At 41.4% G+C, this 230,686-nt stretch carries 230 protein-coding genes, 1 tRNA gene, 1 other RNA gene, 1 pseudogene, 1 riboswitch and 1 other annotated feature (2 of these 235 only partly in view); of the genes and pseudogenes, 181 read left to right on the top strand and 52 right to left on the bottom strand.

The window, feature by feature from the left end; translation table 11 throughout:
• The 23 genes from degU to MKX52_RS15900 all read left to right on the top strand — a co-directional run.
• Window positions 1-146, top strand: partial view of a two-component system response regulator DegU gene (gene degU / locus MKX52_RS16010; protein ID WP_008348273.1) — the final stretch only. 544 nt of this gene lie to the left of the window's left edge; the window shows 146 of its 690 coding nt (coding positions 545-690); the start codon falls outside the window, past its left edge; it ends in the stop codon at window positions 144-146.
• 217 nt (window positions 147-363) lie between these two features.
• Window positions 364-1,206, top strand: a complete 843-nt coding sequence (locus tag MKX52_RS16005) for a DegV family protein (RefSeq protein ID WP_088004424.1) — start codon at window positions 364-366, stop codon at window positions 1,204-1,206.
• Between the two features lie 119 nt (window positions 1,207-1,325).
• Complete coding sequence (locus MKX52_RS16000) at window positions 1,326-2,705, top strand: DEAD/DEAH box helicase (RefSeq protein ID WP_140404325.1); 1,380 nt, start codon at window positions 1,326-1,328, stop codon at window positions 2,703-2,705.
• Between the two features lie 66 nt (window positions 2,706-2,771).
• On the top strand, window positions 2,772-3,065 hold the full coding sequence (locus MKX52_RS15995) for a late competence development ComFB family protein (protein ID WP_088004423.1): 294 nt from the start codon (window positions 2,772-2,774) through the stop codon (window positions 3,063-3,065).
• Complete coding sequence (locus MKX52_RS15990) at window positions 3,062-3,748, top strand: ComF family protein (RefSeq protein WP_342491017.1); 687 nt, start codon at window positions 3,062-3,064, stop codon at window positions 3,746-3,748. Before MKX52_RS15995 ends, MKX52_RS15990 begins: the two co-directional genes overlap by 4 nt.
• 56 nt (window positions 3,749-3,804) lie before the next feature.
• Window positions 3,805-4,224, top strand: coding sequence for a TIGR03826 family flagellar region protein (locus MKX52_RS15985; protein ID WP_012011429.1), 420 nt, complete (start codon window positions 3,805-3,807; stop codon window positions 4,222-4,224).
• Between the two features lie 79 nt (window positions 4,225-4,303).
• A complete protein-coding gene (gene flgM / locus MKX52_RS15980) occupies window positions 4,304-4,567 on the top strand; it encodes a flagellar biosynthesis anti-sigma factor FlgM (RefSeq protein WP_003213252.1) in 264 nt (87 codons plus the stop codon).
• A gap of 18 nt (window positions 4,568-4,585) precedes the next feature.
• Window positions 4,586-5,068: a flagellar protein FlgN gene (locus tag MKX52_RS15975; RefSeq protein ID WP_012011428.1), complete on the top strand. Its 483-nt coding sequence runs from the start codon at window positions 4,586-4,588 to the stop codon at window positions 5,066-5,068.
• A 15-nt stretch (window positions 5,069-5,083) separates the two neighbouring features.
• Window positions 5,084-6,604: a flagellar hook-associated protein FlgK gene (gene flgK / locus MKX52_RS15970; RefSeq protein ID WP_012011427.1), complete on the top strand. Its 1,521-nt coding sequence runs from the start codon at window positions 5,084-5,086 to the stop codon at window positions 6,602-6,604.
• A 9-nt stretch (window positions 6,605-6,613) separates the two neighbouring features.
• The gene (gene flgL, locus MKX52_RS15965; RefSeq protein ID WP_012011426.1) at window positions 6,614-7,525 is read left to right on the top strand and encodes a flagellar hook-associated protein FlgL; all 912 of its coding nucleotides are present in this window, start codon (window positions 6,614-6,616) and stop codon (window positions 7,523-7,525) included.
• A gap of 48 nt (window positions 7,526-7,573) precedes the next feature.
• Entirely contained in the window at window positions 7,574-8,152 is a 579-nt protein-coding gene (locus MKX52_RS15960) for a DUF6470 family protein (protein ID WP_012011425.1), read from the top strand.
• A 28-nt stretch (window positions 8,153-8,180) separates the two neighbouring features.
• Window positions 8,181-8,615 (top strand): flagellar assembly protein FliW, encoded by a 435-nt coding sequence (gene fliW, locus MKX52_RS15955; RefSeq protein WP_012011424.1) that lies wholly within the window; start codon window positions 8,181-8,183, stop codon window positions 8,613-8,615.
• A complete protein-coding gene (csrA, locus tag MKX52_RS15950; protein WP_012011423.1) occupies window positions 8,609-8,833 on the top strand; it encodes a carbon storage regulator CsrA in 225 nt (74 codons plus the stop codon). Before fliW ends, csrA begins: the two co-directional genes overlap by 7 nt.
• Before the next feature lie 161 nt (window positions 8,834-8,994).
• Window positions 8,995-9,336, top strand: coding sequence for a flagellar protein FlaG (flaG, locus tag MKX52_RS15945; RefSeq protein ID WP_012011422.1), 342 nt, complete (start codon window positions 8,995-8,997; stop codon window positions 9,334-9,336).
• A 20-nt stretch (window positions 9,337-9,356) separates the two neighbouring features.
• The gene (locus MKX52_RS15940; RefSeq protein WP_012011421.1) at window positions 9,357-10,871 is read left to right on the top strand and encodes a flagellar hook-associated protein 2; all 1,515 of its coding nucleotides are present in this window, start codon (window positions 9,357-9,359) and stop codon (window positions 10,869-10,871) included.
• 17 nt (window positions 10,872-10,888) lie between these two features.
• Entirely contained in the window at window positions 10,889-11,293 is a 405-nt protein-coding gene (fliS, locus tag MKX52_RS15935) for a flagellar export chaperone FliS (protein WP_088004418.1), read from the top strand.
• Window positions 11,290-11,631 (top strand): flagella biosynthesis regulatory protein FliT, encoded by a 342-nt coding sequence (gene fliT / locus MKX52_RS15930; RefSeq protein WP_003212921.1) that lies wholly within the window; start codon window positions 11,290-11,292, stop codon window positions 11,629-11,631. Before fliS ends, fliT begins: the two co-directional genes overlap by 4 nt.
• 13 nt (window positions 11,632-11,644) lie before the next feature.
• A complete protein-coding gene (locus MKX52_RS15925; protein WP_012011419.1) occupies window positions 11,645-12,025 on the top strand; it encodes a hypothetical protein in 381 nt (126 codons plus the stop codon).
• A 32-nt stretch (window positions 12,026-12,057) separates the two neighbouring features.
• The gene (locus MKX52_RS15920) at window positions 12,058-13,743 is read left to right on the top strand and encodes a methyl-accepting chemotaxis protein (RefSeq protein ID WP_217016951.1); all 1,686 of its coding nucleotides are present in this window, start codon (window positions 12,058-12,060) and stop codon (window positions 13,741-13,743) included.
• A gap of 189 nt (window positions 13,744-13,932) precedes the next feature.
• The gene (raiA, locus tag MKX52_RS15915; protein ID WP_342491016.1) at window positions 13,933-14,496 is read left to right on the top strand and encodes a ribosome-associated translation inhibitor RaiA; all 564 of its coding nucleotides are present in this window, start codon (window positions 13,933-13,935) and stop codon (window positions 14,494-14,496) included.
• A gap of 186 nt (window positions 14,497-14,682) precedes the next feature.
• Window positions 14,683-17,208 carry a preprotein translocase subunit SecA gene (gene secA / locus MKX52_RS15910; RefSeq protein WP_012011417.1) on the top strand — a complete coding sequence of 842 codons (2,526 nt, stop codon included), beginning with the start codon at window positions 14,683-14,685 and terminating at the stop codon, window positions 17,206-17,208.
• Window positions 17,209-17,275: 67 nt separating this feature from the next.
• Window positions 17,276-18,377, top strand: a protein-coding gene (gene prfB / locus MKX52_RS15905; protein ID WP_119125447.1) for a peptide chain release factor 2 whose coding sequence is annotated in 2 segments (ribosomal slippage) — window positions 17,276-17,347 and window positions 17,349-18,377 — 1,101 coding nt in all. Because the reading frame shifts where the segments join, the coding sequence is not laid out codon by codon here.
• A 124-nt stretch (window positions 18,378-18,501) separates the two neighbouring features.
• Window positions 18,502-20,295, top strand: a complete 1,794-nt coding sequence (locus tag MKX52_RS15900; protein WP_342491015.1) for a M3 family oligoendopeptidase — start codon at window positions 18,502-18,504, stop codon at window positions 20,293-20,295.
• A 212-nt stretch (window positions 20,296-20,507) separates the two neighbouring features.
• Here MKX52_RS15900 and MKX52_RS15895 read toward each other — a convergent pair whose 3' ends face one another.
• The gene (locus MKX52_RS15895; RefSeq protein WP_342491014.1) at window positions 20,508-21,242 is read right to left on the bottom strand and encodes an alpha/beta fold hydrolase; all 735 of its coding nucleotides are present in this window, start codon (window positions 21,240-21,242) and stop codon (window positions 20,508-20,510) included.
• A gap of 189 nt (window positions 21,243-21,431) precedes the next feature.
• On the opposite strand from MKX52_RS15895, the gene MKX52_RS15890 reads away from it, so the two are divergent.
• The 5 genes from MKX52_RS15890 to MKX52_RS15870 all read left to right on the top strand — a co-directional run bounded on the left by MKX52_RS15890 (window position 21,432) and on the right by MKX52_RS15870 (window position 25,985).
• Window positions 21,432-22,280, top strand: coding sequence for a YitT family protein (locus tag MKX52_RS15890; protein ID WP_003212797.1), 849 nt, complete (start codon window positions 21,432-21,434; stop codon window positions 22,278-22,280).
• 48 nt (window positions 22,281-22,328) lie between these two features.
• On the top strand, window positions 22,329-22,658 hold the full coding sequence (cccB, locus tag MKX52_RS15885; protein ID WP_144455461.1) for a cytochrome c551: 330 nt from the start codon (window positions 22,329-22,331) through the stop codon (window positions 22,656-22,658).
• Window positions 22,659-23,038: 380 nt separating this feature from the next.
• On the top strand, window positions 23,039-23,725 hold the full coding sequence (gene ftsE / locus MKX52_RS15880; RefSeq protein ID WP_012011410.1) for a cell division ATP-binding protein FtsE: 687 nt from the start codon (window positions 23,039-23,041) through the stop codon (window positions 23,723-23,725).
• Window positions 23,718-24,608: a permease-like cell division protein FtsX gene (gene ftsX / locus MKX52_RS15875; protein WP_012011409.1), complete on the top strand. Its 891-nt coding sequence runs from the start codon at window positions 23,718-23,720 to the stop codon at window positions 24,606-24,608. The genes ftsE and ftsX overlap by 8 nt, the downstream gene beginning before the upstream one ends.
• Window positions 24,609-24,719: 111 nt before the next feature.
• Window positions 24,720-25,985 (top strand): M23 family metallopeptidase, encoded by a 1,266-nt coding sequence (locus MKX52_RS15870; RefSeq protein WP_144469811.1) that lies wholly within the window; start codon window positions 24,720-24,722, stop codon window positions 25,983-25,985.
• Window positions 25,986-26,035: 50 nt separating this feature from the next.
• On the opposite strand, the gene MKX52_RS15865 is transcribed toward MKX52_RS15870, so the two are convergent.
• Window positions 26,036-26,776 carry a sulfite exporter TauE/SafE family protein gene (locus MKX52_RS15865; protein WP_012011407.1) on the bottom strand — a complete coding sequence of 247 codons (741 nt, stop codon included), beginning with the start codon at window positions 26,774-26,776 and terminating at the stop codon, window positions 26,036-26,038.
• Window positions 26,777-26,929: 153 nt separating this feature from the next.
• On the opposite strand from MKX52_RS15865, the gene MKX52_RS15860 reads away from it, so the two are divergent.
• The 3 genes from MKX52_RS15860 to MKX52_RS15850 all read left to right on the top strand — a co-directional run bounded on the left by MKX52_RS15860 (window position 26,930) and on the right by MKX52_RS15850 (window position 30,331).
• The gene (locus MKX52_RS15860; protein WP_119125445.1) at window positions 26,930-28,378 is read left to right on the top strand and encodes a S41 family peptidase; all 1,449 of its coding nucleotides are present in this window, start codon (window positions 26,930-26,932) and stop codon (window positions 28,376-28,378) included.
• Window positions 28,379-28,721: 343 nt separating this feature from the next.
• Window positions 28,722-29,075, top strand: coding sequence for a swarming motility protein SwrAA (locus MKX52_RS15855; protein WP_007500014.1), 354 nt, complete (start codon window positions 28,722-28,724; stop codon window positions 29,073-29,075).
• Between the two features lie 68 nt (window positions 29,076-29,143).
• A complete protein-coding gene (locus MKX52_RS15850) occupies window positions 29,144-30,331 on the top strand; it encodes a PDZ domain-containing protein (protein WP_217016339.1) in 1,188 nt (395 codons plus the stop codon).
• A 9-nt stretch (window positions 30,332-30,340) separates the two neighbouring features.
• Here MKX52_RS15850 and MKX52_RS15845 read toward each other — a convergent pair whose 3' ends face one another.
• Window positions 30,341-30,706: a winged helix-turn-helix transcriptional regulator gene (locus tag MKX52_RS15845; RefSeq protein ID WP_003213136.1), complete on the bottom strand. Its 366-nt coding sequence runs from the start codon at window positions 30,704-30,706 to the stop codon at window positions 30,341-30,343.
• Window positions 30,707-30,935: 229 nt separating this feature from the next.
• On the opposite strand from MKX52_RS15845, the gene MKX52_RS15840 reads away from it, so the two are divergent.
• Complete coding sequence (locus MKX52_RS15840; protein ID WP_012011403.1) at window positions 30,936-31,610, top strand: NAD(P)H-dependent oxidoreductase; 675 nt, start codon at window positions 30,936-30,938, stop codon at window positions 31,608-31,610.
• A 90-nt stretch (window positions 31,611-31,700) separates the two neighbouring features.
• Window positions 31,701-31,925, top strand: a binding site (T-box leader).
• A gap of 75 nt (window positions 31,926-32,000) precedes the next feature.
• Complete coding sequence (locus tag MKX52_RS15835) at window positions 32,001-33,350, top strand: amino acid permease (protein ID WP_012011401.1); 1,350 nt, start codon at window positions 32,001-32,003, stop codon at window positions 33,348-33,350.
• 46 nt (window positions 33,351-33,396) lie between these two features.
• Here MKX52_RS15835 and MKX52_RS15830 read toward each other — a convergent pair whose 3' ends face one another.
• The 8 genes from MKX52_RS15830 to MKX52_RS15795 all read right to left on the bottom strand — a co-directional run bounded on the left by MKX52_RS15830 (window position 33,397) and on the right by MKX52_RS15795 (window position 44,604).
• Window positions 33,397-34,389, bottom strand: a complete 993-nt coding sequence (locus MKX52_RS15830; protein ID WP_342491013.1) for a glycosyltransferase family 2 protein — start codon at window positions 34,387-34,389, stop codon at window positions 33,397-33,399.
• A gap of 30 nt (window positions 34,390-34,419) precedes the next feature.
• Window positions 34,420-36,543 carry a glycosyltransferase family 39 protein gene (locus MKX52_RS15825; protein WP_342491012.1) on the bottom strand — a complete coding sequence of 708 codons (2,124 nt, stop codon included), beginning with the start codon at window positions 36,541-36,543 and terminating at the stop codon, window positions 34,420-34,422.
• 143 nt (window positions 36,544-36,686) lie between these two features.
• Window positions 36,687-38,105 (bottom strand): ATP-binding protein, encoded by a 1,419-nt coding sequence (locus MKX52_RS15820; RefSeq protein ID WP_144471364.1) that lies wholly within the window; start codon window positions 38,103-38,105, stop codon window positions 36,687-36,689.
• On the bottom strand, window positions 38,102-38,788 hold the full coding sequence (locus tag MKX52_RS15815) for a response regulator transcription factor (RefSeq protein WP_342491011.1): 687 nt from the start codon (window positions 38,786-38,788) through the stop codon (window positions 38,102-38,104). Before MKX52_RS15815 ends, MKX52_RS15820 begins: the two co-directional genes overlap by 4 nt.
• A complete protein-coding gene (locus tag MKX52_RS15810; protein ID WP_012011396.1) occupies window positions 38,785-39,768 on the bottom strand; it encodes a hypothetical protein in 984 nt (327 codons plus the stop codon). The genes MKX52_RS15815 and MKX52_RS15810 overlap by 4 nt, the downstream gene beginning before the upstream one ends.
• A 276-nt stretch (window positions 39,769-40,044) precedes the next feature.
• The gene (locus tag MKX52_RS15805) at window positions 40,045-41,379 is read right to left on the bottom strand and encodes an MFS transporter (RefSeq protein WP_088001096.1); all 1,335 of its coding nucleotides are present in this window, start codon (window positions 41,377-41,379) and stop codon (window positions 40,045-40,047) included.
• A gap of 40 nt (window positions 41,380-41,419) precedes the next feature.
• Window positions 41,420-41,992 carry a TetR/AcrR family transcriptional regulator gene (locus MKX52_RS15800; protein ID WP_088001098.1) on the bottom strand — a complete coding sequence of 191 codons (573 nt, stop codon included), beginning with the start codon at window positions 41,990-41,992 and terminating at the stop codon, window positions 41,420-41,422.
• Window positions 41,993-42,072: 80 nt separating this feature from the next.
• Complete coding sequence (locus tag MKX52_RS15795) at window positions 42,073-44,604, bottom strand: PEP/pyruvate-binding domain-containing protein (RefSeq protein WP_342491010.1); 2,532 nt, start codon at window positions 44,602-44,604, stop codon at window positions 42,073-42,075.
• Between the two features lie 284 nt (window positions 44,605-44,888).
• Here MKX52_RS15795 and MKX52_RS15790 point away from each other — a divergent pair, with 284 nt between their 5' ends.
• From MKX52_RS15790 to uvrA, 3 genes are all read left to right on the top strand, one after another.
• Complete coding sequence (locus MKX52_RS15790) at window positions 44,889-45,134, top strand: CsbA family protein (RefSeq protein ID WP_012011392.1); 246 nt, start codon at window positions 44,889-44,891, stop codon at window positions 45,132-45,134.
• 293 nt (window positions 45,135-45,427) lie between these two features.
• Window positions 45,428-47,413, top strand: coding sequence for an excinuclease ABC subunit UvrB (gene uvrB, locus MKX52_RS15785; protein WP_088001102.1), 1,986 nt, complete (start codon window positions 45,428-45,430; stop codon window positions 47,411-47,413).
• Between the two features lie 7 nt (window positions 47,414-47,420).
• Window positions 47,421-50,273, top strand: a complete 2,853-nt coding sequence (gene uvrA / locus MKX52_RS15780; RefSeq protein ID WP_342491009.1) for an excinuclease ABC subunit UvrA — start codon at window positions 47,421-47,423, stop codon at window positions 50,271-50,273.
• Window positions 50,274-50,527: 254 nt separating this feature from the next.
• On the opposite strand, the gene MKX52_RS15775 is transcribed toward uvrA, so the two are convergent.
• Entirely contained in the window at window positions 50,528-50,758 is a 231-nt protein-coding gene (locus MKX52_RS15775) for a hypothetical protein (RefSeq protein ID WP_012011388.1), read from the bottom strand.
• Window positions 50,759-50,955: 197 nt separating this feature from the next.
• On the opposite strand from MKX52_RS15775, the gene MKX52_RS15770 reads away from it, so the two are divergent.
• From MKX52_RS15770 to MKX52_RS15750, 5 genes are all read left to right on the top strand, one after another.
• Entirely contained in the window at window positions 50,956-51,291 is a 336-nt protein-coding gene (locus MKX52_RS15770) for a hypothetical protein (protein WP_012011387.1), read from the top strand.
• An 11-nt stretch (window positions 51,292-51,302) separates the two neighbouring features.
• A complete protein-coding gene (locus MKX52_RS15765; protein WP_012011386.1) occupies window positions 51,303-52,394 on the top strand; it encodes a DUF4097 domain-containing protein in 1,092 nt (363 codons plus the stop codon).
• Between the two features lie 6 nt (window positions 52,395-52,400).
• Window positions 52,401-52,595 (top strand): PspC domain-containing protein, encoded by a 195-nt coding sequence (locus tag MKX52_RS15760; protein ID WP_012011385.1) that lies wholly within the window; start codon window positions 52,401-52,403, stop codon window positions 52,593-52,595.
• Window positions 52,596-52,982 (top strand): phage holin family protein, encoded by a 387-nt coding sequence (locus tag MKX52_RS15755; protein WP_012011384.1) that lies wholly within the window; start codon window positions 52,596-52,598, stop codon window positions 52,980-52,982.
• Between the two features lie 94 nt (window positions 52,983-53,076).
• Window positions 53,077-56,934: a metallophosphoesterase gene (locus MKX52_RS15750; RefSeq protein ID WP_342491008.1), complete on the top strand. Its 3,858-nt coding sequence runs from the start codon at window positions 53,077-53,079 to the stop codon at window positions 56,932-56,934.
• A gap of 29 nt (window positions 56,935-56,963) precedes the next feature.
• On the opposite strand, the gene MKX52_RS15745 is transcribed toward MKX52_RS15750, so the two are convergent.
• Genes MKX52_RS15745 through nagA form a run of 3 tightly spaced genes read right to left on the bottom strand, consistent with a single transcriptional unit; the run spans window position 56,964 to window position 59,629 of the window.
• Window positions 56,964-57,689: a GntR family transcriptional regulator gene (locus tag MKX52_RS15745; RefSeq protein WP_151021332.1), complete on the bottom strand. Its 726-nt coding sequence runs from the start codon at window positions 57,687-57,689 to the stop codon at window positions 56,964-56,966.
• Window positions 57,690-57,713: 24 nt separating this feature from the next.
• A complete protein-coding gene (gene nagB, locus MKX52_RS15740) occupies window positions 57,714-58,439 on the bottom strand; it encodes a glucosamine-6-phosphate deaminase (protein WP_224925322.1) in 726 nt (241 codons plus the stop codon).
• The gene (gene nagA, locus MKX52_RS15735; RefSeq protein WP_251184870.1) at window positions 58,439-59,629 is read right to left on the bottom strand and encodes an N-acetylglucosamine-6-phosphate deacetylase; all 1,191 of its coding nucleotides are present in this window, start codon (window positions 59,627-59,629) and stop codon (window positions 58,439-58,441) included. The genes nagB and nagA overlap by 1 nt, the downstream gene beginning before the upstream one ends.
• A 177-nt stretch (window positions 59,630-59,806) precedes the next feature.
• Between nagA and hprK the strand changes: the two genes are divergently transcribed.
• The 8 genes from hprK to MKX52_RS15695 all read left to right on the top strand — a co-directional run bounded on the left by hprK (window position 59,807) and on the right by MKX52_RS15695 (window position 65,617).
• Window positions 59,807-60,739, top strand: a complete 933-nt coding sequence (hprK, locus tag MKX52_RS15730; RefSeq protein ID WP_003212943.1) for an HPr(Ser) kinase/phosphatase — start codon at window positions 59,807-59,809, stop codon at window positions 60,737-60,739.
• An 11-nt stretch (window positions 60,740-60,750) separates the two neighbouring features.
• Window positions 60,751-61,575: a prolipoprotein diacylglyceryl transferase gene (lgt, locus tag MKX52_RS15725; RefSeq protein WP_342491007.1), complete on the top strand. Its 825-nt coding sequence runs from the start codon at window positions 60,751-60,753 to the stop codon at window positions 61,573-61,575.
• 19 nt (window positions 61,576-61,594) lie between these two features.
• On the top strand, window positions 61,595-62,539 hold the full coding sequence (locus MKX52_RS15720; RefSeq protein ID WP_342491006.1) for a nucleoside recognition domain-containing protein: 945 nt from the start codon (window positions 61,595-61,597) through the stop codon (window positions 62,537-62,539).
• Window positions 62,536-63,186, top strand: a complete 651-nt coding sequence (ppaX, locus tag MKX52_RS15715; protein WP_342491005.1) for a pyrophosphatase PpaX — start codon at window positions 62,536-62,538, stop codon at window positions 63,184-63,186. The genes MKX52_RS15720 and ppaX overlap by 4 nt, the downstream gene beginning before the upstream one ends.
• Window position 63,187: 1 nt before the next feature.
• Window positions 63,188-63,706, top strand: a complete 519-nt coding sequence (locus MKX52_RS15710; RefSeq protein WP_342491004.1) for an acyltransferase — start codon at window positions 63,188-63,190, stop codon at window positions 63,704-63,706.
• A 69-nt stretch (window positions 63,707-63,775) separates the two neighbouring features.
• Window positions 63,776-64,204 carry an Rrf2 family transcriptional regulator gene (locus MKX52_RS15705; protein ID WP_088001119.1) on the top strand — a complete coding sequence of 143 codons (429 nt, stop codon included), beginning with the start codon at window positions 63,776-63,778 and terminating at the stop codon, window positions 64,202-64,204.
• Between the two features lie 85 nt (window positions 64,205-64,289).
• Window positions 64,290-64,931: an NAD(P)-dependent oxidoreductase gene (locus tag MKX52_RS15700; RefSeq protein WP_251184869.1), complete on the top strand. Its 642-nt coding sequence runs from the start codon at window positions 64,290-64,292 to the stop codon at window positions 64,929-64,931.
• Between the two features lie 44 nt (window positions 64,932-64,975).
• Window positions 64,976-65,617 (top strand): DsbA family protein, encoded by a 642-nt coding sequence (locus tag MKX52_RS15695; protein ID WP_342491003.1) that lies wholly within the window; start codon window positions 64,976-64,978, stop codon window positions 65,615-65,617.
• Between the two features lie 59 nt (window positions 65,618-65,676).
• Here the strand turns inward: MKX52_RS15695 and MKX52_RS15690 are convergent, their stop codons facing one another.
• The gene (locus MKX52_RS15690) at window positions 65,677-66,477 is read right to left on the bottom strand and encodes a C39 family peptidase (protein WP_342491002.1); all 801 of its coding nucleotides are present in this window, start codon (window positions 66,475-66,477) and stop codon (window positions 65,677-65,679) included.
• Window positions 66,478-66,710: 233 nt separating this feature from the next.
• Here MKX52_RS15690 and MKX52_RS15685 point away from each other — a divergent pair, with 233 nt between their 5' ends.
• From MKX52_RS15685 to MKX52_RS15605, 17 genes are all read left to right on the top strand, one after another.
• Window positions 66,711-67,886, top strand: coding sequence for an ATP phosphoribosyltransferase regulatory subunit (locus MKX52_RS15685; protein WP_342491001.1), 1,176 nt, complete (start codon window positions 66,711-66,713; stop codon window positions 67,884-67,886).
• Window positions 67,879-68,520 (top strand): ATP phosphoribosyltransferase, encoded by a 642-nt coding sequence (hisG, locus tag MKX52_RS15680; RefSeq protein ID WP_251184868.1) that lies wholly within the window; start codon window positions 67,879-67,881, stop codon window positions 68,518-68,520. Before MKX52_RS15685 ends, hisG begins: the two co-directional genes overlap by 8 nt.
• Entirely contained in the window at window positions 68,517-69,806 is a 1,290-nt protein-coding gene (hisD, locus tag MKX52_RS15675) for a histidinol dehydrogenase (RefSeq protein WP_342491000.1), read from the top strand. Before hisG ends, hisD begins: the two co-directional genes overlap by 4 nt.
• On the top strand, window positions 69,803-70,387 hold the full coding sequence (gene hisB / locus MKX52_RS15670; protein WP_342490999.1) for an imidazoleglycerol-phosphate dehydratase HisB: 585 nt from the start codon (window positions 69,803-69,805) through the stop codon (window positions 70,385-70,387). Before hisD ends, hisB begins: the two co-directional genes overlap by 4 nt.
• Window positions 70,387-71,025 carry an imidazole glycerol phosphate synthase subunit HisH gene (gene hisH, locus MKX52_RS15665; protein ID WP_342490998.1) on the top strand — a complete coding sequence of 213 codons (639 nt, stop codon included), beginning with the start codon at window positions 70,387-70,389 and terminating at the stop codon, window positions 71,023-71,025. Before hisB ends, hisH begins: the two co-directional genes overlap by 1 nt.
• Complete coding sequence (gene hisA, locus MKX52_RS15660) at window positions 71,022-71,759, top strand: 1-(5-phosphoribosyl)-5-[(5-phosphoribosylamino)methylideneamino]imidazole-4-carboxamide isomerase (protein WP_342490997.1); 738 nt, start codon at window positions 71,022-71,024, stop codon at window positions 71,757-71,759. Before hisH ends, hisA begins: the two co-directional genes overlap by 4 nt.
• Window positions 71,756-72,514 carry an imidazole glycerol phosphate synthase subunit HisF gene (gene hisF / locus MKX52_RS15655; protein WP_217013480.1) on the top strand — a complete coding sequence of 253 codons (759 nt, stop codon included), beginning with the start codon at window positions 71,756-71,758 and terminating at the stop codon, window positions 72,512-72,514. Before hisA ends, hisF begins: the two co-directional genes overlap by 4 nt.
• Window positions 72,511-73,140, top strand: a complete 630-nt coding sequence (hisIE, locus tag MKX52_RS15650; RefSeq protein WP_012011364.1) for a bifunctional phosphoribosyl-AMP cyclohydrolase/phosphoribosyl-ATP diphosphatase HisIE — start codon at window positions 72,511-72,513, stop codon at window positions 73,138-73,140. The genes hisF and hisIE overlap by 4 nt, the downstream gene beginning before the upstream one ends.
• Before the next feature lie 131 nt (window positions 73,141-73,271).
• Entirely contained in the window at window positions 73,272-74,729 is a 1,458-nt protein-coding gene (locus tag MKX52_RS15645) for a tetratricopeptide repeat protein (protein WP_342490996.1), read from the top strand.
• A 363-nt stretch (window positions 74,730-75,092) separates the two neighbouring features.
• Entirely contained in the window at window positions 75,093-76,484 is a 1,392-nt protein-coding gene (locus MKX52_RS15640) for a C40 family peptidase (protein ID WP_151022497.1), read from the top strand.
• A gap of 233 nt (window positions 76,485-76,717) precedes the next feature.
• Window positions 76,718-77,668 carry a thioredoxin-disulfide reductase gene (trxB, locus tag MKX52_RS15635; protein WP_088001298.1) on the top strand — a complete coding sequence of 317 codons (951 nt, stop codon included), beginning with the start codon at window positions 76,718-76,720 and terminating at the stop codon, window positions 77,666-77,668.
• Between the two features lie 357 nt (window positions 77,669-78,025).
• Window positions 78,026-78,490: an 8-oxo-dGTP diphosphatase gene (locus MKX52_RS15630; RefSeq protein WP_012011359.1), complete on the top strand. Its 465-nt coding sequence runs from the start codon at window positions 78,026-78,028 to the stop codon at window positions 78,488-78,490.
• Between the two features lie 39 nt (window positions 78,491-78,529).
• Entirely contained in the window at window positions 78,530-79,417 is an 888-nt protein-coding gene (gene rapZ / locus MKX52_RS15625; protein WP_041816354.1) for an RNase adapter RapZ, read from the top strand.
• Window positions 79,418-80,377 carry a YvcK family protein gene (locus tag MKX52_RS15620; protein WP_342490995.1) on the top strand — a complete coding sequence of 320 codons (960 nt, stop codon included), beginning with the start codon at window positions 79,418-79,420 and terminating at the stop codon, window positions 80,375-80,377.
• A gap of 17 nt (window positions 80,378-80,394) precedes the next feature.
• Window positions 80,395-81,345 (top strand): DNA-binding protein WhiA, encoded by a 951-nt coding sequence (whiA, locus tag MKX52_RS15615; protein WP_003213321.1) that lies wholly within the window; start codon window positions 80,395-80,397, stop codon window positions 81,343-81,345.
• A 26-nt stretch (window positions 81,346-81,371) separates the two neighbouring features.
• The gene (locus MKX52_RS15610) at window positions 81,372-81,629 is read left to right on the top strand and encodes an HPr family phosphocarrier protein (RefSeq protein ID WP_144459783.1); all 258 of its coding nucleotides are present in this window, start codon (window positions 81,372-81,374) and stop codon (window positions 81,627-81,629) included.
• Window positions 81,630-81,668: 39 nt separating this feature from the next.
• Entirely contained in the window at window positions 81,669-82,415 is a 747-nt protein-coding gene (locus MKX52_RS15605) for an arylamine N-acetyltransferase (RefSeq protein WP_217013484.1), read from the top strand.
• 46 nt (window positions 82,416-82,461) lie between these two features.
• Here the strand turns inward: MKX52_RS15605 and MKX52_RS15600 are convergent.
• A pseudogene (locus MKX52_RS15600) lies at window positions 82,462-82,800 on the bottom strand (ribonuclease); the annotation flags it as partial.
• Window positions 82,801-83,140: 340 nt separating this feature from the next.
• Complete coding sequence (locus tag MKX52_RS15595; protein ID WP_144502974.1) at window positions 83,141-84,112, bottom strand: D-glycerate dehydrogenase; 972 nt, start codon at window positions 84,110-84,112, stop codon at window positions 83,141-83,143.
• 553 nt (window positions 84,113-84,665) lie between these two features.
• On the opposite strand from MKX52_RS15595, the gene MKX52_RS15590 reads away from it, so the two are divergent.
• Together MKX52_RS15590 and MKX52_RS15585 are read left to right on the top strand one after the other, a co-directional pair.
• Window positions 84,666-85,247: a carbonic anhydrase gene (locus MKX52_RS15590; protein ID WP_217016408.1), complete on the top strand. Its 582-nt coding sequence runs from the start codon at window positions 84,666-84,668 to the stop codon at window positions 85,245-85,247.
• 37 nt (window positions 85,248-85,284) lie between these two features.
• Window positions 85,285-86,907: a SulP family inorganic anion transporter gene (locus MKX52_RS15585; protein ID WP_342490994.1), complete on the top strand. Its 1,623-nt coding sequence runs from the start codon at window positions 85,285-85,287 to the stop codon at window positions 86,905-86,907.
• Window positions 86,908-86,935: 28 nt separating this feature from the next.
• Here MKX52_RS15585 and MKX52_RS15580 read toward each other — a convergent pair whose 3' ends face one another.
• Entirely contained in the window at window positions 86,936-87,265 is a 330-nt protein-coding gene (locus tag MKX52_RS15580; protein WP_012011348.1) for a MazG-like family protein, read from the bottom strand.
• A 137-nt stretch (window positions 87,266-87,402) separates the two neighbouring features.
• On the opposite strand from MKX52_RS15580, the gene MKX52_RS15575 reads away from it, so the two are divergent.
• Entirely contained in the window at window positions 87,403-87,981 is a 579-nt protein-coding gene (locus MKX52_RS15575; protein WP_151021788.1) for a TIGR00730 family Rossman fold protein, read from the top strand.
• 59 nt (window positions 87,982-88,040) lie between these two features.
• Here the strand turns inward: MKX52_RS15575 and clpP are convergent, their stop codons facing one another.
• Window positions 88,041-88,637 carry an ATP-dependent Clp endopeptidase proteolytic subunit ClpP gene (gene clpP / locus MKX52_RS15570; protein WP_007500118.1) on the bottom strand — a complete coding sequence of 199 codons (597 nt, stop codon included), beginning with the start codon at window positions 88,635-88,637 and terminating at the stop codon, window positions 88,041-88,043.
• A gap of 227 nt (window positions 88,638-88,864) precedes the next feature.
• Between clpP and MKX52_RS15565 the strand changes: the two genes are divergently transcribed.
• The 10 genes from MKX52_RS15565 (at window position 88,865) to abc-f (ending at window position 98,826) form a co-directional block, all read left to right on the top strand.
• Window positions 88,865-89,170, top strand: coding sequence for a TM2 domain-containing protein (locus MKX52_RS15565; RefSeq protein WP_012011345.1), 306 nt, complete (start codon window positions 88,865-88,867; stop codon window positions 89,168-89,170).
• A gap of 117 nt (window positions 89,171-89,287) precedes the next feature.
• A tRNA-Arg gene (locus tag MKX52_RS15560) sits at window positions 89,288-89,363 on the top strand.
• Between the two features lie 474 nt (window positions 89,364-89,837).
• The gene (locus tag MKX52_RS15555) at window positions 89,838-90,389 is read left to right on the top strand and encodes a hypothetical protein (protein WP_012011343.1); all 552 of its coding nucleotides are present in this window, start codon (window positions 89,838-89,840) and stop codon (window positions 90,387-90,389) included.
• A gap of 243 nt (window positions 90,390-90,632) precedes the next feature.
• Complete coding sequence (locus tag MKX52_RS15550) at window positions 90,633-91,802, top strand: macrolide family glycosyltransferase (RefSeq protein ID WP_342490993.1); 1,170 nt, start codon at window positions 90,633-90,635, stop codon at window positions 91,800-91,802.
• A gap of 123 nt (window positions 91,803-91,925) precedes the next feature.
• A complete protein-coding gene (nikA, locus tag MKX52_RS15545; protein WP_119125408.1) occupies window positions 91,926-93,557 on the top strand; it encodes a nickel ABC transporter substrate-binding protein in 1,632 nt (543 codons plus the stop codon).
• Window positions 93,558-93,572: 15 nt separating this feature from the next.
• Complete coding sequence (gene opp1B / locus MKX52_RS15540; RefSeq protein WP_012011340.1) at window positions 93,573-94,502, top strand: nickel/cobalt ABC transporter permease; 930 nt, start codon at window positions 93,573-93,575, stop codon at window positions 94,500-94,502.
• Window positions 94,503-94,504: 2 nt separating this feature from the next.
• Window positions 94,505-95,395, top strand: a complete 891-nt coding sequence (gene opp1C / locus MKX52_RS15535; RefSeq protein ID WP_342490992.1) for a nickel/cobalt ABC transporter permease — start codon at window positions 94,505-94,507, stop codon at window positions 95,393-95,395.
• A complete protein-coding gene (locus tag MKX52_RS15530; RefSeq protein ID WP_251184799.1) occupies window positions 95,358-96,170 on the top strand; it encodes an ABC transporter ATP-binding protein in 813 nt (270 codons plus the stop codon). The genes opp1C and MKX52_RS15530 overlap by 38 nt, the downstream gene beginning before the upstream one ends.
• The gene (locus tag MKX52_RS15525; RefSeq protein ID WP_342490991.1) at window positions 96,164-96,934 is read left to right on the top strand and encodes a dipeptide/oligopeptide/nickel ABC transporter ATP-binding protein; all 771 of its coding nucleotides are present in this window, start codon (window positions 96,164-96,166) and stop codon (window positions 96,932-96,934) included. The genes MKX52_RS15530 and MKX52_RS15525 overlap by 7 nt, the downstream gene beginning before the upstream one ends.
• A gap of 332 nt (window positions 96,935-97,266) precedes the next feature.
• Window positions 97,267-98,826 carry an ABC-F type ribosomal protection protein gene (abc-f, locus tag MKX52_RS15520; protein WP_342491899.1) on the top strand — a complete coding sequence of 520 codons (1,560 nt, stop codon included), beginning with the start codon at window positions 97,267-97,269 and terminating at the stop codon, window positions 98,824-98,826.
• A gap of 14 nt (window positions 98,827-98,840) precedes the next feature.
• Here abc-f and MKX52_RS15515 read toward each other — a convergent pair whose 3' ends face one another.
• Window positions 98,841-100,250: a polysaccharide deacetylase family protein gene (locus tag MKX52_RS15515; RefSeq protein WP_151021793.1), complete on the bottom strand. Its 1,410-nt coding sequence runs from the start codon at window positions 100,248-100,250 to the stop codon at window positions 98,841-98,843.
• A 297-nt stretch (window positions 100,251-100,547) separates the two neighbouring features.
• Between MKX52_RS15515 and MKX52_RS15510 the strand changes: the two genes are divergently transcribed.
• The 4 genes from MKX52_RS15510 to MKX52_RS15495 all read left to right on the top strand — a co-directional run bounded on the left by MKX52_RS15510 (window position 100,548) and on the right by MKX52_RS15495 (window position 103,873).
• Window positions 100,548-101,588, top strand: coding sequence for an iron ABC transporter permease (locus tag MKX52_RS15510; protein ID WP_342491898.1), 1,041 nt, complete (start codon window positions 100,548-100,550; stop codon window positions 101,586-101,588).
• Window positions 101,585-102,586 carry an iron ABC transporter permease gene (locus MKX52_RS15505; protein ID WP_342490990.1) on the top strand — a complete coding sequence of 334 codons (1,002 nt, stop codon included), beginning with the start codon at window positions 101,585-101,587 and terminating at the stop codon, window positions 102,584-102,586. Before MKX52_RS15510 ends, MKX52_RS15505 begins: the two co-directional genes overlap by 4 nt.
• A 17-nt stretch (window positions 102,587-102,603) precedes the next feature.
• Complete coding sequence (locus tag MKX52_RS15500) at window positions 102,604-103,509, top strand: iron-hydroxamate ABC transporter substrate-binding protein (protein ID WP_186304916.1); 906 nt, start codon at window positions 102,604-102,606, stop codon at window positions 103,507-103,509.
• 139 nt (window positions 103,510-103,648) lie between these two features.
• On the top strand, window positions 103,649-103,873 hold the full coding sequence (locus MKX52_RS15495) for a phage holin (RefSeq protein WP_012011330.1): 225 nt from the start codon (window positions 103,649-103,651) through the stop codon (window positions 103,871-103,873).
• A gap of 88 nt (window positions 103,874-103,961) precedes the next feature.
• Here the strand turns inward: MKX52_RS15495 and MKX52_RS15490 are convergent, their stop codons facing one another.
• A complete protein-coding gene (locus MKX52_RS15490; RefSeq protein ID WP_151021830.1) occupies window positions 103,962-104,432 on the bottom strand; it encodes a helix-turn-helix domain-containing protein in 471 nt (156 codons plus the stop codon).
• A 257-nt stretch (window positions 104,433-104,689) separates the two neighbouring features.
• Between MKX52_RS15490 and MKX52_RS15485 the strand changes: the two genes are divergently transcribed.
• The 19 genes from MKX52_RS15485 to MKX52_RS15395 all read left to right on the top strand — a co-directional run bounded on the left by MKX52_RS15485 (window position 104,690) and on the right by MKX52_RS15395 (window position 124,991).
• A complete protein-coding gene (locus MKX52_RS15485; RefSeq protein WP_342490989.1) occupies window positions 104,690-105,421 on the top strand; it encodes a Wzz/FepE/Etk N-terminal domain-containing protein in 732 nt (243 codons plus the stop codon).
• Window positions 105,411-106,094, top strand: a complete 684-nt coding sequence (locus MKX52_RS15480; RefSeq protein WP_342490988.1) for a CpsD/CapB family tyrosine-protein kinase — start codon at window positions 105,411-105,413, stop codon at window positions 106,092-106,094. The genes MKX52_RS15485 and MKX52_RS15480 overlap by 11 nt, the downstream gene beginning before the upstream one ends.
• 164 nt (window positions 106,095-106,258) lie before the next feature.
• Window positions 106,259-108,133: a nucleoside-diphosphate sugar epimerase/dehydratase gene (locus MKX52_RS15475; RefSeq protein ID WP_012011327.1), complete on the top strand. Its 1,875-nt coding sequence runs from the start codon at window positions 106,259-106,261 to the stop codon at window positions 108,131-108,133.
• Complete coding sequence (locus tag MKX52_RS15470; protein ID WP_342490987.1) at window positions 108,099-109,238, top strand: glycosyltransferase family 4 protein; 1,140 nt, start codon at window positions 108,099-108,101, stop codon at window positions 109,236-109,238. The genes MKX52_RS15475 and MKX52_RS15470 overlap by 35 nt, the downstream gene beginning before the upstream one ends.
• A 2-nt stretch (window positions 109,239-109,240) precedes the next feature.
• Entirely contained in the window at window positions 109,241-110,080 is an 840-nt protein-coding gene (locus MKX52_RS15465; protein WP_224925312.1) for a glycosyltransferase, read from the top strand.
• Window positions 110,073-111,203: a glycosyltransferase family 1 protein gene (locus tag MKX52_RS15460; RefSeq protein ID WP_342490986.1), complete on the top strand. Its 1,131-nt coding sequence runs from the start codon at window positions 110,073-110,075 to the stop codon at window positions 111,201-111,203. The genes MKX52_RS15465 and MKX52_RS15460 overlap by 8 nt, the downstream gene beginning before the upstream one ends.
• Window positions 111,204-111,217: 14 nt before the next feature.
• Complete coding sequence (locus tag MKX52_RS15455; protein ID WP_144468272.1) at window positions 111,218-112,321, top strand: EpsG family protein; 1,104 nt, start codon at window positions 111,218-111,220, stop codon at window positions 112,319-112,321.
• A 27-nt stretch (window positions 112,322-112,348) separates the two neighbouring features.
• Complete coding sequence (locus tag MKX52_RS15450) at window positions 112,349-113,371, top strand: glycosyltransferase (protein ID WP_342490985.1); 1,023 nt, start codon at window positions 112,349-112,351, stop codon at window positions 113,369-113,371.
• 11 nt (window positions 113,372-113,382) lie between these two features.
• The gene (locus tag MKX52_RS15445) at window positions 113,383-114,405 is read left to right on the top strand and encodes a polysaccharide pyruvyl transferase family protein (protein WP_342491897.1); all 1,023 of its coding nucleotides are present in this window, start codon (window positions 113,383-113,385) and stop codon (window positions 114,403-114,405) included.
• 28 nt (window positions 114,406-114,433) lie between these two features.
• Window positions 114,434-115,948, top strand: coding sequence for an MATE family efflux transporter (locus MKX52_RS15440; protein ID WP_342490984.1), 1,515 nt, complete (start codon window positions 114,434-114,436; stop codon window positions 115,946-115,948).
• A 17-nt stretch (window positions 115,949-115,965) separates the two neighbouring features.
• Complete coding sequence (locus MKX52_RS15435) at window positions 115,966-116,562, top strand: sugar transferase (RefSeq protein ID WP_041815933.1); 597 nt, start codon at window positions 115,966-115,968, stop codon at window positions 116,560-116,562.
• Window positions 116,525-117,211: an acetyltransferase gene (locus tag MKX52_RS15430; protein ID WP_088001177.1), complete on the top strand. Its 687-nt coding sequence runs from the start codon at window positions 116,525-116,527 to the stop codon at window positions 117,209-117,211. Before MKX52_RS15435 ends, MKX52_RS15430 begins: the two co-directional genes overlap by 38 nt.
• Entirely contained in the window at window positions 117,211-118,389 is a 1,179-nt protein-coding gene (locus tag MKX52_RS15425; protein ID WP_088001302.1) for a DegT/DnrJ/EryC1/StrS family aminotransferase, read from the top strand. The genes MKX52_RS15430 and MKX52_RS15425 overlap by 1 nt, the downstream gene beginning before the upstream one ends.
• A 149-nt stretch (window positions 118,390-118,538) precedes the next feature.
• Window positions 118,539-120,161 carry a nickel ABC transporter substrate-binding protein gene (gene nikA, locus MKX52_RS15420; RefSeq protein ID WP_088001179.1) on the top strand — a complete coding sequence of 541 codons (1,623 nt, stop codon included), beginning with the start codon at window positions 118,539-118,541 and terminating at the stop codon, window positions 120,159-120,161.
• Window positions 120,162-120,179: 18 nt separating this feature from the next.
• Window positions 120,180-121,124 carry a nickel ABC transporter permease subunit NikB gene (gene nikB, locus MKX52_RS15415; RefSeq protein ID WP_144471489.1) on the top strand — a complete coding sequence of 315 codons (945 nt, stop codon included), beginning with the start codon at window positions 120,180-120,182 and terminating at the stop codon, window positions 121,122-121,124.
• Window positions 121,121-121,954: a nickel ABC transporter permease subunit NikC gene (gene nikC, locus MKX52_RS15410; RefSeq protein WP_216888895.1), complete on the top strand. Its 834-nt coding sequence runs from the start codon at window positions 121,121-121,123 to the stop codon at window positions 121,952-121,954. The genes nikB and nikC overlap by 4 nt, the downstream gene beginning before the upstream one ends.
• Window positions 121,955-121,958: 4 nt before the next feature.
• Window positions 121,959-122,774 carry an ABC transporter ATP-binding protein gene (locus MKX52_RS15405; protein ID WP_342490983.1) on the top strand — a complete coding sequence of 272 codons (816 nt, stop codon included), beginning with the start codon at window positions 121,959-121,961 and terminating at the stop codon, window positions 122,772-122,774.
• A gap of 13 nt (window positions 122,775-122,787) precedes the next feature.
• Window positions 122,788-123,603 carry a nickel import ATP-binding protein NikE gene (gene nikE, locus MKX52_RS15400; protein WP_342490982.1) on the top strand — a complete coding sequence of 272 codons (816 nt, stop codon included), beginning with the start codon at window positions 122,788-122,790 and terminating at the stop codon, window positions 123,601-123,603.
• Between the two features lie 62 nt (window positions 123,604-123,665).
• Window positions 123,666-124,991: an MATE family efflux transporter gene (locus MKX52_RS15395; protein ID WP_342490981.1), complete on the top strand. Its 1,326-nt coding sequence runs from the start codon at window positions 123,666-123,668 to the stop codon at window positions 124,989-124,991.
• A 20-nt stretch (window positions 124,992-125,011) separates the two neighbouring features.
• Here the strand turns inward: MKX52_RS15395 and yvfG are convergent, their stop codons facing one another.
• Window positions 125,012-125,227: a protein YvfG gene (gene yvfG / locus MKX52_RS15390; RefSeq protein ID WP_003213121.1), complete on the bottom strand. Its 216-nt coding sequence runs from the start codon at window positions 125,225-125,227 to the stop codon at window positions 125,012-125,014.
• A 70-nt stretch (window positions 125,228-125,297) separates the two neighbouring features.
• On the opposite strand from yvfG, the gene rpoN reads away from it, so the two are divergent.
• Together rpoN and MKX52_RS15380 are read left to right on the top strand one after the other, a co-directional pair.
• Window positions 125,298-126,596, top strand: coding sequence for an RNA polymerase factor sigma-54 (gene rpoN, locus MKX52_RS15385; protein WP_342490980.1), 1,299 nt, complete (start codon window positions 125,298-125,300; stop codon window positions 126,594-126,596).
• Between the two features lie 171 nt (window positions 126,597-126,767).
• Complete coding sequence (locus MKX52_RS15380) at window positions 126,768-127,505, top strand: FadR/GntR family transcriptional regulator (RefSeq protein WP_119125390.1); 738 nt, start codon at window positions 126,768-126,770, stop codon at window positions 127,503-127,505.
• A gap of 27 nt (window positions 127,506-127,532) precedes the next feature.
• Here the strand turns inward: MKX52_RS15380 and MKX52_RS15375 are convergent, their stop codons facing one another.
• Window positions 127,533-128,975, bottom strand: a complete 1,443-nt coding sequence (locus MKX52_RS15375; protein ID WP_342490979.1) for a sigma 54-interacting transcriptional regulator — start codon at window positions 128,973-128,975, stop codon at window positions 127,533-127,535.
• 209 nt (window positions 128,976-129,184) lie between these two features.
• Between MKX52_RS15375 and MKX52_RS15370 the strand changes: the two genes are divergently transcribed.
• The 13 genes from MKX52_RS15370 to MKX52_RS15310 all read left to right on the top strand — a co-directional run bounded on the left by MKX52_RS15370 (window position 129,185) and on the right by MKX52_RS15310 (window position 142,696).
• Window positions 129,185-130,378 (top strand): ornithine--oxo-acid transaminase, encoded by a 1,194-nt coding sequence (locus MKX52_RS15370; protein ID WP_144457057.1) that lies wholly within the window; start codon window positions 129,185-129,187, stop codon window positions 130,376-130,378.
• A 106-nt stretch (window positions 130,379-130,484) separates the two neighbouring features.
• Window positions 130,485-131,900 carry an amino acid permease gene (locus MKX52_RS15365; RefSeq protein WP_342490978.1) on the top strand — a complete coding sequence of 472 codons (1,416 nt, stop codon included), beginning with the start codon at window positions 130,485-130,487 and terminating at the stop codon, window positions 131,898-131,900.
• A 313-nt stretch (window positions 131,901-132,213) separates the two neighbouring features.
• On the top strand, window positions 132,214-133,251 hold the full coding sequence (locus MKX52_RS15360) for a sugar-binding transcriptional regulator (protein WP_012011305.1): 1,038 nt from the start codon (window positions 132,214-132,216) through the stop codon (window positions 133,249-133,251).
• Between the two features lie 31 nt (window positions 133,252-133,282).
• Window positions 133,283-134,290: a type I glyceraldehyde-3-phosphate dehydrogenase gene (gene gap, locus MKX52_RS15355; protein WP_012011304.1), complete on the top strand. Its 1,008-nt coding sequence runs from the start codon at window positions 133,283-133,285 to the stop codon at window positions 134,288-134,290.
• 213 nt (window positions 134,291-134,503) lie between these two features.
• Entirely contained in the window at window positions 134,504-135,688 is a 1,185-nt protein-coding gene (locus tag MKX52_RS15350) for a phosphoglycerate kinase (RefSeq protein ID WP_012011303.1), read from the top strand.
• A gap of 30 nt (window positions 135,689-135,718) precedes the next feature.
• Window positions 135,719-136,480, top strand: coding sequence for a triose-phosphate isomerase (tpiA, locus tag MKX52_RS15345; protein WP_119125386.1), 762 nt, complete (start codon window positions 135,719-135,721; stop codon window positions 136,478-136,480).
• Complete coding sequence (gene gpmI / locus MKX52_RS15340; protein WP_012011301.1) at window positions 136,473-138,008, top strand: 2,3-bisphosphoglycerate-independent phosphoglycerate mutase; 1,536 nt, start codon at window positions 136,473-136,475, stop codon at window positions 138,006-138,008. The genes tpiA and gpmI overlap by 8 nt, the downstream gene beginning before the upstream one ends.
• 29 nt (window positions 138,009-138,037) lie before the next feature.
• Window positions 138,038-139,330 (top strand): phosphopyruvate hydratase, encoded by a 1,293-nt coding sequence (eno, locus tag MKX52_RS15335; RefSeq protein ID WP_012011300.1) that lies wholly within the window; start codon window positions 138,038-138,040, stop codon window positions 139,328-139,330.
• A gap of 258 nt (window positions 139,331-139,588) precedes the next feature.
• A complete protein-coding gene (locus tag MKX52_RS15330) occupies window positions 139,589-139,858 on the top strand; it encodes a hypothetical protein (protein ID WP_012011299.1) in 270 nt (89 codons plus the stop codon).
• Window positions 139,859-139,916: 58 nt separating this feature from the next.
• Window positions 139,917-140,684: an ABC transporter ATP-binding protein gene (locus tag MKX52_RS15325; RefSeq protein WP_342490977.1), complete on the top strand. Its 768-nt coding sequence runs from the start codon at window positions 139,917-139,919 to the stop codon at window positions 140,682-140,684.
• Window positions 140,656-142,053: a hypothetical protein gene (locus MKX52_RS15320; RefSeq protein ID WP_342490976.1), complete on the top strand. Its 1,398-nt coding sequence runs from the start codon at window positions 140,656-140,658 to the stop codon at window positions 142,051-142,053. Before MKX52_RS15325 ends, MKX52_RS15320 begins: the two co-directional genes overlap by 29 nt.
• On the top strand, window positions 142,050-142,418 hold the full coding sequence (locus tag MKX52_RS15315; RefSeq protein ID WP_342490975.1) for a hypothetical protein: 369 nt from the start codon (window positions 142,050-142,052) through the stop codon (window positions 142,416-142,418). Before MKX52_RS15320 ends, MKX52_RS15315 begins: the two co-directional genes overlap by 4 nt.
• Window positions 142,415-142,696 (top strand): hypothetical protein, encoded by a 282-nt coding sequence (locus MKX52_RS15310; RefSeq protein WP_119125382.1) that lies wholly within the window; start codon window positions 142,415-142,417, stop codon window positions 142,694-142,696. Before MKX52_RS15315 ends, MKX52_RS15310 begins: the two co-directional genes overlap by 4 nt.
• Before the next feature lie 19 nt (window positions 142,697-142,715).
• Here MKX52_RS15310 and MKX52_RS15305 read toward each other — a convergent pair whose 3' ends face one another.
• Window positions 142,716-143,180, bottom strand: a complete 465-nt coding sequence (locus tag MKX52_RS15305; RefSeq protein WP_342490974.1) for a GNAT family N-acetyltransferase — start codon at window positions 143,178-143,180, stop codon at window positions 142,716-142,718.
• A 15-nt stretch (window positions 143,181-143,195) separates the two neighbouring features.
• Window positions 143,196-143,660 (bottom strand): hypothetical protein, encoded by a 465-nt coding sequence (locus MKX52_RS15300; protein ID WP_342490973.1) that lies wholly within the window; start codon window positions 143,658-143,660, stop codon window positions 143,196-143,198.
• Window positions 143,661-143,777: 117 nt separating this feature from the next.
• Between MKX52_RS15300 and MKX52_RS15295 the strand changes: the two genes are divergently transcribed.
• Window positions 143,778-144,410, top strand: coding sequence for an NAAT family transporter (locus MKX52_RS15295; RefSeq protein ID WP_012011292.1), 633 nt, complete (start codon window positions 143,778-143,780; stop codon window positions 144,408-144,410).
• 55 nt (window positions 144,411-144,465) lie between these two features.
• Here MKX52_RS15295 and MKX52_RS15290 read toward each other — a convergent pair whose 3' ends face one another.
• Window positions 144,466-145,002: a GbsR/MarR family transcriptional regulator gene (locus MKX52_RS15290; RefSeq protein WP_012011291.1), complete on the bottom strand. Its 537-nt coding sequence runs from the start codon at window positions 145,000-145,002 to the stop codon at window positions 144,466-144,468.
• 269 nt (window positions 145,003-145,271) lie between these two features.
• Between MKX52_RS15290 and MKX52_RS15285 the strand changes: the two genes are divergently transcribed.
• Genes MKX52_RS15285 through MKX52_RS15270 form a run of 4 tightly spaced genes read left to right on the top strand, consistent with a single transcriptional unit; the run spans window position 145,272 to window position 148,729 of the window.
• Complete coding sequence (locus MKX52_RS15285; protein ID WP_088001211.1) at window positions 145,272-146,420, top strand: betaine/proline/choline family ABC transporter ATP-binding protein; 1,149 nt, start codon at window positions 145,272-145,274, stop codon at window positions 146,418-146,420.
• A gap of 13 nt (window positions 146,421-146,433) precedes the next feature.
• Window positions 146,434-147,087: an ABC transporter permease gene (locus MKX52_RS15280; protein WP_003213477.1), complete on the top strand. Its 654-nt coding sequence runs from the start codon at window positions 146,434-146,436 to the stop codon at window positions 147,085-147,087.
• A gap of 13 nt (window positions 147,088-147,100) precedes the next feature.
• Window positions 147,101-148,018, top strand: coding sequence for an osmoprotectant ABC transporter substrate-binding protein (locus MKX52_RS15275; RefSeq protein ID WP_012011289.1), 918 nt, complete (start codon window positions 147,101-147,103; stop codon window positions 148,016-148,018).
• Between the two features lie 21 nt (window positions 148,019-148,039).
• On the top strand, window positions 148,040-148,729 hold the full coding sequence (locus MKX52_RS15270; protein WP_044138966.1) for an ABC transporter permease: 690 nt from the start codon (window positions 148,040-148,042) through the stop codon (window positions 148,727-148,729).
• Between the two features lie 81 nt (window positions 148,730-148,810).
• On the opposite strand, the gene MKX52_RS15265 is transcribed toward MKX52_RS15270, so the two are convergent.
• The 3 genes from MKX52_RS15265 to MKX52_RS15255 all read right to left on the bottom strand — a co-directional run bounded on the left by MKX52_RS15265 (window position 148,811) and on the right by MKX52_RS15255 (window position 150,147).
• Window positions 148,811-149,131 (bottom strand): helix-turn-helix domain-containing protein, encoded by a 321-nt coding sequence (locus MKX52_RS15265; RefSeq protein ID WP_058013669.1) that lies wholly within the window; start codon window positions 149,129-149,131, stop codon window positions 148,811-148,813.
• A gap of 82 nt (window positions 149,132-149,213) precedes the next feature.
• Window positions 149,214-149,612 carry a transcriptional regulator gene (locus MKX52_RS15260; RefSeq protein WP_012011286.1) on the bottom strand — a complete coding sequence of 133 codons (399 nt, stop codon included), beginning with the start codon at window positions 149,610-149,612 and terminating at the stop codon, window positions 149,214-149,216.
• Between the two features lie 130 nt (window positions 149,613-149,742).
• Window positions 149,743-150,147, bottom strand: coding sequence for a helix-turn-helix transcriptional regulator (locus MKX52_RS15255; protein ID WP_012011285.1), 405 nt, complete (start codon window positions 150,145-150,147; stop codon window positions 149,743-149,745).
• Between the two features lie 153 nt (window positions 150,148-150,300).
• Here MKX52_RS15255 and MKX52_RS15250 point away from each other — a divergent pair, with 153 nt between their 5' ends.
• The 7 genes from MKX52_RS15250 (at window position 150,301) to ssrA (ending at window position 155,651) form a co-directional block, all read left to right on the top strand.
• On the top strand, window positions 150,301-150,534 hold the full coding sequence (locus MKX52_RS15250; RefSeq protein WP_012011284.1) for a helix-turn-helix transcriptional regulator: 234 nt from the start codon (window positions 150,301-150,303) through the stop codon (window positions 150,532-150,534).
• Window positions 150,535-150,560: 26 nt separating this feature from the next.
• Complete coding sequence (locus tag MKX52_RS15245; RefSeq protein WP_012011283.1) at window positions 150,561-150,851, top strand: AbrB/MazE/SpoVT family DNA-binding domain-containing protein; 291 nt, start codon at window positions 150,561-150,563, stop codon at window positions 150,849-150,851.
• 186 nt (window positions 150,852-151,037) lie between these two features.
• Window positions 151,038-151,271 (top strand): preprotein translocase subunit SecG, encoded by a 234-nt coding sequence (gene secG, locus MKX52_RS15240; RefSeq protein ID WP_003212746.1) that lies wholly within the window; start codon window positions 151,038-151,040, stop codon window positions 151,269-151,271.
• Window positions 151,272-151,395: 124 nt separating this feature from the next.
• Window positions 151,396-152,142, top strand: coding sequence for a carboxylesterase (locus MKX52_RS15235; RefSeq protein WP_012011281.1), 747 nt, complete (start codon window positions 151,396-151,398; stop codon window positions 152,140-152,142).
• A 19-nt stretch (window positions 152,143-152,161) separates the two neighbouring features.
• Window positions 152,162-154,504, top strand: coding sequence for a ribonuclease R (gene rnr, locus MKX52_RS15230; RefSeq protein WP_012011280.1), 2,343 nt, complete (start codon window positions 152,162-152,164; stop codon window positions 154,502-154,504).
• A gap of 139 nt (window positions 154,505-154,643) precedes the next feature.
• Entirely contained in the window at window positions 154,644-155,114 is a 471-nt protein-coding gene (gene smpB / locus MKX52_RS15225) for an SsrA-binding protein SmpB (protein WP_012011279.1), read from the top strand.
• Between the two features lie 174 nt (window positions 155,115-155,288).
• Window positions 155,289-155,651: a transfer-messenger RNA gene (gene ssrA, locus MKX52_RS15220) on the top strand.
• A gap of 86 nt (window positions 155,652-155,737) precedes the next feature.
• On the opposite strand, the gene MKX52_RS15215 is transcribed toward ssrA, so the two are convergent.
• Window positions 155,738-156,568 carry a hypothetical protein gene (locus MKX52_RS15215; protein WP_012011278.1) on the bottom strand — a complete coding sequence of 277 codons (831 nt, stop codon included), beginning with the start codon at window positions 156,566-156,568 and terminating at the stop codon, window positions 155,738-155,740.
• A gap of 709 nt (window positions 156,569-157,277) precedes the next feature.
• Between MKX52_RS15215 and MKX52_RS15210 the strand changes: the two genes are divergently transcribed.
• Window positions 157,278-157,829: a hypothetical protein gene (locus tag MKX52_RS15210; RefSeq protein WP_119125374.1), complete on the top strand. Its 552-nt coding sequence runs from the start codon at window positions 157,278-157,280 to the stop codon at window positions 157,827-157,829.
• Between the two features lie 316 nt (window positions 157,830-158,145).
• Here the strand turns inward: MKX52_RS15210 and MKX52_RS15205 are convergent, their stop codons facing one another.
• The gene (locus MKX52_RS15205; protein WP_342490972.1) at window positions 158,146-158,388 is read right to left on the bottom strand and encodes a hypothetical protein; all 243 of its coding nucleotides are present in this window, start codon (window positions 158,386-158,388) and stop codon (window positions 158,146-158,148) included.
• A 64-nt stretch (window positions 158,389-158,452) separates the two neighbouring features.
• Here MKX52_RS15205 and MKX52_RS15200 point away from each other — a divergent pair, with 64 nt between their 5' ends.
• From MKX52_RS15200 to MKX52_RS15155, 10 genes are all read left to right on the top strand, one after another.
• Window positions 158,453-160,042, top strand: coding sequence for a histidine kinase N-terminal 7TM domain-containing protein (locus MKX52_RS15200; RefSeq protein ID WP_342490971.1), 1,590 nt, complete (start codon window positions 158,453-158,455; stop codon window positions 160,040-160,042).
• Window positions 160,043-160,320: 278 nt separating this feature from the next.
• Window positions 160,321-160,776, top strand: coding sequence for a DUF6376 family protein (locus tag MKX52_RS15195; protein WP_342490970.1), 456 nt, complete (start codon window positions 160,321-160,323; stop codon window positions 160,774-160,776).
• A 101-nt stretch (window positions 160,777-160,877) separates the two neighbouring features.
• Window positions 160,878-161,183, top strand: coding sequence for a metal-sensing transcriptional repressor (locus MKX52_RS15190; RefSeq protein ID WP_012011272.1), 306 nt, complete (start codon window positions 160,878-160,880; stop codon window positions 161,181-161,183).
• Window positions 161,184-161,255: 72 nt separating this feature from the next.
• Window positions 161,256-161,462 carry a copper chaperone CopZ gene (copZ, locus tag MKX52_RS15185; RefSeq protein WP_012011271.1) on the top strand — a complete coding sequence of 69 codons (207 nt, stop codon included), beginning with the start codon at window positions 161,256-161,258 and terminating at the stop codon, window positions 161,460-161,462.
• A 276-nt stretch (window positions 161,463-161,738) separates the two neighbouring features.
• Window positions 161,739-164,174 (top strand): heavy metal translocating P-type ATPase, encoded by a 2,436-nt coding sequence (locus MKX52_RS15180; protein WP_342490969.1) that lies wholly within the window; start codon window positions 161,739-161,741, stop codon window positions 164,172-164,174.
• A complete protein-coding gene (locus MKX52_RS15175) occupies window positions 164,171-164,305 on the top strand; it encodes a hypothetical protein (protein ID WP_342490968.1) in 135 nt (44 codons plus the stop codon). Before MKX52_RS15180 ends, MKX52_RS15175 begins: the two co-directional genes overlap by 4 nt.
• A 176-nt stretch (window positions 164,306-164,481) precedes the next feature.
• The gene (locus MKX52_RS15170; RefSeq protein WP_144502915.1) at window positions 164,482-165,759 is read left to right on the top strand and encodes a cation:dicarboxylase symporter family transporter; all 1,278 of its coding nucleotides are present in this window, start codon (window positions 164,482-164,484) and stop codon (window positions 165,757-165,759) included.
• Window positions 165,760-165,775: 16 nt separating this feature from the next.
• Entirely contained in the window at window positions 165,776-167,221 is a 1,446-nt protein-coding gene (gene aspA / locus MKX52_RS15165) for an aspartate ammonia-lyase (protein WP_342490967.1), read from the top strand.
• A gap of 116 nt (window positions 167,222-167,337) precedes the next feature.
• Complete coding sequence (locus tag MKX52_RS15160; RefSeq protein WP_342490966.1) at window positions 167,338-168,654, top strand: sensor histidine kinase; 1,317 nt, start codon at window positions 167,338-167,340, stop codon at window positions 168,652-168,654.
• A complete protein-coding gene (locus MKX52_RS15155; protein ID WP_144470447.1) occupies window positions 168,651-169,583 on the top strand; it encodes a response regulator in 933 nt (310 codons plus the stop codon). Before MKX52_RS15160 ends, MKX52_RS15155 begins: the two co-directional genes overlap by 4 nt.
• Before the next feature lie 15 nt (window positions 169,584-169,598).
• On the opposite strand, the gene MKX52_RS15150 is transcribed toward MKX52_RS15155, so the two are convergent.
• Window positions 169,599-170,207 carry a TetR/AcrR family transcriptional regulator gene (locus tag MKX52_RS15150; RefSeq protein ID WP_342490965.1) on the bottom strand — a complete coding sequence of 203 codons (609 nt, stop codon included), beginning with the start codon at window positions 170,205-170,207 and terminating at the stop codon, window positions 169,599-169,601.
• Between the two features lie 90 nt (window positions 170,208-170,297).
• On the opposite strand from MKX52_RS15150, the gene MKX52_RS15145 reads away from it, so the two are divergent.
• Complete coding sequence (locus tag MKX52_RS15145) at window positions 170,298-170,846, top strand: hypothetical protein (protein WP_012011263.1); 549 nt, start codon at window positions 170,298-170,300, stop codon at window positions 170,844-170,846.
• A 36-nt stretch (window positions 170,847-170,882) separates the two neighbouring features.
• On the opposite strand, the gene MKX52_RS15140 is transcribed toward MKX52_RS15145, so the two are convergent.
• From MKX52_RS15140 to MKX52_RS15130, 3 genes are read right to left on the bottom strand one after another with little or no spacing between them, the layout of a single operon-like run.
• Window positions 170,883-171,821, bottom strand: a complete 939-nt coding sequence (locus MKX52_RS15140; RefSeq protein WP_342490964.1) for a metal ABC transporter substrate-binding protein — start codon at window positions 171,819-171,821, stop codon at window positions 170,883-170,885.
• Window positions 171,822-171,834: 13 nt separating this feature from the next.
• Complete coding sequence (locus MKX52_RS15135) at window positions 171,835-172,707, bottom strand: metal ABC transporter permease (RefSeq protein WP_144502914.1); 873 nt, start codon at window positions 172,705-172,707, stop codon at window positions 171,835-171,837.
• A complete protein-coding gene (locus MKX52_RS15130) occupies window positions 172,707-173,450 on the bottom strand; it encodes a metal ABC transporter ATP-binding protein (RefSeq protein WP_342490963.1) in 744 nt (247 codons plus the stop codon). The genes MKX52_RS15135 and MKX52_RS15130 overlap by 1 nt, the downstream gene beginning before the upstream one ends.
• A 425-nt stretch (window positions 173,451-173,875) precedes the next feature.
• On the opposite strand from MKX52_RS15130, the gene MKX52_RS15125 reads away from it, so the two are divergent.
• The 9 genes from MKX52_RS15125 (at window position 173,876) to MKX52_RS15085 (ending at window position 183,973) form a co-directional block, all read left to right on the top strand.
• Window positions 173,876-175,975 carry a heavy metal translocating P-type ATPase gene (locus MKX52_RS15125; RefSeq protein WP_342490962.1) on the top strand — a complete coding sequence of 700 codons (2,100 nt, stop codon included), beginning with the start codon at window positions 173,876-173,878 and terminating at the stop codon, window positions 175,973-175,975.
• 144 nt (window positions 175,976-176,119) lie between these two features.
• Window positions 176,120-176,806, top strand: coding sequence for a DsbA family protein (locus MKX52_RS15120; RefSeq protein ID WP_012011258.1), 687 nt, complete (start codon window positions 176,120-176,122; stop codon window positions 176,804-176,806).
• Entirely contained in the window at window positions 176,803-177,216 is a 414-nt protein-coding gene (locus MKX52_RS15115) for a disulfide oxidoreductase (protein WP_012011257.1), read from the top strand. Before MKX52_RS15120 ends, MKX52_RS15115 begins: the two co-directional genes overlap by 4 nt.
• Window positions 177,217-177,362: 146 nt before the next feature.
• The gene (locus tag MKX52_RS15110) at window positions 177,363-177,974 is read left to right on the top strand and encodes a trimeric intracellular cation channel family protein (RefSeq protein ID WP_012011256.1); all 612 of its coding nucleotides are present in this window, start codon (window positions 177,363-177,365) and stop codon (window positions 177,972-177,974) included.
• Window positions 177,975-178,291: 317 nt separating this feature from the next.
• On the top strand, window positions 178,292-180,307 hold the full coding sequence (locus MKX52_RS15105; protein ID WP_012011255.1) for a Na+/H+ antiporter: 2,016 nt from the start codon (window positions 178,292-178,294) through the stop codon (window positions 180,305-180,307).
• A gap of 63 nt (window positions 180,308-180,370) precedes the next feature.
• A complete protein-coding gene (locus MKX52_RS15100) occupies window positions 180,371-181,240 on the top strand; it encodes an ROK family protein (protein WP_342490961.1) in 870 nt (289 codons plus the stop codon).
• A gap of 69 nt (window positions 181,241-181,309) precedes the next feature.
• Window positions 181,310-182,155, top strand: a complete 846-nt coding sequence (locus tag MKX52_RS15095) for an aldo/keto reductase (RefSeq protein WP_342490960.1) — start codon at window positions 181,310-181,312, stop codon at window positions 182,153-182,155.
• 218 nt (window positions 182,156-182,373) lie between these two features.
• Complete coding sequence (locus MKX52_RS15090; RefSeq protein WP_342490959.1) at window positions 182,374-183,036, top strand: ATP-binding cassette domain-containing protein; 663 nt, start codon at window positions 182,374-182,376, stop codon at window positions 183,034-183,036.
• Complete coding sequence (locus tag MKX52_RS15085) at window positions 183,011-183,973, top strand: ABC transporter permease (protein ID WP_342490958.1); 963 nt, start codon at window positions 183,011-183,013, stop codon at window positions 183,971-183,973. Before MKX52_RS15090 ends, MKX52_RS15085 begins: the two co-directional genes overlap by 26 nt.
• Before the next feature lie 29 nt (window positions 183,974-184,002).
• On the opposite strand, the gene modB is transcribed toward MKX52_RS15085, so the two are convergent.
• The 4 genes from modB to MKX52_RS15065 all read right to left on the bottom strand — a co-directional run bounded on the left by modB (window position 184,003) and on the right by MKX52_RS15065 (window position 188,062).
• A complete protein-coding gene (gene modB, locus MKX52_RS15080; RefSeq protein ID WP_342490957.1) occupies window positions 184,003-184,668 on the bottom strand; it encodes a molybdate ABC transporter permease subunit in 666 nt (221 codons plus the stop codon).
• Complete coding sequence (modA, locus tag MKX52_RS15075) at window positions 184,668-185,444, bottom strand: molybdate ABC transporter substrate-binding protein (RefSeq protein ID WP_119125364.1); 777 nt, start codon at window positions 185,442-185,444, stop codon at window positions 184,668-184,670. Before modA ends, modB begins: the two co-directional genes overlap by 1 nt.
• A gap of 151 nt (window positions 185,445-185,595) precedes the next feature.
• Window positions 185,596-187,446, bottom strand: coding sequence for an LTA synthase family protein (locus MKX52_RS15070; protein ID WP_342490956.1), 1,851 nt, complete (start codon window positions 187,444-187,446; stop codon window positions 185,596-185,598).
• Between the two features lie 124 nt (window positions 187,447-187,570).
• The gene (locus MKX52_RS15065) at window positions 187,571-188,062 is read right to left on the bottom strand and encodes a metal-dependent hydrolase (protein WP_144470463.1); all 492 of its coding nucleotides are present in this window, start codon (window positions 188,060-188,062) and stop codon (window positions 187,571-187,573) included.
• Window positions 188,063-188,235: 173 nt separating this feature from the next.
• On the opposite strand from MKX52_RS15065, the gene MKX52_RS15060 reads away from it, so the two are divergent.
• The 3 genes from MKX52_RS15060 to MKX52_RS15050 all read left to right on the top strand — a co-directional run bounded on the left by MKX52_RS15060 (window position 188,236) and on the right by MKX52_RS15050 (window position 190,786).
• The gene (locus MKX52_RS15060) at window positions 188,236-188,664 is read left to right on the top strand and encodes a MarR family transcriptional regulator (RefSeq protein WP_088001262.1); all 429 of its coding nucleotides are present in this window, start codon (window positions 188,236-188,238) and stop codon (window positions 188,662-188,664) included.
• Window positions 188,665-188,746: 82 nt separating this feature from the next.
• Window positions 188,747-188,890, top strand: coding sequence for a small acid-soluble spore protein SspJ (gene sspJ, locus MKX52_RS15055; RefSeq protein WP_088001264.1), 144 nt, complete (start codon window positions 188,747-188,749; stop codon window positions 188,888-188,890).
• A 121-nt stretch (window positions 188,891-189,011) separates the two neighbouring features.
• Window positions 189,012-189,190: riboswitch (Lysine riboswitch) on the top strand.
• 189 nt (window positions 189,191-189,379) lie between these two features.
• Window positions 189,380-190,786: an amino acid permease gene (locus MKX52_RS15050; protein ID WP_342490955.1), complete on the top strand. Its 1,407-nt coding sequence runs from the start codon at window positions 189,380-189,382 to the stop codon at window positions 190,784-190,786.
• A 35-nt stretch (window positions 190,787-190,821) separates the two neighbouring features.
• Here the strand turns inward: MKX52_RS15050 and MKX52_RS15045 are convergent, their stop codons facing one another.
• The gene (locus tag MKX52_RS15045; protein ID WP_342490954.1) at window positions 190,822-191,760 is read right to left on the bottom strand and encodes an iron-hydroxamate ABC transporter substrate-binding protein; all 939 of its coding nucleotides are present in this window, start codon (window positions 191,758-191,760) and stop codon (window positions 190,822-190,824) included.
• A 259-nt stretch (window positions 191,761-192,019) separates the two neighbouring features.
• Here MKX52_RS15045 and MKX52_RS15040 point away from each other — a divergent pair, with 259 nt between their 5' ends.
• From MKX52_RS15040 to MKX52_RS14945, 20 genes are all read left to right on the top strand, one after another.
• A complete protein-coding gene (locus tag MKX52_RS15040; RefSeq protein ID WP_342490953.1) occupies window positions 192,020-193,072 on the top strand; it encodes an iron ABC transporter permease in 1,053 nt (350 codons plus the stop codon).
• A complete protein-coding gene (locus tag MKX52_RS15035) occupies window positions 193,073-194,095 on the top strand; it encodes an iron ABC transporter permease (protein ID WP_012011241.1) in 1,023 nt (340 codons plus the stop codon).
• 19 nt (window positions 194,096-194,114) lie between these two features.
• Entirely contained in the window at window positions 194,115-194,930 is an 816-nt protein-coding gene (locus MKX52_RS15030; protein ID WP_012011240.1) for an ABC transporter ATP-binding protein, read from the top strand.
• Window positions 194,931-195,106: 176 nt separating this feature from the next.
• Window positions 195,107-195,829, top strand: a complete 723-nt coding sequence (locus MKX52_RS15025) for a response regulator transcription factor (RefSeq protein ID WP_012011239.1) — start codon at window positions 195,107-195,109, stop codon at window positions 195,827-195,829.
• Between the two features lie 3 nt (window positions 195,830-195,832).
• Entirely contained in the window at window positions 195,833-197,587 is a 1,755-nt protein-coding gene (locus MKX52_RS15020) for a HAMP domain-containing sensor histidine kinase (RefSeq protein ID WP_088001268.1), read from the top strand.
• Window positions 197,588-197,723: 136 nt separating this feature from the next.
• Window positions 197,724-199,160, top strand: a complete 1,437-nt coding sequence (uxaC, locus tag MKX52_RS15015) for a glucuronate isomerase (RefSeq protein WP_342490952.1) — start codon at window positions 197,724-197,726, stop codon at window positions 199,158-199,160.
• Window positions 199,161-199,228: 68 nt separating this feature from the next.
• Entirely contained in the window at window positions 199,229-200,239 is a 1,011-nt protein-coding gene (locus MKX52_RS15010; RefSeq protein ID WP_216887821.1) for a LacI family DNA-binding transcriptional regulator, read from the top strand.
• A 59-nt stretch (window positions 200,240-200,298) separates the two neighbouring features.
• Window positions 200,299-201,756 carry a tagaturonate reductase gene (locus tag MKX52_RS15005; protein WP_342490951.1) on the top strand — a complete coding sequence of 486 codons (1,458 nt, stop codon included), beginning with the start codon at window positions 200,299-200,301 and terminating at the stop codon, window positions 201,754-201,756.
• The gene (locus tag MKX52_RS15000) at window positions 201,753-203,246 is read left to right on the top strand and encodes an altronate dehydratase family protein (RefSeq protein WP_342490950.1); all 1,494 of its coding nucleotides are present in this window, start codon (window positions 201,753-201,755) and stop codon (window positions 203,244-203,246) included. The genes MKX52_RS15005 and MKX52_RS15000 overlap by 4 nt, the downstream gene beginning before the upstream one ends.
• Before the next feature lie 20 nt (window positions 203,247-203,266).
• A complete protein-coding gene (locus MKX52_RS14995; RefSeq protein ID WP_012011233.1) occupies window positions 203,267-204,658 on the top strand; it encodes a glycoside hydrolase family 28 protein in 1,392 nt (463 codons plus the stop codon).
• A 174-nt stretch (window positions 204,659-204,832) separates the two neighbouring features.
• Window positions 204,833-205,783, top strand: a complete 951-nt coding sequence (locus tag MKX52_RS14990; RefSeq protein ID WP_012011231.1) for an ABC transporter substrate-binding protein — start codon at window positions 204,833-204,835, stop codon at window positions 205,781-205,783.
• Window positions 205,749-206,807, top strand: a complete 1,059-nt coding sequence (locus MKX52_RS14985; RefSeq protein WP_342490949.1) for an iron ABC transporter permease — start codon at window positions 205,749-205,751, stop codon at window positions 206,805-206,807. Before MKX52_RS14990 ends, MKX52_RS14985 begins: the two co-directional genes overlap by 35 nt.
• The gene (locus MKX52_RS14980) at window positions 206,804-208,087 is read left to right on the top strand and encodes a heme ABC transporter ATP-binding protein (protein ID WP_342490948.1); all 1,284 of its coding nucleotides are present in this window, start codon (window positions 206,804-206,806) and stop codon (window positions 208,085-208,087) included. Before MKX52_RS14985 ends, MKX52_RS14980 begins: the two co-directional genes overlap by 4 nt.
• A 129-nt stretch (window positions 208,088-208,216) precedes the next feature.
• Window positions 208,217-208,786 carry a cob(I)yrinic acid a,c-diamide adenosyltransferase gene (locus MKX52_RS14975; RefSeq protein WP_251184391.1) on the top strand — a complete coding sequence of 190 codons (570 nt, stop codon included), beginning with the start codon at window positions 208,217-208,219 and terminating at the stop codon, window positions 208,784-208,786.
• Window positions 208,787-209,110: 324 nt separating this feature from the next.
• Complete coding sequence (locus tag MKX52_RS14970; protein ID WP_151021842.1) at window positions 209,111-209,503, top strand: hypothetical protein; 393 nt, start codon at window positions 209,111-209,113, stop codon at window positions 209,501-209,503.
• Between the two features lie 15 nt (window positions 209,504-209,518).
• Window positions 209,519-210,184, top strand: a complete 666-nt coding sequence (locus MKX52_RS14965) for a PspA/IM30 family protein (RefSeq protein WP_088001317.1) — start codon at window positions 209,519-209,521, stop codon at window positions 210,182-210,184.
• A 111-nt stretch (window positions 210,185-210,295) separates the two neighbouring features.
• Complete coding sequence (locus MKX52_RS14960) at window positions 210,296-211,165, top strand: DUF4097 domain-containing protein (protein WP_342490947.1); 870 nt, start codon at window positions 210,296-210,298, stop codon at window positions 211,163-211,165.
• Between the two features lie 30 nt (window positions 211,166-211,195).
• Entirely contained in the window at window positions 211,196-211,960 is a 765-nt protein-coding gene (gene liaF / locus MKX52_RS14955; protein ID WP_041815917.1) for a cell wall-active antibiotics response protein LiaF, read from the top strand.
• Window positions 211,957-213,021, top strand: coding sequence for a two-component system sensor histidine kinase LiaS (gene liaS, locus MKX52_RS14950; RefSeq protein ID WP_012011214.1), 1,065 nt, complete (start codon window positions 211,957-211,959; stop codon window positions 213,019-213,021). Before liaF ends, liaS begins: the two co-directional genes overlap by 4 nt.
• Window positions 213,018-213,653, top strand: coding sequence for a response regulator transcription factor (locus MKX52_RS14945; RefSeq protein WP_003213157.1), 636 nt, complete (start codon window positions 213,018-213,020; stop codon window positions 213,651-213,653). Before liaS ends, MKX52_RS14945 begins: the two co-directional genes overlap by 4 nt.
• Before the next feature lie 47 nt (window positions 213,654-213,700).
• Here MKX52_RS14945 and MKX52_RS14940 read toward each other — a convergent pair whose 3' ends face one another.
• The 4 genes from MKX52_RS14940 to MKX52_RS14925 are packed head-to-tail and all read right to left on the bottom strand — an operon-like array spanning window position 213,701 to window position 217,730.
• The gene (locus tag MKX52_RS14940; RefSeq protein ID WP_012011213.1) at window positions 213,701-214,069 is read right to left on the bottom strand and encodes a hypothetical protein; all 369 of its coding nucleotides are present in this window, start codon (window positions 214,067-214,069) and stop codon (window positions 213,701-213,703) included.
• Window positions 214,070-214,106: 37 nt separating this feature from the next.
• Window positions 214,107-215,228 carry a Ger(x)C family spore germination protein gene (locus MKX52_RS14935; RefSeq protein ID WP_342490946.1) on the bottom strand — a complete coding sequence of 374 codons (1,122 nt, stop codon included), beginning with the start codon at window positions 215,226-215,228 and terminating at the stop codon, window positions 214,107-214,109.
• Window positions 215,225-216,319, bottom strand: coding sequence for an endospore germination permease (locus MKX52_RS14930; RefSeq protein ID WP_119125344.1), 1,095 nt, complete (start codon window positions 216,317-216,319; stop codon window positions 215,225-215,227). Before MKX52_RS14930 ends, MKX52_RS14935 begins: the two co-directional genes overlap by 4 nt.
• Window positions 216,306-217,730, bottom strand: coding sequence for a spore germination protein (locus tag MKX52_RS14925; RefSeq protein ID WP_088001311.1), 1,425 nt, complete (start codon window positions 217,728-217,730; stop codon window positions 216,306-216,308). The genes MKX52_RS14930 and MKX52_RS14925 overlap by 14 nt, the downstream gene beginning before the upstream one ends.
• A 114-nt stretch (window positions 217,731-217,844) precedes the next feature.
• On the opposite strand from MKX52_RS14925, the gene MKX52_RS14920 reads away from it, so the two are divergent.
• Both MKX52_RS14920 and fumC read left to right on the top strand, forming a co-directional pair.
• Entirely contained in the window at window positions 217,845-218,012 is a 168-nt protein-coding gene (locus MKX52_RS14920; protein WP_003213147.1) for a YvzF family protein, read from the top strand.
• An 89-nt stretch (window positions 218,013-218,101) separates the two neighbouring features.
• Window positions 218,102-219,496, top strand: a complete 1,395-nt coding sequence (fumC, locus tag MKX52_RS14915; RefSeq protein ID WP_012011209.1) for a class II fumarate hydratase — start codon at window positions 218,102-218,104, stop codon at window positions 219,494-219,496.
• Window positions 219,497-219,575: 79 nt separating this feature from the next.
• On the opposite strand, the gene MKX52_RS14910 is transcribed toward fumC, so the two are convergent.
• Window positions 219,576-220,454, bottom strand: a complete 879-nt coding sequence (locus MKX52_RS14910; RefSeq protein ID WP_342490945.1) for a TetR/AcrR family transcriptional regulator — start codon at window positions 220,452-220,454, stop codon at window positions 219,576-219,578.
• A gap of 192 nt (window positions 220,455-220,646) precedes the next feature.
• On the opposite strand from MKX52_RS14910, the gene spxO reads away from it, so the two are divergent.
• Window positions 220,647-220,811 carry an anti-adapter protein SpxO gene (gene spxO, locus MKX52_RS14905; RefSeq protein WP_012011207.1) on the top strand — a complete coding sequence of 55 codons (165 nt, stop codon included), beginning with the start codon at window positions 220,647-220,649 and terminating at the stop codon, window positions 220,809-220,811.
• Window positions 220,812-220,831: 20 nt separating this feature from the next.
• Here spxO and MKX52_RS14900 read toward each other — a convergent pair whose 3' ends face one another.
• Complete coding sequence (locus MKX52_RS14900; protein ID WP_342490944.1) at window positions 220,832-222,163, bottom strand: HAMP domain-containing sensor histidine kinase; 1,332 nt, start codon at window positions 222,161-222,163, stop codon at window positions 220,832-220,834.
• Complete coding sequence (locus MKX52_RS14895; RefSeq protein WP_003212732.1) at window positions 222,160-222,837, bottom strand: response regulator transcription factor; 678 nt, start codon at window positions 222,835-222,837, stop codon at window positions 222,160-222,162. The genes MKX52_RS14900 and MKX52_RS14895 overlap by 4 nt, the downstream gene beginning before the upstream one ends.
• 336 nt (window positions 222,838-223,173) lie before the next feature.
• Between MKX52_RS14895 and MKX52_RS14890 the strand changes: the two genes are divergently transcribed.
• Complete coding sequence (locus MKX52_RS14890; RefSeq protein ID WP_012011204.1) at window positions 223,174-224,544, top strand: trypsin-like peptidase domain-containing protein; 1,371 nt, start codon at window positions 223,174-223,176, stop codon at window positions 224,542-224,544.
• Window positions 224,545-224,589: 45 nt separating this feature from the next.
• On the opposite strand, the gene MKX52_RS14885 is transcribed toward MKX52_RS14890, so the two are convergent.
• On the bottom strand, window positions 224,590-225,432 hold the full coding sequence (locus tag MKX52_RS14885) for an oxidoreductase (RefSeq protein ID WP_342490943.1): 843 nt from the start codon (window positions 225,430-225,432) through the stop codon (window positions 224,590-224,592).
• A 113-nt stretch (window positions 225,433-225,545) separates the two neighbouring features.
• Here MKX52_RS14885 and MKX52_RS14880 point away from each other — a divergent pair, with 113 nt between their 5' ends.
• From MKX52_RS14880 to MKX52_RS14870, 3 genes are all read left to right on the top strand, one after another.
• Entirely contained in the window at window positions 225,546-225,992 is a 447-nt protein-coding gene (locus MKX52_RS14880; RefSeq protein WP_186314373.1) for a YusW family protein, read from the top strand.
• A gap of 148 nt (window positions 225,993-226,140) precedes the next feature.
• The gene (locus tag MKX52_RS14875) at window positions 226,141-226,971 is read left to right on the top strand and encodes an ABC transporter ATP-binding protein (protein WP_003213584.1); all 831 of its coding nucleotides are present in this window, start codon (window positions 226,141-226,143) and stop codon (window positions 226,969-226,971) included.
• A 72-nt stretch (window positions 226,972-227,043) separates the two neighbouring features.
• Entirely contained in the window at window positions 227,044-227,295 is a 252-nt protein-coding gene (locus tag MKX52_RS14870; RefSeq protein ID WP_144459544.1) for a YusU family protein, read from the top strand.
• Between the two features lie 33 nt (window positions 227,296-227,328).
• On the opposite strand, the gene MKX52_RS14865 is transcribed toward MKX52_RS14870, so the two are convergent.
• From MKX52_RS14865 to MKX52_RS14855, 3 genes are read right to left on the bottom strand one after another with little or no spacing between them, the layout of a single operon-like run.
• Window positions 227,329-227,676, bottom strand: coding sequence for a spore coat protein (locus MKX52_RS14865; RefSeq protein ID WP_012011198.1), 348 nt, complete (start codon window positions 227,674-227,676; stop codon window positions 227,329-227,331).
• Window positions 227,677-227,687: 11 nt separating this feature from the next.
• Window positions 227,688-227,921 carry a hypothetical protein gene (locus MKX52_RS14860; protein ID WP_253602591.1) on the bottom strand — a complete coding sequence of 78 codons (234 nt, stop codon included), beginning with the start codon at window positions 227,919-227,921 and terminating at the stop codon, window positions 227,688-227,690.
• Window positions 227,922-227,965: 44 nt separating this feature from the next.
• Window positions 227,966-228,103 carry a YuzL family protein gene (locus MKX52_RS14855; protein WP_003212904.1) on the bottom strand — a complete coding sequence of 46 codons (138 nt, stop codon included), beginning with the start codon at window positions 228,101-228,103 and terminating at the stop codon, window positions 227,966-227,968.
• Between the two features lie 199 nt (window positions 228,104-228,302).
• Between MKX52_RS14855 and MKX52_RS14850 the strand changes: the two genes are divergently transcribed.
• Window positions 228,303-230,686 carry the 5' portion of a 3-hydroxyacyl-CoA dehydrogenase NAD-binding domain-containing protein gene (locus MKX52_RS14850; RefSeq protein ID WP_342490942.1) on the top strand. It continues 4 nt past the right edge of the window, so the window shows 2,384 of its 2,388 coding nt (coding positions 1-2,384); it begins with the start codon at window positions 228,303-228,305; the stop codon falls past the right edge of the window.

Raw genomic sequence — 230,686 nt, 5'->3', positions numbered from 1 at the left:
GCAATAGAGGAATTGGTGAGTCGCTCTTTATTAGTGAGAAGACAGTCAAAAACCACGTGAGTAACATTTTACAAAAAATGAATGTAAACGACCGTACACAAGCTGTTGTTGTAGCAATTAAGAACGGCTGGGTAGAAATGAGATAATGTTCCGGACAAGTACTCCTTTTTCGCCTGTTCTTGGTTCTCTCACATGTTAATTGGAGAGAAATGATAGGTAGATAAGGAGTATTTTTCGGATATAACGGGCTTGCCTATTGATTAGGCAGGCTTTTTTGATTACTATTATAAATCTAATGAAACACAATGATCATTCTTTGAAAATAAAAAAGAGCAACTTAACGGATAAGGAAGGTATTTAAGAATGAAAATAGCCGTTGTAACAGACAGTACTGCTTATATACCACAAGAGCTACGTGATAAACATCATATTCATATGATCCCTCTTAATGTCATTTTTGGCAACGAATCATACCGTGAAGAAATAGAAATGGATTGGAAGACTTATTATGAAGAAGTCAAAAAGCATAAAGACCTTCCAACCACCTCTCAGCCTGCTTTCGGTGAACTAATAGAATTATATGAAAAGCTAAGTGAAACATATGATGCCGTGATTAGTATTCACCTTTCTAGCGGAATTAGTGGAACATATAATAGTGCAGCCTCAGCAAATGACCTAGTTGACGGAATTGACATTTATCCGTTTGATACAGAAACTAGCTGTATGGCGCAAGGTTTTTATGTGATAGAAGCTGCTGAAAAAATTCAAGCTGGTGCTTCCCCACAAGAAGTGTTAGCTCATCTCAACTACCTGAAAGAGAATCAGAAAGCTTATTTTATGGTAGACGATTTAACTCATTTACAAAGAGGCGGAAGATTAAATGGTGCTCAGGCTTTCATTGGGAGCCTCTTAAAGGTAAAGCCTATACTGCATTTTGACAACAAGCTAATTGTCCCTTTTGAGAAGATTCGCACACGTAAAAAAGCTATTTCACGTATGTTTGAATTATTTGACGAAGATGCATCTCGTGGTGTCCCGATGAGAGCAACACTGATACATGGTAATAGAGAAGAAGAAGTAGACGAATTAATTGCGCACTTATCAGAAAAATATCCTCATGTTGAATTTTATAAAAGCTATTTTGGTGCCGTAATTGGCACTCATCTAGGCGAAGGCTCTTTAGCTCTTGGCTGGGTGATTAGATAAATCTTAAAAACCTCTTTTCTCTTAGAAAAGGGGCTTTATTTTTCTTTTTTAGCTGTTGGACGAAAGGTTATAGCTTTGCGCATAATAGGCAAACATCAATTGAAAGGTGTTTGTTGAAATTGAACATGGACAAAGCAATGAAACTCGGGGAGCAACTGCAGTCACGCCACCTGCTTACCGCTGAAACAAGATGCTTACAGTCTGAGTTAGATTGGCTGGAGGAGAAAGGGTTAGTTATCCGAAGGCCTGCTATTGAGAGGAAAGCAAATGGTCTTATTTGTTGCAGATGTGGTGTTTCAAAAAATCAATACTTTGCCCACTCTCCATGTGACAAGTGTCAAAAAGATTGTGTGTACTGTAGATCATGCATCATGATGGGGAAAACATTGGAATGTGAATTTCTATATGAATGGACGGGTCCACCCATAGAAGGAACCGCTCACACGGAATTAACATGGCGGGGAAACCTGTCTAAAGGACAAAAAAGAGCATCAGAAAAATTGATCGAAGCGATAAAACACAAATCTGATTTACTTATCTGGGCAGTTTGCGGGGCAGGGAAAACAGAAGTTCTTTTTCAAGGAATAGAATATGCCTTACATCAAGGAATGAGGGTATGCATTGCGACACCTAGAACTGATGTGGTCCTTGAACTAGAGCCTCGGCTTAAAAAAGCATTTCACGGACTGAAAATAGCTGCTCTTTATGGAGGAAGTCTTCAAAGGTTCCAAATAGCTCCGCTAGTAATCGCTACAACTCATCAGTTGATGAGATATAAACATGCATTTGATGTGCTCGTTATAGATGAAGTTGATGCCTTTCCTTATTCAATTGATGAACGACTCCAATTTGCTGTTTTAAAGGCAATGAGAAAAAAAGGCGTTAGGGTTTATTTAAGTGCGACGCCATCTAAGAAAATGATAAGAGATGTATCTCGTGGACAACTAGAAGCCATAAAAATCCCTCTTCGCTTTCACCAACAACCTTTACCTGTCCCATCCTTTCAATGGATTGGACACTGGAAGAAGAAATTAAAAAAGAACCAGCTTCCACCTATAGTAATGAATTGGATGCAGAACCATATTGCAAAGAAGAGAAGGGTTTTACTTTTTGTTCCTTCTATTTCTACTATGAAGAAGGTAACGAAGGTTCTTAGAAAACACCACTTAAATGTAGAAGGGGTGTCTGCTGATGATCCAGATAGGAAACAAAAGGTCCAGCAATTCAGAGATGACAAATACGATGTATTAGTTACAACCACAATTCTTGAAAGAGGCGTAACCATTCCAAATGTGCAAGTGGGGGTGCTAGGTGCAGAATCTACTATCTTTACAGAAAGTGCACTTGTTCAGATTTCTGGTAGAGCAGGTAGACATCCCGATTTTTTTAAAGGAGATGTTTTCTTTTTTCATTTTGGTTTAACGAGAAGTATGAAACAAGCAAAGGATCATATTGTAAAAATGAATGATACAGCTGAAAAAGAGTTCTCAGAAAAATAATGTAGGTGCAACTAAATTTCATGGTACATTTATATTCACAATACACAAATGGCAGGAGAGACAAATATGCTACTCAATGCAAAAGAAACACTACTCAAGGAAATCCTCTATCAATATCTCAACCAATTAAACATGATTTGTCACTGTGAAAAGTGTATAGAAGATGTATTAGCGATCTCACTGAATCAAGTGAAGCCTCAGTATATAACAGATATCAATAAAATATCTTACAGTAAATCTGAGATGGTGGACAAACAGAAGAATACAGCCATGCTGGTCATTCTCACAGAAGCCGCTTCAAAGGTCTCCGCATTTCCACGGTGCCAAAACCGTCTGCCGATAAATAAGGATAACAATTGATCTGCCTGATTTGTGAGGGACATTTTGTCAATCCTTTTACATGGAAATCATTACTTCTATTAAATGATGATCGTCTATGTATAGCATGTAAGCATCACTTAGAAAAAATTAAACGTCCGATTTGTCCAGCTTGTGGGAGAGCGCAGTCGAATGATCAATTATGTCAAGACTGTTCCAGGTGGAAAGAACGCCCTGATTCTACTACAGTACTTGTGAAAAATAGGTCTGTCTATGCTTACAACGATTTGATGAAAGATGTCCTTTCCCGCTTTAAATTCCGAGGTGATACAGCTTTAGCTGAGCTTTTTAAACAAGATGCCCAAGCAGTATTTAAGCGCTCCTTTTCAATGAAAGAACCTGTGCTCATCCCAATTCCTTTAAGTAAAGAAAGACAAAAGGAAAGAGGGTTTAATCAGTCCGTCATACTTGCTTCCTTGATTGGTCAGCCGACCCTTCAGCCGCTTATGAAAATACACCAAAGCAAACAGTCCAAGAAAAAGAAAAATGAACGTTTAGATCAAAAAGGAATGTTTCAAATCAAGCAGACAGATGCGATCATTCAAAGGGATATTATCTTGATTGACGACATTTATACAACGGGGGCTACTATTTATGATGCTGCGAGAATTTTAAAAGAAGCGGGTGCCAAAAGTGTTTCCTCTTTTACGTTAATCCGTAGTTAAAATTCAGGATAATTAACCGATAATAAGAAGAGAATATAACGTAAGGGGTTTTGGTTATGAATCAATTGGCAAACTGCCCACAATGTAATCAGCTGTTTTTAAAAACGACCATCCAAACGGTTTGTAACAAATGCTTCGAAGAAGAAGAACGTTCTTTTGATATCGTTTATAAATTTTTGCGAAAGCAAAGTAATAGACAATCAACTATTGCTGAAATAGTAGATGCAACAGAAGTTGATGAAGAATTAATCTTGAAATTTATCCGCTTGAAAAGACTTCAAATTAGCCAATTTCCGAATATCAACTATCCTTGTGAAAGATGTGGCCAACCGATCAGGAAAAACAAGCTGTGCAGCCAATGTGAACAGGACATTCAGTCGCAAATAAGTCAAATGAACCAAGAAGAAGAGCGTAAAAGGGAGATTGAATCTAGGAAAAAAGACACCTATTATGCCATTAATCCTAAAAACGATTGATTCCCTAAACTAAGTTGCAGTTTGGTCGATAAAATGGATAGAATCAAGACAGACTGTAACGGAAAGCGAGAGGAATCCCGTGAAAATTAATCGATATGGAACACAACCAGTAAATCCTTACAAGAAAACATATGAGAAACAAACGTTGCAATCAAATCAAGCAAAATCAACTGATAAAGTCGAAATTTCTAAAAAGGCAATCGAAATGCAAAAGGTGCCGAATATCATGAAAGAACGCCAAGATAAAATAGATCAAATTAAAAAAAGCATTGAAGCCGGAACATATCAAGTAGATACAAAAGGTATTGCTGATAAAATGCTCAATTTTTATAAACAACAATAACAAAAGGGAGTAGCGTGAATGTCAGTTAAAATAATCATTGAAGAGCTGCATCGTCTCTATGGATTGCATGAACAGCTTTTGAAGCTGTCAAAGGATAAAACAGAAATGCTGAAAAGCAATGAGATTGATGCTCTTTCAGAGGTTTTGAATTTAGAACAAAAATATATTCAGGCCATTTCTCAATTAGAAGAAAAACGAATTGAAGCGACAGTTCAATTTTTACAAAATGATGAAACTCCAACTATCACCGCGTGTATCGAAAAGGCTGAAGGTTCGGATCAAGAAGAGCTCATTTCGTTATATGACAAATTAAATGACATCATGGTGGAACTGAAAGATGTAAATGAACTGAACAAACAGCTCATTCAGCAATCGCTTCAATTTATTTCACTGACATTCGATCTCGTTAACCCTAATAAAGAAAATATGAATTACGGACAAAATGGTCTTGAGAGTTCAAAGCCTAAACAGCAGAGGGCTTTGTTTGATTCAAAGGCGTAAACAAGGAGGATACCAATGGGTTCTACATTCATGGGTCTAGAAACGGCAAAAAGAGGAATTACAGCCCAGCGCGCAGGGCTTTATGTCACATCAAACAACGTCTCCAATGCAAATACAGATGGCTACTCAAGACAAAGAGTTACCTTTAAAGCAGAGAATCCTTATCCAGTCATTTCAGTTTATGATGGCAAGACGTATGGCCAAATGGGGACAGGAGTTCAAGTTGGAACCGTTGAAAGAATTCGAGACAGCTTTTTAGATCTGCAATTTAGAGATCATAACAATAATTTGTCTTACTACTCAGCAAAATCTGACGCCCTTTCGCAAATGGAGGGAGTTATGAATGATTTGACGGATGAAGGCTTAAACAGAGCCTTTGATAACCTTTGGAAATCATTACAGGTCCTATCCGAAACAAAAAATGCCGACACCGCTTCTGCGCGTACAGTTGTTAAAACAAGTGCACAGGCTTTAGTAGATCAATTCCGTCTACTTAATTCTTCTTTAACAACGATACAAAAGAATTTAAAAACAGAACTCGATTCAACAGCTAAAAATGTGAACACTATTTTATCTCAAATAGATGAAGTGAATAAACAGATTGCAGCAGTTGAGCCAAACGGATATCTTCCAAATGATCTTTATGATACCCGTGATGCGTTAGTAGATCAATTATCTTCATTTGTTGATATTAAAGTGAGCTACAATCCATCTGGCGGGAATGCACTCAAAATTGCTGAAGGAACTGTCAACATTGATATTATTGGTGCAAATGGACAATCTGCTGGAACGATTTTGAATGGCATTACGAACGAAAAATCTGAACTGCAAATCTCCTATGATAATACAACGGGACTTGTTAACTCACTTCAATTCGGAACAACAACCATTGCAGCAGATCAGCTTCAAGTGAATGGTAAAGTAAAAGCACTTGTTGAGGCTTATGGCTACATGTCAAATGGTACTGAAAAAGGTATGTATCCAGAAATGCTTGCAGAGCTGGATGAAGTAGCACAAGTATTTATGGATACATTTAACGATGTGCATAAGCAGGGGTACACGTTAAATGGCACAAGCGGACAAGACTTTTTTGATATTGAGAATAACAATGAATTAAATAAAGGATTAGCTGCTCGTATTAAAGTGAGTGATGTCATTTTAGCATCAACAGATAATATCGCAGCATCTCTCAATCAAACGCAAGGTGACGGTTCGAATGCTACGAAATTAGCAAATATACAAGACCTGAAGTTACCAATCGGTGGCAATACAACAACGATTCAGGATTACTACCAAAATGTCATTGCTGAGATGGGGATTCAAGGGAAAAAGAACATGACGCTAGAAAGCAGTTCAGCTGCTCTTGTCAATTCAGCTAATGAACGTAGAATGTCGACGAGTGCTGTTTCCATTGATGAAGAAATGACGAATATGATCCAATTTCAGCATGCATATAATGCAGCTGCGAGAGTTGTGACATTACAAGATGAAATATTGGATAAAGTAATAAACGGCATGGGTGTCGTAGGAAGGTAGGTATAACTGATGCGAGTCACACAAGGTATGATTTCTCAAAACTCACTTCGTAATATTAGTAAAAGTTATGAAAAACTTTCTAAAATAAATGAGCAGGCACAAACAGGGAGACGTTTCACAAAAACGTCTGATGATCCTGTTGCAGCAGTAAAAAGCCTTCAATATAGTACTGCCATGTTTCGAAATGAACAATATCAGAATAACTTAAATGAAGCACAAAACTGGATTGATACATCTGAAACAAGTGTCACTGAAATCATTGATATTATGTCAAATGTTCGAGATAAAGTGCTTGATGCAGCTAATGGTACAAAGCAGCCAGAAGATTTAGCAGCTATCGGAGTGGAAATTGGTCAGATGAAGAAACAAATCATTGATGCGATGAACACTCAGATGTTAGGTAAGTTCGTATTTAATGGAACAAATACAAATGTTAAACCAGTTGTCGAAAACGCAGATGGTACGTTTACGTTTAACTTTGAAAACTATACAGATGCAAATTCCGTTAAGTCGAACATTTCAGATGGTATCACTTTAAATGTGAACTCAAATCCAATTTCAGCGTTTGGTGGACAGTCTGCCAGCGGCCAAAATGTCATTGAAATGCTGACGGATTTAGAAAACTCATTGAAAAATGGAACGTTCGCAAATTCTGATGATGCGTTAGGAAGCATCGATCAGTTTAAAGAAGTGATGAGTGCTGAGCGCTCGGACTTAGGAGCGCGTTCAAATCGTGTTGACTTAGTAGGCAGCCGTTTGACTTCACAATTCCAAGTGCTCAAAGATGCTAAGTCTAATAATGAAGATGTTGAAAGTGAAAAAGCAATTCTTGATCTTCTTCAACAAGAAACTGTGAATAGAGCAGCTTTAGCAACGACGGCTAAAGTCATTCAGCCATCCCTTGTCGATTTCTTAAGATAATAAAAAGCATCCGTTGGGTGCTTTTTTGCATCATGGAGGTGTACCTAAATGCAAATCCCTAGATTGTTAATGCAACAAACCTATGCAAAGCTGCAAATGTCGACAACTCCATCTCGTCAAGAAGTAGAGCAGCCTAGAGCGGACCTTGAAATTCAGCAGCCCAAAGCTGTTATGAATATCAAAAGGACACCGTCAAAATTAACTATAGACCAAACCGAGGCATTTGCCGATATGGATATCAAGTCAATTTTTAGGCGTTCAGAAGAATGGGCAGCCGAGGGGAAACGTGCTGTTGGAGAGGGAATGGGCCGAAGGGCGGAAGAAGGTAGTGAACTCATCAAGATCGAGAATGGTGGGAATGCAATTGCCGAGTTTGCTAAAATCAATGGCGCTCCTCCAGCCAAACAATTTACCATTGGTGTGATCCCTTCATTCTTTAGTGTGAAAATTCACTATCAGCCATCTGAGCTTCAAATTGATGTGGAGCCTCAAAAAGCTATCATAGAGGCAACGCCTCATAAACCAATCGTTAACTACCAGCCAGGTAAGGTCAATATTGATATGTTACAATACCCAGATTTAAAAATAGAAGTTGACGAAACGGGCCAAAATGGTGATAAGGTATAGTTAAGAAAAATGAAAAAGGTCGTGAATTATGATCATTCAAACAAAATACCATGGTGAAGTGAAAATCAAAGAGGAGCAAATGATCAACTTCTCTAATGGAATACCAGGATTTCTGGATCAAAAACAGTTTGTCATTTTACCTTTATCAGAAGAGTCACCATTTTTAGTTCTTCAATCATTGAAAAACGCAGAGTTAGGCTTTATTGTCAGCAGTCCGTTCTTATTCTTCAACCAATATGAATTCGATCTAGACGAGACGGTCGTAGAGATTTTGGAAGTAGAAGATGCGAATGATGTGGAAGTCATGGTGATCTTAACAATGGAATCATCTATTGAAAAAACGACAGCCAATTTAAGAGCGCCTATTATCGTGAACCGGAAAAACATGAAAGCCAAACAGGTGATTTTGCATGATTCAGCTTATCATACAAAACATTTGTTAGAGGTGGCATCCTCATGTTAGTTCTCTCGCGTAAATTAAACCAGTCGATTCAAATTGGCGATGATATTGAAGTCAAGATTATTTCAATCGAAGGCGATCAAGTGAAAATAGGGATTGAAGCTCCTAAGCACATTGATATTCACAGGAAAGAAGTGTACCTGTCTATTCAAGAAGAAAACAATCGTGCTGCGAGTTTATCCGTAGATCTCCTCTCTCAATTATCCTCACAAAAAAAGTGAGGATTTTTTTATCTGATTCAGCTGTCCTTCTCCGTGTGAAAGCGTTTTGATATGGGTGTTTAAGATCTATATGAAACTTTAACAAATCTGTCCATCTATATTTAATTTGAAAATTCCAAGCCGATATAAAAGATAGATTAAAGCACAGGAGCTGAATAACTATGTCTGTTGGTAAGTTGACGTCGCTAGAGCCAATTATCGATGCATTTCAAACCCGTGTTTCTAATAACCAGAATGACAATGTAAACCCTGACTCACAAGCAAATGGCAAGGTCGTTTCAAAAGAAGAAATTGAAAAAACGCTTCATGGAGCAAACAAACTGATTGAACCCACTCAATTTCATCTGCAATTTGAATTACATGAAAAACTCAATGAATATTATGTCAAAGTCGTAGATAACCAAACAGAAGAAGTCATTAGAGAGATTCCTTCCAAGGAATGGCTTGATTTCTATGCGGCAATGACAGAGATAGTCGGTTTATTTGTAGATAAAAGGATGTAAATGAAGGGAGAACATAAACAATGGTTAACCGAATTACTGGATTTTCAAATGTCTTTGACATTGACGAAATCGTATCAAAACTCATGAAAACAGAACAAGCACCACTTGATAAAATGACACGCCAAAAACAAACACTTGAATGGCAAAGAGACAGCTATCGTGAGGTTACCTCAAAAGTCAAAGAATTAGATGATTTAATTTACAAATTAGAATTAGGTCGTCCAAGCACATATGGCGCCAAAAAAGTGACAAGCTCAAATGAATCTGCAGTCACAGCAACTGGATCAACAAATGCTGCCTCCGGTTCAATCAATGTTACCCAACTAGCGACAGCTTCTGTCTTCAAATCGTCTGGTACTTCTGGTTTTACACCTGCAAATGGCACTTTTACATTCGAGGTGACAACACCAGATTCGACGAAACCGAAAACGGTGACAATCAATACTGCTGATACCGATACCATTGATGACATCGTGAAAAAGCTGAACAACTCACAATTAGGTGTGACAGCTTACAAAGGACAAATCTTTGACGGATCTAACTATGTCGATACGGTCGCTCTCACTTCACGGACAACAGGTGAAGGTGTCAGCATTAAAGCAACTGATGGTAATTCAGCTTCATTCTTTACTCAATTAGGCTTCCAAGTGGATGGAGATAACAAATTAGTTGCGACCACTCAAGGGCAAAAAGCACAATACGAGATTAATGGTCTGAAAATGGAAAATAACAATAATACATTTGAGCAAGCTGGTATTACGTACGAACTTAAAGGGACAACCGATAAGCCTGTCAGTTTAAACGTTTCAACAGATGTCGATACAATCTTTGATAAAATTAAACAATTTGTTGATAAATACAATGAGCTTGTTGAGCAGGTCAATGGCAAAGTTAATGAAAAAAGAAATAGAGACTATCATCCTTTAACAGCAGAAGAGAAAAAAGCAATGTCTGACAAAGAAGTGGAGCTATGGGAAACGACAGCGAAGTCTGGCTTACTGAGAAGTGATTCCATTTTACGAGGTGGTGCCTCTAAAATAAGAAGTGATTTTTATGCTGAGATTACAACAAGTGATGCAAATAAAATTCATATCACACAAATCGGAATTACCACTTCAAATAAATATAAAGATGGCGGTAAGCTTGAAATTGATGAAGAAAAATTAAGAAAAGCCATTGAAGCAGACCCGCAGAATGTCAGTCAAATGTTTATCTCGGGTAAATTAAATGTCGATTCAAAAGATAAAGACAAAGCGCAGCAGCAATATAATGAACAAGGAATTATTTATCGTGTTCAAAATTCCTTAACAGCCTTTACGAAAAGTATTCAAAAAAAGGCTGGAAGCACGACAATGCAATTAAAGGAATACGTACTTGGTAAGGACCTTGATTCTTTAACAAAAAGAATGGATACATTTCAAGATCGTTTGAAAATGGTGGAAACCCGCTACTACAAAAAGTTTAGCGCCATGGATAGCGCGATTCAAAAGCTAAACAACCAATCTGGCTATCTTTCTCAACTGCTTGGACAATAATTGGAGGTTTATAACATATGGCAATTCAGAACCCTTATGCCGCCTATCAGAAAAATTCTATTGAGACTGCAACACCTGCTGAGTTGACGCTTATGCTTTATGAAGGCTGCTTAAAGTTCATAAGACTCGCGAAGTATGCCATTCAAAAAGAGGATGCAGAAACGAGAAATGTGAACCTGAAAAAGGCTCAAAACATCATTCAAGAATTAAATGTCACCTTAAATCGTTCTTATGACGTATCAAAGAGTATGGCAAGTATGTATGATTACATTTATCGCAGACTGATTGAAGCTAATCTTCAAAATGACGAAGAGATGTTGAATGAAGTAGAGCAATACGTAACGGATTTCCGTGATGCGTGGAAGGAAGTTATTCAAAACGATCGAAAAGGGCGCCACCACTCTATCGGGGGATCTCTATGAGTATTGTGGACCAGCTGCATGACCAAACATTAAAAATGGCAGCCGAAATAACGGCAAATCCGCAAAGTGATACCTTGGTTGAAGACTTTGATGCCTTTTTAATTGAGAGAGACGAATTAATGAGAGATATTCAGCATGAGCTGACCGATCAAGAAAAAGAAAAAATCAAAGAAATTATCCAAACGGATCAACAGATGGCGAAGCAATTAACGGTGATCCAAAATGGGATCAAAGCAGATATTCAAGCCATTCAAAAAAAGAAAACGAAACAGCTGAATTACCAAAATCCATACCAGCCTATGACGAGTGACGGCGTATATTACGATAAACGGAAATAATTAGGTGAGACCTGTGGCGTATCGTTCAGATGACTATATTTTATTAACCACATATTATGAACTTCTATTTACGATAGAAGAGAGTCTAAAATATTTAGATGAAATTGAGAAGGATTTTGCTAAAACTGAAGGGGATCGGATCTTTAATGATCTGATCCATGCCTTCTTTCATTTAGACACAACACATCCCCTTCTGCTTTCAATTATAGAAAATGAGCACTTTGCCAAAACGATTCGTTCATTTGATCAAATTTTTTTAAGTTTTGATATACTAGCTTTCTATACATTCCCTTCAATACACTTCCAATCATTCCTTAAATCATATTTTATACCTGAATATAGAAAGTGGATGGATGAAATACATGCCTGTATGAGGCCGTATGTCATTCATTAATTTTTGTTCAATTCAGACTGTCGGAGGAAATTATGAGACTAAAAAATCAATTTTTGTTAGGGCTTATTGTCATATGTGTATTGTTTGTCAGTATTTTAGGTTTCTCGAGCTTTATTTATTACAAAACAGATCAATCCTATAAGACGCTTCTTAGCAAAGAAGTAAAGCTTTATCAAACCTCATTAGAATTAGAGGCACTTTTGCAAAAACAGGAAGCACAAATTAAAACTTATGTTGTCATGAGAGACAGGGAAATATCGCAAAAAATTGAAGAAACCTATGTTGATATCAATAAAACAACAGGGGATGCTTTAAAACTTAGTACAGTCAAAAAGGCAAAACAATTATTAACAAAAATATCTCAAAAGAATGAACTCTACTATGAATCCACCAAAAGGTTATTTATCTCATTAAATACTAATAATCAAAAAGAATTCAACACACGCCTCAATCAAGAATTACAACCTATCGAACAAGAAATACATACCTTTACAAAAGAATTTGCTCAAACGCAGTTGAAGCAACGGGACCAAAAAATTAAACAGCTCAACCAAGACAGTAATCAATTACTATTCACTCTCATTCTAGTTAGTGGCGTCATTATTGTTGGCTTTTTGTTGATTGGGACAAGATTCGTTTATCGTATGACAAAGCCAATTGTCTCTGTCACAAATGCTGCGAGAAGGATGGCAGATGGTGACCTTACACTTGAAGAGATTGAAGTGACCTCTAAAAATGAGATTGGTCAACTTGGTACCGCTTTTAATCAAATGACAAAGCATTTGCGTCAGCTCATTTTACAGGTACAACATGGATCAAGACAATTAGCTGATTCTGCTGCCCAGTTTGAGGAAACGATTCATCAAACCATATCAGCTAGCGAGCAGACATCTAGTTCGATTGAACAGGTCAGCGAAGCTTCACGTGAACAATCAGACGCGGTCGGAAAAGTAGCTTCTGCGATTCAAGAAGTCTCTACTGGTATGCAAAATGCAGCTGAACACACATCCGATGTTTCGGGTCACTCAATTTCAGTGACTGAAAAGGCTGAAGAGGGTGCAGCACTTATTCAACAATTCGTAAAGCAAATGAGCTCTATCAAAGCGTCTGTGAACGAGCACCATTCTACAATGGCTCATGTACAAGCCCAGTTTACTGGCATTGAAGATTTGTTAGGTCATATTCATGCTATTGCTGATCAAACGAATTTGCTTGCTTTAAATGCTGCTATTGAAGCGGCAAGAGCGGGAGAACATGGGAGAGGGTTTGCGGTAGTAGCAGATGAAGTGAGAAAACTGGCGGAAGAATCTAGTCAGCTAACAGATCAAATTAGTCAATTGCTCGCGAACGTGAACAAAGATACTGAAAAATCATCACATTCGATGACAAAGGTTGAGCAGGATGTAGCAGAAGGTGTGAAAGTATCGCAATTGTCAGAACAGAGTTTTCATGAAATCCTAGAATCTATTCGTGATATTTCGATGAAAGCAGAGGAACTTTCAGCCACTGCAGAGGAGATTTCAGCTAGTACAGAGGAAATATCTCAGACGGTTGGGGTCATTGAAGAAGGAGCCAAACGCAATTCAGAAGAGACGGAGTACATGTCTGCGGCTGTTGAAGAGTCATTGGCAGCAAATGAAGAAATGAAAGCAGCAGCGGAAGACCTAAAAACTTTATCTCAATCGCTGAAAACATCAATATCAACTTTCACCATTTAAATGTGCGCTGGTCTTTTTCAAGATTGAGGCGAATATATATTCATCACCTATCAAGCAACAGTTGAAGCACCGCAAAATTCGACAAATTTCAAGAAATATTCACATTTTTTTTACGTTTGAGCAGGAGAAAAGGAGGGAAAAGTAGAAATAGGTTTACATATCCTTAATTTTAAAGGAGGCGTTCTTTACATGAATTACAATGTCAGAGGAGAAAACATCGACGTAACACCTGCACTAAGAGATCATGTCGAGAAAAAAATTGGAAAGCTGGAGCGTTATTTTGAGACAGACGTAGATGCTTCAGTCAACGTGAACTTGAAGTTTTACAATGATCAAGAATCTAAAGTTGAGGTTACCATTCCAATGACTGATCTAGCACTTCGAGCTGAGGTGCATAATGAAGATATGTACAATGCAGTAGACCTAGCAGCCAGTAAATTAGAACGTCAAATTCGAAAGCACAAAACAAAAGTAAACCGTAAATTCCGCGAGCAAGGTGCCAAAAAGCACTTATTTGCTGGAGGAAATGGGACGGTTGATGTAGCTGTTCAGGATGACGAAGAAATTGATGAAACAGAAATCGTCAGACAAAAACGTTTCAATTTAAAACCGATGGATAGCGAAGAGGCCATTCTTCAAATGAACATGTTAGGTCATAGTTTTTTCGTCTTCACTAATGCTGAGACAAATTTGACCAATGTGGTCTATCGCCGAAATGATGGAAAATATGGACTCATTGAGCCAAACGCTTAATCTGATCTAAAAATAACCTAAAAAAAGTAAACCCGTTCCCTCCATAAGGGGCGGGTTTTTTGTGCGAAATCATTGCAAATTCTTTGGAAATGAAGGAAGGTATGGTATGATAAATGCAGGTAAATATGGACCTGTCAATCTTTTGGACATGCCGAAAAATTGCATGAAATAGAGGAGCGTTATTATATGCTTGGAATCTTAAACAAAGTGTTTGATCCTACGAAACGTACGATCAGCAAATATGAAAAAAAAGCAAATGAAATTGAAGCTCTCGCTCAAGATTTCGAGAAATTATCTGACGAGGCTTTACGAAATAAAACGATCGAATTTAAAGAAAAACTTGAAAAAGGACAATCCGTGGATGACCTGTTGGTTGAAGCATTTGCAACGGTTCGCGAGGCATCACGCCGCGTGACAGGAATGTTCCCATTTAAGGTGCAGCTCATGGGGGGGATCGCGCTTCATGAAGGCAACATCTCTGAGATGAAAACAGGTGAAGGTAAAACGTTGACTTCAACAATGCCTGTTTATTTAAATGCTCTATCTGGAAAAGGCGTCCACATTGTGACAGTCAACGAATATTTGGCAAGCCGTGATGCAGAGGAAATGGGCAAGATTTTTGAATTTCTTGGCTTAACGGTTGGCTTAAACTTAAACAGCTTAGACAAAGATGAAAAAAGAGAAGCGTATGCCGCTGATATTACGTATTCAACAAACAATGAACTTGGCTTTGACTATTTACGAGATAACATGGTGCTTTACAAAGAGCAAATGGTCCAAAGACCGCTTCATTATGCCGTAATCGATGAGGTTGACTCCATCTTAATTGATGAAGCGAGAACACCGCTTATCATTTCTGGACAAGCTGCGAAATCTACAAAGCTTTATGTACAAGCAAATGCGTTTGTTCGTACATTAAAAATAGAAGATGATTTCACATATGATATTAAAACAAAAAGTGTACAGCTGACAGAAAGCGGAATGACGAAGGCGGAAAAAGCTTTCGGCATCGAGAACTTATTTGATGTTAAACATGTCGCACTGAACCATCACATCGCACAGGCGCTAAAGGCACATGTTGCGATGCAAAAAGATGTGGATTATGTCGTTGAAGAAGGTCAAGTGGTTATTGTTGACTCGTTCACAGGACGTCTCATGAAAGGACGCCGTTATAGTGAAGGTCTGCATCAAGCCATTGAGGCAAAAGAAGGTCTCGAAGTGCAGAACGAAAGTATGACCCTTGCAACGATCACATTCCAGAACTACTTCCGTATGTATGAAAAGCTTTCTGGTATGACCGGTACAGCGAAAACGGAAGAAGAAGAATTCCGTAACATTTACAACATGCAGGTTGTGACAATCCCGACCAACCAACCAGTCGTTCGTGATGACAGACCTGATTTAATTTACCGCACAATGGAAGGTAAATTTAAAGCAGTGGCTGAAGATGTTGCGCAGCGCTATATGACAGGGCAACCAGTGCTTGTCGGAACAGTAGCGGTTGAGACGTCTGAGCTTATTTCTAAGCTGCTTAAAAATAAAGGGATTCCTCATCAAGTGTTAAATGCGAAAAACCATGAGCGTGAGGCACAAATTATTGAAGAGGCTGGTCAAAAGGGTGCCGTCACCATTGCGACCAACATGGCAGGACGTGGTACGGACATCAAGCTTGGCGAAGGCGTCAAAGAACTTGGCGGTCTAGCTGTCATTGGGACAGAGCGTCATGAATCACGTCGTATTGATAACCAGCTTCGTGGACGTTCTGGTCGTCAAGGAGACCCAGGGATTACCCAATTCTATCTCTCCATGGAAGATGAATTAATGCGCCGATTTGGTGCAGAGCGCACGATGGCAATGCTTGACCGCTTTGGTATGGATGACACTACGCCTATCCAAAGTAAAATGGTGTCTAAAGCCGTTGAATCATCTCAAAAACGTGTTGAGGGCAACAACTTTGATTCACGTAAACAACTTCTGCAATATGACGATGTGCTTCGTCAGCAGCGTGAAGTGATTTACAAGCAGCGCTTTGAAGTTATTGATTCTGATAACTTAAAATCGATTGTGATCAATATGATTCAGTCTTCAATTGAGCGCGCTGTTGGTTCTTATACGCCGAAAGAAGAGCTTCCAGAAGAATGGAAACTGGATGGGCTTGTTGAATTAATCAACACGAACTATTTAGATGAAGGAGCCATTTCGGTTAAGGACATTTACGGTAAAGAAGCAGATGAAATCACCTCCTTCATTATGGATCGTATTAAAGAAAAATACGATGCAAAAGAAGAAACATATGGCGATGAACAAATGCGAGAATTTGAAAAAGTCATCGTTCTTCGTGCGGTGGATTCAAAGTGGATGGATCATATCGATGCAATGGATCAACTGCGTCAAGGAATTCATTTACGTGCGTATGCACAAACAAATCCGCTTCGTGAGTATCAAATGGAAGGATTTGCGATGTTTGAGCATATGGTCGCTTCAATCGAAGATGATGTAGCCAAATATGTCTTGAAATCAGAAATCCAAAACAACTTAGAGCGTGAAGAAGTCGTTCAAGGTCAAACAACAGCTCATCAGCCTCAAGAGGGTGATGAGGAGAAGACAGTGAAAAAGAAGCCGGTACGTAAAGTTGTAGACATTGGTCGAAACTCACCATGTCACTGCGGAAGCGGCAAGAAATATAAAAATTGTCATGGGAAGACAGAATAAGTAATGGAAAGAGGTGAAAACCTCTTTCTATTCATGTCAGCCCCCATACATCTATGAGGTGAAGGATATGGAATTAGTAGAAATTAGACAAGAGCTTGAAAATATGGCTAGCAGGCTAGCTGATTTTAGGGGGTCTCTTTGACCTCGAAACAAAAGAAGCCAAAATTGCAGAACTCGAAGCGACAATGTCAGAGGCTGATTTTTGGAATGATCAGCAAAAGGCACAAGGCGTCATCAATGAAGCCAATGCACTAAAGGATAATGTGAATGCATACCATGAGCTCAGTGAATCTCATGAAGAGCTGCAAATGACACATGACCTATTAAAGGAAGATTATGACGAAGAGCTTCATGTAGAGCTTGAGAAAGAGCTGAAGAACTTAACCAAGCAATTTAACGAGTTTGAGTTGCAGCTTCTCTTAAGTGAACCATATGATAAAAACAATGCCATCCTTGAGCTTCACCCAGGTGCAGGCGGTACTGAATCACAGGACTGGGGTTCTATGCTTTTGAGAATGTATACTCGCTGGGCAGAGCGCAGGGGCTTTAAGGTTGAAACGCTTGATTATCTTCCTGGTGATGAAGCAGGAATCAAGTCTGTCACATTGCTCATCAAAGGGCATAACGCATACGGCTACTTAAAAGCAGAAAAAGGCGTCCATCGTCTGGTTCGTATTTCTCCTTTTGATTCATCTGGTCGTAGACATACTTCTTTCGTTTCCTGTGATGTCATGCCTGAGTTCAATGAAGAAATCGATATTGATATTCGAACAGAAGATATCAAAGTAGATACGTATCGTGCAAGCGGCGCTGGTGGACAGCACGTCAATACGACGGACTCCGCCGTTCGTATCACACATATTCCAACCAATGTCGTGGTGACATGCCAAACGGAAAGATCACAAATCAAAAACAGAGAACGTGCGATGAAAATGCTAAAATCGAAACTTTATCAAAGACGGATCGAAGAACAGCAGGCTGAGTTGGATGAAATTAGAGGAGAGCAGAAAGAAATTGGCTGGGGAAGCCAAATTCGCTCTTATGTATTCCATCCGTATTCTCTTGTAAAAGACCATCGTACCAATACGGAGATGGGAAATGTTCAAGCAGTCATGGATGGAGATTTAGATTCATTTATCGACGCATATTTACGTTCGAAATTATCATAAAAACTCGGCTTCTTGCCGGGTTTTTTTTATTGTGAGAAAATATAATGAATATAAAGGAATACATACGCCATACTGACTCTATATCCTTTGTATGATGAAATTAGCAAATAAAGGGGGAAATATTTTGGGATTAACAACATTACAAGAGACGTGGGATTTAGATGCCTTTTTTAAAGGAGGCAGTTCTTCACCAGAATTCAAAACATATTTGCAACACATTGAGCAGCTATTAGATGAATTACGACAAAAGGTCGATGCCTTTTCCAAAGAAGATACACACATTGAAAATAAGTTAACGTCTGTCCTTGACACGTATGAAACCACATATAAAAAACTGTCTCAAGCAGGTTCATTTGTATCCTGTCTTCAATCGCAAAATACAAAGGATATGAAGGCTGGTAGTCTTCGAGGTACGATTGCTAAGTTGGAAGCTGATTTAGGTACCATACTTGCGCTGTTTGATCAGGCGCTTGCTGCTATTTCTCCAAGCAAATGGGAAGATCTCATGAATTCAGAGGCCTTTTCAGATATTCGCTACATATTAAATGAACGGAGAGACCGCGTGAAGGATCAATTGCCTGTTGAACAAGAAACATTGATTCAAAAGCTAGCTGTTGATGGCTACCATGCGTGGGATGAGCTTTATTCTAGCTTGGTAAATAAAATTACGATTCCGTTTGAACAACATGGTGAAACGCAGATGATCTCTGTTGGCCAAGCGGAAAATGCAATGGATGATTCAGACCGTGAAGTCAGAAAGGCTGTTTACCATAACCTAGAGCATGCATGGACGCAGGATGAACATCTATTTGCAAGCACGCTCAATCATTTGGCAGGTTTTCGTTTGCAAGTATATGAAGCAAGAGGCTGGGATCATATTTTAAAAGAGCCGCTTGATATTTGCCGGATGAAACAAGAGACCCTTGATGCCATGTGGTCTGTGATTGATGAACATAAGCAACCATTTATTGATTACTTACATCGAAAGGCTGACATGCTAGGAGTGGATAAGCTAAGCTGGTTTGATGTTGGGGCTCCTATTGGTAGTGAGACCAAGATTTATCCGTATCAGGAAGCAGCGGCTTTTATTGTGAAACATTTCGCTGGGTTTGGAGCGGAGCTTGCTGCCTTTACAGAAAAGGCCTTTAATGAACGCTGGGTAGAAGCTGAGGATCGCCCGAACAAACGAGTAGGCGGTTTTTGTACAAATTTCCCTGACAGCGGAGAGTCGCGTATTTTTATGACCTTCTCAGGAAGTCCATCCAATGTGGCGACACTCGCGCATGAGCTTGGTCATTCGTTCCATCAGGAAGTGATGCAGGATGTTCGCATTCTGAATCGCAAATATGCGATGAATGTCGCTGAAACGGCGTCGACATTCGCAGAAATGATTGTGGCTGATGCTTCATTAAAAGAAGCGGCAAATGAAGAGGAACGTCTCAGTTTGTTAGAGGATAAGCTGCAGCGGAGTGTCGCATTTTTCATGAACATTCAATCTCGTTTCTTATTTGAACAGCGCTTTTATGAAGAGCGAAAACAAGGAGAAGTGCCGGCGGACCGTTTGAATGAGCTGATGGTAGCAGCGCAGAAAGAAGCCTTTGGCGACTCATTAGATGAATACCATCCTCATTTCTGGGCGTCTAAACTGCATTTCCATATCACGAGTGTTCCGTTTTATAATTTCCCATACACATTTGGCTACATGTTCTCACTAGGGATTTATGCAAAAGCCTTGGAGGCTGGTACTTCGTTTGAAGAAAAGTACATTGCATTATTAAAGGATACAGCTTCAATGACAGTAGAAGATTTGGCCTTTAAGCACTTAGGTGTCGATCTTACCCAAAAAGATTTTTGGGAGGAAGCCATTAGCCTGGCTGTAGCAGATGCTGAAGAGTTTTTAGAAGCGACGAAAAAGTAAAAATGAAAAGCTCCCATTACGGGAGCTTCAGCGTGTAGACAAACCCTCGCATTCGTTGTCAGTCCTGCGCTCCGGTGCTCACGAATGTCAAATTCGCTCCGCTCCGATGCTCGTCCTTCCTAGACTTCAAAGGTTTTCTATCACGCTGTAAAGAAGACAAAGGGATAAAATAAAGATCATTTTAGCCCTTTGTCAACAACCTAAAGCTCCCATTACGGGAGCTTTTTTACTGGTGGTAGCCATTCAAGCATCGTCTGAATGATCTCCTTTTGCTGTGTAAGGGCTGGAATATTCGCTGGCTGATCACCTTTTTGTTTACCGTACATGCCAAACTGAGCATGGTTCCCGCCTTTTATTTCATGATAAATGGTTTGAGATGGCAAATTTGTTTTCGATTTCTTGATTTTCTCATGCGTCGCAAGTCCATCCTTTTCACCTGATATAGACAGGACGTTTAAGGACGATGATTTCAGATTATCTGATGCTGGATAAGACGCAAGGAAAAAAAGACCGTCGAGCTTGCTCAGGTTTTTTTCTGCAAACATAGCGGCAGCTGTTCCACCAAGTGAATGTCCGCCAATATACCAGTGTTTGATCGTGTGATGATCTTTCATGATATCTTGTGCTTTATTTGTATGAAAAATCGCAAACGAAAAAGGCATGTCAGGGATAAAGACTGAATAGCCTTTTTTCATCAATTCATTCCCAATATAGGCGTACGAAAGTGGTTCTACCTTGGCTCCTGGATAGAGAATGATGCCCGTATCGCTTTTTGTTGATGCAAATGTATATACATCGTTTTTATGTTCTACTTGCTCGATGTTCACTTGCTTTTTTAATGCGGCAGATGGTCCGTATGTAAAGCGGCTCCATGTATAGAAAGCACCAAAAGCCAAAATGATCAGTGCAAGTAATGTAATGCCTATGATCTTCAGTATTTTCTTCATCGCATGTCCCTTCTTTCTCATGTACATATTAAATATACCATCATTTACTCATGTGCCAAACGGCAAGTACGCTGATCCGTTTGTGTGATAAAGTATTAATCCATTAGCACTGCATTTGGCTGTTATTTACATTCGTAATAGGAGGGCTTAAAATAGGTGTGCATTCAGAAGTAACGGAGGAAGAAAGACATGAAGCAGGGACATTCACAATTATGGATTGAAGCGAAAAATTACTTGTTCATTTTAATCGGATCAGCCATTGTGGCGATCGGATTTAACACGTTATTATTACCGAATCAGATTGCCGCAGGTGGTGTGAGCGGTATTAGTACGATTATGCAGTCATTCGGCTTTGAGGCGGCATATGTGCAGTGGGGGCTCAACATTCCACTGTTTATCGCAGGTTTTTATTTATTAGGTGGTACATTTGGCGTGAAAACGCTCGTTGGCTCTATTTTCTTACCTTTGATGGTATTTGTTACAAGGCATATTGCACCTGTAACCCATGAAGCGCTCTTAGCAGCCATATTCGGTGGAGTAGTGATTGGGATAGGAATAGGGCTCGTATTCCTTGGAAACGGATCAACAGGTGGAACGGCGCTCGCTGCTAAAATCATCAATAAATATACTGGCCTCACGCTTGGCACTTGTTTAGCGATGATGGATGGCTTAATTGTTCTCGCTGCGATGACTGTTTTTGGGATTGAAGAGGGGCTGTACGCTGTCATTGGTGTGTTTATTTCAAGTAAAACGATTGATGTCGTACAGGCCGGCTTCAGTCATTCGAAAATGGCAATGATCATTACAGGGCATGAGGATGAAGTCAGACAGGCAGTATTTGATCAAATTGACCGTGGTGTCACAAAGATTTCAGCCGTCGGAGGATATACTGACCATGACCGTCCAATTCTTATGTGTGTCGTTGGGCAGTCACAATTCACAAAGTTGAAACAAGTGGTGAAAGCAATCGATGCATCAGCATTTGTCATCGTAATGGATGCAAAAGAGGTACTTGGTGAGGGTTTTAAAAGGGCGTAAACAAGGATATAATAGCGATGACCAAATGATTGTAAGGGAGGGAATAAGATGAAAAAAAGCGGATTAACGATGCTGTTTGCAGCGATGCTGCTTGTGCTGGCGGCTTGTGGAGGAAATTCAAGCAGCAGTGACAAAGAAGGCAGCAAGAGCACCTCAAACGTGAGCAGTGGTGAGGAAATTTATCAGCAAAACTGTATTGGCTGTCATGGGAAAGACCTATCTGGCGGAGGCGGACCAAGCCTGAAAGAAGTAGGGAAAAAATACAATGAAAGCCAAATTGCAGATATTGCACTCAATGGTAAAGGCTCTATGCCAAGCGGAATGGTAGATGAGAAGCAAGCGAAAGAAGTAGCTAAATGGCTTGCAGAGAAAAAATAAAACCTTTGTCTAATCGACAAGGTTTTTTTATTTTTATATGTAGAAAAAGACTTTTGAATAGTATGAAAACGCATTATATTAAATTTTATTTAAAAAATAAGGGTAAAAAGACATGTTTTTCGGTTTTGAATGTCCTTTTTACCTTTTAACTATAAGTTTTGAAATATAAATGTAATACCATTGCGTCGAATCATGACGTATAATTGGAGTTGTTGAAATTTAGACGATTCAATTTTTTCATCTTTTTGGATGAAAAGGACATAAATTGCTTGTACGTATCGAAGGGTATGTGCGTGACCATACATAACGTGTTTTGACGATGACTGTCAAAACATCATGATAAGCTGTTAGTCAGCAATAAGAAAAGATTAGGTGATTACATGATTGAAATGAAGGAAGTCTACAAGATCTATCCTAACGGTGTAAAGGCGATCAATGGAATCAATGTCTCTATTCACCCAGGAGAGTTTGTGTACGTTGTTGGTCCCAGTGGTGCTGGTAAATCCACATTCATCAAAATGATGTATCGTGAAGAGAAGCCAAGCAAAGGGAAAATCTTAATTAATAACAAAGATTTAGGCTCAATTAAGGAAAAAGAAATACCTTACTTAAGAAGAGAAATTGGCGTAGTGTTCCAAGATTTCAAACTACTTCCAACTCTCACAGTGTTTGAGAACGTGGCATTTGCTCTTGAAGTCATTGGGGAACAGCCTCAAATCATTAAGAAAAAGGTGCTGGATGTACTTGATTTGGTACAACTCAAGCACAAAGCACGACAATTTCCTGACCAGCTCTCTGGCGGTGAGCAGCAGCGTGTATCGATCGCTCGCTCGATCGTGAATAGTCCTGAGGTAGTCATTGCGGACGAGCCGACAGGAAACCTTGATCCAGACACATCTTGGGAAATCATGAAGACACTCGAAGAGATTAATAACCGAGGAACAACAGTCGTCATGGCAACACATAACAAAGAGATTGTAAACAGCATGAAGAAACGCGTCATCGCAATCGAAGATGGAATGATTGTGCGTGACGAAGCAAGAGGGGAGTACGGCATTTATGATTAAAACTCTCTCGCGGCATTTACGTGAGAGCTTCCGTTCACTTGGAAGAAACACGTGGATGACATTTGCATCAATTAGTGCGGTCACTGTCACATTGATTTTAGTTGGGGTTTTTCTTGTCATTATGCTCAACTTGAATAACATGGCATCGAACGCTGAGAAAGAAGTAGAAGTAAAAGTTCTGATCGATTTAACCGCGAATCAAAAGCAGCAGGATGAATTAAAAGCAGAAATTGAGAAGATTCCTGAAATCAGTGATGTGAAATACTCATCCAAGGATGATGAGCTCAAAGCACTGATTAAAAGCTTTGGTGAAAATGGACAATCCATGGGACTTGTTGATCAAGAAAACCCATTAAACGATGCGTTTATTGTGAAAACATCAGATCCACACGATACACCAAAAGTTGCTAAAAAATTAGAAAACCTAAAAGGTACGTATAAAGTAACCTACGGTAAAGAAGAAGTCAGCCGACTCTTTAATGTGGTCGGAGTGGCGCGAAATGTAGGGATTGCGCTCATCATTGGGCTTTTATTTACAGCCATGTTCTTGATCTCAAATACGATCAAAATTACCATTTTTGCTAGACGTAAAGAAATCGAGATTATGAAGCTTGTAGGTGCAACGAACTGGTTTATCCGCTGGCCGTTCTTTATTGAAGGATTACTGCTTGGTGTATTTGGTTCCATTATACCGATTGCACTTCTGCTTGGCACATATCAATATGCAGTGGGCTGGGTGGCACCGAGAGTACAAGGCTCATTTATTTCCATGCTTCCATATAACCCGTTTGTTTATCAAGTGTCACTGGTCCTTCTTTTGATCGGTGCAATCATTGGTGTATGGGGAAGTTTGACGTCCATCCGTAAATTCTTAAAAGTATAAATCTATTTTTGATGGCAGCACTCGAGAATTAGATAGAAGGTGTGACCGGTTGAACCGATTCATCCGGTCGACTCTTCATGTCGATAGTTGTCATAGGAGGGGAATATCGTTTTGAAAAGAAAGCTGATGATGGCTGGAATGGCAGCGTTTATTGGAACAACGTGGCTATATATTCCAGGGAACGAGAATCGTGCATTCGCATACGAAGACCTAGATCAAAAACGTCAACAAATCGAAGAGAAAACATCAAAGACTGAATCAACTTTGAAGAAAAAGAAATCAGAGCTGGCTAAGCTTGAAAAGAAAGAATCAAAGCTCAAAAAAGAAATTGAAAAGATTGACCACAAAGTAAGTGCAGCAACTGAAAAAGTTGCAGAAAAAGAAAAAGAAGTCAAACAAACGAAACAAGAGATCAAGAAACTAAAAAAAGACATTCAAGTCATCAATGATCGAATTGAAAAAAGAAAAGCTATTTTCAAAGATCGAATTCGTTCGATGCAAAAAAGCGGCGGTACGATCAACTATTTAGATGTGCTGCTGGGTGCTCGCAGCTTTAGTGATTTTGTCGGTCGTGTTGGAGCTGTCACAACCATTGTCGAAGCAGACAAAGACATGATTACAGAACATGAAAATGATTTAAAGCTGGTGGAGCAAAAAGAAGCAGAGCTAAATAATCAGCTAAGTGGACTTGAAACATCTCTGAAAGAGCTAGAAGAGTTGAAAAAGGATTTGTCTAAACAGCAAAAAGAAAAAGAGAAAATCTTAGGGGATGTAACAGATAAAAAGAACCATGCCCATGAAGAATTAGGCAAACTTGAAAATGAGCAAGAAATTCTAACAAATCAAAAAGCGGCTGTGAAGTCTGAGGAAGCACGCCGCCAAAAAGAAGAAGCGAAGAAAGCAGAACAAGCAGCTGCTGAAAAAAGTGCACCTGCACCTCAAAGTAGCGGATCAGATCAAGTATCTGATACACCAGCAAGCAGCTCTGGCTTTATTAAACCAGCTGCTGGCAGATTCTCATCTGGCTTTGGTGGACGTTCTGGCGGAAACCACTTCGGATTAGATATTGCAGCAAAAGGTACAGTATCTGTCGTCGCAGCTGCATCTGGAACAGTCACGAACTCAAGCTACTCATCAAGCTACGGAAATGTGATATTCATTACGCATAATATCAATGGACAGACGTATCAAACGGTTTATGCCCACCTGTCTACAAGAAGTGTGTCCACAGGGCAGAGAGTCGAGCAAGGACAATTTCTAGGATATATGGGGAATACAGGCCAGTCTCATGGTCAGCATCTCCATTTTGAAATTCACAAAGGATTATGGAATGGCGCAAAATCAAATGCAGTCAATCCAGCGCAATATATCCGCTAAACAAAAAGCCGATAACATCATGTTATCGGCTTTTCTTATTCTAAATAACATTAAAATAACAGCAGTAAACCGGCAATAATAGGTGTTAACAGTACAGCCGATTTCAATAAGAGCTTCGGTGCAAGGCGTGTAAATTTTGCGCCAATATATGCGCCTAATACTGTTCCGATTAAAATTTGAATCAGCAAAATAAAATCAACATAGCCCTCTGTAATATATCCAATTCCACCACCGATGGAAATCGGAATAATGACAAGCATCGTTGTGCCAACTGCCTGTCGAATGGATAGTCTCAGTAAAATCAAAAGTCCTACTTGGATAAATGGTGCGGACCCGATACCAAACATACCTGACAGCAAACCGGATACAAGTCCTAAAATAATTCCCCTTACGAGCAGCTGACGTGAAGAAAGTGGTTGCTGCTCAGTTTCTTCCTTCAGAACAAATAATTTGATCATCATAAACACAGCGGATAAAAAAAGCATGCCAGCTGTTAAATAGTGCAGATTTCCTTCTGGAATAAAAGGAGCAATCTTAGCTCCTGCAAAGGAAGCCACGCAAGCCAAAGCTCCAACGATCAAACCAGATTTCAGCTGAATATTCCCTTCCCGGTAGTGACTGTATGCACCAGATAACGTCGTAAATGCCATTGCGGCTAAAGACGTCCCAAGTGCGGTATGGATAGGGATATCAAAAATTAACGTAAGCAAAGCAATGACAAAACCAGCTCCGCCTGCTCCTACAAAACCTAATAAAATTCCTAATAATAGCATCGTCAATATAATATACATAGCGAAGACTCCTTCTCGATCATAACAAAATAAAAATTACACCTAATAAAATAATTAGTCAAGCCTTCGCGGCAGAATGTCTTTACATGAAATCCCTTCTTCTGGCATATAATAACTCAGGTCATCAGGAAGAGTTGAAGAAGGAGGCCAAATATGAAAAAACAAATTGCATCTATTATGGCAAGTGTCGTTCTACTAATTAGTGCAGGGGTGATGACGCATAAAGAGGGAACTCATGCGGAGTCTCCGCAAGCAGCTGTTGCAGTGGCTGGACAAGCTCAATCAAGTGATAAGGCGAAAGAGAATGGGATGGAGAAAATCGAGAAAGCCTATGACCTTATTTCGAATGAATATGTAGAGGAAGTGGATCGCCAAAAGCTGCTGGAAGGCGCCATTCAAGGAATGCTTTCAACTTTAAATGATCCGTATTCAGTATACATGGACAAGCAAACCGCCAAGCAATTTTCTGATTCGCTTGATTCTTCTTTTGAGGGAATTGGGGCAGAAGTAGGGATGGATGAAGGAAAAATCATTATCGTCTCTGCCTTTAAAAAATCTCCTGCAGCAAAAGCAGGTCTAAAGCCGAAAGATGAAATCATCAGCATTGATGGTGAGTCGATGAAAGAAAAAAGCTTAAATGATGCTGTACTGAAAATTAGAGGGAAAAAAGGAACATCCGTCGCTCTGAAAATCAGACGAAATGGGATTGAAAAAGAGTTAACATTCCAAATCAAACGAGAAGAAATCCCACTTGAAACCGTGACTTCCTCTGTGAAAGAGGTAAATGGACATAAAACAGGCTATATCGCGATCTCAAGCTTTTCAGAAGATACTGCGAAGGATTTCACGTCAAGCCTGAAACAACTCGAGAAAAAGGGCATAGAAGGTCTTGTGCTTGATGTAAGAGGAAACCCTGGCGGCTATCTGCAAAGTGTAGAAGATATTTTGAAGCACTTTATTACAAAAGATCAACCTTATATTCAAATTGCAGAGCGGAACGGCGACAGGAAACGATATTTTTCAAAGCGGAAGGAACAGAAACCTTACCCAGTTAATGTCTTAATTGATAAAGGGAGTGCATCCGCTTCTGAAATACTAGCTGGTGCGATGAAAGAAGCCGGAAAATATGAAGTCGTCGGTGATGTCTCATTCGGGAAAGGCACTGTGCAGCAGGCGGTTCCAATGGGTGACGGCAGTAACATTAAATTAACGCTGTATAAATGGCTCACGCCAAAAGGAAATTGGATTCACAAAAAAGGTGTCGTACCAACGATTGCAATTCATCAGCCAGATTACTTTACTGTAGGACCGCTTCAACTGAAAGAACCTCTACAGCTTGATATGAACAATGAAGAAGTGAGACAAGCACAGACGCTATTAAAGGGATTGTCATTCGACCCCGGCAGAGTAGACGGCTACTTTGATGAAGAAACGAAAAAGGCGGTATTAGCCTTCCAAAGCACATACAATCTCGATAAATCAGGTGTAATTGACCTGAAGACAGCGAAAATGATGAACAAAATGGTGGATGAAGTGAAATCCTATGAAAAAAATGATCTTCAACTGCAAACTGCACTAAAAGCACTATATCTTAAAAAATAAAGAGGCGAATAAATGCCTCTTTTTTTGGTTCATAAGTGTCACAAACATGTAATAGTTTCTTCTTAAAAATAAATTATATCGAGAAATATATTCATTTATTTTACAAAAAACATAACATTCCTTCGATTTTACCCGATAACATATTTATATAAGAGACTTTCTGTTGATTTAAACATGTCATGAAAATGAAACTTTTGAAAGTTGTATGTTACATAAATAATTCTTACAATATAAAGTAGCACTCATTTTAAATATTTTATTTTTTGCGGATATTCAGCTTGAGCATTGAGCTGTACCGAGGTTTGCGCTTTTCTTAAAAGAACTAGTAAATGGGGGTACACAATTGAAAAGGGCAAGTATTGTGAGAGAGAAAAAATATTACGAGTTGGTAGAGGAGCTTAAGAGTCGTACGAAAGATGTGACGTTTTCCGCTACAAAGGCATTAAGTCTGCTCATGCTGTTAAGCAGGTACTTGGTCAATTACACAACGGTAGAATCAGTCGACGAAATAGATGAAGACTGTGCTGAGATATACTTCAATTATTTAATGGATAATCATAAGAGACTTGGTATAAACTTAACCGACATCAAGAGATCGATGCAGCTGCTTGGCGGCATACTAGATGTAGATGTCAATCACTACTTAAAAGATTTTTCACTGTCGAATGTCACACTTTGGATGAATCAGGAGAAATAAACCTGGTGTCAAGCATCGATTTATTTGATAGAATAAGAGAAAATGCTTGACTTGGGCGGTGAACGATAATGAGCTCGGAGTGGATGGGAGCTGGATTAAAAGCGGTCGGTCTGTTTTTAATCCACCCTCTTTTTTATTTCATGATATTAATCAGCCTGTTACATGGCTACATCCGCGTAAAGCGGGAGAGAAAAGCGTTTCAAACGAGAATAGAAGATGTATACGATGAACTTAAATTTACATATTCAAAAGGATGGATTCTAGGAATTTGCCTATCGATTATTTCAGTAGGCTTAGGGATTGCCCTCCCGCCTGGATTCATCGTGATGATTGCAGCGATGACCATCGTTTTCTCTTTATTCTTTAAGGCGAGTGCGCTTTCGTCTGCATACACACTCGGTTTCAGTTTTATTGCGGCGCTTGGCCTGTTGTATTTCCAAGTGAGCCATTCATGGCTGCCGCAGCTCTCAATGATGAATGCATCAGCCGTTGTTATTTTGCTAGGTCTTTTATTAATGACCGAGGGGATTCTAGCCTATCGAACGGCACATTTACGAACATCGCCTGCAATGGTGATGAGTGCGAGAGGACTTTTGATTGGCCAGCAGCGGGCAAACCGCCTATGGCTTTTACCGCTTGTTTTGCTGATGCCGGCAGGTGAATTTACTTCTTCTCTGCCATGGTGGCCAGTGCTTCAAGTGCACGATCAAAGCTTTTCATTTATTTTGATTCCATACATTCTCGGTTTTGGGCAGCGGATTCAAGGATCACTGCCAATTGTTAGCATTCAAATTACAGCACGGCGTATTCTCATGCTTGGGCTCGTGGTTGCTTTTCTAGGTGCTGCAAGTATTTGGTTTGAGCCGATTGCATGGGGAGCTGTATTCATAGCGATTGCCGGAAGAGCTTTCCTTTCATGGAAACAGAGAGTCAACGACAATGCGGCTCCATTCTACTTCTCTAAACGTAATCAAGGGCTAATGGTGCTCGGAATCATTCCGAATACACCTGCAGCTGATTTAAAGCTTGAGATCGGAGAAGTCATTACAAAGGTGAATGGAATAGAAGTCAAAACCGTTTCGGAATTTTACGAAGCTCTTCAAACCAATCGTGCTCTGACAAAGCTTGAGATCATTGGCTTGAATGGTCAGACAAGGTTTGAGAAACGCGCTTCTTACGAAGGGGAGCATCATCAGCTTGGCATCCTGTTTGTGAAGGATGATCCACAGCAAGAATCAACGGCGATTTCATCATAAAAAAAGCTGCTAGAGATGGCAGCTTTTTTCTTTTGGGCGCGCTTCTTTTCCATAGGATTCGCCCCATTCACGCATAGCGAAGATGATAGGTTTTAACGTATCTCCTAGAGAAGTGAGTGAATATTCAACACGAGGAGGGACCTCCTCATAGACTTCTCTGTGAACAACGCCATCTTGTTCTAGCTCACGCAATTGCAGCGTAAGAACACGCTGAGAAATTCTTGGTAGAAGTCGGCGTAATTCATTGTATCGTTTTGGACCGCAAGTCAAATGATAAAGGATCACTCCTTTCCATTTTCCTCCTATTACACTCGAGGTGGTTGAAACGGGACAGCCATGATTGACAATACTGACTGGATTGGATGGTGCACTCATCTTTACACTCCTTTCTAAGGCGAAATGGGTGATAAACGAACATGATTGTACCTAACGAACAAAAATGTGCGTACTTGAATAATGGGAAGCTTTTCTTTTACCATAGAGATATCACATCACACATTCGGGTTGTTTGTTTTCTTATCATAACAATTTCTATATGGGAATGGAAAGAAATTGGATTGGTGAAACTTCACACCCTAATCGTTCAGTAGAAAGGATGAATACCATGCGAGACAAAGAGCAATTAAAAAAAGAAATCATTGAGGCGTATGAATTCCGTCATGCGACAAAAGAGTTTGACCCAACGAAAAAGATTCCAGAAGATGATTTTGCGTTCATTTTAGAGACAGGAAGACTTTCCCCAAGCTCTGTCGGATTTGAGCCTTGGAAGTTCCTCGTCGTTCAAAATGAATCATTTAGAGAGAAATTAAAAGAATATACATGGGGTGCGCAAAAGCAGCTGCCAACTGCCAGCCATTTTGTGATCATTTTGGCAAGAACAGACGCCCGTTATGATTCACCATATGCAGAGTATATCAACAAGGAAATCAAGGGAATGACAGACGAAACGTTTGAGATGGTAAAAGGACGCTACAAACAATTCCAAGAGAATGATCTTCATTTGATGGAAACTGACCGTACGCTCTTCGATTGGGCTTCTAAACAAACGTATATTGCTCTCGGTAATATGATGACGGCCGCGGCACAAATTGGCATTGATTCTTGCCCTATTGAGGGATTCAGCTACGACGAAATTCATCGTATGCTTGAGGAGGAAGGATTACTCGAAGATGGTCAGTACGACATCTCTGTCATGGCTGCCTTTGGGTATCGCGTCATCGAGCCAAAGCGCGGCAAAACACGTCGTCCGATGGATGAAGTAGCCGTTTGGATTCGTTAATAGGAAATGTCTGAAAAAGGCTGTTGACAATTGCGTGGTTAGTCAGTATATTTAAAAAATAAAATCTTTGATAAATAGACAAATTGACTATAAAACGCTTTGACTTGAGAATAGTAAATGAATATCCGTTTTCTAAGAGAGCTGCGGGGTGGTGCAACGCAGTAAAACGAATCATTGAACTCGCTCAAGGAGCGGCAAGACTGAATAAATAGTAAGTCTTTACGTGTGACCTCCGTTATCGGGTTTCAAGTTGGATTCAGCTATGTCTGAGTCAATAAGAGTGGTAACGCGGTTGCAAGGTCAGTCGTCTCTTCAAGGAGATGACTGGCCTTTTTATATGCTTTTATCTTATTTTTGTCTGAAGATTCAAATTTAAAGGAGCTATAGAAAATGGAAAAGGAACATGTGCAGTTAAAACGAACAATGACGTCAAGGCATATCATGATGCTCGCACTTGGCGGTGCCATCGGTGCTGGTCTGTTTAAAGGAAGCAGTTCTGCCATTGATATCGCGGGTCCTGCTGTCATTTTGGCATATATGATTGGTGGTCTTATTTTATTATTTATTATGCAAGGACTTGCCGAGATGACAGTTGCACGACCTGGCGCTAGAACATTCCGTGATTTAATTGAACCTGTGTTAGGCAAATACCCCGCCTATTTCTTAGATTGGATCTATTGGAAAATGTGGGTGTTAAACATTGCAGCAGAAGCGATCGTGTCTGCCATCTTTATTCAGTACTGGTTCCCACAAGTACCAATTTGGACACTTGTGTTAATCATTTCACTTGTTGTGACATTGATCAATGTTTGTTCAGTCAAAATGTTTGCTGAGACAGAGTACTGGTTAGCCTCTATTAAAATTGCTGTCATTCTTTTATTTATTATCATTGGGTTAACGATGCTGTTTGTCTCATTCGGACAGCATGCAGCACCTGGATTATCCAACTTAACCGACCACGGAGGATTTTTCCCGAATGGAACGGGCGGCTTAATTGCGGCAATGCTAGTTGTTGTGTATTCATATGGCGGAACTGAAATGATTGGGGTGACATTAGCAGAAACGAAAAACCCTGAAAAAGTCATCCCAAAAGCCATTCAAAGTACATTTGTACGAATCATCGGTTTTTATGTACTTCCGTTCTTCATCATCGTCAGCTTAATTCCTTGGAATCAAGTAAACAATGAACAAGTGAGCCCATTCGTTACGGTGTTTGCAACGATTGGTGTGCCATATGCAAGTGATATTATGAACGGGATTATTTTATTAGCAATCTTGTCTTCTATGAACTCTGGTCTGTACGCTTCTTCAAGAGTACTATTTACACAGGCAATGGATGGCCGTGTATGGAAAGGATTCTCTAAACTGTCAAAACAACAAGTGCCTGTTCGAGCGATTCTTGTATGTACATCTACCTTGTATGCAGCTGTATTGATTTCTCTTTTTGTAGGTAGTCAAACGTTTAATTACTTGATGGGCTCTTTAAGTTACACAGTTCTATTCATCTGGTTTATCATTGCCGTTGGTCATTTGAAATCTCGAAGCGTCGCACAGCCAGGCGGATATCGCGTGAAGCTGTATCCTTTCACAACGTGGTTTTCCGTCATTGCGATCATGGCCATTTTTGTCGGCGTTGTATTAAATACACCAATTGTCCAAACGCTGGTCACAATGTGCATTTATTTAATCATTACACTTTCTTTCTTTATTAATAGAAAACGGTTTGAAACAGCCGTATAAGCTAAAAAGCGTGCAGGACCTTCTGAAGAGGTCTCGCGCGCTTTTTTTAATGCTGTTTATATTGCTTGAAATGTACAGGGGATTGAACTGGATGTGGCTTAGCCTGAAGGCCATAGCTATCTCTGACGATATAAAGCGGCCGGTCCTTGGCTTCATCGTAAATTCGGCCAATATACTCTCCGATCATGCCTAACATAAAGAGGATAATCCCGCTAAAGAATAGCTGAATGACAATTAATGAACTCCAGCCGGTGATGGTGCTGTTTGTAAAAAGCTTTAAATATAAAACTAGAAACATCGATATGAAGCCAATAGCTGAAAGTGCAATACCTGTCACGCTGGCTAGCTTTAAAGGTTTGTAAGAAAAAGATGTGATCCCATCCATTGAGAGCTTGAGCATCTTTTTGAGAGGGTACTTTGTTTCTCCTGCCAGCCGCTCATCCCGAACATATTCTACCGCAACCTGTTTGAAACCGACCCAGCTCACTAATCCGCGGACAAATGGGTTTTTCTCTCGTATTTTTCTCATTTCATGACACACTTTACGATCCATCAGTCTAAAGTCGCCGGTGTCAATAGGAATATCTACTTCGGTGATTTGACGTAACACTCGGTAGAAAAGGGAAGCGGTGTACTTTTTGAAAACTGTTTCGCCTTTTCGCTTGGTACGGACTGCGTATACGACCTCATAGCCCTCCTTCCATTTTTCAATCATGTCTAAAATTAATTCAGGTGGATCTTGTAAATCCGCATCAATCACTACGACAGCTTCTCCCTTTGCATAATCCATTCCCGCTGTAATGGCAATTTGATGTCCAAAGTTACGAGAAAAATCAATAAGTCTCACATTCGAATCGGTCTGGCAGTACCCTTTAATCAGTTCAGCTGTACGATCCATACTGCCGTCATTGACGAAGAGAAGCTCATATGCTTCTCCCGTTGAATCCATGACGGTCTTAAGGCGCTGATACGATTCATGAATCACAAGCTCTTCATTATACACTGGGACTACAATAGAATATTGTATGTTCTTTTCCATCAATCATCGTTCCTCCCTTTAATAGATGAATTAATCAACGGATAGTTTATAAAGAGTGCCGCTCTCCATTCCGCCCATTCGTCCATTAGACTGATTATTTTGTTCTGATTGTTGGCTGTCTGAGCTGTCTGTTTGCTGATTCGTTTTGGATGTAGAGCTGTTCTGCCAGTTAGAAGTAGCTACTTCTTTTCCATTTTTTTGAATCCAAGTGAGAATGTCAGAGCTACCGCCTCTCATACCAGAAAGATAGAAGTATTTGATTTTACCGTCTTTGACGAACTGCTTGAATTCACTAAGTGTGAGAATGTTATCAGATCCACTAAATCCACCTAATGCCATAACAGCTTTTCCTGTTTTAATAATGTAAGGCGAAGCAGTGGTTGCATCTGTTGTTCCGAATAGGAATTCTTCTCCCGTATTGTTTTTTTCAAGATAGCTGATCAGCTTTTCATTGACTTGTGAACTCATGCTGCCACTTGAAGTTGCAAGCTGAGGACCAGTCTCTGGAAGCATACTGTTTCCTCCATAAAGAAGAGGTGTGCTTGCCCAGTATAGTGGTGCAATCATCATGCCAAGGATGGCGATGAGAGACACGAATTGTTTTAGTTTTTCTTTTCCTTTTATCAAAAGTAGAGAAAGGATCGTTCCAATACCAATGATACCGACTGCAACGCTTAGTCCAAGACCGATCGTGCTTGTAAATGTGGATAGGATAAAGATTTCAAATGCGGTTGTGACGAATATCGCAATAGGAAGCAGCCATTTTTTAAAGCCAGTTCCTGTTTGGAACAATTGAGTCATAGAAACCCAGCCGGCTCCTGCTAATACAGCAATTGGCGGTGCCAGCATGATTAAATAATAGTGATGAAAAAATCCTGCTATACTGAAAAATGCAGCAACGGGTATAAGCCAAGCTAACCAAAATAGTGTTTCTTTTTGTTTTGTATTGAGACGTCTTCTTTCAAAGACTGTCGAGAAGAAGATACCAATCGCACCGAAGAGCGCAAATGGAAGCAGCCAACTGATTTGATCGGACAATTCAGATTGGAACAGACGTAATGGCCCTTTTGTTCCTGTTCCAAACATGCCAGAACCACTTCCCATCTTTCCGCCCCCGCCATTTGGAGGTCCATCACTATTACCGCCTGAAGGCATATCAGGTGGTATTGTACCGTTTGCACTGCGTGGTGGTCCTTGCATTGAAGTCTGTTGCTGGTTGAATGATTGGTTTGAATTGTCTGAGTTGTTTTGATTACCACTGGATGGCGGCTGAGTCATGTTGGATGATTCATTGTCATTTTGCTGATCACCCTGCTGTGAAGGTGGCTGCCCCTCCCCCTGATTTGTACCGCCTCTCCCGCCAGACTGTTGTCCAGTTAACCGCTGAAGACCGTTGTAACCAAAGGCTAATTCTAGTGCTGAGTTCGATTGACTTGATCCCATATAAGGACGATTATCTTTGGATGTGAGATCAACCGCTATAGACCAAGAAGCAGATACACTTAAAAGAACAATCATTGAGATCAATAGTGATAACAACTTTTTCTTCCATGTCGTTCGGAAGGCGATGATGTAAAACAAGACGAGAGCCGGTACAATCATATACGCTTGAAGCATTTTTGTATTAAAACCGATACCGATCATTGCAAAAGAAGCAATTGCCCAAAGTACCTTCTGCTGTTTCACAGCCTTGAACATCATGGCTGTTGCGAGTAAAAGAATAAAAACGAGTAAGCTGTCAATGTTATTTGTACGAGATACAGCAACTGCGATTGGTGTGCACGCCATAATGAGTGCTGACAGTCTTGCAGCAGCCTGCCCAAATGTAGGTTTGACTAGGCGATAGATTAAATAAACTGATCCAATGCCAGCTAAAGCTTGGGGTAAGATCACACTCCAGCCATGCAGTCCGAAAATTTTGGCACTGATCGTTTGCAGCCAGAAGGCGAGCGGTGGTTTATCCACCGTGACATAACCTGAGGGATCGAACGAAGTAAAGAAGAAATTATGCCAGCTTTGCATCATACTTGTGACCGCTGCGGTATAATAAGCGTTCACTGTATCGTTGTTCCAAATGTTATAAATGTTTAAAATGGCAGATAAAATTAATATGAAAAATAAATAAAGATCAAATTTTTGAAAGCGTCTAATCAAAAGTTTGTCACTCCTTTTTCTTAACTTGAAAAAAGTGTAACAAGCAAATATGAATAAATTATGAATAAAAAAAGGCCAATTTTTTATTTTTCTGTTGAATAAAAACAGCTCTAGAAAAGAGCTGTTTTGTTTAAGGTGTCATTTTACGAGGGGGCAGGCGGAATTTCAGTGCTCTCTGCACTTGGTAATTGTATAATAGCGGTCGTACCTATGCCTTGTTCAGATTGAAGAACGAACGTGCCACGATGTTTTTTAATAATTTGATACACAATGGCTAGTCCAAGACCAGAGCCGCCATCTTTTCTTGTGCGCGCTTTATTCACTCGATAAAAACGCTCAGAAACATGAGGGAGTTCTGCTTTTGGAATTCCGCTACCTTCATCTGTAATAGTTAATTCAGCAATGTTTTGGTGAACGAGTAATTCAATCGAAATCGACTTTCCTGATGGCGTGTAATGGATGGCATTGTCCAATAAATTACGAACGACTTGTTCAAGTCGATCGCTGTCACCATAAATAATACAATCCTCTTCGAGTGCTCGGTTGAACGAGATTCCCTTTTGACTAGCAATGAATTTCATTTGATCAAGAACATCATGAATAAGCTGTGCAAAGACGAGAGGCTCCATCGTTAGTGGGTAAGATTCTCCCTCTAACTGCGCGAGATCAAGAAGGTCATGTACGAGCCTGCTTAATCGTGTGGATTCGTTTTGAATAATCTGCATGCCTTTTTTTTGATCAATAATGCCCTCTTCAATACCTTCAGCATATCCTTTCATATAACTTAGGGGAGTTCGAAGTTCGTGGGAGACATTCGCAAGAAATTCCCTGCGGTGCTGCTCAACTTTTTCAAGGGTAGAAGACAGTTTGTTAAAAGAGCGGCTCAGCTGGTTTAACTCATCACCGTTTTTGGTCACAGCCATCCGTTTTGAAAAATCACCAGACTCCATTTCCAACGCAATTTCTTTCATTTGATTAATTGTCCGCACGACTTGATTGGAGCTTTTATATCCGATAAAGAAAATCAGGAGCAGGATTAATAAAATAGATATGCCAAGTGTCAATCTGATTTGGACAAAAGGTTCATATACATCCGATAAGGGCATGGATAGAAAAATTGTCCCCGATAGCTCATCTTTGCTTGAGAAAACAGGGATGGCGATGCCAAGAATATCTTGATGAAACTGTGAGTGTTCTCTAATCAACACGACGGTTTCCCCTTGAAGGAGCTTTTGGCGTTCTTTGAATGTGATGAGATTATCATTTGTGTTCGTATCAAAAGGAAGACCACTTGAAAGCTCCATTGGATCATCTGTAAAAATAATGTTCGCCTGACTCGAATCGTTAGACCATTTTATTCTATCGGTAAAATACGTATCCTTCCCGTGTTGATGATAGATTTGTGCCAGCTTTTTACCTTGTAAACTTAAGGAATCAATTTGCTTATCAACATATAAGTGCTGGTATAAGTAATAGGTGAGGGCAAGAGCTGAGGCAGCAACAATTCCGGTCACTACAAGGATTAAGAAGAGCACTTTCTTTTTAATCGATAAAGGCTTCATTCTTCCTCCTCAAACTTATAACCGACACCCCAAACGGTTTTAATATGCCGTTCTGCTCCCTTTAGTTTCAGTCTTAGCGTTTTGATATGTGTATCGACTGTTCGTAAAGAGCCGCTCGTAGAATGTGATTCCCATAATTTTTGATAGAGCTGTTCTCGTGAAAACACTTGGCCTTGATTGAGTAAAAGAAACATGAGTAAATCAAATTCTCTTCTAGTTAAATTAATGGGCTCCTGAAGGATATAAACTTGTCTACCATCCTGATCGATCTCCATGTCACCAAACTGTATGCGGCTGCGCTTTAGCGAAAGACCTCTAATTCGTCTCAAAGTTGTTTCAATTCTTGCTGCAAGCTCACGTAGACTGAAAGGCTTCATAATGTAGTCATCCGCACCAATTTCTAGGCCCCTAATTCGATCCTCTTCATAACTTCTAGCTGTTAAGAATAAGATAGGAATTTGAGAAGTTTGCCGAATACGCTGGCAGACTTCAAATCCATCCATATCAGGCATCATAATATCAAGTACAACAAGATCAACGGGTTCCTTTTCAAGCTGACGTAAAGCCTCCATTCCATTATTAGCTGTGATAATGTGAAAGCCTTGTCTTCTTAAGAAGGATCCGATTAGCTCAAGCATATCGAACTCATCGTCTACAATTAAAATATGCATTTGTTCTTTCATTTCTTTTCCTCCAACACGATAGCATAGGGTCCTGATGGGACATTCAGTCGATTTTTCATCATGAATGTATGTTTATCGATAATTGATACTGAATTGTCATCTAAGTTACTCACATATATTGATGTGGTATCAGCGTTAATATAATTAGGATTTTGACCAGTCTCAACAGAAGCAAGCTGCTTATTCTTTTCTGTATCTACTTTGTATAGCGTATGATCTCCATGACAAAGTACATATAAAGTAGAAGAATTTTTCTCTGAGAAGAAGGCAACAGGCATAACACCTAGTTTCATTTCTCTCTGCTTTTTACCCGTTTTAGGGTCGTAAGCAAAAATGCTTTTATTTAAGGTGCCTGGCTTTCCGTGACCACCAATCCAAATGGACTGTCCATCAAAATGAATACCAGATGGTCGTTCAAGCACAGAGAACGTACGTATAAGTTTTTCCTTCTCAATATCTATGACAGAGACAGTATGGCTTTCTGCATTTAATACGAATAAAGTACCTGCCGGAGAAAGTGTCATAGAAGAAGGTAACTTTCCAGTCTTCACAGTTGCTTTTATGTTTTTACGCTGCGTATCAATAAAATAAACGACATTTTTCTGTGAATCCGCTGCAATTAAGGTGTGAGAAACTGCATCATATGTAAGGGAAGTCAGTCCTTTACTCACATCCATATAATCTGTTGCTGTACCTTTTTTTAAATTAATTTCGATAAGCGATTCTCCTTCTTTACTAGTTGCGATGATGACGTCTTTGTTGATTTGGATAAGATCAGTGAGCGGATGTTTTAAATCAACGGAAGAGATTACTTTATTCTTTTGTAAATCAACGATTGAAAAGGAGGCTTTTTTTAATTGAGAGATGACCGCGATCGATTGAGAGTTTCCAGGTGGAGTAAACTGCTGGTCTTTTCCACAGCCTGACAGGAATAACAATAGAGCTGATAAATAGATCAAAACATATTTTAGACGTGCCATTCTTCCGCTCCTTTGAGTCCTCTATTTTCAAAAAGCATACCATAAAAATTGTGAAAAAAAATCGAAGTTATCAATGCTGAAAGAGATGAAAAACAGAGTATAGGTGGATGAATGAGGATAAATCGATTTAAAGTTTCTTGTTTATCTAGTCATATGGCTTTTTTTCATCTTTAAAAAAGGATTTTCAATATTTGATTCCTTTGCCAATTATAGCTTACAGTGAGAAAAATAAAGAAAACTCCCCCGCTCTAAATTGATATAGAGCGCAGGGAGTCATTAGGCGGAATGCCCAGATGATGGGGAGGTAGATTTCGTTTTGACGCGTTGGGATAAAAGGAAGCCAAGGATTCCTGCACCCATTAATACAATAAATAAAGATTGGAAACCACTCATGATACCAATCAATGTCGACGAAATGATACTGCCAAAATATCGAAAGGTTGAGAAAATACCAGAGGCCGAACCAGATAAACTTTGATCAACAGCTGTTAATGAAGCCATCTGCATACTTGTCATACCAATCCCTGATGAAATTCCCCCCGCGACTAGTGTCACAATAAGCAGTGGTAAGGTTGGATACTGACTCAGTGTAATTAACATGATGCCTGATAAAGTGAGGCAGAGAAATGAAAAGCGAATCATTTTTTTCGCGCCTTTTTTTGGATGAAGTCTTGCGCCTAATAAACCGCTAAGAGACATACAAAGAGAAAATACCGATAGAATCATACCACTTTGTGTATGAGAAAGGGCCAGTTGTTGTTCCATAAACAGCGGCATAATGAGGAGGATGGCATACATCACAAAATTACTTAGCATGATCGATAGATTCGCATTTGTAAATGAACTGTTTTTAAATAGGGACAAATCGATGATCGGATTCTTTACTTTCCGTACATGTCTAAAAAATAAAGGAATGACAATCAATGCTAGAATGCCATAAATGAAATATTCATTTAATAGCTGGCTTTTTGAGCATAGAATGACTGTGGCAATTCCGATGGTTAAATACAATGAACCAATCATATCTACTCTTGCGTGTATACGTGTATGCTTTACCTTTGGAATAAGTAAAACACCGGTGACTAGTGTAAGAAATAGGAATGGGATATTCACTAAGAATATAGAATGCCAATCAAAACTCTGAATGAGAATCGATCCAATAAAAGGCCCAAGAGCGGCACCAATACCAGCACCAAATCCAAAGTAACCCATTGTTTTAGACAGTTTTTCGGGTGAGACTGTTGCACGAATCAAAGCGATACTATTCGGTGTTAAAATAGCCCCGCCAGCTGCTTGAATGGAGCGGAAGATGATGAGAAATGCTAGATTAGGTGCTAAAGCACAGCCAATCGAGCCGATTAAAAAGAGTGTCACTCCGGTTAAATACATGCGGCGGTGTCCGTATATATCTCCTAACTTACCAGCGATAGGCTGGGTGACCGCCATGACAATAAGATAAATGGTGACAACCCAAGTGATGTTTGAAATGGATTGATCATAATATGTTGATATGGATGATAGAGCGACTGCGATCATCGTTGAGTTGACCGGAACTAGTATAGCTCCAAGTAACAAAGAATAGATGATCAAGCTCTCTTTTTGTAACCTCAATGTGTATACCACCTTTTGTGAAAAAGAAGAATTCCACCCTTTAAGCGGGAGAAATTCCTCTCATGAAAATGTGTGTGTATGTCTCAATAAAATCATCTTTTTGTGTTAATACGAGCTGGAAGTCTTGCTCAAGCTGCTGAGTAAAAAAACCAAAATACGTACTAATGAAAATGTCTGCATAAATGTCTTCTTTTCCTTTTAAGACATGCTGTTGAACGCTCATCTTTTTGAAGTATTGTATCAGCATTTCCCTTAGTTCTTGAGGATAAATTTTTTCATGACTAGTCAGATCTTTAAACATTGCCGGTTCTCGCATGCTGATATAAATAAATTCTTTTTTTGAAGTCAAATGTTCAAGGATATAGGAACCGAGAAACTTTAAATCGGTGTACAAATCCCCTTTGAATTCTGCTTCTAAGGTTTTTGTTGGCGTTGATTTCATTTTCATAATAGCAGCAATAACGCCGCGTTTGTTTTTAAAGTTGCGGAAAATAGTTGCTTCACTGACATTCGCTTTTTTAGCTATTTCTTTTGTTGTGGTTTTTTGATAGCCCTTTTCAGTCAATAAATCCATTGTTGCGCGAATGATTCGTTGATTTGTAGATTTTAACAAGCATACTCACCTCAGGTTATGAATGTGTTTGCAACAAAGTAAGTATACCGATAAAACCTATGACCGCCAATATGATCTAGTTAGACACGTGCATGCTGTTTTAATATCTGAATACGTCCATTGCTTCCATCTACTGTCACAAGGTCACCGGATTGAAGTGTTTCTGTTGCTATTCGGGTTCCTAGGACAGCTGGCATCATATACTCTCTTGCGATAATAGCTGAATGAGATAAAATGCCTCCAGCATCGGTTACGACTGCTTTTGCATCTCTAAATAAGCTCGTCCATAAAGGTGTGGTTGTTTTGCAAACTAAAATATCATCCTTTTGAAATTGTGAGAATTCCTCAGCACATGTAATAATTTTTACTCTTCCAGAAACAATACCGCTAGATGCGCCAATTCCATAGATCATATCGCTTGTGTTGTTTTCATTTTCTCTTAATGAACCGAGCGTTCTTTCTGCTTGCTGCAATTCAGCTTCAGTGGGGGTGCCCATATAAGCTGGTGGTTGGATGGCTTCATTCTCTTTCATGTCAATTTTTCTTTGTGCGATGACTGTATCAAATGATGTAGACGTTGTGAGCGCTGTGTGTACCTCCTCATCGTAGAGATACCATAGATCTTCTTGATGAGGAAGCGTTCCTTTTTGTACAAGAAGTTCGCCAATCTTTAATAGATATACTCTGGCTTTAGCATCTAACATGGCATCAATGTAAAAGTGATGATCATCACGGATATTAGCAGCCTGTAGAGCAAATTGGTAAAGTGTCTCAAATTTCGTTTTAAATGCTTCATCCTTCACTTGGCTCATAAAATGTTCATATGTCTCTTGTCTTTTGATGACGGCTTGTGCAAATTCTTCATCAAAATCACTTTGGTGTTGAATGTTGTTTCTGATGATATCTAGGATAAACTCAGGGTTTTCCACCCATGTCTTTTCCGTAAGGTCATGACTTTTCACAGATCGCCAGCCATAAACTTGAAGAAATTCCTCTAATGTCGAAATGAAGTGTCTGCCTTTTTCCGATTGAGTGAGTGCATCAAGCAGCTCTGAATTCTTTTCATTGTTTATAAATGCTTGATAAAGTTCTTTATCTTGAAGGACACTCTTTGCAAAATCAGATAGCTTCTTATCTGTTTCAAGTGATTTATTCATCACGCCTATCATCATCTCATGCAGTAGGATCACTTGTGATTGATCACCAGTATACGTCACAAGCATGTCTTCAATCATAGTTGATAAAATGACTTGAGGGATGACAATATCAAAATGATCATCATATGCTTGTATATAAAAAGCTTTTAATTCTTCGAAGCCGATGATGGCTTCTTCAATGGTCATCGGTTCCTTTATTTTGAGATCCAGCTTTTCGTAAAAAGGAAAGAAATTTTTCTCTAAAATTTCATACATACGTTCACTTAGATGCGGAAATAACTCAAATAAGCTTTCATCAAAAACTGGTACGGCTTCTGCACTCGCTTCTGGCAGGGACGGTGATGAATAGAGATGTCCTCTATAAAGCTTGATATCTTTAATATTCAGATCAGGCACTTGATATTTTTCACCATTTTTCTTCATACCGCTTTTTAATGCTGGGATGATCAGACTTGAAAAGAGAGGACTTGTTGGACCCGGCATATGATCGTCCATTGAGATCCAGAAATCCTGCAGCTCGTCTGGCTGCATTTGAAAAGAAGCCCCTACTGTTTCATCTGCTGCTTTTGAGAGAGCTGCGGTAATCGGTCTGGCTTGAAGTAAATAAAATGTGCCATTTGCTATCCCAAATTCGATATCGACGCTATGACCATAAAGTGCTTCTACTTGTTTGGTGATGTGCGTGATTTCTACTAGTTGGTCATCATTCAGGCAAAACTGACCAGCCATTTCCTCCGTCACTGCTTGTTCAATGACACCTTCTTGATAAGGAATAATTTGCAGCTCTTTCGTTCCAAGTGATTTTTCAATAGAAAGTGTCTCTTTGTCTATAACAAATGTGTCTGGTGTCACAAGCCCGGAAACGATTGCTTCTCCTAGTCCGTAGCTTGCTGTCAGCATCATTTCATTTGTTTTTCCTGTTATGGGATTCTCACTAAAGATGACACCGGAGACATCAGAATGGATCAATCCTTGAACGACAACAGCCATGAGCGGCATCTCTTCCTCGTTTTCATCCATCTCTTCCTTATACTCTGTTACTCTCACTCCAAAGTAAGAAGACCAACATTCTTTGACAGCCTGTAAGAATTCTTCATCTGTTTTGATATTTAAATAGGTCTCGTACTGTCCTGCAAATGAGGCGCCTTCGAGATCTTCTGCAACAGAAGAGGATCTGACTGCAACTGAGGGATAAGTTTTCCGTAATGATTGAAAGGACGAAAGAAGTTCTGCTTCCATTTGAGAAGGAAACGATGCTTCTTTGATTTTGTCAGCAAGGTTTTGTTCGGTTGGATGCAGGTTGTGATATGAAAGAAAGCTTGAAAAGCTGTTGGTTTTGATAATAAATCCATCTGGGACTGGCAGGCCGTGATTGTTTAATTTGATTAAATTCAGGCCTTTTGCCCCTGCGAGTGATGCGGATTCTTCAGCCGCATGAAATAAAACTGAATACATGGGAATGCCCCCTTATCCAAATAGCCAATGGTTTGTCTGTCTCTCTATTGTTTCTAAAATGATAGTGCGCACTATCATTTTAATCATAGAATTTATTGGATGTGACTGTCAAAGACGGAAAGACCTATCTTTACAAAGGGGACATTCTCACTAATTTCCTACTATATCTAAAACAAAAGTCTCCGAACAGAAAGAAAAATAGGGGAAATTGAAAACTGTGAATTGTTCAATATGCCAAACTTTACTATAATCAAGGGAGTAGATCATGAAGAGGGAGGGTTTTTGTGATTACAAAAGCCATATTTGCACTTGTTTTTCCTTTCCTGCTCGTTATTTTATTTTCAAAGGTGACTTATAATCATTATGTGGGCATTGCATTAACAGCAGCGCTTTTATTTGCCTCGTATATGAAGGGCTATACAGAAACCTACTTTATTGTAGGATTAGATATCATTTCTTTAGTAGCTGGTGCATTATATATGGCTAAAAAAGAAATTGAAAAGAGAGAAAAGGCTGAAAAACATCATTGATGTGATCATCAAGAGCGTGTGAGGCCGAAAGGTGACGTTTTTAAGCTGTGCTTACGATTTTTAGTGAGTGCAGCTTTCTTTTTGTTCTCTTTTTCTGTCATCGCATATCTCTCACCAAAATGTTCCATACTGAAAGGAAGGTTTTCGCAAGAGGGTTATTTGGTATTGAAGAGAGGGTATGACTGTATTGGAAATAAAAATCAAGCAAGAGCCGAACTTTAGTTCGTATTTTTGTGTTCTTTTATGATAATATATTCATTAGATAGATTTCGTAACGAAACGGAGGCTTTGATGTGAGTGACCGCTTTGAATTAGTTTCTAACTATCAGCCCCAAGGAGATCAGCCGAAGGCAATTGAAAAGCTTGTTGAGGGGATCCATCAGGGGAAACAGCATCAAACGCTGTTAGGTGCAACAGGTACAGGAAAGACCTTTACTGTATCCAATCTGATTAAAGAAGTGAACAAACCGACACTTGTCATTGCGCATAATAAGACACTTGCCGGTCAGCTATACAGCGAGTTCAAGGAATTTTTTCCGAATAATGCTGTCGAATATTTTGTGAGTTACTATGATTATTACCAACCAGAGGCGTATGTGCCTCAGACGGATACATTTATTGAAAAGGATGCCAGCATCAATGATGAGATTGATAAGCTGAGACACTCCGCTACGTCCTCGTTATTTGAGCGGAGAGATGTCATCATCATTGCCAGTGTCTCCTGTATTTATGGCTTAGGTTCGCCAGAGGAATACCGAGAGCTTGTGCTGTCTTTACGTACTGAAATGGAGATTGAACGCAATCAGCTTCTACGTAAGCTGGTGGACATTCAGTATTCTCGTAATGATATAGATTTTCAGCGCGGAACCTTCCGAGTACGAGGAGACGTCGTTGAAATTTTCCCTGCTTCACGTGATGAGCATTGTATCAGAGTGGAGTTTTTCGGTGATGAAATTGAACGTATTCGAGAAGTGGATGCACTGACTGGAGAAATACTCGGTGATCGTGAACATGTGGCTATTTTCCCAGCATCTCACTTCGTCACTAGAGAAGAAAAAATGGAAAAAGCGATTGTTAATATTGAACAAGAGCTTGAGGAGCAGCTCGAAAAGCTTCGAGATAATGGAAAATTGCTAGAAGCACAGCGCCTTGAGCAGCGGACAAGATATGACCTTGAGATGATGAGAGAAATGGGCTTTTGTTCAGGAATCGAGAATTACTCAAGACATCTGACCTTGCGTCCTCCTGGTTCAACCCCTTATACATTGCTTGATTATTTCCCAGATGATTTTATGATTGTTGTCGATGAGTCACATGTGACGGTCCCGCAAATCCGTGCGATGTACAACGGGGACCAAGCAAGAAAGCAAGTGTTGGTTGATCACGGATTCCGTCTGCCTTCAGCACTTGATAACAGACCGCTCACCTTTGATGAGTTTGAAAAGCATATCAATCATATTGTGCATGTATCTGCCACTCCGGGTCCTTATGAGCTTGAGAAAACCCCAGAGGTTGTGGAACAAATTATCCGTCCAACAGGTTTACTTGATCCAATTATTGAAGTGCGTCCAATTGAAGGTCAAATTGATGACTTAATTGGAGAAATTCATGCGCGGATTGAGAAAAATGAGCGTGTGCTCGTGACGACGCTGACGAAGAAAATGTCTGAGGATCTGACAGATTATTTAAAAGAGATTGGAATCAAGGTCAATTATCTGCATTCAGAAATTAAGACCCTTGAGCGGATTGAGATTATTCGCGATTTACGTCTCGGAAAATATGATGTGCTTGTGGGAATCAACCTTCTTCGTGAAGGACTGGATATTCCAGAGGTGTCGCTCGTGACGATTTTAGATGCAGATAAAGAGGGCTTCTTACGCTCTGAAAGATCCCTTATCCAGACGATTGGCCGGGCAGCGAGAAATTCAGAAGGCCGGGTCATTATGTATGCAGATAAAATGACCAAATCAATGGATATTGCGATTCAAGAAACGAAGCGAAGACGAGAGCAGCAAGAGGCATATAATGAAAAATATGGAATTACACCGCAAACCATCCATAAGAAAATTAGAGATGCCATTAAAGCAACAAAGATACATGAAGAATCGGAAGAATATGAAACAAATGCAGCACCAAAGCTGTCAAAAATGAGCAAAAAAGAACGAGAAAAAGTGATCGAAAAGGTCGAGATGGAAATGAAAGATGCAGCAAAAGCGCTTGATTTTGAAAAAGCAGCAGAATTAAGAGATCTATTGCTAGAGCTAAAAGCGGAAGGATGATTGCCTGATGGCTATGGAACGAATAGAGGTGAAAGGTGCTAGAGCCCACAACCTTAAAAATATTGATGTGAATATCCCGCGTGACCAGTTAGTGGTCATCACGGGTTTATCTGGTTCAGGAAAATCGTCTCTTGCTTTTGATACCATTTATGCAGAGGGGCAGCGCAGGTACGTTGAATCTCTTTCAGCATATGCGCGCCAATTTCTCGGTCAAATGGATAAACCGGATGTAGATGCCATTGAAGGTCTTTCTCCGGCGATTAGTATTGATCAGAAGACAACGAGCCGGAACCCTAGATCAACGGTCGGAACAGTTACTGAAATCTATGATTATTTACGTCTCTTGTATGCTCGAGTTGGGAAACCGATTTGTCCGATACACGGGATTGAAATTACGTCCCAAACGATTGAGCAGATGACAGATCGCATTTTAGAATATCCAGAAAGAACGAAATTGCAAGTGCTTGCGCCAGTCGTATCTGGCCGCAAAGGGACACATGTCAAAGTACTTGATCAAATTCGAAAGCAGGGCTATGTTCGAGTAAGAGTCGATGGAGAGATGGAAGATCTATCAGAAGAGATCGAGCTTGAAAAGAACAAGAAGCATTCCATTGAAGTCGTGATCGACCGAATTGTGGTGAAGGAAGGCGTTGCGGCTCGGCTGTCTGACTCTCTTGAAACGGCGCTGCGACTAGGTGAAGGCCGTGTGATGATTGACGTGATTGGACAAGAAGAGTTGTTATTCAGTGAACATCATGCCTGTCCGCACTGCGGATTCTCTATTGGTGAGCTTGAGCCTAGAATGTTTTCGTTTAATAGTCCTTTTGGTGCCTGTCCGAGCTGTGATGGGCTTGGCTCTAAACTAGAAGTTGACCCTGAGCTTGTCGTTCCTAATAAGGATTTGACGTTACGCCAGCATGCCATTGCCCCATGGGAGCCGCAGAGCTCACAATACTATCCTCAGCTCCTTGAGGCAGTATGTACACATTATGGTATCGACATGGACATTCCTGTGAAAGATATCCCGTCGCATTTATTCGATAAAATTTTATATGGAAGCGGCTCTGAACGGATTTATTTCAAATATGAAAATGATTTTGGTCAGGTACGTGAAAATGAAATTGAATTTGAAGGTGTTCTACGTAACATTGAACGACGTTATAAAGAAACCAGCTCGGATTATATTCGTGAGCAAATGGAGAAATATATGGCGAACCAGCCATGTCCGACATGTAAAGGATATCGTCTGAAAAAAGAGACGCTTGCGGTTCTGATCAATGGCAAACATATTGGAGAAATCACTGATTTGTCTGTCTCTGATGCCCTTGATTTATATGGTCAAATCGAGTTGTCTGAGAAAGATTTGCAGATTGCTCAGCTCATTTTACGCGAAATCAAAGAGCGCTTGTCCTTCTTAAATAATGTGGGATTAGATTACCTCACATTAAGCCGCTCCGCTGGCACACTATCTGGAGGAGAGGCGCAGCGGATTCGTCTGGCTACTCAAATCGGTTCTAGGCTGACAGGTGTTCTTTATATATTAGATGAACCATCTATTGGTCTGCATCAGCGTGATAATGACCGATTGATCGGGACATTGAAAAACATGCGCGACATCGGGAATACCCTCATTGTCGTCGAGCATGATGAAGATACGATGCTAGCCGCTGATTATTTGATTGATATTGGACCTGGAGCAGGAGTTCATGGGGGAGAAGTGATTTCAGCTGGGACACCGGAAGAAGTCATGAAGGACAAGAAATCTTTAACAGGACAATATTTATCTGGAGAGAAATTTATCCCACTACCGATCGAAAGAAGAAAGCCTGATGGTCGCTATATAGAGATTAAAGGTGCAAAAGAAAACAACCTGAAAAACGTCAATGCGAAGTTTCCTCTAGGTGTCTTTACAGCTGTGACTGGGGTGTCTGGTTCAGGAAAGAGTACGCTTGTGAATGAAATTCTATTAAAATCACTTGCGCAAAAACTTCACAGAGCGAAGGCGAAGCCAGGACAACACAAAGAAATCAAAGGAATGGATCATTTAGATAAGGTGATTGATATTGATCAATCTCCAATCGGTCGTACGCCAAGATCCAACCCTGCCACGTATACAGGTGTATTTGATGATGTGCGAGATGTGTTTGCACAAACCAATGAAGCCAAGGTACGAGGGTATAAAAAAGGCAGATTCAGCTTTAACGTCAAAGGTGGACGCTGCGAGGCATGTCGCGGAGATGGCATCATTAAAATCGAAATGCACTTTTTACCTGATGTGTATGTGCCTTGTGAGGTGTGCCACGGGAAACGGTATAACCGGGAGACACTTGAGGTCACATATAAAGGGAAAAACATTGCTGATGTACTTGAAATGACTGTGGAGGACGCACTCCAATTTTTCGAGAACATCCCGAAAATTAAGCGGAAGCTTCAAACGATTTTTGATGTCGGACTAGGGTACATTACACTTGGACAGCCTGCGACGACATTGTCTGGAGGAGAGGCGCAGCGTGTGAAATTGGCATCTGAGCTTCATCGTCGTTCAAACGGAAGGTCTCTTTATATTTTAGACGAGCCGACAACAGGTCTGCATGTGGATGATATTGCCCGTTTATTAAAAGTGCTTCAGCGTTTGGTCGAAAACGGAGATACGGTACTAGTGATTGAGCATAACCTTGATATTATCAAGGCTGCTGATTACCTCGTTGATCTCGGACCAGAGGGCGGTGCAGGCGGCGGAACGATCATTGCCTCTGGGACTCCAGAGCAGATTGCAAAAGAAAAAGCTTCTTACACTGGTCGATACTTAAAGCCGGTTTTAGAGCGTGACCGTAAACGAATGAAACAGTTAGTCAAATAAACAGAAAGTGTGACTTCATCATAAAAAACCCCCTCTTTTAAGAGGGGGTTCAGATTGTTGACAAAGGGCTAAAATGATCTTTATTTTAGCCCTTTGTCTTCTTTTCAGCGTGATAGAAAACCTTTGAAGTCTAGGAAGGACGAGTAACGGAGTGGAGCGAATTAAACATTCGTGAGCACCGGAACGCAGTCCTGACAAAGAATGCGAGGGTTTGTCTACACGCTGAAACCCCTCTTTTAAGAGGGGTTTTTCTTTTATTGTGCATCTTCCTTTGGCATTAAATGACTGAGTTGCGTTAAATCCTTCAAAATATGCGTGCTGCTGCTGTCGAGCAGTACCTTTAAATAACGGATATCACCATACTTAGGATGAGACGGATGAATGGTCTCAAGCTCCCTGATCATATCGCTGTTCATGCTTTTTTGTTTCTGTATAAGGTCTAAAAGCGTTTGAGCCGTCTGGTTAGTATTATGATGATCTGTCAAAATAATTACCCCCTATAATGATAATCACCATCTTTTCAACATATTTTAAAGGGTAATCCGTGAAGAATCTACACTTAGGTGCAAAAAGATGTAATTTGTGTCTAAGGTCATATGTAAATCGAATGATTTTGAAACTTTTGCTACGCAATAAACGTATGAGTTAGAAAGGAATTTTCATCATGAAGGAGCGAATATATATGAATAGAGATCAGTCGATCATTGCATCAATTTGTTATTTTAGTGTATTTTTCATGCCATTTATTGTACCAATCGTGGCATATTTTGTAGTCGACCAAAAGGAACCGAAACGGCACGCTTTGCGGGCATTGTGGTCACATGTTTTGCCAGTCGCAGCGTGCGTGTTGCTCGTTTTTGGGTCTATCCCATTTTTATTGTCAACACAGGCAAGTGACTCACTCATGCCAGTGATCACGATGCTCATCTTGTCCTTTTTAGTCGCTATTGGCTTTTTGATCTCTGTCATTTGGAATATCATTCAAGGTATTAAAGTACTTCAATCCATCAAATCGTAGGAGGGCTTTGTATGAATGAAAAAGAACGCATTTTAAAATTAGTAGAAGACGGGACATTATCGGCAAAAGAAGCGATTACGCTACTTGAAAAACTAGAGGAAAGTCCGTCTGTTTCATTAGAAAAGTCAACCGCTGATCACACCTTTCATGAAGAAAAAGCTGGTACTGAGAGCAAAGGAAATGGTACCGAAAATCTTGGTGCAAAGCTGTTTGGTTGGTTAGACTCTGCGGTGAAAAAGGTGAAAGACGTAGATCTTGATTTGAATTTTGGACAGTCGGTCGATGTTGAGCACATTTTTCAGTTCAAAGACGCCTCACTCTCTCATTTAGATATTCAATTGGCGAACGGCAGTCTCAATGTGATGCCTTGGGACGATAGCGATATTCGAGCAGAATGCCATGCAAAAATCTACCGTGCAGAAGACGGAGAGCAGGCAAGACAGCAATTTCTCAATCAATTGGACTGCGGCCTTGAAGGGGATAAATTTTTTATCCGGACCGAAAAGAAGACGATGAAAGTCAATGTCACTTTATATGTACCGCGTATCCAATACGATAAAATCAAGGTAAAACTGTTTAATGGTCCGATTCGAGGGGAAAAGCTAAAGACAAAAGAACTTGCTGCGAAAACCACCAATGGTGTCGTCTCTTTTGCCTCATTACAGGCGGAAAAGGTTGGAATTGAAACAGCAAACGGACAAATTAAACTGGCGGATCACGAGTGTGGTATGATTGAAGTAGAAACCATTAATGGGCTGATCGACCTGCGCGGGAAAAGTGAGTCAATTGATGCCCAAAGCTTTAACGGAAACATTGCTGTTCAGCTGTCGGATGAGAAGTGCCGTTCCATTTATGCGAAAACGACAACAGGCAGTGTGGACGTCCAGATCCCGCGTGCGTGTGCAGTGACCGCTGAGCTGAAAAGCAATCTTGGGTCTATTTCTCACGATTTGCTTGATGCAGAGATGATTAAAGAGAAAAATGAGACATTACAAAAAGAAAAAATGATCAAAGCCAATCAACAGGCAGTGAACAGTATATCCATTTTTGCAGAAACAAAAACAGGTTCAATACAAGTAAAGCACCAATCAGACAAGGAGTGATTCTACATGAAGAAGCTTTATCGTTCAGCAACAGATAAAAAAATAGCGGGTGTTGTTGGTGGACTTGCCGAATACTTAAGTGTCGATGCATCTTTGCTTCGCATTTTAACGGTGATCGTCGGATTTATGACAGCATTTATGCCAATTTTCTTGGTCTACTTCATCTGGTATTTTGTTGTTCCGGAAGAAGGCACTAACTAAATGTTTAGATGGATCGTCAGTATTTTAGTCAATGCATTACTTTTAATCGTTATTGCTGGATATTTTGATTCGGGCATTCTGCCAGGGCTTGGCAGCGTTTATATTGAAGGGTTTGGCGCAGCCATTGTGGCAAGTATTATTTTATCTTTGCTCAATATTTTAGTGAAGCCGTTTTTGATCATTTTAACGCTTCCAGTAACCGTCCTCACACTAGGATTGTTCTTGTTTGTGATTAATGCCATCACACTCATGATGACATCAAGCTTTATGGGCGATAGTTTTAACATTGATGGGTTTGGAACGGCCATTTGGATGGCTGTCATCTTATCCATTTTCCATCTGTTGATACAAAAAGGAATTGTGGAGCCGTTAGCGAAAAAAAGCTAACGGTTTTTTTGACCCTTTTTGTATTGTTTCTCCGTTTCATCTGACATAAAAACTTCCTTCAGGAGACACAATATCCGAAGGGAGGCGGTGCACGATGGTGAACGTGAGCAGACAAATCATGCTTTTATGTTTTTTTATCATTCTTTTTTGTTTCAATCAGCCTGCTTCAGCAGGGCCTTTTATTCAAACACAAGTCAATATACCGGACAAGCCTTTTTCTCCTTTTATCTTTGATCCCTTTCATGTGGATGTCCGACCAGTTTTAGGGGAAAAAAGCCGTGATCTCCAGTTTCGTGCGTCTATTACGGATCAGGAACAAATTTTGTCCGCGAACTTGTATTATAAACAAAGTGATGAGCTAGGGTACCGTTTGATCCCAATGGAACGGTTGCCAGGTATGAAGCCAGAATTTACAGCGAAAATTCCACCAGATCAATTATGGAATCCAACCGTTCGTTACTATACAGAGTTTCTCACGCAAAAGTCCGTGATCAAAACGGCAGAACAATCTGTCCACTTAAATGGATTTGAAGAGGATCTTTCGCGCATTCCCGACTTAGTCATCACAGAAATTGTTGTCAATTCAAAAAATCGCAAAGGCAAAGATGCATTTGAATTTATTGAGGTATATAACACCACACATGAGCCTATCTCTCTTAAACATTATCAGCTTCGCTACCGCAACCCTGCACAAGGAACTGAAATGGATGATGTGTATTCCTTTCACACTAAACCAGTGACTCTTTCACCTGGAAAACCGTATGTTTTCTGGCTGAGGAAAAAAGGGCAGGAGCATTTAACGGTAGCGGACTTCAATGCCATGTACAAAAGTCAATTAAAAGAGGGAGAGCATGTCTCTGTCATCGAAAGCAAAGGGCTGTCCAACTCTAAATCTCGTCTTGTTTCCATTACAACGAATATAGGGGAGGAGATTTCTTCAGCAGCATTTCGCTTGAAGCCTTCATGGTTTAGTGAGCATAAATCTTTGCTGTTCAAATATCCAATGGACGGTACGTCGCAAATGAAACTAATTTCGAAAATTGAAGAAGAGCCTACGCCTGGAAAAGTGCTAAAAGCACAAATTCCATCTGAGAAAAAAGAAATGTCTCAAGATATCCATAAACCTGTGATTGAAGATATGACAGTGAGGAAACCAGTGAAACCAACTGAAAGCATAGAGATTAAAGCAGATGTACAGGATGATCAGGTCGTCAAAACCGTCAAGCTTCGCTATCGAACAAATCGGAAAGATGATTTTAAGGAAATACTGCTTCAAAAAGATCATAACGACCGATTATTTCATCATATTTTTTACTCACCTGAGTTGATTGGAAAAGAACAATTGGAATATCAGCTTGAAGCGTCAGACGGTGAAAATACAGCAATGACGATGAAAAAAATGATTGATGTGGAGCAAGTTAGCAAAGCACACGGCCTTCGATTCAATGTAGAAGAAGGGGATACGGTTTCAGGATTATTTCCATTAAAGGCAACGTCTGATCAGAAAAAAAGTATTGAACTATTAATAGATGGAAAGCGGAAACAGCAAGTGTTTTCTGCCCTTGAAGCAGATCCATATATTGCATTTGATGTCAAAGGGACAAATTTATATTTTAAAAATGGTGTGTTTATAGGTAAGCGTTTACTATCTATTTTTGATAATTCGACTAAAGTGTATCGTACCTATACAATGCCAATACCAGAAGCAGAGATGAAAAAAGCAGGTCTCCAAACGATTTCTTTCCATGCAGGAACAAAATCCTCTCCAGTTGATCGGCTGCCTGGAGAGAATCACGATGATTTTGAACTAAAAAATGTCCGAATGATTCTATCGAATGGAACTCAAATTCCTCCAATCAATGCAATGCCGCAAAAAGAATGGAGAATGGGAGACAACAGTAACGCTAAAAAGGTCAGAACATTTCAATTTGAAATACCAAAAAAAGCTTATGTTTCAACGTATATGAAGTGGGATACAAGAAGGTTGAAAGAAGGGCCGCACCTAATTGAGGCAAAAAACTCAGACGAGCATGTATCTGTACATGTGATGGTCGATAATACAGGACCAAAAATTAAGACCAACGTCCAAACAAAGGATCCGTATAAAGGAGCTTTTACGTTAAAAGCAAAGGTCACAGATCGTTGGAGTGACATAGAGGAGATGAAGGCATATGTAGATGGCAAGCCAATTTCCTTGCCATACCAGACGTCCTCTAGCGAATTAAACCCGGGGGAGCACACGCTGACAATTAAAGCAAAAGATGCCGCAGGAAACATGTCAACGTTGAAAAAAGATTTCAAGACGGTACATGAACACCCTGAGCCACCAGAACGCATAGCAGATAAGACGAAAATGAAATCGTCAAAGCAAACTGTGCTCACCAAGGACCCAACGAATGATAAGTTGGATTATTCCTTTTACCGTGCTTATCAATATACATCGTTGCATCCATCAATGAAGATTTTGAAATATGCAGCGGAGACAGAACCGCCAAAGAGCTTTAACGAAAAAGGAGAAATGATTTTTTCTAATCAAGAACGAAATCGCATTGCATTTGCTGATGGTAAGTCAGTTGAAACAAAGGATTTACATCGTTTTCCCTATCATCGTTTTCAAATCAAGGTTGATCAAGACGTACGTGAAAAGGATGTCGTCGAGGCGATGTGGAAAGGGAGTTCATTGTCAGGGAGAAAGGTGACCATGTATGCATGGAATCATCAGCAAGAAAAGTGGGATAAAATCACTCATCATTTTGCTAAAGATCAAAAGGAATTTTACCTGAAAGGACTGCTGTCAGTCAGACAGTATATGAAGAATCATACGTTTGATTTACTTGTACAGGATGAAATTAGTAAAGCACAAAAGCCATATAAGATGGTTTGGATGTCTGACACACAATATTATGCAAAGAGCTATCCTCATATCTTTAAACAAATGGTCGAGTGGATCAGAGACCAGAGAGAAAAGTTAAACATTCAATATGTGTTTCATACCGGCGATATTGTGGATGATTCAAAAGATAAACAATGGCAACGTGCCGATATGTTTATGCGCGTGTTAGATGAGCATCAGATTCCTTATGGTGTTTTAGCAGGAAATCATGATGTTCGACATAAAGACGGTTTTTATGCGGAATACGGGAAATATTTCGGTGAGAAACGCTTTGCTAATAAACCGTACTATGGTGAGTCCTATCAAAACAATCGCGGTCATTATGATCTCATCTCTGCCGGTGGCAATGATTATATGATGGTATACATGGGCTGGGGGATTAAGCAAGATGAAATTGATTGGTTGAACCGTGTAATTTCTGAGCATCCAGACCGTATTGTCATTTTAAATTTCCATGAGTATTTGTTGGTCAGTGGCAACCGCAGCCCAATTGGTGACCTCATCTTCCATCAGGTAGTGAAACGCCACCCCAATATAGTGGCGGTATTTAGCGGACACTATCACGGAGCGAGCAGGAAAGTAGATGAGCTTGATGATGACAAGGATGGCAAAGTAGATAGGAAAGTATATCAGATACTCGCTGATTATCAGTCAGGTCCTGAAGGTGGACAAGGGTTTATGCGATTGATAACAGCCGATCAAGAAAAAAACCAGCTTCATTTTACGACATACTCACCTTACATGAATCAAGAGCATTTCTACGATCCTAAAACGTATGGAGATCAAGATGAATTTTCAATCGATGTGGATTTGACACCAAAAATGAAATCTGTCAAAACCAACTATTTTGAACTCAATGTGTACACAAATGTTTTGATAGGAGAGGCGCGCGGTGTAAAAAGCGGCAAAAAAGCAAGCTTTGAGTGGAAAGGCTTAAAGCCAAATGAAGACTATTATTGGTACACCGTAGCAAAAGATCGTTTTCAAGGAAAAGCGATTTCACCAATATGGAAAATTCATACAAAAGATGATCGTGAAGCAACATTTCTTAGGAAATAAAAACAGTGCTCCTTCTATAAGGGCACTGTTTATCTTTCCATTGTATGAATGAGCTTGTAACGATCTCCTCTATAAACGGAAAGGACATATTCAAATGGAATATCATTCTGAAAATAAGTCGTTCTTGCGATTGAGAGCACGGGATCACCTGTTGAAATAGATAGCACGTGTGCTTCTTCTTTTGAAGCAACATTCGCTTCAAGCTCTTGTTTTGCATGAGCAATTGTAAGGCCTGTTTGAGCCTCTATATATTCATATATAGAGCCAGTTAAATGTTCCCTTGTTAAATCTCCTGCAAATGCTTCAGGGATATAGCTCGTTTCAATTGCCATTGGTTCATCATTCGCGAGACGTATCCGTTTGAGTTCAAATATAGCATCGCCATTTGAGAGTTGTAAGACAGGTAGCAAGTGATCTGGACAAACGGTTTTTTTGAAATCAATCAGCTTGCTTGAAGCGGTGAGACCACGCTGACGCATATCCTCTGTAAAGCTTGTTAAGCCTTGAAGCGGCTGTTCAAATTTTTTCTGGCTCACAAAGGTGCCTTTTCCTTTTTGTCGATACAAATATCCTTCGTTCACGAGGTTCGATAAGGCTTGTCTGACAGTCATTCGACTTATACCAAAGCGTTCGGCATATTCTCTTTCAGAAGGAATGAGTGTATCAGGTGCTAATGTTCCATCCTTAATCTGTTTTTTCAAGTTCTCCATAATCTGATGGTACATCGGAATAGGTGACTGCTTATCAATAAACATGTGAAAATCCTCTCGTGTTTAACTTTAGCGTAGAGAACCAGCTTCTCGATCAATCAAAATCGTCACATCTTCATGAAGTTTCAGAGCAGATGCTGGGAAGTCTGGATGTATCTCCGTCTGTTCTAAGTATTGTATCACTTTTGCTTTTGATTTTCCTGATGCAAGTAGGAGTATCTTTTTACTTGAAAGAATGCTCGCAATGCCCATGGTGATGGCATGTGTAGGGACCTCATCAATAGAAGAAAAGTATCGTGCATTGGCCTGCCGCGTATTTTCATCTAGTTGCACGACATGAGTCATTGAGTTAAATGGGGTACCGGGCTCGTTAAAACCAATATGTCCATTTTGACCGATTCCAAGAAGCTGCAGGTCGATGCCGCCTATATCTTGAATGAGCTGATTATATCTTAAACATTCCTTTTCTAAATCAGGTGAAGCGCCATTTGGAAGGAAATACTGATCCTGTGGAAGATCAATATGATCAAATAAATGACGTTTCATATAGGTCATATAACTATTTTCATGATCTGGATCGAGTCCTGCATATTCGTCTAAATTGACTGTTTTTGTTTGTTTGAATGACAATTGTTGTGATTGATAAAGGTGAATTAACTCTTGATATGTATCAAGAGGTGTACCCCCCGTTGCCAGGCCGAGTACGGCATCTGGTTTAGAAGCGATTGTACGCGCGATCAGGGCTGCTGCTTCTTTGCCTAATTGTTCTTTATCTTCAAATTCAATGATGTTCATTAGTGATTGGCCTCCTTATTCTCAAAGACGATTTGTCCATGGCAGATCGTCATCATTAGTTCGCCAGACTCATCCCAAATGACAAGGTCTGCTTGTTTTCCAACTTCAATCGAACCAAGCTGCTGATCCAGTCCTAGCTGAATGGCTGCATTAGTTGAGGTCATCTTTGCTATCTCTGTCCACTCGCAATGTGTGATCTGTTTCATCCGTTTGACGCCATCTTTCATGCGCAGAATCGATCCTGCTAGTGTACCGTCTGCCAGTAAAGCTTTTTCGCCACTGACTGTGACTGTTTGGCCCCCAAACTCATACGTGCCATTCCCAAGTCCTTTTGCGCGCATCGAGTCGGTAATCATCATTAAACGATCACTTCCTTTTGCCAAATACGCAAGCTTGATGGCAAGTGGATGAGAGTGTATCCCATCCGTAATCAGCTCAATATGAAGATCCTCGTTCGTAAGAGCAGCTCCTACAGCGTTTGGTTCACGATGCTGAAACGAACTCAGTGCATTATAAAGATGCGTGACATGGCGAGCACCATGCTTTGCTGCTAATTCAATCATGTCATGATGGGTATTCGTATGTCCAATAGAAGGAATAATGTTTTTTTCTTGCAACAAGGAAAGAAAAGCAAAGTCAGGGTCTTCTTCAGGTGCAAACGTGACAATTCGAATAAGGTGTTCAGAAGCATCCAACCATTTTTTAAAAAGAGGGAGATCGGGCTGCTTTATCCATTGAACAGGCTGTGCCCCTGCTTTATCTTTCGAAATAAAAGGACCTTCAAGATGGATACCTAAACATTGTGCCTGAACGCCTGCTTGTTCTTCATTGTATGGTTTCCACTGGGCGACATTTTTAAGTGCTTGCTCTATCTCTTGATGGTTTTGAGTGATGGTTGTGGCTAAAAAACTTGTCGTTCCTTCTGACGGTAAGTGATCAGCGATTGTATTCATGGCTTCTGATGTCGCATCCATCATATCTGCTCCATATCCACCATGGATGTGAATATCAATCATTCCGGGAAGTAAATAAAAGTTTTCCCGGGAAATATATACTTTTTCATAATTTCCTGTCGGTGGTGTTGTTGAAATATAGTCAATCTTGCCGTCGCGTAAACCGACAAAACCGTTTGCAATCATTTCAGTCTTTGTCACAATATGAATATTGGAGAGCAATAAAGAGCTGCTCATGATTGTGCCCCCTTTAGTCATTGTCTTTGATTTAGTTTACCCTTTTTAAGTATAGTTGTCTATACCAGTAAATGAAAGGAAACAGGAACAGGATAAAATACTGTTTTGGGATCATCATTGAAAGTGATAAAATAGAGCTGTATTTCTGAATCGCCTGTGATAAAAGGAGGAAGAAGCGTGCCGAAAGTTCGTACGAAGGACATAATGGAACAATTTCATCTTGAACTGGTAAGTGGGGAAGAAGGGATTAATCGTCCCATTACAATCAGTGATCTTTCCAGACCAGGTATTGAAATGGCTGGTTATTTTACATATTACCCAAAAGAAAGAGTTCAACTTTTAGGGAAAACAGAGCTTTCTTTTTTTGAACAGCTCCCAGAACGCGAACGAAAGCAGAGAATGATGTCTCTTTGTACTGATATTACTCCTGCAATTATTTTGTCACGAGATCGTGAAGTGCCGAAGGAGTTAATTGAAGCTTCAAATGAAAATGGCGTACCTGTGTTACGTTCAAGCCTAAAAACGACAAGACTGTCGAGTCGTTTGACCAACTTTTTAGAAAGCAAGCTTGCACCAACGACTGCTATTCATGGTGTGCTCGTAGATGTATATGGTGTAGGTGTATTGTTAATTGGAAAAAGCGGAGTAGGAAAAAGTGAAACAGCCTTAGAATTAGTGAAGAGAGGACACAGGCTGGTCGCAGATGATTGCGTAGAAATCCGTCAAGAGGATCAGGATACGTTAGTCGGAAGCGCACCTGAGCTGATTGAACATCTTTTAGAAATCCGTGGATTAGGCATTATTAATGTGATGACCTTATTTGGAGCTGGGGCTGTCAGAAGCTATAAGAGAATTACGATTGTGATGAATCTTGAACTTTGGGAACAAGGCAAACAGTACGATCGTTTAGGACTTGAAGAAGAGAAGATGCGAATCATCGATACAGATGTACCGAAGCTGACCATTCCTGTCCGGCCTGGACGAAACTTAGCGGTTATTATTGAAGTGGCTGCGATGAACTTCAGGTTAAAACGCATGGGACATAATGCGGCGGAACAATTTACAAGTAAACTAGCCGATGTCATTGAAGACAATGGCCAAGATGAATAGGAGTTGTCTATATGAACGAAGCGATTCAGCCAATTGATCCGATTGCTTTTCAGCTCGGACCTCTTTCGGTTCATTGGTATGGTGTGATCATTGGGGTAGGAGCCTTACTAGGACTCTGGCTCGCACTGAGAGAATGTGAGAAAAGAGGAATCAATAAAGATACGTTTATTGATTTAATCTTATTTGCCATTCCAATAGCGATTATTTGTGCACGAATTTATTATGTATCCTTCGAATGGGATTACTATCAGCAGCACCCAAATGAAATCATTAAGATTTGGCATGGCGGAATTGCCATTCATGGCGGGCTGATAGGCGCTGTGCTGACAGCAATCGTCTTCACAAAAGTGAAAAAGGTGTCCTTCTGGAAAATAGCGGATGTAGCAGCACCTAGTATTTTACTAGCGCAGGCCATCGGACGCTGGGGGAACTTTATTAATCAGGAAGCGCATGGTGAGGCTGTTTCAAGAGCCTTTTTAGAGAATTTGCATTTGCCTGATTTTATCATTAATCAAATGTATATTGATGGGACGTATTATCACCCAACGTTCTTATACGAATCATTATGGAATCTTGCCGGTGTTGTGATCTTGATTTTATTACGTAGAACATCGATTCGCAGAGGCGAAATCTTCTTGTCTTATTTAATTTGGTATTCAATCGGTCGTTTCTTCATAGAAGGTATGAGAACGGACAGTTTGATGCTGACAGAACATCTTCGAATCGCTCAAATGATTTCGATTGCCATTTTTGCAGTGGCTGTTTTGCTGATCATCTTTAGAAGAATAAAAGGGTACGCATCAATTTCATATAAAGAGAACGACTCATCGAATTAAAGCAGGGGGGATCAAAGAGATGGGGGAGACATGGAAAAACGGCTTAAAAGCGGGGCTATCGACTACTTGGACACTTGGAAAAGTCATCTTTCCGGTTACCATTCTCGTCAGTATCTTGCAGCATACGCCTGTTATGGATTGGATGATTCAATTCATACGGCCATTGATGGGATTGTTTGGTCTTTCAGGGGAAGCAGCTATTCCTCTTGTATTAGGAAATGTGTTGAACTTGTATGCGGGCATTGCCGCCATTTTGACACTAGATCTTCCTGTGAAGGAAGTGTTTATTTTGGCTGTGATGCTGTCCTTTTGTCATAACCTGATCATCGAATCGACAGTGGCAGCAAAGGTTGGACTCAGAGTGTCAGTCATTTTGCTGGTCAGAATCAGTCTTGCTGTAGTTTCAGCTATTGTCATTCATCTCGTTTGGCAGGGAGGCCAGGAGCCGGCACAATATGGACTACTGACGGCAGCTCAGACGGCTGATGTGCCTTCCAGCTGGTACATGATTGTCCTAGTCGCTTTACAAAAAGCCGTACTCGGCGTGCTCCAGCTCGCCTGTATCGTCATCCCTCTTATGATTATCATTCAATTCATGAGAGATTTAGGATGGCTCCATACGCTGTCTAAGTGGATGTCTCCATTTACGAGAATGCTTGGAATGAAAGAAAATACGTCGATGACGATGGTCGCTGGGTTAACCATTGGTCTAGCATACGGAGCTGGCGTGATGATGAAGGCAGTGGAAGAGGACGGCGTGAGTAAAAAGGATTTAACCCTTGCTTTCATTTTCCTTGTTGCTTGCCATGCAGTGGTCGAAGATACGCTGATATTTATTCCTCTTGGGATTCCTGTGTGGCCGCTTCTTGTCATCCGTCTGATATCTGCTATTTTATTAACAGCTGCCATTAGCTATATTTGGCGAAAGCGCGAACTTGCAGCTGTTAGAAAGGAAGCCATATGAACGAATCAATTATTAACACCGTGCTATTTGATTTAGATGGCACATTAATCAATACGAATGAATTAATTATTGCTTCATTTCAACATACGCTTGATCATTATTACCCTGGTCAGTACAGCCGTGAAGAAATCCTTCATTTCATTGGTCCGTCATTATTTGATACTTTCTCTGCGATGGACCCTAATCTAACGGATGACATGATTCAGATGTACCGTACATTTAATCATGAACAGCATGATCTGCTCGTGACTGAATATGAGACTGTTTTAGATACATTGAAAGTTTTGCAGGATCAAGGATTTAAGCTTGGCATTGTCACAACAAAGATACGTGACACAGTGTTAATGGGATTGAAGCTGACCGGTTTAGAGCCATTCTTTGAGGTGATTGTGACGCTCGATGATGTCCAAAATGAGAAGCCGCATCCTGAGCCAGTCCAACTGGCATTATCCAAGCTGGGCAGTGATCCACATGAAGCGGTGATGGTCGGCGATAATTATCACGATATTTTGTCTGGTCAAGCGGCAGGGACAAAAACAGCAGGTGTTGCTTGGTCGATTAAGGGAGAAGAGGCCCTTTTAAAGCATCGACCTGATTTTATGTTAAAGAAAATGAGTGATCTCCTGGCGATTGTTGGAGCTGATTGAGTTGAGAAAAACAGATCGTTATCCTGTAAAAGGGGTCAATTCGTTACGACAAGTCTATCGGACGGTTCCTTTTTTCAAAGTGGTGAAAAACTTTATTTTCATTCAAATCGCACGGTATACGCCCTTTATGGGAATGAAAAATTGGATATACAGAACCTTTCTTCGTATGAAGGTCGGCGAAGATACAGCGTTTGCCTTAATGGTCATGGTGGATCTCATGTTTCCTGAGAAAATCACGGTCGGTCGAAATTCGGTGATTGGCTATAACACCACCATTTTGACCCATGAGTATTTGATTAAAGAATATAGGCTTGGGGAAGTCTATATTGGTGATGAAGTCTTAATTGGAGCCAATTCCACCATTTTACCTGGTGTGACGATTGGGGATGGAGCGATCGTGTCAGCTGGTACACTTGTTCATAAGGATGTTCCAGCAGGCTCATTTGTTGGAGGAAATCCAATGCGTATGATTTATACGAAAGAAGAAATGAAAGTACGTCAATCTAAGTCTGCTGAGTAGCTCGGCAGACTTTTTTGTTGACAATATGTTATGGTGTAACTATAATGATTACAACAGAGGTGAGAAAACATGAAAATCAGCAGCAGATTTACTGTCGCTGTCCATATTCTGGCCTTGCTATCACTTGAAAAAGGATCATTACAGACATCGGAGGATATCGCGGGAAGTGTGAATACAAACCCAGTTGTTATCCGCCGGATTATGAGTAAATTAAAAAAAGCAGGCCTAATCTCAACGAGTCTTGGTAAAGGTGGTTCTCAGCTGAACCGCAGTGAAGAGGAGATCACGCTACTTGATGTGTATAAAGCGGTTGAAGTGGTGGATGAGGGAGAATTGTTTCAAATCCATGAAAGCCCCAATCCTGACTGTCCGATCGGTGCAAATATTCAAGCTGTGCTTGAGTTAATCTTGTGCCGCGCTCAAAGTGCGATGGAGCAAGTGCTTGCTGAGATCAAATTAAGTGAACTAACGCAGGTGTTAATCAAAAAAATTGGATGATCTATTCAATTTTTTTTGCCCTTGTTGTAACCATATCAGTTACACCTTTGTTTATCAAATAAAACATTTTACAGGAGGAATTCATATGAAAATTGGTATTATTGGCGCTACAGGTAAAGCAGGACAGGAAATTGTAAAAGAGACTCAATCAAGAGGACATGAAGTAACAGCTATCGTTCGAGATGCGCAAAAAGTGACAGATTCATCCGTTGCTGTTATCGAGAAGGATGTGTTTCATTTACAAGCAGAAGACATTAAAGGCTTTGATGTCATCGTCAATGCATTTGGCGCACCTGCTGGGAAAGAGCACCTGCACGTAGAGGCTGGGAAAAAGCTGATTGAGATTTTCAAAGAGGTACCCGATACGCGTTTAATCGTTGTGGGCGGAGCGGGCAGTCTTTTTGTTGATGAAGCCCAAACCACAAGACTTGTGGACACACCAGAATTTCCACAGGAGTATATCGCAACTGCTTCACAGCAAGGTGAAAACCTAAAAGATCTTCAACAAACTGAAGGATTAAAGTGGACGTTCCTCTGCCCTGCTGCATTCTTTGATCCAGCAGGCAAACGTACAGGTTCTTATGTGAAAGGAAAAGATCAACTGATTGTTAATTCTAAAGGTGACAGCTATGTGAGCTATGCCGACTACGCCATTGCGCTCGTTGATGAAATTGAGCAGGCTGCCCATGTTGGAGAACGTTTTACCGTTGTATCTGATGCAGAATAAGTCAATTCGTTGCCGCTAAAAACGATGAGTGAGGAGTTTAATGTATGAATGATGATCAAGAATTGTCTCTCATTTATGTATGGGATGCGTATTGTGGCTGGTGTTATGGTTTTTCCATCAGTATCCGTACTTTGCATGAGAATCATCCTGACATATCACTGACGCTAGTATCTGGCGGGTTTTTTGTAGGAGAAAGAAGTCTTCCAATAAAAGAATATCCGCATATATCAGAAGCGAATCGACGGATCAGTCAGCTAACTGGCGTTGAGTTTGGTGAACGTTATCAGAAGCTGCTAGCAAATGGGACGTTTCTCTTAGACTCTGAGGCTGCAGCCATTGGGTTTTCAGCACTAAGATCCGTTGCTCCAGATCGTGCATTGTACTTGGCTTCATCAATGCAAAAGGCTTTTTATCAAGACGGAAAAAGCCTGAGTGATGAAAAAACGTATCGGGAGATCGCTATGGTGCATCAACTTGATCCTGAAGCAGTCATTGAACGTACGAAAACAAAAGAAACGATCAATGATGCGTATGCCGACTTTGCGAAGGTTCAACAGCTTCAAGTAAATAGCTACCCTACCCTTTTGTTAAAAAAAGGGGATGAATACTTCAATGTAGGCGGAGGAGCGATGACAGCTGAAAAGCTTGAGGAGCGCCTGAAGGAAATTATAGAAAGATCATCATAAAAAACCATCCTCTATTCGAATAGAGGATGGTTTTTTCATGTTCTTAAAGAGAACTTGTTCTATGCTTTAATGATAATCGCCTGACTACCCATCTGTTCCCAAGAATCTTCAAACTGATCACGGTCGACTTTTTGATTCTTTTCTCCATAAGGGTTATTTAAGTAAACATGCTCCTTGTCATAGCCTGTGATGACCACGCTATGCATATTAAAGCTTACATCGATTTTGCCATTTGGTGTATTCCATGTTTCGATGTTATCTATTTTGTCAAAGGTGGATGTGGTAATCACCCAAACAGGATACCCTTTTTCAAGTGATTGATAAATGGCTTTTTTGACAGGTTTTCCGCTTAAATCGACGACTTGAGCGCCTGCATATTTTTTCGCAAGCTGATAAATAGGTTCATGGTATACACCAAGGCCTGGTCCATTCTCCATATCTCCTACAAACCCGTCACGTGGGTCTCCTTTTAAACCATTTTCATAATTGAGCGGAACACGTTTGATTTCATTTGCCAATGCATCTTTCGTCACTTGCTCATAGCCGCTGTAATGGAGAAGCATCGCTAAGCTTGTGACTTCGCATCCATTATAAAGCTTTGGGGCATCCATCTGATTGTAGAGGATGACGTCCATGGCTTTTTTACTTCCTTTTAAAGAAGAATAAGTGGTGTCTGTTTTTTTTGTTGATCGTGTTTCTTCAGCTGCAAGTGCCGTATCGTTTTCTTTTTCTTTTTCTTTGGCTGCTTCGTGTGGTGAAGCTGTCTTTTTGACTTGGTCGATTTGTGTCACGTATATAAAGCCGAAATAAACAAGGCATGCGCACAACAAAGTTAGGATTAATGTCTGGATGAACTTCACTGTAATCTCCTGTTTTATTCAATATTTTTATGTATTATAGCACGTTCTTTCACCGAACATGCAGAAAAGGGACAGGTGTCACTTGAATGTAATAATTCCACAAATTTTTCATGAAAATAGAGAGAAAATAAAAATGATTGATTTAATTACTTTATTTTGTTAGCATATTATCATATTAGCGAACTAAAGGATTCGGAATTTTTTGTTTTAATGTGTTGGAGGTGCAGAAGAACATGTTTATGTTTGAGAAACCGTATGGTATGCGGGATTCATTACCAGGATTGTATGAGACGAAGAAAAAAGTGAGACATTCCTTAACAGAGGTCATGAATGGTTGGGGTTACCGGTTGATGGAGACACCAACGCTTGAATTTTACGATACAGTCGGTGTTCAATCGGCGATTACAGATACACAGCTCTTTAAGCTTTTAGATCAGAACGGGCAAACCCTAGTACTCAGACCTGATATGACGGGACCTATTGCGAGAGTAGCGGCATCAAAGCTCCATGAACAGGCGTTTCCGCTTCGCGTTGGGTATGCGGCCAATGTGTTCCGGGCGCAGGAAAGAGAAGGCGGAAGACCATCAGAATTTGAGCAGGTCGGAATTGAGTTAATTGGAGACGGTTCGATTAGTGCAGATGCTGAAGTGATCGCGCTTGTCGTATTCGCATTAAAAAATGCTGGGCTCAATTCCTTCAAAATCGCAATTGGGCATGTCGCTTTAGCAGAGACGTTATTTGTAGATGTGCTGGGAAATACAGAGCGTGCAAACGTCCTTCGCCGATTCTTATATGAAAAGAATTATGTAGGATATCGTCAGCATGTGAAGCAATTGCCACTCTCCTCCATCGATAAAGCGAGGCTGTTACAGCTTTTAGAGTTAAGAGGAGGCCAGGAAGTCACAGAGCGGGCAGAGGAAATCGTCGTTTCACAAGAAGGAAAAGAGGTGCTCGCGCAGTTAAAGTCGCTTTGGGAGACACTGGAAGATTACGGCTGTACAGAATATATCCGTCTCGATTTAAGCATGGTGAGTCATATGAGCTACTACACGGGTATTTTGTTTGAAGTATTTGCTGATCATGTTGGATCAGTCATCGGAAGTGGCGGTAGATATGACCAATTGCTTGCTCACTTTAATGCACCTGCACCAGCTACAGGATTCGGACTTCGATTAGACCGTCTGCTTGAAGCGCTCGATGTAAAAGAAATCAATGAGCCACAGGAGGCAGTGATTTTTAGTAAAGAACAAAGGCTGGAGGCTTTTGCTTTTGCAGAAAAGGAGCGGTCAAAAGGGAAAAAGATCGTGCTGCAAGACTTAGCAGGGATTGAAAATATTGACGCGATGACCAAGGCATTTGAGCAGGTGACTTATTTTATCGGCGCTAGAAAGGGAGAGCAAAATGGGTAAAGTGTTGACGATGGCGATGCCAAAGGGCCGAATATTTGAAGAGGCCGCAGGGCTGTTAAGGCAGGCGGGTTATCAACTGCCAGAGGAATTCGAGGATTCAAGAAAGTTAATCATTGATGTACCGGAAGAAAGCCTCCGCTTTATTTTAGCGAAGCCAATGGATGTGACGACTTATGTAGAGCACGGTGTAGCAGATGTGGGCATTGCAGGAAAGGATGTCATGCTCGAAGAAGCTCGTGATGTGTACGAGGTGCTTGATTTAAACATCAGTAAATGTCATTTAGCAGTTGCTGGATTGCCAGGAGCCAGCTGGGGTGGTGTCGCGCCGCGTGTGGCCACAAAGTACCCAAATGTCGCATCTTCCTATTTTAGAGAGCAAGGTGAGCAAGTAGAGATCATTAAGCTGAATGGTTCCATTGAATTAGCACCGCTCATCGGACTCGCCGATCGTATTGTTGATATTGTCTCTACAGGACAAACACTTAAGGAAAACGGTCTTGTTGAAACGGAGCATATTTGTGATATTACGTCACGGTTTATAGTCAATCCTGTGAGTTATCGGATGAAGGATGCGGTGATTGATGAAATGGCGCAGCGCCTTGCAAGAATCGTTGAAGGGGAGGAAACATCATGAACATCACCTACATACAAGAAGGTGACACAGACACACTCTCACTCAAACGGACTTTAGATACGGGCACGGAAGAGCAGCGCTTGGCTGTTCAGCGGATTATACAAGAAGTGAGAATAAATGGCGATCAAGCGGTCCAGTCTTTTACAAAGCAATTTGATGGGGTGCTGCTTGAAGATCCGCTTGTCACAGAGGAGGAAATGACAAAAGCCTTTGAACGCTTGGACCCAGCCATGATTCAGGTGATCCAAACGGCTATCCGCAATATTCGCACATACCATGAGCGTCAGCTGACATCCTCTTGGTTTTATCATCAGCAAGATGGCTCGATGCTTGGACAAAAGGTGACACCGCTTGATGCAGTTGGTGTGTATGTCCCCGGCGGAACCGCTGCTTATCCATCATCTGTTTTAATGAATGTCATTCCGGCGCTTGTCGCTGGTGTTCAGCGAATTGTCCTTGTGACACCACCAGGGAAAGACGGTTGCCTATCTGATGCTGTACTCGTTGCTGCGAAGGAGCTCGGTATTTCTGAGATGTATAAAATGGGCGGTGCACAGGCGATTGCGACACTTGCCTATGGAACAGAAACCATTCAGCCTGTTGATAAAATTACAGGTCCAGGCAACATCTATGTCGCACTGGCAAAGCGGGAAGTATTTGGTCAGGTCGACATTGATATGATTGCTGGTCCAAGTGAAATTGCGGTTCTAGCAGACGACTCGGCTATAGCACATGAGGTGGCGGCTGATTTACTTTCTCAGGCAGAGCATGATGCGCTGGCATCTAGTATTTTGGTCACCCCGTCTAAGACACTTGCGGAAAACGTGCAAGCTGAGGTGCAAGCGCAGCTAGACACCTTACCAAGAAAAACAATCGCCGCACAATCCATACAACATCATGGCCGTATATACGTGACGGATTCCATGGATCGTGCAGTAGACGTTGTCAATCAGTTAGCGCCAGAGCATTTAGAGGTGCTGACAGCCTATCCAGAATCATTTCTTGGTCAAATTAAGCATGCAGGGGCAATTTTTTTAGGGCGTTATAGCCCTGAGCCGGTAGGCGATTATTTTGCAGGACCAAATCACGTGCTGCCAACCAACGGAACAGCTAGATTTTCTAGCCCACTCGGTGTGACCGATTTTCAAAAGAAAACGAGCATTATTTCATATAGTCAAGAAGCCTTTGAGACACACAGGGATAGCATTGCGGCTTTTGCCAGATTAGAAGGGCTCGAAGCGCATGCAAGGTCGATTGAATCGAGAAAGCGGGAGGAATCGTCATGAGACAGGCGGAAACAGCGAGAAAAACAAATGAAACGAATATTTCATTAGCGTTAGAGATTGATGGAGAAGGAAAAGCGGATATTCAAACAGATGTCCCTTTTATGACACACATGCTCGATCTATTCACGAAGCATGGACACTTTAATTTGACCGTCGATGCGAAAGGAGATACGGATGTTGATGATCACCACACAACAGAAGATATTGGCATCGTTCTTGGGCAAATGTTTAAGGAAGCGTTAGGTGATAAAAAAGGAATCAAGCGATATGGTTCGAGTTTTATTCCAATGGATGAAACGCTTGCTCAGGTCGTGGTTGATTTAAGCAATCGTCCTCATTTAGAAATGAGAGCGACCTTCCCAAGTCAAAAGGTCGGTACATTTGATACAGAGCTCGTGCATGAATTTCTTTGGAAGTTTGCGTTAGAAGCCCGTATAAATCTTCATGTCATTGTTCACTATGGAACCAATACGCACCATATGATTGAAGCGATTTTTAAAGCGATGGCACGTGCTTTGGATGAAGCAACAACCATTGATCCACGTGTGAAAGGGATTCCTTCAACAAAGGGGATGCTCTAATGATCGGCGTCATTGATTACGGAATGGGAAATTTGTTCAGCGTATCAAAAGCACTAGAACGAGCAGGTGCCCGTTATATCGTCTCCGCTGATGTGGAGGAGCTCAAAAAGGCAGATGCTTATATTTTGCCTGGGGTCGGTTCGTTTCGTGATGCGATGCAGCTGTTAAAACAGACAGGACTTGAGGCATTTATCCACCAAGTTGTGCAGGAAGGAAAGCTGCTATTCGGCATTTGCCTTGGGATGCAGCTGTTATTTGAAGAAAGTGAAGAGGCAGGACGTACGAAAGGGTTGGGACTGCTAAAAGGGCGTGTCGTTCTTTTAAAAGATCATGACAAGGATGGGCAAAGGCTGAAGGTGCCTCATATGGGGTGGAATGAGCTCACATTTCATCAGCCCTCCCCATTGTTTGACGGAGTACCAGAAGGATTTGCGTACTTTGTTCACTCTTATTATGTGAGGGATATGAATCCAGAAGAGCAATTAGCAAGCGCAGACTATGGCGTTCAAGTGCCAGCAATTGTCGGTAAGGGAAATGTGCTAGGCGCACAGTTTCACCCTGAAAAAAGCAGTACAACGGGCATGGCGCTGCTCAAACAATTTATTCAACTAGCAAACGAACAGAGGGTGAACAAATGAGTGAATTTACATTGTATCCAGCGATTGATATGAGGAATGGCAAATGTGTACGGCTCGTGCAAGGAGATTATGATCAAGAAACCATTTATGGAGATTCACCGCTCGATATGGCGACGCGATTTGCAAATGAAGGAGCAAAGTGGATTCATCTCGTTGACCTAGATGGTGCGAAGGCGGGGAATCGCGTCAATCATGAGCATGTGCTGGCGATTGCTTCATCCTTAGATATAAAAGTACAAATTGGTGGCGGCATTCGGACAGAAGAAGACGTTGCCTTTTATATAAACAATGGCGTAGCTCGGGTCATCCTTGGCAGCTCGGCTGTTTCTAACCCTGCTTTTGTGAAAAAAATGCTTGCGCAATATGGGGAGAAAATAGCGATTGGCATTGATGCGCGAAATGGATTCGTATCGACTGAGGGGTGGCTTGAAACGTCGAAAGTGAAGGCAGAGGATCTCGGCAAAGAATTGGCAAAGGAAGGCGCAGAGGTCTTTATTTTCACAGATATTCAAATGGACGGCATGCTGGCGGGTCCCAATGTGGAAAGTACAGTTCGCTTAGCAGAAGCGACTGGCAAACAAGTCATTGCTTCAGGTGGTATCAGTTCGGTAGCTGATCTTCAAAAGCTGTCAGCACAAAAGCAGACAGGCGTTTCTGGTGCGATCATTGGAAAGGCACTTTATACGGAGCGGTTTACTTTAGCAGAAGCAATTGAAGGGCTTGACCGCGTATGATGACAAAACGAATCATCCCATGTCTCGATGTGAAGGAAGGGCGCGTGGTGAAAGGGGTGCAATTCCTCGGTTTAAAGGATGCTGGTGATCCGGTAGAATTAGCGCAGATATATGATGAGGAAGGGGCAGATGAACTCGTCTTTCTTGATATTTCTGCCTCTCATGAAGGCCGGAAAACGATGGTGGATGTGGTCAAGCAAGTGGCGTCCACTCTTGCCATCCCTTTTACGGTAGGCGGTGGAATTAACCACCTTGATGATATGAAGCGCATATTAAGAGCGGGCGCAGACAAAGTATCTGTGAACACAGCGGCAGTTTTAAGACCAGAACTGATTTCAGAAGGCGCCGATTTTTTTGGTTCCCAGTGCATCGTCGTCGCAATAGATGCAAAGTACGATGAAGAGAAAAAAGCGTACATGGTTTATACACACGGAGGGCGTCGCCAAACGGATATAGAGGTAAGCGATTGGGCAAAAGAAGCCGTGCTGAGGGGGGCAGGAGAGATCTTGCTCACAAGTATGGATGCCGACGGTGAGAAAAAGGGCTTTGATCATCGATTAACAAAGCTTGTGTCAGAAGCTGTCACTGTGCCTGTCATTGCTTCAGGAGGCGCTGGCAATGCTCAGCATATGCTGGAGGCATTTACAAAAGGAGAAGCGGATGCAGCTTTAGCAGCCTCCATTTTTCATTATAAAGAGACTTCAATTCAAGAGGTAAAGACATACTTGAAAGAACACGGGGTGAAGGTCAGATGAAACAGGCAAACGAATTATCCTTTAATGAGGCAGGCTTGATACCTGCGATTGTACAGGATGCTCAAAGTAAGGAAGTCTTGACATTGGCGTATATGAATCAAGAATCCTATGAAAAAACAATAGAGACAGGGGAAACATGGTTTTACAGCCGGTCAAGAAACGAGCTTTGGCACAAAGGCGCCACATCTGGACATACTCAGCGCGTCACATCCATTCGATATGACTGTGACAAGGATGCGCTGCTTGTTCTTGTCACACCAAGTGGACCAGCGTGCCACACTGGTAGTTATAGCTGCTTTTCGGAAGAAGGCGAGAAACGTCAAACGGAAGAGCAGGATCGTTTTTCGATTTTAAATGAACTTGAACAGGTGATTGCGAAACGTCAGGCTGAAATGCCAGAAGGCGCTTATACAACCTATCTATTTGAAAAAGGAGTCGATAAAATCCTGAAAAAGGTAGGGGAAGAAGCGTCAGAGGTCATCATTGCTGCGAAAAACCGGGATCAAGAAGAATTGAAATGGGAAACAGCCGATCTTCTGTATCACCTGCTTGTGTTATTGCGTGAACAGCAATTGCCTCTTGATGATGTTTTAAAAGTATTAAAAAAACGTCATCAAGGTGAGTGAAAAGCCGGGGATACCTCTGGCTTTTTATTTTCTAAGTGAAAAACAAATCCTTCCTTTTCTTTTGTTCTATGTGACGACTCTTGAAGTATGTTATACTACACACGGTACACTGTTCGAAATGGAGGGTATCAGTGAGTAAATACACTTCTCAAAATAATCACACACAAGTCGTCCAGCTATTCCAAGATGGGCATTACTTTTTTCATAAAGGTCTAAAAGCTTATAGAGAAAGAAATCTATCTAGAGCAAGTAAGCTAATACAACGGGCGATCGTACTTGAGCCTGAAAATGTAGAAATGCTGTCACAGCTAGCTATTATTTATACTGAAATGGGTCATTTCCAACAATCAAATGAACTGCTTGATTTCATCCTTGAGCATATTGATGAAAATATGTCTGAGTGTCACTATTTTAAAGCCAATAATTATGCGAATCTAGGACTCTTTCAAGAGGCATATAAGTCAGCGACTGCTTATGCTTCATTAGAAGAGAACGGGGAATTTGCAGATGAAAATGATGATCTTCTCGACCTGCTCGATATGAGTGACGAAGAGGACGAAGATTTCCCTTACGATCAGGACGACCTGATTGTGAAGCAGGATCAAGCAAATCACTTGCTAGAAAGTGGCAGGCTTGATGAAGCCATTGAGATGCTGGAACAGATGATTGTCGAGTATCCAGAATTTTGGTCAGCGTATAATAATCTCGCATTGGCCTATTTTTATTCTGGTCAAATCCATCAGGCGAAAGAGATGCTGAACCGGGTTCTACATGAAAATCCGGGTAATCTGCATGCCCTTTGCAACCAGCTAGTCTTCTATCATTATGAAAAAGAAGAAGAGAAGGTCAATACGTTAGCAAAGCAATTAACGCACGTGTATCCAATATTAAGTGAACAGCGTTATAAGCTTGGCGCAACATTTGCCCTAGTTGGAGAATTTGAATGGGCTTTTAAATGGCTTTATTCTTTGTATAAAACAGGCTTTCAAGGTGATAGTACATTTTTATACTGGCTCGCAAGCGCAGCTTATTATACAGGTCACAAAACGCTTGCACAGACGGTTTGGGATAAGATGGTCGATGAAGATATCGATGCAGATGAAATCAAGCCGTGGCAGGATAAACCTGAGGAGACTGAGCCGATGGTTTCCATTGAGGAGCGGCTGACGGCGTACTATGTAAGCAAACAAAAAGGAGAACGTGACGTTCTTCAATCTGTCCTTGATGCACGCGCAGCGAAAACAGCCTTCGAACAGCAATTCATTGAACTGCTCTTATACGAAGGTGAAATGGAAGAACGGTCTTTTTCAGAAGATGCGGTTTTTGCAAAACAGGCGGCATCCAGCTTGGAAGAAGCTGTTCAGCCTGACAGTCATATGCCTTATTTTTGGTTATTCCATATTATTCAGCAGGCACGTGCTTCTGGCGTAGATAAGAAAAATGCGCCTGCATGGGCAGCAGCATCTTATTATGTATGGATGCAGGAGCAAGAAGAATCTATTAGCAAAAAAGAGGTTGCATCCTCTTTTCAAATCAGTGTTCAAACACTGTCTAAATACGAACAAGTCATTTGCTCGTTAATCGAATAAATAGGTAAATAGATTTAGCGGATTGAAGCGTGGCCGAAAAGGTCATGCTTTTTTCTTGGTTAAAAAGGTGGGATTTGCAAGGATTTGGCGAAGTATGACAATCACGACATGTTTTTGAAACATAAATGTAATAAAAATATTAGCTCATTTTGTCGATGTCTCATGTATAATGAAAATCGTGGATTAAAACAAAGACATATATTTAAATATTTTACTATACATAATGAAACACCTAGTGATAGAAACAATCTGGTCAACATCTGACTGATCAATCAGGAAGAAAGACATAGATAGCACAGATTGGTCGCAGAGAATTTGCTGCTTTCTCATGTCGCTTGGAAATTGTCAAAGGAGGAACTATTCGTGAAAAAGTTTATTACTTTCGGTTTAGCTTCGGTGATCGGAGCGAGCGGTTTATTTATCCCATTTACTCATGAAGCAAACGCACAGAACTTTGAACAAAAGAAACAAGAGCTGGACAGCAAGCAATCTGAGGTTAACAAAAACCTTCAAAAGAAAAAAGATGAGCTTTCAAAGCTTGAAGCAAAACAAGAGGCACTTGCACTAAAGCTAAAAGAAATTGACGAGAAAGCTTTAAAAACAAGTGATCAAATTGAAGAAAAACAAAAAGAAAATGAACAAACGAAAAAAGAAATCAATGCACTGAAAAAAGACATTGCTGATACTGAAAAACGTATTGAAGATAGAAACAAATTCTTGAAAAAGCGTGTACGTGCGCTTCAAGAAAGCGGCGGTTCTACGAAATACATAGATGTATTACTAGGAGCGAAAAGCTTTAGCGATTTCATCAGTCGTGCAGGTGCAGTATCTACACTGATCAACGCAGACAGCGAAATCATTAAAGAGCAAGAAAAAGACAAAGCTGAGCTTCAAAAGTCTGAAAACGAATTAAACACAAAGCTTGAAGATGTTCAAAAGACACTTGCAAAGCTTGAAACACTTCAAACTGACTTGAATAAACAGCTTGATGAAAAAGACAAGCTATTCAAGCAAGTGAAAAAGCAAAAAGGAAGTGCTTCTTCTCAAATCAGCGAGTTAAACAGTGAGGCTAACAGCATTGCATCTGAAAAAGACGCAACAATCGCTGCTCAAAAACAAGCTGAAAAAGAAGCAAGAGAAGCAGCTCAAAAAGCAAAAGAAGAAAAAGTACAAAGACAACAGCAGCGTCAAGCTAGTGTTCAAGCAGAAGACAATAGCTCAACTAATGACAGCAGCCCGTCTTCAAATAACAGTAACAGTGGTTCTTCAAACAACAACAATAATAACAACAACAGCAGTTCACCAAGCAAGAAGCCATCTACTGGCGGTGGATCACCTGTCAGCAGTAACGTAGGCGGAATCGAAGGTGCGATCAGCACAGGTTCTACCATTGTTGGACAATCTCCATATAAATGGGCTGGCGGCAGATCTCAAGCTGATATTGACGCACGTCGTTTTGACTGTTCTTCATTCGTTCGCTGGGCATTTGCATCAGCAGGCATCAACCTTGGACCAGTTGGCGGTACAACAACAGATACGCTTGTAGGTAAAGGAAGAGCTGTAAGTGCATCTGACATGAAACGCGGAGACCTTGTGTTCTTTGATACGTATAAAGTAAATGGACACGTTGGTATTTACTTAGGAAACGGTACATTCTTGAACGATAACAGCTCTCGCGGTGTTTCAGTTGACTCTATGAGCAATGTTTACTGGAAAAAAGCTTTCAATGGCGTTGTAAGAAGAGTCGTTGAATAAATCATTACTTACTATATAACCGTAAACAGGCTTCCTTAAACAGCAGTTTAAGGAAGCTTTTTCTTTTTTTGAAGATATGAGCAAATGATTCGCTTATTATCCGCAGATTTAATAGGATATGGGTAAGGAATAAAAGTAAGAGTGGAATTGATGCTTTCTGTCATGAATGGAAGCATCACCCAAGGGCATTCTAATAAGAAATGCTAGCAGCAATTGAAGAGGGAGTGACAGTTGTGTCAGAAGAAAAAATCTACGATACGATCATCATTGGAGCGGGACCTGCCGGCATGACAGCCGCTGTTTATACATCACGTGGAAATCTTTCAACATTGATGATTGAAAGAGGGATTCCAGGCGGTCAAATGGCTAATACGGAAGATGTCGAGAACTATCCTGGCTTTGAAAGCATTTTAGGGCCAGAACTTTCAAATAAAATGTTCGACCATGCGAAGAAATTCGGTGCTGAATATGCATATGGCGATATCAAAGAAATCGTTGACGGTGAAGAGTACAAAATCGTCAAAGCCGGTTCAAAAGAATACAAAGGACGCTCTGTCATTATTTCAGCAGGTGCGGAATACAAAAAAATCGGTGCACCAGGTGAAAAAGAACTTGGCGGACGAGGCGTCTCTTACTGTGCAGTATGTGACGGTGCTTTCTTCAAAAATAAAGAGCTCGTCGTCATTGGTGGAGGGGACTCTGCGGTAGAAGAGGGTGTGTACCTCACACGCTTTGCGTCAAAAGTAACAATCGTTCATAGACGCGATAAGCTTCGTGCCCAAAGCATTTTACAAGCACGTGCTTTTGATAATGAAAAAATCGACTTCATGTGGAACAAAACCGTTAAACAGATTAATGAAGAGAACGGTAAAGTCGGCAGTGTAACCTTGATTGATACGGTGACTGGTGAAGAAGAAGACTTTAAAACAGACGGGGTCTTTATCTATATCGGGATGCTTCCACTATCTAAACCATTTGAAAATCTCGGTATTACAAATGAAGAAGGATATATCGAGACAAACGAAAGAATGGAAACAAGAGTGGAAGGTATTTTCGCCGCTGGTGACATTCGTGAAAAAACACTTCGTCAAATTGTGACAGCAACAGGTGACGGAAGTATTGCCGCACAAAGTGCACAGCATTATGTAGAAGAGCTTGCTGAAAAGCTGAAAGCAGCGAAATAAAAGGCTGTCGTAAATCCTTAATATAGCGTCATGGGCTTTTAACTGGAATGTAACACGGGTGAAATAATTTTCCGTTATGATAAAACTAGTAATTGACCCCCTTTTATAAGGAATACATGTTTGGCACGGATGAGAATCCGTGTCCTTTTTTTTGCTTAAAATCGGAAATTCATGAGATGTTCACAAATGACGCATGGAGAACCATTAGTTGCTGTAAAATAAAGAGTACAGTTATTGTCCGCCACTCCTTTCAGAGGAAATTCGATCTGTTTTCGGTGAAGAAGGGGCATGTTCATTGTGGGAGTCAGGATGAACCTGTATAATAAGTTAAAGACATAAAAGAGTAGGTGACAGCTGATGCAACGAGTAACCAATTGTGTGCTGCATCACGAAGATCAAGTTCTCTTGCTGCAAAAGCCAAGACGGGGCTGGTGGGTAGCGCCGGGCGGCAAAATGGAAAGCGGAGAATCGGTCAAGGATTCAGTCGTTCGAGAGTATAGAGAAGAAACAGGAATTTATATTTTAAATCCTCAGTTAAAAGGTGTTTTTACCTTTATCATAAAAGAAGGCGATCAAATCGTTCAAGAGTGGATGATGTTCACCTTTATGGCAGATTCATTTACTGGAAAAAACGTGACAGAGTCAGAGGAAGGCATTTTAAAGTGGCATGAAGCAAAGGATGTGCCGCATTTACCGATGGCGCCAGGAGATTCCCATATTCTTGATTTCATGCTAAAGGGAAAAGGACTTCTGCATGGTACTTTTACGTATACACCTGATTTTGAATTGATTGCTTATCGGTTAGATCCTCAAGGAGACTAATACATGAACCGTTTTTATAAAGAAGGAGAGGAAGCAGGCATGAATACACACAAACAAGAAGATATTCAGCTTGTGATTATTACTGGAATGTCAGGTGCGGGGAAAACCGTTGCCATTCAAAGCTTTGAAGATTTAGGTTATTTCTGTGTAGATAACTTGCCACCATCACTTTTACCAAAATTCCTAGAACTCATGAAGGAATCGAATTCGAAGATGAGCAAGGTTGCCCTTGTGATGGATTTGCGCGGACGTGAATTCTTTGACAGCTTAATTGCAGCCTTAGATGAAATGAGTGATCTTGGATGGATTACACCAAGGATATTATTTCTAGATGCAAACGATAAGGTGCTTGTCTCAAGATACAAAGAAACGAGACGTTCGCATCCTCTTGCGACAACAGGTTTACCGCTCGAAGGAATCGCGATGGAACGCGATCTGTTAGAGGAGTTAAAAGGCCGAGCTCAAATGATTTTTGATACATCGGATTTAAAACCAAAACAGCTTCGAGAAAAAATTGTTGCGCACTTTGCCACAAGCCAAGGACAGGTGTTTACAGTGAATGTGATGTCCTTCGGTTTTAAATACGGTCTGCCGATTGATGCTGATCTTGTATTTGATGTAAGATTTCTGCCGAATCCTTACTATATTGAGAGCATGCGTCCACAGACTGGAAACGATGAAGAAGTGCGCTCCTATGTAATGAAATGGAGCGAGACACAAAAATTCACAGAAAAATTAATTGATCTTCTCAGCTTTATGCTTCCGTCCTATAAACGAGAAGGAAAAAGTCAGCTTGTGATCGCTATTGGTTGTACAGGCGGACAGCACCGATCAGTGACGCTAGCGAACTACTTATCGGAGTATTTTAAAAATGACTACTACACTCATGTCACTCACCGGGACATTGAAAAGAGAAGCAGAAAATAGATGACGACACTTCCAAAGGTGGTCATTCTTGGCGGGGGCACTGGCTTATCTGTTTTGCTCAGAGGGCTAAAAACAAAGCCAGTGGACATTACCGCTATTGTAACGGTTGCTGATGACGGAGGCAGCTCAGGCAGACTGCGCCATGATTTGAATATTCCGCCTCCAGGCGATATTCGAAATGTCCTTGCAGCTCTCTCTGATGTTGAACCGCTTGTAGAAGACTTATTTCAGCACCGTTTTAACAAAGGGAATGACTTAACAGGCCACTCTCTTGGCAACCTCATTCTTGCGGCCATGACAAATATAACCGGTGATTTTTTTCATGCCGTCACAGAAATGAGCAAGGTTTTAAATGTGAGAGGAAAAGTCTTGCCAGCAGCGAATTCAAGTGTTGTTCTACACGCTGAATTAGAAAATGGGCAAGTGGTAACAGGAGAATCAAAAATCCCAACCTACGGTGAGCGAATTAAACGAGTGTTCCTCACGCCTGATACGATTGAGCCGCTCCCAGAATCGATTCATGTCATTCGTGAAGCTGATTTGATTGTGATTGGACCTGGCAGCTTGTATACAAGTATCTTGCCAAACTTGCTTGTACCGCATATTGGTGAAGAGGTCATTCGCTCAAAGGCTAAAAAAGTGTATATTTGCAATGTCATGACGCAGCCAGGGGAAACGCTTTCCTACAGTGCAGCAGATCATGTGCAAGCATTAAACGATCATATGGTTCGTCCATTTATTGATACCATTTTTGTGAACAATAAAGAAATTCCAGAAGAGATCAAAGCAAAATATGCAGAAGAACAGGCACAGCCTGTACAGTTCGACACAGATGTACTCAAGGCAATGGGACTGGAAGTCATCCCTGGGGAAATTATTACATATGACCAGCATGTGATTCGTCACGACACGCTGAAAGTAGCCGCGCTGCTTGTCGACCTGCTGCATAAGAAAAAATAGGAATGGGGGTGGCAAGGATGTCATTTGCATCCGAAACAAAAAAAGAGCTGACTAATCTGGACGTGAAGGACTGCTGCACAAAAGCAGAGCTTTCTGCCCTCATCCGTATGAACGGTTCATTATCTTTCTCTAATCGAAAATTAATTCTAGATATACAGACAGAGAACGCAGCGATCGCAAGGCGGATTTATACGCTGCTAAAAAAGAAATATGATGTCACAGTCGAGTTGCTCGTTCGTAAGAAAATGAGATTAAAAAAGAATAATGTGTATATTGTCAGACTGGTAGAACGAGCGAAAACCATTTTAGAGGATTTGAAAATATTAGGTGAACAATTTGTATTTGAGCGTAATATTTCAGAAGAGCTTGTAAAGAAAAGATGCTGTAAGCGCTCGTATATGAGAGGTGCTTTTTTAGCAGGCGGTTCTGTGAATAACCCAGAAACGTCTTCCTATCACCTTGAGATTTTTTCACTCTATAAAGAACACAATGATGCCCTTTGTGAGTTGATGAACCAATTTCATCTCAACAGTAAAACACTTGAGCGGAAAAAAGGCTACATCACATATATGAAAGAAGCCGAAAAAATCACTGAATTCTTAAGTGTTGTAGGTGCGCATAATTCACTTCTTCGCTTCGAAGACGTTCGGATCGTCCGTGATATGCGGAACTCCGTGAACCGGCTCGTCAATTGTGAAACAGCAAACTTGAATAAAACGATTGGTGCATCGCTCCGTCAGGTCGAAAACATTCAATTCATTGATGAAAAAATTGGACTTGATGCCCTGCCAGATAAGCTGCGTGAAATTGCAAAGCTAAGAGTCGACTATCAAGAGGTCACGCTAAAGGAACTGGGAGAAATGGTGGAAAGCGGTAAGATCAGCAAATCAGGCATTAATCACCGCTTAAGAAAGCTAGATCAAATTGCAGAACAATTACGAAACGGACAAGCTGTTACACTCAAATAGGAGAATGAAAAAGGGAGGCAGATCATATGGTGGAAAAAACGGTCACCATCCAGTTGAAAACAGGCTTGCAGGCTCGTCCCGCTGCTTTGTTTGTACAGGAAGCGAATCGCTTTGGGGCTGAAATTTTTCTAGAGAAGGACGGAAAAAGAGTCAATGCGAAGAGCATTATGGGTCTCATGAGCCTTGCGATCAGCTCTGGGGTCACTGTTACACTGATAGCAGATGGTGCAGATGAACAAGAAGCCATTGATGCGTTAACGGATTTTATCAATCAAGAAAACTGAGTCTCTTCATAGACTCAGTTTTTTTAGAAGGGAATGAACATGATGCAATCAGCATTTTTACAAAAGATCGGATACGAAGGACAGTCCATCACCTTTGATGACCTACCTGCATTATTAAAAAAGATGGCCTACACCTTTCCATTTGAAAATAGATCTGTGCTGAACAAACAATCCTATGCCCTGAATCAAGAAGGGTTGAATCAGCATCTTCTTGAAGGAAACAGAGGAGGTCTTTGTTACGATCTCAATCCTCTTTTATATTATGTGTTAAAAGAGGCAGGACTTGCTGTACAGCTCGTTCAAGGGACTGTGTATAACAAGGAAGCAGGAGCATGGGCAATTGATGGTACACATGTAGCCATGACGTTGAATCATCACAACGAACGGTATCTGATTGATGCGGGTTTTGGTGTGAATTTACCTCTCCAGCCTGTACCTTTTACGGAAGAATGGGTCAAAGGAGCGTCTATTCGGTTTCGAGTCAAAGAGGAGGAAACCGAAAAAGGGACGCATCTTCTCCAATTAGATAGAGGAGAAGGCGCTGAAATAGGCTACGCATTCACATTGCAAGAGGTGAGCGAGCCTACATTGGTCCAAATGAGACAGGAGATTTATGAAAATGAAGCCTCTCCTTTTAACAAAAGACCGCTTGCTTCAAAGCTTACACCAACAGGACGTGTCATTGTCACGGAGGAACATGTCACCACACATGAACACGAAGAAGTGTCGAAAAAACCGCTACCCCTTCCTTTTGACGAATATGTGAAAACCCTGTTGCCGAAGTAGCATTAAAAAAACAGCCCTGCGTCAAATGGGCTGTTTTTTTGATTGATTATCGAATACGTGTGAATGTTGCGTAATGGTCTGTTGTTTTGTAAATGAGCCAGTCACTTGAATACACGAGGCGGTCAGCATTGCGGAAGCCTGAGACGTAGTTGATATCTGCTTCACGCCATGTGCGTCCGCTTGCTGAAGGAAGACGCCCCTCTCGGTTAGAGAAAACATCTCCACCAATGCTTTTGCCTGGGGCAACCTCTGCTAGATTTCCCTTTGACGCCACCCAACCAAGGGCACTTGCTTGTGATTTTGTGATGTAGTTATCAGGCAGTCGTTTGTAGCGAATCAAATAATCGGCTACACCATCAAACGTATTAATGACGGCAAGGGTATGGACATCTGATGTCAGTTGAATAGAAGCTGTTTCATTTGTGGCGGTCGGTGTAAGTGGTGTTTCAGCATAGGCTTGCTGCGGAATAAAACCAGAAAACAGAATAGCGGCGATCAGAGCAAACATAGTAAAAATCGAACTGATTTTTTTCATCTTCATCCTCCTATTAAGGAAATCGGAAGCTGTCCTCTTGATGCTTGTCTACCTCATATTATAGCACCCGAATATGAAGGAAATGTAAAGAAACAGGATCTTTGCTAAAATGAGGCTTTTCTCCTGATACCCTTCTGATGAAATAAAGAAAAAGACGCAGCTCTGGATTCTGCGTCTTTTCCGATTAAAATCAAGCAAGCTCTTTCACAATATCTATAGGGGCTTTGCCATCAATTCCATGAATCACATTATGAATGGCTCGTTTCAGCATAAGATCCCGTGTTGTTTCAGTAGCAGAACCGATGTGAGGAACAAGGGTGACATTGTTCATTTCTTTGAAAGGATGATTCTCCTGAAGCGGTTCCTGTTCAAACACATCAAGACCTGCACCTTTGATCCATCCCTCTTGAAGTGCTTGAATGAGGCTTTTTTCATCCACTGTTTTCCCGCGGGAGATGTTTACAAATAAAGCCGTTTGCTTCATTAACTTCAATTCTCGTTCGCCAATCATATGATACGTTTCATCGGTCAGCGGTGTAATCAAGACAATGATATCAGCTTGTTTTAACAGGTCATCAAGTGTGCAATATAAAGCGCCATATGCTGATTCAGCCTTTTCATTCCGGCTGCGGTTATGATACAGGACATTCATATCAAAACCATGAGCAGCTCGTTTGGCGACTTGCTCTCCGATTCGTCCCATGCCAATAATGCCAAGCGTTTGATGATGGACATCGATGCCAAAAATATCTTCTTCCTGTACAAATTTCGTCCAATTCCCCTCACGGATAAAACGATCAAGCTCGGCAATTCTTCGTGCAGAGGAAAGAATGAGTGAAAATGCAAGGTCTGCGACAGTATGGTCGAGTGTATGGGGCGTGTGCGTCCCAATTACGCCTCTTTGCCTCATCACTTCTATATCGAAATTGTCATAGCCAACAGAGTTATTGCTCACTACCTTAAGTTTGGGAGCGTGATCTAATAGCTCTTGATCGATTTTCGTTCCAGACGTTAAAAGACCATCAGCATGCTGCAGTTTTTGAAACAAAATATCTTTTGGAATGGGGTCTTTGGATTGCCACACCTCGTATGTACAATGTTCCTTTAGTAATTCCTCAAATGAGGCGGGTAATGGTTTGGCGACAAAAATGTGTGGTGTCAATGTCAACTCGCTCCTTTCACATGATCATCTTGCTTCTTTTATTATAAAGCAACCATTTCGGTTGAACACGTTTGAAGGTTATCTGCTCAATATTTAATATACTAAAATAACGGAAAAGAGAGACAGTTTCTTAGTGAAAAGGTATATTCATATGCCATCTGATGCATTTTTTACTTATATGGAAATCAGCTAATGGGAGATGTGACATATGAAAAAGCCTGATTTTCTGAGAGATTATCTGACAAACTGGAAAATAGATCGAGATTTTTTGATAGAAAAATGATTATATTTGAAACATATTAAACGGGAAGGTTGTTTTCTACTAAACCATTTCATCGTCTTTTGGCGATCAGAGAATGATAGATTGAAAGGAAGACCGCGCGCCCCTTGCGATGAATCGTAAATGATAGAAAATGACCACATGTCTTCTCATCGTTTTCTCATTTTTTTCTTTTTTTTCTATCATTTTTCCTCTTTATGCTTGAGAACACACGAAAGAAAAGGAGGTCAAGCAGGAGCTTACGTGACTTATAAAGAGATGGGAGATGGCAAAATGGGATCAAAATTAGAACAGATTCTTCAGCACAATTCAGAGTTCGTACATGAGAGACATTATGAGCCTTACAAAGCGGGGAAATTTCCCGAAAAGAAACTCGTTATATTAACTTGCATGGATACACGTCTTTTGGAATTATTGCCGCAATCCATGGGACTGCGCAACGGTGATGCGAAGGTCATTAAAAATGCGGGCGCCATCGTCACACATCCTTTTGGCAGTGTGATGCGGAGTATTCTTCTAGCTATCTATGAACTAAAGGCAGAAGAGGTATGCATTGTAGGACATCATGAATGCGGAATGGCAGGTCTTGCGGCAGATCCTTTACTTGAAAAGGCGAAAGCGCGCGGTATTGAAGAGAAATGTTTGAGCATTGTGAAAAACTCAGGGGTTGATTTAAAGGGATGGCTGACAGGCTTTGATTCGGTTGAAGAGAGCGTGTTCCAAAGTGTGAAATTGGTCAAAGAGCATCCACTTATGCCAAGTGATGTGGCTGTTCATGGACTTGTCATTCATCCAGCAACGGGAAAGCTGGATGTCGTTGTGAAAGATAAACAGATTGACGCGCAGTATACCTAAATCATCTACACATACTTGAAGGAGGCCAACACATACCATGCGTTTTTATGGAAGATTTGAAGGATATGATACATCAAAGTTGAGACGTGATTTAATCGCTGGGCTTGTCGTGGGCGTTGTGGCAATTCCTTTAGGCATGGCTTTTGCCATTGCATCTGGTGTCGGACCAGAATATGGATTATATACAGTCATCGTTGCCGGCATTTTGATTTCATTGTTTGGTGGTTCAAAGTATCAGATTGGCGGGCCGACTGGAGCGTTTGTTCCGATTTTATTTGGTATCGTCAGCCAATATGGTATCGAAAACTTACTCATTGCCGGTTTTATGGCAGGGTGTATGCTTGTCTTATTCGGAATATTCAAACTAGGAAAGCTCATGAAATTTATTCCTCGTCCGGTTATCATCGGCTTTACTGCTGGCATTGCTGTCATTATTTTTTCAGGGCAGATTGCCAACTTCCTCGGATTAAAGGGTGTTGAAAAGCATGAAAGCTTTTTCCTTAATATGAGAGAAATTGTGGTCCATCTCGGTACTGCAAACAGTCTTGCCATCCTCACAGCTGTGATTGGGCTCATTGTGATTTTGGCGGCACAAAAATACATTCCAAAAATACCTGGTGCTCTATTAGGTTTATTGGCTTCAACGTTTCTAGCTGTTCTCTTTTTCCAAGGACAAGTTGAAACGATCGGCTCGGCATACGGGGAAATTCCTCGTCAGCTGCCAAGCTTTGCTTTTCCTGAATTAACGATTGAAAAAATGATCTATCTCCTCCCTCCAGCGATTATCATTGCGCTTTTAGGCGGCGTGGAATCAATTTTATCCGCAATGGTCGCAGACAATATGAAAGGCTCAAAGCATGACAGCAATAAAGAGCTTGTCGGGCAAGGAATTGCCAATATGGCGGCACCGTTGTTTGGAGGAATTCCAGCGACTGGGGCGATTGCTCGTACGGCAACAAACATCAAAAATGGCGGAGCAAGCCCGATTTCAGGTGTTGTGCATGGCGTCGTCGTCTTGCTTATCTTAATGCTGTTTGCACCATATGCGTCGATGATTCCACTTGCTGCGATGGCACCGATTTTAATGTTTGTGGCTTGGAATATGAGTGAGAAAAAAGAGTTTATCAATATTGTAAAAGTGAAAAATGCGGATTCCCTTGTACTTGTCGTTACCTTCTTGCTGACGGTCATCGGTGATTTGATAATTGGCGTCACCGCAGGGCTCATTTTAGCCTTTATCGCTTTTATCAAAAAAATGAGCCAGACAACCAGCATTCGTCCAAATGTTGTGGTTCCCCAAATGGAAACGGCAGCTGCTTTAGAAAAACAGACAGACCAGCAAGGCATCAGTATGTACGCCATTGAAGGGCCGCTGTTTTTCGGAACAACAGATTCACTCGAAAATTCAATTTTGGACCATGTTCAGACAAAGCCGAAAACGCTCATTCTGCTCATGAATAAAGTCAATTATATGGACACATCAGCAGAAGCGGTGTTAATGAATATCTCCAATCGGTTAAAGCATCATAATGGTAAGCTGATGATTGTCGGACTTCAATCGCAGCCGAAAGAGCTTTTGCGTCGAACAGGTCTTTTCCATCATATTGGAAAACAGTATTTCTTTGAACGAACTGATGATATTTCACCTCAGCATCTATAAAGATGGAAAAAAGCATGTGACGATGTGGTCACGTGCTTTTCAGTTCTGAAAAACGCTTTGTGAGTTTCTGTTGATGCGAGGAGAAAATCTCTTCTACTGTCACATCATAGAGATCGGCTAAAATAAGTAGATTCCCTAATACATCTCCCATTTCTTCAACGAGTTCTCTCTTCAACTCAGCTGATTTTTGTTTTTGTTCGTCAGGCCGGTCACGTCCGATCTCGATGGCTCTAACAGCGCGCGCGAGTTCGCCTGTTTCTTCCATCAGGAACCCTAACCGGATAAACGGTCCGTATTCTGCCCAATTTCTCTTTTTGTAAAAATCCTTAATCCATTTCTCCATCTCATTTGTTTGCATTCTCTTTAAACAGCTCCTTATATGGTGTGCACCTTTTGATTTTACACTATATATAGATGAAGCAGCTGTTTTTTAAAAAACAATTATAGTAGAATGAGTGGGTGAAGAAATCATAGAGAGAGATGGAGCTGTTTTTGATGAAAACGATTTGTGTGTTTGCTGGTTCGAATCCAGGCGTGAAGGACGTCTACAAAGAAAAGGCTGTAGAGCTAGGGGCTTATATGGCAGAGCAAGACATCCGACTTGTATACGGCGGTTCACGAATTGGATTAATGGGTGCCATTGCAGATGAGGTCTTAAGACATGGCGGGGAAGTCATTGGGGTGATGCCTAAAGGGCTTTTTAGAGGAGAAGTGGTGCATCAAGAGCTGACAGAATTAATCGAAGTAACAGGAATGCACGAACGAAAAGCGAAAATGAGTGAGCTGGCTGATGGATTTATTGCGATGCCAGGCGGCTTTGGTACATATGAAGAATTATTTGAGGTGCTATGCTGGGCTCAAATCGGCATTCACCAAAAGCCAATCGGCTTGTATCAAGTGAATGACTATTTCAATCCGCTTATAGACATGGTGAAGTTTAGTGTACAGGAAGGTTTTTCGAATGAATCACATCTTCAATTGTTACATGCTTCCAGCGAACCGGAGGAATTAATCACACAGATGTCTTCTTATCAAACACCAACTCTTGAGCAGAAATGGACGGAGTTGTCGTAAAGCGTATTTTCAACACAAAAAACCGTCTGTTTAAGGAGCAGACGGTTTATTTTGTCATATTATTTTTGTTCTTCTGTATTACGGGTCAAGACTTTGTCAATGAGTCCGTATTGAAGTGCTTCTTCCGCTGTTTTGAAGTTGTCACGATCTGTATCGCGCTCAATGACTTCAATTGGCTGACCAGTACGTTCAGCAAGTACTTGGTTCAGTTTATCGCGTAAAGAAAGGATTCGTTTTGCCGCAATTTCAATTTCTGTTGCTTGACCTTGGGCACCACCTAGTGGTTGGTGAATCATGACTTCACTGTTTGGAAGGGCATAACGCTTACCTTTTTCACCAGCAGCAAGCAGGAACGCACCCATAGATGCAGCCATACCAATACAAATGGTTGATACCTTTGGTTTAATAAATTGCATCGTATCGTAAATGGCCATACCAGCTGTGATTGAACCGCCAGGGCTGTTAATGTAGATAGAAATATCTTTTTCTGGATCTTCAGCTTCTAAGAAAAGCAGCTGTGACACGATGGAGTTGGCAACATTGTCATCGATCGCAGAACCAAGCATGATAATACGGTCTTTTAAAAGACGAGAATAAATGTCGTAAGCTCTTTCCCCACGATTTGTTTGTTCAATGACTGTAGGTATTAAATTCATAATGTTCCTCCTTCACCTTTTAGGTAAGTATGTAATTCAATGATACATTTTTGGTCAATAAAGGTCAAACAAAACGCAATCAAAAAATTCGACAACCACATGTTATTTTTCCCAAAATTTATTTTCTTAAACCATGGAAAAGTTTTAAAAAAATATGGTAAAACTTTCTGCTATGAGGTAATATTACCTATGTCATCATTATATATAGTCAGAAAGAAGGAAAAAGAGTGGATAATCTTTTGGAGAAAAGTAATTTGACTGATCAACAGCGTATTGTTGTATCAACCGAACTTCAAGCCAAAAAAAAGTCGAAATTAGTTGTATTTATTTTGTGGTGGTTCCTTGGAGCGATTGCCGTTCATCGTTTTTATCTTGATGAAAAGAAAGGCTATGCAGTGACCATGCTTCTACTAGGATGGTTGACATTGTTCATTTGGCCATTTATTGATGGGATCATTTGTCTTGTCAAAACAGTGGATGAAGTAAATGAAAACATAGAACGAAAAATTATTGCATCAGTTAAAAGTGCATAAGTAGCAAAGTCTGCATCTTTTCGGTGCAGGCTTCTTCTTTGAAGACATCAGAATATCATTGCTTTCTTGTAGCATTTCCCTTATAATTTGATATGCTGACGTTCAAAAACATATCGTGCGCTCGTAGCTCAGTTGGATAGAGCGGTGGTTTCCGGTACCACGTCTGCCGGGGGTTCGAATCCCTCCGAGCGCGTACTTGACCTTGTTTACGATGATAAAGGTCTTTCATGAACCCCTCTTCATTTGATGAGGGGTTTTTGTATGTTCAATCGGATTGATCGTTAGTGAAAAAATGATCTTGTAGCAACACAGCAACATCTATCCGAGTATAATAAAATAACCCCCACTCTTAACATAAGAATGGGGGTTATTGCTATAAAGGGGTTACCTGCCTTTTTGGCCTTTCCTGTAAATAGCCGCAGGTATAATTGTAAGAAGAACAATGATAAATCCAATCACGGATACAGTATTTTTTATTGTATTGTCATTCACAGTGAAGTTTGTCACGATCATTGCCGCCAGACAAAGAATGATGATTAAATAACTGTATTTCTCCAAGACTTTCACAAAATATCCCTCCAATATGAATCTATAAAATTGAAACAATTATTATAATATGATATTTTTACCTCATATACAAAAAATAAACAAGAAAGGGGTATATTGGATGACAACTATTTTTCATAAGAAGAGTGTTATATGCTTCATAACAGCTCTTTTCATGTTATTGTCAACGATTTTTACTGCGAATGCAACAGCAATTAGTCCTAATTCAGAAGTGGATGAAGAGTATCAAGAGTTGCTAGAGGTTTTATTGACGATTGAAGCTTTACCTGACAGCGTTATTGCAAAAGGAGATGAAGCCGTAGTTAAATGGTTGAAAGAGAACTCTAATATCCCTCTTCAACGACATGGTGAGGTTGTTACTATGGGTGTAGTTGGTTGTATTTCTGCGGTTGGAACTGCTATTATAACCAATGTTATACCAATAGCAAAAATTGCAAAAGTCAAGTCCGCAATAAAAGCTGCAGGAGGCGCGACAAAATTTGTTAAAACATTGATTCCAGCGTATAAAGCCGCCAGACAGGCGGGGAAAAGTAAGTGGAATGCTGTAAAGGCAGCTGTAAATAAAGCAGCGAAAAATGCTAGTCCTGAAGCAAAAAGAGCACTGCTTGAATTTTTCAATATAGGAAATGTGTATTCAGCGTGCTTTGAATAAATATCAAAACATCAGATCCGATCTCTATTGAAAAAACAGTCTGATGTATTTAAAAAAAATGCTTCTCAAATCGTAATGTGAAAAAGACAAAGTGCTTATTAGGAGACTTTGTCTTTTTTCCTGCCACTTTATCATGAAATACTAGCCATAAGACTCATTTCTTCCCTTTACAGGCGTATTTGTTGAGCCTGCTGGCTGTATATGATTAACATGGAAGAGAATTGACAATGAGGAGGTATTTCTGTGGCGAAGGTTTTATTGATTACATTTCCTGCTGAAGGGCATGTGAATCCTATGTTAGGAATTATCAAAGCATGGGCAGATCGTGGAGATGAAGTGCATGCGGTCACAACGGTACATTATGAAGAACGAATGAAACGCTTAGGCGCTCACGTACATAAACATCCAGACTATATTCGGACATTACACGTGGATGAAGGAAATCTCGATTCCATGCAGCCGTTCTTTCATGCGATGCTGCAAACATCATTTGATATTTTAGAGGTGGTGGAAACACTATCTCAGCAGCATTCATTTGATTTTGTCTATTATGATATGTTTGGGGTAGGGGAGCTTGTTCGAGATTACTTACAAATTCCAGGGATCGGTTCAAACCCATCTTTTGTGCTGCAAGAGGCGCATTTTGATACACCTCTATACAGAAAGGATGAGAAAGCCGATTATCTGTTAGAAAGCATACAAGAGCGTTTTGGCGTTCAGCCAACGCGTTTGATGCAATTCATGAAAAATCGCGGAGAATTGAATATCGTGTATACAAGTGAATATTTTCAGCCGTCTGTCGATGCAGTGAACGATTCATTTGTTTTCATTGGACCGAGCTTTCTAAAAAGGGCAGATCAGCATGATTTCCCGCTGGAAGCTCTTGAGCGAGAAAAAGTTGTCTTTATTTCGATGGGAACTGTTCTTGGAGATACAGAGGCATTTTTTAATATGTGTATTGATGCCTTTGCCGACTTTGATGGAAAAGTGGTACTCGCAACAGGTGAAAAAGTGGATCGGTCTCTCTTAAAAGAAGCACCTTCTCATTTTCTGATCGAGTCTTATGTGCCGCAGCTTGAAGTGCTTGAACTGACAGACGTGTTTGTGACGCATGGCGGAATGAACAGTGTCAATGAAGGCATTCATTATCACGTGCCAATGGTTGTCATTCCGGTCGACAAAGATCAGCCGATGGTCGCACAAAGACTGACCGAGCTATCTGCTGCCCGAGCACTTGATAAAGATCAACTGACAGCAAAGCAGCTAAGAGAAACCGTAGAATCTGTTCTAGGAAGCGACACGTACCGTGCTGGAATTGAAAAAATTGAAGAAAGCTTCCAAACAGCAGGTGGAACCGATAAAGCATTGCGGACGATCGATCAATGGATGCAGACGAAACAGACTCAATTATGAGTCTGTTTTTTTGATGAAAAAAGTGATTGTATTCCCGAATCCTGTATGCTATTATTCAATTCGTAATCATTTCGATTAATAATCGTAATGATTACGATAACTCGAGATTCGGAGGTAGTACATATGAGTGATCAGCCTGTATACATAAAGAAAAAGCAAACCTATGTGACATACACCTTGATGCTTTTTTCAGTCATGGCTTGTTTTTTGTTGGCATCATGTTCTGATAACAAAGCATCTTCCGGTATGAATGACAGAGAAGAAGATGAGCTGGTGTATGCAAGTACAAAAGATATAAGGGATATCAACCCCCATTTATATGGCGGAGAGATGGCCGCTCAAAATATGGTGTTTGAATCGCTTGTCGTCAATACAGAGAAGGGCGTTCAGCCTGCCTTAGCCAAAAGTTGGGACATTTCAAAGGATGGGAGGACCTACACCTTTCACCTTCGAAAAGGCGTGACTTTTTCAGACGGTGAGCCTTTTAATGCAAAGGCAGTGAAAATGAATATGGACGCCGTCGTTAAAAACATTGAAAAGAACGCTTGGCTGAATCTCGTATCCGAAATCAAATCCACAAAGGCGGTGGACGAATATACTTTTATTCTCACATTAAAAGAGCCTTATTATCCTACGTTAGAAGAATTGGGCTTAACACGTCCCTTCCGTTTTATTTCTCCAAAAAGCTTCATTGATGGAACGACTGCAAAAGGAGTTCAAAGCTATGCAGGCACAGGTCCTTATGTGCTAAAGGAACATAAAAAAAATCAATATGCCGTTTTTAAAGCGAATGACCACTACTGGGGGAGAAAGCCAAACATTTCAACAGTGAAATGGAAAGTCATGCCGGATCATCAAACGATTTTACTTGCTCTGCAAAAAGGAGAAATAGATCTCTTATTTGGAGCGGATGGTGACATGATCGACGGAGACTCATTCCAGGCTTTAAAGGAAGCAGGTCAATATGGTGTGACCGTGAGTCCACCTGTTGGTTCGAGGTCGATTGTCATCAATTCAAACCAGCCAATGACAAAAGATCCGAAAGTCAGAGAAGCGTTTCAATATGCCATTCAAAAAGAGATGATCACAAAAGGCATTTTAAATGGAACGGAACAGGTGGCCCATACGCTGCTTGCCCCGTCAGTCCCTTACGCGGATATCCCTCTGAAAAAGAAAACCTATCAAAAGGAGAAAGCAGAGACATTATTGGATGAGGCAGGCTGGAAGCTGAAAGAAGATGGCTACCGCTATCAAAATGGCAAAAGGCTGAGTGTCGCCATTTACTATAATTCCGATAATGCAGGCGAAAGAACGATAAGTGAATCGATTCAACAAGATTTCAAGCAGGTTGGAGTTAATCTGGATATTAGAGGAGAAGAAAAACAGGCATTTCTAGATCGACAAAAAACAGGGAAATTCGACCTGATGTACTCACTATCATGGGGACTTCCTTATGATCCTCAAACCTATGTTTCTTCGTTCCGCGTAGCATCACATGCTGATTACCAAGCCCAATTAGGGTTGAAGAAGAAAAAGTGGCTGGACGAGACGATTACGAAAGTATTGGTAGAACCAGATGAGAAAAAGCGGAAACAAATGTATCGAGACGTCTTGACGTATATCCATGATGAAAATGTCTACATTCCAATCTCTTATTCTGTGACAAAGGCTGTTTATAATAAGCGCCTGAAAGGCATTGGTTTTCACGTGTCACAGTATGAAATTCCCTTTGACCGTATGTATTTTTCGTCATAAAGAGGAGGCGCACACATGACACGCTATCTCTTCAAACGAATATTGCTTCTTTTCCCACTCATGGTGTTTATTACTTTCTTTGCCTTTGTCCTGCTGACGATGCGGGCAAGTGATCCAGCTGAAGTCGCTTTGCGGGTGAATCAAGTCACTCCAACAGAAGACATGATTGAATCGATGCGGCAGGAGCTAGGCTTAGATCAGCCATTTCTAATACGGTATGTCACATGGCTTAAAGATGGATTATCAGGTGATTTTGGCAGGAGTTATGTCACACAAGAACCGGTTTTTGATCTCATCATGGGGGCGATGCCTGCTACATTGCAGCTTGCAGGAGCAGCGCTCTTTTTCATCATTGTGCTGAGTTTGTTATTCGGAGTGATCTGTGCGTATGCAGCGCATACCTGGTTGGACCGAGTACTGAGAGCCTTTGTGTTTATCGCTGCTTCAATGCCTAGTTTTTGGTTAGGGATTTTATTTATTTGGCTTTTTTCTGTCAAATTCAATTGGGTTAATACAAGTGGTATGGAAGGGTTCAAATCGCTTCTTCTCCCAGCTGTCACACTATCGCTTGGCTACTTATCCACCTATGTGAGACTGATCCGAAATCAAATCCTGAAATTTCAGCACGAGCCCTTTGTTTTTTATGCAAGAGCTCGCGGGTTAAAGGAACGCGCTATTCAATTGAAAGTAATGAGACATGCGCTTCAATTAGCAGTTACAGCACTTGGTATGTCTATTCCTAAGCTTATTGCTGGCACGGTTATTATTGAAAATCTTTTTGCTTGGCCAGGGGTTGGCCGGTTGTGTGTAACAGCTATTTTTCACGCTGATTTTCCGATTATTCAAGCTTATTTATTTGTGATGGGGTTCCTTTTTGTTGTGTGTAACCTCGTGGCTGATGTTGTACAAATGATGATGAATCCTCAACTGCGAAAGGAGGCGTGAAAGTGAAGATAGGTTGGCAACAATTAAAAAAAGATCGTATGGCGGTTGTTTCTATCTGGTTATTAGTACTTGTCGCTTTAGCAGGACTGCTTGCACCAGTGCTCGCACCACATGACCCAACCGAAACGAACATTCTTCAAAAATATGCCGGCATCAGTCTGACTTATCCGCTTGGAACGGATCAGCTCGGGAGGTGCGTATTGTCACGGCTTTTACATGGGATTCGCACCACAATGCTTGCGGCGATGCTGACGATGTGTATAACGATGCTCATTGGCAGTTTACTTGGAATCATGGCGGGTTTTTTCCGAGGAAAGGTGGACGGCTTGTTGATGAGGGTGTGTGATGTCATGCTCTCCTTCCCAGCAGAAGTGATGATTCTAGCGATTGTCGGGATACTGGGGCCTGGACTGTTCAATATAATTTTGGCAAATGTCCTAGCGAAATGGGCTTGGTATACAAGGATGATTCGTTCATCTGTTCTACAATATGTAAATGAACCATCTGTTCAGTTTGTAAAAGTGTCTGGCGGCTCTTCATTTTACATCCTGAGAAAGCATTTATTTCCTCGCATTTCAGGAGAAATAGCTGTTTTTGCGACACTTGATGCGGGATGGGTCATTTTAAATATATCAGCCTTGTCTTTTCTGGGATTAGGTGTGAGCGCACCTACCCCGGAATGGGGGATGATGCTCAACGAAGCGAAAAATGTCATGGTGACCCATCCAGCCCATATGCTTGCGCCTGGGCTCGCCATCTTATTTGTGGTCATGGCGCTGAACTTTTTAGGAGACAGCCTGCAACAGGCTACGACCCCTGCGATGTATCATCACAATAAGAAGGGAGCGAGACCATTTGCCTTTCATCGACGTAAAAAACCTGTCCGTACATGATCCAGTCCAGCAAAAGAGTATCGTGACGAACATGACATTCTCCCTACAGCAACACTGTTTAGCCATAATTGGAGAAAGTGGGAGCGGAAAATCAACCGTCGCAAAAGCGTTAATTGGCTTGATTCCACCTTCGCTAGAAGTAGAGGGGACGATCCTATTTGACGATGAAACATTGACAATTCAGACGGCTGAGCAGTGGCGAGGCAAGCGAATTGGCTTCATCTCACAGGATGCGATGAATGCGTTCAACCCCATCGAAACCATTGGTCATCAAATGATGGAAACATTCCAGCGACATTTGGGCTTACACGGAAATAAAGGGAAAGCACATGCCATCGCGGGACTGGAGCGAGTTCATTTGAATAATCCAAATGAATTATTGAAGAAATATCCTCATGAATTATCTGGAGGTATGCTTCAGCGAGTGATGATTGCAATCGCGATGATGCTTTCTCCTGATGTGATTATTGCCGATGAGCCAACTTCGTCGCTTGATGCGTATAATCGGCGTGAAGTCATCATGCAATTACAGAGGCTGAAAGAAGAAACAGGCGCGGTCTTAATCATCATTTCGCATGATTTAGGCGTCGTTCAGGCAATTGCTGACGAGGTGTTGGTGATGCATCAAGGAGAGATGCTTGAGCATCGCCCAGCTGAGAAGATATTCACAGTGCCTGAGCATCAACAAACGAAGCATCTACTTGAGACGAGGCGCCGATTATCTGCCCCCCTGGAAACGTTGCGGCAGCAGAGGGTGAGGGCATTTCCATGTTGATCACAGCTGATAGTCTCATCAAACATGGAGAGAAGAAAGGTTTCTTTCCTCGGCAAATGCGGTCAACACCACGCATCTCAAACGTTTCGTTTGAAATCGAACAGGGACAATGTGCCGGATTAGTCGGTGAAAGCGGCAGCGGTAAAAGTACATTGGCACGAATCCTGCTCGGTTTAGAAAAAATAGATCACGGCAAGGTGCAGATTGATAGGAGGTCAGCTGACACATGGCGGAAGATGAACCGTGGAAAAATGAGTGTTGTCTTTCAGGATTATCGATCTTCAGTTCACCCTTCCTTTACGGTGAAAGAGATCGTTGCGGAACCTATGCGATTGTTAAAGCAGGAAAAAAATGTGGATCAGAAGATTTTATCGTTGCTTGAACAAGTCAGATTACCCTTTTCTTTACTAAATCAGTATGCTCATCAGCTAAGCGGTGGTCAGCTCCAGCGAGTGTGTATCGCACGAGCAATTTCAACGCATCCATCCATTCTCATACTAGACGAAGTTCTGAGCTCACTAGATGTCTCTGTTCAGGTGCAAATATTGGAGCTGCTCGAGACATTAAAACAAGAGCTAGACATGACCATCCTTATGATTACTCATGATATAGAAGCGGCAGTGTATCTATGTGATCGTCTCCTTTTCTTACATGAAGGAAGCATAGTGGAAGAATGTAATAAGAATGAACTGCTTGATGCGGTTCATCCATTTACGCTGAAATTAATGGACTCACTTATGCCATTTCAACTTGACAAAAAATAACCAATCTTTTATCGTATACGTAACAAACGACGGAAGGGTGACCCAATGCAATGAAGTACTAATCCTATGACCTGTAAGCAAAATGAAAAAACGAAGGCAGTGAGCAAACGATTGGTTTGCCATGTTTGCTGCGTTTTCATTTTTTAGCTTCGGAATAGGATGGTACAGCATGGGAATCAAAGAATGACGTGATTGATACGGGGGATGTGTGTGTTCAGATAGGAACGGCACGTCATCCGGGATTGATCCGCTTATTTTTGTACACCATTTTGCCTCCTATTCTGAGAATGGGAGGCTTTTTCATGTCTCCTGATACGAAAGGAGAGGATTGGATGTTAGTAAAAGCCAATCAGTTAAAAGTATTTCGAAAAGACCGATTGTTATTTGATATTGAGGAACTTACCATCCATCAAAGTGACCGTATTGGACTTGTCGGGGCAAATGGAAGCGGGAAAACGACACTATTACACGTGCTCACGGGGCAAGAGAAACCAGACAGTGGCACGTATGCTGCCACAACGACTTGCACACTGCTTCCTCAGCTAAAACAAGCAGAAGGCACACAGAGTGGTGGTGAAATGACCCAGACTTATATTGAGCGCGCGTTAAATCGTCCTTCTGCCCTTTTATTAGCAGATGAACCAACGACTCATTTAGATACTGAGCACATTGAGTGGTTGGAAGAGAAGCTTCACACTTATCAAGGAGCTCTCATCGTCGTTTCACATGATCGTGCTTTTTTAGATGCGGTATGTACGGAAATTTGGGAGCTGGATCATGGACGTCTCAATCAATACAAAGGCAACTACACGCATTTTGCACAGCAAAAAGAGTTAGCGCATCGTCAGCAGATGGAAGCGTACGAAGCTTATACACAAAAGAAAAAACAGTTAGAGCATGCGCTGGAAAAGAAAAAGAAAAAAGCCGACAAAGCGACAAAGCCATCTCAAAAGCTGAAATCCTCAGGGCCAAAAATTGCAAAGCCCTACTATGCAAATAAGCAAAAAAAGCTGCAAAAAACCGCCAAATCAATTGAAACAAGGATGGAGAAATTAGAAAAAGTTGAAAAAGTAAAAGACATTCAGCCCATTCAAATGACGCAGCATACAATGAAGGAAGTAGCGAGCCGTACCATTTTGCGAGTGAAAAATGTAGATTGCAAGGTTGGCGATCAATTGCTTTGGAAGCAGGCGAATGTGGAAGTGAGAGGCGGGGACAAGGTTGCCATCATTGGCAAGAATGGGAGCGGAAAAACGACATTTCTTCGAATGCTGGTGAATGGACATCCCGGAGTTTCTCGCTCAGAAGCTGTCAAGCTAGGCTATTTTCGTCAAGATCTTTCAGGATTAACGGTAGATGAATCAATTTTACAAAATGCGCTGAAAGAGGCAGTTCAAGATGAGACAGTGGTACGAACGGTTTTAGCGAGACTTGGATTTCGAGGGGATGACGTCCATAAACCTGTTGGGGTGTTAAGCGGGGGAGAACGGGTGAAGACCATACTGGCGTCCTTACTTGTCAGCAATGCCAATGTTCTTATGCTGGATGAACCGACGAACTTTCTAGATCTGGCGGCAGTTGAAGCGCTTGAAGGTCTCTTGAGGGATTACCCAGGTACTGTTGTGTTCATTTCCCACGACCGCAGACTGATTGAGAAGGTGGCAACTCGCATTTTTCATGTTCATGAAAAGCGTATTGAAGCATTTGATGGAACATATGAAGCGTATAAACAAAAAGACGACAAACCAGCTGTGACCCAAAGAGAAGAGGAACTGCTGTTAATTGATTTACAGCTGTCTGAAGTGCTCAGCCGGTTAAGTATTGAGCCGTCCCAGGAGCTGGAGGAGACATTTCAAGCATTATTGAAACAAAAAAAATCTTTGGAGTCATAAAGAAAACCCCTGTGTTATTGCACAGGGGCTTGTTCATGTCGCTCTTTTTTTAATTCATCAAGTTCACTGACTGTGACGAGCTGATACCCTTGTTTGGTGAGCTCATGAATGATCTTCACCGCTGCTTGAGCTGAGCTGTCATAAATATCGTGCATCAACACCGTTCTACCATCTGCTGCATGTGAGAGAACGTGGTTTGTGATCTGCTGGCTGTTGCGAACTTTCCAATCCTCTGGATCAACATCCCATAAAGAGACCTTCATCCCAACCGCTTGATTGATGTTTTGATTTGTTCCACCATATGGCGGTCTAAAGTGAGTAGGTGTATAGCCGCTCGCTTTCTCAATCAGCTTCTGAGTGTCCTTCACTTGTTTCACCGCCTCTTTTAAAGGCAGTCTTGTTAATAAAGGATGACTGTAAGAGTGGTTCCCGATTTCATTCCCGCCTTTTAGAATATCGGCAAGCATACCAGGGTAATACTGCACCCTGCTGCCTAATACGAAAAAGGTCGCATGTCCTTTATTTTCCTTCAGTGCTTCTAAAATTTTTGAGGTGGTCGCAGGGTTCGGACCATCATCAAATGTAAGGGCAATGGCTTTTTGATTTGGATCAAGCTTTGATTTTTGCGGCAGCTTGACGGCTTTTCTTTTCGGATTTGGTTCTTTCATTTCATTTTGATTTTTGGTTTTATTCATATATTCTGGCTTCATTATATCTTTCAGCAGCGTCTTTTTAATCGCGAGTGTTTGCGGACCAAGATCCTCGTCGGCGACTTGCGAGGCTGGGAAATAAAATTCTACATATTTCTCTTTCAAGGCAAATTGACTGAAGTTTTGAGCAGTCGGGGCTGTTCCTTTCTGAAGGAGCGCTTGATCCTTAGATAAGGTTTTGTCCTTTTGAAGCTCCGAATATGTAATGTAGGATAGTTTCTTCAAAAAGTTGGTTTTAGGCAGAAATAGATCTTTTGTGTCAAGAAAGGTTTTTTTCTGAAAATCATAGTTGATCGTGAGATGATTAGTGGTCCCATTTTGCTGACCTGTATAGGTATAAGTGGTAAAGCGAATCGCAGCAGACTGCTTCGCATAATGCACCATATCATAATCAATATTCAATTCAAAGCGTTTGTTTTCATCGACGTCCTTGGCTTCACTAAACGTCTTTTTGAAATGCTCTAAAGCTGAATTGGCGTAGCTTTGAATCTTGTCATCTAGCTTCTTTTGATGAAAAAGAGGATAGTTGACTGCATATCTCATAAATTTCCCGTCATTTACGAGAGTAACGATTTCGACGTTTTTATAGTTCGTATCCTGTTTTACATTTTTCTTCTCGGTTCCACTTGCTTGTTGATTCTGAAAGAAAGCAACGACTCCAATGACGATCGCAAGTGCAAATAGGCCGATACTCCATTTTCCCTTTAGTGACACAACGTTCAAATCTCCTCTCAAGACGGGCCATTCTTTATCAGTTTGACATCTGTTTGTAATATTTTTATAACATTTGACTTACTTTTGTAATTTTAGAGGATATCCAGACGGAATGTCAACTATTTTCCTATTAAACTATGAGAAAAAATGATAGGCCGTTTGAAATGAGCAAAGGCTGTCACCTGAATACCTTCATTAATTAAAAAATAAGGCGTAGATTGATTTTTAAGAGGCAGGCAGATATAATTTTGATGATTATGATTCTCATTTTCAAACAGACTTTTAATGAAGAAAAGGATGACACCGATTTTGCAGGATAAGCGAACACCTCAACAAAAACGATCATCATATAGTTTGTTCTTTTTGATATTTTTTCTCGCCGTCATTGGTTTGGCGGCTGCCATGTTTTTGGCTGTGTCATATGGTGCCAAAACATTGTCTCTGCAAACGGTTTGGACAGCTGTATTTGATTATCAGTCAGATGTCACAGAGCAACAGATCATCCATGAATTAAGACTTCCACGTGTTTTAGGAGCAGCTCTTGTTGGAGCGGCATTTGCCGTAGCGGGTGCGCTCATGCAGGGAATAACAAGAAACCCGCTGGCCGATGCGGGGATTTTGGGCATCAATGGCGGTGCGATGTTTGTGGTCGCTCTCTGTTTTGCTTTTTTCCCAGGCATCCCTTATTCGGCATTGATGTTGTTTTCCTTTATTGGTGCAGTGCTCAGTACGCTGCTGATCTTTGCGATTGGTGCGGCTGGTGGCGTTTTGACACCACTGCGCTTAACAGTAGCAGGAGCCGTTGTGGCTGCATTGCTTCATGCACTTAGCTCTGGAATCGCGATTTATTTTGACTTAAGTCAGGACCTTGCGTTTTGGTATGCAGGCGGAGTGGCTGGTGTGAAATGGCCGCAGCTGACTATTCTTGCCCCGGTCATTCTCATAGTGATCGTATGGGCGATGCTATTAGGACGGTCACTTTCGCTACTATCGCTTGGTGAAGATGTTGCGGCAAATTTAGGGGTGAAAACGCGACAAGTGCGAATACTAGGAATGGTAACTGCTGTATTATTAGCAGGGGTTTCTGTATCAGCAGTCGGCTCCATTGGATTTGTCGGTCTTGTTATCCCGCATATTGCACGAAAGCTGGTTGGTGTAAACTATCGTTTCGTCATTCCGATGTCAGCGATATTAGGCGCGGTGCTGCTTGTCTTTGCTGACCTTGCCAGCCGCACCGTTAATCCGCCGCGAGAGCTTGCTATTGGCGTGATGGTGGCACTTGTCGGTGTTCCTTTCTTCTTATATATTGCCAGAAAAGAAGGGAGGAACCTGTCGTGAGAGAGAAACAGCGAGCTCTTGCTGTGACAGTCGTTTTGCTTTGTCTAAGTGCGGCTGTTGTGCTGTATAGCTTAAATACCGGTACGCTGAAACTGAATCCTCTTGTGGTCGTCAAAACGTTATTCGGCTTTGGAGATTTTCAAAGTGAAACGGTGCTGTTTGACTATCGTCTGCCCCGAATCGTGGTAACGATGCTAGCGGGAATTGGTCTTGGTATTGCGGGAGGCATTTTGCAAAGTCTATCTCGTAACCCGCTGGCCGATCCAGGGATTATTGGACTGAATGCAGGCGCCGCTTTTGGCTTAATCGTGTTTGTGACGTATTTTCACGCACTAGAAGGCAATCCCTCTCTTCTTATTCCGCTCTTCACATTTGGCGGGGGACTTCTTGCGGCAGCGGTCATCGTGCTTTTGGCGTATGACCGGCAGGAAGGTCTCGTTCCCATTCGGCTGATCCTAGTAGGAATTGCGGTGGCAGCGGGATTCAGTGCTTTGACATTATTTTTGTCACTCAAGCTAGATGAAGATACTTATACATTTGCTTCAAGATGGCTTGTTGGCAATGTATGGGGGAGAGACTGGATTCATGTGTTAGCACTTTTTCCTTGGATTGTATGTCTTGTACCGCTTACGTTGATGCAGTCAAGCACGCTCAATGCGTTGACATTAGGAGATGCTGTTGCCTCAAGTGTCGGTGTACGTGTCCAGCGTCAGCGTCTCCTTTTGCTAACCTTAGCTGTTGGTTTGGCGAGTGCAAGTGTTTCGATGACAGGTGGTATTGGTTTTATTGGACTTGTCGCCCCTCATTTGGCAAGGCGGCTTGTCGGCTCACTTCATCAATATTTTTTACCTGTTAGTGCGCTGATCGGCTTGTTGATTTTGGTCAGTGCCGATACAATCGGGCGTTCCATCTTTGCCCCAAATGCCATACCAGCGGGTGTCGTTGTGGCTTTTATCGGCGCTCCTTATTTTCTCTATTTATTAGCAAAAACGAAATAAACAAGAAAGAGGAACTCATCATGAAAAAATTACTTGTGCTTGGTTTAACGCTCTGTTTCATCATACTTGCTGCTTGTGGTCAACAGGAAACAAAGAATAAAACAACTCAAAATGATCATGGAACACCGAAAATTGCTTCCTTGTCTATTCATTTAACGAATGACTTATTAGCACTCGGTATCAAGCCGGCAGGCTCTGTTGTAGGAGGGGATTTAAAGGATTTCCTTCCACATGCGAAAAAGCAGCTGAGTGGTACGAAGAAGCTTGGTATCGCAGCCGATCCCGATATGGAGTCTCTGCTTGCCCTACAACCAGATGTTATTTACGTTGATGAAGAATTAGCTGGACAAGATTTATCGAAATATAAGAAAATCGCCAAAACAGAAGTATTTAATTTAAATAACGGCACTTGGCGCGATCATTTGAAAAAAATCGGCAAGCTCGTCAATAAAGAGAAAGAAGCCGATCAATATATTCAGGATTACAATCAAGAAGCAAAAGAAGTCAAATCACTCATCAAACAAAAGATTGGAAACGGAAAAGTAATGGCGATCCGTGTGACGGCAAAAGAGCTTCGAGTATTTAGCATGAAGCGCCCAATGGGTCCAATCTTGTACGAGGATTTAGGCCTTACACCTGTCGATGGTGTGAAGAAACTGGACAGCAAGCGTCCATTTGAAGTGATTTCTCAAGAGGTTCTTCCTGACTATGATGCAGATGCTATCTTTGTCGTCGTGAACCGCGATGATAAAGCGCAGCAAGCATTCAAGCAACTAGAAAAGACACCGATTTGGAAGGGTCTAAAAGCTGTGAAGAACAATCAGGTCTATCCGATTGCCGATCAGCCATGGCTCGATTACTCAGCACTAGGCAATAAAATGGCATTGGATGAAGCGAAAGAGATGTTCTCTACATCAAAATAAGATGAAATCAGGCATCATTCCTTATATAGGTATGATGTCTCTTTTTTTGATCCGGTCTTCTATTCATTCGGCTTTTGCATACATATGAGAGAGAACGAGCCGTATCACCCGTGAAGGGGAAGAAAGGGAGGGGTTACAGTTGGAGGTTCAAAAAATTAGTGCAGGTACAATCGCAAGGCTTGTACTGCTTTTGCTCGCACTTGTCAACAGTGCGCTAACCGCTGCGGGAAAAAGCCCAATTCCTATTGATGAAGAAGGTATTCAGCAATTCATCACGTTAGCCTTTCTTGGGATTACATCTCTCTGGGCCTATTGGAAAAACAATGATATAACGAAAAAAGCACGAACAAAAAAAGCAGAATAAGAGGAAAAAGAGCCTTTTCATGATAAAAGGCTCTTTTTCAGCGAAGCGTCAAACGCCTCTCCCCGCAATTTGACTCTTCCTGAAAGGCTTACGCCCGTCGTTCTCCCATGTTGGCAAGGAATGCTTTTACTTCCTCAATGCTTAAGCCGATAGCCTTTGCTTCACTCATCAGACCCTTCCACTCTGATATATTCGAATCCGTCAGTTTTCTATTAGTGACATGTAACGTTCTATCTTCCTGCTCCTTTCGAGACGTTTGGAGTAGCTGATAGAGTTCTTCTTTTGGCATGCCGGATTGGACGGCATTGACGATATGCTCCCGCCATTCGTGTTCACCACTCTCAGCGTCATGAAACATCATCGTCTCTGCATCAAACAGCTCTTGTAAATCAATCTCTAGCGAAGAGGATACCTTTTTTAAAAACTGGACAGATGGATTTCTGTGGACACCGCGCTCAATCTTACTCAAATACGATTTAGAGACATGGGCATCTTCAGCCAGCTGCTGAATGGAGTATCCTTTCCTCTTTCGGTAAATGCGTATCACCTTTCCTATCATTCGATCAATGATCTCCCTTCTCCCTAGCGAATCGTAGTGCGACCTTTTCGTTCATTATAAGAAATAAATTGTTCTTTATAAAATTCAAAAACGTAAGAATCAGGAAGTAAACAAAAGAAAACGAACGATTTCGTTCTTTAAAAAGAACTATAAGACCTATTATGACATTTTTCTTTGCGGGTATTATCTTTTATAATCCAATCATTAACAAAAAGAAACCATATATAACCTTTTTATGATGAAATCGGGAGGTATCTATGAATGAGAATATAGGTTTTAAGCAGCTGTTTTCTGTCATTAAAGAGAAAATGGCCCTTCTGATCCTGATTGTCCTGATCGTAACGGGCATTTCAGCCTACTATCAGTTCTATGTCTCGACTCCTGTATATCAGGCAACCACTCAAATTCTTGTTCATAAACGCAGCAATGACGCACAAGCAGATTTAAACGATATTCAGATGAACCTTCAATATACACGTACCTTTCAAGTTTTATTAAAAAGTCCAATCGTCATTGAAAAAGTAAAAGAAACACTCAATCTCACAGAATCAGCTGAAGGATTAAAACACAAAATTGCCACAAGTACAGAAAATGAGTCAGAGGTCATTAATATTTCTGTACAAGATGAGGATCGCGCAAAGGCAGTTGCCATTGCGAATACTGCAACAGAGGTGCTGCAAGAAGAAATCAAAAAAACCATGAATATGGATCGCATTAATGTTTTGTCTGAAGCCAAACTGTCCAATACGATTCTCATGAATTCAAGAAAATTCGTTCATATCGTACTGGCACTAGGCGCCTCTTTATTAGGGGGGGTAACACTCATTTTCTTAATGAACTTACTCGATGATACTGTAAAACGAACACATCAAATAAGAGAAGAGATCGGATTGCCGTCGCTCGGCAGCGTCTATCAGATGCAGGCAGACAGGAGGGCAAAAAAAGACAAGCAGTCCGTCATAACGGGAGGACAGAACATTGATCTTTAAGAGAAAGAAAAGAGAAAAGAGAGATTTATCCTGTATTTCAGTATTAAATCCTCACTCTGTCATAGCAGAACAATTCCGTACGATCCGAACGAACATTGAATTCACATCCATCCAAACAAGGTTGAAATCTATATTGGTGACATCCTCCTTGCCGAAGGAAGGGAAATCATTTACGGCTGCAAACCTAGCAGCTGTTTTTGCACAGCAGAAAAAGCGGGTGCTGCTGATGGATGCTGATTTGCGAAAGCCGGCTGTTCATGAATATTTTGACCTGAGTCATCATACGGGCTTGACCAATGTGCTATTAAATAATTGCAGCTTGGAGGAAGCCATTTTACCCACACCCATTGAGCATTTAGAGCTGCTTCCGAGCGGAACCATTCCGCCGAATCCAGCTGAGCTGCTCTCCTCTTCTGTCATGAAGCAGCTGTTTTATGAAATCGAACAGCAATATGACATGGTGATTGTGGATTCTGCGCCGCTTCTGCCAGTGGCCGATGCAAAGATCCTGGCGAACCGGACAGATGGAAGCATTCTCGTTGTCTTAAGCGGCAAAACAAAGATAGCTGCAGTGAAGAAATCAAAAGAAGTATTAGACGGGACAACAGGTAAACTACTTGGAGCTATGCTAAATGGAAAAAAAGAGAAAAAGGGAAAGCTGTATATGTATTAACAAGATTGATAGGTGATGTCTCCTAATCTTTAACAATGGAGGCACTCGATCCTGCTGTGGGCATGACAATGCCTTAGATGCTCGTCATCAATAGTGGGATGTGAGGACGGGTTTGATGCCCATTTTACGTAAGAATAGTGATGTTTTAAAAAGGGGGAGGAGCGTTGACTTACGCCCAAAGATTATCAATCATCGTGGCACTAGATTCATATCTCATCTTAGTGGCTGTCTTTTTTGGTTTTCAATTTGTCCAAGAAGCGGCGTTAACTGTTTATACATTTGAAATGCTCGTCATTTCTTCGCTCAGTCTACTCATTGGGCACCATTTGTTTTCGTATATTTTTCACGTGTACAAGCAAGTATGGGCTTATACAGGAGTAAGAGAGTTATTTTCTTTAATGAAGACCTTTGTATGTTCTTTTTTATTTTCAATGGCAATGCTGTACCTTTTCGTGCAGACATGGCCCTTTCGTTTTTTATTCATCGTGTGGCTTTTCCACGTATTATTCATCGGTGCATCTCGAATGGCGTCCAGGCTACTCCATGATGGGGCAAAGCGGCTACAGGTAGAAAAAGAGCGGGCTTTAATCATTGGCGCCGGATCGGCTGGGACCATTATCGTTCGTCAGCTTCAGCAATCGAGTGATGTACATATTGAACCCGTCGCCTTCATAGATGATGACAAGACGAAGCATAAGCTTGAAATCATGGGACTGCCTGTTCTAGGAGGAAAAGAACAGATTCAAACAGCTGTTGTGATGATGGATATACAAAAGATCATCATCGCCATTCCGTCCAAAAGCAGTCATACGTTAAAAGGGCTGTATAAGGAGTGCGTAGCGACGGGGGTCAAAACGCAGATCATGCCGGAGATGGAGCAGATTTTAAAAGGAACCCATGCGCTGAATCAATTACGAGATGTACAGCCAGAGGATTTATTAGGGAGAGAACCGATTCAATTAGATTCAAGCCGTCTATCTGTCCATTTAAAGGGGAAAACGATCATGGTTACAGGGGCAGGCGGATCAATTGGATCAGAAATCTGTCGTCAAATTTGTGTGTTTGCTCCTCAAGCGATTGTGCTTGTGGGACATGGAGAATTTAGCATTCATTCTATTTTACTAGAGCTGAAAGAAATTTATGGGGATACCATCAGTCTCTATCCGCAAATTGCGGATATCCAAGATAAACAAAAAATGAGTGAAATCGTTGGTCAGTTTCAGCCGGATATGATTTATCATGCCGCGGCACATAAGCATGTCCCGCTCATGGAGATCAGTCCAAAAGAAGCAGTGAAAAACAATATTATCGGGACAAAAAATGTCGCAGAAGCTGCACATGAGCATGGCATTGAAACATTCGTCCTCATTTCTTCTGACAAGGCGGTCAATCCTGCTAATGTCATGGGCGCCACAAAACGATTTGCTGAAATGCTAATCATGCAAATGGGGGCAAGCAGTGACACAAAATTTGTCGCGGTTCGGTTTGGTAATGTGCTCGGAAGCAGGGGAAGCGTCATTCCAATTTTTAAGAAACAGATTGAACAAGGGGGGCCGGTCACGGTCACACACCCAGCCATGACAAGATATTTTATGACCATTCCAGAAGCATCAAGACTTGTCATTCAGGCGGGAGCCCTAGCAGAAGGAAGACAGATTTTTGTATTAGATATGGGGGAGCCAGTGAAAATTGTCGACCTCGCAGAAAACCTCATTCACCTCTCAGGCTACACCACAGACCAGATTCCGATTACGTTCACAGGCATTCGCCCTGGGGAGAAAATGTATGAGGAACTACTCAACCAACATGAAAAAGCACAGGAACAAATTTTCCCGAAAATTCATATCGGCCATGCGCTGGATGGGGACCCATATGTGCTGAACCGCTTTATCCATGAATTTGACATGATGAGTGAAGAGCAAATGAGAGAAGCATTGTTTGCTGCCATCGAATCACATGATTTGTTGTCTGAACAGATGACAAGAGAGGGGGAAGCGCTTGCTGATGAAGAAAAAAGTCTTGTTTTGCGCAACGGTTGACTATCATTTTCAGGCATTTCACCTTCCATATTTCCGGTGGTTTCAGGAACAAGGATGGGAAGTGCACACAGCGGCAAATGGTCAGCTGGAGCTTCCCTATGTGGATCAAGCGCACTCGATTCCGATTCAGCGCTCTCCTTTTCATGTGCACAACCGGCTTGCGTATGTCGAGCTGAAGAAGCTGTTAGCGAAAGAGCACTACGACTTCATCCATTGTCACACACCAATGGGCAGTGTGATTGGTAGACTTGCAGCCAAAAGCGCGCGCAGAAAAGGGACGAAGGTACTTTACACAGCCCATGGCTTTCACTTTTGGCAAGGAGCGCCGCTTCAAAACTGGTTGCTCTATTATCCGATTGAGCGATGGCTCGCCCGCCATACAGACGCTCTGATCACCATTAATGGAGAAGATTTTAAAAGAGCTGATCGTCTATCAAAAGAGCGGGCATCTGTTTATTATGTTCCTGGTATGGGTGTGGATATGAAACGATTTGCACCAGTTAATGAAAAAGAAAAGCAGCGTCTTCGTGCAGTCCATGGCTTTTCTTCAGAAGATTTTATTGTGCTGTGCGCTGGCGAATTAAATGCGAATAAAAACCAAGGGATGCTCATCAAAGCATGTGCCCAGCTATATAGGAAAATACCAAATGTGAAGATCGTGTTTGCCGGGGACGGGGCCATGCGGCCGACGTATGAAAAGCTAGTTCATGAGCTCCATCTTGAAAAGCAGGTCCACTTTGCTGGTTTTTGCAAACAAATTGAAGAATGGATGCATTTGAGTGATGTATGTGTATCGACTAGTTTGAGAGAAGGGCTTGGCATGAATCTGCTTGAAGCCATGTCTGCAGAAAAGCCAGTCATTGCTACAGAGAATAGAGGACACTGTGAACTGATCAGACATGGCGTAAATGGTTTTTTAGTCAAACCACATGATGTGAATGACTTGGCTGAATATTTGCACCAGCTTTATCACAAAAGGGATCAGCTGCCCCTCATGGGAAAAGCAGGGCGCTCCTTAGCACATGCATTTGCACAGGAGCAGACGGTGAGTGCGATGGAAGAAATTTATACCACTTATATGGATCAAGCAGAGAAGGTGATGTGAGCATGCGTAAGCCAAAGGTGTCTATCATCATGGGCGTCTACAATTGCCAAGACACAGTAGAAGAAAGTATTGAATCCATTCTTCAGCAAACATATGACAACTGGGAGTTCATCATATGTGATGACGCATCAACAGACGGCACTTATGAAAAAGTGCTGTCTTATACAAAACGAGACCCTGAAAGAATTCGCCTTATCCGCAATGAGCATAATCAAAGGCTCGCTGCCAGTCTGAATCGCTGTCTAGCTGAAGCGAGGGGAGACTTGATTGCAAGGCAGGATGGCGACGATATATCAGTACCTGATCGTTTAGAAAAACAGGTGCATTTCCTTGAATCACATTCTGAATATGATGTGGTTGGGACGGCGATGACCGTGTTTGATGAATCGGGTACAAAAGGTGTACGTGCACTGATTTCAGCGCCTGATCGAAAAGTGCTGGCAAGAGGAACGCCTTTTTGTCATGGAACCATTATGATGAGAGCTGCTGCGTACAAGGATTTAAATGGATATCGCTCTGTGAAAACAACGAGGCGGATGGAAGATATCGATCTGTGGATTCGTTTTTTTGCTGCGGGGAGAAAAGGCTTTAATTTACAAGAGCCGTTATACCTTGTAAGAGAGGATGAAGCGGCTTTTCATCGTCGTAAGTTTCAATATTCGATAGATAATGCTTGGCTCGTTTTAAAAGCATGCTGGTTATTAAAATTGTCGCCGGTTCATTATTTGTTTGCGCTAAAGCCGGTGGTCCGTGCCTGTTTATCACCGAAGATCATGAAATTTTATCACCAGCGGAAGCTAGAGGCGTCTTTGTTGAAAAGGAGGCCGATTCGGGATGAGTGAGCCAAAGCGTGTCCTTCATATTGTGGGCGGGATGAACCGCGGCGGAGCTGAAACGATGATCATGAACATCTATCGTGCACTCGATCGAAATGTCCTTCAATTTGACTTTATTACCCACCGGAAGGATGTCTGTGATTATGATGAGGAAATTCAGAAACTCGGTGGACGTATTTTTTATGTCCCGAGTATTGGAGCTTCCTCCCCTTTGGCATTTGTCAGAACTTTGACAAAGACAATCAAGCGAACAGGACCGTATCAAGCAGTGCATGCACATACAGATTTTCAAACAGGCTTCTCTGCCCTTGCTGCGAAATTGGCGGGTGTGAAGGTACGTATTTGTCATTCGCATAATACTGCTTGGAAACAGTCGCCAAATGGGATAGACCATATGATGCTCAAAGGATTTCGCCGGCTGATTTTTGCATTTTCTACAAAGCTTGTTGCATGCGGTGAGGATGCCGGTGCCTTTTTATTTGGTCAGAAAAAAATGAAGAATGGACAGGTTGAGGTGCTGCCGAATGGGATTGATTTATCCCTTTTCTTTCAGCCTGATCCAGAAGAAAAGGTGAAGATCAAGAAGCAGCTAGGTCTTCACGAAAAGAGCATGGTGATAGGTCATATTGGCCGCTTTCATGAACAAAAAAATCACGTTTTTTTTATGGAACTGGCACAGACCTTAAAGAAGCAGGGAGTCTCATTTCAGCTTGTCCTTGTAGGGGATGGACCGCTGAGGCAGGTGGTTGAATCGTATGCGGACAAGGCCGGCTTGTTAGACGACATTGTCTTTACAGGCGTCGTATCAGACGTTCCAGAATATATGAAAGCATTTGATGTTTTTGTCATGCCTTCCTTGTTTGAAGGACTTCCGCTCGTTTTAGTGGAAGCACAGGCATCTGGATTGCCTTGTGTGATTTCAGATCATATTACAGAGGAAGTAGATTTAGGCTGCGGTCTTGTGAAAAGAATGTCGCTTCGGGATTCCGGGCATGAATGGATGAAGGCGGTGCTTGAAGCGTATCATGCAGAGCCGCCTCTTCAAGAGACCATTGCGTCCCAGCTTGAACAAAGAGGATTTGATGTCAAACAGAACATCACACGTGTGATGAATGGATATGGACTGTAAGGAAGGAATGGCAGATGGCGGTATATTTGGTGAACATGATCATGGTCTATTTATGGTCGAGCTTTGCTGCATTTTACGGCAGGCGAGATGATACCATTCAAAGCGGATGGCGACCTAACAAGATTCTCGTGTTATTTCCGTTTTTGTTTCTTTGTATTGTCGCTGGTATTCGGTACAAAGTAGGAACCGATTTTGTCACGTATGGACAGATGTATGAGTTCTCCGTCAATTATGAAAAGCCTTGGCATATCTTCGGATTTGGTGTGGATAAGGCGGCCACTGACCCAGGATTTACGTTTATTTTATGGATGCTCAATCAACTGACCCATGATCCGCAAATTATGTATATCTCGGTTGGGGCGATCACCTATTTTTTTATCATCAAGACGCTCATTCAATATGGCCGTCCCTTTGAGCTAAGTATGCTGCTTTTTCTCGGCACCTTTCATTATTACGCTTCCTTTAATGGCATGCGTCAATATATGGTGGCGGCGATTCTTTTTTATGCCATCCGTCTTGTGATCAATGGTCAGTGGAAATTGTATTTTCCGCTTGTCCTCGTATGTTCCTTGTTTCATTCATCGGCTCTTATCATGATTCCTGTGTATTTTATCGTGAGAACTAAATCGTGGTCGTGGATGATGCTTGTCTTATGCATGATTTTCTTAGGGTTAACCGCTCTTTATGACCGCTTTGTTTCCGTGTTTGTCGTGATGCTACAGGGCAGTTCGTATGGGCATTACGAGGAATGGCTCACAACGAATACAAATGGAATGAATGTGACAAAAATTGGTGTGTTGATTTTGCCGCTTTTGCTTGCCTTCTTTTATCGAAAACGGCTTCGTGAGCTGACGCCAGAGAGTGATTACGTTGTGAATTTTTGTTTGCTCGGTTTTTTGTTTGGCATCCTTGCAACAAAAGATGTCATTTATGCGAGATTTCATATCTATTTTGGTTTGTATCAGCTTATTTTACTGCCATATTTCACACGTATTTTTGATCAGCGGTCTAATGTCTTTATCTATGTAGGGATTGCTGTTTGCTATATTCTGTACAGCATCATGCTGATGCCGTTCGATTCATCTGTGTTGCCGTATAGGACGATATTTACAAAGTAGATTTTAAGAAAGGTGGAGCATGTTGTCATGCCAGCTATCAGTCTATTGGTCGCAGTCTACAATACGAGTCAATATTTGGAGCAATGCCTTCAATCAATTGTAGATCAAAGTTTTTCAGATATTGAGGTCATTCTCGTGAATGATGGATCTACAGATCGTAGCGGAGAATATCTTGAAGCATTTGCTGCGGAAGATCAGCGGTTTCGGGTCATTCATCAAACCAATCAAGGGTTAGGCGCTGTGAGAAACCGGGGCATCGAAGAAGCAAAGGGCACGTATATTGCCTTTATTGATTCAGATGATGTTCTCGCACCACATTACTGCGAAGCCTTATATGAAAAAGCTAAAATGACCGGTGCAGATCTAGTAATCAGTGAATACTGGATTCAATTTGAACAGTCAAAGCGAACCATACCAACGACGCTGTTAGCCGAGCGATCAGCCGAAAAAACAAGTTTAATTGAAGCGTTATTGCACGGAGACATCACGGGGTTCTCATGGAATAAGCTGTATCGGCGTGCCTTTATCGAAGAACACGACATCCGATTTCCGCTGAGGGGGGAACTTGAGAACATAGAAGATCAATATGTGACGCTGCGCTGTTTTTCTTTATCACGCGGCATTGCCTTTGTTCATGAACCTCTTTATTACTACCGGGTCCATCTGTCTTCTATTGTGCAACGATATCAGAAGCAGTATTTTCATCATGGACTCACTTTTTATCATGCGCAGCGCTTGTTTTTGACAGAATATGATGACATCTCTTTGTATGAGAAGGCACTTGATTTTTTTATTGTCAATCATACCCTTCATTGTATGCTCAACGAATGGAAGAGCCAAAATGCACTCTCTCTTCGGGAAAAACTTGATCACATGCGGGAAATGGTGACACACGAGGCTTTTCAGGATGCTGTCAAACAAGTGGAACCATCGAAGCTGACCGCTCGAAAGCGAATGATTTTATTCCTTGCGAAGTGCCGGCTGGTCTATCCACTATCTGCCGCCGCTTCTAGCTATCAAAAATGGATCGAATATCAAACAAGGAAATAGGGGTGATGAGATTGACATTGCAGCAATTGAAGGCGCACGCCGCAGAGTGGCTGCTCTTAAAGGTGAAATATCCACTTGAATACCGACTAAGCCGCCAAAGCCTGCCAGAGCGAAGTCATCAGAAGAAAATCATTCTCATGCTGCTGCCAGGGCATGATAATTTAGGCGATCATGCCATTGCCTATGCGAGTTATTGTTTTTTAAAAGAGCACTTTCCTGCCTACGATATCATGGAAGTGGACATGAAAGAGATCTATCGCCTCGCCCGTCCGTTAAAGCGTATGCGGCATCCAGAGGACATCGTTTGTATCATCGGTGGGGGCAATATGGGAGACTTATACCGTTATGAAGAATGGACGAGACAATTTATCATGAAAACCTTCAAGTCCTACCCCGTGATTCAATTGCCGGCAACTGTCCATTTTACAGAAACAAAGAGAGGGAAAAGAGAGGAACGCCGCGCCATTCAAACATACAAACACCATCCAAGGCTGCTTCTCATGGCAAGAGATCAAACAACCTACACTTGGATGAAACAGCACTTCCCTGATCAAGATGTATGGAAACAGCCTGATATGGTGCTGACATTAGATGAATCGACTAAGGAACCAAAACGTGAAGGGGTTCTACTTTGTTTGCGAGAGGATAAGGAAGCGTATCTCACTGAAAAGGAGCGGCAGCAGCTAAAGCAGCATATTCAAGAGACGTATGATCCAGTCGGTTTGATTACAACGACAATTGGCAAACGAGTTGATCGAACGACTCGCCTAGATGAATTATCTGCGTTATGGACAGAGTTACGTAAGGCGCAGGTCGTCGTCACAGATCGGCTTCACGGTATGATTTTTTGTGCGATTACAAAAACACCGTGTGTTGTCCTCAGGTCGTTTGATCATAAGGTGATGGAAGGGTATGAATGGGTGGCACATCTTCCTTTTTTGACGCTATTGAAAGAACCGAGTGAGGCGTCTGTGAAAGAGGCAATTCATCAGCTAATGAAAACGAGCGGCCAAAAGGGAGAGGAAGCTGGATGAGGGCTTTTACACGCTGCGTGAAATTAAAATGAATCGAGCATTTCTTTACAACGCCAGTGCAAACATCATGACGTTTGTCTTGATGATGCTAATGTCTGTTTGTTTAACGCCGTACATCGTTCATACACTTGGAGTTGAAGCATTCGGCTTAATCCATCTGACGCAAAATATGATCAACTATTTATCGGTTATCACGGCTTCATTAAGTGCTGTTGTGGTGCGCTTTTTTTCTGTGGCGGCTCATAAAGGGGAAATCGAGAAGGCGCAGCGCTATCTCTCATCTTATTTCGTCAGTTCTGTTTTTTTATCGATCAGTCTGTTTCTGTTTTGTCTGTTCATGTCCCGCCAATTAGTAGAGTGGCTTCATGTGCCTGATGATCTCGCAAAGGATACACAGACCGCCTTTATATTAGGGGGTCTTTTATTTATGCTCAATTTTGTCATGTCGGGCATTGGGGCTGCGCCGTTTTATGCGAATAAGTTGTATGTATCAAGTATTGGTCAGACCATTCAAATGTTTTTGAGGGCACTGATGATTGTGATGCTGTTTACATGGACGGCACCCGCCATCTGGCATATTCCACTTGCGGCTGTGATAGGAAGCTTGGCGGCTATGGGAATAGGTATCTATTATTTTAAAAAACTCATCCCTTGGTTTTCGTTTAAGTGGCGGCACGTTTCACTATCTTCTAGTCTCACACTTGTTCGATCAGGGGTCTGGCATTCTTTTGAGCAAATGGGAATTTTACTATTTCTACAGATTGATTTATTGATGACGAATCTGCTCATTGGAGCGGAAGCGACGGGACAGTATGCGGCGATATTACAATTTCCATTACTATTACGCACACTCGCAGGAACATTGGCGGTTGTGTTTGCCCCAACGATTACGAAATTTTACTCGAATCAAGATGAAGAAGGTCTCATCCAATATGCAGCCAGTGCCATTAAGTGGAGCGGATTATTTGTCGCGTTTCCAGCCGCTCTGCTCGGAGGACTTGCCGGTCCACTCATGCTTTTATGGCTTGGACCTGCCTTTGAAGAGCTGAAATGGCTTCTCATGATTCATGCTGCTTATTTATGCTTGACCTTGATGTTTTTACCGCTGACATATGTACCCACCGCTTTTAATCGATTGAAGGTTCCGGCGGTGGTCACGCTCATATTAGGTGTATCCAATGTGCTTTTTGCCTATGGATTGACTCATATGCTTCAGCTTGGTTTATATGGCATTGCATCAGCGGGAGCGATTGTTTTATTGATCAAAAATATCGTGTTTCTGCCATTTTATACGGCCCGCATCACGAAACAGAAACGGACCATCTTTTATAAACATACAATCGTTCCACTTGCAGGAGCGCTCATGATTTGGGGCGTCTGTGCAGGAATTCAAGCAATTTATGACGTGACCTCATGGTGGGAGCTGTTTTGTATTGGCGGTTTTTGTTTCTTTCTTTATTTGGGCTACTTGTATCAATTTGCAGAAACAAAACGAGAGCGGCAGCAGCTGGTGAGTAAGGTGAAACAAGCTGTTTCCCGCTAGTGAGATAAGGAGATTTCATGATGAAAAGAATGTTAGATGTGATGGTGGCATTGACGCTGCTCATCGCAGGCAGTCTTCTTTTTCTTCTGCTGTATGGACTGATTCGGTGGAAAATTGGGACGCCTGTGTTGTTTCGGCAGAAGCGGCCTGGTCTATATGGCCGGCCATTTATGCTGTATAAATTTCGGACGATGACCGATGAACGCGACGAGCATGGGGTGCTCCTGCCAGATCATCTTCGATTAACAAAAACCGGCGCCTTGATTCGCAAGCTCAGTCTTGATGAATTGCCGCAGCTAGTCAATGTCCTAAAAGGAGAGCTTAGTCTCGTTGGACCAAGGCCGCTTTTGATGGAGTATTTGCCAATGTATACAGAGGAGCAAGCAAGGCGCCATCTTGTCAAGCCTGGCATTACTGGATGGGCACAGGTGAATGGAAGGAACACGATCTCCTGGGAGGAGAAATTCACCTATGACCTCTGGTATGTCGAGCATCAATCATTTTGGCTTGATATGAAAATTTTATGGATGACCTTGCTGAAAGTGATCAAAACAGAGGGGGTGCAGCAGCCGCATCATGCCACAGCTGAAAAATTCAAAGGAACCGATATGTAAAGAGCAACCGATTGGTTTAATTGGTGCTGGTGGGCATAGCAAAGTCATTCAAGAAATGATTGCTGCCCATCCCGATTACTCATTATGCGCTGTATTAGATGATCAATTTGAAGAAACTACGACTAAAAGCAGTATCTTGTATGGACCGATCTCTATGAGTCAAGAGCTGAGAGAGACAATACCGCATATGAAATGGCTGATTGCGATTGGACAAAATGAGAGCAGACAGTTAGTAAAGGAACGCCTCGCTTTTGGAAACACGGCATTTGCCACACTCATCCATCCACGGGCGGTCGTAAGTCCATCAGCGATCATTGGAAGGGGAGCTGTCGTGATGGCAACGGCAGTCGTTCAAGCAGATGCAGCAATCGGTGAACATGCGATTATCAACACAGGATCAATCGTAGAGCATGACTGTATACTCGAATCGTTTGTGCATCTGTCACCGGGAGCAGTGTTAACTGGCTGTGTGTCTGTACGAAAGGGTACACATATAGGGGCAGGTGCTGTTGTGATTCCCGGGACATCGATCGGAAGCTGGACAATCATTGGCGCAGGAGCCACAGTCACAAGAGATATACACGATCAGAAAGTCGCTGTAGGCATACCTGCAAGAGAAATCAAAGATCGGAGAGAGGGTGGGAAATGATGAAAGAAAGGAAACGAATTTACTTATCACCTCCACATATGAGCGGAAAAGAGTATTTGAAAATAGAGGAAGCCTTCAAGAGCAACTGGATTGCACCGCTGGGACCTCTTGTGAATGAATTTGAGCAGGCAGTTGCGCACTATGCAGGAGTGAAGGCAGGAGCGGCTTTATCTTCTGGAACAGCAGCCATTCACCTCGCATTAAAGCTTATTGGTGTTCAAAAAGGAGACATGGTCTTTTGTTCCACCCTCACATTTGTGGCAACTGCAAATCCAATTTTATATGAACAAGCGACACCCGTTTTTATTGATTCTGAAATAGATACATGGAATATGTGCCCGCTTGCTTTAGAGAAAGCCTTTGAGGAATCAAAACGACTCGGAAAAAGACCACGTGCAGTCATAGTCGTGCATTTATATGGACAAAGCGCAAAAATGGACGAGATCATGGCGTTGTGTGAAGCATACGATGTACCAGTCATTGAGGATGCGGCTGAATCGTTAGGCGCTCTATATAAAGGAGAAAAAAGCGGCTCAATGGGCAGGTTCGGTGTCTATTCGTTTAATGGAAATAAAATCATTACAACATCAGGCGGCGGAATGCTTGTGAGTGATGATGAAGCTGCGATCGAACGCTGCCGCTTTCTCGCTTCGCAGGCTAGAGAGCGCGCGATGCATTATGAGCATCAAGAGATAGGATATAACTATCGTATGAGCAACCTACTAGCAGGCGTCGGGATCGCTCAAATGGAAATATTGGACGAGCGTGTTGAACAAAAGCGCCACATTTTCAAGCGGTACCATGATGCATTATCTAAAGTAGAAGGTCTTTATTTCATGCCAGAATATCAAAACACCAAGTCTAACCGTTGGCTAACGACATTGACTATTGATTGTGAAAAGCAAACATCTCCAGTGGACATCATTGCTGCACTAGAAAAAGAACAGATCGAAGCAAGGCGTGTATGGAAGCCGCTGCACCAGCAGCCGCTCTTTCGTGATTGCCTCTTTTATTCGGCTGCGAAAGGCACTCCCGTATCTGAGTTGTTATTTGAAACAGGGCTTTGTCTCCCCTCTGGAACAAGTATGACAGAAGCTGAACAGGATCGTATCATTGACATACTTCGTCATGCCCTGCGAGAAAAAACAATCCCCTCTTCACAGGCTGCTCACTCGTAAGCAGCCTGCCTCTCTTTTTATCAAATTCACCATTTAGTGGGATAAATAGGAATAAGTATTGTCAATTCGATTTAAATATGATATTGACAACGAGGACCTTCCTCCTTAAAATGAAAATGATTATCAGAATCAATTAGGAGGAACATCTTATGTCGATTTGGAGCCATTTTTTTCCGAAAATTAAAATAAATACAGTCATCCCTTTCCTGCTTATCTTTTTATTAGTAGGCTGCTCTCAAGCAAACAATGGAGCAGGTGGAGATAAGGATCATCCTGACATGATCACGATGGCCTGGCCGAGAGATATTGGCGAAATGAATCCGCACGTATACAACCCATCACAATTGTTCGCGCAATCAATGATTTACGAGCCATTGGTTAGCTATCAAAAGAATGGAAAGCTAAAACCTGAATTAGCGAAATCATGGGATGTGTCAAAGGATGGCAAGGTGTACACGTTCCATCTAAGAGACAAAGTGACATTTTCAGATGGATCTGAGTTTAATGCAAACATTGTGAAAAAGAACTTTGATTCCATCTTGAAAAACAAGGATATACATAGCTGGTTAGGTGTGATAAAAAAAATTAAAAAAACAGAAGCAGTAGACAAGAAAACGTTTAAACTCACATTAACAGAGCCATATTATCCAACTGTTCAAGAATTAGCCGTTGTCCGCCCGGTTCGTTTTCTAGGCGAAGCAGGCTTCCCTAAAAACGGAGATACATCAAAAGGAATTGAAAAGCCTGTAGGGACAGGCCCTTGGGTATTAAAAACATATCAAAAAGATGACTATGCTATTTTTGAACGGAATGATCATTATTGGGGAGAAAAACCAAAGGTCAAAGAAATCAAAGTCAAGGTCATCCCAGATGCGGAAACGAGAGTTATGGCATTTGAAAAAGGTGATGTAGATGTCCTTTATGGAGAAGGAACCATTAGCTTAGATGCCTACAAACAGTTAGAGGCAAGCGGCAAGTATGAAACAAAAATGTCAGAGCCTGTAGCAACGAGACAGCTTGTCATGAACACAAAAGTCGATCAGCTGTCAGATGAGAAAGTGCGACACGCCCTTCAATATGCGATCAATAAGAAATCAATGGTAGAAGGTGTCACCTCTGGCTTAGAGGATGAAGCAGATCACATATTGCCGACCAACATGCCTTACACATCCGATATTAAGGTGAAGTCGTTCCAATATGATGTAGACAAAGCGAAAGCATTGCTGGATGAAGCAGGCTGGACACTTCCAAAAGGAAAAACCGTTCGTGAAAAAGATGGAAAAACGCTTGAATTTAGTATGATGTATGATTCAGCAGAATCAATTCAAAAAGCGATGGCGGAGACGCTTCAAGCAGAATGGGGTGCCATCGGTGTTGGCGTCAAACTTGAAGGTGTGGAGCTGGCAACACAGGTGCAGCGCTTTAAAGCCAACAAGTTTGATATGAACTTCTTTAGCAACTACGGAGCGCCATATGATCCGCATACATTTATGAACGTCGTCTCATCAGATGGTTTTGGATTCAAAGAAGCCATCTCAGCCTATCCAAATAAGGACAAGCTGATCAAAGAAATGAGCGAAATTCCATCAACAACCAATGAAAACAAACGAAAAGCACTTTATTCGTCTGTCTTATCTTCATTACAGGATCAAGGAGCGATTGTGCCAATCTCTTATTTTAAAAAGACAGCCGTTTATCAAAAAAATGTGAAGGACTTTGAGTTCCCAGCAAATCGCGATGAACATCCATTCACAGGTATTAAGCTGAAGTAATAGAAGGAAGGTTAGGAAATGGGCCGCTATATCGTCAAACGCATGCTATCAATCATCCCTGTATTTTTATTAGCCACTCTTTTCACGACTGGTATGATTCACCTTTCTCCAGTTGACCCGGCGGAGGCATATTTAGCAGCGGCTCATATCCAGCCAACGGATGAAATATTAGCACAAAAACGAAGTGAATTTGGATTAGACCAACCGTTTTATATGCAATATCTTCACACCATTGAAAAAGTCATTCATCTTGATTTTGGTAAGTCATATATGTCTAACCAGCCTGTGCTTCATGAGGTAATCTATAGAATACCAGCGACAATTCAATTGGCGCTAACTAGTCTACTGATTGCTATCTGTGTCAGCATTCCACTCGGCTTTTTCAGCGGCATGAGGAAAAATGGGATTGTTGATCATGTGAGCCGGCTCGTTTCTTTCTTAGGAGCATCTATCCCGACGTTTGTCTTGGGGTATTTGCTCATCTTCTTTTTTTCAGTGAAGCTCGATCTTCTACCGGTTGAAGGGGTCGGAACATGGGCGCATCTCATCCTGCCGTCGGTCACACTGGCCGTCCCTTTAATTGCGATGTATACAAGGCTCTTACGATCAAGTGTGAGTGAGGCGCTGCAAGAGCCGTTTGTTCAATATGCGAGAATCAGAGGATTAAAGGAACGGTCGATCATGTTCAAGCATGTATTGAGAATTGCGATATCGCCAATGCTGACAGGGCTTGGGGTAAATCTTGGCAAGCTGCTCACAGGAACCATTATCGTCGAGGCAGTTTTTTCATGGCCAGGGTTTGGGCGCTTCTTTATTGAAGCGATCTTTAATCGGGATCTGCCGGTCATTCAATTCTATGTCCTCATGGCAGCATGTATCTTTATCTTGAGCAGCTTGATTGTGGACTTACTTCAGCTGATCATTGACCCCCGTATTTCCAGAAAGGAAGGCCGCCAGTCATGATGACAAAAGGAAAATATCTCTTCTCTCATCAAAAGATGATCTCGATCTGCGTGGTGCTCCTTGGTCTATTGCTGATTGTCACAATATGTGCACCGTGGATTGCCCCGCATGATCCGGCGGCTGTCAATCTAGCGATGAAGCTAAAGGGGTCATCGTGGGAGTATCCTCTTGGGACAGATCAATTAGGCCGATGCAATTTATCACGAATTTTATATGGTGCCCGTGTTTCACTAGGCTGTGCGTTATTAATCTTTCTCTCTTCTTTATTGATTGGGTTAATCGTTGGGTTGTTGTCAGGTTATAAAGGCGGCTGGATCGATCACGTCTTAATGAGAATCTGCGACGGGATCATGGCATTCCCGAACCTAGTGCTGATCCTCGGACTAGTCGGCATCTTCGGTCCTGGACTTTCTCAAGTTGTGCTGGCTTTGATGCTTGTACAATGGGTATACTATGCTCGCGTCTTCAGAGGAATGGTACTCAGTTTAAAGGAACAGAACTTTATTGCCGCGGCGAAAATTAGCGGGACATCCCACTGGAATATCATGAGAAAGCATATGATTCCAAATGTCTTGCCGCCACTCGCTGTCATTGGCACACTTGAAATGGGCTGGGCGATTATGGACATTTCAGCAATGTCCTTTCTCGGATTAGGCGTTCAGCCTCCTATGCCAGAATGGGGAGCGATGATACATGAAGGAAAATCGTATATTCAAACGAATCCGCAGTTGATGCTGTATCCAGGTCTTGTCATCATGGCTGTCGTCGTTCTTTTTAATTTACTAGGAGAAGCCCTTTCAGAGAAATATGGTATCAAACGCCGAGTGTAAAGGAATGATCAATGTGCAAGAGTCCATTTTACAAATAGAGAACCTGCATGTGCAGACGAAAACGCCTCATGGGACAACCTCTCTTATTCAGGACGTATCGTTTGAAGTAGGGCGTGGTCAAATCGTTGGATTAATAGGTGAGAGCGGCTGCGGCAAAACAGTGACAAGTATGTCGATCTTACATATGCTTGACCGGAAAACAACGGATGTTACTGGCAGCATCACATTACAAGGACGAGAATTGATCGATATGAGTGAAAGGGCTATGCGTTCTATTCGGGGTAAGGACATCTCGTATATTATGCAAAATCCAATGAACAGCTTTACGCCAGTGTGGACGATCGGTCATCAGCTGATTGAAACCATCCGCCGGCATACCACTGTTAGTAAAAGGCAGGCAAAAGCGAAGGCGATGGATGCGTTAGCGCAGATGAATCTGCCACAGCCAGACAAGCTATTAAACAAGTATCCTTTTGAACTAAGCGGCGGCATGCTGCAACGTGTCATGATTGCCATGGCTGCCTGTATGCACCCGCCTCTCCTCATAGCAGATGAACCAACAACTGCTTTAGATGTACACACGCAGAAACTGGTGCTGGAGCATCTGAACCACATTCGTCATGAGTATGGAACCGCCATTTTGCTCATTACTCACGACCTTGGCGTCATTGCAGAAATGGCAGATCAGGTTGTTGTCATGAGGCAGGGAGAAATGGTAGAGAAAGCAGAAGTGCTGGAGCTTTTTGAAAACCCAAAGCATGATTATACAAAGAAACTATTAGCAGCTCGTCCATCCATCCCAGCTGTTTGCCCGATTTGAGGTGAGAAGACCCTTGCATTTATTAGAAGTGAAAGCAGTTAGTCATTCATACAACAACCGGTCGTTTCTGATGAGAAAAAAAGGCGCAGACCAAGTTTTAAACAGCGTCGATTTAATCATTGAAGAAGGCACGTGCGTCGGATTGCTGGGGCAAAGCGGCGCAGGGAAAAGCACGCTAGGCCGTATCATACTTGGTCTAGAGAAGCCAAAAGCCGGTCAGGTTCTCTTTGAAGGGCAGGATATTTATTGTGCAGATCAACGAACACGCAAACATTATCGCCGGCATGTGCAAGCGGTGTTTCAAGATTCGTACTCGGCGGTCAATCCAAGGTGGACAGTCGAACAAATTTTATCCGAGCCGCTTGAAAACTATGAAACCATGAGCCGAAAAGAACGTAGAAGCGTGCTCATCCATTGGCTGGAAAGAGTCGGGCTCAGTGAAAAGGATTTGTCTAAATATCCGCATCAATTCAGCGGTGGTCAGCTGCAAAGGATCAACATTGCTAGAGCCTTATTGCTGCAGCCAAAGCTCGTCGTACTGGATGAATCCGTCAGCAGTCTAGACATGGTCACACAGGGTGTCATTTTAGATTTATTAGTAGAATTAAAGAAGGAACTAGGTGTCGCTTACTTATTTATTACACATGATATGACGGCAGCCTATCACTTAAGTGATCAATTGGCGATATTGGATCAAGGTGAACTTGTTGCTCAATTTCAATCAAAGGATGATTTCTTTTCATCAGAAGAGAAAGCGGTGCAAAAAATGAGAGATGCAATGCTCGCAGACCATCCTTTGTCCCGAACGATTGGTAGACCGATTCGATAATTCTTTATTTCAGCAATGCCTCTTTTAGAAGAGGCTATTTTTCATGAAAGGCAGGTGGCATCGTGAACCATCGAGCGTATTTAGCTTTAGCCATTCCTTTAACCATCTCAACGATGACAACTCCATTACTTGGAGCTGTTGATACAGCTGTTGTCGGTCAGCTTGCCAATCCCGCCTATATTGGAGGCGTCGCGGTTGGCAGTCTTATTTTCAGTACACTCTATTGGCTCTTTGGTTTTTTGCGGGTGAGTACATCTGCTTTTGCCGCTCAGGCAAACGGGGCGCAGAGTGAAGAGCAGGGCGTACTTGCTTTTCTAAGACCCTTTTTAATCGCCATCATTGTCGGCCTTTGTTTTATTGCTCTGCAATGGCCTATTATTCAATCTGCTTTTCTCGTGATCTCTCCCGCTGCGGATGTTCGGCAATTTGCAGCAGATTACTTTCATATTCGGATTTGGGGTGCGCCGTTTACCTTGATGAATTATGTGATATTAGGCTGGCTGATGGGGATGGCAAAAATGAAAGAAGCTCTCTCTTTACAAATCTTGATCAATGTCATGAATATGGTCCTTGCCCTTCTGCTTGTTCATGTGTTTTCGTTTGCAGTCAAAGGGGTGGCGGCTGCGACATTGATATCTGAATTAACCGCCTTTGTGCTAGGCGCATGGATCATCATGAAGCATTCAAAAAACGGGTTCCAAATGCCGTCTATTAAGAAAATCATGGATACACAGGCAGTGCAGAAAATGTTTCATGTGAATAAAGATTTGTTTATTCGAACGATTTGTCTGCTCGTCGTGATTAACATGTTTACAGCAAAAGGAGCCTCTTTTGGAACAGAGATGCTGGCGGCCAATGCTATCTTATTTCAAATTCACTACATCATGGCTTATTTGTTCGATGGTTTTGCCAATGCATCCAGCATCCTTGTGGGCAGATCAGTTGGAGCAAATGACCGCACCCTTTATGAGAGAACTTTAACCCTCTCAAGGCAGTGGGCACTTGTTATGGCATGCCTCATTGCGTCGGTTTATTTTATCTTAAAAGAGCCGATCTTGGGCTTGTTTACAAATCTTCCGCGTCTTCTAGATGTGACATTAGGCTATGCAGACTGGCTCGTTCTCTATCCGTTTGCCGCTTGTTTCGGTTTGGTCATATACGGCGTATTTACAGGTGCAACAGAAATTGCCCCTGTCAGAAATTCGATGCTGTTTGCGATGGTCTTGTTTATCGTTGTTCAAGCAGCAGTTACGCCTATTTGGCACAATCATGGTTTATGGTTTTCCTTTATCATCTATACAGTTGGACGGTCTGGCTTTTTGATGATGTACAAATCAAGGCTTGATCAGAAGCTTTTCGCAAAAGAAAAACACCCTTTGCCATTATGACAAAGGGTGTTCTTATTCAATCATTCACTTTCTTTTTTCACCTTTTGATACGCCTCATCAAGATGCTGAATACGCTTCAAAACCACAGCGTTTTTGGTCAGCTGATCTTGTACAAGTGTTGACACCACTGAGCGGTAATAGGCATTCATTGCATGAATTTTATCTTCATTTTGATTCATGGCGATGTGCTGTTTCAAGTTGTCAACAAAGTATGGAACGGAAAAAAGTTCAGACATGGGAATCACTCCTATTTCGTATATACGGTCCGTCAATCTTCATGTAAAATGATGAGAGGGAGGGGAGACAATGAGCCTTAATCTGCAACAAGAACAAGTTTTAAAGCAGGTGCTCACACAAGAACTCAGGCAGGCCATTACATTGCTCCAGCTGAATAGCACTGAGCTTGGCGAGTATCTTGACCAGTTAGCGCTTGAGAACCCTCTGATTGAGCGGAAAGACACGGACAGCTATCAACCAGTTTATCATAAAAAATCTCAAGACCGAATGACAGAGCCGTATCGAACGCATCAAAAAGAAAGCCTGCAAATGTATTTAAAGAAACAAGCCATTGATTTAAATCTAAATGAAAAGAATCAAAGGATCTTTCATTTTATGATCGAGTCCATTGATTCCAACGGCTATTTAAATGAACCGGTTGACGAAATGGCAGCTGTCTTAAAGGTGTCAGCTGAAGAAGTAGAAGCCGTCCTTCATCAGCTTCAATCGCTAGAGCCTGCTGGTATTGGGGCGAGATCATTACAAGAATGCATCCTGCTACAGCTAAGAAGAAAAAAGGAACGCTGGTACGAAGCCGAGCTGATCATCGATGAGCACTTTTTTCTCTTTGCAAGAAAAGCCTGGAAGGAAATCGCGGCGAAAACAGGCATTTCCATGAAAACACTACAAGCAGTACAAGATGAGGTGTCGCAGCTTGAACCAAGACCAGGCATCCATTTCTCATACGAAGAAGACCATATGTATATAGAGCCAGATGTGACGATTACTGTCGTGCAGGATCACATTACATTTGAGCTGAATCAGCGCGCTTTCCCAGATGTTGAAATGAATGAAGGATACTTCGCCATGATTCAAGAACGAAAGCGGCATGAAGCCTATGTGTATCTAAAGGAAAAAGAGCAGCAGTACAATTGGCTTGTCCAAGCGCTGAAGCAAAGAAAACAAACGATGACCCATGTCGTTCGTGAGATTATCTTACACCAGACAGATTTTTTCCTTACAGGGAAACATAAAATGAAACCGCTTACGATGAAGCGGATCGCAGATATCTTGCAAGTGCATGAGTCCACAGTCAGCCGAACGGTGAAAGGGAAAATGGTGCAAACCCCTTATGGTCTCATGGAAATGAAACAATTTTTCCAAGCAAAGCTAGAAGGACTCTCGCTGGAAGAGGCATCTAGCTATACAGTCAAGACGTACATCGCAGAGCTGATCCAAACGGAAAATAAGAAAAAACCGTATTCAGATCAGCAAATGATGACGCAGCTACAGCAAACCTTTGGCATCCGAGTGTCGCGCAGAACCATTGCGAAATATCGTGAACAAATGAATCTTCCATCATCTACACTGCGGAAGCGCTATGATTAAAATGAAGTACTTGCCAGAAACATGGCAGGTGCTTTTTTTAGTTTTAAGCGAGGTACGCAGAAGATTTTTTGAAAATTAAATCGGGGAGACGTGTGAACGGAAATTTTGGGGTAAAGTATAAGATAGGGCATGAGCCGATAAGGGTAGACAACAGTGATGAGGTGAGACCAATTGAAATATAAACAAATCAAAACCAAAAAAATATACGAAGAAATTGCGGATGCATTAATCGAATCCATTCGTACTGGTGAGCTTCTTCCGGGAGAAAAATTAGATTCGGTTCAAGCGCTTTCAGAAAGCTTTCAAGTCAGCCGTTCCGCTGTGAGAGAGGCGCTGTCTGCTCTCAAGGCAATCGGATTAATAGAAATGAAACAAGGGGAGGGCACATATGTGAAGCAGTTCGATCCGGAACAGCTCGCATTTTCTTTATCTCCTGCATTTTTAATGAAGCAGCATGATGTCAGACAGCTCCTTGAAGTGAGAACCATTATTGAAACAGGTGCTGTCAAAAAGGCGGCGCTGCTTCGGACGGACGATGACCTTCATCAGCTGCGTGATGCACTCGAACAAATGAAGCAAGCAGAAGCCCGTGAAGAAATTGGTGAAGAGGCAGATCTCACCTTCCATCTTGCATTAGCCAAAGCCTCGAAGAATGACATATTAAAGGTGTTAATGAATCAAGTCTCAACCTTGTTAGTCGAAACGATGCGGGAAACGAGAAAAGTCGTGTTATTCTCAACGAAAGCCTCGATTCGGAAGCTTTACGAAGAACATGAACAAATTTACAAAGCCGTCATGGCCAGGCAGCCAGAAGAAGCAGAGAAAGCGATGCTTACGCATTTGAAAAATGTAGAAACCTTGCTCGGTGATGTGCTACAAAAACCAGCAGAACAGTCAGATACACAATAAGCTGTGCCGAATGATGGCACAGCTCTCTTATTGACGAGAAATATGTAGCTTTTTCATTCGATATTGCAGACTTTGCCTGCTCATGCCCAATAACTTTGCAGTCTGTGAAATATTATCGTCCATTTTTTCTAAGTAATGGACGATGTATTGTTTTTCGAATCGTTCCATTTGGGTTTGAAAATCAGTCGTTTGTTCAGGGCTTGTATAGACAAAGGTGTCAGCAGCTACGGTTTGCTGCAAAGAATTTGTTTGCAATTGCGCGGGAGGATGGCCTTCCATTTGCTTAAATCGAAAATGATAGGGAAGGTGATGCATACTTAATTTGTCTTCATCCATCATCATATTCATCCCCGCCTCAATCACATGCTCCAGTTCTCTTACATTGCCTGGCCAATCATACGCCTGAAAAAGGGCAAGTACCTCTTCATCAGCTGCCTTCACCTTCATTTGAAACAGCTCATTATATTTTTGAATAAAATGATTCACAAACGTAGGAATGTCCTCTTTTCGTTCAGAAAGCGGCGGAATAAATAAGGTGACAATACCGAGACGATAAAATAAATCTTTACGCATGCGTCCACCTGCGATGGCATCCACAGGGTCCTCGTTCATATTGGCAATCACTCTTACATCAACAGCGATTTCCTTTGTGCTGCCAAGCCTTCTCACGCGTTTCTCCTGTAAGACGCGCAGTAGTTTTGCTTGAAGATGAGGATTTAATGAGTTGATCTCATCTAAAAGCAAGGTTCCTCCTTGCGCCTGCTCAAATAAGCCAGGTTGATCAGCTGCTCCCGTAAAAGCCCCTTTTTGTGTACCAAAAAGTAGACTTTCAATCAGATTATCAGGCAGTGCCGCACAATTTTGGGTAATAAATGGTCCAGATGACCGGCTGCTGCCATTATGAATGCTTTGAGCAAACAGTTCTTTCCCAGTCCCTGTTTCGCCAACAATGAGCACATAAGAAGAGGTGCGTGTCGCTCGTTTCGCATGCTCAATCACCTCTAAAAATGCAGGGCTTTGTCCAATAATGGATTCGAAGGTAAAGCGAGTGCTTCCTTTTTTCTTCATATTGTGATGAATCAGTCGTTCCAGCTTGGTGACATCATTCGAAATTTCAACAGCCCCTTGAATGAGACCGTCTCGAACGAGCGGATATGTATGGTTAATCGTTGTAATTTCTTTTCCATTGTAATTATGATACGTCTGCTTGGCATGTACGGTTTGTTTCCCAGTACGCAGCGCTTGGACAAGTGTACTGTGCATTTCATCTTGAAAGGCGAAGAAATCGAGTACATTTTTATGGAGAACATCAGAGCGTTTTAAAGACTCAATCTCCATCATTTTTTTATTATAAACAACCGTATGTCCATTCTCATCAATTGCATGAACACCGACATCAATTAAATCGAGCATTTGTTTATATAAATCAATCTCATTTTCAAGCTTTGCGGTATGCAGATCTTTTTTCACTTGCGCCACCTCCTGACGTTACTTCTATTTTACATGAAAAATTTTGCGGTTTCCTCTAAAAAATTTGGCGTATGCAAAGAAATTTTGCTCAATGAGTGAGATAGATCCTTATGATCAAGCGGTCAGAAAGTTGGCACGATCCTTGCATAACATATGGATGAAGATGTATCCAAATGAAAGAAGCTACCTGATAGAAGGAGGAATAGATGATGACACAGACAAAAGAATTGATTCAACAAACAGAACAATATGGTGCGGCAAACTATCATCCACTGCCAATTGTCATTTCAGAGGCTGAGGGAGTGTGGGTGACAGACCCTGAAGGCAATCGATATATGGATATGCTAAGTGCGTATTCTGCAGTGAACCAAGGACATCGCCACCCCCGCATCATTGAAGCGCTAAAAAAACAGGCAGACCGTGTGACACTCACGTCGAGAGCCTTTCATAATGATCAGCTTGGCCCTTGGTATGAGAAAATTTGCAAACTGACGAATAAAGACATGGCACTCCCAATGAATACAGGTGCTGAGGCTGTAGAAACAGCCATAAAAGCCGCAAGACGCTGGGGCTATGATGTAAAGGGTATCGAAGAGAACCGTGCAGAAATCATTGCGTGTGTTGGCAATTTCCATGGGAGAACGATGACGGCTGTGTCTCTTTCCTCAGAAGCAGAATATCAAAGAGGTTTCGGTCCAATGCTTCCTGGAATTAAGCTGATTCCTTACGGAGATATTGAAGCGTTACGTGAAGCAATCACACCACAGACAGCGGCTTTCCTCATTGAACCGATTCAAGGTGAAGCAGGTATTGTCATGCCGCCAGAAGGATTCTTGAAAGATGCAAAAGCGCTTTGTGAACAAGAACATGTGCTGTTCATTGCAGATGAAATTCAAGTGGGATTAGCACGAACAGGTAAGATGTTTGCTTGTGATTGGGAAGACATTGAGCCAGATATGCTGATTCTTGGGAAGGCTTTAGGCGGCGGAGTATTCCCAATCTCATGTGTCGTAGCAAACCGTGATATTTTAGGTGTGTTTAACCCCGGTTCTCATGGGTCTACTTTTGGTGGAAATCCACTTGCATGTGCGGTGTCGCTTGCTGCACTGGATGTCTTAATCGACGAAAAACTTGCAGCACGCTCTATGGAGCTGGGTGAATACTTCAAAGACAAATTGTCACGCATTCAAAGTCCTATGATCAAAGAAGTGCGTGGACGCGGACTATTTATAGGCATGGAGCTGACAGAGGCAGCTAGACCTTATTGTGAAAAGCTAAAACAAGCAGGTTTGTTATGTAAGGAAACCCATGAAACCGTCATCCGTTTTGCACCACCGCTGACCATTTCAAAAGAAGATTTAGACTGGGCGATTGGTCATATTGAAGCATTGTTTCAAGCTTAAATGGCAAAGGGGGAGGAGGCTTCACTTTCTCCCTTTCTTTTTCAACAAACAGCGAATTTTGTCAAAGGATGCTGAATAGAAGAGAGAAAGTGGGGAAGTGGATTTGATGCAAGAACAGCATAATGAATTAGAGCGTTCCATGAAAAGCAGACATCTCTTTATGATTGCCCTAGGCGGCGTCATCGGTACGGGTCTTTTCCTTGGATCAGGACTGATTATCCATCAGGCAGGACCAGGGGGAGCCATTCTATCGTTTATCATTGGCGGATTTTTAATGTATTTGGTCATGCTGTGTCTTGGAGAATTAGCAGTGGCGATGCCGACAGCCGGTTCCTTTCAGGAATATGCAACCAAATATATTGGCCCGTCCACAGGTTTTATGATTGGCTGGCTGTATTGGTTTAGCTGGGCGTGTACAATTGGTCTGGAGTTTACATCAGCAGGCATATTGCTCCAAAGGTGGTTTCCAGATATCCCGGTTTGGCTTTGGTGTCTAGCATTTAGCGTCATATTATTTGCCGTGAATGCCATCTCTGCTCGCAGCTTCGCTGAAACGGAGTTTTGGTTTTCAGCCATTAAGGTTGCGGCCATCCTATTGTTTATTATCATCGGAATTGGCGCAATTTTCGGAATGATTCATTTGAAAGGCGGAGAACCAGCCCCTTTATTTCATCATTTGACGGATCATGGCGGACTATTTCCTAATGGTGTTTTTGCTATTTTATTAACCATGGTCACGGTCAATTTCTCCTTTCAAGGAACGGAACTTGTAGGGATCGCAGCAGGGGAGAGTGAAAGCCCTGAAAAAACATTGCCTCGATCAATACGAAACATTATTTGGAGAACAATGGTCTTTTTCGTTTTATCCATTGCGGTTCTAGCCGCACTTCTTCCATGGCAGACAGCAGGCGCTGTCGACAGTCCGTTTGTGGTCGTGCTGGACAAGGTCGGCATCCCATATGCTGCAGATATCATGAATTTTATTATCATCACAGCGGTCTTATCTGTAGCAAACTCTGGATTGTATGCATCATCACGTATGCTCTGGTCACTTTCAAAGGACGGAAAAGGCCCCGGCTTTACGAAAAAACTGTCCAAGCGTAAAATCCCGATCAATGCATTATTGGTGACAATGGGTGTATCTGCTCTATCTCTGCTTACAAGTGTCGTGGCACCAAAAACGGTGTATGTGTGGCTTATTTCAATTTCTGGAATGGTTCTTGTTGTCGTGTGGATGTCCATTTGTTTGTCTCAATATTTCTTTAGAAAACAATTCATAAAAGACGGTGGAGATGTAAAGGATCTCGTCTTCCGTACACCGCTCTATCCATTTGTCCCACTAGCAGGCTTCATCGCCTTTGGCATCGTGCTTATCAGCTTATTCTTTATTGAGGATCAGCGAATTGGCCTTTATTGCGGCGTACCGTTTATGGCCGCCTGCTACATCATTTATAATCTCAAAATCAAACCGAAGGAAGAGGCAAAGCGTTTCGCCGAAGAGGAAGGAATTCCAAAAACATAAAAGACCGACTATATAAAAAATGTGCATGCGGACCTCATACGCATGCACACTTTCATGGATGAATTCATTCAATATAGAAGAAAATAAAATATTTTGAAAAGAAATATCATAGCAAGAACCTTGATGACAAGCAGGTTATCGGTGAAAATGTGTCTATTTTTTGTCTAAATGTGTTTGTAGGAGTTGAAAATGCAAGATTATCCTGTTAAAATAATTAAAGAAAGCAGGGATTGATTTTTTTTGGCTGTGGCGGGACGTTTTTTGTCACAGTGGGACGTTTTTAGTCCAACGTGAAAAGAAAGGGTCGTTAGCCATGAATCGTTTATTGGAAGCTCAAAAAAAATTATTGCCAGATCTTCTCACAGTTATGCAAAAACGCTACGACATTTTGCAATACATCAGGTTAGCTGAACCAATCGGTCGCAGAAGCCTTGCGACGAGTCTAGGTCTCAGTGAACGCATCTTAAGAGCTGAAGTTCAGTTTTTAAAAGAGCAAAATCTGCTGGATGTCAAAACGAGCGGCATGATGCTGACGAGTGAAGGTCACGCTTTGCTTGAAATGCTTGAAGGAATGATGAAGGACGTTTTAGGTTTAACCTTTTTGGAAAATACATTAAAGAGGAAGTTAGGCCTAGAAGAAGTCATGATCGTTTCTGGTGACAGTGATGAATCCCCGTGGGTGAAGCAAGAGATGGGAAGAGCTGCTGTGCAATGTATGAAAAAAAGGTTTACTGGAAATAATATCGTCGCCGTCACTGGCGGAACGACGATGGAAGCCGTTGCCGAAATGATGACCCCTGATGCTAAAAACAGAGACATGATGTTTGTCCCTGCAAGAGGCGGTCTTGGGGAGAATGTAAAAAATCAGGCAAACACCATTTGTGCCCACATGGCTGAAAAAGCTTCCGGTACTTACAAACTGCTGTTTGTTCCAGGACAGTTGTCAGAAGGTGCTTACTCTTCCATTATCGAAGAGCCGTCCGTCAAAGAAGTGCTTCAAACGATTAAATCATCCACGATGCTCATTCATGGAATCGGTGAAGCAAAAACAATGGCGATGAGACGAAACACACCAGCTGAAGATTTAAAAAAGATTGATGAGCATGACGCAGTGACAGAGGCCTTTGGCTATTACTTTAACCGTGATGGTGAGGTCGTCCACAAAGTGCACTCCGTCGGCATGCAGCTAGATGATTTAGAAAGCATTCCACACATCATTGCTGTTGCAGGTGGATCATCAAAGGCAGGGGCCATTGAAGCTTATTTCAAAAAACCCCGCCGAACGGTTCTCGTCACAGACGAAGGAGCCGCAAAAGAGTTATTAAGGGAGTCAATTGATCCCTCAATATAAAACATTGTGACCTATAAAAGGAGGAAACATCATGGCAGTAAAAGTCGGTATTAACGGATTTGGACGTATTGGACGTAACGTATTTCGTGCAGCATTAAACAATCCTGAAGTTGAGGTAGTAGCGGTTAACGATCTAACAGACGCTAACATGCTTGCACACCTTTTACAATATGACTCTGTTCACGGAAAACTAGATGCAGAGGTTTCTGTAGATGGTACGAACTTAGTAGTGAACGGTAAAACAATCGAAGTATCAGCTGAGCGTGACCCTGCGAAATTAAGCTGGGGTAAACAAGGCGTAGAAATCGTTGTTGAATCTACTGGATTCTTCACAAAACGTGCAGACGCTGCAAAACACTTAGAAGCTGGTGCTAAAAAAGTCATCATCTCTGCTCCTGCTAACGAAGAAGATATCACAATCGTTATGGGTGTAAACGAAGACAAATACGATGCAGCTAGCCACGATGTCATCTCTAATGCATCTTGTACAACAAACTGCTTAGCTCCATTTGCAAAAGTACTTAACGATAAATTTGGTATTAAACGCGGTATGATGACAACAGTTCACTCATACACAAATGACCAACAAATTCTTGATCTTCCGCACAAAGACTACCGTCGTGCTCGTGCAGCTGCGGAAAACATCATCCCAACTTCTACAGGTGCTGCAAAAGCTGTTTCACTTGTATTGCCTGAACTTAAAGGTAAATTAAACGGTGGCGCTATGCGTGTTCCAACACCTAACGTTTCTTTAGTTGACCTTGTAGCTGAATTAAACCAAGATGTAACGGCTGAAGATGTAAATGCAGCACTTAAAGAAGCAGCTGAAGGAGAACTTAATGGAATCCTTGGCTACAGCGAAGAGCCATTAGTATCTGGTGACTATAATGGTAATGCAAACTCTTCAACAATCGATGCTCTTTCTACAATGGTAATGGAAGGCAGCATGGTGAAAGTCATTTCTTGGTACGATAACGAGAGTGGATATTCTCACCGCGTTGTTGACCTTGCAGCTTACATTGCAAAACAAGGTCTTTAATTTGTCACACTGAAGGAACTCACTTGGTTCTTTCCTAGAGACACGATATAATGAAGACGGACAAGGGAAGGGGAAGCATCCCTTTCCCTTTTTCTCTGTTTTTATCCGTTCTGCACGATTTCTCGTTTTGATGAGGGCAAAATGGGAAAAGGATAAAGAGAGACTTGTCCAATGCGTAAGGAAACCAGAATAAAGGAGGATCTCCTGACGAGCATGAATAAGAAATCAGTAAAAGACATTGACGTAAAAGGTAAAGTTGTGTTCTGCCGCGTAGATTTTAACGTTCCAATGAAAGACGGAAAAGTGACGGATGATACTCGTATTCGCGCAGCATTACCAACGATTGAGTATTTAACAGGACAAGGCGCAAAGGTACTACTAGCTAGTCATTTGGGTCGTCCGAAGGGTCAAGTTACTGAAGAATTGCGTCTGACACCTGTAGCGAAACGTCTGCAAGAGCTTCTTGGACAAGAAGTGAAAAAAGCGGATGAAGCTTACGGCGACAACGTGAAAAAGCAAATCTCTGACTTAAAAGATGGAGATGTGCTAGTGCTTGAAAACGTTCGTTTCTATCCTGGTGAAGAAAAGAACGATCCTGAACTATCAAAAGCATTTGCTGATTTAGCTGATGTGTATGTCAATGATGCGTTCGGTGCTGCACACCGTGCACATGCATCCACTGCTGGAATTGCAGCATATCTTCCGGCTGTTTCGGGCTTCCTCATGCAAAAAGAGCTTGAGGTTCTAGGAAAAGCCATTTCAAACCCTGATCGCCCATTTACAGCGATTATTGGTGGCGCAAAAGTAAAGGATAAAATCGGTGTGATTGAAAGTCTTCTTGATAAAGTGGACAACCTCATCATCGGCGGCGGACTTGCTTATACATTTGTAAAAGCACTTGGCCACGAAGTAGGGAAATCTCTATTAGAAGAAGACAAAGTAGATTTAGCGAAATCCTTTATGGACCGTGCAAAAGAAAAAGGCGTGAACTTCCTGATTCCAACAGATGTTCTGGTAGCCGACGACTTTTCAAATGATGCGAATACAAGCATTGTGCCAATCTCTGAAATTCCAAGTGATCTAGAAGCACTTGATATTGGAACAGAGACAAGAGAGAAGTATGCTGATGTCATTAAAAACAGCAAACTTGTTGTTTGGAACGGACCAATGGGTGTATTTGAAATCGATGCATTCGCTAAAGGAACAAAAGCAATCGCAGAAGCACTGGCAGAAGCAAAAGATACATATTCTGTCATTGGCGGTGGAGATTCAGCAGCAGCTGTTGAGAAATTTGGTCTTGCCGATCAGATGAGCCATATTTCTACAGGCGGCGGCGCTTCACTTGAATTTATGGAAGGCAAAGAGCTTCCAGGTGTTACTGCATTAAACGATAAATAAGACCAAAACTGCTATAAGGAAGTGTCAATCATGAGAAAACCAATTATAGCTGGGAACTGGAAAATGAACAAAACACTTGGCGAAGCGGTTAGCTTCGTTGAAGAAGTCAAGTCATCCATTCCATCTCCTGACAAAGTGGAAGCAATTGTCTGTGCGCCAGCCCTTTTCCTTGAAAAGCTCAACAGCCTTTCTAACGGAACAGACCTTAAAATTGGTGCACAAAACATGCACTTTGAAGAAAACGGTGCATTCACTGGTGAAATCAGCCCTGCTGCACTAAAAGATCTTGGCATCGGCTACTCAGTGATCGGTCATTCAGAGCGCCGGGAGTTCTTTGCTGAAACAGATGAAACAGTGAACAAAAAAGCACATGCTGCATTCAAGCATGGCATCGTTCCAATTATCTGTGTAGGTGAAACGCTTGAAGAGCGTGAAGCTGGCAAAACAAATGAACTTGTTGCTGATCAAGTGAAGAAAGCACTAGCTGGTTTCACAACTCAGCAAGTCGCTGAATCTGTTATCGCATATGAGCCAATTTGGGCTATTGGTACAGGGAAATCTTCTACAGCGAAAGATGCAAACGACGTTTGCGCGCATATCCGTCAAACGGTTGCAAGCGAATATGGTCAAGAAGCGGCAGACAGCCTTCGCATTCAATATGGCGGAAGCGTGAAACCTGCGAATATTAAAGAATATATGGCAGAATCCGATATTGACGGTGCTTTGGTAGGCGGCGCAAGCTTAGAACCTCAGTCTTTCGTTCAATTATTGGAGGAAGGTCAATATGAGTAAGAAACCAGCTGCATTAATCATCTTAGATGGATTCGGTTTAAGAGGCGAAACAGTCGGTAACGCTGTTGCCCAAGCAAAGAAACCGAACTTCGACCGCTACTGGAACGAATTCCCGCATCAAACCTTAACGGCTTCAGGTGAGGCAGTAGGCCTCCCGCAAGGTCAAATGGGGAACTCTGAAGTTGGGCATTTGAACATCGGTGCAGGACGCATTGTGTATCAAAGCTTAACAAGAGTGAATGTTGCCATTCGTGATGGGGAATTTGAGAAAAATGAAACGTTCCTAGAGGCAATGACTTATGCAAAAGAGAATGACAAGGCCCTTCATTTATTCGGTCTTCTGTCAGACGGCGGTGTGCACAGCCACATCCAGCATCTTTTTGCCTTGCTGAAACTAGCGAAAAAAGAAGGCTTAACAAAAGTATACATTCACGGCTTCTTGGACGGACGTGATGTTGGTCAAAAGACAGCTAAAGTGTACTTAAAACAGCTTGAAGAACAAATCAAAGAAATCGGTGTCGGAGAAGTGGCAACACTTTCTGGACGCTATTACTCAATGGACCGTGACAAACGCTGGGATCGTGTGGAGAAAGCATATCGCGCGATGGCGTATGGTGAAGGCCCAAGTTATCAAAACATCTATGATGTCGTTGATGACTCCTATGAAAATGGAATCTACGATGAATTCGTTATTCCATCTGTCATCACGAGAGAAAATGGTGAGCCAGTTGCCAAAGTAAACGACGGCGATTCTGTGATTTTCTATAACTTCCGCCCAGACCGTGCGATCCAAATTTCGAACACTTTCACAAATGAAGATTTCCGCTCGTTTGATCGCGGAGAAGCACATCCGAAGAATTTACACTTCGTCTGCTTCACACACTTCAGTGAAACGGTTGATGGCTATGTTGCCTTCAAACCAGTGAATTTGGATAACACAGTAGGAGAAGTGCTAGCGCAAAATGGATTGAAACAGCTGCGAATTGCTGAAACAGAGAAATATCCTCACGTGACGTTCTTTATGAGCGGTGGACGTGAAGAAGAATTTCCTGGTGAAGACCGTATCTTGATCAATTCTCCAGATGTGGCAACCTATGACCTCAAGCCAGAAATGAGCGCTTATGAAGTAAAGGATGCACTTGTTGCAGACATCAATGCTGACAAGCATGATGCGATCATCTTGAACTTTGCTAACCCGGATATGGTTGGTCATTCAGGTATGCTCGAGCCAACAATCAAAGCCATTGAAGCAGTAGATGAGTGCTTAGGAGCTGTTGTCGACGCAATCCTAGCAAAAGGCGGACATGCCATCATCACGGCAGACCACGGTAACGCAGACGTGCTTATTACCGAAGAAGGAAAGCCGCATACTGCACATACGACAAACCCTGTTCCAGTGATCGTAACGAAAAAAGGGGCAACGCTTAGAGAAGGCGGCATTCTAGCCGATCTATCTCCAACGCTTTTAGACTTACTTGGTGTTGAAAAACCAAAAGAGATGACAGGAACATCATTGATTCAGAAATAACAAATTGACTCAAAAGGAGAGAAATAACGATGCCATACATTGTTGACGTATATGCACGCGAAGTATTAGACTCTCGCGGTAACCCAACAGTTGAAGTAGAAGTTTACACAGAATCTGGCGGCTTTGGCCGTGCACTAGTACCAAGTGGTGCTTCTACAGGTGAATATGAAGCAGTAGAACTACGTGACGGAGACAAAGACCGTTACCTAGGAAAAGGTGTTCTGACAGCTGTAAACAACGTAAATGAAATCATTGCACCAGAGCTTTTAGGCTTTGATGTCACTGAACAAGTAGCGATTGACAAAATGTTAATCGAACTTGATGGAACAGAAAATAAAGGGAAATTAGGCGCAAACGCAATCCTTGGCGTATCTATCGCTGTAGCACGTGCGGCTGCTGATTTCTTACAAATTCCACTTTACCAATACCTTGGTGGATTCAACTCCAAAACGCTTCCAGTACCAATGATGAACATCGTCAATGGCGGAGAGCATGCGGATAACAACGTAGACATTCAAGAATTCATGATTATGCCTGTAGGTGCACCGAACTTCCGTGAAGCACTTCGCATGGGCGCACAAATCTTCCATAGCCTAAAATCTGTATTAAGTGCAAAAGGCTTAAACACAGCTGTAGGTGACGAAGGTGGATTCGCTCCAAACCTTGGTTCTAACGAAGAAGCACTTCAAACAATCGTAGAAGCGATTGAAAAAGCTGGTTTCAAACCAGGTGAAGAAGTGAAACTTGCAATGGATGCTGCATCTTCTGAGTTCTACAACAAAGAAGACGGTAAATATCATTTATCAGGCGAAGGTGTTGTGAAAACATCTGCTGAAATGGTTGACTGGTATGAAGATATGGTATCGAAATACCCAATCATCTCAATCGAAGACGGCCTTGATGAAAACGACTGGGAAGGTCACAAACTATTAACTGAGCGCCTTGGTAGCAAGGTTCAGCTAGTAGGAGATGACTTGTTCGTGACAAACACGAAGAAGCTTTCTGAAGGAATCAAAAACGGCGTTGGTAACTCAATCCTAATCAAAGTAAACCAAATCGGTACATTAACTGAAACATTTGATGCAATCGAAATGGCAAAACGTGCAGGATACACAGCTGTTATCTCTCACCGCTCTGGTGAAACAGAAGATAGCACAATTGCAGACATCGCTGTTGCAACAAACGCTGGACAAATCAAAACAGGTGCTCCGTCTCGTACAGACCGTGTGGCGAAATACAACCAATTACTTCGCATCGAAGATCAATTGGCTGAAACAGCTCAATACCACGGCATTGAAACATTCTATAACTTGAATAAATAATGCCAGCAACGCGCTGCGTTCCGCTCTTATATTAGAGTGGGCGCAGCGTTTTTTTTTGGTTGATAGAGATTCCGCAGCTGTTTCAATAGTCACATCCTATTTTTGTAAAAAATCGTCCTTCAGTCAGAGGGAAAGCGCACAGCTTTACCATTTATAAGCAATAGATCATGAAAAATCGACTAAAAATATGATCTGAAATGAACTTATGTTTTCTGTATGAGGGATGGTATCATTTTACATATATTAGGGGGTGATGAGATGCTGAATCCTTTTAGCCTTCGTTTTCCAGTAGGTGTGTATATGTATGTCCTTCACCTATTGGCGGCTTATGATGAAAGGAAGCAACGAATTCTAACTTCTAAGAACGTACAGAAAAATGCATTTTGGATTTATGTCCTTGCCGCTATTTTAGGTATTGTGACAGTCGCAGCATTGATTTGGGCATGCAAGACCTTTGGAAAAGGCTCTAAATTTTTAGGCGAATTCAAGTTCTTAGGCATGTACGTGAAAATCAAATGCGGTTTTTAACACGGATGAGAACAGATGCAAGGTCATCTGTTCCATCTGAAACAAACGGAGGAATATGATGCTGACATTACAATTACAAGAAAAAACGTATAGCTGCACCTTCTCTCTTCGTCATATACAACTGAACGTGGAGAAAGGCCAGATGATGCTTCTTTTAGGACACAATGGGGCAGGAAAGACAACCATGATCCAAGCTATGTTTGGACTCACGCCATTTACTGGCTACGTTTCCTTACATGGTGAACAGCTGAACCTTCAATCCTCAGCACATATTTCCCTTTTGAAAAAACACGTTTCCTATATTCCTGACGATCATGCGTTGTTCGATTATTTAACACCAAGGGAATACTTTCAATTACTTCAGCTACCACATGAGCAAGATGTTACACGTGAAGAGACATTTACCAATTTGTTTGAGCTGAGTCCGTATATGGATCAACCAATCGCTCAGTTGTCCCATGGCAATCAAAAGAAAACACAGATCATTTCGCAGCTCCTCAGACCGTGTGACTATTATGTGTTCGACGAGCCAACGAACGGACTTGATCCAGATATGATGATCATCTTAAAAAAGGTGCTCATGAAGCTGAGAGATCAAGGCGCTGGCATCCTGATATCAACTCATCATTTGAGCTTTGGTGATACATTATATGATCATCTCATGATCTTAAGAAATGGTGATGTCAAGCTGAATATGTCCCGCCAAGAAACGAAAGAGACATATCCTCATCAGGCACTTGAAGAGATTTATAAAGAAGTAAATCGAGATTACTATATGCAGGTGGAGAGGTTACTCAATGATTTGGACACGACACGTTCTTCATAAAATAGAATGGGGCATGCTGACAACGAAAGGAAAGCAGCTTGGAAAAAAGTATCCTTTGCAGCTTCTCGCAGCCGCCGTTTTTTTCTTGCTCATCTATGCGATATATGTTGTCATCAGCCTGCGCTTTTACATGCAGGTAGGTGAAAGGGAGCCGGCTGCGCTATACACCCAATTTGTCAAAATGTCGCTCTTACTATTAGGAGCAGGGATTGTGTTATCCCGGAATAAACTGAAGCGCCAAGAATATCAATTCTACTTTTTGAACAGTGCGATACAAAGTGTACCATTTGTCCTTTGTGCCTATTTCTTTCCAGTGCTTTTTTGCTTTCTCATGGCTGGACTGCTTTTTTTACCGCTTGTATTAGGTCTTTTGATTACAGGTGTCACCCCAACTCTGTATTGGATCATCGTTGTCTGCATCACATGCGGCATATTGGCACTTTATACGCTCTCTTCATGGATGCTGATGAGGATCGGTATAAGCCGTTTCGTATCAAAAACAAAGGAACATTTACTGCTACAAACGATCGGCTTTGCGGGATTTCAAGTATTTATATTTCTTCTTTTTCAAAAAGCGGTACAGATGATCCATGTATGGCCGGCTGTCTATCTGACGTTGCTGGTGATCCTTCTAAGCGCTGGGTGGCTATGGGTGAAGGGATTAGCAGCTTGCTATGTACATCAAATGTTTATGCAGTTGAAAACAGAGATAAAGTCATTTTCTTATCAGAAAATCAGGATGACCTCTTCCTTTTTGACGCATTTGCGGCAGGAAATGGTCTATTTCATCCGATCAGCCATTTTTAAAGAACAAGGCATTTTGTTCCTCTTTCTCGTTTGTTTGACGGTTGGGCTGCCATTTGTTTTTACACCGGAAGAAACTGGATGGCTATATGGCTTTATTGTGCAGTTTGCGTTAAAGGAAATATTGATCATGCTTCCGCTGATGATTGGCAGAGAATATCATCTCAATCAACGGGCTATCTTTATGTTAAATACATCAAAGGGCGCGTATATATTGTCGAGAATTTTATTTTATTACACAATCAATTTATTCATTTATTTTATGTATATTGGCCTTGCTTATTTGGTGATCGGTATTGAAAGTGAAGGTCATGGCTTGGCGAGTTTGTCCATTTTATTCATGACCGTCATGGCGGCCTGTACGGGGTTTGTCGTGAAAATCAGTGATTTTAATAAACTGTTTGTCATCGTGATGATGATTGCTGTATTCAGCTTCATCGATATGCTTTTATTAGAATGGCTGTCAGCTAATATGTTTCTTCTTGCCACCGCTTATTTATTTGGTTCACTTGCCTTTTTCAGTTGTATATATACTGTGATGGTAAAAAGGCCGATATTGCGATGATCGGGCTGATCCTCAGTTTACTAGTGGTTGTGCTCATTCATGAAATCGGTCATCTGCTGATGATCATGGTGTGTAACAAACTCGAAAAAAGGCAGCTCTTTGATTTTGTGGTAACGATTGATTGGAAGCATGTGGCGATCGTCCATGAGACATTTGCTAGACCGAGCTTTAATCTGATGGTGGCGCTTGCGGGTCCGTTGTTTCCGGTGCTTAGCTCGATTGTGCTTTTTTTATTGTGGAAGCATCCGATGAGTCATCAGCTGCTGTTTTTTTCTTTACTGAACACTGTGATGCTGCATCCAGCTTGCCCAGACGGACAAAATATCACAGCCAGTTTAAAAGAGATGAAGGAGAGAAAGAGATGATTAAAGTATTTCATTCGTTTTCTAGCGGCTTAACACTTGCGATGCTGTATATATTTGCTGTGTTTATGACCCCTGTCTTTTTACTGCTGCTAGAGGTCAATCAAATCGAATCAAGTCCAACGCTGTTTGGCATGCCATTTTATATCATGAAAATTGAAGAGTATCAGTTCAGCTCTGAGGCGACGCTTTTTGGATGCGTAGTCTGCTTTTTAGCTGGCGCTGTGCTTTATTTTTTCATTCAATATGTGATTCATGCTATGAAGAAAAGAAGAGCATAAAAAAAGCAGGCTGAAAAAATCAGTCTGCTTGAAATGTGAGCGACAGCCGTACCATATCCATACACTGAATCCCATTTTCATAAATTGGTTCATCATAGTGCTTCAGAAAGAAATCGTGATCGATGGATGCTATACGAAAACCACATTTTTGATAAAGTGCGAGCTGCTGAATACTGGAGTTGCCAGTGCCAATTTCAATCGATTGAAATCCAGCAACTTTCGCTTCAGCGATCGCATGATGGATCAGCTGCTTCCCAATTCCCTTTCCTTGCCATGACTCCTTTACCGCAACATTCATGATTTCCACTGTATGCTGAGAGAGCGGTGTCAGTAAATAGACACCAATCACATCCTCTTCATGAAAGGCGGCATAACAAGAACCAGATTGTACATAAGTGAGAACCTTTTCCTTTGAAGGATCAGCTAATAGTAAAAGATCCATTGGGAGAGATTCATCATGAGATAATGGCCGAATCTGTATCACATTTTTTCATCCTTTCTATTCTTTAATATACCCTTGTTTCACGCCCCAATCGTATTGGTCCTGTACCCACTGTGAGGGAGGATGATGGGTGACATTCGGGTCTTTTTTGACAGTTGGTTTCCTTGTAGACTGAGTGGTCTGCTGATTTGCTTGAGCAGTAGCTTTTACTGCTGCCAGCTCTTTTTGAAGCTGGTCGATTTTTACCTCAAGCGCTTTACGCTGTTTGACCTCTTTTTCATAGGCTTTCTTTTCTTTTTTGAGCTTTTTTGTGACGTTGGCTATTTGCTTTTTTTGTTCATCGTTTTTATGCTTTATATCTGTTTGATCGGATGTTAACTGCTTGAGCTTCAGATCGCTCGTTTTGCTTTCTTGCTGATGAGTTTTCTCTGCCTTTTCGATGGTTTGCTGCTGCCAAACAATCCAGCCACCTAAGGCAATAACTGCTACAGAAAGAAGAATAATTGTCATTGTTTTCTTCATGTGTGAACCCCTTTCTTTAAACCTCTATTATCATCGGTTAAAGATATACAGGTTTTAACATCACAAGGGAATATTCACATCAGAATGGCAGACACTATGAAAAAAGGAGGGTGTCTGTTGATTTCCTTTATGATTCATGTTGTCGTCTCATTATTTGCTGTATCAAATCCCATTGGAAACGTACCGCTTTTCATTACCTTAACAGAGGGTTATACAGAGAAAGAGCGCTCCCAGACAGCTAAAAAAGCCATCGTGGTCTCTTTTATTATTTTGATTGCCTTTTTATTGGCAGGCAGGCTCATTTTCAAATTGTTTGGGATCGATATTCATGCACTACGCATCGCTGGCGGTATTTTTATTTTTGGCATCGCTTACAATTTGCTGAATGCAAAAGAATCACACGTCCAAAATCCTCATTCAGAGGAGAAGGCAGAAAGCAAAGAGAAGGCAGATATCTCCGTTACGCCGCTCGCCATTCCGATCATCGCTGGTCCCGGGACAATCGCTACAGTCATGAGTTTAACCCCTGGAAGTCAAGAGATGCTCCACATGTTTTCGATTCTAATCGGCATTGTCATTGTTCTTGCCATGACGTATTATGCCTTTCATTATTCAAGTTTTATTATGCGAAAAATGGGGAAAACAGAGATGAATGTCGTGACGCGTTTGATGGGATTAATTCTGGCTGTAGTGGCAGTGGAAATGATCGGCGCAGGCTTAAAAGGGATGTTTCCGATGTTTATGTCATAAGTGTATATAAAAAAGCTGTTTTTTTCTACAATGATGTAAAATAAAACAGCTTTTTTTAAGGTTTCGGCACATGCTTAAATACTTCTTCACTTTCAAAGAACTCAATTAAGCGGCTAATCCAATCATAGTAATCAAGACTTTCCTTGATTTCTGAAAGAAGCAGATTGATTTTATCCTCTGTTTCTTCTGGTAAATCTTCCTGTTCAAGCAGCTCTTGCAATTCCTTGCACGTTTTCTTATGTGCTTTACGGTTTTTACTGACAACACGTGTCCAATTGGCTGCAAACAATGAAATAAACGTTTGGTATTGATCTTGCTCAACGTCATAAAGATCTTTACGTATTCCTTTTTCATAAACCTTTTCCGCAATATTTAAATCGAGCATTTCTCGAACGACTTGACTCATCCTCGTTTTGCTCATGCCGGTCGCCTCTGATAGCTCTTCCAGCGTCATTGGTTTACGGTTCATGTGAATGATACCAAGCACTCTACCCACTGTAGAAGAAAGACCAAAGGCATTCATGTTCTCTGCAGCTTTTTCAATATAATGATCCTGTGCTTTTTGAATGGCGCCTAGCGCTTGCTTGTCCACTCCCCGCTTCATCCCTTCACGATTGACAATTTGTAACACAATATATCATATACCTGTTTGTTGATGAAAACAATAAATATTGAGTAATTGCTAGTAATTTGCAGGAAAAAGGAGAGATCTCTAGATATTACGGGGTTAACTGAAAATTTTATATAAATGTTATGCAATACAAACACATCATAAACTTTTTATTTTATAAAGTTTGCACTATAATTAATAAGGTGGAAATTTTCTGAATATATAGATCCAACTAATTGGAGGTGTCTCATTTGCTGAAACTAGAGAATGTATCTAAGACGTATAAAGGTGGAAAAAAAGCTGTCAAAAATATTGATTTAGACATAGCAAAAGGAGAATTTATTTGTTTTATTGGACCGAGTGGCTGTGGTAAGACCACAACCATGAAGATGATCAATCGACTCATCGAACCTTCCTCAGGAAACATTTTCATCGAGGGAGAAAATATTATGAAAAAAGATCCAGTTCAATTAAGAAGAGAAATCGGTTATGTGATTCAGCAAATTGGACTGTTTCCCCATATGACCATCGCGCAAAACATCTCACTTGTGCCAAAGCTCTTAAAATGGCCGGAAGAAAAACGGAACGAACGAGCACGCGAACTGCTGAAGCTCGTCGACATGGGTCCAGAATTTCTAGAGCGCTATCCTCATGAACTGAGTGGAGGACAGCAGCAGCGTATCGGAGTTCTCCGCGCACTGGCAGCAGAACCCCCTCTGATCCTCATGGACGAACCATTTGGTGCACTTGATCCTATTACACGAGATACATTGCAGGAAGAATTTAAGAAACTGCAAAAAACATTAAATAAAACCATCGTCTTCGTCACACATGACATGGATGAAGCGATTAAACTAGCTGATCGAATTGTGATTTTAAAAGATGGAGAGATTGTCCAAGTAGGCACACCTGACGATATTTTACGTAACCCAGCCAACGAGTTCGTAGAAGAATTCATTGGAAAAGAACGCCTGCTTCAATCAAATCCGAATATGGAACGTGTAGAACAAATGATGAACACGTCACCAGTCACCATTACAGTCGAACAAACATTGACTGATGCTATCTACATCATGAGAGAAAAGCGGGTCGATTCCTTGCTTGTAGTAGATGAAAATGGTGTGTTAAAAGGCTATATCGATATTGAAACAATTGATGCGAATCGCAGAAAAGCGGCTTTCGTTGGTGAGATCCTAAATACAGAGTTCTATACTGTACAAGAAGGCGCACTTCTCAGAGACACCGTTCGGAAAATCTTAATACGCGGTATTAAATATGTACCGGTTGTCGATGCCAAAGGCCATTTAAAAGGCATTGTGACACGGGCAAGTCTTGTAGATGTTGTGTACGACTCCATTTGGGGAGACGATACGCCAGCGTCTGCCATTGAAATGAACTAAGGGAGGTGGACACATGGATCAAATCATCGATTTTCTAGAGAAAAATGGTGGGGAACTCCTCACAAAAATGTGGGAGCATTTATATATTTCCTTAATTGCTGTCGTACTAGGAATTATCGTTGCCGTTCCTTTAGGCGTCGTTCTCACGCGAATGAAACGAGGCGCAGGTTTTGTCATCGGTGTCGTGAATATCTTTCAAACACTCCCTAGTTTAGCGATTCTTGCATTTTTTATTCCTATTTTGGGAGTTGGGAAAATACCTGCAATCGTTGCTCTCTTTTTCTATTCAGTATTGCCTATTTTGAGAAATACGTATGCCGGCGTGCAAGGTGTGAACAAAAATCTCCTTGAATCCGGTAAAGGAATCGGCATGACGACATGGGAGCAAATTCGTCTTGTGGAACTTCCGCTTGCTGTACCGATCATTATGGCAGGTGTCCGTACGTCAACGATTTATTTAATTGGCTGGACAACACTTGCTGCTTTTATCGGTGGAGGCGGTCTTGGTGACTACATTCTCATTGGACTTCAGCTATATCAGCCGGAATACATTATTGCAGGTGCCATCCCAGTTACTATTTTAGCGGTCATCATCGACTTTACCTTGATGAAGCTGGAGAAAAAAGTAACACCAGAAGGCTTAAAAGGATTGAAGGAAGTTTCATAAGGAGTTGGCTTATGTGAAGAATCGAAAAACAAAATGGATCAGTGCACTGCTTGCCGGATGCTTGCTATTGATAAGCGGCTGTTCACTTCCTGGACTAGCCGGCTCCTCAGGCAATACGCTGCGGGTGGGAGCACAAAACTTTACCGAATCAGAAATCATGGCCTATATGGTGAGCGATATCATCGAACATTACACAGATAAAAAGACAACCATTGTGAAGAACTTAGGCTCTAATACTGTACAGCAGAAAGCAATGGAAAATGGAGATATCGACATTGCTGCGACTAGATATACAGGGACAGATTTGACGAGTACGCTTGGAATGGATGCGGAAAAAGATCCGGAGCGTGCAATGGAAATCGTTCAAAAAGAATTTAAGAAACGCTATGATTACAAATGGTTTGATTCCTATGGCTTTGATAATACGTATGCCTTTGCCGTGACGCAAAAGATGGCGAAGGAAAACAAGTTAGAAACGGTCTCTGATTTGAAAAAGAATGCGAAGAATTATCGGTTCGGTGTCGATAATATTTGGCTCAAAAAGAAAGGCGACGGTTATGAAGGGTTCGTGAAAACATACGGAATTGAATTTGGAAGCACGTATCCAATGCAGATTGGTTTAGTCTATGATGCATTAAAAAATGAAAAAATGGATATTGTGCTTGCCTATTCAACAGATGGACGAATCAAAGCCTATGACCTCAAAATTTTAAAAGATGATAAGCGATTTTTCCCGCCATATGATGCATCGCCAGTTGTCCCGGAAAAAGTCTTAAAAGAGAACCCAGGGCTTGATAAGGTGATCAACAGACTGATCGGAAAAATCGATACAGAACAAATGCAAGAGTTGAACTATCAAGTCGACGGAGAGCTTCAAGAACCAGCCACCGTTGCGAAGAATTTCCTGAAAAAGCACAATTACTTTGAGTAAGATGGGGAGGTGTCACGGCTGATGGACACACTGCAGCAATTATGGACGTATTATCAGCAGAACGGTTCATATGTGTTAGAAGAATTTTATCGGCATTTTCTCATGTCAGCGTATGGGGTGCTGTTTGCGGCAATAGTCGGAATTCCAGTAGGCATCTTTGTGGCGCATTACCGTAAGCTAAGCAATTGGATCTTTGCCATTACCAATGTCATTCAAACCATACCGGCGTTAGCGATGCTTTCCGTGTTAATGCTTGTATTAGGACTTGGCGCAAATACAGTCATCTTATCACTCTTTCTGTATTCGCTTCTGCCGATTATCCGCAACACGTATACAGGGATTGTCAGCATTGAACATGCGTATTTAGAATCGGGTAAAGCGATGGGCATGACGAAATGGCAAGTGCTGAGAATGGTTGAATTACCGCTTGCTTTATCGGTCATAATGGCTGGTTTAAGAACGGCACTGGTCATTGCCATCGGTATTACAGCGATTGGGACATTTGTTGGTGCAGGAGGTCTAGGTGATATCATCATCAGAGGATCAAACGCCACAAACGGAACAGCCATCATTTTAGCAGGTGCGATTCCAACTGCACTCATGGCCATTATCGCTGACCTAGTCATGGGCTGGCTCGAACGTTATTTAAGCCCAACGAACAAGAAAAAAGAAAGAAAAGCATTAGCTGAAAAAAACATGACATCTGCTTAAGCGGTTGAAAAGATAAAACCTCCCTTACAATCTGTAAGGGAGGTTGTTTTATGATGATCAGGCAGTTCACATGCAGTTATTTTATGATTCAAGCGTGATCCATTCAGTAGACCACTTCGAAATTTCCTCAAAAACGGGTGCAAGGGAACGCCCCATATCAGTTAAAGAATACTCAATACGCACGGGTGTTTCAGCAAAAACTTCCCGTTTTACAATGCCTGCTGCTTCCAGTTCTTTTAATCTCTCAGATAATACTCTTCCGCTTAAATTTGTCAGAGCGGCCTCAATTTCACTAAAGCGCTGCGGACCTGAGAGAAGCTGAAAAACAATCAGTGCAACCCAGCGTTTACTCAATAACTCAACTGCTTTTTCAAACCGCGGGCACATATCAGATTGATTCATCTTTCTTCACTCCAATCTGAACCCATTATACCGTAAATTTGTCATAAATCAGCTCAAAAAGCTTGTCAATGATCAAAACATTCTAAGACGAACGGCTGTTGATTATAAATAACAGATAGCGATTGAGATCTTCTATTTCTTTTTTCGAAAGAGTTGACCAAATGTCTCCATCAAATAGTTCGAGATCGCCAAGTTCGTATTGCGCTGCGGCTTCCTTTATTTTGGATAGTGCCATTTCCTCTTCCTTCAACTGATGGACAGAAGAGGCTTCCTCAATATAGCCCGCTGCCTGCATCATATCTTCATAAGGAACCTTTAATGCACTGGCTAGTTTTTTTATCGTAGGAGGCTTTGGAATGCCGCGTTTCCCATTCTCAATACGAGAAATACCAGCAGCACTGACCTCTGAATACATGGCTAATTGGTTCACTGACAGCTTCTTTTCCTCACGTAATGCTCTTAAATATGCACCAAATTTCATCAAGGCAAAACCTCACATGGTTATAGATTAGATATGTCTATTTTACTTGATTTATTGACTATTGGCAACAAGTATACCATGAAAATATTGACATTAGTTAATGGTGAATGTATCTTAGGGTTATGCCCCGCTATTTATTCGTCTTTTTTTGGTTAATGAGCGTAAGAAAGTATTCATTCAGCTGGCTGATGTCTTGTGCGGATAGCCTTTCCCATAGGTCTCCGTCAAACATGGGAAGATGTTCTACATCCTTTTGAAGCGCCGTTTGATAGATTTTCAACACGGATTCATATTTTGGTTTCATTTCATGAACTTGTTCCTGTTCAATATGACCGGCAAGCAGCATTAAATCCTCATAAGGCACCTTCAAGGCGTGTGCTAATTTTTTTATGGTTAAAGGCTTCGGCACACCACGCTTTCCATTTTCAATACGAGAAATACCAGCAGCGCTTACACCTGAATACATGGCGAGTTGATTGACAGACATTTTTCTATTTTCTCTTAAAATGCGTAATTGTTCACCAAAGTGATTCATGACATCGAACCTCACATTTCAGTATATGACTTATTTTAGTATGATCATTGACCAAAGGAAATAGCAGAGGGGTAAAAGTGTTGACTTAAGTAAATGAATCTGATTCATGTGAGCACCTACACGTTGTACATATTGATTCCATAGGAGGTTGTAATGATGGTCGAAAAGATTCAGATCAGGCGGACTTTTGTCATGCAGTATATGATCGAAAACGATATGTCTTTAAATCAGCTCGCTGATGAAATTGGCATCTCTCCTGCCACACTTAGCAGGGTATTAAATGGTCATCGGAAACCAGGCCAACTTGTCATTGGCAAAATGATTCATTACTTTGATAAAAAATTTGAAGATCTATTTTACTATGAAAATATTGACAAAAGTCAATAAATGAAATGATCAAGGAGGCAATGTCGTTGAAAAGGACTGGGATGGTCAGACATATTGATTCACTAGGCAGAATTGTTCTGCCTTCAGAAATGCGCAAGGTACTCAATATTAAAGAAGAACAACTGTTAGAAATTTTCATTGAAGATCAAACCATTATGCTGAAAAGATATGATGCAGATAAGAGCTGCCTGTTAACTGGACAAGTGACGAAGTACAACAAAAGCTATGGAAATGGGAAAGTGATGCTGAGTCCTGAAGGAGCTGAACGTTTGTTAGTAGAATTAAAACAGCTATTGAAAGAAGAAGCAACCCGTTAAAAACGTGTTTTTAATCAAAAATTGCATATAAAAAATGCTGCATACTACTCTTTGGAATGAAATTGAATCAAAATAACGAATAAAGTCGACAATATAGAGGGAATCTTTATTTTGATGTTTCGTGACATGCACCTTGTTTTCATGTAAAATAAAGTTATGTGTACCAGTTTGTCTGGAGGTGTTTTTATGCACGCATTTGTTATCACATTACTCGTAATTGTCAGTATCGCACTTATCATCGTTGTATTGTTACAATCTAGTAAAAGTGCTGGACTGTCAGGCGCTATTTCAGGTGGAGCCGAGCAGCTTTTCGGTAAGCAAAAAGCGAGAGGTCTTGACTTGATACTTCACCGTTTAACGGTTATTTTGTCAGTGCTTTTCTTCATCTTAACACTTGCATTGGCATATTTAGGCGTGTAAAGCGCGAGTAACAGAAGGTCTGATCTTTTTTCAGACCTTTTTTTATTATCAGCACTCTTTTGTGTTTGTTTCATACATACAAGTGGAAAATATAAACCATATCAGAAGGAAAGGAAGTCACATCATGAAAGTTGTTACACCAAAACCATTTACGTTTAAAGGTGGAGAAAAGGCGGTGCTTCTTCTTCACGGTTTTACTGGGAATACAGCCGATGTTCGAATGCTTGGCCGTTATTTGAACGAAAGAGGATATACGTGTCATGCACCACAATATAAAGGACACGGTGTGCCACCAGAAGAACTTGTCCATTTTGGACCGGATGACTGGTGGAAGGATGTACAAGAAGCCTATCAATTCTTGAAAGATGAAGGCTTTGAGGAAATTGCGGTTTGCGGACTATCCCTCGGAGGAGTTTTTTCATTGAAATTAGGTTACACTGTACCTGTAAAGGGAATTGTACCTATGTGTGCACCTATGTACATAAAAAGTGAAGAAGTCATGTACCAGGGTGTACTAGAATATGCCCGTAACTATAAGAAATTCGAGGGTAAGTCAGAGGACCAAATTGAACAGGAAATGGAAGAGTTCAAGAAAACGCCAATGGATACACTTAAGAGCCTTCAAGCACTCATTGCAGATGTTAGAAACAATGTCGACATGATTTATTCACCTACTTTTGTTGTTCAGGCACGTCACGATCATATGATTAATACAGACAGTGCGAATATCATCTACAACGAAGTAGAGACAGATCAAAAGCATTTGACATGGTATGAAGAATCAGGCCATGCGATCACGCTTGATAAAGAGCGCGAGAAGGTTCATCAGGATGTATATGCATTCTTAGAATCACTTGATTGGTCAATTTAAATATATAGGGGGTTAGAGTGTGCAAAAAGAAGAATTTATGGATGAATTACTCGCTTTTATGAAAGATGAAGCGTATAAACCGTTAACCGTTCAAGAGCTGGAAGTGATGATGGAGATTACCAATCCCGATGATTATAAAGAGCTCGTCAAAGCACTTGTAATACTGGAAGATCAAGGACTCATCGTTCGCACGCGCAGCGATCGCTACGGTGTACCAGAAAAAATGAACCTGATAAAAGGAAAGCTGTCTGCTCATGCAAAAGGCTTTGCATTTGTGACACCAGAAGAGTTTGGACAGGATGATATTTTCATTCCGCCAAATGAGCTAGGCACAGCGATGAATGGTGATACGGTTATGGTTCGTGTCAGCCATAAATCAAACGGCACAAAAAAAGAAGGGACGGTCATCCGAATTCTGGAGCGTAATACTCAGACGGTTGTCGGTACCTACACAGAAACGAAAAGCTTTGGCTTTGTCATTCCAGATGATAAAAAAATCACAACCGATATCTTCATCCCGAAATCCGCTAAAAATGGAGCGGTAGAGGGGCATAAAGTGGTTGTGACGCTGACTAGCTACCCAGAAGGAAGAATGAGTGCAGAGGGCGAAGTGACTGAAATCCTCGGTCATAAAAATGACCCTGGCATTGATATCCTATCAATTATTCATAAACATGGCTTGCCAGGGGAGTTCCCAGAAGAAGCGCTCCAGCAGGCAGTAGACACACCTGAAACGATTGATGAAAAAGACCTCGAAGGCAGACGTGATCTGCGTAACGAAACGATTGTCACCATCGACGGAGCAGATGCGAAGGACTTAGATGATGCCGTTACGGTGCAAAAGCTGGATGATGGCAAATATAAGCTAGGCGTGCATATTGCAGATGTCTCTCATTATGTCACAGAGAACTCTCCGATTGATCAGGAAGCTTATGAGCGTGGAACGAGTGTATATCTCGTAGACCGCGTCATTCCGATGATCCCGCATCGCCTATCAAACGGTATTTGTTCATTGAATCCGAAGGTCGATCGTCTCACACTATCTTGTGAAATGGTCATTGATCGAAATGGAAAGGTCGTCAAACATGAGATTTTCCAAAGTGTGATCAAAACGACGGAAAGAATGACTTATTCTGATGTGAATAAGATTCTAGTCGATCAAGACGAAGAGCTTTTAGACAAATACGAGCCGCTTGTGCCAATGTTCCAAGAGATGGAGAAACTTGCAGAGATTCTTCGCGAGAAACGAATGGAGCGCGGGGCTGTAGACTTTGACTTCAAAGAAGCAAAAGTGCTTGTGGATGAAGAAGGAGCAGCGAAAGACGTTGTTGTTCGTGAACGTTCAGTCGCCGAGAAATTAATTGAAGAATTCATGCTTGTAGCAAACGAAACGGTTGCAGAGCATTTCCACTGGATGAATGTACCTTTCATCTATCGAATTCACGAAGAACCAAATCCTGAGAAGCTTCAGCGCTTTTTAGAGTTCGTGACAACGTTTGGTTACATTGTGAAAGGAACGTCGACAAACATCCATCCACGTGCACTTCAAAGTGTACTTGATGCTGTGAGGGATCAACCAGAAGAAGTTGTGATACAAACTGTCATGCTTCGTTCGATGAAACAGGCGAAGTATGATCCGGAAAGCATCGGCCATTTTGGTTTATCAACGGAATTCTATACACATTTCACATCACCGATCCGCCGTTATCCGGACTTAATCGTGCATAGACTGATTAGAACCTATTTGATTCAGAAAAAGACAGACGAAGCAACCCTAGAAAAGTGGGGCCAGTTGCTTCCTGAAATTGCAGATCATGCGTCTACCATGGAACGCCGCTCAGTCGATGCAGAGCGTGAAACAGATGATCTCAAGAAGGCAGAATTTATGCTTGATAAAATCGGTGAAGAGTTTGATGGCATGATTAGTTCCGTGACGAACTTCGGGCTATTTGTTGAACTGCCGAATACAATTGAAGGTCTTGTCCATGTCAGCTACATGACCGACGACTACTATCGCTTTGATGAGCAGCACTTTGCCATGATCGGTGAACGAACAGGGAATGTCTACCGTATCGGTGATGAAATCACAGTCAAAGTGGTGAATGTCAATAAAGATGAACACTCCATTGATTTTGAAATCGTCGGTATGAAAGGCACCCGCCGTAAATCACCAAAAGATTTTAAGTTTAAAAAACGGACAGATTCACCAGCGAAAAAAGGGCGCGGAGGTCAAAATGCCTCTGGTGATAAAGCCAAAGAGGATAAAGGCGGAAGTGACTGGTTCACAGGCCGTAAAAAGAAGAAAAAGAAAAAACGCGTCTTTGATAACGCACCAAAACAAAAGCGTAAAAAGAAAAAGTAATGTGACAAAAAGCAAATAGGGCATCACGCTCTATTTGCTTTTTGACCACATAGCGTCATTATTGTCGAAAGCTGGATTGTTTGATAAAATAATCCGTATGATTTGGACCGTGTTTGTGTCAAAAGGAGGGTGTACGCTAATGCCAAAGGGAGAGGGAAAGGTTGTTTCCCAAAACAAAAAAGCAAATCATGACTATTTTATAGAAGAAACATATGAAGCTGGCCTTGTGTTACAAGGAACTGAAATCAAATCGATTCGGGCAGGAAAAGTGAATTTAAAAGATTCCTTTGCCAAAATCGAGCGAGGAGAAGTGTTTCTTCACAACATGCACGTGAGCCCATACGAGCAGGGGAATCGTTATAACCATGATCCGCTGAGAACGAGAAAGCTACTGCTTCATCGCAAGCAAATCAGCAAATTGATTGGTGCAACAAAGGAAGAAGGCTACTCACTCGTACCTCTGAAACTCTATTTGAAAAATGGATTTGCCAAAGTGTTGATTGGAATTGGGAAAGGGAAAAAGAAATACGATAAACGTGAAGATCTGAAGAAAAAAGATGCAAAACGTGAAATCGAGCGTGCCTTCCGTGATCGTCAAAAGCAATTCTAGCCTGATGCAGATGGCTTGCTGAGAGCGGAAGCATTATGCTACAATATGTTATGCAATAAACAATCATTGTTGTTTTTACAGAAACCACCAGTTGTTTCAAGCGATGAGATTGTTATAATAGTTATATACGGAAGCAGTGAAGCTGAACTTCCATCCCGTATATCCCTTTTACAAGGGGACGTTACGGATTCGACAGGGATGGTTCGAGCTTAGGCCGCGAGCCGAGAGGCGATCTCGTTAACACGCACCTAAATGTAACTGGCAAAACTAAAAGTTTTAACCAAAACTTAGCACTAGCTGCCTAATAAGCGCAGCGAGCTCTTCCTGACATCGCCTATGTGTCTGTGAGGAGCCCAATGAAGTAGGCTACGCTTACGTTTTCGTCTGAGGACGTAAGAAGAGATCCATCAGACTAGCTCTCCAAGCGCCCGTCAGCAGGCATGCGGATGAGTGAACATGAAATATGTTGACTACGCTCGTAGACGCTTAAGTAATCGATGTCTCTGGACGTGGGTTCGACTCCCACCGTCTCCATATGAAAAAAAGTGCCAAGACCGTTATTTATAATGGGTTTGGGCACTTTTTTAATTTGCGGAATTCATTATCTAGTTGCTATGAACGATTTAGGTATTATTGAGATGAAGTTGTTTATATATAAGTGAGCTTCGTTCTTGAATCGCTTTATTGACAAAAATTAAAAATTCAATCAGATTATTTTCATCTTTAGTACTAACGGTTCCTTTAAAGTGATTGTTCCAAAATTCTTTTGGGTTACTGGATAAATCTTTTGGATTTTCTAAAAAGCTTTGTAAAAAATTCTTCTCCACAAATTTAGGCCAAGTATTAAAACTTAAAATCCACTTTGCAGATTCAAAAATATATTTTGCATACTTAACACTGCTATTGTAAAACGGATTTTCTAAAAAATTATCAATAGAATCATTACTATTTTCAAAATCATCTAAAATTATTTTAATTTGATTCAACGATATATCCCAATAATCATAGGTAGAACTGTAACGTTTACTATTAAAAGGAGAAAACCAACGTTTTTTATTTTTGATAGCGTATACAGGTATAAAATTACCTACTGTGTGGGTTAGTTTTGCATATTCTTTAAAATGAGGATTAGATAAGTTATATGTTTCCTTATAAAATGCTTTGTAAGGAGTTACGAATGAATTCATTGTTTCTCCATTTGCCTCAACAAAATTTGTTTCTTTAGTATCCCAGAATATAAATTCATTACCCCATAAGCTTTTGTATATTTCAAGGGTTAAAGGTAATCTATCACAGTCAGATCGAGATCCATAAATATTACCTTTATATAGAATCATATTTGCAATAGGGTTGTTTTCATCATATGTTAAATTTCTCAAATCGAAAATCTCTCTTTTGAAATCATAATTTATAAAATCTACTTCTGAAAGTTCCAATAACTCATCGAAAGTCATTAGTAAGTTCTCCTTCTTGTTCAGTCTTTTTTGAATGATTAACTAAATTTCCTTAAACTTAAAATAAAGTTATTTGAGTTTAGGTAATTAAAAAATAAATTACTCCTATGCATTTACATCAATAGCTTTATAACACTCAAGTTCTTTCATAAAACTAACCTAAAGTTTTTCGTGATCAATTCACGTTAAATGACTATAATTACTAATACCACCTTTATTTTTTATAATTCTAGCTACGTAGAAAATAAGTCCAGAATAACTCTTTTTTTGTTAAGTGTATAGGGAAAATATATAAATATATCCACTTTTTAACCGATAATTAAATGTAGGGGTGTTCATTTCAATGAACAAAGTATAAACTAAATCACTATTCTCAATGATGATTATGTATGCCGTACTGTTGGTATTCTATACAACTGCAGCAACGAAAAGGTAGAAAAACTTTGTGCCAAGTGGTACGAGAATACAGTCGTGATATCGAAATCACAATGCTCATGATTGTTAAAAGATACTGCCATTAATACAGGTAATGCCATCTATTCGATAAAAAAGTATATGAGTAATTGCTAAAAACAAAAGATATCAATAAACTCATAGATTAATCACCGAAAGCACTTAAAAATCTTGATCTTAACAAAGCATACGATCACAGAGCTAAAGCTAATGATCAAGTAGAAAAATTCTCAAAAAGGTAAGGAGTAATTGACACATGAAAACAAACAAAAGGACAATGATTTCTATATTTCTTCTAGTATTAACATTGATGCTGAGTACAGCATGCGGAAAAAATGAAACAGTAAACGGTTCTGCGTCAGATAAAGAGCCGGCAAAAATTGAAAAGATGACCGATAAAGAATATGCTTCATGGTATAAAGGGTATCTAAAACGTTTTGAAGATAGAGTTATGCCTTTCTTTTTTTCATTAGTTCCAATGGATGATCGCTATGATAAAGAATGGGCTAGTGAACTTGAGAAGAAAATTGATAGCCTGCGAGAATTACTTAACGAAGCCAAAGAAAATGAAAACAAAGTTCCTGATACGTATAAAAAAGCAAATAGTTACTTAGTGAAAACATATGACAACTTAGAGCCGATTTTCAAAGATATCTTAAAGGTTGCAAAGCAAGATAAGGTAGACGGTGATGATTTGAATTTTGTTGATTCTAGGATGACGAAAGCATTAGAAGATATGGTTCATGCAAAAGCAGAAGTTACTAAAATTAATGATGAGAAAGCAAGTGAAAAGCCAAAGAGTAAATAAAGAAGGCTATTTTTTTTAAAAGTAGCTGTTCATATAAGCTGAAGAAAGCACGTGTCTAGGTCCATTATTATCCCACGTCTAATCAACTTGGCGCACAGCAGAACCAGAGATTCTAGTTCATGCAATCTCTGGTTCTTATTATGTACGTTTCCTTGAAGAAGACGTCACCAACCGAAAAAACAAAGGACAAACCACAATCATCGCAATTATCATTAACAAACCATTCGATACAATTTTCACAAACGTTGTTTGAACCACATAAACTGCGATCAGCAGTATATAACTCACCAAAAATATCAATCCAGATGCTCTCTTCTCAAACGGCTTCTCCAAAAAAATCAGCATAAACAGCCCCGCCATTATAATCAAAAAAGTCATATACCTTGATAGCCTCCTCTTCATTGATCCCAATCTCCACATTGTACAGATATTTCTCCAATCGCAACATATCTCTCCCTAAAATTAAGCAAAAAGTAGCGGAAATATAAGGTTTCATGGACAAAATTTGACCGAAACTGTACAAAAAACCTCCACCCAATTCAAAATCACATCTTCCCATTTGTGACTTCCTCATATATAGTAAGATTAGACTAGTTCTAAATAACTGAAATTGGGGCGTTTACATGGATTCGATTGTTTTACATTTTATTGTGATCATGAGTGTTTCTGGCATTCTGTCCGTGATATTATCAATCATTGCTCATGCGAACCGCCACCGGTATATTGGCTGTCAATTGTTTATGTACATGTCTGGAGCAACTGCGATTTATATCTTTGGGCACACATTTGAATTATTAGCAAGTACACCTAGGGAGATTATGTTCTGGGTTTGTTTTCAATACATTGGTCTTCCGTTCATTGCGCCATTTAGTCTGATGATTGTGCTGCAATTTACGGGGTTCCATCAATATTTCACAAAGCGCCGCGTGCTTCTCATCTTACTGATTCCAACTCTCACCACCATTATGGTGTTCACCAACTCTTTTCATTCACTCTTTTATCGAAGCATTACGATGAATCCAGTAGACGGATTTTTATTGGCTGACTTTACGATTGGCTATTGGTATATCATTCATGGCGTCTATACGTTTGGCTGTTCGATGCTCGCTATTTTTATGCTGGTTTGGTTTTTGCGTGTGACAAAAAAAGAGTATTTAAAGCAGATCCTTATTTTGCTAGTGGGCATGTTACTGCCAATTACGACATCTTTTATCTATTTATTAGGCGTGACACCTCTTCATATTGATCCGGTTCCTGTGGTGATGTTTTTAACCAATGCGCTCTACTTATGGGCGATTATGTCGTTCCAGCTCTTTAAGCTCTCTCCCATTGCGATGGAGCGTGTGTTTGAGCATATGTCTGAGGGAGTTCTCATTTTAGATCGATACCGAACACTCATCGATTACAATCCCGCTGCTGCATCGATCATTCCATCCCTTTCAAATAAAAAGGGGATTGGTTTTAAAATAGACGATATATTCTCGGGCTTCATCAAAGATCATGACTTCATTCAATGGCTGCGTTCTCCGCAGGATCATTCGCAATATGATTTAATGTTGGAAAGGGAAAAAGATCATTCCAGCTATTATCATTTGACCGCATCGTCCCTATTTAATAGAAGAGGAGAGATCGAGGGTAGGCAAATTGTGATCAGTGATGTAACAGAGCAGCGTTTATTGCAGGAAGAGCTGGAGCGTCGAGCGTATATTGATGGATTGACGAATATCTTCAATCGTTCTTCATTTATTGAACGAACGCAGATGATCCTGGAAGAGGATGCGCAGGATACGGCTGTTATGCTGTTTGACATTGATTTCTTTAAACAAATCAATGACACGCACGGACATCATATTGGAGACGAGGCGTTGCGTCATGTTGTCACCATTTGTCAGCAGCATTTACAGATGGACGATTTATTCGGACGATATGGCGGAGAAGAGTTTGCTATTTGTCTGCCGCATCATTCTTTTGAAGAGGCCTGTCATATCGCAGAGCGAATTAGACATTCGTTTGAGATGAGTTTCTTTGAGAATGAGGAGGAAAAAGTGCGGGTGACAGCAAGCTTTGGAATTGCTCACACAGCTTATAATCCCAATGTATTAGAAACTCTTCTATTTGAAGCGGATCAAGCCTTGTATATGTCAAAACGCCAAGGACGCAACCGGATTTATGCGTCCACCGGAGCGGACTATATGCTTTATGAAGAGAATTGATTTACCACTTGCTTCTCATTGACGGTTGTCCTAACATTCGATATGATAAACATAACATTTGAACGGTTTCCTAAAGGGGAGTAGCTTTTACGGTCTGGTCGTCATTACAGAAACATTCGTTGTTTCTCGGCCATTCCGGCATGAACAATGTTAGCCAGACCTTTGCCTATCACACATGGGGCAAAGGTCTGGCTATTTTTAAGGTCTTTTTGCATCTGTGTGATAGAGAAGCGGAACCAATGATGCTTTTAATCCCACAGATGAAAGGATGATCGATCATGAAAAAATATGTGATGGCTTTCCTATTTTCCGGAACGCTTGTATTAAGCGGGTGCTCCGGCTTGCTTGATCAGGTCAACGATACAACGACATATGTCACTGAGGCAAATGAATATGTGACAGACATTCAGCAATTTACAGAGGACTTTCCAAAACTTGCTGAAGAAGCTGTGCAAAATGCCGCCAAAAAGGCAGAATTAACCCAGCAACTAGAATCATTGAAGGAAGACATTCAAGAATTTAATGAAGTCACAGCCCCTAAAATAGCAGAAGACCTGCATGCGCAGATCATTGAAAAAAATGAGGTGTTGTCAGAGGAAATTCAGACGTATTTACAGCAATTGAAAGCAGACAACATCGACATTGCTGCGGTGCTTGAGGACCAGCAAGGGTTGATCAAGCAACTTCAGCAGTCCGTCAATCTATTGCAGGACATTGAACAATTAACAAAATAAAGCAACCCCGATAGAGTGTATTCAGCATATCTTTGCCTTTTCCGGTGGAGATATGCTTTAATTTAGGTAAAGACAAGTCACATTAGAAAAAAGGTGATCACATGACAGAACATGAAGAAAGACATATGGCTTCGCCTAGAGCCGAGAAGGAAAAAGATCAATTGATCAATCGGTTAAAACGAGTAGAAGGACAAGTGCGCGGGATTCAGCAAATGATTGAAAACGATCGTTACTGTATAGATGTTGTGAATCAAATCTCCGCTGTCAATGCGGCTTTGAAAAAGGTCAGTCTTCATTTGATGGAAAAGCATACACATCATTGCGTAGCAGATGCAATCAAGAGCGGCAATGGGGATGAAGCCATTGAAGAGTTAATGACGGTCTTTACGAAACTGACAAAATCGTAGCATTTATGTTTACATTGATACCCTACTAGGGTATAGTAAATTGTAGAAATTGATTGATGGAGGTGATGAGAAGTGGAACAAGCAACACTTCAAGTGCAGGGCATGTCTTGCGGACATTGCGTGAAAGCAGTCGAAGGAAATGTAGGAGAACTAGCAGGTGTTGAATCTGTGAAAGTCCATTTAGACAAAGGAGAGGTGGAAGTTTCATTTCACCCAGATCAAGTCACGTTGCACCGTATCTCTGATGTAATTGAAGAACAGGGATATGATGTCGTATAAATGAACATACGTGCTTCATAACAGCACGTCAGCGTGTAGACAAACCCTCGCATTCGTTGTCAGGTCTGCGCGCAGGTGCTCACGAATGTCAAATTCGCTCCGCGCCAGTGCTCGCCCTTCCTAGACTTCAAAGGTTTTCTATCACGCTGAAAAGAAGACAAAATGCTAAAATCAAGATCATTTTAGCACTTTGTCAACAATCTGACGTGCTGCATAACAGCACGTATTTTTTTCAAAATATAATACCCCCATGGTGTATATGGAGAGGTGAGGTCAATGAAGAAGGAAATCGACTTTCAAATTACGGGGATGACCTGTGCTGCCTGTGCAGGACGCATTGAAAAGGGATTGAACAGGCTGGAAGGTGTGGAGGATGCCAATGTGAATTTGGCGCTGGAAACATCTCATGTTGTGTATGAAGCAGAACAACTCACACCAGATGATCTCAAGAAAAAAATTCAATCCCTTGGCTACGATGTAGTGATGGAGCAAGCAGAATTTGATATAGAGGGAATGACGTGTGCAGCGTGTGCCAACCGAATCGAGAAAAAAATCAATCGGATGGCTGGTGTTGATCACGGATCTGTGAACTTTGCGCTGGAGACCCTTCAGGTCACGTATCACCCAGGGCAAACGTCTACAAGTGATATAAAGGAAGCGGTTCAGTCTATTGGGTATTCTTTAATTGAACCAGCTGTAGATGAAGCAGAGGAAGGAAAGAAAGATCATCGCCAAGCAGCAATAGAGAAGCAGACGGCGCGCTTTCTATTTTCAATGATCCTGTCACTGCCGCTTCTTTGGGCAATGGTCAGCCATTTTTCTTTCACGTCTTTTATTTGGCTGCCTGAAGCGTTCATGAATCCTTGGGTTCAGCTGGCGTTAGCAGCACCCGTTCAGTTTATTGTCGGCTGGCCCTTCTATGTAGGTGCGTATAAAGCGTTACGTAATAAAAGTGCCAACATGGATGTTCTTGTTGCACTTGGGACATCAGCTGCGTTTTTCTATAGTTTATATGAAAGCATTCAGTCTGAGGTTCAAGGCACACATGAGGCAGCCCTCTATTATGAAACAAGTGCTGTACTCATTACGTTGATCGTACTCGGAAAATTAATGGAAGCAAGAGCAAAAGGGAGATCATCAGAAGCGATTCAAAAGCTGATGGGTCTACAAGCGAAAGAAGCGGTCATTGAGCGAGATGGGAAAGAGATGACCGTGCCTATTTCTGAAGTGAAAGTAAATGACCTTGTGTTTGTCAAACCGGGAGAGAAAGTACCGGTCGATGGAGAGATCGTGGAGGGCACAACCGCAATCGATGAGTCCATGATAACTGGCGAAAGTTTGCCTGTTGATAAAACGGCTGGTGATTCGGTCATCGGGGCAACCATCAATAAAAATGGGTTTGTAAAAGTGAAAGCGACAAAGGTTGGGAAAGAGACCGCTCTTTCACAGATTATCCGAGTCGTAGAACAAGCACAGGGCTCAAAAGCACCGATTCAAAGGATGGCCGATCAAATATCAGGTATATTCGTTCCTATCGTTGTAGGAATTGCAGTGCTCACCTTCCTGATTTGGTTTTTCTTTGTTGATCCAGGAAATGTGACAGCAGCCCTTGAAACCTTTATAGCGGTCATCGTTATCGCATGTCCGTGTGCGCTTGGCCTTGCTACACCAACCTCGATTATGGCTGGAAGCGGCCGTGCCGCTGAATCAGGCATCCTGTTTAAAGGCGGGGAGCATTTAGAAGTGACTCAATCACTTGACACGGTGGTGTTAGATAAAACGGGAACTGTGACAAAAGGGGAACCGAGTCTGACAGATGTGCAGGCATATGCTAATTGGACAGAAGATGCGCTGCTTCAGTTAGTAGGATCAGCTGAACAGCAGTCGGAACACCCGCTTGCTAGAGCCATTACAGATGGAATGGAGGAACAAGGTCTTGAAGCGGTCGAGATTGAAGCCTTCCAAGCGGACCCAGGTCATGGGATTGAAGCAAAGGCAGCAGGACACAAGCTTTTGGTTGGAACGCGTAAGCTATTACAGAAACATCATATCCCATATGATCAAATCGAAGCATCCGTCACAACACTGGAGCAGCAAGGGAAAACGGCTATGCTTGTCGCAATTGACGGCGAAGTCGCTGGTATTGTTGCGGTCGCAGATACGATCAAATCATCCTCATCTCAAGCAATCAAGCGTCTGAAAGAGCAAGGGATTCACGTCGTGATGATGACAGGTGATAACAAGCTGACAGCAGAGGCGATTGCGAAACAGGCGGGCATTGATCATATCATTGCTGAAGTCCTGCCCGAGGAAAAGGCAGCACACATCGCGGCGCTTCAGGAACAAGGAAAGAAAGTCGCCATGGTTGGAGATGGCATCAATGATGCACCGGCCCTTGCGACAGCAAATATAGGGATGGCAGTGGGAACAGGGACAGATGTCGCCATGGAAGCAGCAGATATCACACTCATGACAGGAGATCTCCATGCGATTGCGGATGCGCTTGAATTTAGTCAAAAAACAATGAGAAACATTAAGCAAAATCTTTTTTGGGCGCTTGCTTATAATTGTATTGGGATACCGATAGCTGCTTTTGGGCTCCTTGCGCCATGGCTTGCAGGAGCAGCAATGGCCTTTAGCTCCGTGTCCGTTGTATTGAACGCGCTCAGATTACAGCGATTGAAGCCGGTCAGAGAGGGAGTGGCACAATGAAACTGAATGTCAAATGGATTTGGACGATTAGTGCATTGTTCTACGTTGCTCTTGTCCTCATTGGATATGCGATGTACGATCGATTTTCTCCACAACAAGATACACCAAGTGAACAAATGCAAAATCATTAGGACTTCGCCCAAAAGCGGAGTCTTTTTTTAACAATTTTGTGGAAAAACCCACCTTTTAAAAGATTTTTCATAAAAAATTCACTTCTTTTTGTTCCTTTTTGTCGTTTTTTGTAGGTTCATCGTTAAGATGCGATTAAGCAACAAAGAAAGCGTTATCAAAAAAAGGGGGTTCACGTATGAAAAAGTTAGGGTTAGCTTCTCAAATACTCATTGCACTTGTTCTGGGTGTTATCGTGGGAGCGCTGTTTTATCAAAATGAAACCGTTATTAATGTGTTAACGCCGATTGGCGATATATTCATCCACTTAATTAAAATGATCGTTCTGCCAATTGTTATTGCTGCGTTGATTGTCGCAGTAGCTGGTGTTGGGGATATGAAAACCATCGGACGACTCGGTGGAAAAACGATTCTTTACTTCGAAATTGTGACAACGATTGCATTAGCAGTAGGACTGCTTGCAGCAAACGTATTCCATCCTGGTACAGGAATTGACATGAGCAACATGGAAAAAGGCGATATCTCTAAATATGAAGAGACATCGAAAACTTCTTCCGAAAAAGCAAGTTTTTCTGAAACGATTGTGCATCTAGTGCCAACAAACGTGTTCCAATCTATTGCAGAAGGTGATCTATTACCAACGATCTTCTTTACCGTCTTATTCGGCTTAGGAATTGCTGCAGTAGGAGACAAAGGAAAACCAGTATTAGGATTCTTTGAGGGGATACTCGAAGCCATGTTCTGGGTGACCAATAAAGTAATGAAGTTTGCACCATTTGGTGTATTCGCGCTCATCAGTGTGACGGTGATCAAATTCGGGGTCGGAGCGCTTCTCCCGCTAGGTAAGCTGGTACTTGTCGTTTACGGCACAATGGCATTCTTCGTGATTGTCGTACTTGGCATTATCGCAAAATTAGCTGGAACAAGCGTCTTTACACTATTTAAAGTGCTAAAAGAAGAAATCATTCTTGCATTCTCAACAGCAAGTTCAGAAGCTGTACTGCCTAGACTAATGGATAAAATGGAGAAGTTCGGCTGCCCGAAAGCGATCACGTCGTTCGTTATCCCAACAGGCTACACCTTTAACTTAGATGGAAGTGCCATCTATCAATCCATTGCCGCCATATTTGTTGCACAAATGTACGGCATGCCACTTTCAATCTATGAGCAAATTACGTTACTATTAATCTTGATGCTGACATCTAAAGGAATGGCTGGTGTACCAGGTGCATCCATCGTTGTTGTCATTACAACACTTGGTGCAATGGGACTACCGCTTGAAGGACTTGCCTTCATCGTTGGGATCGACCGTATTCTTGACATGGTTCGTACAACTGTTAACGTATTTGGTAACTCACTTGCAGCCATTGTCATGTCTAAGTGGGAAAAAGTGTTTGATCAAGAGAAATCGAAGAAGTATATTGAGGAATTAAAACAACAAACAAAAGCAGCGTAAAAGGAGATCTTTTCAAATGACGAAGCTACAGGACAAGCAAGTTCGAATCGAACGAGACTTTCTAGGTGAAAAGGAAGTAGACACTCAAGCGTATTATGGAATTCAAACATTACGTGCAGTAGAGAACTTTCCAATTACTGGCTACCATGTTCATGAGGAACTCATCAAAGCATTAGGGATTGTTAAAAAGGCAGCCGCACTTGCAAATATGGATACAAAGCGACTTTATTCTGGTCTTGGAGAAAAAATTGTTCAAGCCGCAGATGAGGTTATTGAAGGAAAATGGAACAATCAATTTATTGTCGATCCAATTCAAGGCGGGGCTGGTACTTCAATGAATATGAATGCCAATGAAGTCATTGCAAACAGAGCGCTTGAACTACTAGGAAAGGAAAAAGGCGCTTATACTGAGCTAAGTCCAAACACGCATGTGAACATGTCGCAGTCAACAAACGACGTTTTCCCAACAGCGATTCATATTTCTACATTGAATATGATTGAAAAACTACTTTATACGATGGAAAACATGCATCAAGTCATGACAGAAAAGGCACAAGAATTCGATCATGTCATCAAAATGGGACGTACGCATCTTCAGGACGCTGTTCCAATCAGACTTGGTCAAGAGTTTAATGCTTATGCAAAGGTTCTTGCTCGTGATATTAAACGTATCAAGCAGTCTAGACAGCATTTATATGAAGTCAATATGGGAGCAACAGCAGTCGGAACTGGCTTGAATGCTGATCCTAAATATATTCGCCAGGTGGTTGGCTATCTATCTGATATTAGCGGATTACCTTTAGTTGGAGCAGAAGACTTAGTCGATGCTACGCAAAATACGGATGCTTATACAGAAGTATCAGCTGCACTGAAAGTATGTATGATGAATATGTCCAAAATGGCGAACGATATTCGCTTAATGGCATCAGGTCCAAGAGCAGGCTTTGGTGAGCTTCACTTGCCGCCGAGACAGCCAGGTTCATCTATCATGCCAGGGAAAGTCAACCCAGTTATGCCTGAGGTCATGAACCAAGTGGCATTCCAAGTCATCGGAAATGACCACACGATCTGTCTTGCATCAGAGGCGGGTCAGCTTGAACTGAACGTCATGGAGCCAGTTTTAATATTCAACTTACTACAATCTCTCAGCATGATGAAGAATGTATTTGAGTCATTCATGGACAACTGCTTGCGTGATCTAAAAGCAGATGAAACGAGATTAAAAGAATATGTAGAAAAAAGTGCTGGTGTCATGACAGCGGTGAATCCGCATATTGGTTATGAAGCTGCTGCACGAATTGCAAGAGAAGCGATTCTTACAGGCGCATCTGTACGTGAGCTTTGTCTGCAAAATGATGTGTTAACAGAGGAAGAGCTTGACGTCATCTTGAATCCTTTTGAAATGACCAAACCAGGTATTGCTGGCGCATCACTTTTAGAAAAGGATCGTTTAGAAGATTAAGCGGCATCATGAGAAGCGCACACCGACAAAGTTCCGGTGTGCGCTTTTTTATGGATGTTTGTTTTTCTCAAGCCCACATAGTATACTATCGTCAATTATTAGGGATGTGACTGCGTTTGAATCTACTGAAAAAATGGCTAAATACAGAGCCTTATTTAATTGTCATGCTCATTGTACTGACACCGATTGGCGGAGAGTTTAAATTTTATCCATTTGAGGACAGCTTTCGGGTCAGCTTTGGAACCGTTGTCTTTTTCTTTATCCTGCTTCAAATGAAAAAATTCCCGGCATGGGCAAGCGGTATCATTGCAGGGGTTTCTGTTTTTGCATTTCGTGTGCTTCTTGATACAGCCGTCACAGGTCATCTTCCGCTGGAAGAAGCGGTTTCGTTAAGATTTCCTCCCCTGCTTTATTATGTCGTCTACGGCACGCTCTTTTATTTATTAAAGGTCAAACGTTTCCGCGATCAGCCTTGGCTGATTGGAGCGACTGGTATCATCATGGAGCTGTGTGCGAGCGTTGTTGAAATGATTACGCTTCGCGGTACCATCGATGAAATTTTAACGATGCGGACGCTGTTTCAGCTTTTCGTTTTAGCGATTTTCAGAAGCTTTTTCGTGTTGGCTTGTTATACAATGATTCGCTTATATGAAGAGCAGGCGAGAGAGCGTCAGATGAAAAAGGAAAAGGAACATCTGCTCATGCTCCTGTCTAACCTTTATACGGAATCTACATACTTTCATAAAACACTTGCACATGCTGAGCACATTACAGCGACATCCTACCAATTGTATCAATCCCTGCATCACGCAAAGGATGCGGAATCTTTGGATTTGAAAAAGCTCGGAAAAACAGCCCTGCAAATCGCAGGAGAGGTGCATGAGATCAAAAAGGATAACCAGCGGATTTTTTCTGCCTTATCAAAGCTGATTCATGAAGAAAATTTTCAGGCGTATGCAAGTCCTGCGCATATTGCTGGGCTTGTGATCCGTATTCATGAAAATTACGCAGAATCTCTTAAAAAAAACATTGTCTTTCATTATGATGAAGATGGGCAGCATCCCGTCTATCACGTGTATACCATTCTATCTTTGTTAAACAATATCGTTTCCAATGCTGTCGAAGCCATTCCGGTGGATGGAGAGGTGTCACTCTCTATTTCCCAGAAAGAGAACCATGTGGTCTTTCAAATTAGAGACAACGGGCCTGGTATTAAAGAGCGCAATCACCATGTGATTTTTAAACCCGGTTTTACTTTAAAATACGATCAGGCTGGGAATCCATCAAGTGGTATCGGGCTTTCCTATGTAAAGGATACAGCGGAGAAGCTTGGCGGAAGTGTTGAGATGCAGAGTATCCCAAATAAACAAACGACTTTCACGTTAACGATACCAATGGATCAAGTCAGTAGAAAAGAGGGGATTGGGAGATGAGATTTTTTATTGTGGATGATGATGAAGCCGTGCGTTCTTCACTGGCTCAGCTCATTGAAGATGAAGAGCTTGGCATTGTCGCAGGGGAAGCAGAAGATGGCGCAGAGTTAACAGCAAGCTACTTAAATGATTTGCATATTGATATCTTATGTATTGATCTATTGATGCCAGAAAGAGACGGTCTTGAAACGATTCGAGCCATAAAGGATGAGTTTCATGGGAAATACTTAATGCTGTCACAGGTAGAAACAAAGGAATTAATCGGTCAGGCATATACGCTTGGTGTCGAGTATTATGTGACAAAGCCAATCAATCGTGTAGAGGTGTTAAGTGTGCTCCACCTCATGATTGAGCGGCTTCATTTAGAGCATTCCATTGAAAATATTCAGCATTCACTCAAATCTGTCATGCAGTTTCAGCAGCGCGGTCAGACGAAAACGAAGCAGCGGGGTAAAACGCTTGCAGAAGCAGGTCAGTTCTTGCTTGCAGAGCTTGGGATTGTGGGTGAAAAGGGGTCTAAAGATTTATTAGATATGATTCTCTTCACAGATCAGTATTTAGCACTGCATACCGAACAGCATGATTCTTTTCCTTCTTTAAAGGTCATTTTTAATGGTGTCACGGAGGATAAATTAAATGAGCCTTACACATCGGCAGACATTGCAAGAGAAGCGAAGGCAGCGGAACAGCGGGTGAGGCGTGCGATCAACCAATCCTTGAAACACATCGCATCACTTGGGTTAACTGATTTTTCTCATCCGACTTTTGAAAATTACGCCTCTAAATTTTTTGATTTCACCATCGTGCGAAAGAAAATGAGTGAATTAACAAAAGAGACGAGTGGTCGAGAAGAACATACCCGTATCAATGTGAAGAAATTTGTGCAGGTGCTCTACTACGAAGCAAAACGTATTTTTATGGAAGATTAAAAAAGACATGCTCCCTTATGAGGGAGACATGTCTTTTTTGGTGATGGATTGCAGGTGCGTCTGCAGCACGGAGCGTATGAGCTGAGGCGGTAAGCGATGAGGCTGCAAGATTCCATTCAATGCAAGTCCGTTGATGACCGCATAAAGCCGCTCAGTTTCGACGAAAAGATCGATATGATCGAGCAAAAGCCCATCCTCTTTTAATGTCATTAAACAATATTGGGTCATTTGGAAAAGCTCGTCATACATCTTTGCATTGAGTGGCTGTAAATCTGGTTCAGTCATCGACTTAACCGTAAAAGCCTGCCACACCTCCATTTCAAATCTTCGTTCTTCATCAAGTGGAAGAACCTGCTCCAATAACGCGAGAACATTTTCTTCCGTTGAACCATTCAGCTGAAGTCCTGTCATTCGCTCTTTGACTCTTTCCTGAATCAATGTCATAGAGAAGAGAAATAGCTCCTGCTGTGTGGAGAAATAATGACGCATAGAGCCAGCTGAAATGCCAGCTTCTACCGCTACTTTTCGTACAGAAGCGTTTTCCAATCCATTCTGTTTAATCACTCTCATAGCAGCTTGAGCGACTTTTTGTTTTTGTTTATGGTGATCGACGATTTTTGGCATACATTGATTTTAGCACAGCTATTGTTTTTTTAACACAGTTGTGTTATTTTTTATTTAATACAATTGTGCTAAAAAGGATGTGGGGGAATATTGGTCGGGTTATTGATTGTGGCATGTGAAATTGGCTTTTGGTTGTTTATTCTAGTGGGGTTAACACTGCGTTATGTGTTTAGACAGAAAAAGTGGGGCGCATTCTTTCTCATTTGTACACCAATTTTGGATCTGATTCTTCTTGCAGCGACGTATTTGGATTTAAGACAGGGGGCTGTGGCGAGTGTCATTCATGGGCTAGCGGCTGTTTATATTGGGGTGAGTCTAGCTTTTGGACATCAGATGGTGAAATGGGCAGATGTCCGGTTTGCTTATCGTTTTGCAGGAGGTCCTAAGCCGAAGGAAAGACCAAAGTACGGGAAGGAACGGTCTGTGTATGAAATAGTCGGCTGGACGCGGCATCTCGTCTCTTATGTCATCGGAGCTGGTCTACTATTTGGGCTATCCTATCTCATCCAAGCACCAGAACGGACGGAAGCACTGATACAGCTAGCAAGAGTATGGGGAATGGTCTTAGGCATTGATTTCGTCATTAGCATCAGCTATGTGATCTGGCCAAAAAAACACCCGCAAAATATAGCCAGCTAATAAAAAAGACAGGCGAAATCATTTCGCCTGTTTTTTTTATGATGAAAGCCCTTTGTAAATGGTGTCAATATTCCATTTCATCATCTTATAGTAGCTGTCCCCATCTTCACCTTTCTTACCAATGGAGTCAGTGAATACTTTTCCTTTAATCGGAACACCAGTTTCTTCAGATAGGCTTTCAAGGCTGCGTTGATCGACACTTGTTTCAAGGAAGAGCGCAGGCACTTGATGATCCTTGACGAAATGAATGATACGTTTCATTTGTCCAGGTGTTCCTTCATTCTCTGTGTTGATCTCCCAAATGTATCCAGCCTTCAGGCCATAAGCATCTGCAAAATACTTGAAGGCGCCCTCACTTGTCACAAGACGTTTTTTATCTTTTGGCAACTGATCGAACTTGTCTTTTGCTTCATCATGAAGCGCTTGAAGCTTTTTAATATAGACTTCTGCATTTTTTTCGTAATCCTCTTGATGCTCAGGGTCCGCCTTAATAAGTGCATCTCTAGCATTTTTAGCATACAGAATCCCATTTTCGACATTTAGCCAAGCATGTGGATCCTGCTGGCTTTCGAGTCCTTTTGAAGATAAATGTTTGACTTTGACACCTTTACTCATTTCGGCTACAGGTGCATCATCCCCGTCCTTGCCACTCGATTCGAGCAGCTTTTGAAACCAGCCATTCCCTGTTTCAAGGTTTAAACCATTATATAGAACAAGGTCTGCATCCGTTGTATGCTGAACATCCTTTGGCAGTGGATCAAATTCATGTGGGTCTGTACCAATGGGAACAATGCTGTGAATAGAGACGTGCTCTCCGCCTACTTCCTTCACAATGTCATAAAGAATGGAGTAGGTCGTGACGACTTTTAATGTGCCGTCATCTTTGCCGGAATTATTTTGCTTAGTAGAACAGCCTGTGATGATCATAAGGGCAATGAATACTGCGGTTAAACGGATTGCAAATACCTTCTTCATATATGTCCTCCTTTTACATAGACGCATCCTTTTTTAGCTGCGTTCGTTTTTGTTTAGATTTTAATGATCTCCATAGAATGCCTTGTTTTGGTGAAAAGATAAAGGCACTCCCGAATAAAATGGTCGCGACCAGCACGATAGAAGCGCCAGATGACAAATTATACGTAAAACTAAGTCCAAGTCCGACGACAGCAGAAACTGCCCCGAAAAAAGCAGATAGATAGATCATGATCCATAGCCGGTCTGTTAAAAGATACGCAGTGGCTGCCGGCGTAATAAGCATAGCAACGACAAGAATAATCCCAACAGTTTGCAGTGAAGCAACGGTCACAAGGGTCAACAAGGTCATCAGAAAATAATGGATCATACGATTCGGTAAACCGTAAACCGAAGAAATGACCGGATCAAATGAACTAATGAGCAATTCTTTGTAGAAAACGATGACGGCCAGCAGGATAAAAATGCCGATGCCAAGCGTAATCCACATATCAGATGATCGAACAGCTAGAACGTTTCCAAACAAGATATGATATAAATCACTGGAACTTTTCAAAAATGTGATCAAAATGATCCCAATTGAGAAAAAAGCGGTGAAGACAATCCCAATCGCAGAGTCATTTTTAATGCGGCTGTTTTGACTCACGTATCCGATCCCAATCGCTGTTAATACGCCAGTTAAGACGGCTCCGAAGAAAAAATTAATGCCTAGCATATAAGAGATGGCGACACCTGGCAGTACAGCATGTGATATGGCGTCTCCCATCAAGGCCATGCCCCGTAAAATGATAAAGCAGCCAATGACCCCGCAAATAATGCCTACCATCACGGATGTAAATAACGCTTTTTGTAAAAACGCATATTCAAAGAGTCCGGTTAAAAATTCCATTACACGTCTCCTCCTACTGATTTTAAGAATGGTAGCTGCGTTTCATATGCCTCCAGCATGACCTCTGGACGTAGGATATCGTGTACAGGTCCAGCTTTGATGAGTTTTTTATTTAATAGAACGAGATGGCTAAAGTAATCATCGGCTTTACTTAAATCATGATGGACCACTAAAATGGTTTTTCCTTCATCTCGTAATTCCTTCAAAATGCGAACCATCGTTTCTTCACTCGCCATATCAATGCCAACAAACGGTTCATCCAAACAGAAGAGCTGAGCATTTTGCGCAAGTGCTCTTGCAAGGAAGACACGCTGCTGCTGACCGCCGGATAACTCACCAATCTGTCTTTTAGCAAAATCCTGCATGCCCACTTTTTCTAAACAGTGGTACGCATAAGCCCGGTCTTCTTTTTTTGGACGTTTGATCAGGCCAAGCTTCGGATATGTTCCAAGTAGAACGGTATCCAGCACATGAATAGGAAACGTCCAGTCTAGATCATTTCTCTGTGGTACATAGGCAATCTGTTTTCTCACTTGTTTAAAGGGCTGTTCAAAAAAGCGAATATCCCCTTGGTCTTTTTCAATTAAATCCAAGCATGCCTTGAGTAAAGTCGACTTGCCGGCACCATTTGGACCTATGATTCCTGTCATCGTTCCTTCCTGTATGGAAAGAGAAATGTTCTCTAAAGCATCCTGTCCGTGATATGAGACATGAAGACGGTCGATTGTTAAAGCATTTGGCATCTCTTGCGGCCCCTTTCAATCATCATTGCACTTCCTAAAGATATATGCATACATTAAATAATTTTGACTAAAGGATGAAATGATTCTTTAACGCTAATTTGTTTCCTTAGGGAAACTTTTATTTTATTCTAAGCGTATGTCCTCTTTTTGTAAAGAGAAAAACTGTACTTATTCTTATAAGAGGTGAAACGATCGTTTTTATGTTATGCGTAGAGTGAAGGACATGAGCTTGGTTTATTGAAAATCAGCGTGACAAAATGGGACACAAAAAACCCATTTATTTCTTCATAAATGATTGACAGAAGATAAGAATTCCTCATATAATAAGGGTAATCTAATATATGAATATATGCTCATATATAAAGTTTTTAATAAGTTGAATCGATCCAGGGAACGTTACTTATCATATAGAAAAAGGTGAGAACATGAAAAAGATGAAGGATGAATACGTATTAAGCGGTCTTGATTGCGGCAACTGTGCACGTAAAATAGAAACAGGTGTCAGCAAAATGGATGGAGTGGAAGCTTGCTCTGTTAACTTTGCGACAGGCACCTTGACTGTCACCCATGCAGATAAGCAAGAAACGATGGCGAAGAGAATTGAAAAAACTGTTCAATCCATAGAACCTCATGTGAGTGTATCACCGAAAGAAGAGGGACATCATCACGATCATGATCATGGGACGAAAAATTTAAAAACGATTGTACTGAAATTAATTGGCGGAGCAGTCATTGGAACAGCCGCTTTCTTTATCCCTGAAGGTGGTGTATTAAAGTTCCTTATGTTCTTCGCAGCATATTTACTGGTCGGCGGTGATGTGGTTTTTAAAGCGCTGAAAAATATCGTGCGTGGTCAAGTATTTGATGAGAACTTCTTAATGACCATTGCAACAGTTGGCGCTTTTGTGATTCAGCAATATCCAGAGGCACTGGCAGTGATGCTCTTTTACCAAATTGGAGAGCTCTTCCAAGGGGCGGCAGTAAACCGTTCAAGACGCTCAATTAGTGAATTAATGAATATACGTCCAGAATATGCGAATCTAAAAGTCGGAAATGAAACGAAAAAAGTGAATCCAGAAGAAGTGAAAGCCGGGGACCGTATTGTCGTGAAGCCTGGTGAAAAAATTCCGCTGGATGGGCTTGTTATCGAAGGATTCTCTCTTGTTGATACCTCTGCACTAACAGGAGAGTCGGTGCCGCGGGATGTAGAAGCAGGAAAAGAAGTTCTTGCAGGATTTGTGAATCAAAACGGTATACTTGAAATTGAAGTCCAAAAAGAGTTAAGCGAATCGGCCGTGACGAAAATTTTAGATTTGGTTGAGAATGCAAGCAGCCGAAAAGCACAGACAGAAAATTTCATCACAAAGTTTGCAAAGTATTATACACCGGCTGTCGTCGTGCTCGCCTTATTGCTTGCCTTTGTGCCGCCGCTACTTATTCCATCAGCACAATTGTCTGACTGGGTGTACCGGGCACTTGTCTTTCTTGTGATCTCTTGTCCTTGTGCTCTTGTCGTATCCATTCCATTAGGGTTTTTCGGGGGAATTGGGGCAGCGTCTAAACGAGGCATCCTTGTCAAAGGCAGTAACTATTTAGAAGCATTAAATTCAGTGAAATATGCGGTATTTGATAAGACAGGCACGCTCACAAAAGGAAACTTTACCGTGACCAATATTGCCACAGCCAGTGACAAGTGGTCAGAAGAAGAGCTGCTTTCTTTTGCAGCACTAGCAGAAGCCCATTCCTCTCATCCTATTGCAGAATCGATTAAAGCGGCATACAGCTCACCACTTGATGAAAGCCAGATCGAAGCATATGAGGATATCGCGGGACATGGAATTAAAGCGACCATCAGCGGTTCTCACGTCTTAGCGGGAAATCACCGCTTAATGGAACGAGAAGGCATTGCGTATGAAAAAGAAAAAAGAAGCGGAACCGTTGTATATATGGCGATTAACGGTGAATTTGCTGGATCAATCTTAATTGCAGATGAATTGAAGGATGATGCAATTGAAGCCGTATCTGCTCTAAAAGCGTCTGGTATTCAAACCGTCATGCTCACAGGTGATGCTAAACAAGTCGGAACTGCGGTCGCCAAGCAAATTGGCATTGATGAAGTACATGCAGAATTATTACCGCAAGATAAAGTAACGAAATTAGAAGAAATTGATCAGAAAAAAGCGCCTCAAGAAAAGCTATTATTTGTTGGGGACGGCATTAATGATACACCGGTATTAGCAAGAGCGGACATAGGAATTGCAATGGGCGGGCTTGGTTCAGATGCAGCTGTCGAAGCGGCTGATATTGTCATCATGACGGACCAGCCATCAAAGGTAGCAGAAGCCATCGCTGTCGCAAAACGAACAAGAAGGATTGTCTGGCAGAATATCGCATTTGCCCTTGGCGTTAAAGGCATCTTCCTTTTACTCGGTGCATTCGGTATTGCAACGATGTGGGAAGCCGTCTTCTCGGATGTCGGTGTCACCGTACTCGCTGTTTTAAATGCGATGAGGGTCATGAAATAAAATTGTAAGGAAAATTTCATGAATACCATCTTTCATAATGGATCCCCTCTTGTTAAAATAGAAGAAGTTGGATAATGGCATTCTTCTAAGCTATTATCCTTTTTCTTTTGTAAAAGGAATGAAAAAGATAAGGTAGGTGCTTATGTGAGTAAGAAAAATAATCAATCTTCATCCATTAAATTTGCTGTCATTTTAACCATTATTGCCGCTCTTCTCATCGGTATATTTGTTGTGATTGGAAACAAGAACAGCCAAGAAGCACAAACAGTTGACAGTAAGCCTTCGATTCAAGGACAACCTGTCATAGGAGACAAAAACGCAGCAGTGCAAATTGTCGAGTTTGGAGACTACAAATGTCCGTCATGTAAATCATTTGAAACAGACATTTTCCCAAAACTGAAAGCAGACTACATAGATAAAGGCGATGTATCTTTCTCATTTATTAACTTACCACTGCCTGTTCATGGAGATGGCGCAGTGTTAGCAGCACTTGCTTCTGAAGAAGTGTGGAAAGAAGATCCAAAAAACTTCTGGGCATTCCATGAAGCTGTCTATCAAGCACAGCCAGATAGTGAAGCAGAATGGGTGACGCCTGCTAAGCTGACTGAACTGGCGAAAAAGACAACAAAAATTGATACGGACAAACTCAAAGATCATTTATCAAAGAAAACGTATCAGCCGCAGCTGAACACAGACAATCAGCTTGTGAACAAATACAAAGTGAATTCAACACCAACGATCTTTATTAACAATAAACAAGTTCAAAATTTCTATGACTATGATGAAATCAAAGAATTAATTGATCAAGAGCTTAAAGGGAAGAAATCATGAAGAATAAGCTTATTTACTTGTACAGTGCTTGGATTGTCTCGATCGTTGCGACGATGAGCAGCCTGTATTTAAGTGAAATTAAAAAGTTTATTCCATGCGATATGTGCTGGTTCCAGCGCATTTTCATGTACCCGCTCGTGCTTTTACTAGGAATTGCTACGTTCCGGGGTGATGTTAAAGTGAAGTATTACGTACTGCCTTTGGCTGTCATCGGTGCTTGCTTTTCCATCTATCATTATATGGAACAAAAAATCCCAGGCTTTGCGTCGATTCGCCCTTGTCTCAGCGGCATTCCTTGTTCTGTAGATTATTTGAACTGGTTTGGTTTTATCACCATTCCGCTATTAGCACTTATTGCATTTATTCTGATCATCATCAGTATGCTGCTGTTAAATGCAAAAGAAGATTAAGAGATGGCCTGCTTTTTAGCAGGCTGTTTTTTATTTTTGCAAAAAGATAAAATTTAAAGAAAATTTGTATTGCTTTTCGCTTATGTCAGATATACATTAAGGGAGTAGTATGAGATGATCAGATCATGTAAGGAGATAAGCGGAAAATGGCATGGGAAGTCTTAAGTATCATTGGTATTATCGCATTTGCCATTAGTGGTGCGATAGTAGCAATGGAGGAAGAGTACGATATTCTTGGTGTGTACATTTTAGGGATTGTGACAGCTTTTGGCGGTGGAGCGATTCGGAATCTATTAATCGGTCTTCCGGTGTCTGCTTTATGGTCACAGGGCAAAATGTTTACCATTGCTCTTGTATCTATTACGATTGTGTTTCTTTTTCCAAAGCTTTTGCTCAAGCACTGGAGCACATGGGGGAATTTCTCGGATGCAATTGGCTTAGCAGCGTTTGCGATTCAAGGTGCATTATTTGCGGTGCAAAGAGAGCTTCCGCTCAGTGCGGTCATTGTGGCAGCCATTCTGACTGGGAGCGGTGGCGGAATTGTGCGTGATTTATTAGCAGGGCGAAAGCCACTTGTGCTAAAAGCAGAGATTTACGCAGTCTGGGCAGCGCTTGGTGGCTTATTCGTAGGACTCGGTTTAGCACAAGGAGAGATTGCTTTGTATTTGCTGTTTCTCATCCTCGTCGTATGCAGGGTGTGTTCCTACCTATTCAAATGGCGGCTTCCCGCTAGGTCTTATTTTTTAAATAAAGGGTAAAACGAGAAAAGAGCGATTTCGCTCTTTTTTTGTGTTTAATACGAGCTGGATCTCAGCAGGTGATAGAGTTTTCGTGTAAAATAAAAACAGGATCTTTTGTTCATCATTAGAACAATACATGTGATGAAAATTTTGTCAGTTGGCTGAATATGTGGATTCAGTCTTTTTTGCCTAGATGGATTGTTATGTGTTGGTTTCTCTTTTTGCGGAATACTAAGAAGGCATATATCACTGAACGGATGTATGCTTGAAATGAACACATCACTGCATGTAAGCAAAACTTGACGAAAACATGAATTAAGGAGGGGCACGTATTAGTGGAGATTTTTTTAGCAGTGCTCGTACTACTCGCACTCATTGCATCATCTAATATTATCAATCGTTTTGTCCCCTTTATTCCAGTCCCGTTAATTCAAGTGGGCTTAGGAATACTGGTGGCAGCTTTTCCTTCAGGTTTACATATTTCGTTAAATCCTGAACTATTCTTCGTTTTATTCATCGCGCCGCTGTTATTTAATGACGGGAAGCGTACCCCAAGGGACGAACTGTGGAAATTAAGAGCGCCGATTCTTTTGTTAGCCCTAGGATTGGTCTTTGCGACAGTCATTGTCGCGGGATATACCATCCATTGGATGATCCCAAGCATTCCGCTTCCAGCCGCCTTTGCGCTAGCAGCGATCTTATCACCGACAGATGTGGTAGCAGTCAGTGCTCTTTCCAGCCGTGTGAATATGCCAAAGGGCATCATGAGACTTTTGGAAGGCGAAGGATTGATGAACGATGCATCAGGACTTGTCGCCTTTAAATTTGCCATTGCTGCAACAGTGACTGGCGCTTTTTCAATCGCTGAGGCATCCTTTAGCTTTGTCCTAATTGCCGCAGGTGGTCTATTGACTGGGTTTATTCTATCCTTTTTTATCATTCGTTTTCGCTATTTTCTCCGCCGTTTAGGAATGGACGATGTCACGATGCACATCATCCTGCAAATCCTTACACCATTTGTCATCTATTTAGCCGCTGAAGAAATTGGTGTATCCGGCATTTTAGCCGTTGTTGCTGGCGGTGTGACACACGCTATTGAGCAGGATCGAATGGAGGCAAATTTAGCCAAACTACAAATTGCTTCATCAAACACATGGAATATTATTTTATTTATTTTAAATGGACTTGTTTTCGTTATTCTTGGATTGCAGATTCCTGATGTATCGACAGTCATTTTCCAGGATGAAGCGTTTAATAATATGCAGGTCATCACTTACATTTTAATCATCACGCTGTGTCTTATGATTCTAAGGTTCTTATGGGTATGGCTCTTCTGGGCAGGGAAATGGAGCGCAACGAAAAAGCAAAACGTGAAAAAACCGAAACTTCGCGCCTCGATGCTCATGACATTCTCTGGTGTACGCGGGGCCGTGACATTAGCCGGTGCCTTCTCCATCCCATTTACACTTGCGGACGGATCACCGTTTCCTGAACGACATTTGATTATTTTCCTCGCAGCAGGCGTCATTTTATGTACACTCATTTTAGCTAGTGTGCTACTGCCTCTTCTATCCGAGAAAAAAGACAAACAAATCGCTGTCGATTTGGATACAAAGATTCAGCATGCGAAACGAAAGCTGCTGAGAAGTGCTATTAAAACGTTAAGAGAAGGAATGAATGAAGACAACAGGGAAGTGTCTCTTGCACTCATCAATGATTACCGAATGAAGCTGCGTAATATCCAGCGTGAGCCGTACCAATTCGGGATGAGAAGACAAGAGAAAAAGATTAGGCTACACGGAATTAAAGCGGAGCAGATGAAGCTCCAACAACTCATTGAGGAAGAGAAAATCGATCAACAAGAAGCCTATGAGCTGCAAGAAAGATTTCATGAGCTCGAAATGCTGTACTCAAACTCCTTCAAAATTCGATTTTCAAAAGTGAAGTTTCTACGCTTGCTTCAATGGCTCCAATTATGGCGGCCGAATCAGCTCGTTTCCAGTGGTATTTTAGAAAACGAGGACTCGTACAAACAAATCCGTAAGAAAACGGCAGAGGCTGCTGTTGACTCGATCAAGCAGCATATGAACGATGAAAATAAACAAACGTGTCATCAAGTGATTGGCTTTTACAACCAAGTCATTTATCGCTGTGAACACGGCCCAAGCTTCTTTCAGCAAAAAGATCGTTCATTTGACCGGAAGAAAAAAGAGCTTAACTTCCAAGCTGTACAGACGATTCGAAATGAAATTCAAACGTTGTATGAAAATGGTGAAATCAATCGTGATATTGCCCATCATCTAAGGGAGTATATCAATGATATGGAAGCTGTTCTCTTGACCAATACGTAATGTTGTCATCTCCTCCCCTATGTTTTATGATGAAGAAAGAGAACAAGCAGGGGGAGATCAATGATGGCGTATTATGGAGCAATTGAAGCTGGCGGTACAAAGTTTTGTTGTGCAATCGGCAATGAGCACGGGGATATTCTCGAAGAAATGACGATTCCTACAGAGCACCCAGAAAAAACATTACAAGAGCTCATCCCATTTTTCGAGCAGCATGACATTGAAGCATTAGGGGTCGGCTCCTTTGGACCGATCTGTGTCCAAAAGGACGACCCTTCTTACGGTTATATCATGAACACGCCGAAAGTAGAGTGGAAGCATTATCCGTTCATCCCAGAGCTAGAGAAACAATTAAAAGTCCCAGTATCTTTTACAACAGATGTCAATGCGGCAGCCTTAGGTGAATTAACAAAAGGAGCAGCCAAAGGGCTGAATAGCTGTATGTATATCACGGTCGGTACGGGTATCGGTGCAGGCGCTGTTGTAAAAAACGAACTTCTTCACGGACATTCGCATCCAGAGATGGGACACATCCTTGTCAGGCAGCATGAATCAGACGTTTTTGAAGGAGTTTGCCCAGCGCATGGGACATGCTTAGAAGGACTGGCAGCTGGACCAGCGATTGAAAAAAGATGGGGGAAATCTGCGAAAGAACTGACAGAGGAAGAATCAGTTTGGGCACTTGAAGCCGATTATTTGGCGCAGGCGCTAATGCAGTACTCGCTCATTTTAAGCCCAGAACGCATCATTATGGGCGGGGGCGTCATGAAACAAAAACAGCTGTTTCCATTAATTCGAGAGAAGCTTGCTGCTTATCTCAATGATTATGTAGACCTGCCGCCGCTTGATTCATACATTGTCTCTCCTGGACTTGAGGATAAGGCCGGCATGACAGGTGCTTTGCTGTTAGCCATCGAAGCGAAGAAAAACGCCTGATAATAGAGTTTTAATGGACAACGTGAGATAATGAAAAAGATGGAATCTATGAAAAAGGTGGTTGTTAAAATGGTCAAAAGCTTGAATGATACCGTAACACTGAATAACGGAGTAGAAATGCCTTGGTTTGGTTTAGGTGTATTCAAAGTGGAGGACGGCAATCAAGTGGTAGATGCCGTAAAAGCAGCCATACGAAACGGATACCGCAGTATTGATACGGCTGCCGTTTATAAAAATGAGACAGGCGTAGGCAAAGCAATTAAAGAATCTGGCGTGAAACGAGAAGATTTGTTCATTACGTCTAAAGTATGGAATACGGATCAAGGCTATGACAAAGCGCTGGCTGCATTTGACGCAAGCTTGAATCGATTAGGTCTTGATTACCTAGACCTCTATTTGATCCATTGGCCTGGTCCAAATGCAGAAACATTTAAAGACACATGGCGTGCGCTTGAGAAGCTTTACAAGGATGGGAAAGTGAGAGCCATTGGCGTCAGCAACTTCTATATTCAGCATTTAGAAGAGCTGTTAAAAGATGCAGAGGTTGTTCCAGCCGTGAACCAAGTTGAATTTCATCCGAAACTGACACTTGTCGAACTACGTCAATATGCAAAAGAAAAAGGCATTCAAATTGAAGCGTGGTCTCCGCTTATGCAAGGAAAGCTATTAGATCATGACGTATTAAAGGACATTGCTACACGCTACAACAAAACTGTTGCGCAAGTCATCTTGCGTTGGGATCTACAAAGCGGCGTCGTGACGATTCCAAAATCAATCAACGAAGAACGAATTAAACAAAATGCAGATATTTTCGATTTCGAACTCTCCAAAGAAGACATGGAAAAAATTGATGCATTAAACAATAACGAACGCGTCGGCTCGAATCCAGAGACGATGACGGTTGGGTTTGAATAATAATGAAATAGAATAATGATAAAAACACCTTTCGATAGGCGTAGGAGTGATAAACTTCTGTGACTAATGGAAAGGTGTTTTTTTATTAAAGAAATTAAAAGCTATTGAAAGCGAGCATATCTTTTTAAATCCACCTTAAATCACATGAACTTTATGGAATAATAATAGGTTATATGGTAAATTTTGAATATAAATAAAAAGAGGAGTTTTTTTGGAAAATGATCCATGTAAAAGGATTGACAAAAACATATCGACATCAGCCTGTATTTGAAGATTTACATATTCAAATAAAACATCAAAAAATAAATTTTATCATGGGGAAGAATGGATCCGGAAAAACAACTTTTATGAAATGCTTACTTCAGCTAGAACACTATGAAGGGGAAATCTTGTATAATCATCAGCCAATTGATCGAGTAAGAAATGAGATTCAGGTGATGTTTGATGATACTCCACTCTATTTAAATCTAAATGGCTATCAAAATATACGTTTATTGTTAAATCGCCCTGTTGATCAAAAAAAGTGTGATGAACTGGCAAGAGAATACCTACCACATGAGATACTCAAAAAGAAGGTCAAACATTATTCCTATGGACAAAAAAAGAAGCTAAGTTTCATATTCATTGCCTTAACAAAACCAACTTATTTATTCTTAGATGAGATATCAAATGGACTAGATTATGGAACAATGATGGAGTTAAAAGCAATGATTAAGAAATGGTCTGAAGACATGACGATTATTGCTACAGGTCATCAGTTTGAATTTTATTCATCTATTGTGGATGAATTGTTTATTTTAAAAGACAAATCAATGATTCAAATCCATGACTTTCAGGAAAAAGGAGAGGATTTGGGTGACATCTATCAAGCATATTTATAAATTAATGAAAAAAGAGTTTTTATATCAATATTATGCCAAAGCATTTCTTATCTTGTTCATTCCATTAATGCTGATTTCGTTATGGAATGTATATGCTCAATATGAAACAACGAAATCCAACTATGCCCAATATGTAAAAACAGAAAGTGAATACAAAGAGCTCGGTATTGATATTAAGAAGGCTTTGACGATGCCAGTTAACATAGAAGAAGGAGAATTAGCCGGAGCTGAGGGGGAAGTTGTCGAGAATGTCTTGAAATATGATTATGAGCAGTTTATTCATTCACTTCATTTGATGGAACCGACTCAAACGATTTCAACAACTTTAGAATGGATGGGATTTATCTTTTATCCTCTCGTATTTGGTTTATATGCTATTTATTTATCAACATATGATGTTAAATATAAAACGCTGAAAATAAAGGCAGTTCGATATCAGTGGAATGATGTGTTGTTTTCTAAGCAATTATCTCTGTATGTCATCATTCTATTATTGATTCCTATTCTTTCTCTTATTTCTTATATAGCTAGTCATATCCTTTATTCTGCCATATCAAATGATATATCTGTCCAATTGTTTACATATAAAGATAGTAATGAACATTCTATATTGCTTCAATTCATGTTTGTTATTTGTACTAGTTGGTTATTTAATACACTTGTTTTTTATTTAGGTAGTTTATGTCGAAGTTTTATTTTATCAGGGATCATCTACATGGTCTATTTTTTATTGATCCCTAACTTAGGTGTCTTTGATTTGAAAAACATGATTGCCAACTTAGCTTTGCACCTTTTTTCGTTTGAAGGAAACTACCAATTATTTGTGCCTATTCCCGTGAATATCATCACCATACTGATTAGTATTTCATTGCTATTCTACCTGTCATCATTGATGACTTATACAATTGTAAAACGGCAAAGTAAATATGTAGCCTAAATCCCTCTATTCTAAAATAGAGGGATTTTTTACGTACTGCTTCTACGCACAGCCAAAAGCATCATAAAAGATAAGATCACAATACAGATCGTCCAGGTCCAAGCAAGCTCCATGCGTCCAGAATCAATCGCCACATAGATAGCGGTTGGGAGTGTTTGGGTTTTTCCTGGAATGTTGCCAGCAAACATTAAGGTCGCTCCGAATTCTCCAAGGGCTCTTGCAAAGCTAAGGATGCTGCCGGACAAGAGGGATGGCAGGGCAAGAGGTACAGTAATATAGGCAAAGACTTGGAATGAATGAGCACCATCTACTTTTGCAGCCCCTTCAATATCTGACTCAATTGTAGAAAAGCCCGCCTTTGCTGATTGATACATGAGCGGAAATGCGACGACTGTCGAAGCGATGACCGCCGCCCACCATGTGAAAATGATTGGTTGATGGAAGATCCATTCAATCGCGCCCCCTATTACGCTATGTTTTCCGAATACGACGAGCAATAAAAAGCCAACGACTGTTGGTGGGAGAACGAGTGGCATCATCAGAAGCGTTTCCACAAGCATTTTCCCTTTAAAAGTTGTTCGCGCCATCCAAAAGCCAATCGTTGTGCCAAAAACAGTGGCCAACAGTCCGCTAACGATCGCCACTTGAATGGACAGCCAAATGGGTGATAGAAAATCTTCAGTCAGCATAGGCATTACGACACTTGAAAGCCATATTTCTTAAAAATAGATTTGGCTTTATCAGATTGAAGAAATTGAAAAAAGACCTTGGCTTCCGTTAGATGTTTTGTCCCTTTGACAATCCCTACTGGATATATAACCGGAGAGTGCATGTCCAAATTTGCTTCAGCTGCGATTTTTACTTTTTTAGAAACGAGGGCGTCTGTTTTATACACAACACCAGCGTCTACATTTCCTGTTTCGACGTAGCTTAGAACTTGACGTACATCTTTGGCATAGACAGCATTCTTTTTCACTTGGTCCCATATGTTCAGTTTTGTAAAGATCTCTTTGCCATATGTACCAGCAGGAACCGATTCAGGTGTGCCAAGAGCAATCTTTCCTTTTATGTGCTGGACGTCTTGAAAGCTTTTAATAGAGGAAGAGCCATCTTTTGGCACAATAAGGACTAGCTCGTTTTGTATAGCATCCTTGATATAATCTTGATCAATGTCTCCAGATTGAACAAGTTCATCGAAGGGCTCTTCTGCTGCTGAGAAAAAGAGATCGGCTTTTGCTCCTTGAGCGATTTGCTGCTTCAATGCGCCGGATGATCCGAAGTTATTTGTTAATGTCACATGTGGATGCTGTTTGTGAAAGGAGGCTTCAATCTCCTTTAGCGCATCCTGAAGACTTGCCGCTGCTGAAATCACAAGCTCTGTTTTTTTCTTCGTATTAGATGGCTTCATCTCAGTTTGGCATCCACTCAGGAGCAAACATATGGAGATGAGGGCTAAGAATGTATACTTCATGTTCACACCTCTTATCATTCATTATCATGTATTTCCCTTTATTATAAGCAAACTTATTTGGGCATTCATAGACTTTCAGTAAAAAGAGAAAAGAAAAAGCCGCCTGATGGCGACTTTCAGTGTGATGACTAAAGAGATCGTTTGATCCTGTTTATTGCTGATAAAAACGCAGTAAATTCCCATTGATCACCTTGTCTGATAAGGAGAGCTCTTTATTGGCTTTTTCTATATAGGGCTGACATACTTCATCCTGCTTCACGGGTTCTTTTGTTTTTTGATCATAGCAGGTGTTTTTTGTATAGAGATACTCATCTGTAATAAAGTTCCCGTTTCTCAATACAGCGAAAGGCGTCCGTTCATCTGAAAATAAATCATTGCCGAATTGAATGGAATTCTTTGTTTCAATCCCTAGTAAGTGAAGAAGTGTCGGCTTGACATCCATTTGACCTGCTGTTTCAGAAATGGTCTGTGGTGCTTGATCCGTGACACCAGGAATGTAAATCAAAAATGGAACACGCTGCAGTTTGACCGCATCAAACGGTGTGATTTCCTCTTGATTGAGCAGCTGTGCCATTGCCTCATGATGTGCCTCAGAGATGCCATAATGGTCGCCCATGAGGACAAACATCGTATTGTCATACAATCCTTCTTCTTTCATACGATCAAAAAACATCTTAATCGCTTCATCCTGATAGCGGACGGTCGTCACATAGCGGTTTAAAATGGTACTGGACGAATCATATTCATCAATAAACTGATCCTGCGGGTCAATTTCAAATGGAAAATGATTGGTCAAAGTGATGAACGTACTGTAATAAGGCTGCTTCAACTTTTTTAAATAATCAATGGATTGATCAAAGAAGTCGATATCCTTTAAGCCCCAGCCAGTGGAATTCCGTTCATTGACATGATAAGAATCGACATCATAGAAACGATCAATTCCTAGTGATTCATACATCACATCACGATTCCAAAACGTTTTGTTATTCGCATGAAATTGGACGGATTGATAGTTTTCCTTTTTCAACTGCTTGTATAACGTGTCATATTTATTATCACTCGCTGTGAAAAAGACAGCGCCACTGCTAGAAGGATAGAGGGAATTAGCAACAATAAACTCTGAATCGGACGTCTTTCCCTGCTCTGTCTGCTGATAAAATTCATCAAAATAAAAACTCTTTTTAGCCAATTGATTTAAAAAGGGAGTGATATATTGTCCATTTACCTTTTGGTTCATGACAAATTGCTGCGTCGATTCAAGTGAAATGAACACAACGTTTTTGCCTTTAGCAAGCCCAAAGTACTCTTCGTTTGGTGCGCTGTAATCAGCCTTGGTGTAGTTTGCTACAGTAGAAAGCGTATCTTCATCTGCAAAGGCCTTTTGTCCAATGCGTGCTGTTTGGGCAGCACCGTCGTACAGATGGAATTGGAACAGCCCGAGGTTTCTAACAATGACTTCACGATCATAAGAGCTTGTCAGAAATCTAGGGTGATCCATCATAGCTGAGCTGATATGAAACAATAGGAAACTACAGCAGATCACATAATATGTTTTGATCGTCTTGTATGACGCTTTTGGGGCTAATGGTTTGCGCTTGAGCAGCCAAGCAAGTACGACAAAATCAACGAGCATCAACACAAAAAGCGGGTGGAATAATTCCGTCATACTGCTACCCATATCTCCCATGTTCTTCGCTTGGAATAGCACGGGAATGGTAATAAAATCAATATAAAAGCCATAAAAGATCGTATTCGATACCAAAATCGCCGTGAGAATAAAATTTGCAGTCAATAAAAAAACCTTTTGTTTGGTTTCATTTAAAAAGAGAGCTATCCCAAACAAAGGAAGTAGAAAGCTAAGTGGATTGATCAAAAGCAGCCATTCATGAAACAGATTGGCCGTTCGTATGTGAAAACCTAGTTGATAAATGATGTATGTTTTCATCCACATGAAAAGGATGGAATACACTAAAAACCAGTGATTTTTGAAAAACGCTTTCATTTATGTATCTCCTCACCATTCTGTATTCAGCTGCAAGGCAAAAACACTTATCTTAAACCTACTAAAAAAATGAGGAATGATCAATTCATAACTTATCTTTTTCGCAAAACTCTTTTTTATTCTGTTAGAACTGGATGGGGATCGATAAGCCGCAAATGACGGCGATGTAATAGCAGGTGACGACGGTGAGAGCAGCTAGTACGACTTGTTCTCCTGTGCTGCCTGTTTTGACATAGAAAGGGAGACGCACTTTAATGGAAGCCGGAAATAAAAATTTAATGCCGTTCACTGTCCCAGCATCAAGGATAAGGTGGCTCGCCATTCCAACTAGTAAACCGATACTTAGGCTGTCATTTGGAATGTATGTTGTCGCGAGAAAATAAATGATCAGTAGGAATAATAAACTGTGTGTAAATGTGCGATGACCGAACACGCTGCTGATCAGGGCCGAGAGCAGCGGAAATTTTCTACCGATTTTACTTTTTGTATGGCAAAGATCAGGAATCAAAGCACCTGCTGATCCAGCTGCAGCCATGATCACTGGGTCGAATCCGTAGTAGTAGGCGACGGCCGTTGAGGCGGCGATTCCGCCCATAATGTGTGTTTTTCCTGTCATGATGCGTACTCCTGTTCTGTTTTTTTGTTCAAGTATTCACTATATCAAGGGTGAATTCATTCAGCAAGGCTTATTTCTAAAGAAAAAAAGGACAAAAGGGTTGGCTGATTGGAAAAACATTCTATAATAGGGAGGGAAGTCATGTTGATACTAACGATAAGGATGCGATTCGGATGGGTAATGCAGACATTTTAAAAGAAATTGTTCTTGTACATTATGAAGTCAGCCGTAAATTAAACCGCAAGTTACTTGAGTTAGAAAAAGACATCACGCCTCCGCAGATATATGCTCTTTCTATTTTGATACAAGGCAAAGTATCAGATGCCGAAGAGCTGAAACAAAGACTCTCTTTAAACCCAGGTGCAGCCTCCATTGCACTCAACAAATTGTGTGAGCAGGGCTATATTCAGAGAGAACGGGACAAAGATGACCCCTCACTCGTCCGATTAGAAGCCACCGAAAAAGGGAAGGCGATTTATGAGAAACATACACGCCTTTTTGGGAAGGTGATTCAGCATATGATGTCAGACTTCACAAAGGAAGACTTAAAGACCTTTTTGATGTATCTGCAAAAAATGAGACAGACCTTTCATGATGATTAAGCCTTTCCACTTTGTATAATGCGGCGCACTGTAGCACAAATTAATCAGGCAACCGCATTTTATGAAAAGGGAGGAAACAGCGATGTCATTTTTCCAAAAGGATAAAAAGGCGAAAAACGAGAAAGACCACAAGCAAGTAGATCAGCTGTTAGAAGAAGCAAGCAAAGAGCTAGCAGGCGATCCGCTTCAGGAAGCTGTACAAAAGAAGAAAAACAATGATCAATAAGCAGGTATAGGGCAGAGAAAAGTATCTCTGCCCTTTTTCTATGTTTTACCCTTTGACAGAAATGAGAATGTTTGATAACCTTCGTGTAGTAAAAATGAATAGAAATCCTCACGCTATGTCTCAGTGAGGTAGAGGTTGCGCGGATGATGAGTCACTCATGGGAGAGATGGAATCGAAGATCATGAGAAAAAAGGCATCAGCGCCGAAGTGTAGAGAGAGCTCCAACTTTCTTTATGCTGGGTCTGCATTGAATAAATGCAGGACTGCCACGTCTTTGAAGCGTGGAGGGCTATCCGGAGATCAAGGTGTATGTTTTGAAAAGCATGGACTGTTGTTCAGGCTTTTTTTTATGTTCTGAGTACCGAAGATAAGGGTATGCTGTTAAGAAAGTGACCCATGAACATAAAGAATACAAGTCATTGCTTCACAAATATATCAATGAAGATACTGCCGGGTCTGGTCCGAAGTGAATATAACGGAGGTACGGAAATGGAACAGACAAAAAAATGGGGTTTTTGGTTATTGACGGCATTTGTCGTCGGAAATATGGTAGGTTCAGGCATCTTTATGCTGCCAAGTACGCTTGCCCAGCATGCTAGTCCTTTAGGTGTGACGATGGCATGGCTTGTCACAGGTGGCGGTGTGCTGATGATTGCACTTGTTTTTGGGCATTTGTCCATTCATAAGCCACAGCTAACGGCTGGACCACAAAGTTATGCAAGAGCGCTTTTTAACGATCCGAAAAAAGGGAAAGCGGCTGGTTTTACAATGGTTTGGGGATATTGGGTAGCAAGCTGGATTAGTAATGTCGCAATTATTACGAGTCTTGCCGGTTATTTAACGACATTTTTCCCTATTCTCACCGTGAAGACGGAGATTTTCACCTTTGGTAAAGAAGCGATCACACTTGGTCAGCTGACAACGTTTATTGTATGTACCATTCTTCTTTGGGGAACACATACGATCTTAATTACAAGCTTAAGCGCTGCAAGTAAATTAAACTTTATTACGACCTTTTCAAAGGTACTTGGATTCGTCCTTTTTATCGTTGCGGGATTATTTGCATTCCAAACGGCATTATTTGAACATTATTACTTCCCAGTGGCAGCAGAAGGTGAAGGAATGCTCGGACTTGGAGGCCAAGTTCATCATGCGGCCATTTCCACACTGTGGGCATTTATTGGCATCGAATCTGCTGTCATTTTATCAGGAAGAGCGTCCTCGCAGCGTGATGTGAAACGTGCAACGATTACAGGTCTTTTAATTGCACTCTCTATCTACATGATTATTACTTTGATTACAATGGGCGTCCTGCCGCACGATCAGTTGCAAGGCTCAGATAAACCATTCGTTGACGTGCTTCAGCTTATTATTGGGCCGGCTGGAGGAATTGTGATGGCACTGCTTGCGATTATTTGTTTATTTGGCTCGATGCTCGGCTGGATCTTACTTGGTTCAGAAGTACCGTATCAAGCAGCAAAGGCTGGCGATTTCCCAGCAGTATTTGCAAAAACAAACAAAAAAGGCAGTCCTGTTTTTGCTTTAACGGTTACAAATATCATGTCACAGCTGTTTATTTTCTCAGTAATGTCTCGTACGATTAATGAAGCTTTTACCTTTTTAACGACATCAGCGACACTTGCGTATCTCATTCCGTATATTGTGTCTTCGATCTACAGCATTAAAGTCATTATGCAAGGTGACACGTATGACCTTCAAAAAGGGAAGCGAACAAGAGACGGAATCATTGCGCTGATTGCGATGGGATATTCCGCTTGGGTTATTATTTCAGGAACAGCTGATTTGAAAACATTTGGACTTGGCATCGGCCTGTTCTTAGTAGGTATTTTGCTTTATCCATTCATGTCAAAAGGATTTGCGAAAGGAACGGAATAAGGGAAACGTTTCTCCACATTTGGAGAAACGTTTTTTTATGATGCAGAAGTTAAACGATCGACAATAAACTCAAGCTGTCCTTCTAATGAAACTGGGTCATTAAAGAAGTACCCGACAGGATCGATTTCAAATACGTGTTTATTTTGTACAGCAGGAAGTGATGCCCAAATGCTGCTTTCATACACCTGATCCCCTTTACTTTTTGAACCGCTCCATGGACTAGTGAAAATAAAGTCTCCTGCGTATTCTGGCAGCTTTTCAAGAGAAATGTTTGCATAGCCGACGCCGCTGTCGATGGCATCTTTTTTCACTGCCTTTGGTGCACGTAATTTCAGCTCGTCATAAATAATTTCGCCTCCGCGTGCAAAGGTGTTTCCAAAGATATAGATCCCTTTATCAAAAGGTGACACGATTGAAACAGTTTTGTTGCCGATTGCTTTTGTGACTTTAGGCTTTACCTCACTTATTTTTGTATCCCATTTTGTGATCCATTCTGTTGCTTTTTTCGGTGTACCTGTCATTTTACCGAATTCTTTCAGTTGATCTTTAAAGGAATATTGATTGTATTTAATGGCAACGGTTGTCGCAATTTTTTTGTATTGATCAAATTTTTCATCTTCACCCCAAGCGATAATCATATCTGGCTTCAAAGCGGCGACCTTTTCGACAGAAGGGGTTGTTCCAAGGTTTTTGACACCATCCGTTTTGCCTTTATAGAAAGGGTTTTTAAAGATAGGTGCAGTTGCAGCAATTGGCGTCTTGCCAAGTGTCACGAGGTCACCGTAGTAGCTTTCAGCGAGAAGCACAATTCGTTTTGGATCTTTAGGGAGTTTGACTTCACCTTTTACATCCTGATAGGTGATGGTGTCATTCTGGTTGGCGCCAGATTTTTTATTTGAAGTGCTGCCGCAAGCAGCTGTAAAAAGCATGAGAATGGCTAAGGATATCAAAAGAAATCCAGATCGTTTTTTCACAAAGATTCTCTCCTATTCACGTTCATATGATAATGATTCTCAATTTCAATTATATCGTAACATGATGGAATGAAAAATACATCGGCTATTTTAGGACCAAAAGAAAAATGGTGAATTTCTCCCGGTTTTTTGATGAAAATAAAGAAAATGTTCAGAACAATGATTTCAAAAAGGAAAGAAAATGATATACTAGACTTCGAGATTGATAATCATTATCATTAATAACGAATAGATATGAACGGAAAGGAAGAGACTGGTTTTGGGCTCACAATCGAATAAACAGCTGCCAGCCAGGGACGATGAAATGGATATTGTTACGAAGCCCTTTGGAACAGCAGCTGTTGTCATCATAGGAATTATCGCTTTAGCATTTGGTCTTTTTTTATCAGTATCATTAGGAGCAGCAAATATTCATCTACACACGGTATGGGAAGCCATTTTTCAATTTGATCCACAACAAACGTCACATCAAATCATTCGAGAATTAAGGCTGCCTCGTACAGCTGGGGCTGCACTCGTCGGTGCCTTTTTAGCTGTATCTGGTGCCATCATGCAAGGGATGACTAGAAATGCGCTTGCGTCTCCTGAAATTATGGGTGTGACAAATGGCTCTGCATTTGCAATTGCGATAGCATTTGCCTTTTTCCCAGGTCAATCTTCTTTCACATTAATTCTTTGGTCATTTGCTGGAGCCGCACTCGGTGCATCTATTGTGTTTGGTGTCGGTACTCTGTCTAAGGGAGGCCTGACACCAGTGAAGCTCGCACTAGCGGGTACGGCAGTTGGAGCTCTTTTAAGCTCGATCTCTACAGCAATTGCCATTCGGTTTGACGTCGCTCAGGACATGAGCTTTTGGTACGCAGGCGGCGTGGCAGGCTTGAATTGGAGCAACATTCAGGTCGTTATTCCAGTCGCCATTGCAGGACTTGTGGTTGCGATGATTCTTGCACGCTCGATCACTGTACTGAGCTTAGGTGATGAATTGGCTAAAGGACTCGGGCAGTATACGAAAACGGTCAAGGTGCTAGGCATATTGGTCGTGATTCTTTTAACCGGTGCTGCTGTGTCGGTGGCAGGCTCAATTGGCTTTATCGGGCTTGTCATACCCCATGTCACTCGATTCTTGGTCGGAGTGGACTACCGGTGGATTATCCCTTGCTCAGCTATTTTAGGGGCCATTTTGTTAATTTATGCAGACATTGCTGCAAGACTGGTCAATGCGCCATTTGAAACGCCAGTTGGTGCCATTACTGCGATTATAGGCGTTCCTTTCTTCTTATATTTAGCTAGACGTGAAAGGAGCGGAATTTAAATGGAAATGGTGCAGCAGGCAAAGATAAAGAAATATAAACGAACGATGCTGATGATCTTTTTAGCCATCGTCGTGGTATTTTTGATTAGTTTAAATACCGGGGAAATTCGTATTTCTCCGATAGATACATTGAAAACATTTTTTGGATTCGGAAGCGAAATGGATGAGCTGGTGCTGTTCGAATTCAGACTTCCAAGAATGATCATCGCTTTACTTGTTGGTGCTTCTATCGCTGTTTCAGGAGCTATTTGGCAAGGTGTTTCTCAAAACGGCTTAGCTGATCCTGGAATTCTTGGTGTGAATGCGGGCGCAGGCTTTGCTGTTGTGCTTTTTATCTTTGTATTTCAAGGCACGATGTCGAACTTAGGTCAATTGACGATTTTTATCCTGCCGCTTTTCGCATTTGCAGGAGCAGCCTTTGCTGCATTTCTCATCTATGTGTTAGCGTGGAAAAAAGGCATCACACCTGTTCGATTAATTTTAACGGGTATTGGCGTCAACGCTGCGTTTTCAGCAGCAATTGTGGTCATTCAATTAAAAATGAGCCCAAATGATTTTAACCAAGCCATCGTGTGGCTATCAGGAAGTATTTGGGGCTCAAGCTGGACGTATGTCTTATCAGTTCTGCCATGGATGCTTATTTTCCTTGTGTTAGCGCTTGTGAGAGCACGCTACTTAAATATCATGAATTTAGGTGACCAGCTGTCCTATGGATTAGGGATTTCAGTTCATAAAGAAAGAAGCTTCATGATGCTAATTGCCGTTGCATTAGCAGGTGCAAGTGTCGCTGTTGCAGGTAGTATCTCTTTCTTAGGGTTAGCCGCACCGCACCTTGCGAGAAAGCTTGTTGGACCAAAGCACCAAGGAATGATACCAGCCTCTGCGTTGATTGGCGCACTGTTATTATTACTGGCAGATACACTTGGTCGCGTCATACTTGCACCATCAGAGGTGCCAGTTGGTCTAGTCGTTTCTGCTTTAGGTGCACCTTACTTCATTTACTTATTGATGAAAACGAATTAATGAGGGAGGAGAAAAACATATGAAATCGCTCGAAACAGAAAAGCTATGTATCGGTTATCAGGACCGTTTGATTGTAGAGGATTTAAATATCAGTATCCCAAAAGGCAAGGTGACAACATTGATCGGACCGAATGGGTGCGGGAAATCAACGATATTAAAAACAATGTCCCGTATCATGAAGTCCAACCGAGGCGCTGTTTACTTAAATGGTCAAGCTATTCATCAAACGCCTACAAAAGAAATTTCAAAACAGATGGCGATCCTACCGCAAACGCCCGAAGCACCAAGTGGACTGACAGTGTATGAGCTTGTGTCATATGGACGTTTCCCGCATCAAAATGGATTTGGTCGCTTATCAAATGAAGATAAACGAATCATCAGATGGGCACTTGAGGAAACGGGCATGATTGCTTTTCATGACCGGCCAATTGAAGCACTTTCTGGTGGACAGCGTCAGCGTGTATGGATTGCGATGGCACTTGCCCAGGAAACAGAACTGCTTTTATTGGATGAGCCGACGACGTATTTGGATCTTGCACATCAACTCGAGATTCTGCAGCTGTTAGAACGGTTAAACAGAGAACAGGGACGAACTGTGTTGATGGTCATTCATGATTTAAATCATGCGGCACGTTTTTCTCATTATATGATTGCCCTCAATCAAGGAAAAGTGATCAAAGATGGGACGCCTCATGAGGTCATGACCAAAGAGGTGCTTGGTCAGGTATTCCACATTGATGCAGAAATCGTACTTGACCCTAGAACGAATAAGCCGATTTGTTTAACATATGACTTAATGAATCACGAAAGAAAGCTAGAAGCTGTGAATGGATAATAGAAGTAAAAGGAACTCGGTGGAATAGCCGAGTTTTTTTGTGTCTCTGAAACTTCCTAGTAATGCCATTTCCCCCAGTTGATATTTTTTCGCTTTTATGCAGAAAAGAGGTACTTTTTTACTTTAGACAATGGTAATATACGGTTAGAGATCATAGCTAGAAAGGAAAGAGATGCGTGGAAACAGCAAAAATATTGATTGCAGATGACGAAGAAGCAATTGTCAAAATGGTTGAACGCGTATTAAAAAAAGAAGGATTCAAGCATATATATAAAGCTTACCATGCAGATGAAGCATTAGATGTTGTCAAAAACGAGGACATCCATCTCTTACTTCTAGATGTGATGATGCCGGGTAAGTCTGGTTTTGATGTTCTTCCTGAAATGAGAAAATTTACGAAAGCACCCATTTTCTATTTAACTGCAAGAACGTCTGATGTAGATAAACTGACCGGTTTTGCTCAAGGGGCAGATGATTACATCACAAAGCCATTTAATCCGCTAGAGCTTGTGGCTAGAATTAAGGCTCACTTAAACCGAACATATATCTCTTTAAAGGAAGACCAAGATGAGGCTCAAAGTCCATACGAATATGCCCACTTCTCTTATCATCCTCATTCAGCCGAATTGAAAGTAAGAGGAGAGGTGACTGCATGCTCTGCTCAGCTACTCTCTTTACTGAAGTACTTTTGTGATCATCCGAATGTGGTTCTCTCAAAAGACCAAATCTATGAGAAAGTATGGGGCGTTCCATCATATGGTGATAACAACACCGTGATGGTACATATTCGAAAGCTGAGAGAAAAGATCGAGTTAGATCCAAGTCAGCCCGAATATATTGTGACGATCCGTGGAATGGGATATAAATTTATACCACACCCAGTAAAGGTTCATCAATAATTTATGAATTTACGAGCAAAACTCTTCTTTCACTTTGTCGGACAAATGTTTATTGTGATTGCCGTTTTTATCATCGGAAATACGTTCTCTGATAATTTATATTTAAAAAAATACTACGAGAACATGGCTGAAACCGGCTTAACAAAAGCTGATGGAGATACACTCATGAGCTGGCTTTATTTTAACGAGGATGGAGAAATGGAGGCCGATGATCAGCTCAAGCAAGCAGTGAGAAAACGAGACGGCTGGCTGCAAGTGATTGATTCAAAAAAACATAACGTCTATAGCTATCACCGCCCTAAGTCCATTCCAACTTCCTATCAAAAGGATGAAATGATCCAGATCTTTGAAAAAAGACAATTCAAAGATTATAAGATGTACTTCTGGCCAATTGAGATTGATCAAAAAAGCTTTATCGTGTTGTATGGGTTTAAAACAAACAGCACAAAGGTCGCCAATTATTTGAAGCAGAACGAGAAAAATTTGGCTGCACTCTCTCAATATTCGGTTGAAACGAAAGAATTCTTGAAGAGAATGAATGGGTCGGTACATCTGTTCAATGATGAAGGGAAATATTTAAAAGGCATTCGAGCCAACACCAATCTGAAACATGATGTAACAGATGTTGAACTGCTTAAGTATCAATCAAAGCCTTGGGAGTTTAGAAGTGATCTATCTTATATTAGAGTGAATAAAAACCTGTATATGATCATTTCTGTACCAAATAAAGTATACAGCCCAGATGGCTTATACGATAAAGAAACAGACGCTTTAAATCAATATACGACCATTTTAATTGCAGGTCTTGCGATTACAATTATTATCGTCATGACATTATGGTACTCGTATCGCTATGGTCTGCCAATCTATCATATTATTCGCTGGTTGATTTTCTTATCTAGAAATAAATTGCAGGAACCAACAAATAGAAAAGGAATCCCAATTAGTAAAAATAAAAAAGGGCGTATTAAGCGGGAATACCGATTATTTGAGGATATCCTCAAAACAATGGATCAACTCACGCTTACATTAAAAGAGAATGAAGAAAACCGAAGAAAAATTCAAACCACAAGGGAAGAATGGATTGCAGGATTGTCTCATGATTTGAAAACACCCCTTAGTACCATCTATGGCTACGGGCTCATGCTTGAATCTGATCAATATCAATGGTCCAAGGAAGAAGTCATGGAAATGGGACAAGTGATTCGTGAGAAATCAGAGTACATGTCGACCTTGATTGAAGATTTAAACCTCACGTATCGATTGAAAAATGGGGCCTTACCTATCAATCGAAAGCCGGTCGAGCTGGGTGAATTTTTAGCCTCTATTATGGACGAGTTTTCAAGAAGCTCTTTTTCTGAGGATTTTTCATCCTCTTTTGAAGACCAAACTAACGGTGTCATCTTTGAGATAGACAAAGCTTGGTTCAGACGAGTGATTGAGAACCTGCTTGCGAATGCAGTCAAGCATAACCAAAAAGGCACGCATATTACAGCTGTTTTGTCTGAAACAAATGAAGAAGTTCGGATCGAAATGAAAGACAACGGATGCGGAATGGCACAAGAAACGGTCGATCACTTATTTAACCGCTACTATAGAGGGACAAATACAAATGACCCAACGAATGGAACAGGACTTGGTCTGGCAATAGCAAAAGAGCTTGTCTTACTGCATGACGGCGATATTCAAGTGGAAAGTGAACCTGGTGCTGGAACAACTATTGTGATTATCCTAAAAAAATCACCTTCTGTAAAATAGCCAAAAAACGATTTTCCTTTCTGAAGGAGATCGTTTTTTCCTGTTTTAGGATTGAAATCAACTTTGTAAACGATTACAATTAAATTGTTAACGTGAACAAATCATTTTCATACGATAAGAAGGATGGGGGAATTTGATGAAAGCCTTTTTAGATGAGCAGTTTTTACTAAACAGTCCAACGGCGGAAAAGTTATATCATGAGTTTGCAAAGGACCTTCCAATCATAGATTACCATTGCCATTTAAGTCCTAAAGACATCTATGAAAATAAAACCTTCCGAAATATCACTGAGGCATGGCTTTATGGAGATCATTACAAATGGCGTGCCATGAGAGCAAATGGCATTCCCGAAACGCATGTCACGGGTGATGCAACTGATTATGATAAATTTCTGGCATGGGCGAAGACCGTCCCTATGACCATAGGAAATCCGCTCTATCATTGGACTCATCTAGAGCTGAGAAGATATTTCGAAGTCCAAGACCTATTAAATGAAAAAAATGCAGACACCATTTGGCAGAAAGTCAATGAAAAGCTACAAGAAGAGGGATTTGGAGCGAGAGACTTCATCATGAAATCAAACGTTGAAACTGTTGTGACAACAGATGATCCAATCGATTCACTTCAATATCATCAAAAACTGCGGGAAGAGGGATTCTCTGTACAAGTGCTTCCAGGGTTTCGACCTGATAAAGCACTCGATATAGCGAATGATCTGTTTGAAAAATATGTTCATGAACTGGCAGAGGCTTCAGCTATTTCAATACAATCCTACCAAGATTTTTTAAATGCTATCCGCGCGAGAATTGATTTTTTCCATGAACACGGCTGCTTGATCTCAGATCATGCCATTAATGAAATGACATATGAAGAAACGACACAAGAAGAAGTGGAGACCATCTTTCATAAAAGAATGTCTGGTTATCCATTGACAGAAAAAGAGAAGATCAAATTTAAAACAGAGACTTTCATTATGCTAGGTCAGGCTTACTGTGAGCGTGGCTGGGCAATGCAGCTTCATATCAATGCACTTAGAAACAATAATACGAAAATGTTTGAGAGGCTTGGAGCAGATACGGGGTATGATGCGATGAATGACGAAGATATTGCAAAGCCGCTTTGCCGTATATTAGATCGTTTAGAACAAGAAGATGCATTGCCAAACACGATTCTGTATTCCTTAAATCCAAGAGACAATGTCGTGATATCAACATTGGCTGGAAGCTTTCAAGACGGCAAGACACCGGGGAAGATGCAGCACGGCACAGCCTGGTGGTTTAATGATACGAAGCAAGGAATGACAGAGCAGATGATGGCTCTTTCCAGTATCGGATTGATCAGCCGTTTTATCGGGATGCTGACAGATTCACGAAGTTTTTTATCCTATACAAGGCATGAATATTTCCGAAGACTGCTTTGTGATATCATCGGGGATTGGGTAGAAAAAGGAGAAGTCCCTTATGACCAAGAGCTGTTAGGGGAGATCGTGAAAGGAATCAGCTATGAAAATGCCAAGCAATATTTTCAATTTGACCGAGCAAAGCAGCTCCATCATCAAAGTAAAATCACATGAGGAAAAAGGTAAGAAAATGAAAACGGTTTTATGATAAGATGGAAAAAAATCATAAAAGGCGGAATAGCATGACAGTCACAATTAAAGACATAGCAAAATTGGCAAATGTCTCTCATACCACAGTATCAAGGGCTTTGAATAATAGTCCTTTTATTAAAGAGAAGACAAAACAAAAGATTTTGTCGATTGCAAAACAGCTGAACTATTCACCAAATGTCCATGCCAGAGGCCTTGTATCACAAAAATCGTTTACGATCGGTCTGTTTTTTACGAGTTTAACAGAAGGCACATCCTCAAGCTTCTTTGTGGATGCGTTAAAAGGCGTCAATAGCGTCATGACAGAGCATTACAATCTGTTTGTTAGGGGTATTGACGATTTTCATGATTACACAACCATTCATAAACAGCGCTACGATGGTATTTTGCTAATGAGCCAAAGTGAGCATGATGAAGCGTTTATTCATCATGTCAAGAAACAGGGCATTCCAATCATTGTGCTGAATCGCCGTGTAGAAAATCATGAAGTGATGAATATATTAGCAGATGATAGTCAAGGAGCATACCAGGCAGCGCATTATTTCATTCAGCAAGGCCACCAACAAATCGCCATCATTGAAGGAAAAGAAGGCTTTAAATCGACTCAGGAGAGAAAAGCTGGTTTTCTCCAAGCGTTAATTGATCACCATATTCCGATGAAAAAAGAATATATGATCAAGGGTGACTACCATATGAAAAGCGGCTATGAATCAATGGAATCCCTGCTGACCCTTGATCATCCGCCAACAGCTCTTTTTTGCTCTAACGATGATATGGCCATTGGTGCAATGAATGCTTTATATGCAAAGGGGAAGACGTGTCCGGGTGATGTCTCTATTATCGGTTTTGATGATATTGCATTTTCATCCTATACCACGCCTGCACTGACAACGGTTAAAAAGCCAATCGAAAAAATGTGTGCACTTGGAGCAAATGCCATTCTATCTGTCATAAACGGAGAAGAGCAGGAAGAGGATCATATGGAAAAAATGTATGTCCATACAGAGCTCATGATCAGAGATTCAGTCAAAAAGGTGCAGTAATCAGCACCTTTTCAAGAAAAATGTTCACGTGTGCATGAAATGCAGAGAGGGGAATCCATTTGAAACGTTTATCAAAAAGCATATACCCAGTGTCTGAATATCCGGAAACGATTTTGCAGATCGGTGAAGGGAATTTTATGCGAGGCTTTATGAATTGGCACATTCAAAAGCTGAACGACTGCACAGATTTTAAAGGAAGGGCTGTTGTTGTTCCTCCGAGAAAAGGATCTGTTGCAGCTTTAAATGAACAAGATGGCTTATACACATTATGTATTCAGGGCTATCATGACGGGCAAGAAATAAATGAGCGCATGATCATTCAATCGATCAGCAGAGGAATCAGTACGTATATGGATTATGATGTTTTTTTACAAGTAGCTGAAAACCCCGATCTCCGCTTTGTTTTCTCAAATACGACAGAGGCAGGACTTATGTTCAGAAAGGAGGATCGCTTTGAGGATCGACCACAAGCGAGTTTTCCGGGAAAGCTGACAGCGTTCCTATATCACCGGTTTAAATCATTTGCTGGAGATGAACAAAAAGGGATGATCATCCTTCCTTGTGAACTGGTTGAACATAACGGTGACCGTTTGAAGGAATATGTGGTAGACATGGCAATTGAGTGGGAGCTGCCGCTTGCGTTTATCACATGGATCAAGGAAGCCAATACGTTTTGCAATACGCTTGTGGATCGGATTGTTCCCGGGTTTTCTAAGGAAGTAGCTGAAATGGTTCAAAAGGAAGAGGGATATATCGACGAGTTGCTTGTCACGGCAGAATACTATCACCTCTTTGTTATTGAAGCACCTGTCTTCGTACAAAAAGAGCTTCCCTTTCAAAAAGCAGGTTTAAATGTTCTTTTTGTAGAGGATATTTCGCCTTATCGCATAAGCAAGGTACGGATTTTAAACGGTGCTCATACAGCGATGGTGCCAATCGCTTACTCATGCGGGATAGAAACTGTAAACGAAGCTGTGGGTGATGAAGATGTTGGGCCGTTCATCCGGCGGATGCTGGAGGAGGAAGTACTACCAGGGCTTGAGCTCTCTCGAGATGAGCTTCTTCTTTATACACAATCGGTCTGGGATCGCTTTTGCAATCCATTTGTGCAGCATCAATTGTTGGATATTGCGCTTAATGGTGTATCGAAGTTCCGAATTCGTATTCTTCCGTCATTGCTTGATTATGTTGAGCAAAAGAAACAGCTTCCAATGAAACTCGTGTTTTCACTCAGCAGCCTCATTTATTTTTACAGAGCACATGCAGAAAAGATAAAGGATGATGAGACGGTACTGACATTCATGAAGGAAGCCTTTGAAGAAGTGAACCAATCTAATGAAGCGATTGCAGCTAAGATTCTATCATGTGAGTCATTATGGGGGAGAAATTTAACGGATATACATGATTTGGTTCACGCTGTAGCTCATCAGCTTACTTTCATACAGGAGGAAGGGATGAGAGCGGCTGTTCAAAGAATGCTGCAACATCAATATGAAAGTCAGGGGGAGAAGGCATGAAAGATTTTATTGTGATTCACCCTTCAGATAATGTCGGTATTGCTTTAAAAGTACTTGAACAAGGGGAGGAGCTGCATCATCAAGACCATGCTGTTGTTTTAAAAGAAACCATCGCCAAAGGCCATAAGTTTGCATTGGCTGATATCAAGCAGAGAGAGAATATCATGAAATACGGTTACCCCATCGGGCACGCAACGACTGCCATTTCTGCTGGAGAATGGGTGCATACACATAACATTAAAACCAATCTATCAGGAAAGCTTAATTATGAATACGAGCCTTCATTTACAAAGAACCCCTATGAAAAATCGAATCTTACTTTTAAAGGATATAAGCGGAAAAATGGGGAAAGTGGGATACGCAATGAGCTTTGGATAGTCCCAACCGTTGGATGCGTAAATGGCATCGCCGATCAAATTATCCAAATATTCACCGCTGAAATGGGCGGGAGCATCCATCCGTTTGAAACAGCTCTTGTATTAAAGCACAATTACGGATGCTCACAGCTTGGAGACGATCATGAAAATACAAAAACCATTTTACAAAATGCCGTGAAGCATCCCAATGCTGGAGGCGTGCTTGTCCTCGGACTGGGTTGTGAAAATAACGACATTGGAGATTTTCAGTCTACATTAGGTGAATATGACCATGAGAGAGTGAAGTTTTTAAGAAGCCAAGAAGTAGGAGATGAGATTGAGACGGGAGTCGCTTTACTCAAAGAAATTTATGAGGCAGCGAAAGAAGATCACCGTGAAGAAATCCCGTTATCTGAGCTGAAAATCGGTTTGAAGTGCGGGGGATCAGATGGATTCTCCGGTATTACCGCAAATCCGCTTTTAGGAAGGCTGTCCGATTTTATTGTTGCTCAAGGCGGTACGACAGTGTTAACAGAAGTGCCAGAAATGTTTGGAGCAGAAACGATTTTGATGGAAAGAGCAGAATCAGAAGTGACTTTCGACAATATTGTGCAAATGATCAATGACTTTAAACAATACTTCATGGATCATCGACAGCCAGTATATGAAAATCCTTCCCCGGGAAATAAAGCAGGGGGAATTTCGACATTAGAAGATAAATCTTTCGGATGTACACAAAAAGCAGGGACTTCTGACATTCAAGATGTATTGAAATATGGGGAATTGCTAAAGCGAAAGGGTCTAAATTTATTAAGTGCCCCAGGAAATGATTTGGTTGCTTCATCTGCTCTTGCTGCTTCTGGCTGTCAGTTGGTTCTTTTTACAACAGGCAGAGGGACACCATTCGGCACGTTTGTCCCAACAATGAAAGTCTCGACAAATACAGCCTTATATGAAACAAAAAAACATTGGATTGACTTTAATGCGGGAGAATTGCTTGAAGATGTACCAGAAGATGTTGTGTTAGAAAAATTCATTTCAACTGTCATTGATGTGGCGAGTGGAAAGTTATTAAATCATGAAAAAAACAATTTTAGAGAGCTAGCTATTTTCAAAACAGGTGTCACACTTTAAGGCGACTGGGGGATGAGAATGTGTCTAGAAAACGGGATTTAATGTATATCACAGCAGGAACGGTACTCACAGGAATCGGACTCACACGTTTAGCAAGACAAGGGAAGAAAAACAAAGAAGCAAACGGAATCGATCAAGTGTTAAAACAGATAAAAGCACCACTGTTCCCTGATCGTGAATTTAATGTGGTTCATTATGGTGCAGATGCACAAGGAATCGAGCTTTCAACAGAAGCTATCCAGTCTGCCATTGATGATGCGCACCGTTTGAAAGGGGGGCGTGTGCTCATTCCAGAAGGGACATTTGTGACAGGTGCGCTAGAATTGAAGAGTCATGTAGAGTTGCATTTGCATGAGAAAGCGTATGTGTCATTCAGTCAAAACCCAAAGGATTATCTGCCGCTTGTCCTGACAAGATATGAAGGGGTCGAGCTTTATAATTATTCACCTCTCATTTATGCACACCATGCAGAAAACATTGCCATTACAGGAGCTGGAACGCTTGATGGTAGGGGGGATGAGCATCATTGGTGGCCTTGGAAATATGGCACGAATGGCCAGCCCTCTCAAGAGCGAGATCGTCAGCTTCTATTTGACATGGCTGAAAAGAGAAGACCAGTAGAAGAAAGAGTGTTTGGTGAAGGTCATTATTTAAGATCAAGCTTTATCCAGCCCTACCAATGTCAGCAAGTTCTTATTGAAGGAGTGACAGTGAAGGATTCACCGATGTGGCAAATTCACCCTGTACTAAGTGAACATGTGATTGTTCGTGGAGTCCATATTATCGGGCATGGACCAAATACAGATGGTGTGAATCCAGAATCTTGCCGGAATGTACTCATTGAAGATTGTTATTTTGATAATGGCGACGACTGTATTGCCATCAAATCTGGAAGGAACGAGGACGGTCGAAGAATAGGGATTCCATCTGAAAACATTGTCATTCGTAGAAATGAGATGCGTGATGGACACGGGGGAGTAACGATCGGGAGTGAAATCTCTGGCGGTGTAAGGTATGTCTATGCAGAGAATAATGTAATGGATAGTCCGAACCTTGACCGGGCACTGCGGATTAAAACCAACTCTGTCAGGGGCGGTACCATTGAACATATTTACTTTAAAAACAACACAGTCAAGAGCTTAAAGCATGAAGTGGTCTGTATCGATATGATGTATGAGGAAGGGGATGCGGGTCCACATCGTCCTGTTGTACGTCATATTGAAGTAGAAGGACTGAAAAGCAGCGGCGGACGATATGGAGTGAAAATAGCCGCCTACTCACATTCCCCGGTGACAAACTTCAACATGAAAAATTGTGTCATAGATCATGTGACGTATCCACTTTCTTTGGAGCATGCAATAGCGCCTTCTTTTCAGAACGTTGTCATCAATGGCGAACAAATTAATAAATAGATGATGTGAAAAACAGTCTTTTTAGAGGCTGTTTTTTCTTTTATCAGAAGGAAAAAGACGCTTTTAGAAATCACATATACAACCTATCTGCACTGTAGTATAATATTCCCGAAATTAGAAAAGAATTGACGGAAGAGATTTCGTCAAGCAGTACATAAATCAGGGGGTTCATTCATGAAAAAGTTAACGGCCATTTGGCTATCGCTCCTGCTTGTGATGGGTGTTTTAGCAGGATGTGCAGGTGCTGAGACAGACCATAAAGCAAAGAGTTCACAAAATAACGAAACAGCGACTGCGGCATTTCCTGTCTCAATTAAAGATGCAGCTGGTAAAACAGTCGAAATCAAAGAACAGCCAAAACGAATTGTTTCATTAATTCCAAGTAATACAGAGGTTGCGTATGCGCTCGGTCTTGGAGATAAAATGGTTGGACGTTCTGATTTTGACAATTATCCAAAGGAAGTTGAAAAGGTAGAGAAAATTGGCGGACTTGAATTCAATGTCGAGAAAGTCATTTCCTTAAAACCTGATCTGGTACTAGCTCATGCCTCGCAGATGGGATCAAAAGATGGATTTAAACAGCTAGAGGATGCAGGGATTCAAGTACTGACTGTAAATGATGCCACTTCCTTTAAGGATGTGTACAAATCGATCAATATGATCGGTGAAGCAACAGGTGCAAAAAAAGCATCAACAAAGCTTGTAGACGAGATGAAAGCAAAATTGAATAACATCAAGAAACAAGCAGAGGCGATCTCTAAAGACAAACAAAAAACAGTCTTTGTTGAAGTATCAGGTACTCCTGAAATTTATACAACAGGAACTCATACATTTATGGACGAGATGTTATCTGTGATCCATGCGAAAAATGCTGCTGGTGATCAAACTGGCTGGGTGCAAATGACAGAAGAATCGATTATTAAACGAAACCCTGACGTAATCGTCACAATTGATGGGTCCAGTTTAGCTGATCTGAAAAAGAGAGATGGCTGGAATGCGATCAAAGCAGTAAAGGAAAAACAAGTCTTTCAATTGAATACGGATCTCGCATCAAGACCGGGACCGCGATTGGTTGAAGGAGTCGAGGCTCTTGCGAAAAGCATCTATCCTGACACGTTCAAATAAATTCATCATCGCATACACACTAAGTTCTTTACTTCTTGTGGTGAGCATTGGAATGGGAATCTCCTTTGGAAGCTTAGGGATTCCCATTCCTTCTATTCTCCGTATATTTGTTCATGAACTATTCGGTGTGCAGATAGGCACAATAGATTCAATTGATCGCAATATTATGATGAATATCCGGCTGCCGAGAGTGATATTAGCGGCACTAGTCGGAGCAGCGCTGGCGTTATCTGGAGGAGCTTTTCAGGGGTTATTAAAAAATCCTCTAGCTGACCCATATACACTCGGTGTATCTCAAGGGGCATCAGTTGGAGCCGTCGCGACCCTATTTTTCAGTTTGCAGCTCCCTTTGCTCGGCAGTTTCACGCTCCCTTTTTTCAGCATGACAACAGCACTTGTGACCCTATGTCTCGTTCTCTTTTTTGCGCGTCTTGTTCATCGGGGGATGAGCATCTCCTCTTTAATTTTAACAGGGGTGATTTTCAGTTCTTTTTTGGGCGCGCTTATTTCATTGATGATTGCTTTAACGGGTGATGATTTAAAAGAGATTATTCATTGGCTTCTTGGCAGTGTGTCCATGAGGGGCTGGCGCTATATTGTGCTTTTCCTTCCTTTCTTTCTGATTGGGACCTTTGCATTAATGCTGATGGGGAGAGATTTGAATGTCATGACGTATGGCGAGGAGAAGGCAAAGCTATTAGGTGTACATGTGAAAAGGAGCAAATATATCGTGCTACTTGCTGGATCGATTTTGACTGGTAGTGCAGTAGCAGTATCAGGAACGATCGGATTTGTGGGACTTGTGATTCCGCATTTTATTCGCCTCTTAGCTATCACAGACCACCGGCACCTCCTGCCCTTGTCGATGCTGAATGGCGCTTCCTTTCTTGTTTTAGCAGACGTGTTATCGCGTACAATCATTGAGCCGACTGAATTACCGATCGGCATCATCACAGCGTTAATTGGTGCCCCTGTATTCGGCATCATCCTCATCCGTAAATATAGAGGAGGGACGCATCTATGATTCAAGTGAAGGAAATCAAAGGTGGATATGGAGAGAAAGAGGTCATACGTGGCATCAGTCTTGAAGTAAAACAAGGAGAATTTCTCGGTATTCTTGGTCCAAATGGAAGCGGGAAGTCGACCTTGCTTAAAATGATCTCTGGGCTGCTGGAACCTGACAGTGGAGAGGTACGCCTGAGCGGTCAACTGGTTCAATCCTACCGTCCAAAAGCGCTTGCGCAAAAAATGGCTGTTCTACCGCAGAAAACGGACCAAGCCTTCTCATTTACAGTGCAAGAAACGATTCAATTCGGTCGTTACCCGTATCAAAAAGGATGGCTGCAATCTGTTACGCAAGAAGATGTACAGGTCGTCAGCAAAGTTATGGAACAAACGGGTGTTGCACAGTTTAAGAATCAATCCATTCATGAGCTAAGCGGGGGAGAACAACAGCGTGTGTATTTGGCACAGGCACTAGCCCAGCAGCCTGACTATTTATTGCTTGATGAACCAACCAGTTTTCTTGATTTGGCCTATCAAAAAGATTTGCTTGATTTAATTAAAGAAGAAACGACTTCCTCTAGATTAACGGTCATTGGTGTGTTTCATGATGTAAACATCGCCAGTTTGTATTGTGATCGGCTACTCCTGCTTGATGAAGGAAAGACAGAAATGGTAGGGCTGCCGCATCACGTCTTGACGCCTGAGCGAATCAACCGTATATATGAAACAAATGTAACACCGCTCCAACACCCGCGAAGGGCAAATCCTCAGCTAATCATTGAGCCTGCGGAGACTTCTGTAGCATCAAATGCAAAGTTAGCGGATGGTTGGAAAACGTATGGCGGAGAAGGAATGACATTTTCTCTCAAAGAGCCGCTCCGCACCCTTTCCTCACACCAGAAAAAGGGTGGCTTCTTTTGGAAAAGGTCTCTTGGAACGGGAAGTGAGATGCTTCTGGATGAGGAGCTGGAAGATCGGGAAGGACTATTGTTTTATGACCAAGCAAGTGGTCCAAAACAATTTGCTGCTGAAGACACAGATGATGACATGGTGCTTTACGGCATGCGTCATCAAGAAGAGCTGACCATTTGGCTTGTACTGAAAGAGTCTCTATCAGACGGATTTTCTGTTCAGCTCATGGGACAGCTTGTCCACATGATAAAACAGGAGACGAACCTGTCCATTCATCATCTTTGTATCGCTACTGCCAACTTGCAAGAAACAGAAGATGATGAGCATTTACGCGAACGATTAAAGCAGAAAGTGTACCGTCTCCTTTATTCATTGAATGCCATTTGAAAGTGAACCAAAGGGTTCGCTTTTTTGGTTTATGATGCGATGAACATCACAGTGTTTAGTTAAACAAATACATCTTTTTCACTTCAGGTTATACTAAAAGGACGAAGCCATAGACAAGGAGGGACTCTAATGAAACTTTATACAAAAACAGGCGATCAAGGTCAAACAGGCTTGATCGGCGGAAGAACCGATAAAGATGACGTGAGGGTAGAGGCTTACGGCACGTTAGACGAGGCGAATAGTTTCATTGGACTCGCACATGCAAAATTACGTCAGCATGGTGAATTGTTTCAAGACATTATGTCAGAGCTGATTGTGATACAGCACGAGCTGTTTGACTGCGGCGGTGATTTAGCAGCAGTGAAACTACCGAAAGAAGGTAAATTAACTGAAGCGTCTGTAGCAGTCCTTGAGCAAAGAATGGATGTCTATGTAGAAGAAGCCGAGCCGCTCACGAAATTTATTTTACCAGGCGGTCAGGAAGGTGCGGCTCTCTTACATGTGGCGCGCACAGTCGTCAGAAGAGCAGAGCGGCAGATGGTGACGCTTGCGAAGGAGGAGGAGATTCCACCAGTTGCGCTCACGTATGTAAACCGGCTATCTGACTATTTATTTGCAGCCGCCCGAATCGTGAATCATCGGCTCGGTGAAGCGGATGTCGAATATGAACGAAGTGCAAACGTATTTCGGTCTAAATAAAGAAAAGCACTCTTCTCATTGAAGCGTGTAAACAAACCTTCGCATTCGTTGTCAGGTCTGTGCGCCGGTGCTCGTCCTTCCCAGACTTCAAAGGTTTTCTATCACGCTGAAAAGAAGACAAAGGGCTAAAATCAAGATCATTTTAGCGCATTGTCAACAATCTGAGCACTCTTCTCATTGAAGAGTGCTTTTTTATTGGATTCTACCGCTCAGTCTGAGCGAAGTTACGACTCTGGTCGCAATGAAAGATCAATCTGCGACACGTTTTGCCAGCTTTCTTTTTTGACTATAGTAAAGGCAAGGAGCAAGAAAGGAGGCATGAAGATGAAAATAACAAGTAAAACCATCATCGGTTCGATTTTAATGTTTGTCGGTCTATCCATCTTCTTCGGTGGTTCGCTAGGAGGGCTGATCCCGATTCTGATTGGGGCGTGGCTCATCTATGTAGGTGTAAAGAAATACGAGAAAGGCAGTAAAACTTTCGGCATCATTCTTGCCGTCATTGGTGTCATGATCGTTGTGCAAGGTCTGCCATTTATCTTTGGGATCGCCCTAGCTGGGGGGCTTCTCTACTTCGGCTGGAGGATGATCAATGGTGAAGTGGCAAAAGGATCATCAAGCAGATCATATATGGAACCAAACACGTCACCGAAAATGGAAGAACCTATGCACACGTCATTTGATCAAGAATGGGAAGACTTTTTAAAGAAAAAATAAGAGGAGGAAATTCAAATGGTATTTAGAAGAATGAGAGATATGTTTGTTGCAACGGTCAATGAGGGCTTAGATAAAATGGAGAATCCGCGTGTCATGCTAAATCAGTACGTTCGTGATATGGAGGACGATATTGCCAAAGCGAAACATGCGATCATCAAACAGCAGACGATACAACAAGGTTTCCTGCGCAAAGCAGAAGAGACGGAAGCATTTGCTGAAAAAAGAAAGAAGCAGGCTGAGCTGGCATTTCACGCAGGAGAAGAAGAGTTAGCACGAAAAGCGCTCACAGAAATGAAGTATTTTGAAGAAAAGCATCAGGAATATCAGGAAGCTTATCAGCAATCTGTGAAACAACTAAAAGAACTAAAAGAGCAATTGCAGCAGTTAGAAACGAAGCTGCGTGATATTAAAGACAAGAAGCAGGCGCTCATAGCAAGAGCAAATGCCGCACAGGCAAAGCAGCATATGAACGAATCTATGAATAAAGTAGATAGTGAAAGTGCATATAAAGAATTTCTTCGAATGGAGAACCGTATCGAAGAAATGGAGACAAAAGCAGGCAGCTATGCACAATTTGCAGATCAAGGAGCATATGCTCACTTAGACTATGCCGATGAGGTGGAAAAAGAATGGCAGAAGCTCAAGCTAGAGAAGAAGCCTGAGCAGCAGCAAGCAAACTAAGAAATCAATGACAAATCGGAAGAAAAGCAGGATTTTTCTTCCGATATTTGATTTCTTTCTGTTTCGCTTTTCCTTATAATGAAAAGGTCAGAAGATAAAGGGATGGTATGAATGAAGCGATTAATTGGTCTAATTTGTATACTCGTAGGTGTCTTTTTAATGATTGGGATGCTTTTCAAAAACGAAAATCTCTTTCATTTGAGTTTCTCCCGTGAAAAACCAGTCACAACGGCTTCAGCAAAAAAAGATGAAATTGATCAATTAGATATTTCTCTTTCTGGATTTCGCGTGAAGGTACAGCCTGAAAATCGTTCCGATATTTCCGTGATGGTCATAGGTGGAAAAGGGAAAATGTATGCGGAACAAACAGGTAGTACATTTAACGTCCGTGCTGAAAATAAAGGATTCTTGTTTTTCACTTCATTTGAAAAAGGAGAACTCTTAGTTAAAATCCCAACAGATTATCATAAAAATGTGAAGATTACGGGTGGAAGCGGGGTCAGTGAGATCGACGGCGAAGGGAAGCTTTCTCTTGAAGATGTGATCCTCAAATCAACAAGCGGAAACCTTAATGCTGAGAATTTCTCAGCAAACAATGTAGAAATCAAAGCGACATCTGGCAGACTCTCTGCGTCTCACATTGATGCGAAAAATAGCGATATTGGAGCAACCTCAGGCCGTGTCGATATTAAAGATGTCAAAGGCGAAATGCAGCTAGAAATGACGAGTGGTAGATTGACGGCAAGCTTTGATACCATTGAATCACCTGTCTCCTTTCACATGACATCAGGCAGCGCAAAATTTAACCTGCCAGATGAAGGAGATTTTAATGTCCAAGTGAAAAAAACAAGTGGAAGTGTCGACCACACCTATCACTTTGATCAAGCAGATAGTGAAGGACGGGGCTTTACAGGTACGCGGGGAAAAGGGACACATTTAGTCGATATTGAAATGACAAGTGGAAACTTAAAGCTGCGGTAATGAACGAAACAAAGGAAGGAGGCGAGTCAACTGCGTTTTTCAAGGAATCAAATTTTAGGCATCATTGTCGTGATTTTTGGTATTAATCTATTTCTCAAAATTATTGGGATCGGAGCCGATTTGTTTTGGCCTGTGTTTTTTGCGCTTGCGGGCTATTGGCTGCACTCAAGATCCAAACGTTGGCTCGGTTCAGTTTCCTATATTTTTGCCGGCTTTCTCTTTTTAAAATTCCTGCTCAATATTACATTTAGCCTCACAGGATATTTATTTGCCGCCTTTTTGATCTATGCCGGCTATCGCTTATTGAAAAACAAACCCGTTTTTGATATCGATAAAAAGGAAGCACCGGAGAACGATAAACCTTCTCTGAAAGTCAATCTTGAAAAAGAGGGCGAGCAAAAGAAAACAAAGAGCCAGACAAAGCCGCACAAGGAGCATGATTTCTTTATCGGTGAAGTCAGACTGATGAAAAAGCCGTTTCAATTAAGTGATTTGACGATTTCTGGTTTTATTGGGGATGTCAAAATCGATTTATCAAAGGCCATTATCGCAGAAGAAGAGAGCACGATCGTGATAAGCGGGCTCATCGGAGATGTGGATATTTTCGTTCCGCAGGATATTGAAGTATGTGTGAGCGCTTCGGCTGCCATTGGTGATATGAAAATTATTGATGAAAAAAGAAGCGGATTCGGCAGTAAAGTGTATGTGATGACCGACAATTATGATGAGAGCAAACGTAAAGTGAAAATCTCCATCTCTTTACTGATCGGAGATGTGGATGTGAGATACTTATGAGGAAACTCCATCTAGGTATCCAGTGGCAATCAATTCGTCTTGGAGTAGGGATCTCGCTTGGTGTTGTCATCATGACGATGCTGCCCATGTTTTTTTATTACCAGCTTGATCCGATGATTCTCCTCTCTACCCGCTGGTTCGGCATCCCGTTTTTTTGTATTTTACTGATCATTAGTCTTGCCATTGGGTTTTCTGCCTCACATGTATTTGGTTATCAGCATAAAAAGCGTCTTGATCAGCTTGTAGAGTCGATTTTAAAGTTTGAAAATGGGAACTTTGCATACAGACTGCCGTCTCTTGGCGACGATGAAATTGGCTTAGCAGCAGACCAATTAAATGAAATGGCAAAACGAGTGGAAGGTCAAGTAGCCTCTTTGCAAAAGCTCTCGAATGAACGGGCTGAATGGCAGGTGCAAATGAAAAAATCGGTCGTCTCAGAAGAACGTCAGCGTCTAGCACGAGAACTGCATGATGCGGTCAGCCAGCAGTTGTTTGCGATTTCAATGATGACCTCTGCAATTCTTGAGGGTATGAAGGAAAAGGATGAAAAGATTTTAAAGCAGATGCGTCTAGTCGAACGAATGGCTGGCGATGCACAGAATGAAATGCGAGCGCTTTTGCTACATCTCAGACCGATCACCCTTGAAGGAAAAGACTTGAAAAAAGGCTTGATTGAACTCCTAAATGAATTTCAAGCAAAGCAGCCGATTGATATCGATTGGGAAATAGAAGATGATGTTCCGCTGTCAAAAGGGGTAGAGGATCACCTCTTCCGAATCGTACAGGAAGCCCTGTCAAATGTGTTCAGGCATGCAAAGGCGACAAAGGTGACAGTGCGTCTGCTTATTCGAAATCGGCAGGTGCAGCTGAAGATTATCGACAATGGCATCGGCTTTCAAACAGATCATGTGAAGACGGCCTCCTACGGACTGGAATCCATTCGTGAAAGAACAAGTGAAGTAGGCGGTGTCGCAGAGATTATGTCATTTGAAGGAAAAGGAACACAAATTGATGTGAAGGTTCCCATTTTTGATGAAGGAAAAGGAGAGAACGTTCGATGATTCGAGTGCTTTTAATCGACGATCACGAAATGGTGAGAATGGGGCTTGCTGCTTTTTTAGAGGCACAAGCTGATATTGAAGTCATTGGTGAAGCGTCAGATGGACAAAAAGGTGTAGAGCTAGCAGTTGAATTACGGCCAGATGTCATTTTAATGGATCTTGTCATGGAAGGCATGGATGGCATCGAAGCAACGAAAAGAATTTGTCAGGAAATTGAAGATGCTCGAATTATCGTTCTGACGAGCTTTATTGATGATGATAAAGTTTATCCAGTGATTGAGGCAGGTGCTTTAAGTTATTTATTAAAAACATCCAAGGCAGGAGAAATTGCAGATGCCATTCGGTCTGCAAGTATCGGCGAACCAAGACTAGAATCAAAAGTAGCTGGAAAGGTGATGAATAAACTTCGTCATTCCTCAAATGGATCAATCCTTCATGATGCATTAACAGCAAGGGAAATGGAAATCTTGAAGCTGATTGCGGATGGGAAATCGAATAAGGTCATCGCTGAGGAACTATTCATTACAATTAAAACAGTGAAGACACATATTACGAACATTCTTTCCAAACTCGATGTAGAAGACCGGACGCAAGCGGCTGTGTATGCGCATCGTCATAAGCTGATTCAATAAAATAAAAAAACAGCTTTCAAAAGAAAGCTGCTAGAACATGCGTAAATTTAGTCCTTCTGTCCTGTGATTGGACGTTCGGATAGTTGATGGAGCTCAGGAACTGGAAAAGCCTCCTGCTCCTCGGCCGATTTGTCTTCTAGGGCTTTCTTCATCTCGGATAATAGCTTTACGCTCTCCTTTGCCAATGCTGCCTTTTTCTCTTGCAAACCAATGATCTGTGAAAGTCCGACGAATATACCGCCTCCTATCAGAAGGAGCGCAGGGGTTTGTCCATAATAGATCACGATCAAAAATGTGCTCGAAAAGCTGTCGGCTTCAATGAAGAAATCTTCTTTTGATTGCATGAATACAACGACTAACAGGAGTATTCCTAGAATCAAAAATAGAATGCCGGCCGAAAGTAAAGCTCGTTTCATGATTGACACCCTTTTTTTCTTACCATTTTAACATACTCTATAAGGATTGTGTTGCGCCCTTAGTCCCGAAGTCACGGATTTTCACTTTTGCTTTGTAATGAATATCTGATTCACTAAAAATTTCATCCCAATGTTTTGCTTCTTTTCGAAAATCCTTCGGGTAGGCAATACTCGCCTTTTGATAGAACCCGCAAATATCTGCTTTGATCTCATGCTGTAATTCCTCGATAAAATCTTTCACATCACTCTCTAATCGACGTTTGACAACGCCTTCGATTTCTCGGAGATATTTTTCATTAAAAGCATTTTCACGTTCATTCCAATCTTCAGACAATCGTCCATCAAGCGTCACTGACACATCAAATTGGTATCTTCCACTTGCTGATTTATGGGTTTTGATATGATGCTTCATTTTGAAAATCTCAAAAGAATAGATGCTGTGATCATATTTAAATTCAATGACGCCGCCTTTTCCGTCGCCAGTTAACAAATTGTATGACTGAACCGCTAACGGAGAGATATTGGTGAGAAATCGTCTGTTCTTAATAATAGAGGCGCCGTCGAGTATCAATTTTCCTTGATCGACGCTAACTTTCGGAACCGCAAAGGATACATTGTTCTGCATGGCTGAAGAAATATCTCCTAATGAGACCGTTTTGAACATACGAATGGTCGTTTTTCTATTTTCTGAAAGGTCGTATAAGGTTGATGAGGCTGGCTGTCCGTCGTCATTGATTTTGAGCATGTCTCCAGGCTTCTCAGATGTCATAAAGACGAGGCTACCTCTTCGCGTTTCGTTGTCTCGAATGAATTGATTAATGACGAGATCGAAATTATTCTCATTGATGAGTTCCTCAGAAAATAAATACACCCTAAGCTGCTGCGCGAAAATGCGGTGGCTTTTTAGCGCCGTTGTGCGGAAAATTTGATGCATAGAATCCCCGCTCGTTTCAATGATTTTCGTAGGGTCTTTGACACTTGCTTCCTGATCAATCTTTTGAGGAACAAGGACTTGCATTGACAGCTTTAATTTATTTCCTTGGTCCCCTTTATCTACTGCAAATCCGATCGCCATGTTGAGCTCCTCAATATTTTTACTATCCCAGCAACCACTTAATAGAACCAGCGTCAAAAGAGCACAAGCTGCTTTCTTTTTCATGCTGTTTTCCGCCTCCTTTTGAAATAAACAATAAAAAATAAGAGAAACGGGAGAATACCGAACAGTAGGAAAAAGAGGTTGTTCACATAGGTTAAATAATCTCGCACTGTATCGACATCCTTTGGGAAAATAGCTGCAAAGTAAATGACAATTCCCATTAAAGCGAGGACGACCTTTTTAGGAAACTTCGTTAGTTTAGATACACCGATTGCAGCAAAAAATGTATACCCGACAAAGCTTGTATATAGCTGAACGAGCCAAACGATCAATAAAAAGGAGTCAATTCGTTCAATGAAAATCCCTTGAATATCAAAGGCTTGGAACAAGGCAATGGTCGGCCAAGTCAAAGTCGCCGTTTCTTTGACAGTCAACGCTCCAATCACAAGAATATAAGTGAAAATATAGATGATGGAAGGAATCAAAAAGCCGACGGTTCCATAAGCAAAGGTGTGTTTTTGCGTGTTCATATAAGCAGGCATAAACAGCATCATTTCAATGCCGACAAACGATATGGCTGATGCATTAAAGGAATTGAAGACAGGGGAGAATCCCTCTCCTAAAACGGGTCGAAGGTTATCTAACTTAAATTCTTGCAAGCTAAGTCCGTAAGCGACAAATAAGATGATGAGCGTCACAATCAGAATAAAAGGAAAAAGCCTCGCTAAATCACCAATCCCGCCAATCACAAGATAAAAACCAACCACAATAAAACTGATCATTGTCACCGCTACAGGTGTGTTTTGAAGCAGAAAGAATTTCACCATTTCCGACATCGCTCGAACTTCATAGCTGGCGACGCCAAGAAAATAAATAATAATCAAGAGGTTGGCAAGCGTGCCAATCCATTTTCCAAGTCCCTCATTCGTATAATCGTAATATGAGGAGAAGGGGACTTTTTTCATCATGAGGACATTCGCAAAAATAAACACAATGTAAATGACACTCATGAGTAAGAGTGCAATCCAGCCGTCAGGTGTAGCCGCAGCCTGAGCCATTGAACGTGGGAGAATCATCATACTCGCGCCTAGTGTTGTATTTGCAATAATGGCACTTGCCTGATAGCTTGATATCGACTCTTTATGATTGACCATCTCGTTCTCCTTTCTGTTGATTTTTTAAGGGCAATCGAATAATGGAATTGTCTTCGTTTTTATAGCTGAACACAAAATCTGGTGAGAAATACGGTGTGCCAAAACTTTTTTGCCGCGTGAGATGAGTAAGGAGTACGAGCATAAACAGCACAATCCCGTATAAACCGAAGGTAGCCGCAGCAAACATGGACACAAAGCGGAGCACGCGAAAGGACATGCCCATCCCATATTGAGGAACAGTAAAGGATGCAAGTGCAATGACACTCACGATAATCACCATAATCGAGCTGACAATATGTGCCTGAACGGCAGCTTGTCCAATAACAACGCCGCCAACAAGTCCGATCGTCTGACCAAGTGGATTTGGCAGCCTTAAGCCAGCTTCCCGCAGCAGTTCAATCGTTATTTCCATGATGAGAGCCTCGACAATGGGTGAAAAGGGGACATTTTCCCTTGTGCTCGAGATTGTTATCGCCAAAGTGGTTGGCAAAAGACCTTGATGGAATGACACAAGTGCAATATAAATGGCTGATAAAAATAACGTCAGAAAGATTGAGGTAAACCGCAGCATACGAATGAGTGAGGCAGCGATCCACCTTTCATAATAATCATCAGGTGATTGCATAATTGTCGCGAGCGAAGCAGGTACAACGAGCACAAAAGGTGAATGATCGACAAAGATGGCAACCCGGCCATTATTTAAAGCAGACGCCACTTTATCTGGCCTTTCTGTATTTTGAATTTGTGGAAAAGGAGAGTACACATTGTCTTCAATGAGCTCCTCAAGAACACCAGAGTCCTGTATATCATCAATGGTGACTTGCTTGAGCCGCTTTTTGACTTCCTTTAAAACAGGGACTTGTACGATACCGTCGATATACATGATGGTGACTTGAGTGTATTTCTGTAGACCAATCTTCATATCGACGGTTTTGACATCAGGATTTTTCAAGCGCTGTCTTACAAGCGCTAAATTCGTATTTAAATCTTCAATAAAGCCAATTTTGGGTCCTCTTACGACTGTTTCAGAGGTAGCATCCCCTAAACTGCGTTTCTTCGTTCCATTTGTTTCTAATATATAAGCATGCTTAAATCCGTTAATTAGCACTACGCAATGACCTTCAAAAATTGCATCAACCAATTCTTCAGAGGTCTTGACCGAACGAGTGGTCATCATGGATAAATTAGATTCGAGCTTCTCTTTCGTCAGAGACGTATGATCTTGGAGAAGCAGCTTTAAAAAGGTTTGAATCTCCATCTTTTTGTTCATTTCTTTTATGTATAAATAGTAAACAACTTGCCCGTGAGGCAGCGTTTTTTTCTCATGGACCAAATCATCCATTTCCTTTAATTGCGGGAGAATGACGGAGAGATTATCGTATAAGTGCTCTTTCAATGGAGTCTGATTCAAAAGGATCACCCGCCTCAAATAACTTTTTCTTAGCATTACCTGCTTGAAAAAACAATATTCTGTGTTACATTATTTTGTGGTAAAAGAAAGAATGAGGGTTTTGGAGGAAACAAGATGGCACAAATTCGTTTAGCAGGAACAAAAGAGGAGATTGACCGTATTCTACAGTCGTTTGACAAGCATTATGAAGTGACATATACATCAAAAGATTACGGAAAAACGAACCCAAAATACAAATATTCGAAAGATGTCCGCGTTTATATTGAACTAAAATTAAAATAAAGATAAAATTTTAATTGAAAACGCTTAAAGGATTTTGGTTTTTTGTATAGAATAGAGTTGAGTGTATAGAAGCTATGGAGGGATACATAATGACAGAATTTAGAATCGAAAAAGATACAATGGGCGAAATCAAGGTGCCAAAGGACAAGTTCTGGGGTGCACAAACACAACGAAGCAAAGAAAATTTCAAAATCGGTTCTGAGAAAATGCCAAAGGAAGTTGTGAATGCGTTTGCAATTTTGAAACGTAGCACAGCGATTGCCAACGAACGTCTTGGCAACCTTGAGAGCGAAAAAGCAGAAGCAATTGCTACTGTATGTGACGACATCATCAGCGGAAAGTATGACGAGCATTTCCCGCTTGTTGTATGGCAGACAGGTAGTGGAACACAAAGTAACATGAACATGAACGAAGTCGTTGCAAATAGAGCAACTGCTTACTTGAAAGATAAAAATAGTGAGTTCAGTATTCACCCGAATGATGACGTCAACCGCAGCCAAAGCTCAAATGACACATTCCCAACTGCTATGCACGTGGCAGCTGTTTTAGCTGTGTACAAAAAGTTATTACCTGCGATTGATCAATTAAGAGCCACTCTTGATGAGAAAGCAAAAGCCTATCAAGAGATTGTGAAAATCGGTCGTACGCATTTGCAAGACGCAACACCACTGACAGTAGGACAAGAAATTAGCGGCTGGGTGTACATGCTGGACCGTTCAAAAGAAATGATTCTAGAATCAACCGAAAAAATGAGAGAGCTTGCGATTGGCGGAACAGCTGTTGGTACAGGAATTAACGCCCATCCTGAGTTTGGTCAATATGTTGCTGAGGAAATCAGCAAGCTGACAGGTCAAAATTTCAATTCTTCACCAAACAAATTCCATGCGCTAACAAGCCATGATGAAATTACGTATGCACACGGTGCCCTAAAAGCACTTGCAGCTGATTTAATGAAAATTGCCAACGATGTGAGATGGCTAGCAAGTGGTCCTCGCTGCGGTATTGGCGAATTGATCATTCCTGAAAATGAGCCAGGAAGCTCTATTATGCCGGGTAAAGTCAACCCAACTCAAAGTGAAGCTTTAACAATGATTGCAGCACAAATTATGGGGAATGATGCAACGATCGGTTTTGCTGCCAGCCAAGGAAACTTTGAGCTGAACGTATTTAAGCCGGTCATCATCTATAACTTCTTACAATCAGTTGAATTACTTGCTGACGGTATGAACTCATTCCATGACAAGTGTGCAGTTGGAATCGAACCAAACCTAGAAACAATTGAGAAAAACTTGAACAATTCATTGATGCTTGTGACGGCACTTAACCCGCACATCGGATATGAAAATGCAGCGAAAATTGCAAAACTTGCTCATAAAGAAGGTTTAACGTTAAAAGAAGCAGCACTTCAATTAGAGCTGTTAACAGAAGAGCAGTTTGAAGAGTTTGTGAAACCAGAAGAAATGGTGACACCGAAAGCAAAATAAGAAACCAGGGGCGTTTGCCCCTGGTTTTTTCATTGAATGTGATGTGAACAAAAATAAAACCCAAGGAATGCCTTGGGTTTTACAAATGATCCTCTTTCAAAATACGCAAAAGTGATTCAGAGTGGGTCTGAAGAGGTGTGTATAATTTTAATTGATACAGCATGCCTTTCACGATGACTTGTCTAGGTTTCTGTTTGTTTAATTCATTTTCTAAAATGCCGAGAGCTTCAAATAAATCAGGCTCGTCTTTCACTTCATAGTGCGCTTCAGCCTGCTCTCTTAATTCTTTTAGAAGAGATTCTGTCAGCGGGTCGAATGACCTTTCATATATAGGACCAAACCAATCGCTCGCTTGATCTACAGAGATAAGCGGAAGATCATCTCGCTCCATCATACCGCCCATCAAATCATCGATACGGTGAATCATCGTTGCGGCAAGCTCCTCAGCCTCTAGCTGAAAATCATATAAAATCGCAAGCTCGAAATAAACGTGGCTCATGCCCTCAAACGTCAAACAAAGATCAGCGATATAAGGAATCGCTACATCTCCATATACCTGTTTAATGTTATCAATGTGAAGCTGAATGGTGGCAAGCCGGATTTGTTTTGCGAGCTGCTGCGTTTCTTCATTCATTGGCAGTGCTCGATCGCTTAGCTGCATTTTAATAAAATCCTTTTGCTGCAAAATATTATCGTAGTAGACAGTGAGCTGTTTACGGTAGGCTTCCTTTGGTGTGCCGCCCTCTGTTTGAACCTCATGAATCCGGGTAAATACCTTATCATAATAGTAATGCAAGATTGAAATGAGCAGTGCTTCCTTTGATTTAAAATAAAGATAAAAAGCACCCTTTGACATGTGGCATTCATCCGCAATTTCCTGAACAGACGTTGTATTGTAGCCTTTGCTGGCAAACAATTTCATGCCGGCCTCAATGATCATTTTCTCTTTCTTTTTCAATATGAATGTCATCCTTTCTTACCGAGAGACAAATGTCTTAGGAAACGTGCCCAAAGAGATGTGACTTATCGGTCATAAACGACGAAAGTTTTCAAAAATTAATCAGATTGTAACTTGTTTTTTACAGTGTAATTCTTTATATTATAAAGTAAGGTGACCAACTGGTCAAAATATGTGAAAGGATGATGTTCCATGAGAGAAATCGATGATATGATGAGACGCTTGAAAGCAAAAGGAATTCAAGTAGAAAAAGTCAAAATGCCGAAAGAGACAACCATTGAAAAGAAATGGATGTATCAAGCTGGCAAGAAAATCAAAGCCACATACCGTGATTTCAATGGGTATTCATTCATCTAAAAAAGACTGCGGTCAAAAACCTACAGTCTCTTCTTTGGAACCGTGATCGTATAACATACACCTAGATTATCATTTTCAATAGATATAGACGCTTGATGCATGGAGAGAATTTTTTTGACAATGCTTAATCCGATACCGAATTCGCCCTTTTTTCCCTTACTAAAAGGTTCGTATAGGTTGGATAGCATATGTTCTTCAATTGGAGGACCGTCATTACGAATGACAATGCGTATTTGATCCTCTTTCTGTTTCATTTGAATGTCAATTTTACTTTTTGCGTAGCGAAGTTGATTTTCTAGTACATTCTCAAATAATTTGCTCCATTGTTCTGGATCGCCTTCAAGAGCAGCCTCATCATCTAAGTCCACGTTCCACTGCAATTCATTTTTCGACCAACGTATTCGGTCGACCACTTCCAGCATCGTATTACTGAGCAGGAAGGAAGCATGTGCAGGGTGTTGATTTGATAAATAATCAAGCTTTGTTAAGTACAGCAAATCCTTGATTTTCTTCTCAAGCTTTTCCGCTTCACCTTCAATGACTTCCACCGTTTGTTCAAGATCTCCCTTAGGAAAAATACCATCTTTAATCGACTGCGTATAGCCGCGGATGACCATGACAGGTGTCTTTAAGTCATGTGAGATATTTTGCAAAAGAGTACGTTCTGTTTCATCCTTTTGAATGAGTTTTTGTCTCATTTCTTCAATGGTATGACCAAGCTTTCCGATTTCATCTTGCCGGTCAACGATGACAGGATCGTCCCAGTCTTCTTGTGCAATCCGCTTCACGTGCTTTTCAAACGCAACGATTGGACGGGATAAGTAGCGGGCAAGCCAAATCGATGGAATCCAGCTTAATAAAATAACGGTGCTCAAGATAAAGATCAGCTGTTTAAACAGTGTAAAAGACAGGTCGTCTCGATAAGAATCTGGCGCATAAGACAACAGAATATATTGTGAATTGTCTGTTGATACTTTTTTGATGACAAAAAAGATGTGCTGGCCATTCACTTCTTCAGAATAGCGTTTCGTTGCGCTTTTTTGTTTTTTTACAAAGGCTTGGATTTTCTCTATAAAAGCGTGCGGGAAAAATTGCGCCATTTGGTTTAATTCATCTGACGGAATTAGAATGTGCTGCACCGATCGGTTTTCCGGTGTCGACTTTGGCGAGCCGTCTCGGTTCAATGGATATTCTGTGAGCACCTGTTGTTCGTTTTCGATATTTCTATAAATTTCATTCGTGAAAAAGTTTCGTAATGTATTCGAAAATAGGATGATCAGGACAAGCGAGATGGTGAGCAAAATACCAGAGATGACGATCCAAATTTGAAAAGCGAGTGGTTTGTTCTTCATCCTTTTAGCATCCTGTAGCCAAATCCATAGATGGTCTCGACCTTTAAGTCGGGCATTTTTTTGCGCAATCGTCTGACAAGGTCATCCACCACACGATCTGTCCCGAAGTAATCGTGTCCCCAAATTTTGACGAGAATATCTTCACGAGAAAAAGCATGTCCTTGGTGATGTGTAAATAAAAGCAGCAAGTCAAATTCCTTAGAAGTTAAGTTAATGAGCTGATCTCCTTCATACACCTCTCTTACATCCTCATGAATGACATAGGAGGAGACGGGTGTGACACTTTGCTGCTGCGGAGTATCGCTGTTTTTGTATACAAGCTCAAGCAGCTTTTGTACCCGAATGATCAGCTCGCGCGGAAGAAATGGCTTCGCAATATAATCACTGCTTCCCAGCTCTAACCCAAGGACACGATCGATATCTGCATCGCGTGCTGAAATGAAAATGACCGGTACGTCAGGTGATGCGGCTTTAATTTCTTTAATCAGTGTGTAGCCATCAGTATCAGGCAGCATGATATCTAAAATCCATAGATGCGGCGGCTTGTTCATCGCTTCGCGTGCCGCTTCTCCGGTTAAAAAAGAGGAGACATTCCAATTTTCACTTTCTAAATATTTGGTTAAAAGTTCGTTTAAGTTTTGTTCATCTTCCACTAAATAAATGGTGTACGACAAAGTCTTCCACATCCTCTCAACGTCATTATAACGGGATACAAAGGCGGCATGTCAACAATCACATGCTTTTTTCACAATTTCACATATTCTTCTCATCATTATCCCATAATGTTTGTTTATGATAAGCTCAAGGGAAAAAAGGGCATAGACAAAAGGCAGTTCAATAGGTGCTTTTCACGAATGTGCGCACCTTGCTTTTTTTCTATGAATAAGTATTATATAATTTGACATATTGTCATGTAGTATCTTCAATGATGTTGCCATTAAGAGGACATGAGTCCTATCTACACATATGAATCAAGCAAGTCATGAACATGATGTAAAGGAGTGTAAGCGATGGATTTTCGAAGAGAAGATGAAGAGAAGAAGTTGAATCAACAAGAAGATGTACATCAAGAGAATGAGAAACAAATAGACGAACCTGAAAAAGAAAAGGAACTCGTTTTTCAACCTCATGAAAACGAAGCTTCTGCCACTCAGGAGAGTGTGACAAACCATTCTCCTCAAATGGGAGATGACCGTGCGTCGAAAAAGGAGAAAAAGCGGAAAGCAGCATGGCTCAGTCCGATCCTTGGAGGAATTATTGGCGGAGGCCTTGTGCTTGGCATTACACCGCTTTTGCCGCAGTCACAGGACACAGCCGCAAATAATCAAACGCAAACAGCGTCAAGTGAACCGGCGACCTCTGAGAATTTCTCAACAAAACAAATCACCAATGCCACGAATGTCTCTGATATGGTAGAAGATTTAGAGCCAACCATTGTGGGTGTCTCAAACTATCAAACTACTCAAAATTCGTTTGGCCTTAGCGGCGATTCAACAGAAGCTGAAGCTGGAACGGGTTCTGGTGTCATCTTTAAAAAAGATGGCAAAAAAGCATACATTATTACGAATAACCACGTAGTCGAGGGTGCCAATAAACTGAAGGTCACACTGTATGACGGAAAAACAAAAGATGCGAAGCTTGTCGGCAGTGACGTGATGACAGATTTAGCTGTTGTAGAAATCAATGCAGATGGCATTGATAAAGTGGCGAGCTTTGGTGATTCTTCTAAACTCCGTGCTGGAGACAAAGTGATCGCAATTGGGAACCCGCTTGGTGCCCAATTCTCTGGTACTGTGACAGAAGGAATTATTAGTGGTCTTGATCGTACAGTTGAAGCGAACACGTCATCTGGTACGGTGGAAATGAATGTACTGCAAACAGATGCAGCGATCAATCCAGGAAACAGCGGTGGACCGCTTATCAATACAGATGGTCAAGTCATCGGTATCAACAGCTTGAAAATTAGCGAAAGCGGTGTGGAATCACTCGGCTTTGCGATTCCAAGTAACGATGTCAAACCGATTGTAGATGAGCTGTTGAAAAACGGAAAGGTTGAACGTCCTTACCTTGGCGTACAAATGATTGACCTTGAGCAAGTGCCTGAAACGTATCAAGAAAATACACTTGGCCTCTTTGATAAACAAATCGGCAAAGGGATTTACGTAAAGGATGTATCAAAAGGATCACCTGCACAAAAAGCAGGCTTGAAGTCTGGAGATGTCATCATCAAGTTTAAAGGGAAAAACGTGGCGAACAGCTCTCAGCTAAAAGAAATTTTGTACAAAGAAACAAAAGTTGGCGATAAAACGACAATGACTGTTATTCGTGAAGGGAAAAACAAGAACTTAGATATTACTCTTGGGCAGTCTGAAACTGAATAAATGAAAAAACAGGTGGACGTTAAAGGTCTACCTGTTTTTTTATGCTTATTTTTTTGAAGAGAGTGTACGTAATATGATTTTTTCCCACATGCTCCAAGGTAAGAGCTGCTTTGCGGTAAATGATAGTCGCACTCCTTTCCCAATTGGATATCTCAGCTTTTTCAGCCGCTTCTTCTCGGCTAATCGAATCACAAGCTCTGCGACTTCACGCGGGTCCCCGTAGTTTGATTTTTGGGCATTGATATGAGCCATCATCTTTTGATAGAGGTGTATGTATTTTGAGCCTTCTTCTGGCTGGAACATGTGCTCGTTCATAGACGTGTTCCAAATGTTCGTTTGGAAAGAGCCTGGTTCGATTAAGGCTGCCTGTATACCGAACGAGGCCAGTTCAATGCGTAAGCTCTCTGTGTAGCCCTCTAAAGCAAACTTGGAGGATACATAAGGAGAAAGTGCGGGCATTCCCATTAATCCGCTGATGCTGCTCATATTGAATATCTTTGCACCATTTGTCATAAACGGAAGAACGGCTTGTGTTACTTCTATGACACCAAAAACATTGACATTAAATTGCTGGCGGAACGTATCAACAGGAACCTCTTCAGCAAAACCCGCATAGGCTGTTCCTGCATTGTTGACAAGCAAGGTAATGGGGGCGCAAGTATGTAGCTTTTTCTGAAATGCTTGAATCGACTGCGTGTCGGTCACATCTATTGCTTCAATATGTATCGCTTCGGATAAAGAGGCTTGCTCGATTTCTTCGGCAAGCTTTTTCGCATTGGCTTCCTGCCTGACACCTGCAATCACTGTATAGCCTTGTTTGGCGAGGCCTATCGTGATGAGCTTGCCAAAGCCGCTATTGGCACCAGTTACAATGGCTGTCCTTTTCATTATCTCGTACCTCCTTTTGTTTCAATTTACCATAGCCTGATCTTTTATTGAATAACGAAAAGAAGGATGGAGAAGAATAAAAAGCGATGATAAGAAATAGGAGGAAGCACATGATGTGTTGGAAGAAGGCGGGACAAATAGGAGTGCTGCTTTTTATGCTGTCTGGCTGCCAATCGATCGAGCCGCTTCAGCAAACAAAGGAAGCAGAAGCAGAGAGTCTCTCAGCGGTTCAAATGAAGGAACTTCCATTTGCGCATCTCCACCTGCATGTTCAATACGGGCAGAAAAGCGAATTATACGAAGCCACCTATCGTCAGGCAAAAGGCAAAGAAGAAGCACTGATTCGTGATCATATGAACGGTGTCCGCTATGAAGGTGAAGAAGCATTACGCGAGATGAAGATGAAGCTAAATGATATGTCTGTTCCTAGTGCGAAGATCAATGAAACGTATGTAAATGAGCTATTAGCTGCTTTTAATTTAGATGACGATTATCAGCGAATTCAAGTCGATATGAAGCTGGAAGATGGGACCAAACGTACATTCCAAAAGAAGAAGTGAAACGGAACTTTCTCATTTTTTAATTGAAAATGATTTTCAAAATCACTTAAATCTGATACACTAAATTGAGATAAGTGATCTTTTGCGTCTATAAATAGACGATATTTCATATAAAAAATTTGCATGAGAAAAGGAGCGTTTGAGCGGAATGAGTGCCATTTCTACTGAAGGTTTAAGCTTAGGCTACGGAGAAACAATGATCATAGATGAACTAAATGTATCGATCCCTAAGGGTGAAATCACAGTATTTATTGGCAGCAATGGATGCGGTAAATCCACGCTACTTCGCTCTTTGGCCCGTCTCATGAAGCCAATGGGTGGTTCTGTCCTGCTTGAAGGTCATTCCATTGCCAAATTACCAACAAAGGAAGTAGCGAAACAGCTTGCTATTCTTCCGCAAGGACCAGAAGCGCCAGAAGGATTAACCGTGCATCAGCTAGTGAAGCAAGGCAGATATCCTTATCAAAATTGGCTGAAGCAGTGGTCAAAGCAAGACGAGGAAGCAGTGAATCGTGCTTTGAAGTCAACGAAGATGGAAGACCTTGCTGATCGAACGGTCGATTCATTATCAGGTGGACAAAGGCAGCGTGCATGGATTGCGATGACGTTAGCGCAGGAGACGGATATCATTTTGTTAGATGAGCCGACGACGTATTTAGACATGACGCATCAAATTGAAATTCTTGACCTTCTGTTTGACTTAAATGAAAAAGAGCAGCGCACGATTGTCATGGTCCTTCATGACCTGAATCTCGCATGTAGATATGCTCATCACCTTGTAGCGATTAAAGACAAGACGATTTATGCAGAAGGAAGACCAGAAACGGTCATTAATTGTGATCTTGTGAAAAATGTCTTTGATATGAACTGCCAAGTGACAACAGATCCTTTATTCGGAACGCCATTATGTATTCCGCATGGCAGAGGACGCTGTATTGTGCAGCAAGCGCAAGCGGAGACATTTCTCGCTGCAAGATAATCGTATGTCAAAAGCCTGACATCTGTTACGTACAGAGTCAGGCTTTTTTCTAAAAAAAGGAGCGGAAGATCAATGGGAAATGAACTAGATGAAAAGCTGGAAGGCTTGCTTGAGAAATATACTGAGCTGCTGCTCGGCGAATCAACAGACGCACTGAAACAAGATGTGAAACAGTGGATCATCTATTCTCATATTGCAAAAAATATGCCGCCTCTAGCAAAGCACTTTAATGAAACGTATCCAGAGGCTAAGGATGAAATCAAAGAAATCATTCAGCGGATCAAATTAATGAACGAAGCTCATCGATCCAATCAAGACCGTTAAAAAAACTGCCAGTATAGTGCTGGCAGTTTTTCTTTATGACATCTGTGATGGTCCGTATGGAGATTGATCTGTCAGTGTTTGCTGGAACTTCTGGTGTGCCTGCTGGAGTTTTTGCTCTTCAGCGGCTTCAACAGAATACCAGCCATATCGGAACATGACATCATATAAATGTCTTTGTGTTTTCTGTGTTTCTAGCGCAATTCGCTGAATATCTTGGTAAAGGGATTCATGACTGAATTCGTTGAGCGCTGTGTTGTATCCGCTTGTCATATATTTTTCAGTCGACAAGAGATCTGTGACAAAATCACGATCATTCATGTTTGTTGTCGTGGGAACCGGAGTTTGAGGATTTCCGATTTTTTGTTGGTTTTGTTGTTCCATGTTTTTTCCTCCTATTGCATAAAGCCAGTAGACTGGCCTTGCCCTGAGCTGCCTAAATGCTGAAGAATTTGTGTGTAATGCTGATGGTGCATTTGGCCCACTTGGTTTAATTCTTGTTTCAATGTTTGGTCTTGGCAATGCTCAGCCATAAAGTGAGCCTTTTTCAAAGCGATCAAGTTCCAATTCAGCATATCCTCTAAGTACAAGGAATCCTTTACTGAAATGACTTGCGGGGGCATATTCATTTGCTGATTGTTCAAGGTGTATTCCTCCTTACAATTTTGTTTCCTTACTGATTCTTTTTATATTGCTGATTTTGACTGGTCTTTTTTCCGCCTAGGTCTGCTTCCTGTGATGGACCTGCGTTTCCTTTTACACTTGCAGCACTTACGCCTGCTTTCGATGGATTTTTCTTCAAACGAGACATGTGGACATCACCTCCATTCTTACAATGCCCTCTCCTCTTTAATTCATACGCCGTAAAATAAGGCACATGAGAATGTGTAAAATTTTGAAATCCGCTCTTGAACTGTTTCGGAAAATCTTTTAAGATAAAGAAAGAGGCATTGCTTTTTTTTGCACAAAAAATGAATGACTGTTCATTCAAAATGTTTAGGGGGATATTTATGGGCAAACATATTCGCAAGGCAGCTGTCATTGGTTCAGGTGTCATGGGCTCAGGCATTGCTGCGCATCTAGCCAATATCGGGATACCAGTCACATTGCTAGATATTGTGCCAAACGAACTGACAAAGGAAGAAACGGCAAAAAAGCGAACGCTTGATCACCCTAGTGTTCGGAATAGATTAAGTCAAGAAGCGATGAAAAAATTATTAAAGCAAAAGCCAGCACCTCTTACTTCAGCAAAAAACCTATCATACATCACACCGGGAAATCTCACAGACCACCTTTCCTTATTACATGACGCTGACTGGATTATTGAAGTCGTTACTGAAAAGCTCAGCATCAAAAAGCATGTATTCTCTCTCATCGACGAACACCGCAAAGAAGGCAGTATCGTATCAAGTAATACATCGGGAATTTCGGTTGAAAAAATGGCAGAAGGCCGATCAGAGGATTTTAAACGCCACTTTTTAGGCACACATTTTTTTAACCCAGCTCGTTATTTAAAGCTTTTAGAAATCATTCCTATTCAAGAAACAGATCCAGAAGTACTTCAATTTATGAAAACGTTTGGCGAGGATGTACTTGGGAAAGGCGTCGTTGAAGCGAAAGATACGCCGAATTTTATTGCCAATCGTATTGGTACTTATGGACTCCTTGTTACAGTGCGTGAAATGCTTGAAAACAAATACACCATTGGAGAGGTGGATTCGGTCACAGGACCTCTCATTGGAAGACCGAAAAGTGCGACCTTCCGTACACTTGATGTCGTAGGGCTCGACACGTTTTTCCATGTAGCCCGGAACGTATATGACCAAGTCGAAGGTAAGGAAAAAGATATTTTTCAGCTTCCTGAGTTTATTGAAAGAATGCTTGAAAAAGGATGGATTGGTAGCAAGGCAGGGCAAGGGTTTTATCAAAAAAATGGAAAGGTCATTTTGGAAATTGATCCTGTGACGCTCACATACGGAGAACGAACGAAGCTCAAAGATCCAGGCATTGAGATGGCAAAGCAGCAAAAGGGAACGAAAGCGAAATTGAAAGCGCTTATTTATCAGGATGGGCGTGCAGGCCAATTGCTCTGGAACATGACGGCACCTGTGCTCCTTTATTCAGCTCAGTTAACAGGCGAAATTGCAGATGATATTCAGTCCATTGATAACGCAATGAAATGGGGATTTGGCTGGCAGCACGGTCCGTTTGAGCTCTGGGATGCAATTGGTGTGAAAAAAGCAGTCGAGCGCATGGAAGCAGAAGGTCACAGCATCCCGCAGTGGGTGCAAGACATGCTGTCAGAAGGACACGACACATTCTATCAAGAGAATGCAGATGGAGAGCGCTCGTTTTATCACAACGGGGCTTATGAACAGGAAAAAGGAAACGAAAAGAATATTTCCTTAGCGAGATTGAAAAAGAAACACGGCGTTATTTTTAAAAATGCTGGTGCGAGCTTGATTGATATCGGTGACGATGTCGCCTTGCTCGAATTTCACTCCAAAAGCAATGCCATTGGACTAGATGTCATTGACATGATCAATCGCGCTGTCGATGAGGTGGAACAGAATTATAGAGGGCTTGTCATCGGAAACCAAGGCAAGAACTTCTGTGTTGGTGCCAACCTTGCGTTGATTTTAATGGAAGCACAGGACGATAATTTCTTTGAAATTGACTTTGTGATCCGCCGCTTCCAGCAGGCAATGATGAAGGTGAAATATAGCGACCGTCCAGTCGTTGCTGCACCGTTCGGTATGACACTCGGAGGCGGAACAGAGGTTTGTCTGCCGGCCGCAGCTATTCAGGCGTCCAGTGAAGCGTACATGGGTCTTGTCGAAGCGGGAGTTGGGCTGATTCCAGGCGGCGGTGGAAACAAAGAATTATATCTTCGCCATCTGCAAGGGTCAGCTAAGCCGTCAGAGACCGCTATACAAGATGCCACGCTGAAAACATTTGAAACCATTGCAATGGCTAAAGTATCCACTTCGGCAGAGGAAGCGCGGGATATGAACATGCTGCGCGCGAGTGACCGAATCAGTATGAACGGTGATCACCTGATCTATGATGCGAAACAACTTGTGCTCTCTCTTGATGAAGCAGGTTATCGTGCGCCGCTCAAGCAAAAGGTGCCCGTCATGGGAGAAACAGGCTATGCAGCAATGATATTGGCGGCTGAAAATATGAGATTGTCTGGATACATTTCAGAGCATGACATGACCATTGTTAAAAAATTAGCTCATGTTATTTCCGGCGGAAAACTGCCATTTGGAACAGAGGTAGAGGAGCAATACTTATTAGAGCTTGAAAGAGAAGCATTTTTAAGTCTTGTAGGAGAAGTAAAATCACAAGCACGCATGCAGCACATGCTCGTCAAAGGAAAACCTTTACGTAA

Source organism: Bacillus sp. FSL R5-0422 (assembly GCF_038610765.1).
In the GTDB taxonomy this organism is placed as follows: Bacteria; Bacillota; Bacilli; order Bacillales; family Bacillaceae; genus Bacillus; species Bacillus pumilus_O.
The sequence above is the reverse complement of the archived record's forward strand: the minus strand, read 5'-3'. Positions and strand labels throughout refer to the sequence as shown.

Excerpts from the sequence above, each read along its gene's own strand:
- MKX52_RS16005 (WP_088004424.1), top strand. The coding sequence starts at position 364 with ATGAAAATAGCCGTTGTAACAGACAGTACTGCTTATATACCACAAGAG.
- MKX52_RS15995 (WP_088004423.1), top strand. The coding sequence starts at position 2,772 with ATGCTACTCAATGCAAAAGAAACACTACTCAAGGAAATCCTCTATCAA.
- MKX52_RS15985 (WP_012011429.1), top strand. The coding sequence starts at position 3,805 with ATGAATCAATTGGCAAACTGCCCACAATGTAATCAGCTGTTTTTAAAA.
- MKX52_RS15975 (WP_012011428.1), top strand. The coding sequence starts at position 4,586 with ATGTCAGTTAAAATAATCATTGAAGAGCTGCATCGTCTCTATGGATTG.
- flgK (WP_012011427.1), top strand. The coding sequence starts at position 5,084 with ATGGGTTCTACATTCATGGGTCTAGAAACGGCAAAAAGAGGAATTACA.
- flgL (WP_012011426.1), top strand. The coding sequence starts at position 6,614 with ATGCGAGTCACACAAGGTATGATTTCTCAAAACTCACTTCGTAATATT.
- MKX52_RS15960 (WP_012011425.1), top strand. The coding sequence starts at position 7,574 with ATGCAAATCCCTAGATTGTTAATGCAACAAACCTATGCAAAGCTGCAA.
- fliW (WP_012011424.1), top strand. The coding sequence starts at position 8,181 with ATGATCATTCAAACAAAATACCATGGTGAAGTGAAAATCAAAGAGGAG.
- csrA (WP_012011423.1), top strand. The coding sequence starts at position 8,609 with ATGTTAGTTCTCTCGCGTAAATTAAACCAGTCGATTCAAATTGGCGAT.
- flaG (WP_012011422.1), top strand. The coding sequence starts at position 8,995 with ATGTCTGTTGGTAAGTTGACGTCGCTAGAGCCAATTATCGATGCATTT.
- MKX52_RS15940 (WP_012011421.1), top strand. The coding sequence starts at position 9,357 with ATGGTTAACCGAATTACTGGATTTTCAAATGTCTTTGACATTGACGAA.
- fliS (WP_088004418.1), top strand. The coding sequence starts at position 10,889 with ATGGCAATTCAGAACCCTTATGCCGCCTATCAGAAAAATTCTATTGAG.
- fliT (WP_003212921.1), top strand. The coding sequence starts at position 11,290 with ATGAGTATTGTGGACCAGCTGCATGACCAAACATTAAAAATGGCAGCC.
- MKX52_RS15920 (WP_217016951.1), top strand. The coding sequence starts at position 12,058 with ATGAGACTAAAAAATCAATTTTTGTTAGGGCTTATTGTCATATGTGTA.
- raiA (WP_342491016.1), top strand. The coding sequence starts at position 13,933 with ATGAATTACAATGTCAGAGGAGAAAACATCGACGTAACACCTGCACTA.
- secA (WP_012011417.1), top strand. The coding sequence starts at position 14,683 with ATGCTTGGAATCTTAAACAAAGTGTTTGATCCTACGAAACGTACGATC.
- MKX52_RS15895 (WP_342491014.1), bottom strand. The coding sequence starts at position 21,242 with ATGAAGAAAATACTGAAGATCATAGGCATTACATTACTTGCACTGATC.
- MKX52_RS15890 (WP_003212797.1), top strand. The coding sequence starts at position 21,432 with ATGAAGCAGGGACATTCACAATTATGGATTGAAGCGAAAAATTACTTG.
- cccB (WP_144455461.1), top strand. The coding sequence starts at position 22,329 with ATGAAAAAAAGCGGATTAACGATGCTGTTTGCAGCGATGCTGCTTGTG.
- ftsE (WP_012011410.1), top strand. The coding sequence starts at position 23,039 with ATGATTGAAATGAAGGAAGTCTACAAGATCTATCCTAACGGTGTAAAG.
- ftsX (WP_012011409.1), top strand. The coding sequence starts at position 23,718 with ATGATTAAAACTCTCTCGCGGCATTTACGTGAGAGCTTCCGTTCACTT.
- MKX52_RS15865 (WP_012011407.1), bottom strand. The coding sequence starts at position 26,776 with ATGTATATTATATTGACGATGCTATTATTAGGAATTTTATTAGGTTTT.
- MKX52_RS15860 (WP_119125445.1), top strand. The coding sequence starts at position 26,930 with ATGAAAAAACAAATTGCATCTATTATGGCAAGTGTCGTTCTACTAATT.
- MKX52_RS15850 (WP_217016339.1), top strand. The coding sequence starts at position 29,144 with ATGAGCTCGGAGTGGATGGGAGCTGGATTAAAAGCGGTCGGTCTGTTT.
- MKX52_RS15845 (WP_003213136.1), bottom strand. The coding sequence starts at position 30,706 with ATGAGTGCACCATCCAATCCAGTCAGTATTGTCAATCATGGCTGTCCC.
- MKX52_RS15840 (WP_012011403.1), top strand. The coding sequence starts at position 30,936 with ATGCGAGACAAAGAGCAATTAAAAAAAGAAATCATTGAGGCGTATGAA.
- MKX52_RS15835 (WP_012011401.1), top strand. The coding sequence starts at position 32,001 with ATGGAAAAGGAACATGTGCAGTTAAAACGAACAATGACGTCAAGGCAT.
- MKX52_RS15830 (WP_342491013.1), bottom strand. The coding sequence starts at position 34,389 with ATGGAAAAGAACATACAATATTCTATTGTAGTCCCAGTGTATAATGAA.
- MKX52_RS15820 (WP_144471364.1), bottom strand. The coding sequence starts at position 38,105 with ATGAAGCCTTTATCGATTAAAAAGAAAGTGCTCTTCTTAATCCTTGTA.
- MKX52_RS15815 (WP_342491011.1), bottom strand. The coding sequence starts at position 38,788 with ATGAAAGAACAAATGCATATTTTAATTGTAGACGATGAGTTCGATATG.
- MKX52_RS15810 (WP_012011396.1), bottom strand. The coding sequence starts at position 39,768 with ATGGCACGTCTAAAATATGTTTTGATCTATTTATCAGCTCTATTGTTA.
- MKX52_RS15795 (WP_342491010.1), bottom strand. The coding sequence starts at position 44,604 with ATGTATTCAGTTTTATTTCATGCGGCTGAAGAATCCGCATCACTCGCA.
- uvrA (WP_342491009.1), top strand. The coding sequence starts at position 47,421 with ATGGCTATGGAACGAATAGAGGTGAAAGGTGCTAGAGCCCACAACCTT.
- MKX52_RS15770 (WP_012011387.1), top strand. The coding sequence starts at position 50,956 with ATGAATAGAGATCAGTCGATCATTGCATCAATTTGTTATTTTAGTGTA.
- MKX52_RS15765 (WP_012011386.1), top strand. The coding sequence starts at position 51,303 with ATGAATGAAAAAGAACGCATTTTAAAATTAGTAGAAGACGGGACATTA.
- MKX52_RS15760 (WP_012011385.1), top strand. The coding sequence starts at position 52,401 with ATGAAGAAGCTTTATCGTTCAGCAACAGATAAAAAAATAGCGGGTGTT.
- MKX52_RS15755 (WP_012011384.1), top strand. The coding sequence starts at position 52,596 with ATGTTTAGATGGATCGTCAGTATTTTAGTCAATGCATTACTTTTAATC.
- MKX52_RS15750 (WP_342491008.1), top strand. The coding sequence starts at position 53,077 with ATGGTGAACGTGAGCAGACAAATCATGCTTTTATGTTTTTTTATCATT.
- MKX52_RS15745 (WP_151021332.1), bottom strand. The coding sequence starts at position 57,689 with ATGTTTATTGATAAGCAGTCACCTATTCCGATGTACCATCAGATTATG.
- nagB (WP_224925322.1), bottom strand. The coding sequence starts at position 58,439 with ATGAACATCATTGAATTTGAAGATAAAGAACAATTAGGCAAAGAAGCA.
- nagA (WP_251184870.1), bottom strand. The coding sequence starts at position 59,629 with ATGAGCAGCTCTTTATTGCTCTCCAATATTCATATTGTGACAAAGACT.
- lgt (WP_342491007.1), top strand. The coding sequence starts at position 60,751 with ATGAACGAAGCGATTCAGCCAATTGATCCGATTGCTTTTCAGCTCGGA.
- MKX52_RS15720 (WP_342491006.1), top strand. The coding sequence starts at position 61,595 with ATGGGGGAGACATGGAAAAACGGCTTAAAAGCGGGGCTATCGACTACT.
- ppaX (WP_342491005.1), top strand. The coding sequence starts at position 62,536 with ATGAACGAATCAATTATTAACACCGTGCTATTTGATTTAGATGGCACA.
- MKX52_RS15705 (WP_088001119.1), top strand. The coding sequence starts at position 63,776 with ATGAAAATCAGCAGCAGATTTACTGTCGCTGTCCATATTCTGGCCTTG.
- MKX52_RS15700 (WP_251184869.1), top strand. The coding sequence starts at position 64,290 with ATGAAAATTGGTATTATTGGCGCTACAGGTAAAGCAGGACAGGAAATT.
- MKX52_RS15695 (WP_342491003.1), top strand. The coding sequence starts at position 64,976 with ATGAATGATGATCAAGAATTGTCTCTCATTTATGTATGGGATGCGTAT.
- MKX52_RS15685 (WP_342491001.1), top strand. The coding sequence starts at position 66,711 with ATGTTTATGTTTGAGAAACCGTATGGTATGCGGGATTCATTACCAGGA.
- hisG (WP_251184868.1), top strand. The coding sequence starts at position 67,879 with ATGGGTAAAGTGTTGACGATGGCGATGCCAAAGGGCCGAATATTTGAA.
- hisD (WP_342491000.1), top strand. The coding sequence starts at position 68,517 with ATGAACATCACCTACATACAAGAAGGTGACACAGACACACTCTCACTC.
- hisB (WP_342490999.1), top strand. The coding sequence starts at position 69,803 with ATGAGACAGGCGGAAACAGCGAGAAAAACAAATGAAACGAATATTTCA.
- hisH (WP_342490998.1), top strand. The coding sequence starts at position 70,387 with ATGATCGGCGTCATTGATTACGGAATGGGAAATTTGTTCAGCGTATCA.
- hisA (WP_342490997.1), top strand. The coding sequence starts at position 71,022 with ATGAGTGAATTTACATTGTATCCAGCGATTGATATGAGGAATGGCAAA.
- hisF (WP_217013480.1), top strand. The coding sequence starts at position 71,756 with ATGATGACAAAACGAATCATCCCATGTCTCGATGTGAAGGAAGGGCGC.
- hisIE (WP_012011364.1), top strand. The coding sequence starts at position 72,511 with ATGAAACAGGCAAACGAATTATCCTTTAATGAGGCAGGCTTGATACCT.
- MKX52_RS15630 (WP_012011359.1), top strand. The coding sequence starts at position 78,026 with ATGCAACGAGTAACCAATTGTGTGCTGCATCACGAAGATCAAGTTCTC.
- rapZ (WP_041816354.1), top strand. The coding sequence starts at position 78,530 with ATGAATACACACAAACAAGAAGATATTCAGCTTGTGATTATTACTGGA.
- MKX52_RS15620 (WP_342490995.1), top strand. The coding sequence starts at position 79,418 with ATGACGACACTTCCAAAGGTGGTCATTCTTGGCGGGGGCACTGGCTTA.
- whiA (WP_003213321.1), top strand. The coding sequence starts at position 80,395 with ATGTCATTTGCATCCGAAACAAAAAAAGAGCTGACTAATCTGGACGTG.
- MKX52_RS15610 (WP_144459783.1), top strand. The coding sequence starts at position 81,372 with ATGGTGGAAAAAACGGTCACCATCCAGTTGAAAACAGGCTTGCAGGCT.
- MKX52_RS15605 (WP_217013484.1), top strand. The coding sequence starts at position 81,669 with ATGATGCAATCAGCATTTTTACAAAAGATCGGATACGAAGGACAGTCC.
- MKX52_RS15590 (WP_217016408.1), top strand. The coding sequence starts at position 84,666 with ATGGGATCAAAATTAGAACAGATTCTTCAGCACAATTCAGAGTTCGTA.
- MKX52_RS15585 (WP_342490994.1), top strand. The coding sequence starts at position 85,285 with ATGCGTTTTTATGGAAGATTTGAAGGATATGATACATCAAAGTTGAGA.
- MKX52_RS15580 (WP_012011348.1), bottom strand. The coding sequence starts at position 87,265 with ATGCAAACAAATGAGATGGAGAAATGGATTAAGGATTTTTACAAAAAG.
- MKX52_RS15575 (WP_151021788.1), top strand. The coding sequence starts at position 87,403 with ATGAAAACGATTTGTGTGTTTGCTGGTTCGAATCCAGGCGTGAAGGAC.
- clpP (WP_007500118.1), bottom strand. The coding sequence starts at position 88,637 with ATGAATTTAATACCTACAGTCATTGAACAAACAAATCGTGGGGAAAGA.
- MKX52_RS15555 (WP_012011343.1), top strand. The coding sequence starts at position 89,838 with ATGACAACTATTTTTCATAAGAAGAGTGTTATATGCTTCATAACAGCT.
- nikA (WP_119125408.1), top strand. The coding sequence starts at position 91,926 with ATGAGTGATCAGCCTGTATACATAAAGAAAAAGCAAACCTATGTGACA.
- opp1B (WP_012011340.1), top strand. The coding sequence starts at position 93,573 with ATGACACGCTATCTCTTCAAACGAATATTGCTTCTTTTCCCACTCATG.
- MKX52_RS15525 (WP_342490991.1), top strand. The coding sequence starts at position 96,164 with ATGTTGATCACAGCTGATAGTCTCATCAAACATGGAGAGAAGAAAGGT.
- abc-f (WP_342491899.1), top strand. The coding sequence starts at position 97,267 with ATGTTAGTAAAAGCCAATCAGTTAAAAGTATTTCGAAAAGACCGATTG.
- MKX52_RS15510 (WP_342491898.1), top strand. The coding sequence starts at position 100,548 with ATGACACCGATTTTGCAGGATAAGCGAACACCTCAACAAAAACGATCA.
- MKX52_RS15490 (WP_151021830.1), bottom strand. The coding sequence starts at position 104,432 with ATGATAGGAAAGGTGATACGCATTTACCGAAAGAGGAAAGGATACTCC.
- MKX52_RS15485 (WP_342490989.1), top strand. The coding sequence starts at position 104,690 with ATGAATGAGAATATAGGTTTTAAGCAGCTGTTTTCTGTCATTAAAGAG.
- MKX52_RS15470 (WP_342490987.1), top strand. The coding sequence starts at position 108,099 with ATGAAGAAAAAAGTCTTGTTTTGCGCAACGGTTGACTATCATTTTCAG.
- MKX52_RS15465 (WP_224925312.1), top strand. The coding sequence starts at position 109,241 with ATGCGTAAGCCAAAGGTGTCTATCATCATGGGCGTCTACAATTGCCAA.
- MKX52_RS15460 (WP_342490986.1), top strand. The coding sequence starts at position 110,073 with ATGAGTGAGCCAAAGCGTGTCCTTCATATTGTGGGCGGGATGAACCGC.
- MKX52_RS15455 (WP_144468272.1), top strand. The coding sequence starts at position 111,218 with ATGGCGGTATATTTGGTGAACATGATCATGGTCTATTTATGGTCGAGC.
- MKX52_RS15450 (WP_342490985.1), top strand. The coding sequence starts at position 112,349 with ATGCCAGCTATCAGTCTATTGGTCGCAGTCTACAATACGAGTCAATAT.
- MKX52_RS15440 (WP_342490984.1), top strand. The coding sequence starts at position 114,434 with ATGAATCGAGCATTTCTTTACAACGCCAGTGCAAACATCATGACGTTT.
- MKX52_RS15435 (WP_041815933.1), top strand. The coding sequence starts at position 115,966 with ATGATGAAAAGAATGTTAGATGTGATGGTGGCATTGACGCTGCTCATC.
- MKX52_RS15430 (WP_088001177.1), top strand. The coding sequence starts at position 116,525 with ATGCCACAGCTGAAAAATTCAAAGGAACCGATATGTAAAGAGCAACCG.
- MKX52_RS15425 (WP_088001302.1), top strand. The coding sequence starts at position 117,211 with ATGAAAGAAAGGAAACGAATTTACTTATCACCTCCACATATGAGCGGA.
- nikA (WP_088001179.1), top strand. The coding sequence starts at position 118,539 with ATGTCGATTTGGAGCCATTTTTTTCCGAAAATTAAAATAAATACAGTC.
- nikB (WP_144471489.1), top strand. The coding sequence starts at position 120,180 with ATGGGCCGCTATATCGTCAAACGCATGCTATCAATCATCCCTGTATTT.
- nikC (WP_216888895.1), top strand. The coding sequence starts at position 121,121 with ATGATGACAAAAGGAAAATATCTCTTCTCTCATCAAAAGATGATCTCG.
- MKX52_RS15405 (WP_342490983.1), top strand. The coding sequence starts at position 121,959 with ATGATCAATGTGCAAGAGTCCATTTTACAAATAGAGAACCTGCATGTG.
- yvfG (WP_003213121.1), bottom strand. The coding sequence starts at position 125,227 with ATGTCTGAACTTTTTTCCGTTCCATACTTTGTTGACAACTTGAAACAG.
- rpoN (WP_342490980.1), top strand. The coding sequence starts at position 125,298 with ATGAGCCTTAATCTGCAACAAGAACAAGTTTTAAAGCAGGTGCTCACA.
- MKX52_RS15370 (WP_144457057.1), top strand. The coding sequence starts at position 129,185 with ATGACACAGACAAAAGAATTGATTCAACAAACAGAACAATATGGTGCG.
- MKX52_RS15365 (WP_342490978.1), top strand. The coding sequence starts at position 130,485 with ATGCAAGAACAGCATAATGAATTAGAGCGTTCCATGAAAAGCAGACAT.
- MKX52_RS15360 (WP_012011305.1), top strand. The coding sequence starts at position 132,214 with ATGAATCGTTTATTGGAAGCTCAAAAAAAATTATTGCCAGATCTTCTC.
- gap (WP_012011304.1), top strand. The coding sequence starts at position 133,283 with ATGGCAGTAAAAGTCGGTATTAACGGATTTGGACGTATTGGACGTAAC.
- MKX52_RS15350 (WP_012011303.1), top strand. The coding sequence starts at position 134,504 with ATGAATAAGAAATCAGTAAAAGACATTGACGTAAAAGGTAAAGTTGTG.
- tpiA (WP_119125386.1), top strand. The coding sequence starts at position 135,719 with ATGAGAAAACCAATTATAGCTGGGAACTGGAAAATGAACAAAACACTT.
- gpmI (WP_012011301.1), top strand. The coding sequence starts at position 136,473 with ATGAGTAAGAAACCAGCTGCATTAATCATCTTAGATGGATTCGGTTTA.
- eno (WP_012011300.1), top strand. The coding sequence starts at position 138,038 with ATGCCATACATTGTTGACGTATATGCACGCGAAGTATTAGACTCTCGC.
- MKX52_RS15330 (WP_012011299.1), top strand. The coding sequence starts at position 139,589 with ATGCTGAATCCTTTTAGCCTTCGTTTTCCAGTAGGTGTGTATATGTAT.
- MKX52_RS15325 (WP_342490977.1), top strand. The coding sequence starts at position 139,917 with ATGCTGACATTACAATTACAAGAAAAAACGTATAGCTGCACCTTCTCT.
- MKX52_RS15320 (WP_342490976.1), top strand. The coding sequence starts at position 140,656 with ATGATTTGGACACGACACGTTCTTCATAAAATAGAATGGGGCATGCTG.
- MKX52_RS15315 (WP_342490975.1), top strand. The coding sequence starts at position 142,050 with ATGATCGGGCTGATCCTCAGTTTACTAGTGGTTGTGCTCATTCATGAA.
- MKX52_RS15310 (WP_119125382.1), top strand. The coding sequence starts at position 142,415 with ATGATTAAAGTATTTCATTCGTTTTCTAGCGGCTTAACACTTGCGATG.
- MKX52_RS15300 (WP_342490973.1), bottom strand. The coding sequence starts at position 143,660 with ATGAAGAAAACAATGACAATTATTCTTCTTTCTGTAGCAGTTATTGCC.
- MKX52_RS15280 (WP_003213477.1), top strand. The coding sequence starts at position 146,434 with ATGGATCAAATCATCGATTTTCTAGAGAAAAATGGTGGGGAACTCCTC.
- MKX52_RS15270 (WP_044138966.1), top strand. The coding sequence starts at position 148,040 with ATGGACACACTGCAGCAATTATGGACGTATTATCAGCAGAACGGTTCA.
- MKX52_RS15265 (WP_058013669.1), bottom strand. The coding sequence starts at position 149,131 with ATGAATCAATCTGATATGTGCCCGCGGTTTGAAAAAGCAGTTGAGTTA.
- MKX52_RS15260 (WP_012011286.1), bottom strand. The coding sequence starts at position 149,612 with ATGAAATTTGGTGCATATTTAAGAGCATTACGTGAGGAAAAGAAGCTG.
- MKX52_RS15255 (WP_012011285.1), bottom strand. The coding sequence starts at position 150,147 with ATGAATCACTTTGGTGAACAATTACGCATTTTAAGAGAAAATAGAAAA.
- MKX52_RS15250 (WP_012011284.1), top strand. The coding sequence starts at position 150,301 with ATGATGGTCGAAAAGATTCAGATCAGGCGGACTTTTGTCATGCAGTAT.
- secG (WP_003212746.1), top strand. The coding sequence starts at position 151,038 with ATGCACGCATTTGTTATCACATTACTCGTAATTGTCAGTATCGCACTT.
- MKX52_RS15235 (WP_012011281.1), top strand. The coding sequence starts at position 151,396 with ATGAAAGTTGTTACACCAAAACCATTTACGTTTAAAGGTGGAGAAAAG.
- smpB (WP_012011279.1), top strand. The coding sequence starts at position 154,644 with ATGCCAAAGGGAGAGGGAAAGGTTGTTTCCCAAAACAAAAAAGCAAAT.
- MKX52_RS15215 (WP_012011278.1), bottom strand. The coding sequence starts at position 156,568 with ATGACTTTCGATGAGTTATTGGAACTTTCAGAAGTAGATTTTATAAAT.
- MKX52_RS15210 (WP_119125374.1), top strand. The coding sequence starts at position 157,278 with ATGAAAACAAACAAAAGGACAATGATTTCTATATTTCTTCTAGTATTA.
- MKX52_RS15205 (WP_342490972.1), bottom strand. The coding sequence starts at position 158,388 with ATGGGAAGATGTGATTTTGAATTGGGTGGAGGTTTTTTGTACAGTTTC.
- MKX52_RS15200 (WP_342490971.1), top strand. The coding sequence starts at position 158,453 with ATGGATTCGATTGTTTTACATTTTATTGTGATCATGAGTGTTTCTGGC.
- MKX52_RS15195 (WP_342490970.1), top strand. The coding sequence starts at position 160,321 with ATGAAAAAATATGTGATGGCTTTCCTATTTTCCGGAACGCTTGTATTA.
- MKX52_RS15190 (WP_012011272.1), top strand. The coding sequence starts at position 160,878 with ATGACAGAACATGAAGAAAGACATATGGCTTCGCCTAGAGCCGAGAAG.
- MKX52_RS15180 (WP_342490969.1), top strand. The coding sequence starts at position 161,739 with ATGAAGAAGGAAATCGACTTTCAAATTACGGGGATGACCTGTGCTGCC.
- MKX52_RS15175 (WP_342490968.1), top strand. The coding sequence starts at position 164,171 with ATGAAACTGAATGTCAAATGGATTTGGACGATTAGTGCATTGTTCTAC.
- MKX52_RS15170 (WP_144502915.1), top strand. The coding sequence starts at position 164,482 with ATGAAAAAGTTAGGGTTAGCTTCTCAAATACTCATTGCACTTGTTCTG.
- aspA (WP_342490967.1), top strand. The coding sequence starts at position 165,776 with ATGACGAAGCTACAGGACAAGCAAGTTCGAATCGAACGAGACTTTCTA.
- MKX52_RS15155 (WP_144470447.1), top strand. The coding sequence starts at position 168,651 with ATGAGATTTTTTATTGTGGATGATGATGAAGCCGTGCGTTCTTCACTG.
- MKX52_RS15150 (WP_342490965.1), bottom strand. The coding sequence starts at position 170,207 with ATGCCAAAAATCGTCGATCACCATAAACAAAAACAAAAAGTCGCTCAA.
- MKX52_RS15140 (WP_342490964.1), bottom strand. The coding sequence starts at position 171,821 with ATGAAGAAGGTATTTGCAATCCGTTTAACCGCAGTATTCATTGCCCTT.
- MKX52_RS15135 (WP_144502914.1), bottom strand. The coding sequence starts at position 172,707 with ATGGAATTTTTAACCGGACTCTTTGAATATGCGTTTTTACAAAAAGCG.
- MKX52_RS15130 (WP_342490963.1), bottom strand. The coding sequence starts at position 173,450 with ATGCCAAATGCTTTAACAATCGACCGTCTTCATGTCTCATATCACGGA.
- MKX52_RS15125 (WP_342490962.1), top strand. The coding sequence starts at position 173,876 with ATGAAAAAGATGAAGGATGAATACGTATTAAGCGGTCTTGATTGCGGC.
- MKX52_RS15115 (WP_012011257.1), top strand. The coding sequence starts at position 176,803 with ATGAAGAATAAGCTTATTTACTTGTACAGTGCTTGGATTGTCTCGATC.
- MKX52_RS15110 (WP_012011256.1), top strand. The coding sequence starts at position 177,363 with ATGGCATGGGAAGTCTTAAGTATCATTGGTATTATCGCATTTGCCATT.
- MKX52_RS15100 (WP_342490961.1), top strand. The coding sequence starts at position 180,371 with ATGGCGTATTATGGAGCAATTGAAGCTGGCGGTACAAAGTTTTGTTGT.
- MKX52_RS15095 (WP_342490960.1), top strand. The coding sequence starts at position 181,310 with ATGGTCAAAAGCTTGAATGATACCGTAACACTGAATAACGGAGTAGAA.
- MKX52_RS15090 (WP_342490959.1), top strand. The coding sequence starts at position 182,374 with ATGATCCATGTAAAAGGATTGACAAAAACATATCGACATCAGCCTGTA.
- modB (WP_342490957.1), bottom strand. The coding sequence starts at position 184,668 with ATGCCTATGCTGACTGAAGATTTTCTATCACCCATTTGGCTGTCCATT.
- modA (WP_119125364.1), bottom strand. The coding sequence starts at position 185,444 with ATGAAGTATACATTCTTAGCCCTCATCTCCATATGTTTGCTCCTGAGT.
- MKX52_RS15070 (WP_342490956.1), bottom strand. The coding sequence starts at position 187,446 with ATGAAAGCGTTTTTCAAAAATCACTGGTTTTTAGTGTATTCCATCCTT.
- MKX52_RS15065 (WP_144470463.1), bottom strand. The coding sequence starts at position 188,062 with ATGACAGGAAAAACACACATTATGGGCGGAATCGCCGCCTCAACGGCC.
- MKX52_RS15060 (WP_088001262.1), top strand. The coding sequence starts at position 188,236 with ATGGGTAATGCAGACATTTTAAAAGAAATTGTTCTTGTACATTATGAA.
- sspJ (WP_088001264.1), top strand. The coding sequence starts at position 188,747 with ATGTCATTTTTCCAAAAGGATAAAAAGGCGAAAAACGAGAAAGACCAC.
- MKX52_RS15050 (WP_342490955.1), top strand. The coding sequence starts at position 189,380 with ATGGAACAGACAAAAAAATGGGGTTTTTGGTTATTGACGGCATTTGTC.
- MKX52_RS15035 (WP_012011241.1), top strand. The coding sequence starts at position 193,073 with ATGGAAATGGTGCAGCAGGCAAAGATAAAGAAATATAAACGAACGATG.
- MKX52_RS15030 (WP_012011240.1), top strand. The coding sequence starts at position 194,115 with ATGAAATCGCTCGAAACAGAAAAGCTATGTATCGGTTATCAGGACCGT.
- MKX52_RS15020 (WP_088001268.1), top strand. The coding sequence starts at position 195,833 with ATGAATTTACGAGCAAAACTCTTCTTTCACTTTGTCGGACAAATGTTT.
- uxaC (WP_342490952.1), top strand. The coding sequence starts at position 197,724 with ATGAAAGCCTTTTTAGATGAGCAGTTTTTACTAAACAGTCCAACGGCG.
- MKX52_RS15010 (WP_216887821.1), top strand. The coding sequence starts at position 199,229 with ATGACAGTCACAATTAAAGACATAGCAAAATTGGCAAATGTCTCTCAT.
- MKX52_RS15000 (WP_342490950.1), top strand. The coding sequence starts at position 201,753 with ATGAAAGATTTTATTGTGATTCACCCTTCAGATAATGTCGGTATTGCT.
- MKX52_RS14990 (WP_012011231.1), top strand. The coding sequence starts at position 204,833 with ATGAAAAAGTTAACGGCCATTTGGCTATCGCTCCTGCTTGTGATGGGT.
- MKX52_RS14980 (WP_342490948.1), top strand. The coding sequence starts at position 206,804 with ATGATTCAAGTGAAGGAAATCAAAGGTGGATATGGAGAGAAAGAGGTC.
- MKX52_RS14975 (WP_251184391.1), top strand. The coding sequence starts at position 208,217 with ATGAAACTTTATACAAAAACAGGCGATCAAGGTCAAACAGGCTTGATC.
- MKX52_RS14970 (WP_151021842.1), top strand. The coding sequence starts at position 209,111 with ATGAAAATAACAAGTAAAACCATCATCGGTTCGATTTTAATGTTTGTC.
- MKX52_RS14965 (WP_088001317.1), top strand. The coding sequence starts at position 209,519 with ATGGTATTTAGAAGAATGAGAGATATGTTTGTTGCAACGGTCAATGAG.
- MKX52_RS14960 (WP_342490947.1), top strand. The coding sequence starts at position 210,296 with ATGAAGCGATTAATTGGTCTAATTTGTATACTCGTAGGTGTCTTTTTA.
- liaS (WP_012011214.1), top strand. The coding sequence starts at position 211,957 with ATGAGGAAACTCCATCTAGGTATCCAGTGGCAATCAATTCGTCTTGGA.
- MKX52_RS14945 (WP_003213157.1), top strand. The coding sequence starts at position 213,018 with ATGATTCGAGTGCTTTTAATCGACGATCACGAAATGGTGAGAATGGGG.
- MKX52_RS14940 (WP_012011213.1), bottom strand. The coding sequence starts at position 214,069 with ATGAAACGAGCTTTACTTTCGGCCGGCATTCTATTTTTGATTCTAGGA.
- MKX52_RS14935 (WP_342490946.1), bottom strand. The coding sequence starts at position 215,228 with ATGAAAAAGAAAGCAGCTTGTGCTCTTTTGACGCTGGTTCTATTAAGT.
- MKX52_RS14930 (WP_119125344.1), bottom strand. The coding sequence starts at position 216,319 with ATGGTCAATCATAAAGAGTCGATATCAAGCTATCAGGCAAGTGCCATT.
- MKX52_RS14920 (WP_003213147.1), top strand. The coding sequence starts at position 217,845 with ATGGCACAAATTCGTTTAGCAGGAACAAAAGAGGAGATTGACCGTATT.
- fumC (WP_012011209.1), top strand. The coding sequence starts at position 218,102 with ATGACAGAATTTAGAATCGAAAAAGATACAATGGGCGAAATCAAGGTG.
- spxO (WP_012011207.1), top strand. The coding sequence starts at position 220,647 with ATGAGAGAAATCGATGATATGATGAGACGCTTGAAAGCAAAAGGAATT.
- MKX52_RS14900 (WP_342490944.1), bottom strand. The coding sequence starts at position 222,163 with ATGAAGAACAAACCACTCGCTTTTCAAATTTGGATCGTCATCTCTGGT.
- MKX52_RS14890 (WP_012011204.1), top strand. The coding sequence starts at position 223,174 with ATGGATTTTCGAAGAGAAGATGAAGAGAAGAAGTTGAATCAACAAGAA.
- MKX52_RS14885 (WP_342490943.1), bottom strand. The coding sequence starts at position 225,432 with ATGAAAAGGACAGCCATTGTAACTGGTGCCAATAGCGGCTTTGGCAAG.
- MKX52_RS14880 (WP_186314373.1), top strand. The coding sequence starts at position 225,546 with ATGTGTTGGAAGAAGGCGGGACAAATAGGAGTGCTGCTTTTTATGCTG.
- MKX52_RS14875 (WP_003213584.1), top strand. The coding sequence starts at position 226,141 with ATGAGTGCCATTTCTACTGAAGGTTTAAGCTTAGGCTACGGAGAAACA.
- MKX52_RS14870 (WP_144459544.1), top strand. The coding sequence starts at position 227,044 with ATGGGAAATGAACTAGATGAAAAGCTGGAAGGCTTGCTTGAGAAATAT.
- MKX52_RS14865 (WP_012011198.1), bottom strand. The coding sequence starts at position 227,676 with ATGGAACAACAAAACCAACAAAAAATCGGAAATCCTCAAACTCCGGTT.
- MKX52_RS14860 (WP_253602591.1), bottom strand. The coding sequence starts at position 227,921 with ATGAATATGCCCCCGCAAGTCATTTCAGTAAAGGATTCCTTGTACTTA.
- MKX52_RS14855 (WP_003212904.1), bottom strand. The coding sequence starts at position 228,103 with ATGTCTCGTTTGAAGAAAAATCCATCGAAAGCAGGCGTAAGTGCTGCA.